Here is a 223,011-nt window from a genome sequence, read left to right as displayed (position 1 = left end):
CGAGCAGGTCGAACTTGACCAGGCCCATCCAGGCGCAGTCGTCCTTGTCCCACTGCAGGACGGTGCGCTTCTCCATCCGGGCGGGCTCGATCGGGCAGACCTCGCCGACCGGCCGGTCGGTGAGCACCATGCCGCCGGAGTGGATGCCCAGGTGCCGGGGCGTGCCGAGCACCTTCTTGGTCAGGGCGACGACGTCGTCCGGGATGTCGTGCTCGGGGCTCTCGGTGATCGAGCCCCAGTGCTCGATCTGCTTCGACCAGCCGTCCTGCTGCCCGGCGCTGTAGCCCAGCGCCTTCGCCATGTCCCGGACGGCGAACTTCGGCCGGTAGGTGATGACGTTCGCGACCTGCGCCGCGTTCAGCCGCCCGTACTTCTCGTAGACGTGCTGGATGACCTCCTCGCGCCGCTCGGAGTCGAAGTCGACGTCGATGTCGGGCTCCTCGTCGCGGATGCTGGAGAGGAAGCGCTCGAAGGGCAGCCCGTAGAAGATCGAGTCCACCGCGGTGATCCCGAGGACGTAGCAGACCGCCGAATTGGCGGCCGAGCCGCGGCCCTGGCAGAGGATCCCCCTGCCCTTCGCGAAGTGCACGATGTCGTGGACGATGAGGAAGTAGCCGGGGAAGTCCTTGGCCTCGATCACCGCGAGCTCCTTCTCGAGGCGCTCGTGCACGTCGGAGTCGGCGCCCGGGTACTTCGCCGGCACCGCGAGCTGCACCAGGTGGCGCAGCCAGCTCATCGGGGTGTGCCCCTCGGGAACGTCCTGCCGGGGCAGCCGGGGGCGGACCCGGCCGAGCTCGAAGGCGATCTCGTCGGCGATCAGCACGGTGTTCTCGACCGAGCCGGGGTAGCGGGAGAAGCGCTCGGCCATCTCTGCGCCCGAGCGCAGGTGCGCACCGCCGGCGGCGGGCAGCCAGCCGTCCATCTCGTCGAGGCTCCGCCGGGCGCGGACCGCGGCCAGCGCCGTCTGCAGCGGGCGGTCCTCGGGCCGGGCGTAGTGCACGTTGCCGGTGGCGACGAGGCGCAGCTGCAGCCGCTCGGCGATGCCGGCGAGCTGGTCGTTGTGCAGGGAGGCGAGCGGGTCGCCGTGGTCGAAGAGCTCGACGAGGACGTTGCGGGCGCCGAAGAGGGCCACGAGCTCGCGCACCTCCTCCTCGGCCGCCGCCTCGCCGCTCGCGACCAGGGCCTGCCGGACGGCGCCCTTCCGGCAGCCGGTCAGCACGATCCAGTGGCCGTCGGCGGCCCGGGCGAGCTCGTCGAGGTCGTAGCTCGGCTTGCCCTTCTCGGCACCGGCGAGCTGGGCGGTGGTGATCGCGCGGGCGAGCCGGTGGTAGCCCTCCTCGCGGCGGGCGAGGACGAGCAGGTGCGTGCCCTCGGGATCGGCGACGCCGTTCTGCGGGGCGCGGAGCCCGAGGGAGAGCTCGGCGCCGAAGGCGGTGCGGACGCCGTGGTCCTGCGCGGCCTCCGCCATTCGGACGATCCCGTAGAGCCCGTCGTGGTCGGTGAGGGCGAGGGTGTCGATGCCGAGCCGGACGGCCTCCTCGATCAGCTCCTCCGGCTTGCTGGCGCCGTCGAGGAAGCTGAAGTGCGAGTGCGCGTGCAGCTCGGCGTAGGGCACCTTCTCGTCCGGCGGCCGGACGTCGGCGCCGGGCGTGTAGGCGGGGCGCTTGTGCGACCAGGCGGGGCTGTCGCCGCCGTCGCCGCGGACGGTCGTGCCGTCGCTCCGGGTCGTGCTGGAGAGGCGGCGCTCGAACTCCGACCAGGGGATCGGGGGGTTGTTCCAGCCCATCGGGGGCTCCTTCGGTCGTCGTGCTCGGGAGGATCGGATCGCGGCCGTCAGCGGCCGGGGGAGTCAGTCGTAGCGGGCCTCGGCCGCCCACTCGCCGTCGAGGCAGAGCAGCAGCCAGGCGACGCCGTCGGAGTCGACGACCTGGAAGCGGTCGTAGCGGACTGCTGTTCGTGCGTCCCACCACCGCTCGTCGATCGGCCAGGGACCGGCCCACCCCGTCACCGGCTGCAGGCGGGCCTGCGAGGAGCCGGGCGCGAAGTAGGCGGGGACGGAGGTGAGGGAGCCGCGGTCGTCGACCGAGACCGTCTCCCCGCGGGGACCGCGGACCAGGACGGCCGCCGGCTCCGCGAAGACCGTGGGCGGCAGGGGCGGCGGCAGCGCCCCCGGCCACGGCAGCCCGCGCGGCCGGGCGTCGCCCGGCTCCCTGTCCCCCCAGGGGATCAGGTGCTGGCGGTCGCGGAGCGACCGGCCCCCGCCCACCGACGCCGTGACGACGGCCTCGTGGCCGAGCATGCTCTGCACGCGGCTGAGACCGTGGTGCACCCGCTCCTCCGGAGCCGTGCCCCAGAGTCCCTGCTCGTGGTTCCCGATCGCGTCGACCGCCTCGGGCTCGACCGACAGCCGGGAGATCGGCGAGCCGAGCCCCGCGTCGATCGCGCCGTTGCCCTGGAGCTGCCAGCGGACGCGGTCGACGACGTCGCCCGGGGTGAACCAGCGCGGGTGCAGCCAGCTGCGGGAGGACACCTCGCCGCGGTCGCTGACGACCTCGATCCTGATCGCAGTCGCTACCAGCTGCGCCCGGGTGAGCCCGGCGACGAACTCCTCCGCCGGGACGCGGAAGGCGAAGGCCGCCTGGTCGATCCGGTCCAACGGCGGCTCGAACTCGAGCACCCGGTCGAGCCGCTCGGGCGGGAGCCGCGGGACGACCGTCTCGGTCTCGGCGCCCGAGGCCAGAACGTGCGCGCGCGCCCCCTCTGGGCCGAAGCGCGCGGAGACGTCGTCCCGCGGCAGCTGCGCGAAGGCGCCGAGGGTCCGGACACCCAGCCGGCGCAGCAGGGCGATGAGGTCCTCGCCCTTGCCGGTCGTGCGGGTGCGGGCGCCGACGGCCTCGGTCTCGAGGGCGTCGAGCGGCAGGGGCGCCAGGAAGGCGGCGCTCTCGCCGGCCGGCACGATCGCCACCGCGGTGCCGGAGTGCTTGGCCGCGAGCTCGGAGGCGAAGAGGCCGTCGGCGATCCCGGCGCGCGCGAGCGGCACGCCCAGCTCGCTGAGCCGCTGGAGCACGGCCTCGGCCGCCGACTGCTCGCTGCCGTAGTAGCGCCGCGGCCCGCGGGCGCGGATCGCGCAGAGCCCGGGCCGGATCAGCTGCACGCCCGGGGTGATCTCCTCCAGCGCCTGGACGAGCGGCTCGAAGGCGCGGTGATCGAGCACGGGGTCGTAGGGGAGCACGGCGAGCCCGGTGCAGCGCGACTGCGCCTCGCGGATCCGCATGCCGCGCCGCACGCCCTCGGCCCGCGCCCCGGGGGAGCAGGCGAAGACGAGGCTCTTCTCGGTGAGCGCGAGCGGGGCCTCCGCGTCGAGCCCGGCGTCCGCCGCGGTGGCGAGCAGGGGCCAGTCGGGGCACCAGACCAGGATCGTGCGGCGCAGCTCGAGAGCGCCTGCGGAACGGGTCATCTCAGACCGCCCGCTCGTGCAGGGTGCGCTCCTGCAGGCGCGAGGGCCCGCCCAGCACGCCGAAGGGCCGCCCGGTGCCGGGCATGCTCATCCGCACGGTGCGCACCCGCGTCCCGGCGCGGCCGACGACGTCGACGAGCGCCTCGCGGGTGCGCAGGTAGCCGTGGCCGGCGCCGAGCCCCTCCCAGCGGCTGCTGCGGATGCTGAGCCGCGCCTCGGCCTGGGGCCACTCGCCGAGGACGACGAGCGCCGCCCCGCGCTGACGCAGCCGTGCGCCCAGCCGGGAGACGTCGGCCGAGGAGACGGAGGCGGGCGGCCGGGTCAGCACGACGGTGAGGACGTCGACCAGGGCCGCGGTGACGGTGAGCCAGTGCTCGGCGGGGGAGGGCACGAGCACGAGCCGCTCGAGGTCGATCCCCAGGCCGGCCGCCGCCTCGGCGCCGAACTCGGGGACGCCGACGACGCCGCACCAGGCGCCCTCGGACGACGGCCCGGCCAGCAGACCCATGGCCAGGCTCATCGAGCCCTCGACCGAGTAGGCGGCGCCCTGCTTGAGCGAGCCGCCGGGCAGCACGGAGGCGAAGGCCGGCAGCGTCGCCAGGCTCTTCGACTCGAGCGTCGTCGCCTGCATGTCCCGGATCCGCGACTGCAGCTCCTTCACCGACGCGAGCTGCCGCAGCAGCGGTTCCGCGGTGTCGGCGACCCCCGGCGAGGGGTGCTGTGAAGGGGGGCTCATCAACCCATGTTCGAACATGTGTTCGAGTATGTCAATCGCCACCGACATCCGCCGCGCCGGGTGTCGGAGCAGGTGGAGAAGGCCCCGGATCGCTCCCTGTGGAGGAGCCCGGGGCCTGCCGCGCTACCCCTCCGCGGACCCCGTCACGCGCACTCCGTGACCAAAGCGGAACAGCGGATCCTCGGTGTCGAACGGCACGTCCGGCCGGCGGGCCGCCGCGGCGGCCATCGAGCGCGGAAGGTCCATCGGCAGTGTTCCACGGGCCTCCGACACTCCGAACACGACGTCGAGCACCGCGGCTCCCGACGCGCCGAAGTCACCGAGCAGCGCCGCCGCGGAGTCGAGCAGCGGAGTGAGGATCGCCGGCCGGTCCAGGAACACGTCGACGACCGTCGGCACCTGTGCCGCCACGGCCAGGACGTGCTCCACGACCTCGTCCGGGAAGTCGAGCGAGCCGGCGTGGAAGACGTTCTCGAACGCGGTCGCGCGCTGCTCGAAGGGCGCCTCCAGCCGGACCACCGCGAGCTCCGCCTCCTCCGGAGACCCGACGACGCTGCCGTACTCCGCGGCGACCGCCGGATCGATCCCCTCGACGTAGAGCCGCAGCCCCTGCCGCGCCGGCAGGACGCCGTCCTGCGCGAGGACCGTGATCGCCGCGCGCTGGGCGGCCTCACCCGCCGCGCGGAACTCCGCCGAGCCGACGACCGCCTCGGCGGCGGCCGGATCGACCGCGCGCGAGTCGAACAGCCCCAGCACGAACTTCTCCCGCAGCAGCCGCCGCACGGACACGTCGAGTCGCTCCTCGGCGACCGTCCCGTCCCGGACCAGGGCGACCAGCGCCTCGGGGATCGACTCCCCGCCGAACTGGTCGACGCCGGCCTCGAGGGCCTTCGCCATCCGCTCCGGCACCGACAGGTGCTCGACGCCCCAGGCGCGCGCCACGTGGTGGTCGCCCATGATGTCGGAGTCCGAGAGCAGCCCCCAGTCGGTGCAGACGATGCCGTCGAAGCCGAACCGCTCGCGCAGCAGCCCCGTGATCACCGAGCGGTTGAAGCCGAAGCCGACCTCCTCGTGCTCGGTCCCGACCGGCATGCCGTAGTACGGCATGATCTGGCTCGTGCCCGCCTCGAAGGCCTTCACGAAGGGCTGCAGGTGGTACTCGGCGTTGCCGCCCGGGTAGACCTGCTCGCGGCCGTAGGGGAAGTGCGGATCCTCGCCGTCCTTCTGCGGCCCGCCGCCGGGGAAGTGCTTGGTCATCGTCGCGACCGACTGCGCCCCCAGCGCCTCGCCCTGGAAGCCGCGGATGTAGGCGGCGCCGAGCCGTCCGGTGAGCTCGGCGTCCTCGCCGAACGTGCCGACCTGCCGCGCCCAGCGCGACTCGGTCGTCAGGTCGATCTGCGGGTGCAGCGCGACCCGCAGGCCGACGGCGAGGTACTCCCGGCGCGCGATGTCGCCGAAGCGCTCGACCAGGTCCTCGTCGCCGATCGCGGCGAGGCCGAGCGGCTCCGGCCACTGCGAGAACGCCTCCGCCTGCGCCCCGGTGCCGGGGTTGTCGGTGAAGGAGTGGCGCGGATCGGTGGAGAGGGTCACGGGGATCCCGAGCCGGCTCGAGGAGGCCAGCTCCTGGACGCGGTTGTGCCACTCGGCGAGCTCGCGCGCCGTGGCGGTCCCGCCGCCGAGCAGGTTGAAGTGCGACATCCGCTTCTCGAGCACCATCGTCGCGGTCGAGGGCAGACCGAACGCGCCGTCCTCGGCGAGCGCTCCGCCCTCGCCCATCACGACCATGGTCTGGAAGAACAGCCCGGCCTTCTCCTCGAGCGTCATCTGACCGAGGAGGATCTCGACCCGCTCGGCCACGGGGCGCAGGGGGTCGAGGTAGCGGCGGTCGACCTGCTCGTCGAGCGGTTCGCCGGCGGGGGATGACGTCGATGTCATGGGGGCGTCCTTCCGAAGGGGAGCCCTCGTCGGCTCCGCGAGAAGGATACGCCGAAAACCGACCAGCACTAGGGAAATACGGCGGGCCCGTCGTGAGTGCGCCCCTACCATGGGAGCCATGTCCGACGCCCTGCCCGAAGCCGCCGCCGAGAACCCCTCCTCCCTCCCGTCACGGCGGCGGACCCTCGTGGTCAAGATGGGCTCGAGCTCGGTGACCAAGCAGTCCGGACCGGACCCCGTGCTCCTGGCCAGCGCCCTCGAGAGCGCGTTCGGCGCGCGCGCGCTCGGCTGGGACGTCGTCCTCGTCTCCTCCGGCGCCGTCTCCTCCGGCCGCGCGCTCTTCGCCCGCTCGCAGGACGCGCCGATCAGCCCGCGCCTCGCCGCCGCCGTCGGCCAGACCGTCCTGATGGGCTTCTACCGGTCGGTGGCCGAGCTCTCCGGCTCGCTCGTCGCGCAGATCCTGATCGGCGAGTCCGACCTCGCGTCGCCCCGGCAGATGGCGCACGTCGCGGAGGCGATCCGGCACGCCCTCGACGCGGGCGTCGTGCCGATCGTCAACGGCAACGACACCATCGACTCCGCCGGCTCCGACAACGACGGTGTCGCCGGCGGCCTGGCGATGCTCCTCGGCGCGGATCTGCTGCTGCTGCTCACCGACGTCCCCGGTGTCTTCGCCGGCAGCATCGCCGAGGGCGTGCACCTCGAGGAGCTGGGGATCACCGAGCTGCGCGGCATCGGGGTGCAGAAGGGCGGGACGGGCCGCGGCGGCATCCGCTCGAAGCTCAAGGCGGCCGAGCTCGCCGCGCACAACGGCGTCTCGACGCGCATCGCCGGCGCCCGCACTCCCGAGGTCATCCTCGGCGCCATCGACGGCCCCGGCCCCGGCACCCTCGTCCGCGCCGTCCACGCGCACCCCGCGGTGGAGCAGCGCTGGATCTCCGGCGTCGCGACCTCGCGCGGCCGGGTCGAGATCAACCTCGAGGCCGAGCGCAGCATCGCCTCCGGCTCGAGCCTGTTCGCGTCCGGCATCAAGCGGGTCTCCGGAGACTTCGTCGGCGGCGACGTGATCGAGGTCCGCGCCCTCAGCGGCGAGCTGCTGGCGCGCGGGGTGTCGCGGGTGTCCTCGCGCCTGCTCACGCTGGTCCGGGCCCTGCGGGTGGACGAGATCGCCCGGGTGTTCGTCGCCGTCCTCGCGCACGCCGCCGACGCCGATCCCGCCGCGATCACCTCCGAGGGCGACCGCCCGCAGCTGACCCGTGCCCTGGAGTACGCGCGCGCCCTCTCCTTCGAGCACGGCAGGGCGGTCGCGATGGAGATCGTCTCGCTCTTCCCCGCCGAGAGCATCGCCGCACTGGTCGGCCAGGGTGCCGCGGTCGAGGAGCTCGTCGAGCGGTACACCCGCCTCGTCCGGACCCTCGCGATCGTCGGCAACGAGCAGCTGGCCCTCTTCCGCGATTGACGGCGCCCGAGGGGCCGAGGTGGCCCGAATGGTCGAATCGCGCCACGGAAAACGAATCGCGCCAGATAGCGGCACGATTCGTGCCAGCACTGTGCGCATCACGTCATCGATCGTGGCGAGCATCGCCTCCCGTGCTGGTCTGTCTCCCACACGAACGGCGCCCACTACGCGCCCCGACGGATCGGATCAGCATGAGTGCAGCAGCAATCGCCACCGCGACCCTCACGACCCCCACCACCCGCCACCCCTTCGACGGCCCCATCTCGCGGGAGCACTACCAGTCGGACCGGCTGGCCCGTCGCCTCGAGCTGATCGAGAAGACGATCGCCGACTGCGAGCGCGCCCTGCGCGGCGGCACCGACCCGCGCACCGGCACCGTCGTCCCGCCCGCGCGCGGCGCCCACCGCGACCAGCTCCTCAGCAACCTCACGATCGAGCTCTCGCTCGCCGACCGCCTCCGCGGCGCTCTGGGCCTGCACCGCTGACCTCCCGGTCCGCAGCTCCGATCCCCGGGTCCGCACCTCCGACGCAGCCCGATGGGGCACGATGAGGCCATGGTCACCATCACCGTCGCCGGGATCGCCCAGCACTTCCACCCGGCCGAGCGCGGCACCGTCCGCCTCGAGATCCGCCGCGAGTCGCGCTCGCGCTCCCAGGCGCTGAACGAGGTGACCGCCCTCCACGCTCGCGTGCGCGAGGAGGCCCGCGCCGAGCAGGCCTCCGGCGCGGCGACCTGGTGGTCGGCCGACCAGGTCTCGGTCTCGACCATCCAGCGGTACCTCAAGGACTCCGACGTCACCGAGCCGTTCCACGTCGCCGCCGCGAGCATCCGGGTGAAGTACCGCGACTTCGACGCCCTCGGGCGCTGGGTCGCCTCCGTCTCGGAGGCCCCCGGCATCACCGTCGCCGGGGTCGACTGGGACGTCACCGCCGCCCGGCGCGCGAGTGCCGAGCGCGAGGTGAGGGTGGCCGCCGTCCGCGACGCCCGCGAGCGCGCCGCCGCCTACGCGTCCGCCCTCGGCCTGGGCGAGCCCCGGGTGCTCACCCTCTTCGAACCCGGGCTCCGCCCGCACACCCGGATCGAGGGCGGCTCGGCCGTGATGAGCCGCGCGATGGCCTTCAAGGGCCAGGAGGAGCTCGCGCTCAAGCCCGAGGACATCGAGGTCTCGGCCTCGGTCTCCGCCGACTTCGAGGCGAGCTGAGCGGAGCGGTCGGCGCTCGGCGCTCGCCGCCGGGAATAGCCGGGACGCGTCCGACGCTGGAGCAGGCATGGTCTCGCGCATCGGCTTCCTCTCCTTCGGCCACTACCAGTCCGTCGAGGGGTCGCTGACGCACACCGCGCGCGACGTGCTCCTGCAGACGATCGAGCTCGCGGAGGCGGCCGAGGAGATCGGCATCGACGGCGCCTACGTCCGCGTGCACCACTTCGCGCCGCAGCTGGCGTCGCCGTTCCCGCTCCTCGCCGCGATCGCCGCGCGCACCCGGCGGATCGAGATCGGCACCGGCGTCATCGACATGCGCTACGAGAACCCGCTCTACATGGCGGAGGAGGCGGCTGCGACCGACCTCATCTCCGGCGGCAGGCTCGAGCTCGGCGTGAGCCGGGGATCGCCGGAGACGGCGCTCCGCGGCTCCGAGGCGTTCGGGTACGTCCCCTCGGAGGGCACTTCCGACGCCGACCTCGCCCGCCGCAAGGTGCAGCTCTTCCGCGAGGCGCTCTCGGGCGCCGCCGTCGCCGAGACCGACCCCGCGCGCACCGGGATGTCGAGCCCGCTCGCGATCGAGCCGCGCTCGCCGGGCCTCGAGGACCGCATCTGGTGGGGTGCGGGCAGCTTCGCGACCGCGCGCTGGGCGGCCGATCAGGGCATGAACCTGCAGTCCTCCACCCTCCTGCTCGAGGAGGAGGGCATCCCCTTCGACGAGCTGCAGGCCCGCCAGATCCGCGAGTACCGCGCCGCCTGGGCGGAGGCCGGCTGGGAGCGGACCCCGCGCGTCTCCGTGTCGCGCAGCGTCCTGCCGATCACGACCGACCTGGACCGCCTCTACTTCGGCGGCCGTGGCGAGCGCGACCAGGTCGCCTCCCTCGAGGGCGTCCGCGCCCGCTTCGGCCGCAGCTACACCGGCGAGCCCGACCGCCTCGCCGAGGAGCTCGCCGCCGACGTCGCCGTCCAGGAGGCCGACACCCTCCTGCTCACCGTCCCCAACCAGCTCGGCGTCGAGTACAACGCACGCCTCCTGCAGACCGTCGCCGAGTCCATCGCCCCGGCCCTCGGCTGGTCGCCCGCCGGAGTCCTCGCCGCCTGACACCGTCCCCGTCGGGCTGCTCACCCATGCTGGTCGAGTAGCCCCGGAGGGGCGTATCGAGACCCACGCTTTGCAGAACGGAGGGTCTGCACACTCCGTTTCCGGTGAGAGTGGATCTCGATACGCCCGCTCCACGGGCTACTCGATCAGCATGGGGCGCGTCCCCCTGTGTACGGATGACTGGATGCGCTCCGGGTCTGGCTGCACCCCTCCAATGCTGGTCGAGTAGCCCCGGAGGGGCGTATCGAGACCCGCCGTCGTCAGGAGGTCGGTCTGCAGGCTCCTCGTCCGCGGCTGGTGGATCAACTTCCCAGTGATGCCCGCAGACATGCTGGTCGAGTAGCCCCGCAGGGGCGTATCGAGACCCGCGCTTTGCAGGACGGTGGATCTCGAGACGCCCGCTGCGCGGGCTACTCGATCAGCAGGAGATGCGCCGCCCGCGGAAGGGGAGAGGCTGCGCTGTCGATCGTCAGCTCGCGGAGAGCTCGATGCGGACGTCGTCGAGTCCGTCCGACGAGACGAGCACCGTGATCGGCCCCGCGCCGGTCGGACGCACCACGGCGAGCGCTCGGCCGTCGAACGTCGTCCGCGACGCGGCGTCGAAGCGCTCGGTGGTCGCCGGCGCCCCGCTCCCGAAGCCCGCGAGCACGCCCACGCCCTCGACGCCGACGGAGACGACGCGGTCGGCCCCGGTGAACAGCACTCCCGCCGCGCCGCGCAGCTCGATCGCCACATACGCGAGGTCCGTGTCGTCCGCGCGCAGCGACGTCCGGTCCGCCGTCGCGGTCAGCACCGCCGGTCCTGACGCGGACACGAGCGAGCTGCGCCCCGTCTCGCTCCCGGACCGGTAGGCCACCGCCGTCAGCGTGCCGGGCCGGTACACCGTCTCGATCGACGCCAGCATCGGCCGCACCGCCCCGACGGCCGCGCGCCCGACCTCGACCCCGTCGAGCAGCAGCGCCACCTCGTCCGCGTCCGCCGCCACCTCGACGGTGACGGGGGAGCCCTCGAAGCCGGGCCAGGTCCACGAGTCGACCGAGTCGCTCCACGCCCACGGCGACTGCATCGTCACCGTCTGCCCGTGCCGCTCCGGCCGGACGACCGCGATCGCCGGGTCCGAGCGCAGTCCGAAGACGATCTCGCGGTAGTAGGAGGCGGGCCGCCGCCAGCCGGTGATGTCGAGGTCGCCGCACCACGCCGTCAGATACGGGTACTCGCGCTCCAGCGCCCCGTTCGCGGCCGTGTCCTCCGCGTAGGAGGTGGCGCCGATGCCGACCTCGCCGAGGTAGTCCCAGCCGGTCCAGGTGAAGTCGCCGATCACGTTCGGGTTCGCCAGCACCTTCGGCCACAGCTCGCCGATCTGCGAGGGGAACGTCTCGGACCCGACGATCACGCGCTGCGGGAACAGCTCCGCGTCGCTCTCGTAGCGCCCGTCGGCGTAGTTCAGTCCGAGCACGTCGACCGCCGCGCTCGACTCCGCCGTGCGGCGGGTGACGGCGTCGGAGGAGCCGATCGCCGCCATCATCCCGGCGCCGGCCTCGCCCATCAGCTCGTTCAGCCCCTGCTCCGAGGCCAGGATGCTGTCGAGCTCGTCGAGCACCGCCAGCGTCGGGTTCACGCCGTTGGTGACGGGCCGCGTGGGGTCGAGCGAGCGCACGTGCTCGGCGAGATCGCGCGCCAGCACCGCGCCGTGCGGGGTGCCGACCTCGACGATCTCGTTGCCGATCGAGTAGAGGATCACGCTGGGGTGGTTGTAGTCCTTCGCGACCAGCGACTCCAGGTCGGCCCGCCACCACTGCGCGAAGTCGAGCGAGTGGTCGTGGTGGGTCTTGCCGCGGACCCACATGTCGAAGGCCTCGTCCATCACGAGCATGCCGAGGCGGTCGCAGGCGTCGAGCATCGACGGCGAGGCGGGGTTGTGCGCCATGCGGATCGCATTGAAGCCGGCCTCCTTGAGCAGCTGGATCCGGCGCTCCTCCGCGCGGGCGATCGAGGCGGCGCCCAGGACGCCGTTGTCGCTGTGGATGCACGCGCCGCGCAGCAGCACGGTCTCGCCGTTGATCCGCAGCCCCTTCCTCGGGTCGACGGTGACGGTGCGGATGCCGTGCACGGTGACGACGTCGTCGCCGACCCCGATGCTCGTGCGGGCGCTGTGCAGGGCGGGGGAGTCGACGCTCCAGAGGGCGGGCTCCTGCACGTAGAGGCGCTGGCGCACGAGGGCGGTGCGGCCGGGGGCGACGGTGACCGGGGTCGTCGCGCTCTCCACGACGTCGCCGGCCGGCCCGGTGAGCTCGGTCGCCACCGTGAGCGACGACGTCGTGAGGCCGCGGTTGACGATGCTCGTCGCGACCTCGACGACGGCCTGGTCGTCCTCCACGCGCACGGTCGTGATCCGCACGCCGTCCGGCTCGATGTGCACGGGCTCGTCCACGTGCAGCAGCACCGGCCGGTGCAGCCCGGCGCCGGCGTACCAGCGCGAGTCCTGCCCCGAGCGCACCTCGATCCGCAGCGTGTTCGTCTCGCCGAAGCGGAGGAACGGGGTCAGCTCCACGAAGAAGCGCGCGAAGCCGTCGGCGCGGTTCCCCGCGAACTCGTCGTTGAGGAAGACCATCGCGTGCCGGTAGGCACCCTGCACCTCGAGGCGGACGACCCTGCCCGCCCAGTCGGCCGGCACGTCGAAGGTCCTGACGTAGCTGTAGGCACCGCCCGGGTAGTAGGCCGCACCGCCTTTGGACACCGCCTCCGGCGAGCGCTCGGCATCCCGGAGCGCGTCGTGCGGCAGCGTCACCGCGACGGAGTCGTCGAACCCGCCCTGCACGGCGGCGAACGGCCCGCGCGGCGCCCGGACGATCCAGCCGGCGGTGAAGGAGGTGGTCGTCATGTCGCGTCCGTTCGATCGAGGTGTCCGGCACGACGCCGGGTGAGAGGTGAGACCATGCTCCCCATAAGGAAACTGTTTCATTCGGTTTCTCACCCGGCGAGAGCCTAGGAGCGAGGCTGTCCTAGGTCAAGGGAACGGACCCTCGATGGTCTTCGCCGCACTGGTGGCCACGAGATCGAGCGGTGCACATCCCTTGCAGCATCGATAGACTTCTTCTCATGATCGAGCAGGAGCTGAAGTCCGTCGCCGATGTCGCGCGGGAGCGCGGCGTCAGTGCGGCGCGCATCCGTCAGCTCATCGCGGAGGGGCGCATCCAGGCGGAGAAGGTCGGGGGCGTGCATGTCATCAGGGGTGATCAGGACGTCTCATCGCCGCGCGTGTCTCGCCCGCTCGGCGACCGGATGGCGTGGGGACTCGTCGCCGCGCTCTCGGGCGCGGTGGACCCGGCCCTGACGAGGTCCGAGCGGAGTCGCATCGCCCGGATGATCCAGCGACTCGAGAGCGCGGAGGATCCCGTGGCGGTGACGCGCTCATGGACCGCGGAGCTTCTGCCGCCGGAGTCGCTGGAGCTTCCCACGGAACTCGTCGAGCAGCTGCGGGGGGAGCGGGAGCTTCTCCCCGTCGGAGCATCGGACACCCGAGCGGGCTCGCGCGACGTCAGCCGCCTCGAGCTGCTCGTCTCCACCCGGCTGAAGGCTCAGCTCCGAGAAGAGGTCGCCGCAGCCGGCCCGTCATCGACGTCCGTGATCCTGCATCACGTCCCCGAGGAGCGGTGGTCGTTCGTCAGCGAGGGATCGGTGCCGATCGGGCTGAGCATCGCCGCGCTCGCGCGACGGACCGACCGGACGACGGCACTTGCCGCGCGCCGTCTCCTGAGGCGCGCCCTCCCCTCCCATGCGGAGGTCGTGGCCGAGGTCGAGGCGGATCGCCGCGACCGTGATCGGTCACTGCGTCGCGAGACCACTCGCTCCGTCCAGCTCCACCGCGCCGCGCTGGAGCTCCTCGACCGCTCTCCGGACTTCCGTCCTCGGGCGGAAGCGCGGCTCGAGCAGCTGCGAGGCAAGGTCCGCGGGGATGCGCACCAGTGGCTGGACGAGTGGGCAGAGCTGCTCCGCAGTCCGCTCTCCACCCAGATCGAGGCCCTGCTCGTGGAGACGGAGCACGCCCACGACCTGCGCTCCGTGTCACCGCTCGCCGGACTGATCCCCGACGAGGAGCGATCGGCGCTGCTCGAGGCGAGCGCGTGAACCGGGCAGATCGGTGCCGTTCCGAGCGTGGGCGGGGCCTTCTCGACCTCTGACCGCAGCTCTCGCGGTCGCGGCTGAAAGGACCGCCGCCGCCAACGAGAAGAACCCCCCGATCTCCATGAGATCGAGGGGTTCTGCCGGTGTCCGAGGGGGGACTTGAACCCCCACGCCCTATACGGGCACTAGCACCTCAAGCTAGCGCGTCTGCCATTTCCGCCACCCGGACGAGTGTTGTTTCCGGCCTGCGTTTCCGCGGCCGAAGAAGACATTAGCACGGTTCGAACGCCTCGGATGACACCGGGGGAGCGGGGTGCCGCGAGCCCGCCCGCTAGCGTGGGGGCATGACGTCCTCCGACAGCGCCGCCGCCCCCTCCGAGTCGGACCTCGACGAGACCGCGATCATCGCGCGGGACCTCATCCGCTTCGACACCAGCAACTACGGCGACGGGAAGGCCGAGCCCGAGCGCGAGGCCGCCGAGTACGTGGCCGCCCGTCTGCGCGATCTCGGCCTCGAGCCCGAGCTGATCGACTCCGATCCAGGCCGCACCAGTGTCGTCGCCCGGGTCGCGGGGGAGGACCGCGAGCGCGGCGCTCTCGTCGTGCACGGGCACCTCGACGTCGTCCCGGCCATCGCGGACAACTGGAGCGTCGACCCGTTCGGCGGCGTCATCAAGGACGGCATGCTCTGGGGCCGCGGCGCGGTCGACATGAAGAACATGGACGCGATGATCCTCGCCTCCCTCGGCGACATCCTCGGCAGTGGCCGGAAGCCCTCCCGCGACCTCGTCATCGCCTTCTTCGCCGACGAGGAGGCGGGCGGCGTCCGCGGCTCCGGCCACCTCGTCAAGACCCGCCCCGAGCTGTTCGCCGGCGCGACGGAGGCGATCAGCGAGGTCGGCGGCTACTCGATCGAGCTCGGCGGCAAGCGCGCCTACCTCGTGCAGACCGGCGAGAAGGCCCTGCTCTGGCTGACGCTGCGCGCCCGCGGCACGGCCGGCCACGGCTCGCAGATCAACGGCGAGAACGCGGTCACCCGCCTCGCCCAGGCCATCGCCCGCATCGGCAGCGAGGAGTGGCCCACCCGCCTCACCGACACCACCCGCGAGCTGCTCGGCGAGGTCGCCCGCATCCTCGGCCACGACCCGCAGCGCAGCACCCCGGAGGAGCTCGCGCTCGCCACCGGCACCGCCTCGCGCTTCATCGCGGCGACGCTGCGCACCACGGCGAACCCGTCGATGCTCTCCGCCGGCTACAAGGCCAACGTCATCCCGGACACCGCGGAGGCGACCATCGACGTCCGCGTGCTCCCCGGCGAGGAGGACGCCGTCCTCGAGCGCCTGAAGGTCCTCGCGGGCGAGCACGTCGAGATCATGGTCCAGCACCGCGACATCGGACTCGAGGTGCCTTTCGCCGGCCCGCTCGTGGAGAGCATGGCGGCCTCCCTCCGCCGCTTCGACCCCGAGGCGGAGGTGCTGCCGTACCTCCTGTCCGGGGGCACCGACAACAAGGCTCTCTCGACGATCGGCATCACCGGCTACGGCTTCGCGCCGTTGCAGCTGCCGGGCTCGCTCGACTTCCCGGCGCTGTTCCACGGGGTCGATGAGCGGGTTCCGCTCGACGCACTAGTGTTTGGCAGGAAGGTCCTGACCGATCTCCTCCTGCGATCCTGATGGTCAGATCGACGACCACCACCGACCGCCTGCTGGCCGACGACGCCCCAGCCCTCCTCGAAAGTGACGCATGGGCCTGCTCGAAGCGCTGATCCTCGGACTCGTCCAGGGTCTGACGGAATTCCTCCCCATCTCCTCCAGCGCCCACCTCCGGATCGTGAGCGAGCTGCTCCCCGGACTGGACGGCAAGGACACCGGCGCGGCGTTCACCGCCATCACGCAGCTGGGCACCGAGACCGCGGTCATCATCTACTTCTGGCGCGACATCGTGAAGATCGTGTCGAGCTGGTGCCGCTCGCTGGTCGGCAAGGTCCCGCGCACCGACGCGAACGCTCGGATGGGCTGGCTGATCATCATCGGCAGCCTCCCGATCATCGTGCTCGGCCTGCTCTTCCAGGACCAGATCGAGACCACTCTCCGCTCGCTCTGGGTCGTCGCCACCACGCTCATCGTCTTCGGCATCCTGCTCGGCGTCGCCGACGCCGTGGGCGCGAAGAAGCGCCGGCTGCGCGACCTGAACGGCCGCGACGGCCTCATCTTCGGTGGCGCGCAGGCGCTCGCCCTCGTCCCCGGCGTCTCGCGCTCCGGCGGCACGATCACTGCCGGCCTCTTCATGGGCTACGAGCGGAAGGCGGCCGCGCGCTACTCCTTCCTGCTCGCGATCCCCGCGGTGTTCGGCAGCGGGCTCTACCAGCTGTACAAGAGCATCAGCGACCCCGAGATCCTGCCCAACCAGATCCAGGTCGGCGGGCTCGAGACCCTCGTCGCGACGATCGTGGCCTTCGTCGTCGGCTTCGTCGTGATCGCCTTCTTCATGAGCTACATCTCGCGCCGCAGCTTCCTGCCGTTCGTGATCTACCGCATCGTCCTCGGCGTCGTCCTCATGGTCGCGCTGAGCACGGGCCTCCTCGCCGCGTAGATGCGCACCTGGAACGCGCCGGTCGTCCCGGCCCTGCCCGGTCGCGGACCCGTGCCCGCCGTGCACGACACCGCCACGGGCGCGCCCGTCGAGCTCGTCGCCGCGGACGGCACCGCGCGCCTCTACGTCTGCGGCATCACGCCGTACGACGCGACGCACCTCGGCCACGCCTCGACCTACCTCGCCTTCGACACGGTGCAGCGGCTCTGGCGAGACGCGGGGTACTCGGTGCTCTACGCGCAGAACGTGACCGACGTCGACGACCCGCTGCTCGAGCGGGCGACGCGGGACGGAGTCGACTGGCGCGACCTCGCCGAGGAGCAGGTCGAGCTGTTCCGCGGCGACATGACCGCGCTGCGGATCCTGCCGCCGGACCACTACGACGGGGTCACCGAGACGATCGCGCCGATCGCGGAGGCGGTCGCCCGCCTCGAGAGCGCCGGCATCGCCTACCGCGTCGCCACTCCCGAGGCCGCCGTCGACGGTGGCGAGGACCTCTACTACGACATCGCCGCCGGCGAGAGCGACGTCTGGCGCCTGGGCAGCGAGAGCAACCTCGACGCCGCGACGATGGCGGACCTCTTCGCGCAGCGCGGGGGAGACCCCGACCGCGCCGGCAAGCGCGACCCGCTCGACCCGCTGCTCTGGCGCGCCGAGCGCGACGGCGAGCCCGCCTGGGACGCCGCCGTCGGCCGCGGCCGCCCGGGCTGGCACATCGAGTGCTCGGTGATCGCGCTCGACCGCCTCGGCCCGGAGTTCACGCTGCAGGGCGGCGGGAGCGACCTGGTCTTCCCGCACCACGAGTTCAGCGCGGCGCACGCGGCGTCGCTGTCGGGCCGTCCGCTCGCCCGGGCCTACGCGCACGCCGGCATGGTGGCGTATCAGGGCGAGAAGATGAGCAAGTCGCTCGGCAACCTCGTCCTCGTGTCGCGGCTGCGGGCGCAGGGGACGGATCCGCGCGCGATCCGCCTGGCGCTGCTGGCGCACCACTACCGCTCCGACTGGGAGTGGCTGCCCGAGGACCTGCCCGCCGCCGAGGAGCGCCTCGTGCGGTGGGAGGCGTCGCTCGCCACGAGCGGGCCGGCGTCGGCCGCGGACGTGCTCGAGCGCCTGCGCGCCGTGCTCGCGGTGGACCTCGACACCCCGGGCGCCCTCGCGGTGCTCGACGCGGCGACGGCGGACGGCGTCGACGACCCCGAGCTCCTGCGCGACGCGATCGACGCGCTGCTCGGCGTCCGCCTGGGCTGAGCCTGCGGCCGGCCTGCGGGCGGCGCCGGATCTCGATACGCCCGCTGCGCGGGCTAGTCGATCAGCATGAAGAGGATCCGCTGTGGGGGCTGCTCGATCAGCATGATGCGGACCCGCTGCGCGGGCTGTAGTGCCACCCATGCTGGTCGAGTAGCCGCCGCAGGCGGCGTATCGAGACCCGGCCTGCGGGAGACGGTGGATCTCGATACGCCCGCTGCGCGGGCTACTCGATCAGTATGAAGCGGATCCGTGCCACCCATGCTGGTCGAGTAGCCGCCGCAGGCGGCGTATCGAGACCCGGCCTACAGGAGACGGTGGATCTCGATACGCCCGCTGCGCGGGCTGCTCGATCAGCATGAAGCGGATCCGTGCCACCCATGCTGGTCGAGTAGCCGCCGCAGGCGGCGTATCGAGACCGGGCCGCCGAACGGCTACGGGCGCCAGGGCTCCTCGCCGGAGCGGCCGTCGCCGCGGCGGCGGAGGTAGCGCTCGAACTCCTGGGCGATGGCCTCGCCGCTCGCCTCGGGGGAGTCGACGGTGTCTCGCGCCTGCTCGAGCTGGGCGATGTAGGCCGCCATCTCCTCGTCGTCGAGGGCGAGGGCGTCGATGCCGCGCTCCCACTCGCCGGCCTCCTCGACCAGATCGCCGCGGGGGATCGCCAGTCCGACGACCTCCTCGAGCTTCTCGAGGAGCGCGAGCATCGCCTTGGGCGACGGCGCGTTGTGCACGTAGTGCGGCACGGAGGCCCAGAGCGAGACGGCCGGGATGCCGACCTTCTGCGCGGCCTCGCCGATGACGCTGAGGATGCCGACCGGCCCCTCGTAGGTGGAGCGCTCGAGCTCGAACTGGGCGCGCATCTCCGCGTTCTCGCTCGAGGCGAAGAGCGAGATCGGCCGGGTGTGCGGCACGTCGGCGAGCATCGCGCCGAGGAAGACGACGGCGGAGATGTCGATCGCGAGCATGGCGTCGACGACCTCCGACGCGAAGCTCTTCCAGCTGCGCGAGGGCTCGGTGCCGATCATCACGTAGAGGGCGCTCTCCGCGTCCACCGAGGTGTCGGCCTGGCCGAAGATCTGGGTGCCGGGCCAGGAGAGGCTGCGGCGGCCGTCCTCGCCGATCGAGAGCATCGGGCGGGTGTACTGGAAGTCGTAGTACTGCTCGGCGTCCACCGAGAAGAGGGGCACGAACTCGCCCGCGTCCTTCACCAGGCGCACCGCTCCGCTGGCCGCGTCGCCCGCGTCGTTCCAGCCCTCGAAGGCGACGACGAGGACGTTCCCCTTGATCACGTTCATAGGCGAGGTCTCCGTGTTCGGCTCGATGTCCGGGGAGCGCTGCGTGCGCGGAACCCGTTCGTCAAGGATAGGACCCGGCCCCGGACCCCTCCGTCCGGCCCGCGTCTTTCCGCTGTGCGCGTACGGTCGGCCCGATCGGGGCTGCCGGTACGATGGTCGCTCGTGACTTCCGACACCTCCCTCCCCGTGTCCCGGCCGCAGCCCCCGCTCCCGGAGGGCGCCCCCGCCGCGGTCCTGTGGGACATGGACGGCACGCTCGTCGACACGGAGCCCTACTGGATGGCGTCCGAGCACGCGCTGGTCGCCTCCTTCGGCGGCGTCTGGACGCACGAGGACGCGATGAGCCTGGTCGGCTCCGGTCTCCCCGCCTCCGCCCGCATCCTGCAGGGCAAGGGCGTCGACCTCTCCATCGAGGCGATCATCGACCGGATGACCGACGAGGTCGTCGCGCAGCTCGCCGAGAGCATCCCGTGGCGCCCCGGCGCGCTCGAGCTGCTCGCCGCCGTCCGCGAGGCGGGCGTGCCGCAGGCGCTCGTCACGATGTCGATCGGCCGGATGGCGTACGCCGTCGTCGACCGCCTCCCGTTCCCCGCCTTCGCCACCGTCGTCAGCGGCGACATGGTCGAGCAGAGCAAGCCGCACCCCGAGGCCTACCTCCTCGCCGCGCGCACCCTGGGCGTCGAGGTGGACGCCTGCGTCGCCATCGAGGACTCCCACGCCGGTCTCGCCTCCGCGGTCGCCTCGGGCGCTGCGGCGATCGGCGTGCCGCACCAGCTCGAGCTCGACGCCGACGCCCCCTATTCCCTCTGGCCCACCCTCGCGGGCCGAACCGTCGCGGACCTCGCGCTGGTGTCCTCCGAGCACCGCTCCCGCGCGCTCACGACCGAGACGGAGGCCCGCCGATGACCGGTGAGGCACTGCAGCATTCCGGACCCTTCCGCGCGGGCGACCGCGTGCAGCTGACCGGGCCGAAGGGGCGGATGAACACCATCACCCTCGTCCCGGGCAAGGTCTTCCACACCCACCGCGGCGGGATCGAGCACGACACGGTCATCGGGCTGCCCGACGGCTCCGTCGTCGTCAACACCGTCGGCGTCGAGCACCTCGCCCTCCGCCCGCTGCTCGCCGACTTCGTGATGTCGATGCCGCGCGGAGCGGCGATCGTCTACCCGAAGGACGCCGCGCAGATCCTCGCGCTCGCGGACGTCTTCCCCGGCGCCCGCGTCGTCGAGGCCGGCGTCGGCTCCGGGGCGCTCTCGCTCTGGCTGCTGCGCGCGATCGGCCCGGGCGGCCGGCTCTCCTCCTTCGAGCGCCGCGAGGAGTTCGCGGATGTGGCCCGCGCCAACATCGAGGCCTTCCTCGGCTACACGCCCGACAACTGGAGCGTCACCGTCGGCGACCTCGTCGAGGAGCTGCCCGGCGCCGTCGCCCCCGGCGAGGCCGACCGCGTCGTCCTCGACATGCTCGCGCCCTGGGAGTGCCTCGACGTCGCCGCCGACGCGCTCACGCCCGGCGGCGTCCTGCTCTGCTACGTCGCGACCGTCACCCAGCTCTCGCGCGTCGCGGAGGGTATCCGGGCCTCGGGCCTGTTCACCAACCCGGCGTCGAACGAGACCATGGTCCGCGGCTGGCACGTCGAGGGTCTCGCCGTCCGCCCCGACCACCGGATGATCGGCCACACCGGCTTCCTGATCACCGCCCGTCGCCTCGCGCCGGGTGCGGTCCTGCCGGAGCTCAAGCGCCGCCCGTCCAAGACGGACTTCAGCGACGAGGACGTCGAGGCCTGGACTCCCGGCGCGCTCGGGGAGCGGGCCGTCAGCCCGAAGAGCCTGCGCAAGCGGGTGCGGGAGTCGGCCACCAGCGCCGAGCTGTCGCGGGCGCGGGGCTTCGGCGAGGCCGACGCGGACGGCGACGGCGGTGCCGCGCCCGGCTCCGGCGACGACGAGGGCATCGTCTAAGCTGATCCCGGCTTTCCGGTCCCCGGACCGATCCGCCGTCCCGATCGTCTCGCACTCGGGCCCCACCACTCCCACTTCGTGAAACGAGGACCCGTGCGCAGGACCACCGCGCTCATCGCCGGCATCGGCATCGTCGCCGCCCTGACCGGATGCTCCGCGTCCTCGTCGAAGGCCGACTGCGACGCCCCCTACTCGTCCGGCGCCTCGTCGTCGGCCGTGAAGGCGACCGGCGACTTCGGCGAGCAGCCCGACGTGACGGTGCCCTCGCCGCTGAAGGCGGACGGCACCCAGGTCAGCACGCTGATCGAGGGCTCCGGCGACCCGCTCGAGAAGGGCCAGCTCGTCACGATCGACTACACGCTGGTCAACGGCGCCGACGGCTCGGTCCTCGAGGCCTCGCCCTACGACGGAGCGAGCACGGCCACCTTCACGGTGGGCGGCGCCGGGCTCGTCGGCCTCAACCAGGGTCTGCTCTGCAGCCAGGTCGGCTCACGCGTCGCGATCGCGATCGCCCCGGAGGACGGCTTCGGCGACTCCTCCGCCCAGCTCGGCATCTCGGCCGACGACACCCTCGTGCTCGTCGCGGACATCGAGAAGGCCTCCCTCGCCCGCGCGAACGGCGAGGCCCAGCCCGTGCCGAACGGCTTCCCCGCCGTGACGCTGGACCCCGACGGCGTCCCCGGTCTGGCCAAGCCCTCGGGCGATGCGCCCACGACGCTCGAGATCGCCCAGCTCAAGAAGGGCGACGGCGCCGTCGTCGAGGACGGCGACACCGTCGTCGTGCAGTACACCGGCTGGATCTGGGCCGACGGCAAGATCTTCGACTCCAGCTGGCAGAAGGGCGCCCCGGCGACCTTCGTCGCGACCGAGGGCCAGGGCGGCGTCATCGCCGGCTTCGCGAAGGCCCTGATCGGCCAGCCGGTCGGCTCCCAGGTCATCGCGATCATCCCGCCCGACGAGGGCTACGGCGACAACCCGCCGCAGGGCGGCCAGATCGCCGCCGACTCCACGCTCGTCTTCGTCGCCGACGTCCTCGCGATCGACTGAGCGCGCTGCTCAGTCCTCGCTGATCGGGCAGCCCGCTGTGGGGGCCCATCGAGATCCCCTTCTACCCGGAGCCGGGCCTGCAGGCGCGGCCTTCTGACGGAGGCGGGGTCTCGATACGCCCCTGCGGGGCTACTCGACCAGCATGGTCGGGGTGTGGCTCTCCTCTGCTGATCGAGTAGCCCGCGGAGCGGGCGTATCGAGATCCGGCGCTGTCAGGGCTGAGGGCGTGGGGTCTCGATACGCCCCTGCGGGGCTGCTCGACCAGCGTGGTCGGGGTGTGGCTCTCCTCCGCTGATCGAGTAGCCCGCGGAGCGGGCGTATCGAGATCCGGCGCTGTCAGGGCTGAGGGCGTGAGGTCTCGATACGCCCCTGCGGGGCTGCTCGACCAGCATGGTCGGGGTGTGGCTCTCCTCTGCTGATCGAGTAGCCCGCGGAGCGGGCGTATCGAGATCCGGCGCTGTCAGGACTGAGGGCGTGGGTCTCGATACGCCCCCGCGGGGCTGCTCGACCAGCATGCTTGCGCGCGGGCAGCCCGCCAGTCCGCAAGGCATGTATGGGCACGTCGGCGGCGGCGGGGCCCGGCCCTAGACTGGAGGGCGTGCCCGCCGACGCTTCGACCTCGAGCCGCATCCCGGCCGAGGAGCGTCTGTTCAACCTGGTGCTGGCGCTCGTGGCTGCCGAGAACGGGCTGACGAAGGCCGACGTGCTCTCCACGGTGCAGGGCTATCGGCAGCGGTCCGACCCGGGAGACCGCGCCTCTCTCGAGCGGCAGTTCGAGCGCGACAAGGACGATCTGCGCGAGCTCGGCATCCCGATCGAGACGGTCGACGCGCCCGGCGACCCGGGCAACACCCAGACGGTCCGCTACCGGATCGCCAAGCGCAGCTACGACCTCCCCGCCGACCTCTCCTTCGACCAGGAGGAGATGGCGCTGCTGCGCCTCGCCGGCGCGGTCTGGCGCGAGGGCACGCTCTCCGCGGAGTCGCGCCGCGCCCTGATCAAGCTGCGCTCGCTCGGCGTCGACTCGGTCGACCCGGTGATCGGCATCAGCCCCTCGATCCGGGTGCGCGAGGCCTCCTTCGAGCCGCTCAACGCGGCGCTCGACCGCGGGCAGGTCGTCCGCTTCCCCTACCTCAAGCCCGGCGGCGACGAGCCGCGGACGCGCACCGTCCGGCCGCGCGCGCTCGTCAACCACCAGGGCCGCTGGCACCTGCACGGCTGGGACGAGACCGCCGAGGGCACCCGCACCTTCCTCCTCTCCCGCATCGTCGGACCCGTCGCGACCACCGGTCGCACCGCCCCGGCCGAGCCGGGCGACCACGCCGCCACCGCCCTCGCCCAGCTCGACGAGATCCTCGCCCGCAGCACCGCCCTCCTCCAGGTCGCGCCCGACTCCGACGCGGCACTCCGGCTCGGCGTGCGCGCCGAGGCGGCGGGGGAGGGCGCGGACCTGCTGCGCCTGCACTTCACCGACGCCGACGTCCTCGCGGACGAGCTCGCCGGCTACGGACCCGAGGTCGTCGTCCTCGAGCCGGAGCCGCTGCGCCGCAAGGTCGTCGACCGCCTGCGCCGCACCTTCAGCGACCACTCCTCCGGCGACCACGCCGCCACCGAGCACGGGGGAGCCGCCCGTGGCTAGGCCCCGCTCGCTCCAGGCGCGGGACCGCCTCGCCGTCCTGCTGTCGCTCGTCCCGTACCTCCTCGACCGCGGCCGGGTGAGCGTGTCCGAGGTCGCCGCGCACTTCGAGATCGCCGAGGAGGAGGTCCGCCGCGCCGTCCGCCTGATCGCCGTCTCCGGCATCCCCGGCGAGACCTCGCAGTACCAGTCCAACGACCTCTTCGACATCAGCTGGGACGACTTCGAGGAGAACGACCACATCGTCCTCACCCAGCAGGTCGCCATCGACGACTCGCCGCGCTTCTCGGCGCGCGAGGCCGCGGCGCTCATCGCCGGGATGCAGTACCTGGCCGCCCTGCCCGAGAACCAGGGCAACGACCGCATCGCCTCGCTGATGGGCAAGCTCGCCCGCGGCGCCTCCTCGGCACCGACCGCCGTCGCGGTCGCCCGGGGCGTCGGCGCCGACGCCTCGCTCGCCACGATCCGCACCTCGCTCGCGAGCGGCACGCAGCTCGCCTTCGATTACCGCAGCGCCCGCGGCGAGACGGAGTCGCGGCTCGTCGACCCGTTCCTGCTGGAGTCGGTCGACCGCGACTGGTACCTGCGCGGCTGGGACCACCTCCGCGAGGGCGTCCGCACCTTCCGCGTGGACCGGATGCGCGCGCTCACCGACACCGGGACGCCGATCGTCCGCCGCCGCAACGAGGTCACGCTGCCCGACCGGCTGTTCGAGGCGTCCGCCTCCGACCTCCTGATCGACCTCCGGGTCGCCCCGGGCTCGGTCGCGCTGCTGGGCGACTACGCCGCGGACGCCGAGTTCCCGTCGGTTCCCGCCGGAGACGAGGGCGCGGGAGTGCTCGTCCGGATCCGCGTCGCGCACCTCGCCGGTCTCACCCGCCTGGTCGCCTCGCTGCCCGGGCTCGTGACCGTCGTCGCCCCCGAGGCGGCGCGCACCGCCGTCGCCGAGTGGACCCGCGCCGCGCTGACGGCCAACGGAGAGGAGACCCCGTGACCTGGTGGTCCTGGATCCTGATCTGGCTCGCCCTCGCGATCGCCGCCCTGGCGGTGCTCGTGCTGTTCGGGCTGTCCTACTGGCGGAAGGGCCGGCTGCTGCTCGGCCAGCTGGAGGAGATCACCGCGAAGCTCGACGCCCTGCAGGTGCCGGAGCCCGCCGAGGCGTCGACCCGGCCGCCGTCCTCGCTCTTCGCCGATCGCGACGAGGTCCGCCGCGGTCACGAGTCCCGCCGGGACGCCCGCCGGGAGAGGACCGAGGATCGCCGGTCACTCCGGGTCGAACGGGGTAGGCTCCTGGTACACCGCAACCGACAAGTGAAGTGAGACTGCAATGTTCGCTGGCCTCCAGGGGTGGCACCTCCTCATCATCCTCGCCGTCATCCTCCTCCTCTTCGGTGCGCCCAAGCTTCCTCAGCTCGCGCGCAGCGTCGGGCAGTCGATGCGCATCTTCAAGAGCGAGGTCAAGACCATGAAGGACGAGGACGGGACCGAGCGCAAGGACGCGACGGACTCGACCACGGCTTCGGGCTCGACCACCGCCACGGGTACGACCACCGGCACCGGCACGACGCTGCCGCCCGAGTCCCCGCTCAAGTAATGACCTCCGTGGCAGCGAAGAAGCCACGGACGAAGCGAGCGGGGAAGAACCCCGAGGGACGCATGTCCCTCGGGTCCCACCTGATCGAGCTTCGCAACCGGCTCTTCATCGCGGCGATCGCGATCGCGGTCTGCTGCGTCGCCGGCTGGTTCCTCTCGGACTGGGTGCTCGAGGCCCTCAAGGCCCCGATCGCCGAGGTCGCCCGCGATCAGAACAAGACCGCGGTGCTCAACTTCGAGACGATCACCGGCGCGTTCGACCTCAAGCTCCAGATCGCGATGACCATCGGCATCGTGATCGCGAGCCCGGTCTGGCTGTTCCAGATCTGGGCGTTCCTCGTCCCCGGTCTGACCGGCAAGGAGGTCCGCTACGGCCTGGGCTTCATCCTCACCGCGATCCCGCTGTTCTTCGCGGGGTGCGCCTCGGGCTGGTTCGTCTTCCCGCACATCGTCGAGCTGCTGACGAGCTTCACCGGCTCGGACGCGGCGAGCGTGCTGAGCGCGAAGACGTACTACGACTTCGTGCTCAAGCTCGTGCTGGTCGTCGGCATCGCCTTCGTGCTGCCGGTCTTCCTGGTGCTGCTGAACTTCGTCGGCATCCTGCCCGGCTCGCTGATGATCAAGTCGTGGCGCGTCGCCATCATGGTGATCGTGCTCTTCACGGCCATCGCCACCCCGGCGGCGGACCCGATCTCGATGTTCCTGCTGGCGATCCCGATCACGATCCTGTTCTTCGCCGCCTGCGGCATCGCGCTCCTGCACGACAGGCGCGTCGCCAAGCGGCAGATCGTCTTCGACGGCAGCCCCTCCGACCTGCCGGCGTGACCGGCGCCACTCCCGCCGAGCGCTTCGCGGCGTTCCGCACACGACAGGGCCACGCGAGGGTCGAGGCGTTCCGCTCGACCCTCGCGTTCGACCTCGACCCCTTCCAGTACGAGGCCTGCAGCGCGCTCGACGACGGGCGGAGCGTCCTCGTCGCCGCACCGACCGGCGCCGGCAAGACGGCAGTGGCCGAATTCGCCATCCACCTGGCGATGCAGGACCCGAACGCCAAGGTCTTCTACACGACGCCGATGAAGGCGCTCAGCAACCAGAAGTTCCAGGAGTTCGTCGAGGACTACGGAGCGTCCGAGGTCGGCCTGCTCACCGGCGACTCGAACGTCAATGCGCGCGCCCGGATCGTCGTGATGACGACCGAGGTGCTCCGCAACATGCTCTATGCGGACTCCGACCTGCTCCGCGACCTCGCCTACGTCGTGATGGACGAGGTGCACTACCTCGCCGACCGCTTCCGCGGCGCGGTGTGGGAGGAGGTCATCATCCACCTCCCGCAGTCGGTCCGGCTGGTGTCGCTCAGCGCGACCGTGTCGAACGCCGAGGAGTTCGGCGACTGGCTGCAGACCGTCCGCGGCGAGACCGAGGTCATCGTCTCGGAGGAGCGGCCGGTGCCGCTCGACCAGCACGTCCTCGTCGGCGGCAAGCTGCTCGACCTCTTCGACTCGTCCGGGCGCGCGGCGACCAACCGCGTGAATCCCGAGCTCGCGCGCCTCGCGCAGGGCGGCACCCGCGTCGAGCGCGGCGGTCGCGGCTCCGGTCGCGGCCGGGGTGGCGGCGGCGGTCGCTTCCACGAGACGCGCACCGAGGACCTCGTCCCGCGCTCCGAGGTGGTCGAGATCCTGCGCGGCAAGAACCTGCTGCCGGCCATCTTCTTCGTCTTCAGCCGGAACGGCTGCGACCAGGCCGTCCGCCAGGTGCTGCGCTCGGGCGTCCGGCTCACCGAGCGGCACGAGCGCGACGAGATCCGCGCGATCGTCGAGGAGCGCTGCCGGACGATCCGCGACGAGGACCTCGCGGTCCTCGGCTACTGGGAGTGGCTCGACGGGCTGCAGCGCGGCGTCGCCGCGCACCACGCCGGCATGCTGCCCGCGTTCAAGGAGGTCGTCGAGGAGCTGTTCCTCCGCCGCCTGGTCCGCGTGGTCTTCGCCACCGAGACGCTCGCGCTCGGCATCAACATGCCCGCCCGCACCGTCGTGCTCGAGAAGCTCGAGAAGTTCAACGGCGAGTCCCGGGTGCCGATCACGCCGGGCGAGTACACCCAGCTGACCGGTCGCGCCGGCCGCCGCGGGATCGACGTCGAGGGCCACTCGGTGATCCAGTGGCGCGGCGGGATGAACCCGCAGGCCGTCGCTTCGCTCGCCTCGCGCCGCACCTACCCGCTCAACTCCTCCTTCCGCCCCAGCTACAACATGGCGGCCAACCTGATCGACCAGTTCGGCCGGGCGCGCACGCGCGAGATCCTCGAGTCCTCGTTCGCGCAGTTCCAGGCGGACCGCTCCGTCGTCGACCTGGCACGCCGGGTCCGGCAGCAGGAGTCGTCGCTCGAGGGCTACGTCACCGCGATGCAGTGCCACCTCGGCGACTTCGAGCAGTACGCCGCGATCCGCCGCGAGATCGGCGAGCTGGAGCGCCGCGGCGCCGTCCGCGGCGAGTCCGCGTCGCACAGCGAGCGCGAGAAGCGGCAGGGGCAGCTCAGCGATCTGCGCCGCCGGATGAAGGCGCACCCCTGTCACGCCTGCTCGGATCGCGAGCAGCACGCCCGCTGGGCGGAGCGCTGGTGGAAGCTGCGCAAGGAGACCGACGAGATCGAGCGGCAGATCCGCTCGCGCACCGGCGCCGTCGCCCGCATCTTCGACCGGATCACGGACGTGCTGAGGGAGCTCGGCTACTTCCGGCTCGACGAGGCCGGCGAGCTGTCCCTCACCCCGAACGGCCGGACGCTCAAGCGCATCTACGGCGACCGCGACCTGCTCGTGGCCGAGTGCCTGCGCAAGCAGGCTTGGACCGAGCTCGACCCGGCCGGTCTCGCCGCGATGGCGTGCTGCCTGGTCTTCGAGCCCCGCCGCGAGGAGGGCACCCTCGGCGAGAAGCACCTCCCGCGCGGCACCTTCCCCGAGGCGCTCGAGAAGACGCAGCTGCTGTGGGCGAAGCTCGACGACGTCGAGCGCGACCACCGGCTCCCGGGCAGCAACCCGATCTCCACCAGCCTGGCGCTGCCGATGAACATGTGGGCGCGCGGGATGCCGCTCGACGCGGTCCTCCGCGAGTCCGACATGGCCGCCGGCGACTTCGTCCGCTGGGCGAAGCAGACGATCGACCTGCTCGACCAGCTCTCGCTCGTCGCGGAGGGCAAGGTCGGGCGCGCCGCGCGCGCCGCGCTCGAGCTCGTCCGGCACGGCATCGTCGCCTACTCGACGGTCGCATGAGGGCGGTGATCTCGGCGCCCACCGGGCGCACGGCACCGCTGTGGCTGGCGATCCCGCTCGCGGCCCTCGGCGGGGCGACCCTCGACCGCGGCTTCCCCGACTCCGACGTCTGGCCGCTCGCGATCGTCGGCACCGCTGCGATCCTGTTCGCGCTGGCCGGCCGCGGCTTCTGGAGCGGTGCGCTGGTGGGCCTGGTCGGCGGTGCGGTCTTCTGGGGTGTGCACATCCAGTGGCTGACGCTCTACCTCGGCCTCGTGCCGTGGGCGGCGCTGGCCGGGCTGCAGGCGATCTTCTTCGCGCTCTCCTCCGGCCTGACGGCGATGCTGCTGATGCGGGGGCAGCGGGTCTGGACCGGGCCGCTCGGCCGGATGATCGGGCTGCCCGCGCTGGTCGCCGCGCTCTGGGTGGGCCGCGAGACGATCACGATCCAGTGGCCGTACGGCGGGTTCGCCTGGGGGCGGCTCGCGCTCTCGCAGTCGATGGGCCCGCTCGCCGATCTGGCGGCCTGGGTCGGCTTCTCGGGCCTGAGCTTCGTGGTGGCGTTCCTCGCGGCGACGCTGGCGCAGGCGGTGCGGACGACCTCGGTGCCGGCCTCGGGCCGCACGGCCGTCGTCGCCGGCTTCTCGATCGTCGCGCTCGTCTTCCCGGCCTGGCCCGCGCCGACCGAGGGGACGACGCGGATCGCCGCGGTGCAGGGCGACTCCGACGCGGGACTGTTCTCGCAGAGCTACCGCGGGCAGATCCTCGAGGACCACACCTCCGCGACGCTGCCGATCATCGACGAGGACGTCGACATGGTGGTCTGGCCGGAGAACGGCGTCGACGTCGACCCGACGCGGAACGCGCAGTCCGCCGCCGTCCTCGACTACCTCAGCAGCCGGATGGACGCGCCCTTCATCGTCGGGACGATCACGAACCCCTCCGACGACGTCTTCTACAACAGCTCGCTGCTCTGGAAGGCGGGGGCGGGCGCGACCCAGATCTACGACAAGGTGCACCCGGTGCCGTTCGCCGAGTACATGCCGGACCGCGCCTTCTGGCGGATGTTCGCGCCCGACCTCGTGGACCTGGTCAGCCGCGACTACTCGATCGGCACCCGCTCGAACGTCTTCGACATCAACGGGATCCTGGCGGGCATCGCGATCTGCTTCGACATCTCGGACGACTCGCTGACCAACGCCATGGTCGACGGCGGGGCACAGCTGGTGCTCGCGCAGACCAACAACGCCGACTTCGGGCGGACGGACGAGAGCGTCCAGCAGCTGGCGATCGCGCGGCTGCGGGCGATCGAGACGGGCCGCAGCGTGGTCAACATCTCGACGGTCGGCACGAGCGCGATCATCGCGCCGGACGGCTCGACGCTCGACTCGCTGGAGTGGTTCGAGCCGGGTGCGATGGTGGACGAGGTGCCGCTCGCCTCGGTCACGACCCCGGCGCTGGTCTGGGCGCGCAACCTCGGCTGGTACTTCCTCGCCGCGAGCCTGATCGGGCTGGTGTCGTTCGTGCTGCGGACGCGCACGCCGCGGCGTCGGCGCTAGCGCGCGAACCGCGTCCGGGCACGAAGAAGGGTCCGCCGGCCGGCGAGGACGCCGGCCGAGCAGGACCCTGGGGCGCTAAGCGCCGATCTTGTGCTCTCCGCGACGGGCGCGGAGGTAGGCGAGGCGCTCCTCGAGCAGCTCCTCGAGTTCCGCACGGGTGCGGCGCTCCAGCAGCATGTCCCAGTGGGTGCGCGGTGCCTTCTGCTCGCCCCGGTCGACGACGACGGGCTTCGAATCCACCAGCAGCACGGCCTCGTGGCCGCAGTTGCGGCACTCCCAGGTCTCGGGCGCTTCGGCGTCGGCCGAGAACACCATGTCAGTGTCGTGGCCGCAATCCGAGCAGTGGTACGTGAACGTCGATCGCGGTGAGAAGACGACGCCTTCTTCGCTCTGCAGGCTCTGTGAGCCGAGCCTCATCCCGCGCAAGCTTCGATCTGCCATTGTGTGGTCTCCTCTCGCTGTGCTCCGACAAGTGTCGACCGCGGACCTGGGGGTGGTCCGGAGAGGCCCCCGTTTGCCAGAGGATCGTCAGGTGAGCGGGGCTTTTCCGGTGCGCTCCGGGCAGTCGTCGCCGCGGTCCGGAATCCCGTCCACGGCGAGGCGGGCGAGGTCGGTCCGGTCGGTCACGAGGCCGTCGACGCCGAGGTCGAGGAGGGCGCGCATCCGTCGGGGATCGTTGATCGTCCAGAGGTGGATCTCGGCGCCGGTGGTGCGCAGCCGGGCGAGGATCCGGGGCGCGGTGACCTGCAGTCCGGCTGCGCGCTCGGGGACCTGGAGGGCGTCGATGCCGCGGAGCGCCCGCCGGACGAGGGCCGGAGACCCGAGGTGCGCGCCGACGAGGGCGGCGACGAAGCGGGGAGCGGAGGCGGAGGTCGCGACCCCCGGGAGCCGTCGCACGGCCGCGCGGCGCCGCGACTCCGAGAAGGAGGTGATCAGCACGCGGTCCCGCGCACCCGCGGCGCGGACCGCCTCGACCACCGGGACGACGGCCGTCCTCGCCTTGACGTCGATGTTGAAGCGGGCGTGCGGGAGCAGGCGGAGCGCCTCGGCGAGGGGGAGCAGCCTCTCCCCGGAGGGCAGGACGAGATCGGCCAGCTCCTCCCAGCGGGTGGTCTCGATCCGATGGCGGACACCGCGCTCGTCCGCGACCTCCTCGTCGTGCACGAGCACCGCGACGCCGTCGAGCGAGGCGCGGACGTCGGTCTCGAGCAGGTCCGCGCCCGCGGCGAGGGCGCGCTCGAAGGACTCCAGCGTGTTCCCCTCACCGCCCGGCGCGAAGCCGCGGTGGGCGATGACCCGCGGCCGCCGTCCCGAGAGGAACGGCGGCCGCGAGGTCGTCATGGTACAGGCGTCCTAGAAGGACGGGGCCGGGGGAGTCATTCCCGAGCCGTCCTGCTCGCGCTTCGGACGGGTCGGGGAGTTCTTGCCGAACGCCTGGCCCATGCCCTTGAGCGCCTCCGTGAGCTCGCTCGGCACGATCCAGAGCTTGTTGGCGCTGCCCTCGGCGATCTTGGGCAGCATCTGCAGGTACTCGTAGGCGAGCAGCTCGTTGTCCGGGCGGCCCTCGTGGATGGCGGAGAAGACGGTGGTGATGGCCTTCGCCTCACCCTCGGCGCGGAGCACCGCGGCCTTGGCGTCACCCTCGGCCGCGAGGATCGCCGCCTGGCGGTGTCCCTCGGCGTTCAGGATCTGCGACTGCTTGGTGCCCTCGGCGGTGAGGATCACCGCGCGGCGGTCGCGCTCGGCGCGCATCTGCTTCTCCATCGAGTCCTGGATGGAGATCGGCGGGTCGATCGCCTTGAGCTCGACGCGTCCGACGCGGATGCCCCACTTGCCGGTGGCCTCGTCGAGGACGATGCGCAGCTGGCCGTTGATGTTGTCGCGGGAGGTCAGCGCCTCCTCGAGGTTGAGCCCGCCGACCACGTTGCGGAGCGTGGTGGTGGTGAGCTGCTCGACGGCACCGAGGTAGTTGGCGATCTCGTAGGTCGCGGCCCGGGCGTCGGTCACCTGGAAGTAGACGACCGTGTCGATCGAGACGACCAGGTTGTCCTCGGTGATGACGGGCTGCGGCGGGAAGGAGACGACCTGCTCGCGCAGATCGACGGACGGGCGGACCCGGTCGATGAACGGGATCACCAGGTTGAGGCCCGGGAGGAGGGTGCGGTGGTACTTGCCCAGGCGCTCGACGACCCCGGCTGTGGCCTGCGGGACGATGCGGATGGCCTTGAACAGCACCACCAGGGCGAAGAGCACGATGACCGCGATGATCACCGTGGTCACGACTGCTGCGGTGTTCACGAGGAGCTCCTTTCGGCGGGGACGACGACCGCGGTCGCGCCCTCGATGGCGGTGACGACGACACGTTCGCCGAGACCGAGCGGACGGGATTCGACGAGCGGGGACAGCTTGAGCGTCCACGTCTCGCCGTTGACGAGCTTCACCTGGCCGGGGCCGGGCCCGGCGATGACGACGCTGCCGGTGAGGCCGAGCAGCGCGTCGGCTCCGGTCGGCGTCGGATCGCCGCCGCGCTTGAGCAGCCGCAGCAGCGGGGGCCTGACCAGGAAGAGCAGCAGCACGGCGAGGACCGCGGCGACCGGGACCTGCACCCAGAACGGGGCGCCGACCAGTCCGGTCGCGAGGCCGCCGATGCTGCCGACCGCGAGCATCAGGAAGGTGAACTCGAGAGTGATCATCTCGACGATCACGAAGATCAGGATGAGGGCGATCCAGAGGATCCAGGCGTACTGAGTCACTGCGTCCATGCGGTGCTCCTTCCCCTTACGAGCACGGGAGTCAACGGTAGCAAGGGGGGCTGGGAGGGGAGTGGGCGGCGCGGGACCGGCGCCGGCGGCGGCGGCTTGGTAGGCTCCTGCGTCGGGCCGTGGGCCCGTCACCCGTGCCCGATCCGGCTCCTGCGCCGGCGTCCTGGAGGATCTCCTCGTGTCCAACCCCCTCGCTCCCGGCTCGCTCGACGGCAAGCGCGTCCTCGTCACCGGCTCCTCGCGCGGCATCGGCGCCGACACCGTCCGCTACTTCGCCGAGGCCGGCGCGAGCGTCGTCGTCAACTACCGCTCGAAGGCGCCGCGCGCGACGAAGCTCGTCGACCAGATCACCGCCGCGGGCGGCTCCGCCTTCGCCGTGGGCGCCGACCTCACCGACGACGAGTCGCGCACCGCGCTCTTCGCGGAGATCGAGGAGAAGCTCGGCGGGCTCGACGTCCTCGTGCTGAACGCCTCCGGCGGCATGGAGAGCAACATGGGAGAGGACTACGCGATGGTCCTCAACCGCGACTCGCAGGTCGCCACGCTCGAGGCGGCGCTGCCGCTGCTCGGCGAGGGCTCGCGCATCGTCTTCGTCACCAGCCACCAGGCGCACTTCATCCGGACCACGCCGACCATGCCGGAGTACGAGCCGGTCGCGCTGTCCAAGCGCGCGGGTGAGGACGCCCTCCGCGAGCGGATCCCGGCGCTGACCGAGCGCGGTGTCGAGTTCGTCGTCGTCTCCGGCGACATGATCGAGGGCACCATCACCGCGACGCTGCTCGAGCGCTCGAACCCCGGTGCGATCAGCTCGCGTCGCGAATCGGCGGGCAAGCTCTACAACGTCGGCGAGTTCGCGGCCGAGGTCGCCCTCGCGGCGGTCGAGCCGATCCCCGCCGAGAACACCCGCCTCGTCGGCGACACGGCCGACTTCGCCTGATTCCGGCGCCTGAGGGGCGCGTCCGGCGTTGCAGGGCGGAGCCTCATCGGGTTCGGCACCGCCCTGCGGGACCAGGACGTCCTGATGCTGTTCGCAGCGGCGGCCGCGGTGGATTGGTCGGGATCCCCGGGGCGGTCAGCGGGTCGCGGTCGTCCTCGGGTCGGTCACGAACCTGACCGCAGGGAGGCCGGCCAGCTCCGGCGACACGCAGGCGATGACCTCGGCGCAGTGGTCGACGGACCGCCGGCGCAGGAACGACCAGCACTTCAGCGAGGCGGGGCGGCGCTCCAGCGGCAGGTGCGCGGCGTCGACGAGGATCGCGGTGGGCGAGCGGTGCAGGATCCGGACCGGGACGTGGATGCTGCGGCCGTCGAGCATCCACTCCGAGACAGCCCGCAGCCGGCCGCGCTGCTGATCCACGCCGATGGTGAGGACGCTCCGGAAGTCCTCCGAGGCGGCTCCCATGCCGATCTGGAAGTCGCCGTCGGTGCCGTCGAGGAGGAAGGCGACGTCGAGTCCGCTCCGGTGACGGACGGCGAAGGTCGTGAGCGGGCGCGCGCTCCCGAGGGTCGACGCCGGGGCGCCGGTCTCGCGGGAGCGCTGCTGCGCGACGTCCAGGTCCATGGGGGCACTCGTTCCGTAGGTGCGCGTCATCCTCGACACGCCCTGCTGCGAGTCTAGAGGCGGGCGCCGTCGGCGGGCGGGAGTGTTCGTGCGTGATCGCAGGAGCGTCTCTCGGCGGGCGGACGGGGTTCCGTGGTGCGCGCATGGTGCAGGGGTGCTCTGCGGCAGATGTCCTCGCCGGGGTGGATCTCGATACGCCCGCTGCACGGGCTACTCGATCAGCATGAAAAGCGGGAGCGACGGGTGTTGTGCGGCACAGGTCCTTGCCGGGGTGGATCTCGATACGCCCGCTGCGCGGGCTACTCGATCAGCATGAGAGCGGGCGCGGCGGGTGTTGGGCGGCAGATGTCCTCGTCTTTGTGGATCTCCTTGTAAGAGACGCCCGCCCACATGCTGGTCGAGTGGCCCCGCAGGGGCGTATCGAGATCCACCTCCTCGTGAAGACGGTTGTCTTCTGCGGCCGATGCAAGGGCTGCCCGAGCAGCGCGGGGAGGGGGCGGGTGGTCAGCAGCAGGTGCAGGAGGGGCTGCTCTCAGCGGTGAGGGCGGCGACCGGCTGCTTGCAGGCGTCGCCGCGCCACGCCTCGAGGCACTCGCGGACGGCGAAGGCGGCGATGACGAGACCGGCGACCGGGTCTGCCCAGGTCCAGCCGAGGGTGCTGTTCAGCAGCAGGCCGACGAGGACGGCGGCGGAGAGGTAGGAGCAGAGCAGGGTCTGCTTCGAGTCGGCCACGGCGGAGGCGGAGCCGAGCTCCTGGCCGGTGCGGCGCTCGACCAGGGAGAAGGCCGGCATCACGAGCAGGCTCACCGCCGCGAGCACGATGCCGACGGGGGAGTGCTGCGCCTCCGAGAAGCCGAGCAGGGCGCGGACGGAGTCGACCGCGACGAAGCCCGCCAGGCCGAGGAAGGACAGGGCGATCACGCGAAGGGCCCTGCGCTCGCGGGCGTGCGGATCGCGGCCGGAGAACTGCCAGGCCACGGCGGCCGCCGAGAGCACCTCGACGACGGAGTCGAGGCCGAAGCCGACGAGCGCTGCGGAGGACGCGACCGTCCCGGCCGCGAGGGCGACGATCGCCTCGACGACGTTGTAGCCGATGGTCGCCGCGACGATCCAGCGGATGCGCCGCTGCAGGACGCGGCGGCGGGCCGGGGCGAGCGGGGCGCGGAGCGGGAGGGCGCTCATGCGCAGTGGCAGTCCGCGCCGGAGCAGCAGTCCGGGTCGACCACGAGGACCAGGCGCAGCAGGTCGTCGAGCGCGCCGGCCAGCCGGGTCTCCGCCAGTCGGTACCAGGTGTAGCGGCCGTCCTTGACGGCCTCGACGAGTCCGCAGCCGCGCAGGCAGGCGAGCTGGTTGGACATCACCTGCCGGGACACGCCGAGCGCGTCCGCCAGGTCGGAGGGGACGGCCGGCGCCTCGCGCAGCGCGAGCAGGATCCGCGCCCGGGTCTCGTCCGCGAGAGCGGAGCCCAGGCGCGCGAGGGCGGCGGAGTGGGTCACGGTGACGGTGTCGGGCATGCGGCGACGATACACGGAATGCTGTATCGAGCGCGAGGCCCGGGGCGTGCCGGAGGAGCGGGCCGGTGTGGTGGGCGCAGGCGTGTGACGCCTGCGCCCACCGGGTCCTACTCGAAGAGCGAGAGGGTGAGCGAGCCGGAGTAGTCGCCGGCGGCGACGTCGGGCTCCGTGCTCAGGACGAGGTCGGCGGACGCGGTCCACGCGCCCTCCTCCGCGACCGCGCCGGAGTCGAGGGCCAGGGCGAGCAGCTCCTGATCGACGAGGCCGACGGCGTCCTCGCCCTCGTCCAGGACCGTGTCGACCGGATCGCCCTCGGTGACGAGACCGGAGTCGCCGCCGTCCAGGAGGCGCGGGGTCCAGCCGAGGTGGTCGGCTCCGATCGGCTGCTGGCCGTCGGGCGCGGTGAAGGCGGACGCGGAGCCGAGCACGTACCAGCCGGCTCCGGCGGGGATCTCCTCCGGGTTGCGCGTGTCGGTGACGGTCACCGTCGGGAGGGCGCCGGTGAACCGGCGGACGAGCTCGGTCGAGCCGTCCTCGGTCAGGGTGGTCGAGCCGGCGGCGACGGTCATCGCGAGCACCCCGGGGGCGGTGGGCTCGGCGATCGAGACGCCGATGTCGACGCTCCGGTCGTCGAGGACGTCGTCGGCGGCGGCCGCGGAGGCGACGGCGGTCAGCAGCAGGGCGCCTGCGGCGACGGCTGCGCAGCGTGCGGCGAGGGCGGGTGTTCTCATGGCGGGGTCTCCTCGGGTCGGGCGGGTCAGTTGCAGGTGGTGGCGGAGTACGGGGCGCGGACGGTCGTGGTCGCGGGGGCGCCGTCGACCGTGGCGGTCGCGACGACCTCGACCGCTCCGGCGGGGATCGAGACCGCGCGGGTGCTGAACGCGTGCGAGGTGGTCCGGCCCGGGGCGAGGGGAGCGAAGGTCTTCGTGCCGAAGGCCGAGGCGGCGGTCAGCGCGACGGGCACCGCGTCATCGTTGCGCGCCTGGACGGTGACGACGGCCTTGCCGGCGAGGCAGCGGGTCGACGCCGTGGCCGTGACGGCGACGGTGGGAACGGCGGCCTGGGTGAGGGCGACCTGGTCGAGCGTCCAGAAGGCGCTGTTCTGGCCGGTGTAGCGGAACCGGAACTCGGCGGTGCGGGCGCCGGCCGGGACGTCGATCCGGAGCGACTCGTTCGCGTTCGTGTTCGCGGTGTAGCTCTTCACCGCGACCGGGGCGGCGCCGTCGAAGGAGACCGAGACGACGGCGCTCTGCGGTCCGTCGATCACGTAGTCGGTGGCGTAGGAGAGGGTCGCGGTGGCGCTGCCGTTCAGGGGGTAGGCCGGGCTGATCAGGGTGGAGTCGAACTGCCCCGCGTCGTGCGTCCTGTCGTCCCACTCGTCGGAGTCCGCCACGGCGAAGACGTCCCGGGCGCGGACGTTCGTCTCGCGCTTCTGACCGGGTTCGACGCTCGTGAAGAACGAGTCGGTCGCGAAGGACCAGCCCGACCACTCCCGCACGCCGCCCGCGGGCATCGCCGAGTCGTCGATCCGCCAGCCCTGGGGCGCGGAGCGGGTCCAGCCGAGCAGACCGGCCGCCGGCCGCGTCTCGTCGAGGCGGGGCTGCAGGGCGGGCCGCAGGGTGTCGAAGGCGTCGGTCGACGGCGCGCCGAGGGCGATGCCGTCGAGGGTCCAGGCGGAGTCGTTGGCCAGGCCGTTGACGGCGAGGACGGTGGGGGCGATGTCGACGATCTTCACGTCGTTCCGCGTGGAGCCCGCGGCGATGCCGGGGCCGGACGCGATGACGAAGACCTTCCGCTCGGCGAGGCTGTTCCCGCCGTGCCCGCCGGTGGGGGTGTGGCCGTGGTCCGCGGTGACCAGGATCGTCCACTGCTCGGACGCGTAGCTCGGGCGGGCGCGGACGGCGGCGATCAGCTCGCCCAGCTGGGCGTCGGCGCGCGCGAGGGCCGTGGCGTAGGCCGCCCCGTTCGTGCCGACCGAGTGGCCGGCGCCGTCAACCTCGTCGAGGTGGACGAAGGTGTTGTCGGGGTTCCCGTTCGCGAGGTAGTCGACGGCGGTGGCGGTGGTCTGCGCATCGCCGCCGCCGGTGCGGCGGACGTCGACGGCCGAGCCGAAGATCGTCTCGGCGACGGGCGACCAGGTGGCGACGACGAGGCTCGAGCGGGACGGGTCGGCGGCCTCGATGCGGCTGAGGTAGTCCGGGTACTGCCCGAAGCGCGGGGCGGTGAACGCGTTGTCGACGACGCCGTGCTTGTCGGGCCAGGCACCGGTGGCGATGGTCGACCAGCCGGGCCCGGACACGGTGCCGGACATCGGCGCGGCGTAGAGGTTCGAGGTCGAGGTGAGTCCCTCGGCGCGGAGGGAGTCGAGCGCGGGCATGTCGGCCGCGTCGAGCTGGTCGAAGGAGGCGCCGTCGATGCCGACGACGAGGGTCTTCGCGGTGCGGGTGCCGGAGGGCAGGCCGTTGTAGGTGGTGCCGACGGCGGCGGCGGACGGCGCGGCGAGCAGGAGGCCGCCGATCACCGCCGAGACGCAGGCGGCGCCGAGGGCGCGGAGGGGCGGGGACATCGACGACTCCAGAGGGGACGAGGTGGAGCGCGGAGACGACCGCGCGCCGCCAGACTGCCCACGTCTGTACCTATCTGGAAGTCGATGGAAGGGGATATGCAGACACGTTCAGCGGCTGTTCACCCCGGGCGCGGCGGTCGGGACGGGCGCGGACGAGGCCGGGTGAACGATTCCGCGACAGCGACGAGGGGCCGCCGCCCGTGCGGTACCGTCGTCCCGATAGCGCCTAGGGTTCCGGGACGACACGTCGTCCGGCTGGTTCGAGCGGCGCCACGGATCTCCGCCATCGGAGTCCGTCATCTCAAGGGACAGAAGCCTGGAGGACCGCTGCGGCGCGCGTCGGCGCGCGCGGAAAGGTCCGAACATGTCTGCCTTCGTCCTCGCCCTCGTGCTGACCGCGGCGCTCTGCCACGCGGCGTGGAACGTGATCGCACACCGGGTCAGCGGCATCGGGCTGCCCTTCCTCTGGTGGGGGGCGGTCGCGAGCACGCTGGTCTGGGGGCCGCTCGTCCCCTTCACGGGAGGGCTCGGCACGGGTGACGACCTGCCGCGCGGGCTGCTGCTCGGCGCGGGCGTCTCGGGACTCCTGCACGTCGGCTACATGGTCGTGCTGCAGGCGGGCTACGCCCGGGGTCGGCTGTCGACGGTCTACGCGACCGCCCGGGGGACGGGCCCCGCGCTCAGCGCCGGGCTGGCGGTGCTGCTGCTCGGGGAGCGGATCTCGCCGGTGGCGGTGCTCGGCGTCGCCGTCGTGGTGACCGGGGTGATCGCCACCGGGCTGATCGACCGGCCGACCGCGCAGGCCCCGTCGGGGCGCCGTCTCGTCGATCCGGGCATCCTCTTCGGGGTCCTCACCGGCGTCGCGATCGCGGTGTACACGATCTGGGACGCGCACGCCCTCCGGACCTGGGGGCTGTCGCCGGTGGCGTTCATGGTCGGCTGCACGATGGTCGAGATCGTGGTCTACCTCGTGCCGCTGCGCCGGCGGCGGGCGGAGCTGCTGCCCGTCCTCCGGCAGCACTGGCCGCGGGTGCTGGCGTTCGGGGTGCTCTCGCCGCTCTCCTACATCCTGGTGCTGCAGGCGGTGACGCTCGCGCCGGTCGCCCTGGTCGCGCCGATACGCGAGATGAGCGTGGTCCTGGTGTCGCTCTTCGGCGCGCTGGTGCTCCGCGAGGGCTCGGCGGTGCGGCGGATCGCGGCCTCGCTGGTGGTGGCCGGCGGGATCGTGCTGCTCTCGGTGTGAGTGCGCGGGTCAGAGTCCGGGGTGCCGCTCAGAGCCCGACAGGGCGGATGAAGTGGGCGCCGTCGCGGCGCCGTCCGGTCGCCGAGACGGTGAATCGGACGATGTCGCTGCGGTAGCGGTCGTCCGAGGCCTCGAAGGTCCGGCCGTCGGCGTCGCGGGTGATGCGGTGCAGGCGGAGCACGGGGGAGCCGGGCGCGAGCTCGAGCAGCTGCGCGTCGGTCTCGTCGGCGGCCACGGCGTCGATCTCGTGGTCGACCTCGGCCGACTTCCAGCCGCGGGAGTCGAGGAACTCGGTGATCGAGACCGTGTCGAGGTCGACGTCGAAGAGGTTGCGGCCGGCCGGCTCGATGAAGGTGAGCCGCTCGAGCATCGTCGGCCGGTCGTCCAGCGAGCGCAGCCGGAGGACGTCGACGACGAGCTCGCCCGGCTCGATGCCGAGCAGGGCGGCCTGGTCGGCGTCCGAGCGCCGGAGCGAGACCTGCTGGGTGAGCGCCCCGGGGCGCGCGCCCATCGTCCGCGCCCAGCGGGTGAAGGGGATCGAGACGTCGACGGCCTGCTGGGCCTTGCGCTCGATGACCCGGCTCGGGCGCCCGCGGGTGGTCTCGATCAGACCCTCGCTGCGCAGTGCCGCCAGGGCGTTGCGGATCGGGCCGCGCGACGTCTTCCACTTCGCGGCGAGCTCGCCCTCGGTCGGGACCTCGTCGCCCGGAGCCAGCAGGCCGCTCGCGATCGACTGACGCAGATCGTCGGCGATCGCCTTGTACATCACATCAGCCACGTAGGCACCTTACTGGGCGGAGGGTTCCTTTCTGAGCGGCACGGCACCGGGCCCGCCGGCTAATCGAGTTCCGCACGCAGCAGTCGCAGGAGATGGGTGAACACGTCGTGAACAGTGGCGAGATAGGTACATACGTAGGCACCCGGTGCGGCAGAGTTCCAGTCGTCCCCCTCGACGCCCTCCGCCCGAAAGGCCATCATGCAGACCCGTGCCCGCCTGACCCCCTTCTCCCGATCGGCCCTCACCGCGCTGGCCGCCGCCGGCGCCCTCGCGCTCCTGGCCGGCTGCTCCGGCACCGCATCGGCCGGCTCGACCGCCGCCGGCGACGCCGAGGGCGGCTTCGCCGTCGACTCGAGCACCCTCGTCTTCGGCGTCGTCCCCGACTCCGTCGACACCGAGACCAACTACCAGCCGCTGATGGACTACATCGCGCAGGAGACCGGCAAGACCGTCGAGTACCACGAGTCGACCGACTACGCGGCGCTGATCGAGGCGGCCATCGCCGGGCAGATCGACGTCGCCAGCTTCTCCGGCTTCACCTACGTCACCGCCACGAACAACGGCGCCGAGCTCACCCCGATCTCCTCGATCGTGACCTCCGAGGGGCAGGAGCCCGGCTACTACTCCGAGGCCATCGTCCCCAACGGCAGCGACATCGCCTCGATCGCCGACATGAAGGGCAGGAAGGTCTGCTTCGTGGACCCGTCCTCCACCTCCGGCTACCTCTTCCCGAGCTACAACCTGATCGAGGCGGGCCTGGACCCCGAGACCGACATCACGCCGGTGTTCGCCGGCAAGCACGACGTGTCGGTGCAGAAGGTCGGCGAGAACGTCGAGTGCGAGGCCGGCTTCGCGGAGGACAGCGAGGTCGAGAAGTCCGACGCCGTCACCGTGATCGAGCGGACCATGGTCCCCGGCGCGCCGATCGTCGAGTCGGACACCCTCCCGGACGACCTGAAGCAGCAGCTGAAGGACGTCCTCTCCGAGGTCACCATCGACGACATCATCGCCGCGGGCATCGATTCGGCCGACAGCGACGGCTTCCGCAGCGTCTTCTACGAGACCAAGCCGGTCGACGACGCGTACTACGACCAGATCCGCGAGATCTGCGAGGCGACCGACGCCACGCAGTGCCAGGCCTGACCCGGCGCCCCGCCGTCGAGCGCTGAACCGACCGACCCGACCTGGAGACTCCGATGACGACTTCCTCCCCTCCCGCGGCCGACGCCGTGGTCGAGATCACCGACCTCACCAAGCGCTTCGGCGCGACGACCGCGCTCGACGCGGTGTCGCTCACCGTGCGCCGCGGGGAGATCGTCGTCCTGCTCGGGCTCTCCGGGTCGGGCAAGTCCACCCTGCTGCGCCACGTCGACGCCCTCGAGGCGCCGACGAGCGGCGCGGTCCGCGTGCTCGGCGAGGACGTGCCCGCGCTACGGGGCGGTCGGCTGCGCACCCTGCGCGGCAAGGTCGGCTTCATCTTCCAGCAGTTCGAGCTCGTGCCGTCGCTGACGGTGCTCGAGAACGTGCTGACCGGGGCGCTCGCGGAGCTGCTCGGCCCGCGGCTGGGCCTCTGGAGCTACCCGAAGGCGAAGAAGCTGCGCGCGCTGCAGCACCTCGATCGGGTCGGTCTGCTCGAGCGCGCCTACCAGCGCGCCGACACCCTCTCGGGCGGGCAGCAGCAGCGCGTCGCGATCGCACGCGCCCTGATGCAGAACCCCTCGATCCTGCTGGCGGACGAGCCCGTCGCCTCCCTCGACCCCGAGTCGAGCGACCAGGTCATGGGCCTGATCCGCGAGATCGCCGCGGAGGAGGGGCTCACCGTGCTCTGCAGCCTGCACCAGGTGGACCTCGCCATCTCCTGGGCCGACCGGATCGTCGGCCTCCGGCACGGCGCGGTCGTCCTCGACACTCCCGCGGCGGGGCTGTCCAAGGCCGAGGTCATGGAGATCTACGGCCGCGTGGCCACCACGACCTCGGAGCTCGAGGCCGTGCAGAACGAGCTGCTCACGCCGGAGCGCACCCGATGACGGCCGTCCTGCCGCCGCGCACCGCACGCCGCCCGGACCCGGCCGTCGCCGCGCGGGCTCCGCGGCCGCGGCGCTCTCCGGAGCGGATCGCCGCGGTCCTGACGCTGCTCGCCCTCGCGGGGCTCGCCGTCGCCGCCCTGGTCGAGGTCGACATCTCGGTGCCGCGGATGCTGCAGTCGCTCTCGAACGCCGAGCGCTTCCTCGGCCGGGTGGGCGCGATCAGCTTCCCCGAGCCGGCCGAGCTGCTCGCCCTCACCGCGCAGACCCTCGGGCTGGTGCTCACGGGCACGCTGCTCGCCGCGGTGCTGTCGGTGCCGCTGGCGTACCTCGCGGCGGCCAACACCACGCCCGGTCACGCGGCCCGGGCCGTCGCGCGCTTCCTCGGCGTGCTGGCCCGCGCGATCCCGGACGTCGTCCTCGCGATGGTCTTCGTGCTGATGTTCTCGCTGGGCTCGCTGCCCGGCATCCTCGCGATCGGCCTGCACTCCGTCGGCATGATCTCGAAGCTGTTCGCCGACGCGATCGAGCAGATCGACGAGGGACCGCGCCTCGCGATCCGCGCCGCCGGCGGCACGAGGCTGCAGGAGTTCACCTCGGGCGTGCTGCCCCAGGTGCTGCCGTCCTGGGTCGCGACGGTGCTGCACCGCAACGACATCAATCTGCGCGGCTCCGTGATCCTCGGCTACGTCGGCGTCGCGGGTCTCGGCCTCGAGATGTCCTACGCCTTCAAGTCGCTGCAGTACGGACGGGGCATCGGCATCGCGCTGGTGATCTTCGCGCTCTGCGTGGCGATGGAGATCGTCTCGAGCTCGGTGCGCGCGGCGATGCTCGGCCGCGGCGCCTCCGGCTCCGGCGCGTCGGGCTCCGGCCCGGTCGGCGCCCTCGTGCGCCGGTTCCGCGGCGACCGCGCGAGCGGCAGCGCGGGGCGGCCGGCGGCCGCGACGCCGCGGTCGACCCCGGAGTCGGCGCTGCGCCGGCCGTGGACGCCCGCGCGCCTCCGGAACGCCCTCGCCGGCGTCGTCACGGCCCTCGTGATCGTCGCGGGCGTCGTCGTCAGCGACATCACCTGGAGCGACGCGCTCACCTTCTGGGGCCGCGTCCCCGCCGTCGCGGCGCAGTTCTGGCCGCCGTCGTTCGGCAGCTACGACGCCGGCACGATGGTCGAGGCGATGCGCGAGACCATTGCCATCGCTCTCGCGGCGGCGCTGCTCACCGTCGTCGCGTCGGTGCTGATCGGCTCGCTCGCCGCCCGCAACGTCGCCCCGACCCGCGGCGCTCGCAGCGGGTTCCGGCTGCTGCTGGTCGCGGTCCGCGGCGTGCCCGAGCTGATCCTCGCCATCCTGCTGATCGTCGTCTCGGGGCTCGGCACCCAGGCCGGCACGATCGCGCTCGCGGTCGGCGGGGTCGGCCTGCTCGGCAAGCTGATCGCCGACTCGCTGGAGGAGGTCGACTCCGGACCGGAGCGCGCCCTCGTCGCGACCGGCGCCACCCGGCTCCAGGTCTACGCCGGAGCGACCCTGCCCCAGGGGGCGCGCGCGATGCTCGGCCACACCTTCTACCTGCTCGACACCAACATCCGCGCGGCGACCCTGCTGGGCATCGTCGGCGGCGGCGGGATCGGCTACTACCTGCTGAACGCCGCGCAGGGCTCGAACTACGCGACCGTGACCGCGATCGTCCTGATGATCCTGGTGACCGTGCTCGTCGTCGAGGGACTGGCGATGTGGCTGCGGAAGGTGCTCCGATGAGCGCCCGGTACGACGTCGCCGTCGTCGGCTCCGGGATCGTCGGTCTCGGCGCCGCCTATGCCGCCGTCCGCCGGGGGCTTCGCGTCGTGGTGCTCGACCGGACCGCCGCGCCGATGGGCTCGACCGTCCGCAACTTCGGCCACCTCTGCTTCACCCCGCAGGCCGGTGAGGCGCTGCGCTACGGGCTCGCGGCGCGGGAGGCGTGGCTCCGGCTCGCGCAGGACGCGGGCTTCGCGCTCGGCCGCCGCGGCACGCACATCGTCGCGCGCCACGCGGACGAGCTCGCCCTGCTCGAGGCGGCGGCCGCGCAGGCTCCGTTCGGCTTCGGCGACGGTCCCGAGATCGAGCTGCTCGACGCGCGCCAGACCGCGGCGGCGACACCGGTCGACCCCGCGGTCGTCGTCGGGGGAGCGGTGCTGCCCTACGACCTGCAGGCGGATCCCCGCACAGCCGCGGCCACGATCGTCCGGCACCTCGCCGAGCTCGGCGTCGAGTTCCGGATGCGCACGGCCGTGGGCCGGGTCGCCGAGGGCGTCGTGGAGACCAGCCGGGGCGCGATCCTCGCCGACACGATCGTCGTCGCGGTGAACCACGACCTCGATCAGCTCCTCCCCGAGCTCGCCGAGGCGCACGAGGTCGTCCGCTGCTCCCTCGACATGCTCCGCGTGGAGCTGCCGCTGCGCGCTCCGCTGGCCGCGCCGCTGCTGACGGGCTGGTCGCTCGTGCGCTACAGCGGCTTCGCGCGGCTGCCCGAGGCCGCCGCGGTGCGGGCCCGGCTGCACGCCGAGCGGCCGGACCTCGCGGCGATCGACCTCAACCAGATGTACACGCAGCTGCCGGACGGGAGCGTCGTCGTCGGCGACTCCCACCACCGCTCGATCACGCCGGAGCCGTTCCAGTCCGAGGCCACCGCGGAGCTCCTCCTCGAGGAGACCGCGCGCCTGTTCGGGGCGGCGCCGCGGGTGCTGGAGCGCTGGCAGGGCGTCTACGCCAGCGGGCGCGACGAGTTCCTCGTCGCCGAGCCGATCCCGGGCGTCCTCGTGCGCACCGTCACCACGGGCATCGGCATGACCACCGGGCTCGGTCTCGCCGAGACCACCCTCGCGGACCGCTTCGACAGCACCGCATCCCTCCTCGTCTCCTCGGAAGGCCGCTGATGACCAGCACGATCCCCGCTCCCGCTCCCCTCGGCACCGCCGGTCCCGGCCCGGCCCTCGCCGGCATCGAGCTCGTCGTGCTCGACATGGCGGGCACCACCGTGACCGACGACGGGGTCGTCGAGCAGGCGTTCCAGCGCGCGGCCGAGCGCACCGGCGTCGCCGACCGCCTGCCGTGGACCGAGGCGCTCGACTACGTGCGCGAGACGATGGGGCAGTCGAAGATCGACGTGTTCACCCACCTCGCCGGGGGCGACGTCGCCGCCGCGGAGCGGGCGACCGCCGCGTTCGAGGACGCCTACGCCGAGCTGATCCTCGAGGGCGCCGCGGCGCCGGTCCCCGGCGCCGAGGAGCTGCTGCGCGAGCTGCGCGCCGCGGGGGTCGGCGTGGCGCTGACCACCGGCTTCGCTCCGGTCACCCGCGACGCGATCCTCGACGCGCTCGGCTGGCGCGACCTCGTCGGGATCGCCCTCTCGCCGGCCGACGCCGGCCGGGGCCGCCCCGCGCCCGACCTCGTGCTGACCGCCGCCCTGCGCGCGCGGGTCAGCGCGATGAGCGCCGTCGCGGTCGTCGGCGACACGGCCAGCGACGTCCTCTCGGGACTGCGCGCGGGCGCCGGGCTCGTGGTGGGCGTGCTGAGCGGAGCGCACGACCGCGACCGCTTGAGCGCGGCCGGCGCGCACGCCGTGATCGAGGACGTCACCGCGCTGCGCACGCTGTCACTGCGATGAGGACGGCGACCGCGCCGCCGCGCATCGATCCGGAGTCGCGGCGCGTCGAGCTGCGGCCCTCCGCCACCGCGATGGTCTGGCTGGCGCCGGACCGCCCGCACGAGGCCGTCGCGTTCGTCACGGTCCGGCTCGGCCCGGGCGACGTGCTGGTCGAGATCGAGCTGGCGACGATCTGCGGCTCCGATGTGCACACGGTGCACGGCGACCGGAGTGCACCCGCGCCGCTCGTCCTCGGGCACGAGCAGCTCGGACGCGTCGTCGAGCTCGGCAGCGGCGGGCCCTGTGCGCTCGACGGCTCGCTCCTCGCCGTCGGCGACCGCGTGCTGTGGTCGATCGCGGCGAGCTGCGGCTCCTGCGACCGCTGCGCGGGCGGGCTGCCGCAGAAGTGCCGGACGCTGCGCAAGTACGGCCACGAGCGGATGAGCGACGCCTGGGCGCTGTCCGGCGGCTTCGCCACGCACGCGCACGTCGTCGCGGGCACGCCGATCATCCGGCTGCCCGAGGACGTGCCGGCCGCCGTCCTGGCGCCCGCGTCCTGCGGGACCGCCACCGCCTGGGCCGCGCTCGCCGCCGCCGAGGCGGTCCGTCCGCTCGCCGGGGCCGACGTGCTGATCAGCGGCGCGGGCCTGATCGGGCTCACCGCGGCGGCGATGGCGACGGATCGCGGGGCGGTCGTCACCCTCGTCGAGCCGGATCCCGCGCGCCGCGCGCTCGCCGAGCGCTTCGGCGCCCGAGCGCGGCGACCCGACGAGGCGGGCGGCGAGTTCGACGTCGTCCTCGAGGCGTCCGGCGCGCGGGCGGCCGTCGGCGCGGCGCTCGCCCGTGCCGCGGTCGGCGGTGTGGTCGTCCTGGTCGGCAGTGTGTTCCCGACCGAGCCGGTGCCGCTGGATCCGGAGCGCGTGGTGCGCGGGCTGCTGACCGTGCGGGGCGTGCACAACTACACGCCCGAGCACCTCGCCGCGGCCTCGGCGTACCTCGTCGACCGCTGGCAGGCATGGCCGTTCGCCGGCCTGGTCGGCGAGACGGTGGCGCTGGCGGATCTCGACGAGGGGATCCGGCGCGCCTCGGGCGGCGCGGTCCGCGTGGGCGTCTCGCCGATCGCGCCGCACTGACACCGCCGCGCGTGCTCAGCCGTCGCCCGGGCCGTCGCCGGGGACGAAGCGGTAGCCCATCCCCGACTCGGTGAGCAGGTAGCGGGGGCGGGCCGGCTCGGGCTCGAGCTTCTTCCGCAGCTGGGCGAGGTAGAGGCGGAGGTAGCCGGTGTCCGTGCTGTGGCTCGGTCCCCAGATCTCGTGCAGCAGGGTCTGCCGGGTGACGAGCCGGCCGGGGTTCCGGACGAGCAGCTCCAGCACGCGCCACTCGGTGGGGGTGAGCCGGACGGCGATCGGGCCGTCGCCGGTGCGCCGGGTGACGGCCCGCGCGGTGAGGTCGACGACGTGGTCGCCGAGGACGACCAGCGAGCCGGTCTCCTGCGTGCCGAGCCGCCGGGTGAGGGCGCGGAGGCGGGCGAGCAGCTCGTCCATCGCGAAGGGCTTGGTGACGTAGTCGTCGGCGCCGGCGTCGAGGGCGTCGATCGTGTCGGCGGCGCCGGTGCGGCCGGAGACGACGAGGATCGGCGCGGTGCTCCAGCCGCGCAGTCCGCGGATCACGTCGAGGCCGTCGAGCCCGGGCAGGCCGAGGTCGAGCACGACGAGGTCGGGACGCCGCTCGGCGGCGAGTGCGAGGGCGCTGGTGCCGTTCTCGGCGGTGACGACCTCGTAGCCGCGGGCGCCGAGGGTGATCCGGAGGGCGCGCAGCAGCTGCGCGTCGTCGTCGGCGAGGAGGACCCTCATCGGTCTCCCTCCCGGGGCGTCGGTGTGGGCATCGGTGCGGGTGCGGGTGCGGTCGGCGGCGGCGCGAGCGGGAGGGTGACGACCATGGTCAGCCCGCCGCCGGGGGTGTCCTCGGTGTCGAGGGTGCCGCCCATCCCCTCGGTGAAGCCCTTGGACAGGGCGAGGCCGAGGCCGAGGCCGGTGGTGTTGTCGGTGTCGCCGAGGCGCTGGAACGGGACGAAGACGTCGGCCCGGCGCTCGGGGGCGATGCCCGGTCCGTGGTCGGCGACCCGGATCTGGAGCGTGCCGGCGAAGCCGCTGGTCGAGATCCGCACGCGCCGGTCGGCCGGGGAGTGCCGGACGGCGTTGGCGAGCAGGTTCACCACCACGCGCTGGAGCAGGCCCGCGTCGGCGAGCGCCGGCGGCAGGTCGAGGTCGAGATCGAGGTCGAGCTCCGCCGGTCCGAGGCCGAGCTCGTCGATCGCGGGGAGGACGACGTCCGAGGGGTCGACGGGCGCCAGGGAGACCGCGAGCACCCCGGCCTGCAGCCGGGTGACGTCGAGGAGGTTCGTGACGAGGTCCGCGAGGGTGCCGAGGCTCTCGTCGGCGGTGGCGAGCAGCTCCGCGCGGTCCGCGGCGCTCCAGGCGATGTCGGTGGAGCGCAGTCCGCTGATCGCGGCGGTCGCGGCGGCGAGCGGCCGGCGCAGGTCGTGGCTCACGGCGGAGAGCAGGGCGCTGCGCACCCGGTCGGTCTCGGCGAGGGGGGCGAGGCCGCTCGCCGTCTCGCTGAGGTCCTCGTGCTCGAGGGCGGCGTCGAGCTGGGCGACGACGACGGAGAGCAGGCGCCGCTCGCCCGCGCCGACGGGGCGGCCGTGCAGCTCGAGGACGGCGGTGCGGCCGACGGGGACGGTCTCGTGCTGGCCGCCGGGCTCGCCGTCGGCGCCGACGAGCTCGGAGCCGCGGAGCAGGCGGACGCCGGTCAGCCCGAAGGCCTCGCGGGCGCGCTCGAGGATCGCCTGCAGGGCGTCCTGGCCGCGGATGACGCCGCCGGCGATGGTGGCGAGCAGCTCGGCCTCGGCGCCGGCCCGGCGGGCGGTGCGGGCGCGGCGGGCGGCGCGGTCGACGACGGCGCTGACCAGGATCGCGTTGGCGATGTAGAGCAAGAGGGCGAGGGCGTGCAGCGGCTCGTCGACCGTGACGGTGTAGAGCGGGTCGACGAAGAAGAAGTCGAGGGTGAGCCCGGACAGCACGGCGGCGAACAGTGCCGGACCGAGGCCGCCGGCGAGGGCGACCAGGACGACGAGGACCTGGTAGGCGAGGACGTCGCTGGTGATCGACTCGTCGCTCCGGAAGGCGGCGAGCAGCCAGGTGAGCAGCGGCCCGCCGACGAGGGCGAGCAGCAGGCCGAGGACGCGCCGCTTCAGCGTCAGCGCTCCGCCGAGCCGGGGCAGCGCGGGGGAGCGGCCCGCCGAGGCGTGGGTGACGATGTGGACGTCGATCGTCCCGGACTCGCGGATGACCGTCGCGCCGATGCCGGGGCCGGTGAGCGCGGCGGCGAGCCTGCTCCGCCGGCTGACGCCGAGGACGAGCTGGGTGGCGTTGACGGAGCGGGCGAACTCGACGAGGGCGCGGGGCACGTCCTCGCCGACGATCTGGTGGTAGCTGCCGCCGAGGGTGTCGACGAGGGCGCGCTGCTCGGCGAGCACCTCCGGCCGGGCGGCGCGCAGGCCGTCCTGGCTGGTGACGTGCACGGCGAGCAGCTCGCCGCCGGAGGAGCGGGCGGCGATGCGGGCGCCGCGGCGGAGCAGGGTCTCGCCCTCGGGTCCGCCGGTGAGGGTGACGACGACGCGCTCGCGCGCCTCCCAGGTGCTGTCGATGCCGTGCTCGACGCGGTAGCCGTTCAGCGCGGAGTCGACCTCGTCGGCGAGCCAGAGCAGCGCGAGCTCGCGCAGCGCCGTGAGGTTGCCGAGCCGGAAGTAGTTGGAGAGGGCGGCGTCGATCCGCTCGGACGGGTAGACGCGGCCGGCCGCGAGCCGGTCGCGGAGGGCCTGCGGGGCGAGGTCGACGACCTCGATCTGGTCGGCGCCGCGCAGGATCGCGTCGGGGATCGTCTCGCGTTGCGGGACTCCGGTGATCTGCTGGACGACGTCGTTGAGCGACTCGATGTGCTGGATGTTGACGGTGGAGACGACGTCGATCCCGGCGTCCAGGAGGGTCCGGACGTCCTGCCAGCGCTTCTCGTGGGCCGAGCCGGGCGCGTTGGTGTGCGCGAGCTCGTCGACGAGGGCGATCCCGGGGCGCCGGGCGAGGACGGCGTCGAGGTCCAGCTCGTCGAGTCGCACGCCGCGGTGCTCGAGGGTGGTCCGGGGGACCACCTCGAGCCCGGTGACCATCGCGGCGGTCGCGGCGCGGCCGTGGGTCTCGACGAAGGCGACGACGACGTCGCGGCCCTCGCTGCGCAGCCGCCGGCCCTCCTCGAGCATCTCGTAGGTCTTTCCGACGCCCGGGGCGGCGCCCAGCAGCACCCGGAGCCGCCCCGTCCTCATCGCCGCCTCAGCTCGCCTGCGCCGCGAGGGCGAGGTTGAGCTCGAGGACGTTCACGGTCTCGTCGCCGAGGAACCCGAGGTCGCGTGCCTGGGTGTGCTCGGCGACGAGGGCGCGGACGTCCTCCTCGGTGAGCCCGCGGGCGGCGGCCACGCGGGCCACCTGGATCGCGGCGTAGGCCGGGCTGATCTGCGGGTCCAGACCCGAGGCGGAGGCGGTGAGGGCGTCGGCGGGGACGGCGGCCGGGTCGACGCCGTCGAACGCGGCGATCGCGGCGCGGCGCTCCTGGATCGCGGCGATGAGCTCCTCGTTCTCGGGGCCGAGGTTGGAGCCGCTGGAGGCGCTCGCGTCGTAGCCGTCGCCCGCGGCGGAGGGCCGGGACTGGAACCACTCGGGCAGCGGGTTCCCGTCGGCGTCGGTGAAGGACTGGCCGATGAGGCTGGAGCCGACGGTCTCGCCGTTCTCGGTGAGCAGCGAGCCGTTCGCCTGGCGGGCGAAGGCGAGCTGGCCGAGGCCGGTGATCGCGAGGGGGTAGAGGACGCCGAGGGCGACGGTGAGCACGAGGAGGGCGCGGAGGGCGACTCCGTACTGCCGGAGCCCGGTGCGGGGGGTGGTCATGGGGTGGTCTGCTTCCTGCTGAGGAGTGCTGGGAGTGCTGGGAGTGCGGGGAGTGCTGGGAGTGCTGGGACTGCGGGGTCCGGTTAGAAGCCCGGGAGGAGCGAGACGACGAGGTCGATCAGCTTGATGCCGACGAACGGCGCGATCACCCCGCCGAGCCCGTAGACGAGGAGGTTGCGGCTGAGGACCTTCGAGGCGCTGAGCGCGCGGTAGGCCACGCCGCGGAGGGCGAGCGGGATGAGGGCGATGATGACGAGCGCGTTGAAGACGATCGCCGAGAGGATCGCCGAGGACGGCGAGTGCAGCTGCATCACGTTCAGCACCGCGAGGCCCGGGAAGACCCCGGTGAACATCGCGGGGATGATCGCGAAGTACTTCGCGATGTCGTTGGCGATCGAGAAGGTGGTCAGCGCTCCGCGGGTGATCAGCAGCTGCTTGCCGATCCGGACGATGTCGATGAGCTTGGTCGGGTCGGAGTCGAGGTCGACCATGTTGCCGGCCTCCTTCGCCGCCGACGTGCCGGTGTTCATCGCGACCCCGACGTCGGCCTGCGCGAGCGCGGGGGCGTCGTTGGTGCCGTCGCCGGTCATCGCGACCAGGTTGCCGCCCTCCTGCTCGCGGCGGATGTACTCGAGCTTCTGCTCCGGTGTGGCCTCGGCGAGGTAGTCGTCGACGCCGGCCTCCGCGGCGATCGCCTTCGCGGTGAGCGGGTTGTCGCCGGTGATCATCACCGTGCGGATGCCCATCGCGCGCAGGTCGGCGAAGCGCTCCTTGAGCCCCTCCTTGACGACGTCCTTGAGGTGGACGACGCCGAGGATCCGGCCGGTGCCGCTCGCGTCCTTCACGGCGACGACCAGCGGGGTGCCGCCGCTCTCCGAGATGCGGTGCACCTGCGCCTCGAGATCCGCGGCGGCCGCGAGCGGGCCGCCGTCCGCGAGCCAGGCGGTGACGGCCGAGCCGGCGCCCTTGCGGATCATCGCGCCGTCGGGGAGGTCGAGGCCGCTCATCCGGGTCTGCGCCGTGAAGGGCACGATCTCGGCGGAGAGGACGTCGCCCGCGAGGGAGTCGTGGTGCACTCCGCGGGCCGCGGCGAGGTCGACGATCGACTTCCCCTCGGGCGTCGGGTCGCTGAGGGAGGAGGACGCGGCGGCGCGGATCAGCTCGTCCTCGCCGGTCCCGCCGACGGGGACGAACTCGGTGGCGCGGCGGTTGCCGTAGGTGATGGTGCCGGTCTTGTCGAGCAGCAGGGTGGTGACGTCGCCGGCGGCCTCGACCGCGCGGCCGGACATCGCGAGCACGTTGCGCTGCACGAGCCGGTCCATGCCGGCGATGCCGATCGCGGAGAGCAGGGCGCCGATGGTGGTCGGGATGAGGCAGACCAGCAGGGCGACCAGCACCGGGACGCTGACGGGGGCGGCGGCGTAGGAGGCGATCGGGTTGAGCGTCAGGGTGACGACGAGGAAGACGATGGAGAGGCTCGCGAGCAGGATGTTCAGCGCGATCTCGTTCGGCGTCTTCTGGCGCGAGGCGCCCTCGACCAGGCCGATCATCCGGTCGACGAAGGTCTCGCCGGGCTTCGAGGTGATCCGCACGACGATCCGGTCGGAGAGGACCCGGGTGCCGCCGGTGACGGCGCTGCGGTCGCCGCCGGACTCGCGGACCACGGGGGCCGACTCGCCGGTGATCGCGGACTCGTCGACCGAGGCGATGCCCCAGACGATGTCGCCGTCGCCGGGGACCAGGTCGCCCGCCTCGACGATCACGTGGTCGCCGAGCTGCAGGTCCGCCGAGGAGACCTCGCGCACCTGGCCGTGGGCCGCGGCGCCGTCGCCGGCGCGGTACTCCAGCAGGCGGCGGGCCATGGTGCTGGTGCGGGTCTGCCGGAGGCTGTCGGCCTGCGCTTTGCCGCGGCCCTCGGCGACCGACTCGGCGAGGTTCGCGAAGACGACGGTCGCCCAGAGCCAGAGGGCGATGCCCCAGGTGAAGGAGCCGGGGACCGGGGAGCCGCCGGACTCCTGCGCGCCGCCGAGGAACGGCTCGGCGATCGAGAGGACCGTGGTCAGCGCGGCGCCGACCTCGACCAGGAACATCACCGGGTTCCGCACCATCAGGCGCGGGTCGAGCTTGCGGAGCGCGCCGGGCACGGCGGCGAGGATCTGCTCGGGGCTGAAGGCGGAGGCGCCGCGCCGCGGGGTCTTCTCGGGGGAGGGGGAGGCGGCGGGTCGATCGAGCACAGTGGTCATGACTGCAGTCCTTCTGCGAGGGGTCCGAGTGCGAGCACGGGGAAGTAGGTGAGGGCGGTCACGATGGCGGTGACGCCCACGAGGAGGCCGACGAACTGCGGCCGGTGGGTGGGGAGCGTGCCCGCGGTCGCCGGTGCGGCGCCCTGCCGGGCCAGCGAGCCGGCGAGGGCGAGCACCATCACGATCGGCAGGAACCGGCCGAGCAGCATCGCGACTCCGAGGGCCGCGTTGAACCACGGCGTGTTCGCGGTGAGCCCGGCGAAGGCCGAGCCGTTGTTGTTGGCCGCGGAGGTGAAGGCGTAGAGCACCTCGGAGAGGCCGTGCAGGCCGGGGTTCCAGATGGACGTGCTCTCGACGTCCGCCCGCACCGCGGGGATCGCGAAGCTGAGCGCGGTGCCCGCGAGCACCAGGGTCGGCGTGATCAGGATGTAGATGCTCGCGAGCTTGATCTCGAGCGGGCCGAGCTTCTTGCCCAGGTACTCCGGCGTCCGGCCGACGAGCAGCCCGCCGATGAAGACCGCGAGGACCGCGAGCACGAGCATCCCGTAGAGACCGGAGCCGACGCCGCCGGGGGCGACCTCGCCGAGCATCATGTTCAGCATCGGCAGCATCCCGCCGAGGGCGGTGTAGGAGTCGTGCATCGAGTTGACCGCGCCGGTGGAGGTGAGGGTGCTGGTGGCGCCGAAGAGCGTCGAGCCGGCGATCCCGAACCGGGTCTCCTTGCCCTCCATCGCGCCGCCGGCGGCCTGCGGGGCGCCGCCGCTCCCGCCGAGCTCCAGGAGCGTGAGCGCGGTGAGGGAGACGAGGAAGATCGTCGCCATCGCGGCGAGGATCGCGTAGCCCTGCTTCGCGTCGCCGACCATCCGCCCGAAGGTGCGGGGGAGGGAGAACGGGATCGCGAGCATGAGGACCACCTGCAGCAGGCTGGTCCAGGCGGTGGGGTTCTCGAACGGGTGCGCGGAGTTGGCGTTGAAGAAGCCGCCGCCGTTGGTGCCGAGCATCTTGATCGCCTCCTGCGAGGCGACCGGGCCGCCCGGGAGGCTCTGCGTGGCGCCGGTGACCGTGGTGACGTCGGTGAATCCGGTGACGTTCTGGATCACGCCGCCGGCCAGGAGCAGGACCGCGCTCAGCACGGCCAGGGGCAGGAGCAGGCGGAGGAGTCCGCGGGTGAGGTCGACCCAGAAGTTGCCGATCGTGCCGCTGCCCCGCCGGGCGAACCCGCGGACGAGCGCGATGGCGACGGCGATGCCGACCGCGGCCGAGACGAAGTTCTGCACGGCGAGGCCGATCAGCTGGACCGAGTAGCCCATCGTCACGTCGGGGGAGTACGACTGCCAGTTCGTGTTGGTCACGAACGAGATCGCCGTGTTGAAGGACAGCCCCTCCGGGATCGCCGGGAAGCCGAGCGAGTACGGCAGGACGGCCTGCGCCCGCTGGATCGCGTAGAGCAGGAGCACGCTGACGAGCGAGAACGCGAGGACGCCGCGCAGGTAGGCCTGCCAGCTCTGCTCGGCGCGGGCGTCCACGCCGATGAGCCGGTAGAAGCCGCGCTCGGCGGCGAGGTCCTTCGGCGAGGAGTACAGGTGCGCCATGTAGTCGCCCAGCGGGCGGTGCAGCAGCACGAGGATCAGGGCGGCGGAGGCGACCTGCAGGATCGCGAGGAAGGCGTCCATCAGAAGCGCTCCGGCTTCACGAGGGCGACGACGAGGTAGCCGATCGCGGCGATCGCGAGGACCGCGGCGAGGGTGTCGAGGACGATCACGCCCGGTCCCCTCCCTTCCGCGCGTCGCGGGGGTCGGCGACGCCGGCCCGGGGGCTCAGCTTCTCGACCCCCTTGGCGAGGACGCCGAGGAGGGTGAAGACGGCGAGGACGCCGATCACGGAGACGAGGTCGAGCACGGGAGGACTCCATCCGGAGGCGGATCGTGACCGCGGATCCGCGGGCACGTGCCAGAGCTGGCACGAGCACTCACTAGACACCTCCGCGGCCCGCCGTCCGGCGGTGCTCACGGTTCCCATACGGATCGACGGCGGAACCTCACGGGTTCCCTACGACAGCGGCCGAGCGCCTGCCGTCAGGAGCCCCGGACGCCGCGTCACTCCGGGACGGCGGCGGCCCTCCTCGCCTTCCGCTCGCGGCGGTCGCTGCGAGCGACGCTGACCACGAGCGCGATCGAGAGGCCGATGAGGACGTACTCGACGAGCGCGGCGACGACGTCGCCGCCGAAGCCCGGAGTGGTGGACTGGTCGTCACCGCCCTGCTGCAGGAAGCGGGCGAAGTCGCCGAGGCCGTGCAGCAGGATCGGCACCCACAGCGTCCCCGTCGCGCGCAGGGCGCCGTAAAAGATCGCGCCGTCCATCGCCAGGAACGCCACGGCGAGTGCCGTCGCGGGCAGTGGGACGCCGTTGATCAGATAGCCGGCGGTGTGCGCGAGGCCGAACGCGATCGAGGTGATCAGCAGCGCCGTCAGCTCGCCGTGGTGCCCGCGGACCGCGACCCGGAAGAGACCGCGGAAGTAGAGCTCCTCGCCGAAGCCGATCAGCAGGCAGCCGACCAGGTAGACGAGGACCATCGGCAGCGCCCGCTCCGCCCAGGGCACCGCCAGCAGGAGCAGCACGGTCTGCACGACGAGGACGACGGGGATCGCCAGCAGCCACCGGCGCCGCCGCTCGGTGAACGGCGACGGCGCCGTCCACGCCTCCTGCAGCCAGCCCGCGCGCCGGGCGAACAGCAGCCCGATCACGATGAGGACGCCGACCGGGAGCCAGGTCCCGATCACGAAGTCGAGGGTCTCGTCGCCGCCGGCGAGCGGATCGAGCAGGGTGCCGACGCCGGCCGCGATCAGCACGTAGAGGACGGCGGCGGCGAGGCCCACCGCGATCGTGCGCGGGACCGGGCGGTGATCGGTGGTCGCGGTCATGCAAGGACTCCTTCGGTGACGGCGCTCCGATTCCGACGGCGCTCGCCGCGGTCGGGCAGGTCGCCGATCAGCTCGCCGACACGACCACGCTAGCGGCGGGCGAGGCGTCCCCGTCGGTCGTGCTCCCCGCTCGGGGGGCAGGCGGGGGCCGATAACCAGGAGAGCCGCCTCAGCCCTTCCGCTCCCGCCGCAGGAGGCGGCTCAGCTCGTCGTCGATCGTGGCCAGCGGGGAGCAGCGGGCGATCGACGCCGCCATCTCGACGGCTCGGGCGCGGTAGGACGGGTCGAGCAGGACGGCGCGGATCGCCGTGCCGAGCGCCTCGGCGGAGGGACGCCCGGTCCGCAGGTCGAGGCCGACGCCGAAGTGCGCGACGCGGGCGGCGACCTCGGGCTTGTCCTCGGCGGCGCCGGCGACGACCAGCGGGACGCCGTGACGGAGGGCGAGCAGGGTGCCGCCGAAGCCGCCGTTGGTGACCATCACGGAGGTCAGCGGCAGCAGCTGCTCGTAGGGCAGGAACTCCGCGGCGCGGGCGTTCGGCGGCAGCGGGCCGAGGGAGGCGAGCGGCGCGCGGCCGGTGCTGACGACGACGAGCACGTCCTCGTGCGCGAGCGCCTCCAGGGTGGGGCGGACGACCTTCCCGAAGTCGTGGTTGTCGAGGGTGCCCTGGGTGACGTGCACCACCGGGCGGCCGTCGTGCAGGTCGGCCCACCAGTCGGGCAAGGCGGCCGGTGAGGGGGTGCTCGGGATCGGTCCGGCGAAGACCACGTTCGGGCTGAGGTCCGAGCGGGGGTACTCGAACTCCGCCGGGCCCAGCTGCACGAAGCGGTCGAACGCCGCGGTGAAGTCCAGGACGAAGGTGCGCAGGGGCACGCCGGCCGCCTCCTGCACCAGCCGCTCCGCGAGCCGCTGGGTCTTCGCGAAGAGCAGGCGGGCCACGAGCAGGTTCAGCGCGCGGTTCCGCAGCCGCCCGAGCGGCGTGGCGGAGGGCGGCAGCGCCGTGTTGAACGGGGCGACGTCGCGGCTGACCTGGACCAGCGGGCCGATGCCGACGCCGAGGATCGGCGGTCGCGAGGCCGGGTCCGCCTCGAGCAGCGGCAGGATCCCGGCGAAGAAGGAGTCGGTCAGGACGGCGTCGATCCGCTCCCGGTCGAGGACCGCCCGGACGGCGCGGTGCTGCTCCGGCAGGGTCGCCACGAAGGTCTGCTCGACCTGGTACCGCGAGAGCGCGAGGCCGCGGTGCCGGTGCAGGTCGGGCAGGAAGCCCGCCTCGTCGCGCTCGTCGAAGTCGGCTCGACCGGTGAGGGCCTCGTGGTGCAGGCCGGCGTCGTGCACGCGCTCCTCGAAGGCGGAGCCGGTCAGCACGACGACGTGGTGCCCGCGCTCGGCCAGATGCCTGCCGATGGCGAGCAGCGGTGCCAGGTGACCGTAGAGGGGAGTGCTGCAGAGCAGGATGGTGGCCACGACGGCTCCTCGATCAGGTCGGTTCGGGGTGGTGCTCGGGGTCTTCGGGGTGGTTCGCGGGGCTCTCGGCGTGCGGCGGGAGGAGCAGGCGGGTGAGCGCGTCCCCGAGGAACCGCTCGAGCTGCTCGGCGCTCCAGCCGCGGTCGAGGGCGAGCAGATTCCAGAGCTGCGGGCTGGCGAGGGCGTAGAGGATGTCGCCCGCCTGCTCCGGGGTCATGTCGTCGCGCAGCGGACCGCGCACGAGTCGCGCGAACGCCTGCTGGTCGGCGAGGCGGCCGGCGCTCTGCCGGGCGAGGTCCTCGGCGAGGGCGGGGTCGTCCTGCGCGGCGGCGGCCATCACGTTCCAGAGCGGCGCGGCCCGCTGCGCCAGGGCGACGGAGTGGTGTGCGAGCTGCCGCAGCTGCCGCTCGGGATCGGACTCCATCGCGACCGCCGCGACCCAGCCTTGGTCGGTGACGCCCGCCTCGGAGTCCTCCCCGGTCGTCATCGCCGCGGTCAGCGCGCGGAGCACGTCGGCCTTGCCGCCGATCGCGAGGTAGATGGTCTGCACGGAGGTCCCCGCCTCGCGGGCGAGCTGCGAGATCGTCGTCCCCGCGTAGCCCTGGTTGAGGAACAGTCCCGCGGCGGCGTCGAGGATCCGCGCCCGGGTCTGCGCGCGATCGGTGTCGCCGCGCTCGCGCCGCCGCCGGGCGTCGTAGGGCCGGGAAGCCGCCTTCTGCTCGTCGCCGCCGCTCATCCCGACGGGCTCGCAACGTCGGGCGCCGGGGAGGTCGTGGCGCGAGTGGCGGTGGGTGCGGTCATGGCGGCGTTCCCAGGAGTCGAGAGGTGGTGCGGAGGGAGGGGAACCGCTGGTGGCGATCCCGCGTCACTCCGCGTTTCTCACTATAACGTCACTCCAGCGAGATATGCGGACGTCCTGGTCAGCGGGAGTCGATCGAGTCCGCGGCGTCCTCGGCAGGTGCCGCCCGGTCGTCGATCACGCGGAGTCTCGCCACCGCGCTCGCGAAGCCGCGGCGGTCGCGGGTCGCGACCACCCCGACGAGCGCCGCCAGAACGAGCAGCGTCGCGCCGGTCCCGGAGCCGGGCAGTGGCGAGGCGAGTGCGGCCGCCCAGCCGCCGGACCCCAGCGCCCAGCGGACCAGCCGCTGCCACAGCGCCGGCGGCGTCGACGGCGTCAGCCGGACGACCGCCTCGCCGATCGTCCGCCCGGTGCGCAGCACGAGCACGAGCTGGAGCGCAGGCGCCACGAAGGCGAGGACGCCCAGCACCAGCGGCGCGAGCCCCGGCGGCACGCCCGGCTCGAGGAGCGCGAGGCCGAGCGCGGTCACCGACGCGAGCGCCCCCGACACCAGGGTCAGCACGAGCGCGTCGCAGAGCATCCCGAACAGCCGGCGCCGCAGGGTGACCGGCCGCGGCTGCCCCGCGTCGCGGTCGCCGCGCCGTCCGGTGAGCAGGACGAGCACGGGAGCGAGCACCGTCCCGAGCAGCGCACCCGCGGTGTTCGCCAGCAGGTCGTCGACGTCGAAGAGGCGGTAGGCGCACGAGAAGAGGAACCAGTCGCCCGTGAGCTGGGTGAACTCGATCAGCAGCGACACCGCCAGCCCGGCGAGGCCGCCCGCGACCACGCCCGCCGCGAGCCGGCCCCGCAGGACCACCTGGCGCACGAGCATCCCGAGCGGGACGAAGAGGATCACGTTGAAGACGACCTGCGCCGACGCCCGGTTCGTCACGATCGAGAGCGGTCCGCTCAGTCCGCCCTCCTTCGCGATGTCGGCGAGGAAGGTGAAGGGCCGCAGCTGCGGCGACGACGGGGTGCGGCACAGCGCCTCCACCGTGCTCGCGTCCGGCAGCGGCAGCAGCGTGTAGGTGACGAGCGCCAGCGCGTAGACGACGGTGAGGAAGGCGAGGACCGCCGGTCCGAGCCCCAGCTCGCCGCGCCGCCGGTACTGCAGCGCCGCCCACGGCACCAGGCCGACGATCGCGAGAGCGGATCCCCCGAGCAGGGCGACGACGGCGGGCCAGACGGAGTCCATGACTCGACCCTAGACAGCGGGCTTCGGGGGACAGGCCTGTTGCGGGCGGGGCGACAGTAGGCGAGCCGGCGACGTCGTCGTCAGCGGGGCGGCTGCCGACGGCGAATCGCAGACGACACCCGCAGCATCGCCTGCTCGACCGGGGGAGACACCATCGTGACTATCGAAGGGGAAACGCGCACTCTCGACGTCGACAAGTCCCGCATAGCCTTCGGGGAACCGCTGATCGACACGGCCCTTCTTCAGGAGTGACCGATCGTCATTCGCAATCTCGCCACCACGGTGGCGGCCGAGGCCCCGGAGCGCGCTGACCGAGCAATTGCGGCCAGATCTTCGACGCAAGCGCCGGATCGCGCGGACCGCGGCCGCTGCGCTGACGGCCGATGCGCCGGCCGTTCGGTGTGGAGTTCCTGCTCGGGCGTCACCAGGCGGAACGCTCGACCGTGCCTCCCGAGAATGGCGGCCTACTGAGGCGGCTGTTTCAGAGGACTCGTCCGTCGCCCACGGCCTTGGTGCCTTCAACGATGGTGAAGTCCGCTCCGGCCCTGAGGGAGCTGTAGTCGATGTCGTAGAGAAGCTCAAGGGTCACTTCGCTCGTCTCGCCGGGTTCGACTTCCGCGGTCTCGCTGCTGCGCACGATCACGCCGAGAGGGTCTCCGTCGCCGCCGACGACGACCGCATGAGGTCGATACCGTCCATCGAGACCGATGGCCGTCTGCCGGCCGCCCTCGCTGGTCGGACGGAGACGGATCCTCGCGCGGATCGTTCTCGCGTCTGATCGCGGTCCTGTCACCGGCTGACCACTCCGCCTGCTGTGGGATGCATGGCCTGATCGTACGCAGCCGCGCCCCGCTTCCTGTGTGGGTATCGCTCTGTGGACGCGATCGTCGGGGATGCGACGATCCGACGGTCCACGGTTCGCTGATCGTCGCGCTGCTCCGGCGAAGTCGCTGGTGAAGAGGTCGCGGAGCAGGCGCACGGTGTCGTCGTAGACGACCAAGCGACCGCACACGTGCTGAGCCTACGGACGGGGCCGCCCACGCCCTCCGACCCATACAAGAATTCCGAAGGTGACGCCCGAGACCACTGCGACCAGGAGGAGGAATGGAAGGACGCCGAACACTATGAAGCCCGTTGCACCCCAGGACTCGTCCATGCGCCGATCCTATGCTCGGCGCGCGGACTCGGTAGCAGCAGTAGTCACTGGTCGGAGAGCGGTGGAGCGGTCGCGATCATGTCGGGGGACGGCGTTTCATAGCCACCGATGACGAGTGTGCTGGTGTTCGTCCAGCTCGGCTCGGAGTAGGTGACCGGCTCGGACGTCTCGGCAGCAGGAGTCATCATGGCTCCGACTGCTGGCACGCTCACAGCGAGAACGCCCGCGACCACCGCTACGACCGCGACAACGAACAAGTTGTTGCAAAGTCTCTCCATCGTGTCGCCCCCCAGTATCGATGCACGCGGAGCGTACCAGCGCAGGTATGGCGACGCCGTTGAGCGGGACCCGTATAGGCGTCGTCATCCTCCTCCCGGAGCCAAGGGACAGGTGAATGCCCTGCGGTTTCCTGCTCTCCGAGAACGGGACACCCTCGATCGTCCTGCACGTCCTCGGACGTGCCCACCAGGTTGGCACACCTGCTGAGTGAGGGATTCGCCGGCCTGACGCTGACGTGTCCCGTAGGGGAATCGCACCGCGCCATTGGACCCGAAGATTCAGCGGGGCGACCTTCGAGAATGTGCCGCACAATTACTCTCCGTCGTCGCGTAGCGCCTCAAGGCGCATGAGGACCGCGAACCCGATGACGACGAAGAGGACGACGAACACTACGGAGATGATCGGCCAGTAGGTCACCAAGAACCAGATGATGGCTAAGGGCACCAGAATGATCGCGCGGGGATCAGGCATCCGGCGCTCCCTCGTGTCTCATCGGACGAAGGGTCGGGTCGAGCAGGTGCTGCCCGTTCTTGCGGGAGCTGCTCATGACGCAGGACACCCGTAGGGGAGCACGACGAGTCTGCTCCCCACTCGAAGGCCGCCGCCCACTCCTGGCGATGCCTCCCGTTCGCGGCGCTGCGGCGTCACTGTTCCAAGCTGGAGGGCGAGACCCGGGCAGCTGCGAGCTTCCGGACGCCAGGATCACCGACACCCAGGATCAGGATGCTCTCGATGCTGCCGATCGTCTCGGGATCCGTGATCTGCAGTTCCTGGTCGGCATCTGCTGTCAGCGTGCCGACCTCGCTTCCTACGTCCGAAGGGAATCGCAACTCTCCGTCGTTGTCCTCGAGTGGGGCGCTCGTGAGAAGGACCCGCGGTTCCACTGCTCCGGTCAGGCTCAGGCCGCTGAGGGACAGCCACACCGTCCCGTCCTCTCGCTCCTCGAGCAGAAGATCACCGCTCGCATCATCGGACACACTCTCGAGCGACGTGCGGATCGGCAGCTGCTCCAGAAGCGACTGGGCGGCGGGAGAGCCCGTCGCATCAGAACCATCCGAGGGAGTGCTCGTCGGAAGGCTGGGAGCGGTGGTCGTCGTCGAGGGGCTGGCGACCGCGGTTCCATCGAGGGGTGCCGTGCAGCCGGCCAGGGCGAGAGCGAGCCCGGTCGCAGCGGCTATGGCCGATAGCCGACTGATTGCGATCGTGTCTGTCATGGTTCGTGCTGCTCCGTCGGTCGAACTGTCGCTCAGCCTACGCAGGGCGCGATACTCATCGTGATGTCGAACCGACTCTTCGTCAGGTCATGTCGACGTGTTCGAGTGCGCGGCATAGGGCGTCTTTCGCTCGCTGGTGGCGACTACGCGCGGTCGATTCATTCAGGCCGAGGAGCTCGGCGGCCTCGCGGGGAGAGAACCCGTCCCAGTGCACGAGCAGGTCCTTCTAAGCCAGCAGCACTGCCCATCCGCCTGCCGCGAGGAGGACGATGAGCAGCGCCACTCCCGCCCAGATCCCATCGACCGCTGTCGATGTCCCCCTCGCGAGTCGGACGGCTCCGAGGACGAGGATGAGCCCACCGCTGACGAATTGGATCGAGAAAGCCAGCTGATAGAGCTGGTCCGCCGGCTCGATGGTCGGCGAGCCACCACCCTCCAGTCGTATACCGGACGCCGTAGCCAGGAGAACGAAGAGGAAGGGCAGGGCGAGAAGTCCGGACAGTCCGATCGTGTGGAGCAGGATCGGGACGGAGAAGACCTCCGAAGCCGGGCTCCGTCTCGGCTTCGACGAGTGCGCGATGGGCTACCTCTCAAGGGAGACGGACCCGAAGGACGGGTAGTCGGGGCCCTCGTAGTTCATGGCGGTGAGGGTTCTGATCGCCGGCATGGTGTGCGCTCCGGGTACGGCGATCTCCTGGTCCGGCTGTTCCGGGTCCAGGGGGCCGATGTCGAAGGAGTAGCCGGCAGTGTCGACCCAGGCGCCCGAGCTGTCCTGCTCGAGCGCGCCCTCCTTGAGCTGCAGCCTCAGGTCAGAGGCGTCACCGGTCGAGAATCCGGTGACGGTCGCCCAGGTCGATCCGTCCGCGCGGCGCTCGATCAGGACAGATCCTGTCGTCTCGGTCTGCTGACTGACGAACTCGCCGCTGAGGGGGAGTTGCTGCTCGAATGCACTGAGCTGAGGGTCGTCGGACGCGGCCGGACCCGGCGAGCCTGCCGAATCCGCGCCTGACGATTCGACAGCGACTGTCGACGATTCGTCGCCGGCGGTCGCGTCGGCGGTGCAGCCGGACAGCACGAGTACGCCGGCGAGAGCCGTGATCGAGAGCGTGATTCCGATTCTGCTGATCCCCATGGCCCGATCCTGGCATGAGGGCGCCCGCGCGACGAGCCGACGTGAGGTGGTGTCCCACCATCTCATCGATGTCCTCCATGTCGTTCCCGCTCAGCGATCGCCCTTCACTGCGGACATGCCCGGACAGCGCGCCGTCGTGATGCGAAGCCTCAGAGAGTTTCGCGAACCGAGCGCAGACGATCAGCGAGCCGTGATTCTCGCGCGCATTGCTCGGCACTGCATTCCGGGCATGGCTGGTCGCACACTCGCCAACGCGTATACGGCCGTCCTGCTGATAGTGGGTCCTGTGATGATCCTCAACGGATCGCTCACCTCAGGGTCGGTGGGAGCCACTGCCGCCGTCGCCTTCGGTGCGGCGGCGGTGACGGCCGGGCTCGTGCTCCTCGGCATCCGCTTGACCACCTCCGCTCGTCAGCCGCGCGCCGAGGCGACTCGGCGAGTGCCTAGGGAGCCGTGCGGGCGCTCTGACGTGATGCTCGCCGTTCGCGAGTGGTGCCTGTGCTCAGGAACACGAAGCTGACACCGGTGACAGCGAGGTACGCCGGTGCCAGAAGTGCGCATGCCACGACGAGAAGGACCTCAGGAACGGTGAACGGGCGGTCGAGCGCCGCAAGAAGCGCCGCGCCGGCCACGTGGACTGCGGCGGCGACGCCGATGATCCGCGACACGCGTTTCTCGAGGAGCCCGGCGCGCACTGCCGAGACGGTGGCGAGGAGTGGTGCCGCGAGAGCCGTGACGCTGAGTGCCCCCATCGTGAGGAGGGGTGATCCGAGCTCGAGCGGTGGCACGAGGCTCGACCACGACAGGTGGAAGGTGGTCCATGCGGCTCCGAGACCGCAGAGTCCGATGACGGCGGCGAGGAGTGGTCGGCCGCGCCGCGATGCGGTGATGGCCGTGCACAGCCAGGCGAGAGCGACGGTCGCTGCGGCGAGGAGCACGGGGAATGCGTAGCTGCGTCCCATCAGGTCCACGAAACCGCCCTGAGCAAAGGTCATGTCCCGCCCGCCGACCTCGATGACAACGGATACGTAGGTCCAGGCGGCGAGAAGGAACACGACGCCGATCGCGCTGCCCGCGCGTCGGCCCGGTCGACTCGTGGCGGTGAGGGTCTCGCGGATGCCGGCCAGGGCGAGCTCCGCGCGGTTGCGCGGTGTCGGTCCGGCCGCTCGGGTCGCGTCGTCCCGGTCGAGGAAAGCGCCGATCACGCTTTCAGCGTTGGCCTCTCGCCATGCTGCCGGGTACCAGCGCAGCGCCCGCCGGTAGGCGTCGGAAGGCGAGAGCGTCACGTCGCGACGCTCCCCGCCGTGGCCGTCTTCACCGGTGCCGCGCGGGAAGCACCGGTGGCGTCGGACCCGCTCCATCGGTGATCACCGACGCTCAGGAGCGCGATGCTTCCTCCGGTGACGGCGAGGTACATCGGCAACGCGAGAGCGCTGCCGATGAGGACGAAGGCTTCGCGGACGCTCGTCGGCTGATCGAGGGACAGGAGAAGCCAGGCGCCGGCGACCTGGGTAGCGGAGGCCGCGCCGATCAGCCACTGCGCGATCGGCTCGAGGAGGCCGGCGCGGACAGCGGCGATGACGGCGGCGAGGGAAGCTGCGAGAGCGACGGCGCTGAGGAGTGCGAATGCAGCTGGAGGCGTCTGACCGGCGACGGAGGCAACAAGTCCCGACCAGGCGAGCTGATCCATCGTCCCCGCGGACACCGCCCCACCGAGAGCGATGACGAGCGAGCAGAGCCGAGAGCCGCGGTGGAACGCGACGATCGCTGTGAGCAGCCACGCGAGGGCGAGAAGCCCGGCGGTGATCAGGACCGGGTTCTCGTGGGACCGGCCCACCGTGTCCATCACCCCGGTGGTGACGATCGTCATCACCCGTCCGCCTACCCCGAGGGTTACCGAGCCCAGCCAGGCGGCTCCGATGAGCAGGACCAGGCCGACGGTCGTCGTTACCAGTCTCGAGGGCCGGAGCAGCGCGGCGAAGGTCTCCACCACTCCTGCACGCGCCAGGTCGAACCGGTCACGTCCGCTCGGGCCGTTCGTCCCGGTCGCCTCGTCGCGATCAAGGTATGCGCCGATAGCGGCGTCCCCCTGACTCCTTCGCCACGCCGCCGGGTACCAGCGCATCGCCCGCCGGTAGCGGTCGAGTGATGACCCGTTCATGCCGGCGCGATCCGGCCGAGGCGGCGAGCAGCGCTGGATGCAGCGCGCTCGAGCTGCGCCAGACGAGCGGCGTCCACCGCGAGGCGAGCGGCGCCGGCGTCGGTCAGCCGGAAGTACCGGCGCCGGCGTCCGTTGACCTCCTCGTCGCCGTCCGCGGCGACGAGGCCCTGGCGCTCGAGCCGGTCCAGGGCGGCGTAGAGGGTCGGGATCTTCATCGTCATCGCGCCGTCGGAGAGCTCGCGCACCGCCGACACGATGCCGTAGCCGTGCGCCCGCCCATCGGCGAGGACCGTCATGATCCACACCCGCGGTTCCCGGATCTCTTCCATGACCGAAACATACTCTGCGTGACGGAGTATCACCAGCGATCGAATTGGCGGTAGCCGTCCCGTATGGGGATCGTTGACCGGACGCGATCATTCTGCGCGTCAAGCCCTACAAGCCCCGTGACGGAGCCACTCCACCGGGTGTGCTCGTGGTCTCATCGGCGCGAGCGGGCGAGGAGAGGCCTTGGTCGCTTAGGTATCAAGCGTGGAGCAGTTCGAGGATCACCGGGGCGTCTATGCGAGGTAGGCCTCGAGGGTCTGCGGAGCGGTGCCCGTGATCGTCTCGACGGCGTCGCTGATCGCGGACATGTCGTTGCTCGCGACCGCCGTGTAGGTGCTCACCCATGCGTCGACCTGCCAGCCGGGGGCGCCGTAGCCGGCACGCGAGGCGTGCGCCTCCTCGATGCTCTCGTCGAGGAATGTGACGTCGCGCCCGCGGACGCGGCTGATGGTGGTGGCGACCTCCGCGAAGGTGAGCGCCTCGGGGCCGGTGAGGTCGTAGGTGCGCCCGGCGTGCGCGGAGGGGTCGCGCAGCACGGCGACGGCGGTGCGGGCGACGTCGGCGCGGGAGACGATCGCGACGCGGCCGGTGCCTCCGGGGCCGCGGATCACTCCGTCGTCGCCGACCAGGGCCTCCATGAAGTCGATGTAGAAGCTGTCACGGAGGAACGTCCACGCCATGCCGGATGCCTTGATGTACTCCTCGGTGACGAAGTGGTCGCGGGCGAGGGTGAAGACCGCATCGGGAGCGGCGGCGATGAACGACGTGTAGACGATGTGCCGGACGCCGGCGGCGGCGGCCGCGTCGATGAAGGAACGGTGCTGGTCGAGGCGCTCCGCGCTCTCGGACGCGGACACCATGAATAGCGTCTCGACACCGGTGAGCGCGGCGATCGCCGCGGGCCGGTCGGTGTAGCTGAACGGGTGGACGGTGCTGTCCGGCAGCTGCGGAGCCTTCACGGGAGTGCGGACGAGCAGGCGCTGGGCCGTGTCGAGGGTGGCGAGCTCTCGGGCGACGAGGCCGCCGAGGACGCCGGTCGAGCCGGTGACGGCAAGGGTGGCGGGGGTGGGAGCGGTGTCGTTCATGAGGGGGTCCTTCCAGACGAGGTGAAGCGGTTCGGCGTACTCATCGAGCGGGGGGCGAGGGGGTGTCGTAGTCGTCCTGCGCGGCGAGCACGCCGGTCATGTGCTCGGTCGCCCAGTCGGTCAGCGCGCGCAGTGGGGCCTGCAGACTTCGGCCCGTGGCCGTGAGCTCGTACTCGACGCGCGGGGGGACCTGCGCATAGACGGTGCGCTGCACCAGGCCGTCCCTCTCCAGGCCGCGCAGCGTCTGGGTGAGCATCTTCTGCGACACCCCGTCCACGTCGGCCTGGATCTGCGAGAAGCGCCGCGGACCCGCATCGAGGGCTCCGACGACGAGCACCGTCCAGCGATCGCCGATCCGATCCAGCAGCCGCCTCGACGGGCAGTTCCGGTCGTACGGGTTCCACATCGCGTCGTTCATCCGCGTCCCCTTTCTCAGTCACTTGAAGATACCGACTAACGGATAGTGACTCAAGGGCGGTGCCATAGGCACTTTGAAGTGCCTATGGCGTCGCAGCGGAATCATCCGGGAGGGATCGTTCACCGGTCCATGGCTCCCTCTAGGTTGTTGCCGCGAGGCCGTCTAGTGTCGCGTCATGAGCGAGCGGGCGAAGCGCACGGTTCGATGGGGTTGGGTCAACGTGGCGTTGTTCGCCGTCGCGGCGATGTTCCTGCTGCTGATCACCGTCCAGACGGGTACCTGCACCGATTACGTCGACGGGACTGGAGTGTGCACAATCACTCCGCCGCCGGACCGCCAATGGCTGGTGCTGGTGATCGGTGGCGGGGTTCTCGCTTTCGCGCTCTTCAAGGCGTTTCGTCGGCGCTGACACGCGGCTGGCTCATCTGATCGGGCTGCTCGAGTGTCCAGACAGTGGTCGCCGATCCCGTCCCGTAAGAGGGTCGCTCACCGCATCAGGTCGACGAGCGGGGTTCACCCCGTAGGGGCGGGGGCGGCAGCGTCCCTGTGGATCTCGGCGCTCCGTGTCGGCCTTCTGACGCCGCTTCGTGTCGCTACTAGGTGCCGATGACGAGAACGCTCGCAGCGGATTCGACGACGTCGTCGGTGATGGTCTCGAGCTCGTTGATCTTGAGGACGCGGGCGATCTGCGGCATGAGTCGTTCGAGGAGGCGGAAGTTGCCGCGCGTGATGCGCTCGATGGCAGCGACGGCCTGCGAGTCGGTGAAGTCGTCAGGGTTCAGCGCTCGGCCGAGCCTCTTCCACTGCCGGTCGAGGACGAAGAGGAGCTCGTCGCGGGTGAGCGGGTGGTATTGGTGGGCGAAGCCCAGGCGGCTGTAGAGCTGGGGGTAATGGCGGAACTGCTGGTCGATGCCGGGCATGCCGATGAGGATGATCGAGGTCCGGGTGCGGTCGTGGTGGTCGCGCAGGAACTCGATTGCGTTTGGAGTGAGTCGCTCGGACTCGTCGATGAGGAGCAGTTCGACGTCGCTGGGGTGCTGGCGTGACAGGGGCGCCTTCTCGGTGGCTCCGCGGAACTCGGAGTGCTTGCTGATGTAGAGGTCGACGCTGTGTCGCAGTTGTTCAAGATCCTGGGCGAGGTCGCGTGGTCGGCAGAGGACTTCTGGTGTGTAGAAGACGGTGCGGGCTTTGTTAGCGGCGGCGGCGTGTTTGGCTTCGATGCCGGCGGCGCCGAAGCGGGTGAAGTGGGGTTCGAGGTCGTCCCAGCCGGCGTAGCGACGGGCAGACATGGTCTTGCCGACGCCGGCATCTCCGAAGCAGATCCCGATGGTGTGCTCCTTGCGGACGACGTTGGCGAACTCGGTGAAGCGGCGGTGCTCCTTGGTGGTGATGAAGCTCACGGCTTGTCCTCCTCATAGGTGTAGAGCCGCGGCCGATGCGGCGTCGGGATGGGTGGAAGTGGATCAGTTCGGCGCGGCACGGCCGGGATGCGCTCGTTGATGTCACGGCGAAGCGCACGCCGGCGGGCGCGCCGTGCGGTCTCGAGGTCGCGGAGGCTGAGGCGGAGGGTGGGGTGGTCTTCATCGATCGCGGTGCAGACGAAGGTGTCGCGGTCGTAGACGCGGATCTCTGACATGTCGCGCGGGTCGTACCGGAGCGTGACGGTGCGGCCGACGAAAGGAGCGAGGGTGGGTGAGAGGTAGCGCTGTCCTTGGAAGTGGATGCCGTCGCGCTGCACGATGCGGCTCTTGGGCACAGTCAGCAGGAGGTCGTCGAGTTCGGTGATCGTGTCGGGCATGCGTGGGAGCCAGCCGTCGGCGACCCACGCGTCGCGTGGCGAGGCGCCCAGCTCACGGTGGGGTCGGTCGTTGTAGCCGGTGATGAAGCGGCCCATCGCCTGGTCGAGGTCGGTGAGGGTCAGGCGAGGTGTCGGGGTCCGATTCCCGGGCGCGAGGTGCCCGGGGAGGGTGGGCAGCAGTTCGGTGTTGATGGTGCCGAAGAACCGCTCGATCTTCCCGCGTCCCTGGGGTCGGCCGACGGCGGAGTGGATGATGCGGATGTGCAGCGCGACGGCGGTTCGTTCGAGGTGGTGGCTGGTGAAGTCGGACCCGTGATCGACGTGCAGGACGTTCGGGAGTCCGCACATCGCCCACCGGGGATCCGACTTCCGCCAGATTGCCTGCCGAAGCGCGAGCGCGGTGTTCATCGCGGAGGGTGCGCCGGAGAAGACGGTGTAGCCGCAGATCGCTCGGGAGTGGTCGTCCATAATCACGCTCAGCCACGGCCGGTCAGGCTTGCCGTCGGCGCCGACGATGAGCAGATCGAGCTGGGTGTGGTCGGCCTGCCAGGTGTCGTTGGGGTGAGCGGCGCGACGGCGGAACACGAGCTCGTAGCGGTCGCGGTACGACGTCGGCCCGTCGAGGGCGAGCGTCACCAGGCCAGGGTCGAGTGCCCGGATGACCTCGTGCACCGTCGTGTACGACGGTGCCGATACCTCGAGTCGCGCTGCCTCCGCAGCAGCCAGGCGATGCAAGGTCGCGATCGACGGTCGTGGCCTCGTTAAGGCGAGACCCTCAACGAAGGTCACGAGCGTCGGATCGATGCGCCGGGTCCCGCTGTCGGCTCTCGCCGATTCGTCCAGGCCGGTGATGCCACTCCTCTTATAGAGGACCTTCCAGCGCTGCAGCGTGCGAGCGCTGATCCCTGTGTCCCTGGCGAGGGCCGCGATCGGCACCTGGTCCTCGACATGAAGCCGAAGGATCCGCCACCGCTCGAGGCCGTCCATCAGTCGCTACATCGCTGCGCTCTCGCGGGCCGCATGAGCCTGCTGGTGACGGTAGAGGCTCGCACGGCTCCAGCCGACGAGACGGGCCGCGTCCTCCGCGGTGCGCCCGCGCGCTCGCGCGTCCGCGGCGATCGCGAGCTTGTCCGCCACCACTGCAGGATCCGACAGAGGGCGGCCGAAGCGCGTTCCGCTCGCACGGGCCGCGGCGATGCCGGCGTTGACCCGTTCCACGATGAGTTCCCGCTCGTACTCCGCGAGCGTGGCGAGCATGTTGAGCATCAGCCGGCCCGTCGACGTCGACGGGTCGATGCCGTCGGAGATCGACCGCACCTGCACGCCACGCTCACGCAACAGGTTCACCGTGTTCAGAACGTCGATCAGCGACCGGCCGAGACGGTCGACCCTCCAGACGACGACGGTGTCCCCGTGCTCGGCGTACTCGAGCAGCTTCTTCATCCCGCGCCGCTCGATCGCGGCCTTACTGCCGGACGTCACGTCCGCGAACACGTCGCGCTTCTGCACGCCGGCCGCGACGAGCGCGTCGACCTGCAACTGCGCATCCTGACTCGATGTACTCACACGCGTATACCCGAGAAGTCTCACGCGCTCAGTCTGACTCGGAAAGCCCCTCCGGGCACCCTCCTGAGACGAACTACCGCGAGACAAGTTGTTGAGACAGTCAGGCCTCCGCCGTTCCGGCCGAGGCTGACTTCGGAGCGGCTCTCGACGGACTGTCTCAGAAATCTAATGCTTTACAAGATGATCCTCAGAAGCCGAGCCACTGCTCGGTTGGTCAGCGAAGTATTGGAACGTCCCGCCAAGACGTCGCAGAACTCATCTGTGACCCCCTGATGCTCAGACACTTCTACCGAACGGGACTGCGACGAACGCACGGCTTGCTGCAAGCCGCAGAGATGATCGATGAGCACTTCGGCTCGACTCGGAGAGGGCGGATCTTGGTGCTGCGCCGGCCACTTCCGCGTGACTTTGTCACGACGACAACCGCGTACTTCACCTGCGCGATGACAAACCACGCGCCCGACTTCGCTCAAGAAACGAATAACTGCAGACCGTCGAACCTCCCGCCACGGTGGCCATCGCGCGTCCACGTCGACGCAGCCGTCTCCGCTCTTGAAGCAGTTGCGACAGCCTCGAGGTCTACATCATGCAGACCTCTGCTCACTGTCGAACTGCGTTAGAAAACTTTGACGCGTTCGACACGGCGGAACCTGATACTGTTAAGACACGAGGTCCCATCGGGACAGGAGGAGGGTCAGATGCCGTTCGAGGTTTTTGACAAGCGCATGGCGCCGCTGGCGAAGGCGCCTAGCGTGACGATCCAGAAGCGTGGGATCTTCTCGATCAACAAGGCGGCGCACAAGCTCATCGGCGAGGCCGACACGGTGGAGCTGCTCTATGACAAGGAGGAGCAGATCATCGCCCTCCGCCCGTCGTCGGACTCGCACGCCTACGTAGTGCGCTCGCAGGCCGGCAGGGACACCGGTCAGGTGGTCATGTCGGCGACAGCGTTCACGCAGTACTACGACATCGACACAGCTGTCAGCCGACGATGGACGCCCTACGTCCAGGACGGCATGCTCTGCATCGACCTCAAGGGCCACAGCGTCGAGGTCAAGGGCAATCGCGCGAAGCCTGAGGAGAGCGCCACGCAGAGCGAGTAAAGATTTCTGGCCTGACACCGTTAGCGCGGCGTCAGGCCAGAGCCGGCCCGAGGGCGCAGCAGTGACTTTGCGAGTCCACTCCAGCGTACCGAAGCAGCGAGGCCAACCCGGCCTCCCTTCTTCCTCGGGCCCCAACCCAAGGAAGGCTTCATGCCTACTGTCAGCGAGTACTACGGGATCCCTGGTCCCGTGCCCTTCGTCGATGTCCAGATCAACGTCGACAACCGTCTGTTCGTGGATCCGCACGCGATCCGCCTCTATCAGAGCCCTCAGCCGTTCGCACAGCGTGCGATCGACGCGATGGACTCGTTCTTCAGCGAGGTCACCAGGTGCGTCATCAGCGGCACGCCCGGTGACCATCGTCGCGGGAACAGCCTCCTGCAGCACTTCGTCGAGCCCCGCGAGACCCGTCTCGGCATGGCCAAGTACGGATTTCGCGGACACGGCGGTGCCCACGAGGTGGGCAACTGGATCTGGCACACCCTCATCGACGACGTCGAAGCCCTCGTCCGGATCGGTGCCCTGCGCCACATCGAAGACCTGCCGCTGTTCGTTCACAAGATCGACCGCGACATCACCTCAGACGTCACGACGCGCATCATCTACCTCGCGCTCGTGGACTTCACGGCCGAGATGATCAAGAAGTACCCGCAGTTCACCGCCGGCGCCCACGAGGTCCGCAAGTTCGAGAAGCAGGTCTGGAACTCGACGACTCGCGAGTGGGACATCGCGACCGTGTCCCTCCCCGTGATCGACGGGGAGCCACTCCTCCTCGTCCCCTCTGAGTGGGCACGCCAGACGCTTCTCCTGTCCGCGGGGCGCTTCTACGAGACAAGCGTCCTCTCCTACGCCCAGCTCGAGCAGGCCGTACTCGCGAGCGACGGCAAGCTCCTGAAGACCCCGAAGGACCGGCTGAAGACGCAGAAGGGCCTCGGCCGTGGCCGCGTCACCAACAGGCGGATCACGCAGCGCGCGATCGAGAACGAGTTCGACTTGGTCGCCTCCTTCAAGGCGTTCGTCCTGTCGCGGCTGCCGCGACAGGACGAGGGCGAGGCCGCCTAGGTGAAGGCGCGTAGGCAGGTCCAAGGGGACCTGCCTACGCGCCGAACTGGGTGGCGGCGCATGACGGAGTGAGGTCAGGCCGAGCTGTCGGTGGAGACGACGTATTAGACGCGATCAGGAGCGTGAGTCTTGAGGACTCGACCCTTTAGGAATCTGGAAATCGCGCCCGGCGAGGGCGCGGGGTGCTCCCGATGCTCTGAGCACGTACCGGTCACCGATCCCCTACCGCGACGGTCAGGACGGGCGTCGACGTTCGATGAGGATCGTGTCACGCCAGGTACCGGCGGCTGGTCCGTAAGTCATCAGCGCGATCCGGTCGCGGGTGCCGACGCGGCGGAAGCCGGCGCGGTCGTGGAGGGCGAGGCTGGCGGTGTTCTCGGGGAAGATGCTCGACTGGATCGTCCAGAGACCAGCAGCGTCCGCGGTCTCGATGAGAGCCCGCAGGAGTGCCGCGCCGGCGCCGCGGCCGCGGGCAGCGGAGGCGACGTAGACGGAGTGCTCGACCACTCCGCGGTAGACGGGCCGGCTCGACACGGGCGAGAGCGCCGCCCACCCGAGGACACGGTCGCCGTCGACGGCGACCAGGCGCCCGACGTCGAGCTTCCCCGCGTCGAACATCTCCCACGTCGGCGGTTCGGCCTCGAAGGTGGCGTGCCCGGTCGCGATGCCCTCGCAGTAGATCGCCTCGACCGCCGTCCAGTCCTCGGGGAGCATCGCCCGGACCGCCATCACGAGCAGCAGCTTCCTCCGGCGGATCCGATGTCAGTCGAGCAGACGCCGGTCTCGGGGAGCACGAGCTGCACCCGCCGGGCCGCGGCGTGATCGCCCGCGAGCTCGTCCGCGATAGAGCGGACCTGCTCGTAACCGGTGACCAGGAGGAAGGTCGGGGCGCGGCCGTAGGACTTCATGCCGGCGATGAAGAAGTTCGGTTCGGGGTGGGCGAGTTCCGCGACGCCGTGCGGGTCGACGGTGCCGCAGGAGTGCAGGTTCGGATCGATCAGCGTCGCGAGCGCGCGGGGCGCTTCCACGATCTCGTCCAGGGAGACGCGGATCTCGCGCAGCATGTCGAGGTTGGGCCGGAACCCGGTCGCCTGCACGACGACGTCGACCTCGACGCTCTCGCGCTCCTTCCGGCGGCGTCCCCTCACAGCGACGCGGCCGGTGGCGGTCTTCTCGAGGCGGTCGATTTCGAAGCGGTCCAGGAGGGTGATCGCGCCGTCGCGGACGAGCTGGTGGACGGTGCCGCCGAGCTTGCCGCGCTCCTCGAGCTCGTCGTCGCCCGAGCCGAAGACGCGCAGCGGGCTGGTGCCCCGAATCGCCCACGTGATGCTCGTCTCCGGTTCCTCGCGGGCGAGACGGGCGAGCTTGATCAGGGTGTTCGCAGCGGAGTGGCCGGCGCCGACGACGAGGACGCTCTTCCCGGCGAACCTGGCACGGTCGGCGCCGAGCACATCGGGCAGCGCGTGACTGAGATGCTCGGCGACGTCGGCGGCGCCGATCGGGTCGAGGCCGGCCGAGGCGAGGGCGTTGGGCGTGGAGTAGGTGCCCGAGGTGTCGATGACTGCGCGGGCGGTGACGTCGACGGCGCCCTCCACAGTGTCCAGGCGCAACAGGAACGGAGTGGCCGCGCGGCCGGTGGAGCGGGTGCGGTCCATGCCCTCGCGGGTCACAGCCAGCACGCGGGAGCGGTATCGGATGACGGGTGCGAGCTGCGGAGTCGCGGCGAGGGGCGCGAGGTAGTCGCGGACGAACTCGTGCCCGGTGGGCAGCTTCTTCGCTGCGGGCGCCTCCCAGCCGGCGGCGTCGAGCAGGCGCCCGGCGGCGGAATCGACCAGGTACTCCCACGGGGAGAACAGTCGGGTGTGGCCCCACTGCTGCACCGCGGCCCCGGCGCTCTCGCCCGCCTCGTAGACGATGACATCGAGGCCCCGCTCGAGCAGCTGCGCGGCGGCGGCGAGTCCGACGGGCCCGGCGCCGATGACGGCGACGGGCAGGCCGGTGAGGCGGCGCTCGTCGGTGCGGGGCGGGACGGTCAGCAGCATGGTCATCAGGTGCACTCCTCAACATCGACGATCATCGATGGATCGAGTCTGCCCCGGTATATCGATGACTGTCAATGTGTGGGAGGGTGGAGGCATGGCGACGACCGAGCTGACTCTCACCGCGGCGGCGGTCGCGTGCTGCGCGCCACTCGCGCGCGAGCCGCTGAGCGCCGAGGGCGCGGAGCTGCTGGCGAGAGCGTTGAAGGCGATGGCGGATCCGGCAAGGCTTCGCCTGGTGTCGATCGTGGCGTCGAGCAGTTCGGGTGAGGTGTGCGTGTGCGACTTCACGGAGCCGGTTGGTCTGAGTCAGCCCACGGTGTCGCACCACTTGAAGATCCTCGTGGACGCCGGGATCCTGGCCCGCGAGAAGCGCGGCACGTGGGCGTACTTCTCCCTCATCCCCGGCGCGCTCGACTCTCTCGCGGGGATACTCACCCGCGTCTGATCAGGCGGCCGTGACTCTCGCCGCGAGAGCGTCGACGCGCGCGGCGAGCTCGTCGTAGGCGGCATCGAACGCGGCGTCCGTGCCGGCGGGCACCGGGTCGGGGATCGACCAGTGCAGCGCCTCCGAACCGAGCTCCTCGTGCGCGGCGTCGCAGACAGTGATCACGAGGTCGGTGTCGGCGGCGACGTCAGCGAACTGCTGCGGAGCATTCCCTGTCAGCGTCAGGCCGTGCCGCTCGGCAGTCGTGATGGCGCCAGCCGCCATCGCCGCGGCGGGGTGCGTGCCGGCGGACGCCACGGGGATCGAGCTGCGCTGCGCCCAGAGCTGCGCGGCGAGCTGGGAGCGGGCGGAGTTCGCGGTACACACGAACAGCACCCGCCGCGCCGCGGCGGTGGTCGAGGGGCCGAGCTGATCGAACGCGCCGGGGATCAGGTGCACGTAGCTGCGGCGCCGGTCCGCTTCGGAGCGGCGACGGAGGATCATGCCCTCCCGCTCGAGGACGGCGAGGTGGTGCGCGACGAGGTTCGAGGGCATCCCCAGTCGGTCCTGCAGCTCCCGCGGCGCCAGGTCACCGAGGGTGAGCAGGTCCACGATCCGCAGGCGCGCGGGATCACTGAGGGCCGCGTGCCGGGCGGCCCGCGCTTCCAATTCGGTTCGCTCGGTGTTCATTGACTCAATCTTGACTGAGTGAACGTGAGCGGTCAAGATGGCCGACGACATGGACACCACTTCCCTTCCTCCGCTCGCTCGTCGGGCCGTGGCCGAGTTCCTCGGCACGGGCCTGCTCGTGGCGATCGTCGTCGGCTCCGGCATCGCCGCCCAGTCGCTCTCCCCGAACGATGTCGGCGTGCAACTGCTGGAGAACTCCCTCGCGACCGCGCTGGGCCTCGCGGTGCTGATCCTGACACTCGGGCCGGTGTCGGGGGCGCACTTCAACCCGCTCGTCTCCGCCATCGACGCGCTCCTCGGCCGCCGCGACCGGACCGGCGTGTCGGGGCGGGAGCTGGCGGTGTTCGTCGGCGCGCAGCTGCTCGGCGGTATCGGTGGCGCGGTCCTCGCGAACGCGATGTTCGAGGTCCCGACCTCGATCGCGACGACCGAGCGGGTCACCGCCGGGCACCTGCTCGGGGAGGTCGTCGCCACCGCGGGCCTGGTCCTCGTGATCCTCTCCCTCGCCCGCACGAACCGCGGCCCGCTCGCCGCGGCCGCGGTCGGCGCGTACATCGGTGCGGCGTACTGGTTCACGTCCTCGACCTCGTTCGCGAACCCCGCCGTGACCCTCGGCCGCGTCTTCACCGACACCTTCGCCGGCATCGCCCCCACCTCCGTCCTGCCGTTCATCGCTGCGCAGCTCGTCGGCGCCGCGATCGGCGTCGGCATCGCCGTGTTCCTCTTCCCGGGCGCCGCCCGGACCGCCGGGCACCTCGTGGTCCCGGCCACCACCTCCACCTCTTCACACGTCTGATCCGGAAGGCCCATCTGATGCATCTCGTCGCCATCGGCGGCAGCGACGCGGGGATCTCCGCCGCGCTGCGCGCCCGCGAGCTCGACCCGTCCGTCGACGTGACCGTCGTCGTCGCCGACTCGTACCCGAACTTCTCCATCTGCGGGATCCCGTACTACTTCTCCCGCGAGGTCCAGCCGTGGCAGTCGCTCGCGCACCGCACCCACGCCGACCTCGAAGCCACCGGCATGAGCCTGCGCCTGGACACCTTCGCGACCGACATCGACGTCGCCGGGCAGCGGCTCACCGTCCGCACCCCGGACGGCTCGCTCGATCGGATCGGGTACGACGAGCTGATCGTCGGGACCGGCGCCCTCGCGTCTTCCGCCGGCATCGCCGGCGTGGATGACCTGGGGCCGGAGGACGGAGTGCACGTGCTGCACTCGATGGGCGACACCTTCGCCCTCGAGCGGTTCCTCGATAGCCGCGACCCGCAGACGGCGATCATCGTCGGCGCCGGCTACGTGGGCCTCGAGATGGCCGAAGCCCTCACCGTCCGCGGCCTCCACGTCACCCAGCTCCAACGCGGCCCGGAAGTGCTCTCCACCCTCGACCCCGAACTCGGCGCCCTCGTGCACACCGAACTGACCGAGCGCGGCGTCGAGGTCCTCACCCGGACCACCGTCGCCTCGATCGAGAAGACCGCCGCCGGGCTCGCCGTGCACGCCGACCACGACGGCACACCCCTCATCCGCACCGCCGACGTCGTCCTTCTCGTCGTCGGCGTGAAGCCGAACACCGACCTGCTCGCCCGCGCCGGAGCGTCTCTCGGCGCCGGCCGCGGGGTCGTCGTCGACGAGGCGATGCGCACGGGCCTGCCGCACGTGTTCGCGGCAGGCGACGGAGTGACCACGCACCACCGTCTGCTCGGCAGCACCTACCTGCCGCTGGGCACCACGGCCCACAAGCAGGGACGGGTGGCCGGCGAGAACGCTCTCGGCGGCGATGCCCGCTTCGCCGGCTCCGTCGGCACCCAGGTCGTCAAGGTGTTCGACCTCGTCGCCTCCCGCACCGGCCTGCGCGAGCACGAGGCCCTCGCCGCCGGCTTCGCGCCGGCGTCGACGACCGCGGTCGCGGACGACCACAAGCGCTACTACCCGGGCGCGCAGCCCATCACGATCCGCATCACCGGTGACACCCGCGACGGGCGCCTGCTCGGCGCGCAGCTCGTCGGACGCCTCGGCACCGAGACCGCCAAGCGCATCGACACCTACGCGACCGCCCTGTTCGCGGGACTCACCGTCGAGCAGGTCTCCGACCTCGACCTCTCCTACACACCCCCGCTCGGCTCCCCCTGGGACGCCGTGCAGATCGCCACCCAGACCTGGACCCGCACGAACACCGGAGCAGTGACCCCCGCATGACCGAGAAGCCCACCGTCCTCTTCCTCTGCCAGCACAACGCCGGCCGCTCCCAACTCGGCGCAGGCCTGCTCCAAGTCCTCGCCAGCGACCGCTACACCGCCACCTCCGCCGGCCTCTCCCCGGCCGAAACGGTAAACCCCGCGATCGCTGCGACCGTCGCTGAGCTCGGCCTCGATATCAGCGACCGCACCCCCCGCTCCGTCACGGTGGAGGACCTCGAGAACGCGGACATCGTCGTCGCCATGAAGCCCGGGCTTACCCTCCCTGCGACTCCGACCGGCCGGTTCCTGGAGTGGAAGTTCCCCGACCCAACCGACTGGAGCGCCGAGAGCGTCCGCCCCCTCCGCGAGGCGGTCGCCGCTCGGATTCAGGCCGAGCTCCTCAACTAGGCGCGACACGGAGCGGCATCAGAACGCCGCCACAGAACGCTGAAACTTACACGTCCCGTTAGACCCGCCCGATGAGATGCCCGATGACGGGGCGGCTATCGGGACACAAGGACGGCGGATTTCAAGACGAGGCCGCGCACTCGAGCCGTGGTGTTCGGCGACGTCGAGCGGCAGCTGCGTTCCGATCCCCGTTTCACGGAGGAACGGGTCGTGTGGACGGAGAACGCAGACGGCAGCCGAGCAGCCGCACCGCCCGCTCGGACGCCGCTTGAGTTCATCGTGTCGGAGTTGAGAATCGGGCGGTCGCTCCCTCACGGATGTCGCCGCCGAGCAGTCGGCCCGCACCGGACCGGCCGTCATGCGGTACCGCTGCAGCACCCCGGCGGAAGGAGACCCGCGCACGCTCGACGTCGACGAGTCCCACACCGCCTTCGGAGAGCCGTCGATCGACGCGGCCTCCCGGAGGAACGATCGACCATCGCCCGCAGCATCCTGACGGCGGAGTTCCGCAAGTGAGCGGTACGACGATCGCGGGGACCCGGCTGCTGACGTCGGACTCGGCTCAGCGTCCGCTCGCGCCCGCGCCTCAGCGCCGCAGGGCCTGCGCGTAGCCGAGCACGTCCCGGCCGAGCGCTGACGTGTGCGGCCAGGAGTCCGAGATGCGGCGGGCGAGAGGGGCGAGCAGCGCGGCCTCGGCCTCGCGGTCGCCCCGGACGTGCGCTTCCAGCGCCGCCGTCAGCGTGCGGCGCGCGTCGGCCAGCACGCCCGGGGAGAGGCCGTCGTCCGCGGCGTCGGCGGTTCGCTGAATCAGCCGCTCGAGAGTCGTCGTCATCGTCGCATTCTTCGGAGCCTCAGTATCCGGAGCCGTCCGCCACCGCGCCGAGCGCCGCCGCCGTGCCGAGCGCGATCAGCGACTGGTCGGTCGCGATGGCGACCCGCGGGAAGCCGAGCGCGCGCAGCTGCCGGGCGCGCTCCTGGTCGCCCGCGTAGGCACCGGCGACAATGCCCGCGTTCCGGGCGGCCGCGGCGATCCTCGGCAGCGGGTCCTCGGGTCCGTCCGCGGCGAGCAGGTCGGGCAGCTCCCGGCCGAGTCCGATCGCGAGGTCGAACGGGCCGACGAAGACACCGGCGACCCCCGGCACCGCGAGGATCTCCTCGACCGCGTCGAGGCCGGACTGCGTCTCGATCATCAGCCAGAGGGCCGGCCGCGCCTCGGCGGCAGACGGGGGCGCGGCGCCCCAGAGGTCGGTCATCGGCCCCCAGCTGCGCCGGCCGAGCGGCGGGTAGTGCGCGGCTCGGACCGCCGCGGCCGCGTCCTCGACCGACTCGATCAGCGGGACGACGACGATGTCGGCTCCGGCGTCGAGCGCCCGCCCGATCAGCGGGTCCGAGAGCCCGGCGACCCGGACGGCGACGGGCGGCCGCTCGCTCACCGTCGCCAGCGCGCGCATGGTCGCGAGCACCGCGGCGTCGTCGAAGGCGCCGTGCTGCGCGTCCAGGCAGAGCCAGGCGGGCCCGCCGCGCGCGATCTGCGCCACCGTCAGCGGCTCTCCGAGCCGGCACCACACCCCGTCGGCACGACCGTCTCCGAGAACCCGCTCCGCATCCACGGGTCCGATCCTCGCGCATCGGGGGCGGCCGCGAGCGAGGGCCCTCCGGTGCCGATGTCGGTGGGGTCGACCTACACTCGGACGTATTCGAACACATGTTCGATCCCGTGAGGAGGGCCGAGAATGAGCGTGACCGTGGTGGACCGCATCGCGACCCCGGCCCGGGACGCCGTGGCCGTCTCCCTCCTCGTCCCCGCCGACGCGGTGGCGGCGGGCTTCCCGTCGCCCGCGCAGGACTACTTCGACGGCTCGCTCGACCTCAACGACCACCTCATCCGGGACAAGACCTCGACGTTCATCGTCCGCGTCTCGGGCGAGAGCATGACCGGCGCCGGCATCAGCGACGGCGACGAGCTGGTGGTCGATCGCTCGCTGACCCCGACGCACGGGAGCGTCGTCATCGCGATCCTCGACGGTGAGCTGACCGTGAAGCGGCTCGAGCTGAGCCCCGGGGGAGTGGTGCTGCGCGCGGAGAATCCGGACTACCCACCGATCCTCGTCGCCGAGCTGAGCGACCTGCAGATCTGGGGCGTCGTCACCGTCTGCCTGCACCGGCTGCACCGTGCGCTCTGAGCGGCGGATCGGCCTGGTCGACGTGAACAGCTTCTACGTCTCCTGCGAGCGGCTGTTCGACCCGAAGCTGCAGGGCCGGCCCGTCGTCGTCCTCTCCAACAACGACGGCTGCGTGGTCGCCCGCTCGGACGAGGTGAAGAAGCTCGGCATCGAGAACGGGACGCCGTGGTTCAAGGTCGAGCCGCTCATCCGCTCGGGGCGCCTCCCGGAGGTGATCGCCCGCTCCAGCAACTACGAGCTGTACGGCGAGCTGTCCGCGCGGGTGATGGAGCTGCTGGGCCGCTACTCGGCGTGGCAGGAGGTGTACTCCATCGACGAGAGCTTCCTCGGCGTCGACGGAGATGTGGCGGAGCGGGCGAGGATCGGCCGGGCGATGCGGGCGGCCGTCGCGAAGAACGTCGGCCTGCCGGTGTGCGTGGGGTTCGGTCCGAGCAAGACCCTCGCGAAGTTCGTCAACAAGGGCGGCGCGAAGAAGCACCCGCGCCTGGGCGGGGTCTGCGACACCGACTGGTACACGCCCGAGCAGCTCGACGCGCTGATGGCGTCGCAGCACGTCACCGAGCTGTGGGGAGTGGCCGGCCGCACCGGGAAGCGCCTCGCGGAGCTGTCCATCCACACGATCCGCGACCTCCGCGACGCGGACCCCGCTCTCATCCGGAAGAAGTTCTCCGTGGTGCTGCAGCGCTCCGTCTACGAGCTGCGCGGGGTCGACTGCATCCCGCTCGAGGCGGCGCGGACGGTGCGCGACCAGCTGATCTTCTCGCGCTCGTTCGCCACTCCGGTGTCGACGATCGCGGACATGGAGCAGGTGCTCTCCGTCTACGCGCAGCGCGCGGCCCACCGCCTCCGCGCGCAGGGGTCGGTGACGAAGACGATGAGCGTCTTCGCGTCGACGTCGCCGTTCGCGGACGCGCCGTACGAGTCCGCGGGCGGACTGGCCGGCTTCCCCGTGCCGACCGACGACCCGGTGGCGATCGTCAAGGCCGCGATCGGCACGCTGCGACCCCGGCTGCGCGAGGGCGCGCGCTACGTGCGGGCCGGCGTGATCCTGACGAACCTGTCGCCGCGCGACTCGCACGCCCTCCTCGAGGTGTTCGACACCGCGTTCGACAGCAAGGGCCTCGGCGCGACGATCGACGCCGTCACGAAGCGCCACGGCCGCTCCGCCGTCGGCCTCGGACTCGCCGGGATCCGCAAGGGGCCGGTCTGGACGATGAAGCGCGGCGCGCTGTCGCTGCGCGCCACGACCCACTGGGGGGAGCTGGCGACGGCGCACGCGCGGTGATCCGCTTCGTCCCGCTCGACCGGGTGTCCACGACGGTGCGCGGGCAGGTGAGCGACGGTGGGCGACGGGATCGCGCTGATCGTCGTCGCGTGCGGCGCCGGCTTGCCGTCGCCGCTGCATGCCAGAATAGTTCCGCAATGGGAGGTTATCTGCAATGGCTGAATTGACGACATCCGAGCTCGCCGCGCGCCTCGAGATCTCGCGGCGCCACGCCACGGACCTCGTGGCTTCCGGGGCCATCGGTGGCCGTCGACTCTCGACGGGCGTGTGGCTGGCCCACAGTGACTCAGTCGTTCGCTACGAGGCCCGTGCCCGCCGCGGCAAGGGCCGGAAGATGGATCCGGCGACCGCCTGGGGGCTGCTGTGGGAGTTGAGCGGTCTCAGGGCGACGTGGCTCCAGCCCAGCACTCGCTCCCGCGTGGGAGCGCGCATTCGAGAGACGGCTCCCGACGAGATCGCGCGCGCGGTCGCCGATCGGACGCGCGCCTACTCCTTCACGGCGGCCAACCCGGCCAAGGCGGCCGCCGGCCTGATCGCGACCGGCCGCGCCGTCGGCGGCGTTCTGAAGGTCGGCCTCATGGATGATGCACGGCACGTGTCCGGGTACACGCGACAGGGGAGCGTCGAGGACTACGCCCGGAAGAGCTTCATGGTCGCGTCGCCTTCCGGGGGCGACACGATCTACGCCAACACTCTCCCCTTCGACTACGACAGTGATGTGATGCCCGTGGCGGTCATCGCCGCGGATCTCGCAGTCGGCACGGACACCCGTGAGCGCAGCGGCGGGTTGCAGGCACTGGCGGAGTTGAGGCGGGAATGGCAGGCGCGGAACTGACGGTCGACATGGCGGACGACGACCTCCTCCCCGCCTGGCAGACCGTCGTCGAGGTCGCCGGCACCGGTATCGCTGAGAGCCTCACACTCGTCGGAGGGCTCATGGTCGCGGTTCACGCACCAGCCGGGCCACCGGCGATTGACCGTCGTGACATCTGCACGCTGACCTTCACCAGCGGGGCCCGCGTCGAACTCGGCGTCCCGGACGAGCTCGGTGCACTCGTCGCCAAGGGCGCTGCGCACATGGCCGACAACCGCGACCGCGGCCGGCACCTCGACGACGCAGCGGTCCTCCTCGCCTGCGTCTCCGACGCCTCGGAGCTCGACTACGAAGGGATGAGTCAGAACGATCGTCGTCGCCTCCGCGCCGTCCTCGAGCTCGTCGGAAGCGACGCTCACTCGAGCTGGGTCGCTCTCGACGACAGTGCTCGCGCTCGCGGTCTGATGAACGCGCGCCTCATCGGCGGCGCGCTGCTCTGAGACCTCGAGCGGTCAGGCCGCCGAGCCGGCGAGCTCCGCGCGGACGATCGCCGCACCGGCGGTCAGCGCGCTCAGCTTCCCGAGCGCGACCCCGCGGGGCAGGGGAGCCAGGCCGCAATTCGAGCTCGGCAGGAGGTCCGTCGCGTCGACGAAGCGGAGGGCCTTGCGGAGGGTGTCGGCGACCTCCTCCGGGGTCTCGACGGTCTCGCTCGCCACGTCGATCGCGCCGAGCATGACCTTCTTGCCGCGGAGGAGCTCGATGAGCTCCATCGGGACGCGGGAGTGGTGGCACTCCAGCGACACGATGTCGATCGTGGAGCGCTGCAGCAGCGGGAACGACGTCTCGTACTGGCGCCACTCCGGCCCGAGGGTCTGCTTCCAGTCGGTGTTGGCCTTGATGCCGTAGCCGTAGCAGATGTGCACGGCCGTCTGGGCGCGCAGCCCCTCCGCCGCCCGCTCCAGGACGGCGACCCCCCAGTCCCGGACGTCGTCGTGGAAGACGTTGAAGGCCGGCTCGTCGAACTGGACGATGTCGACGCCCGCGGCCTCGAGCTCCCGCGCCTCCTGGTTGAGGATCGCCGCGAACTCCCACGCCAGCTCCTCCCGGCTCCCGTAGTGGCGGTCGGCGAGGGTGTCGATCATGGTCATCGGACCGGGGAGGGCCCACTTGATCGGCTGCGACGTGTGCCGGCGGAGGAACCTCGCGTCGTCGACGAACACGGGCCGCTCGCGGCTCACGGCGCCGACGACGGTCGGCACGCTCGCGTCGTAGCGGTCCCGGATCCGCACCGTCTCGCGGTTCACGTGGTCCACTCCGGCGAGGTGCTCGATGAAGGTCGTGACGAAGTGCTGCCGGGTCTGCTCGCCGTCGCTGATGATGTCGATGCCGCGCCGGTGCTGCTCGTGGGCGGCGATGCGCAGCGCGTCCTGCTTGCCCTCGACCAGCTCGTCGCCCTCGAGCTTCCAGGGGGACCACAGGGTCTCCGGCTCCGCGAGCCAGGAGGGCTTGGGCAGGCTGCCGGCGATGGAGGTGGGCAGGAGAGTGTTCACGGGTGGCGGTCCTTCTCTGATCAGCGGGCGGGGGTCCGGTGCTGCGACACCCAGGCGTCGAGCAGCTCCCGGTGCGGCTCGATGAAGTGCTCCGCCGTGTAGGCGCCCTGCTCGACGGCGAGCCGATCGCGTTCGGCGCGGTCGTAGTCGATCTGCGTCCGCGAGTAGTCCTGCTGCTGCAGGCTCGGCCGGAAGACGTCCGCCGCCGCGGAGTTCGTGTTGTAGATCTCCGGGCGGTAGATCTTCTGGAACGTCTCCATCGTGCTGATCGTGCCGGCCAGCTGGAGGTTCGAGTGGTCGTTGAGCAGGTCGCCGCGGAAGTAGTACGCGAGCGGCGCGACGGAGCCGGGCGCCAGGAAGTACCGGACCTGCAGCCCCATCCGGCCGAAGTACTCGTCGGTCAGGGACCGCTCGTCCTGCCGGTACTCGACGCCGAGGATCGGGTGGTGGTTCGAGGTCCGGTGGTAGGTCCTGCTCGTCGACACGCTGATGCAGATGACGGGCGGCGCGGAGAAGCGCTCCCGGTAGGCGTCGGAGTCGAGGAAGCTCTGGAACAGGGCGCCGTGCAGATCGCCGAAGTCGTCGGGAACGGTGAACTCCGCCGCCCCCTTGTTCGCGGCCGGCAGCCGCACGCTGAAGTCGAAGTCGCGGACGTAGGACGAGAAGTTGTTGCCGACGATCCCTTGGTGGCGCACGCCGGTCAGCCGGTCGGCGATCCGGACGTCGAGGACCTCGAGGAGAGGGAAGTCGCGGACCGCCTCCTCGGCGGGGAACCGCACCTCGACCGAGACGATCTCGAGCTCGACGGCGTAGCGGTCCCGGCCGGGGTTGTCCCAGTGCGCGAGGTCGTTGAACCGGCGGTCGATCATCGTCAGGGCGTTGCGGAGGTTCTGCCGGCGGTGCTCGCCCCGGGCGAGGTTGGCGAAGTTCGTCGTGGCCCGGGAGCTCGACGACGGCGAGTAGTGCTCGTCGAAGCAGGTCGTCGTGATCCTGAAGGTGACGTCGTTCGCCATGAGCGCCCAATCCGATGATCAGCAGGCCGCACCGGCCCTGGTGGAAGCGTGCGGGACCAGAGTGCCCGTCACCGGAAGGCATCGAAGAATCCGGCGCGACTATGCCGAGGTATAGTCCCGTCCTATGGCACGTCGAACGAGCGGGATCTCGCTCCAGCAGCTGCACTACTTCGTCGAGGTCGCCTCCGAGGGGTCGATCTCCGCCGCCGCCGATCTGCTCTACGTCGCCCAGCCGACCATGTCCGCGGCGATGAAGGACCTCGAGACCCGCGTGGGCCGCGCCCTCCTCGTCCGCGTCGCGCGCGGGGTCACCCTCACCACCGAGGGCACCGAGTTCCTCGGCTACGCCCGGCAGGTCATCGAGCAGGTGGCGCTCCTCGAGCAGCGCTACCTGGGGCGGCCGCCGTCGCGCCGCCTGCTCGGGGTGTCCACGCAGCACTACTCGTTCGCCGTCGACGCCTTCGTGCGGATGGTCCGGGGCACGGAGGGGGAGAAGTACGAGTTCTCGCTGCGCGAGACCCGCACCCGCGACATCATCGAGGACGTCCGCACTCTCCGCAGTGAGCTGGGGATCCTGTACCGGAACGACTTCAACCGGGACGTCATCGACAAGATCCTCCGGGACGCGGGGCTCGCCTTCCATCCCCTCTTCCTCGCCCTGCCGCACATCTTCGTCTCGCGGAGGAACCCGCTGGCCTCGCGCGAGCGGGTCACCCTCGCCGATCTCGCCGATCTGCCGCGGCTCACCTTCGACCAGGGGGCGGACAACTCCTTCTACTTCGCCGAGGAGATCCTGTCCACGCTGTCGAGCGACCGGGAGATCCGCGTGTCCGATCGGGCGACGATCTTCAACCTCATGATCGGCCTCGACGGGTACACCATCTCGACCGGGATCATCAGCGACGACCTCGACCCCGCCATCGTCGCCGTCCCGCTCGACGTCGACGAGCGCATCGAGATCGGCTGGATCGGGCACTCCGCCATCCCCCTCACCGAGCAGGCCCGGCGCTACCTGACCGAGGTGCGGGCCGTCGTGACCGAGGGCGGCCTCGACCTGCTCGGCTGAGCGGGTCGGCGCCGGCGGCCCCGCCCACGACCACCTCGTCGACGGAGGCGTCGACGCCGTCGTGCAGGCTGTCGATGCTGAGGGAGAAGCCGTCGCAGGCGCCGGCCTCGAAAAACTCCTGCGTGACGTCCACGATGTCCTCGGCGGTGCTCGCGACCACCGGGTGGTCAGGCGCCCCGGTCGTCGACAGGGCGTCTCATGCCGGGCGGTACGGTCGGACGATGGAGCCCTTCACCGTTCCCCTGGCCGAGCGGTACTTCGACGACTACCGTCCCGGACTCGGAGGCACCTCCGGGCCGATCGAGGTGACCGAGGCCGAGATCATCGCCTTCGCCACGGCGTTCGACCCGCACAGCATGCACACCGACCCCGAGGCCGCCCGCACGGGCGACTTCGGCGGCCTGATCGCCAGCGGCTGGCACACCACGGCGATGACGATGCGGCTCCTGGTCGACACCTTCCTCAACGAGCGCGCCAGCATCGCCTCGCCGGGAGTGGACGACCTGCGCTGGCACCTCCCGGTGCGCCCGGGCGACCAGCTGCACGGGCGCTTCCTCGTCCTCTCCGCGCGCCCCTCCACCTCACGACCCGACAGAGGCCTCGTCCGCATCGGCATCGAGCTGCTCGACCAGCACGACGCGACGGTCATGTCCCAGACCCTGCTCGTCCTCCTCCGCCGCGGACCCCGCGGCAGCTGATCCCGCACGATCGCTCAGGAGATCCGCGCGGCTCCGTGCTGCGCCGTGCGGGCGCGGTGGCCGGCTCGGCGCTCGGTGAGGAGGAAGACGACGAGGAGGACGACTCCGACCAGGATCACGACGATGTTGCCGAGCTGGGCGAAGGCGGAGAGGGCGCCGCCGGCCGGGTAGGTGCCCTGCATGAAGATGCTGGGGTCGGTGCTGGCGTGCAGCAGGATCGGCGCGATGATCGTGCGGGTCACGCGCATCGCGAGGTACATGCAGAAGCCGAAGAAGAACGTGTAGAGGATCTGCAGCAGCGTCGGCAGGAGCGGCTGGCCGACGAAGAGGTTGGTGGCGTGCAGCAGGGCGAACAGGGCGGCGGAGACCAGTCCGACGGCGATCTCGGAGCGACCCGACGAGCGCATGATCCGCACGACGTAGCCGCGGGTGAGGAGCTCCTCGGAGAAGCCGATGACGAGTCCGGCGAGCAGCCAGGCGGCCACCCAGTCGAACCCGGCCGCGGAGTAGTCGATGCTCGCGAAGCGCATCACGTTGAAGAGCAGGACGACCGCGATCGCGATCCACATCCAGCCGCCGCCGCGAGGGGACTGCCGCTCGAACGTGCTCCGCAGCCAGCCGAGGCTCGCGCCGAAGCCGACCAGGAGGAGGCTGCCGATGAGGACCGGGACGACGATGAGGACGACGACGTAGCTCGCGGAATCAGCGTCCCCGATGAACGGCACGAACGGAGCCATCAGCAGTGAGGCCGGCTCGTAGATCGCGAGGTAGCCGACCGCGAGGATCAGGGCCTTCCACCACCGCCCGTGGTCCCAGAACCGCGCCCACGCCGACCGTTCCACCGTGCTGTTCATCGCTCATCCCCCCGGATCGGGACCAGTAGACCACACACGACGACCGCTCGAGGGCCGCCCGCTCGTGGCGAGGAGCTCGGTCGCTTCCCGGAACTCTGCTCACCGACGCCGCCCGAAGGACCGGGGTCGCCGGCTACCCGGGTGACGGCGAGCAGCGCTGGCCGGCCGTCCACGCCCGGGACGCCGCCTCGCTCTTCCGGATCGCGCTCGAGTCCGCGCCGGGCGGCACCGCCTGGCACGCCGTGGCCGACGAGGGCGACCGCGTGCTCGACATCGCCACCGTGGTCGGGCGCCGCCTGGGGCTGCCCGTCGAGTCCGTGCCGGACGACACCTTCGGCCCCTTCGGGCCGATCCTCGCGATGGACCAGCCGTCCTCCAGCGCACGCACCCGACAAGCGGTCGGATGGGAGCCGACGCACCCGAGCCTCCTCGAGCACCTCGAGGCACTGCAGTCCTAGCCGATCGCTCCGCGCCGATGGAACGTCGGGATCTCGTCTCGGCAGGGAGGGAGCGCTGGCCGCCTCCTCGGCCGAAGAGATCGTTCCGCGACCGTCGCGATCCGGTCGTCACACTGGCAGGCTGAGGCCGGACGTGGAGGGAACCGGTGATCACCGACGCTGAGCTTCGTGAGGCGCTGAGCCCGGTCTTCGAGGAGATGCTCAGCGAGCACGAATTCGCCTCGCTGCGCCTCTTCTTCACGCGCCTGTTCATCGACGGCACAGAGCGTCCCCTCAACGGCGGTGAGCGTCTGGATGATGGCGATGTGCGGGTCCACTGGGAGATCCTCGGTGAAGAGGGTTGGGCCCGCGGATTGCAGCAAGGCGTCGATCTCGCGGAGTTCGCACTCGCCGTCCGGAGCGATCTCCAGGACTTCATCGCGGAGAGCTCGTTCGGGTGGGGTCAGCTCAGAGGGCCTCGACCTCTCCGCTGACCTGCCCGCAAGAGCAGGGGGAGTCCCGCAGCAGGGTCGGGCACTGAAGGGGCGACGGGTGCTCGACGTCGACGTCGGGTAGCTTCGGGACGTGAATGACGCCACCGAGCCGGCCGCTCGCGCGTGGCGAATCGATATCGCTGAGCCGCCGAGACTTCTCTCACGCGAAGCGGAGGCGGCTCTCGTGCGCGCATCGCAGGAGAGCGCCCTTCTTCGCCGTCAGCCCTCGGAATCCGGTGGGTGGGAGAGAGTCGTCCGTGCGGCGCGATCTGCTGCTGTCGTCGGTGCCGACGAGCACGATCTCGCCGTCGCGACGGGGTTCACGCTCGAGGCCGTTCGGTCGATGCTTCGGGAAGCGTGAACCTCGGTCCGGGTCGTCCCGTAGGGGTCCCGCCAGGTCAGCCGATGGCTCTGGCGCTTGAACGATCGACTAGTACTTCGTGGTCGGGCTTCAGTCAGCTATCGGGCCGGCCGTCTTCACAGAAGAGTCCCCAGTCTCCGCCTCGCGGCGTAGTCTGATTTCAGCCGCAGATCGTCCGTATTGGCGGATCAAGGATCGCCGCAAGACCTCAGCGGACTTGAAGCCGCTATCGGCTGCAACAAATCTCGCTGCAAGGTGCTCCTGCTCCACCAGTAATGTGAAGGCGAAATGCGTACGGAAGTGACGGATCTCCTCGGAGATGCTCCGCGGCTGATGCATATAAGCCCGGTCAAGGGAACGGCGCGAGATACCGAGCTCCGCTGCCAGAACATCCGCATTGAAGTCGGGGTCACGGAAACGTCGACGTATCACTTGCTGGGACTGCTCTACGAAGTTCTCCTCACGGGAATCGGAGGAAGCTTCGAATGCGATGGCTCGCGCGACCTCCCGAGTGAGCAGCTTGAGTACGCTCGCGCTCGACGATGAGACGTGACCAGAAGATTGAACGAGGCCTACAAGATAGATGTAGGCGCAACGGAAGACTGCGGAATCGGCAGGAAGATGGCGAATAGATGCAGGAAACAGCTTCAGTGGGACGATCTCCTGCTCGTCGAAGCCGAATGCGAGCAGCTCGGACTCTTCTTCCACCTGAATTGTCACATCCCCTCGTCCCGGGAATATGATGCAAAAACTTCCCTCCTTCGAGCTCGCCAGATGTGAATCGTCTTCTGAGGTGACCTCGACAGAACCTCGATTGACGAAGACGATCACATATCGAGCTCGCATCTCTTCAGTTCCTCGTACCCACCTCATCGTCATTGACGAAGATACCGCGTGCATCGCCGCGATCGCATCGAAGGTCGCGATTCGCACACGGAACTGCGTCGCGTCGTCCTGCTTCTCTAAAAACATCCCGAAGCTCTTCATGACTGATACGGTTCCGGGTTCAAGTTGATGTGGGGAGTTCCAGGAGTAAGTGGCGAACCCGGAGCTGACGGGTTGCGGCGCCACCTCGCTCGTCGCCAGCAGTCGGTCGGTGTGATCCACGTTCATGCTCCTTACCACTCTCGCTCGAACAGACCTGTCGAGTTCCCCTTCGCTTCCAGGCCTGGCTGGCGGGTTCGGCGCGGGTCAGAACAGCAGTTCTGGCCCGAAAGGTCGAATCTTGCGGCCGTGACGGCCGGAATCGTCTGGATACTGACGTGATCTGTGGACATGGGAACCCGGTGTCACGCCGGCGTCCTTTGGACGATGTGGACGCTTCCTGCGTCACACGCACACAGCTGATTGTGAGAATCGACCATCTCCCAGGTCTTCCGGCGGCTATAGCCGCAACGAATCGAGCCAGATGCTCCACTTCTTCGGCCTGATCGGCGCGGGAGGGAGAGCGGAGGTGACGCGGCGGGCGATGTCGACATATCGCAGCGCGACCGTGGCTGTCATCTGCACCGGCCCAGCTGAGCCGTAGCGATGAGAAGGGCCGCCTCACCCCAGCGAGTCGAGCGCAGGGCGCCATCGTTTCCGCGAACCACGAAATAAGCCAATGAACGCGCGGATTGCGCCACCGATGACGATCTGCTTGCTCGGGTGTGAACTTCCGCACATTCTGAACACGATGCAGCCTCGGATCATGGCGGCTTCACTCTCGATGTACGAGAGAAAGCTCTATTCGATGAAGGGAAGAAGTTTTATGGTGTCCGGAAAGATCGAAAAAAACCAACAAGTGCAGGACGGTGTTGTAAGGCGCCGAACGGTCCTGACGGGTGCTGCCTGGACGGTGCCGACAATCGCGCTCACTGTGGCGGCCCCGGCGGCTGTAGCGTCGCAAGTGCCGTGCGTCCCCGAAACGCCAGGATCGGTACTGTCCGAGCGAACCGGTTTCACCACGCCCATCCGAACGGTGACATCTGGCGACCATCTCGAGCGCCAGTACGCTGTCGGGTCGCGGGTCGATTGGTACTTCACCCTCCGCAACACGGGGTCGACCATCATTCCGGCCGGTCAGCTCACGGAGGTGGTCACCATCGGCCGAAACGGCGCAGCCTGGCTGACGCCGCAGATCAGCCTGCCGAACGGGTTCACCCTCGTGTCCACCACCTCCGCAGGGAACGTCCTGGCCGAATACACCGCAGTGTCGACTCGGGACATCCAGCCTGGGGAGAGTTTCGTCTTCGGTGCATCAGCCCAGGTCTCCGGCGCTCCGACCAGCCAGCAGGGTTCGATCCGGGTCGTGGCGACTGCGGCCTCGGGGTTCCAGTGTGACGGAACCACACCGTACGTCCGCACCACGAGCACATCCACGAGTGATCAGTACATCCGCGACCGGAACAGCTGACGGGTAGGCGACACGGCTCAGTGCAAGAAGCGCGCTTTCACGTGACTGCGATACCGCAGTCTCCCTGCGAGAGTCAGCATTCCGTGTCACACCGCGTGAGGGGGAACCCACTGGGTTCCCCCTCACGCGACTCCTCGTATGCAGTCGAAACAAGCCGGGAATCGTGGTGTCTGAAGAAGTCACCTCTCGGTGAATGCCTAGCTGTGCACTGGCCAGTCGTGCCGAAGACGTACTGGCGGGCCGGTCCCACAGGGAAACCGGCTCGACAGTAGGCACGAGTGAACGCCGGCATCGCCGCTGCCCGCGCGAGCGGAACCCGCTTCGGGTGGCCTCTGCCGGATCCTGCGGTGGTCGCGGACACGCTCGCGAGTGCCGCGGACGCGCGAGCACAGGGACGCACTGCTGACGACGCCGCTCGTCTCAACCCTGTCGATCGCTGAGGAGCGCGGCGCCATGACGACACTCGGCGCCGCGCTGATCAGGACGGACAAGCCGCGTCCTCGAGTCGGAGGCCGTCCCGTGTGGAGGTCGGTCAGCCAGGTGGCGTTCCGCCGCTCCAGGCGTCCCGAACGGGAACGGTCCACAGCCGGTCCTCACTCCCCGAAACCGGCTCCCGTCGGTTCTTCGGCGTTTCGGATGACAGAGAGCAGGAGCTCGTTCAGCTGTCCGGCGGCCGCCGCGCTGAGGCCGACGTCGCTCAGGTCATTGGTCGCCATCGCGACCGCGCGGGCCGCGGTGAGCATTCGCCCCCCTTCTTCAGTGATGCGCACGGGGTTGCGTCGGCCCTTGCCTCGGATCCCGACGCGCTCGATCAGCTCTCGCCGCTCCATGCCGTCGAGGACCTCGGACATCGTCTGCGGGCGGACGAAGACCGCGCGGGCGATCTCGGCGGACGTCAGCTGCACTCCACCGGTGAGGCAGGAGAGGACGCCGAACTGCACCAGGCTCATGTCGTGCTCCGCGAGCCCGGCAGTGATCCGTGCGCCGATGATCCGCGCGACCTTGACCGCGTTCCAGCCGAGGACGGCGTCGAGTCCCTCGTCATCGCCCATCCCGATGTCCTCTCCCATGAAGCAGAAGCAGGAACCTGGTTTAGGGTGACCTGCAGGAACCTGCTACCGCAGATCCTTCCTTGGAGTGTGCACCACTCCTCGGGCCACGTCGATTCGACAGGACACCCCATGACCCGCACGCCGATCCCCGACAACCGAGGCCGATGGGGCGCCGACGACGACCTCGGCACTCTCAACCTCATCGACGACGCCGCTCGCCGGCGTGCAGCGGAGGAGGTGCGGACCGGCCGTTGGGCCTCGCTCGCCCTGCCGGTCGCTCCCGCATCCATGCTCGGCGGGCCGTTCGCCCCGCCGTCCCCGCCGTCGCCGCCCGTGCAGCAGGCGCTGCTCTACACCGGTACGCCGCCGATGGGCATGTCCGAGGTGCTCGTCGTGACGCCGCACCACCCGGCGATGACCCACCTGGACGCGTTCGCCCACCTGCCTGTCGAGGACGGAGTCGTGTACCCGGGCCGGCCTGTCGGCGAAGCGGTCACCGCCGGCGGTGTGCAGCACGGATCCACCACGTCCTTCGCCGCGGGCATCGTCACGCGCGGCGTCCTCCTCGACCTCGCGCCGCAGGGACGGCTGCCCGCAGCGCACGCGATCATCGCCGCCGACCTCGACGCGGCCGAGGACCGCGCAGGCGTCGCTCTGCAGCCCGGTGATGCGCTGGTCGTGCGCAGCGGATGGGGCTTCTCCTGGAACTCGGAGGAGCAGGGGCCCGGCATGACCGTCGATGCAGTGACCTGGATGCACGACCGAGGTGTGGCGCTCTACGCCGGAGACGTCGGCGACAGCTTCCCGCCTCTCGACCCGGAGATCCCGATGCCGATGCACATGGTCGCGCTCGCGCGACTGGGCATGCCGCTCATCGACAGCGCGAACGTCGAACAGGTCAGTGCACTCTGCGCGGAGCTGTCACGCTCGTCGTTCCTGCTCAGCGTGGCTCCGCCCCGCCTGCTCGGACTCACCGGTGTTCCGGTGAACCCGATCGCCGTCTTCTGAGGATCCGGTACCCGCTTCCGACGAGGTTCGCGGACGCGACCCTGCGGCGGACGGCGTGCCGCGCTCCTCACCCTCCCTGGGTGAGGCCGGTGATCAGGTTGATGGCGACGGCGACGACGAAGGTGCCGAAGAAGTAGGACAGCAGGGCGTGGGCCAGGGCGATGCGACGTGACGGGGTGGAGGACTGGGTGATGTTGCTCGCGCTGTAGGCCATCCCGATCGAGAAGGCTGTGTAGGCGAAGTCGCTGTAGGACGGGTCCTCGTCCTGGTCGAAGTCGAAGCGGTGGCGGTCGTCGAGGTAGTACATGCGCGCGTACTTGAAGGCGTAGACGGTGTTGATGAGCGCCCAGGCCGCGACGACCCCGACGACCGCGAGGATCGCGGCCGCGGATCCGACGGGGTCCTTCTGCTGGCTGCGGAGGAGTGCGATGACCACGAGGACGAGGCTGAGGAAGGTGGCGGCGATGATGAGCGAGTCGACCAGCTTCCGGGACCGGTCCTCGTGGCGGGCGAGGTCGCGGGTGCGCTCGGGGCCGGCCGGCCACGCCGTCGACCAGGCCCAGACGAGGAACACCGCCGCGGCGATCGCCCAGCCGAGCAGAGGCGACAGATCGGGGACACCGAGGAGCGCGGCGATCGCCGCGACGACTGCGCCGACGAGTGCGGCGACGCCGGCCTTGACGGACAAGTGGGACATGACGGTTCCTTTCTGATCGATGGTTCGTCGTCCGGTCGCGCAGTGCCGTGATGCCCCGCGCGGAGCTCGTCCGGGCCGGCTCACCCGGCCCGGGCTCGCGAGAGGGGGACGTAGAGGCCGGCGCGCTCGGCGCGGACGGCCGCGAGCGTGCGCGACGTGGCGTCCAGCTTGACCAGGATGTGCTCGAGGTGGGCGGCGACCGTGCGGGGAGCGACTCTCAGCGCCCGGGCGATCTCGAGATTGGAGCACCCCTCGATCACGTGGCCCAGCACCTCGAGCTCCCACGGTGTCAGGCCCTGCAGGCGCGTCGCGGGGGAGAGCACGACGACTCCGCGGGTCACTGCGGCGAGTTCTCTCTCGCAGGCCAGCACGGTCACCCGCACGTAGCCGTCCGGCGACTGCCGGCGTCCGCGGGGCCAGAGGAACGAGGCGTAGTTCCGCCCCTCGGCGAGGGCGTCCCTCGCGGCGTCGATCAGAGCCGAATCGGCGGCGAGCAGCTCGTCCGCGGAGAGGCCCGGAAGGGAGGCGACGCCGTGGTCGGGGAGGAGGACCACGCCTGCTCCGGCTCCGTTGACGACCGAGGCCGACGCGGCGAGCGAGCGGACGGGGTCGATGCCCGAGGTGAGCGTCGGCACGAGTCGAGCGAGGCGTCGGCGGACCGCCTGCGACGGCGGTTCCGCGCTCCGGAACAGCACCGTCATGAAGCCCACGTGCCGGCCCCCGTCCTCGAACAGGGCGACGGACAGGGTCTCGTGGAATCCCGCGGGGAGCAGGCACTCCGCCCAGGTCTGCAGGTCCCTCGGCGAGTAGGGGACGTCCGACAGGCTGAGGGGAGGCCGCTCGCGATCGGCGCCGGTCCTCTCGATGTCGAGCGCCATCTGCGGGCCGCTGAGGTAGCGGACGCAGGACTCGTCGAGGTCGGTGCTCGCGACCGAGCGGTACCCCGTGCCGTTCGGCTCGGCCAGTGCCAGCCACGCGCCGTCGAAGGGGATGTGCTGGTGCAGCTCGTCCAGCATCGCCTGCGCCCGCTCGCGGACCGGGCCGGGGCGCGCGGCCGTCTCGGCGAGCTGGAGCGCAGCAGTGCGTGACACGGGACTCGACCACCTCAGGACCGGGGGCAGGGGAAGCGAAGGGATTGTCCGAAGACCGGTGCTACTGGGGTACCACCAGGAGCCCCTTCACGGGGACCCCCTCGACGGAAGACCGCATCGGCAGTCCTGCCGATGGTGCCTTCCGTTCCGCAGGGCGTGAGATCGAGGTGTCGCCGGGTCGACCGACCTGCGGCGGCTTCCACGGAACGTCACGCACGGGAGGGAAACGAGCATGAGAGCAGTGGTGTACGAGGGGCCGCGCAGAGTCGCGGTGAGAGACGTCCCGGATGCGCGCATCGAGCGCTCCACCGACGTGCTGGTGCGCATCACGACCACGAACATCTGCGGGTCCGACCTGCACATGTACGAGGGGCGCACCAGCTTCGAGACCGGGCGGTGGTTCGGTCACGAGAACATGGGCGAGGTGATCGAGGTCGGCGACGGCGTCGACAAGGTCGCGGTGGGGGATCACGTCGTCCTGCCGTTCGACGTGGCGTGCGGGCACTGCAAGAACTGCGAGCGCGGGCTGACCAACTACTGCCTCACCGCTCAGCCCGTCCCGGAATGGGCCGGCGCGGCCTACGGATTCGCCGACATGGGACCGTGGGCCGGCGGCCAGGCCGAGCTGCTGCGGGTGCCGTGGGGCGACTTCAACTGCCTCCGGCTGGGAGAGGACGCGGAGGAGAAGGCCGCCGACTACGTGATGCTCGCCGACATCTTCCCGACCGGCTACCACGCGACGGAGATGGCGGGGGTGAAGCCGGGGGACCAGACCGTGATCTACGGTGCCGGCCCCGTCGGCCTGATGGCCGCGCTGTCGGCCACCATCAAGGGCGCGAGCAAGGTCATGGTCGGGGATCGGCACCCGGATCGTCTCCGACTGGCGGAGTCCCTCGGCGCGATCGCGATCGACGACTCGAAGGTCGACCCCGTGCAGGCCGTGCTCTCGAGCACACGATGGGGCTCGGCGCCGACAACGGCTGCGAGTGCGTCGGCTATCAGGCGCACGACCCCGGCGGCGACGAGCAGCCGAACCTCACGCTGAACCGTCTGGTCCAGTCGGTGCGCTTCACCGGGCGGATCGGCACCGTCGGCGTCTTCGTGCCGCAGGATCCCGGCGGCCCCGACGAGCTCGCGAAGGAGGGGCGGATCGCCTTCGACATCGGCTTGCACTGGTTCAAGGGCCAGACCATGGGAACCGGGCAGGCGCCCGTCAAGAAGTACAAGCGCCGGCTCCGCGACCTGATCGCCGCAGGCAAGGCGACGCCGTCGTTCCTCGTCAGTCACGAGCTGCCGCTCGAGCAGGCACCGGACGCCTACGAGCACTTCGACAACCGCGACGACGGCTGGACCAAGGTCGTCCTCAAGCCCGGAAAGGCGGCGTGATCATGGCGGGAAGAGCGGCTGCGGCTGTCGGAGTCGGCCTCGCAGGGGTCGCGGTGGGCCTCGTCGCCCGTTCCCTCGTGAAGAAGGAACGGGAGTCCGACGGGGACGGGGCCCACCCGGAGGGGTGGAAGGCGGTCACCGTCCTGGGCGAGGCCCGGGACTTCGAGAGCGGCGGGTATCCCGAGCCGCTGGCGCGTCTGGCGGAGTCGCTCGAGATCCGAATCGATCCGGCCCCCGGGGACAAGGGCTTCGAGGTGCACGCCCGGGTCCGCGAGGGTGCCGATGCCGGGGTGGGCGACGACCCGGGCAAGGCGCTGCGGGAGGCTCTGCGCGACGCCAAGCAGATCTTCGAGACGGGTGAAGTCCTGCGGGCGACCCCGAGACCGCACGGAGAACGACCGCGCACCCTGCTCGGTGGCGCGGTCGACAAGGCAGAGGACGAGGCGAAGGGCGAGGGTGTGCTGTGAAGGCTCTGTGCTGGACCGGAGTGAACGAGCTCTCGGTCGAGACCGTCGAGGATCCCGGGATCCTCAATGCTCAGGACGCCATCGTCAAGGTGACCCTGAGCACGAGCTGCGGCTCGGATCTCCACCTCCTCGGCGGGTACGTCCCGACCATGCGAGCGGGCGACGTGCTCGGGCACGAGTTCCTCGGCGAGATCGTCGAGGTCGGATCGGCCGTCACGAAGCACCGGGTCGGCGACCGTGTCGTGGTCTGCTCGTTCATCAGCTGCGGGAGGTGCTGGTACTGCCGCAACGAGCTCTACTCCCTGTGCGACAACGGCAACCCGAACGCGGGGATCCCCGAGATGCTCTGGGGTCAGGCGCCCGGCGGCTGCTACGGCTACTCCCACGCGCTGGGCGGGTGGGCCGGCAGCCACGCCGAGTACATCCGCGTGCCGTACGCCGACCAGGGCGCCTTCGCCGTTCCCGAGGGGATCAGCGACCAGCGGGCGCTCTTCGCCTCCGACGCCGCTCCGACCGGATGGATGGGAGCGGACCTCGGCGGCGTCCGGCCCGGAGACACCGTCGCGGTCTGGGGCGCCGGCGGCGTCGGGCAGATGGCGGCGCGCGCGTCGCTGCTGCTCGGCGCCGAGCGCGTCATCGTGATCGACCGCTTCCAGGAGCGGCTGACCCAGGTCGAGCAGGTCATCGGCGCGGAGACCATGAACTACGAGACCAGCGAGGTGACGGCCGAGCTCCGCGAGCTGACGGGCGGACGCGGCCCCGACGTGTGCATCGAGGCGGTCGGCATGGAGGCGCACCGCGACGGACCCGACTTCGCCTACGACCAGCTGAAGCAGCAGCTGCGGCTGCAGACGGACAGGCCCACCGCCGTGCGTGAGGCGATCTTCGCCGCGCGCAAGGGCGGCAGCGTCTTCGTGCTGGGCGTCTTCGGCGGCTTCGTCGACAAGTTCCCCCTGGGGGCGGTGATGAACAAGGGCCTCACGCTCCGGTCCGCTCAGCAGCACGGGCACCGGTACATCCCGATGCTCCTCGAGAGGATGGCGCGGGACGAGATCGTCACCGAGCACCTCGCCACGCACGTGATGCCGCTCGAGGACGGCCCCGCCGGCTACGCCATGTTCAAGGAGAAGACCGACGGCTGCGTGCGGGCGGTCTTCCGACCCTGAGCATCGAGGGAGCCGCTCCTCCTCCGCCGCCCCCGCGGCGTGAGGAGGAGCGGCTCCTTCGAGCGCGACGCCGTGGTGCGGGTCGGACTGGAAGGACACGAAGCCGTCGCGTTCGAGGGTGGGCTTCCGGGCGGCGTCGAGAACGAGTGCTCTCCGGTCCACAGGAGACCGCACCCGGCGACCCCGGACGGAGCAATGCTCCAGGTCCCCACTCCCCGCATGCGGGGTGCTCGCCGCCGAGGAGGTGAGCGCCGCGTCTCTAGGGTTCGAAGGACCACCATCGGCTGCCCGAAGGAGCCCGACGTCATGGCCGTCCCGCGCGCTCTGCCCGCTCTCCTCCTCGGCCTGCTCGTGCTGCTCGGCGCGCTGGCGGTCCCCGCCCCTCCCGCCTCGGCCGCGACCGCGACGCTCTCGCTGTCGCCCTCGAGCGGACCGGTCGGCACCTCGGTGACGGTCTCGGGCTCCGGGTTCGCGAAGAAGACGCAGGGGGCGGTGTCGGCGGGATCCGCGAGGACGGTCTTCAGCACGACCGCCGCCGGATCGTTCTCCGCGGTCGTCGTCGTCCCGGCGGCGACCGCGGGAGTGCTGTCCGTGTCAGCGACGGTCGCGGGGCGCGTCGCCTCGGCACCCTTCACGGTGACCGGGAGCGGGGCCTCGACGACGGCCGGTCCGGGAACGACGACGAGCACGCCGACGGCGGTCCCGCCGCAGCGGGCGTCGCGCCTGCGCCTCGGCGTCTCGACAGCCGGAGGGGCTGCGGCGAACAGCGAGCTCGACGCCGTCGCCCGGCTCGTCGGCGAGAGTCCGTCGATCGTCCTCTCCTATCAGGACTTCGGCCAGGCGCCTCCGATCGCCGGCCTCGACAGCGTCGCCGCCCGGGGCGCCACGAGCCTGGTCACCTGGGAGCCCTGGCGCTGGGGCGGCGGGGTCGCCCAGCCCGCGTACTCCAACGCCCGCGTCCTGGCGGGCGACTTCGACCCGTACCTGCGCGAGTGGGGTGCGGCGCTCGCCTCGTGGGGGAAGCCGGTGCTCCTGCGGTACGCGCACGAGATGAACGGCGACTGGTACCCGTGGTCGGAGGGGGTGAACGGCAACGCACCCGGCTCCTCCGCGGCCGCCTGGAGGCACGTGCACGACGTGGTCGCCGCGCAGGGCGCCTCGAACGTGTCGTGGGTGTGGAGCCCGAACGTCCCCTACACCGGCTCGACCGCGCTCGTCGGCCTCTACCCCGGGGCGTCGTACGTGGACGTGGTGGCGCTCGACGGGTACAACTGGGGCACCGCGGCCTCCTGGAGCAGCTGGACCGAGCCGTCCGCCCTCTTCGGCGACGGTCTCGCTCAGCTCCGGGCGCTGGCGCCCGGGGTGCCGATCCTGATCGCGGAGACGGCGTCCGCGGAGTCCGGTGGGTCGAAGGCCGCCTGGAACTCGGCGCTCGTGTCCTACCTCGGCGCTCAGCCCGACGTCACCGGTGTGGTCTGGTTCGATCACGACAAGGAGGTCGACTGGCGCATCGGCAGCTCGGCGGCGTCGAGCTCCGCCCTGGCCGCGGCGCTGGCTCAGCGCGGCTGAACGGACCGCGCGGTCAGGGGGCGGCCGGAGTGCGGTTCCTGCAGAGCGACCAGACGTTGTGGCTGGCCGAGCGCTCGTAGTCGAACGTCGTCACGAGCGCCTGGATGAGGGCGATTCCACGACCGGACTCGGCGAACGCGTCGGGCATCGCCCTCGGCGACGTGTCGATCCCGGGCGGATCGGCGCTGTCGACGAGGAGGGCGCGGAGCGAGTCGTCGTCGACCTCGACGCCGAGCCTGCAGACGATCGCCGTCGTCGAGCAGGAGTGCTGGATGACGTTGGCGGTCAGTTCGATGAGGGCGGTCTCGAACGCGAAGCGGTCCATCTCGTCGACGTCCTCGCGTTCCTCCCACAGCTGGGCGAGCATCTCGTGGACGACGTCGACGCTGTCGGGTGGTGTGCGGAACTGGAGGGTGCGCTCAGTCACGGTACGCGTCCCCGGCCGTGTCGAATCGGGCGAGCACGCGATCGAGGTTGGAGAGCTGCAGCACCATCATCACCTGCTTGCTCGGGGCGGCGATCCGCAGATCACCGCCCGCCTGCCGCGCGCTCTTCAAGCACGCGACGAGAGCGCCGAGCCCGGAGGAGTCGAGGAAGGCGACGTCGCTGAGGTCGACGACGAGGCGCGCGCTCCCCTCGGCGATCGAGCGCCGCACGACGTCTCGCAGTTGCGGCGCGGCCACCATGTTGAGCTTGCCGCTCGCGGCGATGACGGTGATGTCGGGATCGATCTTCTCGGTCGTGAACGTCATGCGTGCTCCTTCTCTGCGGGCGCCGGGGTGGGCTCGAAGCCCTGATAGGTGATCGCGCGGAACAGGACGCTCAGCACGACGAGGTCGAAGACGGCCCAGACGATGTTGACCGCGGTGCCGATCACCTCCGCGCCGTCGACGAGGAGGTGGGTCACGCCGACGACGATCGCGACGACGAGCAGCACCATCACCACGAGCTGGACCCGGATCAGCCGCCACGGCACGCCGGTCGACTCCTGACGGGTCTTCGGGGTGACCGCGAAGCCGAGGGGGATGCGCAGCAGCACGTTGTTGATCGCCGTGGAGCAGGCCTCGATCCAGACGGGGAACAGCGCGAGGCTGTACTGCTGCCCCCGCCAGGTCGGTGTCCCCTTCGCCGCCACGAGGAACAGCAGCTGGTTGACGATCATGAACGGGATGAAGCGCACGAAGAAGTCCGCGGCGATCGAGTCGACGGGCAGGATGCCCAGCACGAGGAAGACGACGGGCGCGGCGAAGTAGACGACGGCCGCGTAGCCGCTGAGGTAGCTCCACATCGTCGCGAAGTACATCAGGCGCTGCGGGACGCTCAGCGCGCGCTGCAGCAGCGGGTTCTCGCGGAGGAACACCTGCATCGTGCCCTGCGCCCAGCGCAGCCGCTGGGTGAGCATGGTCCCCGCGTCCTCGGGTGCGAGGCCGTCGGCGAGCAGCTCGTGGTGGTAGACGCTCTTCCAGCCGAGGCCGTGCAGGCGCATGCAGGTCGCCATGTCCTCGGTGACCGAGATGGTCGCGAGCGGCATGATCGGCTGCGCCTCGCCGGGCCGGTCGACGGTGATGCTCTGCAGCACGATCTGCACGGACTCGAGGGCGTTGAGGGGGGAGAGCTCGCGATCGGAGAGGGCGGCGACGATGGATTCGATGTCGACGACGGTGTCGGGAGACGCCGCCCCGCTCGCTCGAGCCAGGGCGCGGATCTCGGCGAGGTCGTTCTCGAGGCCGGCGACGTCCGAGGCGACGAGGGAGTAGCTCGCCCGGTCGACTCTCCGGTGCAGCTCGTAGGTGACGGTCGCGATCGGCTCGCCCGCGCTCACTGCGGTGCGGGCCTCGCTGATCGCGGTGGACACGTCGTCGAGGGCGGCGATCACGGCGGGGTCGGCCGCTGCCGGGTGCGAGCGTGCTTTCGCGACGGTGCGGGCCGCGGTGCGCAGGGCGGTGCCGATCCTCCGGTCGAGCTCCCTGACGTAGCCGACGATGCCGAGCTGCATGAGAGCCTCGCGCCGGAGGACCGCGTTCGATCCGCAGAAGAACGCGGCGTTCCAGCCGTCCTTGCCCTGCTGGATCGGTCCGTAGAACAGCGGAGCCTGGCTGCCCAGCGGATCGCCGGTGGCGACGTTCGAGAAGACCTGCGGGGTCTGCACGAGGGCGACCTTCTCGTCGAGGAAGTAGCCGAGGGTGTGATCGAGGATCTCGGGACGCGGGATCTGGTCCGCGTCGAGGATGAGGATGAACTCGCCCGTGGTCAGCTCGAGCGCGTTGTTGAGGTTGCCGGCCTTGGCGTGCCGGGGTCGGTCCTTCCAGTCGGCGGACCGGGTGATGTATCCCAGCCCCGCCCCCTCGGCGGCCGCGCGCATCTCCGCGCGGTCGCCGTCGTCGAGGACCCAGGTCTCGTGCGGGAAGCGGATGGCCTGCGCCGCGAGCGCGGTGGCCATGACCAGATCGATCGGCTCGTTGTAGGTGGTGATGAAGACGTCCACGGTCGCGTCGGGCGCGGGTGGCGGCGGAGCGGGCCGGCCCTTCGCCCGCCACATCGTCATCCCGAAGAGGCAGACGTCGATCAGGCTGTAGGTCTCCGCGGCGACGAGCGGCACAGCGATCCACCAGGCGTCCCAGTTGAGCGAGAACAGCCACCGCCAGGCGACGTAGTTCACACCGAGCAGGATCGTGAGCACGACGATCACCCGGAGCAGGAGCATCCGCGCCGGCGAGGTGAGGAGGCTCTCCGTGCCGTCGCCGGTGGCCGCGCGGCTCATCGAGGCACCACGGCGAAGAGGAAGCGGGTCCTGACCATGAGCCAGAGCAGGGCGAGGACGAGGAGGTAGGCGATGGAGTCGATCACGGGATTCCCTTCGCGCAGGACGGGCACATTGGCGACGATGAGCACGAACAGCACGTGCATGACGAAGACGTAGAGGGTCGCCTGACCGAGGGGGATGAAGAACCAGCCCAGCAGGCGGTGGAACGGCTTCCACAGAACGGTCAGTGCCGCGTAGGCGGTGACGACCACCAGGAACAGGTTGAGCACTCGGCCGAGATCGAGCGTCGTGCGCTCGAAGGCGAACGAGTAGATGTCCGAGAAGGTGTTCGCGGGCACGAGGCCCAACCTCACGTCGTAGGTGCTGGAGAGGTACGGGTTGTTCCACGAGAAGATCGCGAGGACGACCGTCGCCATGACGCAGACCGCCAGGACGATCCGGCCCGAGCGAGTCGTGAACCACGCCACGATCTCCCGGCGGTGGAAGCCGGCGACCATCCCCGTCACGAACAGCATCTGCCAGGTGAGCAGCGGGAACGAGTCCTCGAACTGCGACGGGAGGACCCTCAGATGCAGGACGGCCTGAGCGGCGTAGACCGCCCACGACACCGCCAGCACGGCGAGCCACTGCCGACGCGACAGCGCCCAGAGGATCAGCGGCGACAGCAGCAGCATGACCACGTAGAGCCCGAGGACGTTCACCTGCCACGGACCGAGCCGCAGTGCCGCGAGGTCGACGACGATCGACGGATCGACGGGGTAGCGGAAGAGGCTCTCGAAGTTCTCGTACAGGTTGTACACCCGGCCGGTCGCGTCGCTCCCCGCGGCACCGGTGCCCTGGTCCACGTAGGTCGTGGCCGGGGTCGATCGGACGGCGTCGAGGAGACCGACCAGGCCGACCAGGAGGGTGACGACCAGGGCCGTCACATAGAGGGTGACCGCGCGACGGCCGGTGCGCAGGGTGACCTCGCCGATCCCGCCGCCGAGCACCTTCGGGCGGTGGACCAGCCCGAGCACCGCGCCCGAGAACAGGACGAACAGCTCCGCCCCCGACACCATGCCGATCGCCTCCTGCGTGGCGTTCTGCCAGATCGAGACGAGGGCGACGTGGTTGATCACGACGAAGACGATCGCCACTCCTCGCAGGAGATCGATCCGCAGGTCACGGCTGGGCGGTCCGTCATAGGCGAGCCGCCTGCTGCGGCGCAGGGACAGACCCCAGGCCGTCAGCCCTGCGGCCACGATCAGGACGACCGCGACGACGATCCAAGCGGCGGCCCCGCCGATCGTGCCGCCGCCCGTCGGGACCGGAGAGGAGGGCGTGAACGGCTGATAGACGGGGCCGAAGACGAGTGCGCTGGACCCCGCGTCGGCGTCGAAGGCGGCCGCGGTCGCGCCGGATCCCGAGATGCTCCAGTCGATGACGACCTCGCCGACAGCCGCCCGCGTTCCGGCGGAGTCGCGCCAGAGCACTGCGTCGAGCAGGGGGCGGTCGTCGCCGGACGTCTCGGCCATCACCTGGCGCCACCAGGCCTGCTTGACGGTGAGCTCATCGGGTCCGCCGGCGCCCGGACTGTAGAAAGCCGCGGTCTCGAGCAGCATCGGCGTTCGCGTCGCCTCGGCGAACCGGCCGTAGAAGTCGAGGTCGCCGTCGCCGCTCAGATCGTCGGCGAGTTCCCCGGCGGCGGGCAGCGCGTTGCGGGGAGCGCCGCCTCCGCTCGCGTCGTGATAGGCCGCGAGCCCGACCCAGTCGACCACGTCGTCGCCCGGGTAGTACGGCCCGTAGGGGTCGTCGCCTCGCCCGAGGAGGCCGTCGCCGTCCGTATCCAGGGCCGTCGAATCGGTGGCACCGGCTGCTGTGAAGGGGTAGGAGTCTCCCGCGGTCGGCGACCAGACGACGACCGAGTCGGGAAGGCGGTCGTGGAGCACGTCCGCGAACGTGCGGAAGGCCGCGATGTACTCCTTCGGACGCTGCCCCCACGGCACCCAGGTCGAGTTCATGTCGGGCGCGAAGCGCACGTACAGGGGCAGCGCCTCGTCGGCGCGAGCGCGGTCGAGCGCGTCGACCGCCGCCTCGGCGTCGGTGTCGTCGAAACCCGCGAGATCCCCCTCGGGCCGCAGAGTCACCGCGGCGAGAGCGCCCTCGCCCTCGGCCTGCCGCAGGAACTGCGCGAGGTACGTCGTCTCGTCCTCGCTGATCGGGAGGGACGCCGAGTGCTCGAGCAGCGCGGACGAACGGCCCAGCCGGTCGGCCTGCGCCGCGGCGCTGTCGATGCTCCAGTCGAGACTCGTCCCGAAGTAGGCGCCGGAGGCGGGCGAGAAGACGGATTCAGCAGCCGCGTCCGGCTCCGTCTCCTGCGCGAGCGCGGGAGCTGCCGCCGCCCCGATGGCCAGGGCCGCTCCGACTGCCGCCGACAGAAGGCGACGCGCCCTCCTCCACGACGCCGTGCTCACGTGCGTCCCTTCGTCGGACATCGTGCGCCCCTCCCGTCGACCCTCGATATCGGCGCACCCGCGTGCCTCGCCACCTGACCGTAGCGCTGGAGTGCGCTTCCTCTCGGACGATTCTCAGGTGAGCAGTCCGATACCACCCGGACGGGGGAGGGAGGCGCAGGGATCGCCGCCGAAAGGTGTCGCTCAACGGCGGGGGAACCGGGTTTCGAGAGCGACCCGTCGGCCGATCCTTCAGCGGACGTCGTCGTCGGCCGCGTCGAGGGTCTGCTGGAGGAGTCGAAGCGCTCCGGGTCCCACTCCGTGGAGGGTCGCGAGGTGGTCGAGGCCCACCCGCCGCAGGTCGTCCACGTCGTGCACGCCTGCTGCTCGGAGGGCGCGGGTGGCAGGGGCGCCGATGGCGGGAAGCGGTCGCGGTTCCATGAGTCCGACCCTAGGAACCGCATCGCCGTTCCGGTAGTCGACCGACCGGACGCCGGCTCGCGGCGCGACGGGCGGCTCAGCGCACGGTCGTCGCCGCGGTGTCGGTGTTGCTGCGGACGGACGGGTCGGGGGTCCGCAGCGAGAACGTCGACGCCAGCGCCGTGCCCCTGCCCGCGGTGGTGGCCCTGACGGTGATCTTCTCGGTGGCGGATCGACCGTTCGCGAGGCTCGAGCGGGAGAAGATCACGAGGTTGCCGACCCGGGTGTACGTGCCCGTCGCGGAGACGAACTGCACGTTCGGCGGCAGGATCACCTTGATGAAGACCGACGAGGACGCGGCCGGTCCCGCGTTCGTCGCGACGACGGTGAGGGCGAACGTCCTCCCCTTCACCGCGGAGCTCGGCGCGGAGAGGTCCACGCGCAGGTCGGCCTTGCTGGTCACCCGCTGGGGCGAGACGGTCAGGGTGCTGCTCGCCGTCGCCGACCCCGCACTGCTCGTCGCCACCACCTCGAAGGTGAAGGTGCCGGCGGTCGTCGGCGTGCCGGAGAGGCGGCCCGAGGGAGCGAGAGCGAGACCCGGGGGCAGTGCGCCCGACTTCAGCGACACGGTCGGGGCGGGAGTGCCCGTGACGGTGTAGGTGAAGTCGTAGGCCGACCCGACGATCCCGGCGGCGACACCGCCGGAGACGGCCGGGGCGACCGCCGCCGGAGCCACGACGAGAACGCTGCTCACGGTCGCCGAGCCGGCACTGCTCGTCGCCGCCAGGGTGAACGGGAACGAGCCGGCGGTCGTCGGAGTCCCGGTGAGACGCCCCGCAGGGTCGAGGGCGAGGCCCGGCGGCAGTGCCCCGGACTGCAGCGTGACCGTCGGCGCAGGGGATCCGGTGACGGTGTAGGCGAATTCGTACGCCGCTCCGACCGTGCCCGCGCGGACCTGCCCGGAGAGGCCGGGCGCGGCCGTCGCGGCCGAGACGATGAGGGTGCTGCTCAGCAGCTGCCAGCCGTCGCTGTTCGTCGCCTGCACGGAGAACGAGTACGTGCCCGCGGTCGTCGGCGTGCCGGAGAGGCGGCCCGTGGCGCCGTCGAGGCTCAGACCCGGAGGCAGGGCGCCCGCCGCGAGCGTCACGGTGGGTGCCGGGCTGCCGGAGACGGAGTAGGTGAAGTCGTAGGCGGATCCGACGACGCCCGCGGGGACGTCGCCGGTGATGCCCGCCGCCGAGGTCCCCGGGACGACGGTGACCGTGCTGGCGACCTTCGCCGAACCGCCGCTGCTCGACGCGAGCACGACGAAGGAGGAGGTGCCCGCGCTCGTCGGCGTGCCCGAGAGGAGCCCGGTGCCGTCGAGGGTCAACCCGGGAGGGAGTGCGCCCGAGTCGAGCGACACGGCGGGCGTCGGAGTGCCGGCGACGGTGTAGCGGAAGTCGTAGGCGACATCGACCTTGCCGCCCGGGGCGTCGCCGGAGATGCTCGGCGCCGCGGGCTCCGGATCGATGACGACGGTGTCCGCGACCGCGGCCTCTCCGCTCGCGTTCGACACCCGCACGGTGAAGGGGTACGTGCCCGCGCTGGTCGGCGTGCCGGAGAGGCGTCCCGACGCGTCGAGCGCGAGGCCGGGAGGAAGGGTGCCGGCCTGCGCGGTCACGGTCGGCGCGGGAGTCCCGGCGACGGTGTAGGCGGCGGAGTAGGCGACTCCGACGGTCCCGTCGGGAGCGTCTCCCGACACGGTCGCGGCGGACGCGCCTTGGACGACGATGCTGTGCGCGGTGCCCTCGGTCGCACCGAAGGCGTTCCGGGCGGTCACGGTGAAGGTCGAGCGTCCGGCGGTCGTGGGGGTGCCGGCGAGGACACCGGCCGGGGTGAGGGAGAGCCCGTCGGGAAGAGCGCCGGACGTCACGGTGAACGTCGCGTAGCCGCTCGTGGCGAAGGTGTAAGAGAAGGGGCCGCCGATCAGAGCGCTCGACGGCGGCGCATCGGCGAGGAACGCCGGCAGAGCGCGGACCGTGACGGTGTGCTCCGAGCCGGTGGCGACGGCGGTGACTCCCGTGAGATCGCTCGGGACGGCCAGCTGCCCCCAGAAGCCCTGCCCCCAGTTCACGACCGAGCCGTCCCTCTTCAGCGCGACGTCGTGGTACCAGCCGGCGGAGATCGCGACGACGTCCTTCAGGCCCGCGGGCACGGCGTGGTCGGGCTCGTTCCCCCACGTGACGACGGTTCCGTCGCTCTTCAGCGCCATGCTGTGCAGGTAGCCCGCGGAGACGGCGACCACTCCGGTGAGGCCCGCCGGCGGCGTGCTCTGCCCTCGGGAGTCGTCGCCCCAGCCGACGACCGTGCCGTCGCTCTTCACGGCGAGGCTGTGCACCAGGCCGGTGGCGACGGCGGTGACGCCGGAGAGTCCCTGCGGCACGGTGGACTCGCCGAAGGTGTTCGCACCCCAGGCGACCACGGTGCCGTCGCCCCTGAGGGCGAGGCTGAAGGAGCTGCCCGCCGCGATGGCGGTGACGTCCGAGAGCCCCTGCGGCACCGTGGTCGCCTGGTAGCCGGGCGAGCCCCAGGCGACCACCGTGCCGTCGCGCTTCAGGGCGAGACTGTGGCCGGTGCCGGCCGCGACTGCGACGACACCGGAGAGCCCCTTCGGCACCGAGGCCGCACCGGAACCGTCGTCGGCGCCCCAGGCGACGACGGTGCCGTCGCGGCGCAGGCCGAGGGTCTGCCTGTCGCCGGCGTCGACGGCCACGATGTCCCGGGCATCGGCGGGGACGGCGCTCTGCCCGCCGGTGTCGCCGCCCCAGACCTGCACCCCCGCGGTCGGGGGAGCGGCGGCCGCCGGAGAGACCGCACCGAGGAGCGGTGCCGCGGTGCCGATCAGCAGACCGAGCGCTGCGACCAGTGCCACGAGGCGCCGCCTGGGCGGGTGCGCCGAGGCGAGGCCGGGATCCGCTGCGGGGGGAGGGGTGATCGGTGGGGCGGTCTCGCTGCGCATGGTGCACCTTCGGTCGGGCCGACCGTCGGTGGTCGCTCTCGAACCCTGGCAGCGGAGACCCCAGCGGGACCAGGCCCGGAAGCGGTCATGTCCGCTAGAGGGCACCTCGGAGTGAAGTGGGGGTCGCCGAGGGCGCCTCTCCCTCCGACGCCCGGCGACGCGCGGCGACGCTCGGCTGCGCCGGACGCCGACGCTACGCCTCGGGCGGTTGGTCGACGCCGCGGTCGGCGCTGCGCTTCTCCCGGCGGAGCTGCGCACCGCCGCCCGCGATCAGGGCGAGGGCGAGCGCGATGCTGCCCAGGCGCAGCGGCCAGGGCAGGTCCGGGAACAGGATCATCGGCAGGGCGGCGACGAACGTCGCCCCCACGAAGTACCAGACCGCGACGGGCGCGGCGGGATTCTCGTTCGACGCCATCCCTCCACGGTAGCCGCGGGGCTCGGCGCGAGCCTCCCCCTCAGGTCGCAGATCCCTCCACTCCAGCGGTGGTCTCCGGACGGGGCCGTCGAGCACCGCGTCGTCGAATCCGGCGTCCCGTCCCAGGATGGTCGACCGGGTGGTCGGAGCCCGGTCAGGACTGCGGGTAGGGCGCGGACTCCTGCTCCGTGTAGTGGATGTCGAAGGCCTTGTTGGTGATGAAGAGGAAGGTGGTGTCGGACTCCGCTGCGCCGTGCTCCATCCAGCCGCCCTCGGGGAACCAGACCCAGCTGCCGGGGCCGAAGTCGCCCTGGTGGGTCCGCAGCACGCCGTCGAGGACGTACATCCCGTGCGCCGCGGAGTGGGTGTGCCAGCGGTTCGTGAAGCCCGCCGGGTAGCGGATGAGCTGCACGGTCATGCCGGTGTCGGGGTCGGAGAGCAGGGGCTTCACGGGGAGCCGGGCGTCGATCTGCTCGACGTGCAGCTCCTGCCAGGGCAGGGTGCTCGCATCGATGGCGAGGACGTCGACGATGTTGCTCAGGCCTGCGGGGCGCTCGGTCATGTCAGGACTCTCTCTCGGTGGTGCACAGTGACGCTCGGTCATCCGCACGGTAGCCGCGGAGCTGTTTCCAGGTGGTTTCGGGCGGATGACGTTCTCGCGGAGGACGCCGAGGCCGGGGATCGAGTCGGCCTCGGCGGCGTTCCACTCAAGACGACTCGTGCGCCGATCCTCTTCGCGGAGGCCCCGCGCCGGAACCGCCTCAGAGCGCCTCGAGCAGCTCGACCGCTCGCTGCACGCCGTGCTCGCTCCGGATGAGGCGGCCCGCCTCCGCGGCCCGCTTTCCGGGCGGCGGTCCGGGCTGCGTGCAGGAAGGGACTGCGCTCCAGCGCGCTGAGGCCGATCAGCACGGCGAGGGCCTCGTCGAGTGTGAATCCCGCGGGGCCGAGGGTCGCGGACGCGTCGATGACGTAGCCGCCCGTCCGGCCCGGCTCCGCCCAGATCGGCAGTCCGGACTGCTGCAGTGCGGACAGGTCCCGCTCGATGGTCCGCACGGACACCTCGAACCGCTCGGCGAGGCGACGTGCGCTCCGCGGCCGGGGCGAGACCGCTCGCAGCTCCTCGACGAGCCCGTAGAGACGATCGGTGCGGTTCACCTGACCATCATCCGCCCCGCCCCGCCGGTGTCGCACAGCGGAGTGGAGAGGGTCCGGGATGAGGAGTCGACGCTCTCGACCGGGGGAAGCCGGGCGCGGCGGCGCTCGGCTTCTCCGGAGGCCGGCGCTACGCCTCGGGCGGCTGGTCCCCGCGACGGGCGGCGTCGCGCTTCTCGCGGCGCAGCTGCGCACCGCCGCCCGCGATCAGGGCGAGCGCGAGCGCGATGCTGCCCAGGCGCAGCGGCCAGGGCAGGTCCGGGAGCAGGATCATCGGCAGGGCGGCGACGAACGTCGCTCCCACGAAGTACCAGACCGCGACTGGCGCGGCGGGATTCTCGTTCGACGCCATCCCTTCACGGTAGCCGCGGGGCTCGGCGCGAGCCTCCCCCTGAGGTCGCAGTCCCCGCGGAGGACGGGCGCGCGCTGCGGGACGCGGCCCGACCCGGCGGACGGGCGGCGCGCGAACCGCTCAGCGCCCCGCCCGCTCGCCGCTCACGGTCGTCCCTCCAGGAGGCGGGTCGTCCACCGGGCCAGCGCGGTGACGGCGGCGCGGGACAGCTCGGCGCCGCGCATCATGCTGGTGAAGCCGTGGAACGCTCCGGGCCAGACGTGGAGCTCCGCCTGGACTCCGGCTTCCCAGAGGCGGCTCGCGTAGGCGACCGTCTCGTCCCGGAAAACCTCGGCGCTGCCGCAGTCGAGGTAGGCCTGGGGGAGTCCGGACAGATCGCCGGCTCGTGCAGGCGCGGCGTAGACGGAGACGTCCTCGCCGCCGCGCCGGGCGCCGAGGTAGGCGTCCCAGCCGAACCGGGTCATGGCTCGGTCGGCGACGCCGATCCCGTCGATCTGCCTCGTCGAGACGGTCGAATCGCTGTCGTCGAGCATCGGGGAGATCAGGATCTGGGCCAGGATCGACGGTCCCCGGCGGTCGCGCGCGAGCAGGGCGGTGCCCGCGGCGAGTCCGCCACCGGCGCTCTGGCCGACCAGGACGATGCGGTCGGGGTCGACGCCCAGTGCGTCGGCGTGCTCGGCGGTCCAGACGAGACCGGCGTAGCAGTCCTCCACGGGGTAGGGATCGGGGTGCTCGGGGGCGAGGCGGTAGTCGACGGTGACGAGGACGACGTCCTGGGTGAGCAGCCAGTCGTCATAGGAGTCGAGGTTCCCGAGGTAGTGGCCGAACATCATGCCGCCGCCGTGAATGGTGAAGAAGCAGGGGGCGGTGCCGGAGCGACCGGCGCGCTGGAGGATGCCGAGGTCGATCGGATCACCGTCGTGCCCGGGGACGGTGACAGTGCGCCGTTCGAGGCCGCGGGCGCGCAGTGCGTCGTCGAGCTCGTGCTCCGTCGTCTCCAGCTCGCGCATGCGCGGGAGCATCGCCGTGGTCAGGGTGAAGGGTCCGCGCTCCTGCAGCCGGTCGAGGAAGGTCGCGAGCTCGGGGTCGAAGGGCGGCGGCGTGAGGGTGTCGGACATCGGTGGTCTCCTGGGTCGAGGTGGTGCGGGAACGGAGGGCGCCGGCGGCGACGAGCACCGCGGCGGCGAGAGAGAGGGCCAGGGCGGCGACGGTGATCGCGTCCTGGAAGCGGAGGAGGTCGGGCGGCGCGCTGACGGATCGCGAAGCCGGTCCCCGCGAGGACGGCGGCCGCCGGTCGCGGCCGAGGAGGCGCCGGTCACCCGCTGCCGGCCCGCAGTCGACGCGTGCAGGTCGCGGCCGAGGGTGGGCAGGGCGACGGTGAGGATCGGGCTGTCGAGCATCCCGAGCAGGGACGCCGCCGACAGGCCGGTGAGGGCGATCCGCTCCTCGCGCAGGCGGCGTGGGGCCGTGCTTCGCGGGGCGGATCGGGGGCGTCGGGCACCATGGGCGCACTCCTTCACGGGGAAGAAGTGGCGGATCACTCGATGCCGCGTGTGCGCATAGACCGCGGACGAGCGCGGACTGATTTTTACCTCAGATGAGGAGAGAGTACACCCGGGCGGAGGCCCGGCGATCGGAACCCGGCGTCGAGCAGGGCGGCTCCGGCGTCGAGTGAGCGGTCAGGCCCCGGGCTCGGAGGAGCGGTTCAGCTGCGCGGCGATCGGCACGGTGCCGGCGACGACGACGTCGCCGGTGTGTGCGGTGGTGACGGTCTCGATCAGCACGATCTCGACCTCCTCCTCGGCCACGGGATTGTGCCGCACGCCGCGCGGGACGACGAAGAACTCCCCGGGAGCGAGATGCACGTCGGGGCGGTCCTCGAGTCGGATGCGGAGCCGGCCCGAGACGACCAGGAACATCTCGTCCTCCTCGTCGTGCGAGTGCCAGACGAGCTCGCCGAGGAGCCTCGCCACCTTCACGTACTGGTCGTTCACCCGCCCGACGACCCGGGGCGTCCAGTGCGACGACACCTGGGCGAGCTCGGAGGAGATGCTGACGCTGTCCTGATCCACGCGTCCAGTCTTCCGGGCGGACCCGCGCCGTCGTCTTCACTCAGGTCACCGAGAATCGCCCTCGGTCTTGTCGCCGTCCACGAGCCGATCCTCCGGGCGGTCCTCGACTGGGGGGGCCTCGTCTCAGAGGGCTTCGAGCACGTCCAGCGCCCGCTGGACCCCGTGCTCGCTCCGCAGGAGACGGCCCACCTCGGCGACCCGCTCCCGCCGCGACAGGGCGTCGCTCATCGCGGGCACGAGGGTGCCGGCCGACAGGCGGCGCAGCGGGACCGGGGCGGCGGCGAGGCCCTGCCGGTGCAGCTGGGCGGCCCAGAACGGCTGGTCGGCGGTGACGGGCACGACGACGGCGGGCACGCCGGCCCGGGCGACGGCGTGCGAGGTGCCGGCCCCGCCGTGGTGCACGGCGAGCGCGGCGCCCGGCAGGACCGCGTCGAACGGCGCCGACCGCACCGCCAGCACGTCGGGACCGCGGCACTCCTCAGGCAGCGTGAGTCCGCCCCACCCGGTGACGAGCAGCACCCGCAGGCCGTGGGCGCGGGCGGCGGTGACGATCGCGTCGCCGCGAAGCGAGGCGTCTCCGGTCGCCATCGAGCCGAACGACGCGACGAGGAAGGGTCCGCCGGCCAGGAACTCGGCGACCGCGGCGTCGGGGGACGCGGCCGACTCCACGAACCACGCCCCCGTCTGGTGCACCCGCTCCGGCCAGTCGTCGGGGCGCGGCAGCAGCGCTGGGCTCACCGCCATGAGCGTCGCGCGCGACGGCGACCGCCGGTCCGGACGTCGCCCGCCCGGCAGCTCGGCGGCGGCGCGCGTCACGTCGGCCTCGAAGAGCCGGGCGGCGCTGCGCGGCACGGCGTAGGTGTGCCGGTTGCAGGCGCCGAGATCGCGGGTGGCGGTCGGCCCTCCGGCGGCGGGGAACCGCTCGCTCGGCGTGGCGACCGGAGCGAACTCCACCAGCACCCGGGGCACGCCGAGCGCGTCCGCCGCCATCGGCGCGCTGAGGATCAGCGGGTGGTGGACCACCACATCGGGCTCGAAGGCGAGGGTCTCCCGCACCGCGGTGGCGAGCATCCGCCGCATCGCGGGCCGCACCTCCCGGCGCAGATGGTGCGCGAGCGCCCACGGGGTGCGGCCGGCGGGGGAGAGCACCCGCCGAGCGTCCAGACCGAGGGCCACGGTGTCCACGCCCTCGGGGGCGTCGGCGTCGTCGGGCAGGGCCAGCAGGACCTCGTGACCGCGGGCGACGGCGTGCCGTGCGAGAGCCGCGAAGGGCTCCACATCGCCCCGGGTGCCGGCGGTGGCGAGCATCATACGCATCCCCCCAGTGTGGCCCGCAAGTCATCACCCCGCGTCGAGGGGCCGGGTAGCCTCGGGCGAGTGACTGATGGCAGCGAGCGGACGGCGAGCACCGCACCGCTCGCGATCGGCGCGGTCGTGCGCCGCCTCATGCACATCTCGCGCCCGGTGCTCTGGATCAACACCATCGGCTCCGGCCTCGTCGCCGTGTGGCTCACCGGCGCGCTGTTCGACCTGCGCGCCCTGCCGATCATCCTGTGGCTCACCCTGCCGTTCAATCTGCTGATCTACGGCGTCAACGACGTCTACGACCAGGACACGGACGCGTCCAACCCCCGCAAGGGCTCGATCGAGGGCGCCAGGATCCGGCAGTCCGAGGTGCGGCTGATCGCCTGGGCCGTGGCGGCGACCAACGTCCCGTTCCTGGTCTACTTCCTCCTCGCGCTGCCGCCGCTCGCGAACGCCGCGCTCCTGCTGTACGCCGGCGTCTTCGTCTTCTACTCCGCGCCGCCGCTGCGCTTCAAGGCGCGGCCCTTCCTCGACTCGCTGAGCAACGCGGCCTACGCGTTGCCACTGGTCATCGTGCCCGCCGCCTTCGAGGTGTCGCCGGTCTGGCCGGCCGCCCTCGGGCTGATGGCCTGGAGTGTGGCCAAGCACGCCTTCGACGCGGTGCAGGACATCGTGGAGGACCGCGACGCGGGCATCACCACCACCGCGGTGCGGCTCGGGGCGCGCGGGACGGCCCTGTGGAGCGGGGCCTGGTGGATCGTCTCCACGGTGCTGTTCGCCCTGGTGAGCCTGCCTGTCGCCGCGGTCAACCTCCTGATCGCCGGCGTCCTCGTCGTGCGCCTGCTGCGCGACCCGACGCCGGAGACCGGTCACCGGCTCTACCGCCTGTCGGTCGCCTTCCCGTACATCGCGGGCTCCTTCACCGGGGTCCTGCTGCTGGTCTCGATCGTGCTGGGAGGCTCCGCATGAGCCGCGTCGTCGTCGTCGGCGGCGGGATCGGCGGGCTCACCGCGGCCGCGCTGCTCGCGCGCGCCGGCCACCGGGTCACCCTCCTCGAGGCCTCCGCCGAGCTCGGTGGCAAGAGCCGCCGCCTCCAGCTGGGCGAGGACCGCATCGACACCGGGCCGTCCCTGGTGACGTTCCCGGCGGTGTGGGACCAGCTGCTGCGGCGCCTCGGTGACGGCGAGCGCGCCCCCGAGCGCGTCCGGGACGCCGGGCGGCTCGACCTGGTGCGGATGCCCGAGGTGGGCCGCTACTACTACGACGGCGAGGAGACCTCGCTGCCGGTCGCGCCGGACCACCCCTGGTACCCGGCCTGGCGGCGCTTCTCCGAGCTGCACGCGCCCCTCGCCGACGACGTGACCGAGCTGCTGCTCGCCGACCCGCTCGACCGAGCCGCGCTCCCGGCACTGCGCCGGCTGCTGGCCGTCTACGGCTCGCGGCTCACCACGCGCGCCTACCTCGACGGCCTGCCCTGGCTGCCGGAGGGGCTGCGCGAGATCATCGCGATCCACACCCTCAACGCGGGCGTCTCGCCCGCGCGCACCCCCGCCCTCTACGCGAGCATGCCGGCGATCATGGCCGAGACCGGGGCCTGGGTGCCCCGCGGCGGCGTGTACGAGATCGTGCTGGCGCTGGGCCGGCTGGCCGAGGCGGCCGGCGTCGAGGTGCGCACCGGCGAGGCGGTCGTCCGCATCGAGCGCGGGTCGGTCACCACGGACGCCGGGCGCTATCCGGCCGACCTCGTCGTCAGCGCTCTGGACGCCGACCGGCTCGAGGCGCTGACGGGTCCGTCGCGGATCCCGGCGCTGCCCCGCCTTCGCCCCCGCACCCTCTCCTGCTCGGCGATCGCGCTCTACGGCGTGCTGCGGGAGGAGCTGCCGGCGAGCATCGCGACGCACAGCGTGGTGCTGCCGACCCGGCCCGCCGCGCTCCATCGCAGCCTCGAGGCGGGCGACGAGCCGGCGGACACCATGGTGTTCGTCAACCAGTACCGCGCGGGCGAGGTGTACCCGAATCCGCACAGCACCCTCGGCGTGCTGCTGACCGCGCCCGCCGACGGCGGCCGGTACACCGCCGAGCACCCCTTCGTGCGGCGCGAGGTCGAGCGCGTCTCCCGGGCGATGGGGCTCGACGGGCTCCTCACCGATCTCCTCGACGAGCGGACGGTGCTCGATCCGCAGTACTACGGCGAGGGCGGCGAACCGCACGGCGCGCTCTACGGCGCGGCGCGGCCCTCCTGGCAGAGCGGGCCCTTCCACCGGCCCGCGTATCACGACCGCCTGCGGCCGTGGCTGTGGCGGGTCGGAGCGTCGGTGCACCCCGGCGGCGGGATCCCCGCGGTGGTGGGCGGCGCGATGATCGCGGTGACCCGGCTGCTGAAGTCGAACCCGGCCTAGCCGGCGCCCTCCGCCTGCTGGTCGAGCAGCGCCGGAGGGACGTGTCGAGACCCGCCGCCCCATGCTGGTCGAGTAGCGCCGCAGGCGCGTATCGAGAACCGCCGTCGCCGGATGTGTCGGTGATGGTGGATCTCGATACGCCCGCTGCGCGGGCTACTCGATCAGCATGGGGTGCGCTGCAGGCGGCATGTGGCTCCGCGCCTTCCATGCTGGTCGAGTAGCGCCGCAGGCGCGTATCGAGACCTGCTGTCGCCGGATGTGTCGGTGATGGTGGATCTCGATACGCCCGCTGCGCGGGCTACTCGATCAGCATGGGTGCGCTGCAGGCGGCTGCGCGCCCTGCATGCTGGTCGAGTAGCGCCGCAGGCGCGTATCGAGACCCGCCGGCAGCCGCGCGCCGGCGCCGGTGCGTCAGGCGGGCGTGAGCCGGAGGGGCGGTCGGGGCTGGATCGGCGTCGTCCCCGGTGCCGTCGGGGAGATCCACTGCACGACCGGGCTGGTCGCGGTCGAGCCCGGGCCGAACGTGAAGGCGAAGTCGGCCGCGCCGGCGACGGTCGGACCGGTGAGGTAGGCGAACGCGGCGCTGTCCTCGTCGACGACGGTCCAGCCCGCGGGCAGGGCGATCGTCGACGCGTCGAAGAACTCGGCGGGGATCAGCAGGAGCCCGGGGTAGCCGATGGCGTAGCAGTCGGCGGGCACCAGCAGCCGGAGCGTCGACGTCCCGCCGAAGACGGCGGGGTTCGTCAGCCACTCGAGCACGGGGAAGCCCCGCGGCCCGACCTCGATGGTCGACGAGACGGAGCCGGTGACCTCGCTCTCGGTCCAGGTGGCCGTGGTCGTCCAGTTGCCGGACAGCTCGCCCCACTCGACGTTGAAGCCCTTCGTCCCCGCGCTCACGCCGTCGGGGGCGAGGATCGTGATCGTCCGGCCGTTGTCGTTGATCACCGTCCACCCCGTCGGTGCGACGACCGACCTCGCCGGGGAGAAGGCGTACTCCTCGAGGACGGTCAGGGTGAGAGTTCCGGTCCCGCGGACCACCGGCGTCCCGCGCGGGGGCGACTCCAGGGTGAGGAACAGGAGGGACGACTCCGTCTGGACGCCCCTCGGGCCGTCCCAGGACAGGCGGGCGGTGAGCCCCGCGGTGCTGGCCGCCGCCATCGGCGCGGCGGTTGCAACCGCGACGACCGGGGTCGACCAGACGGCCCCGAGCACGGTGCGCCTCGCGACGTCGGAGGGGCGGGGGTCGCGGACGCCGTGGGTGCTCATCGGGGCGAGTGTCGCAGTGGGGGAGTGCCCGCGGCAAGATCCTCTAGCGGACATGTCCGCTTGCGGACAGAAGTGCCGGGCGAGCGACCCGTGCCGCGGACCCGGCGACTCGTCGATCCGACCGGCGTGCCCCGCCGTCCGCCCGCCGACGCCTCACTCGGGTGCGGGGATGGTCCGGCGGAAGGTGATCACCTCGGAAGCGACCTCCCGCAGGTCGAGGGTCAGCGCACGGGCCTCGTCGCGCAGAGCGGCGAACGCCGCGTCCGCGCTCAGGCGTAGGCTCACGCTGAGGAAGCCGACCGCCTGCAGGACCGGCACGTCGTCGTCGCCCACCTCCTCGAGCGCGCCGACCCAGGACAGGAAGGGGCCCGGCTCCTCGCCCTGCTCAGTCACGGCGGTCTCCGTCGCCGGCCGGGAAGGAGCTCCGGAGGGCGTTGCTCAGCTGCTGCACCGTTCCATGGTCGGCGATGCGACGCCCGGGCGGGGACGGGGTTGCCGGGACCGGCGAGCAGGAGGTAGCCGACCGCGGCTCGTCCTGCGGTGCGAGGCGCTCCGCGCGGCTGCGCGAGCCGGGCCGGCTCCGCACTGCGGCGCCCGTCGGTCACGCCGGAGTGCGCGCAGCCGACGGGAACCCGCGCAGAGGCGGCGCCGCCAGGACAGTGAGCCCCCTCCTCACGGCCTCCGATTCGGATCCGGAACCCCGTGTGTCTGCAACCTGGACCTCGCGAGTCGCTCTGGGAAGCGCTCGGCGGAGCCAGGAGGGGGATGTCGCACCGATATCGACGAAGCGTGAGGATTCCGGCCCGTTCGGGCGTAGCCTCCGTTCCGACCCATCCGGACCCCTTTCGCGTGGCCACGGCATCCATTCCGGATGCACCCGACGTCAGGATCCCCATGGGACGACTCGTCTACGACTCGCGGCTCGACGTGGACTTCGAGGACCGCCTCCTCGGTCACCTCCAGGTCGTCATCGGCACCAAGCTCGGCCGAGGCGAGAGCTTCTACCTCTCCTGGAAGGATCTGCCGGCCGTGGGCAGCGGTCGCACTTCGATCTGGCTGCATCCCGCGAGCGCGCTCCGGTTCCGCTACGCCAGTGCCGATCGCGTCGTCCTCAACCAGGCCTGGGTGCGGCGCTGGATCGCGGACTCCTACGCCCCGGGCGGGCTGCGCCTCACCGACGAGCCGGAGCCCGAGGGGGACCGCCCGCCGAGGACGGTGACTCCGGCGCCGTCCCCGCGGGCACCGCGGCTCTGAGGTCGTCCCGAGGACCGTCAGTCGCGGGACCCGAGGGCGGACTCGGGTGTGCTGCCGTCCCAGGCTGCGAGCAGGCGCAGGCGGTCCGCGCTGTCGCCGTGCTCGTCGGGGTAGTAGATCACCAGGACGAGCCCGTCGACCGGCAGCTTCTCGCGGTGCAGGTCGAGGGGACCGACCCGGGGGTGGTCGATCGTCGCGGTGCCGCCGCGGAGCGGGCGGACGTCGTGCCGGGCCCAGAGGGTGCGGAAACGGGCGCTGGCGAGGGACAGCTCGCCGACGAGCTCGACCGCGCGGGGGTCGCTCGCGTCCTGGCCTAGGGTCTGCCGGGCCACGCCGACGAACGACTCGACCGCCGTCTCCCAGTCGCGGTGGAAGAGGCGCTCCTCGGGATCGAGCAGCAGCGACCGCAGGCGGTTGTGGCCGGGGGCGAGTCGCGGTGAGAGCGACACGGCCGCCCGGTTCGAGGCGAGGACGTCGAAGTAGCGGCCCTCGACGAACGCGGGGACCTCGAGTGCGGCGAGGAGGTGGTGCAGCCGCGCGGGGACCTGCTCCGCCGGCCGCGCGCGCCGCCGCACGCGGGGCTTCGGCGCGGCGAGGTCGTGCAGCCAGGCGGCCTCGACGTCGTCCAGCTGCAGGACGCGGGCGATGGCTTCGAGCACCTGCGCGGAGGGGTTGTCGTCGCGGCCGCGCTCGAGGCGGACGTAGTAGTCGGCGCTGATGCCGGCGAGGAGGGCGACCTCCTCCCGGCGGAGGCCCGGCACCCGCCGCCGCGTCCCCGTCGGCAGGCCCACCCGCTCGGGAGCGACGAGCGCGCGCCGGGCCTGCAGGTACTCGCCGAGCGCGTTCGCCGGTGCGTCGACATCCATGGGGCCGACGATACCCACCCGGTCGCGCGCGGAGAGAGGCCCTGCCACTCCCCGGATCCGCCGGGACCTGGCTGCCCGCGTCGGCGGCGGCGACCATCGAGCCAGCCGTTCACCGCGGACCCGTTCCCCCAGGAGGAGACACCATGGACATCACCGACCGCACCGTCCTCGTCATCGGCGGCACCTCGGGCATCGGCCTCGGTCTCGCCCGTCGCTTCGCCGCCGCCGGCAGCACCGTCGTCGTCGGTGGTCGCGACACCGACCGGGTCGAGGACCTCGAGACCGTCCGGATCGACGTCACCGACGCCGACTCCGTGAGCCGGGCCAGGGACGAGGTGCTGGCGGCGCATCCCGGCCTCGACACGGTCGTCACCATGTCCGGGGTCCTGCTCCAGGAGGACCTCCGCGACCCCGCCCACTTCGCCACCGCGGAGCGGACCGTCGCCGTCAATCTGCTCGGCACGATCCGCGCCGTCGACGCCTTCACCCCGCACCTCCTCGGCCGGGGCGGCGGCGACATCGTCACGGTGTCCTCGGGGATCGCCTTCCTGCCGTTCCCGCTGATGCCCAGCTACGGCGCGTCGAAGGCGGGCGTCCACGCGTACACCGAGTCGCTGCGGGCGCAGCTGGCCGGCACGGGCGTCCGGGTGACCGAGCTCGTCCCGCCGGCCGTCGCGACCGCAGGCCAGGAGGCCGTCAATCCGGCGGCCCTGCCTCTCGACGCCTACCTCGACGAGGTCCTCGAGCTGCTGACCCAGGAGCCGACCCCGGACGAGATCATCGTCCGGGCCGCGCAGCGACTGCGCTGGGCCGAGCGGGACGGCACCTACGCCGAGCTCCTCGCCGCGCGCTCCCGGTCGCTCGACATCCTGCCGGGGCGCTGAGCCGGCGCCGGGAGGCCGGGAGAAGGCACGGCGGAGATCCCGGGGGAGGCGCGAGCGGCGCGGCAGTCCTATCGTGATCGAGGAGGTCGTCATGGTTCGCTCGGCAAGCAGGAAGACCCGTCCGTTCACGCCCCGTCTCCTCGTGCTCTCCGTCGCGGTGATCGGCGGACTCGCCGGCGTGACGGGCTGCTCGACGGGGGCGGCTCAGGAGACGCCGGCGTCGACGGCGCCCTCGGCGTCCGCGTCGACGGCCGCGTCCGGCGCGACCGCCGCACCGGTGAGCCCTTCCGCGTCGGCACCGTCGTTGGCACCGCCTGCGTCGTCGGCCGGCTGCACCCCGAACGACACTCCCGTCCCGGCCGGCGTCGCGACGGCGGAGATCGGCGACGTCGACGGCGACGGCCGGGCGGACCAGGCGTTCTACGACGAGGACGGCGGCTTCGACTACGGCATCCGCACCGCCTCGGGCGCGACCTTCCTGCAGCAGGACACGCTGGCGGGCCCGGCGACGCACCGCGGCTGGACGGTCGCGGTGAGCCCGACCCTCGCGGCGACCGTCCTCAGCGACGGCAGGACCGCCGCGCTCTTCGCCTTCACCGACTGCGCGTTCGTGACGCCGCTCGGCGTCGACGGGCAGCCCTACCGGTTCGTGCTCGCCGGCTTCGGCGACGCCGGCACGGGCGTCACCTGCGGCGCGGCCGACGCCGACGGCCACCACTCGATCTCCGGCGTCCTCGCCGCGCGAGACGCCCACGGGCGCTACAGCATCACCTCGACGCAGGTGGAGCTCTCGGCTGACGGGCGCACCGCGACCAACGGCGCCGTCACGAGCGGCGGCGACGACCTCGCGCAGGACGACCCCGCGGTCGTCGCCGCGATGACGGCGACCTGCGACGGCGTGGCGAGCGTCCAGATCAGCGGGGAGTGACCGCCCGGAGCGCTGTCCGGTCCGAGCGCCTCCGCATGGTCCTCGGACGGGAGGAGGACGCCGTCCCGAAGCAGGAGCCGGGCGCCCTCGACGGCCGGGGGAGCGTCGATCGCCGGCCCCGCCCGCAGGAGCGTCCGATCGCCGGCGCTTCCCGTCACCGGACGTGCTGCAGCGTCGGCGTGACGGCGGTGGTGGAGCGGTAGTAGTCGACGAGCTGCAGCCGCGTGGCCGCCGCCTCGTCGAGGAGCACGGTGGCGTGGCGGTGGAGCTGCAGGGCGGACGCAGGGACGAAGGAGCTCAGCGGTCCCTCCACCGCGGCCGCGACGGCATCGGCCTTGGACGCGCCCTGGGCGACGAGGAGCAGCCGACGGGCGTCGAGGATCGTCCCGATGCCCTGGGTCAGGCACTGCGTCGGCACGAGCTCCGGGGCGTCGAAGAAGCGGGCGTTGTCGTCGCGCGTGCGGGGTGCGAGCGTCTTGAGGCGCGTGCGCGAGGCGAGCGACGAGGTCGGTTCGTTGAAGCCGATGTGCCCGTTCGCGCCGATGCCGAGGATCTGCAGGTCGATCCCGCCGGCGTCGAGGATCCGTTGCTCGTAGCGGTCGGCGGCCGCAGCGAGATCGTCGGCGCGCCCGTCGGGCACGTGCACCCGCCGAGGGTCGAGGCCGAGCGGCTCGACGACGTCGCGGGCGAGGACGCTCGCGTAGGACTCCCGGTGCTCGAGCGGGAGGCCGACGTACTCGTCGAGCGCGAAGCCGCGGACCCGGGAGAAGGAGACCTCTCCCGCCTCGACGAGGCGGTGCAGCTCGGCGTACACCCCCGTCGGGCTCGAGCCGGTGGCGAGGCCGAGCACGGCCTCGGGGTCGGCGCGGACGAGCGCGACGATCGCGGATGCGGCGACGCGGGCGACCTCCTCGGCGGAGGGAAGGACGACGATCTCCATGGCGGGGGTCCGATCAGTGGGAGGCGGGCTGGAGCGACGCCGCGCGGAGGCGGGCGAGGGCGAGGGCGCCCTCGACGGGCGGGCGGTCGAGGACGATCAGGCGGAGATCCGGGTCGAGGCGGGCCCTGATGGCCTCCTGCAGGCGGGGCTGGTGGACGATGACGCCGCCCGCGGCCACCACGACGGAGCCGACGGCGCCTCGGCGTCGGAGGGTGCCGACACCCTCGGCGAGCCGCTGCGCGGCGTGGTCGATCACCTCCCGGGCGACGACGGATCCCTGCTCCGCCGCCTGGAAGACGAGCGGGGCGAGCCGGCCCCACTCGGTGAGGCCGGCCCGGGCGGAGACCTCGAGCGCCAGGTGCTCCAGGTCCGCGACACCGTAGCTCGCGAGCAGCAGCGGACCCAGCACGTCGCCGCCCCGCCCGAGGTCCTCGTGCAGCAGCAGCTCGCGGACCGCCTCGCGGACCAGGGCGGGCGCGCTGCCGAAGTCGTTGAGCATCCAGCCGAAGCCGAACGCGCGCAGCGGCCGGCCGGCCTCGTCGCGGCCGAGCACGACGGCGCCGGTCCCGACGATCAGCTGCAGCGACGGCTGCCGGCCGAGCGCGGGCCCGAGCAGCTCGGCGTCGTTGACGACCTCGACGTGGGAGGTGCCGAGCCGGCCGGTCAGCGCTTCGTGCGCGCGGCGCACCTGGGCCGGGGTGTCGACTCCGTTCAGACCGGCGACGACCTGCGTCCGCGGTCCCACCGGGACGAGCCCACTGACCAGGTCGGCGAGCCGGAGGAGGTTCGCAGGGTCGGAGAACACCGGTCCCGAGCGCCACTGCGCGGAGGGCACGACCAGGTCCTCGCGCTGCCCGGCACCGGACTCGGCGGCGAGGTGGGTCTTGGTGCCGCCGACGTCGATGCCGACGAGCGCGGCCTCGCGCTCCGTCATCGGACGCGGACGCAGTCGTCGACGCGGACGAGGTCCCGGCCCCGCAGCGTGTAGAGCGCGCCGTCGGCATCGGCGGCGAGGTGCGGACCGCTGTACCAGCCGCCGTCGATCGCCGGGACCACGACGGTGACGTCGAAGCTGCGCGGGTCGATGCGGAACAGAGTGGTGTCGCTGACGACGTAGACGTGGCCGCGGGCGGTGGTCATCGCGGCGAAGCCCGGGCAGAGCGCGCTCTGGTCCGAGGTGTGCACGATGCTGCGGGTGACGCGGTCGATGACGAGGACGATCCCCTTGATGGTGATCGCGAACAGGTGCCGGCCGGTGTGGCTGAGCGCCGCGATGCCGGTGGCCTGTCCGGTCTCGAGGCGCCACAGCTCGGTGCGGCTCACGGGGTCCCAGGCGACGACGGTCCCGCGGGGCCCGGTCTTCTGCGCGTTGTCCCCGCCGAGGTAGGCGACTCCGTCCACGGCGGTGACGGCGCGGACGAGCTGTGCGGAGTCGATGGGGTTCACGGCGATCGTCGAGGCACCGGTCGCAGGGTCGTAGGTCCAGATCGAGCCGCCTCCCTCGGTGTCGGCCTGCGCCGCGACGAGCAGGAGCCCGCTGGACTCGTCGTACTCGGTGTCGAGGGGGCGGTTCTGCGCCTCGGGGAAGCGGGCGACCTGGCGGATCGGGTCCGGGGAGGCGGGGTCGTAGGCCCAGATGCCCTGGCCGCTGTACTGGCCGGTGTGCAGGACCCCGTCGATGACCTCCGCGTCCTTCGCCTCTCCGGGAGCCCGAAGGTTGACGACGGCCCCGGTGGCGAGGTCGTGGCGGGCGATGCCGCCGTTGCCGCCGACGTAGGCGGAGCCCGCGCCGACCGCGATGCCCATGCACGTCTGCGGTCCGACGGGCGCGCCGGCCTCTCCGAGATCGATCAGCCGGTGGTCGGTGCCGGGCAGGGAGATCCGGGCGAGGAAGGCGTAGCCGGAGGTGGCGACGAGGTCGCCGTCGAGCGGGTCGAGGCCCCAGATCTCGCCCAGCTCCAGGCCGGCCAGGTCGAGCTGCTCGACGGTCCCCGCCGCGGTGTCCCAGGCGACGACGCCGGTCTCGTTGGCGGCGTAGACGGTGTCGTCGATCCGCGCGAAGCTCTTCGCGGTCTTGCCGATCGACAGCGCGGACGTGTACGAGGCGGGGTCGGCCAGCGACAGCGAGGCGAGGGTGCTCGGCCGGGCGGCGCCGGCGGTGGAGACGAGGAGCCGGTCGCCGTCGACGGCGAGCTCGCGGATGCTCGGATCGGCGACCATCTCGGCCGGGGTGATGTTCGCGAAGGCCCCGGTCGCGCGGTCGAAGGCGTAGAGCGCCGCGCGGCTGGTGCCCGCCCCGCCGCCGAGGGTGCTGCCGGCGCCGAAGTAGACGGCGGCGTCGGTGGCGGCCACGGCCCGGGCGAGGGTGACCGCCGGGTCGGGGACGCCGAGGCTGGTGACGGCGGCGGTCGCGGGGTCGTACTGCCAGAGCGCGGGCGCGGTCGTCCCGCCGCCGCCGACCGCGAAGAGGACGCCGTCGGGCGAGACGGCCAGGTCGCGCACGTCGCGGTCGCCGATCCGCCCGATCGGGGTCGCCGCGACGGCGGGGGTCGCGAGGTCCCAGCGGAAGAGGTTCGGCGCAGTCCCGGCCGACTTCTGCAGGATCCCGATGTAGAGCAGTCGCCGGACCGGATCAAGGGCGAGCGCCTGGATGCTGTAGCCGTTGCCGACCGTGGTGGAGGCGGTCACGAGTCCGGCGGCGACGTCGACGGCGATGACCCCGGTGGTCGCGAGGTTGCGGGAGCCGATGTACGCGACTCCGTCCAGGAGCACGCTGCTCATCAGCGCGTACTGCTCGATGCCCGGGCCGAGCGGGACGATCCGGGGCGCCCGGCCGGAGCCGCGGGTGGTGGCGGCGTCGGCGGTGTCGGCGTCGGCGGGACCGGCGAGGGCGGTCAGGGCGACAGCCCCGCCGACGGCGCCGAGGACGGCGCGACGGGAGAGGAAGTGGTCGGTCATGGTGGTGGCTCCTGAGGTCGGAAGGGTCGCTGGAGGACGGGCCCGGAGGCCCGTGGAGGATCGCCGGTTCAGGCCGTGACGGCGAACCGGGCGGGGGACAGGCGGTGCGCGAGCGCGCGGCCGTCGGTGAGGCGGACGAGCTCCTCCAGCACCGACTCGGCGAGGCGGCCGAGCTCGGTGCCGTAGGACCCCGCGATGTGCGGGGTGAGCAGGGCTCGCCCCGAGGTGTAGAGCGGGTGGGCGGGGTCGAGGATCCAGGGCGAGGTGACGTCGAGGATCGCGTAGAGCTCGCCGGCGAGGACGCGGCGGGTGAGCGCGGCCTGGTCGATGATCTCGCCGCGAGCGGTGTTGATCAGGGTCGCGTCGGTGCGCATCCGCTCGATGCCGCGGGCGTCGACGAGGTTCCAGGTGGAGGGGAGGGACGGGGCGTGCACCGAGACGACGTCGCTCGTGGCGAGGAGATCGTCCAGGCCGACGAGCTCGACCCCGAGCGCCGCGGCGCCGTCGTCGTCGAGGTAGGGGTCGTAGACGACGACCTCGAAGCGGTACGAGCGCAGCAGCCGGACGACGAGCCGGCCGATGGTGGAGGCGCCGATGATCCCGACCCGCTTGTCGAAGGCGCCGAGCCCGGGGAAGTCGCGCTCGACGTCGATCTCGCGCCGCTCCTCCCGGTAGCGGCGGGCCAGCGGCAGGACCCGCTTGGCCGCGAGGACGATCATCGCCACGGTGTACTCCGCGACGGGGACCGCGTTCGCCGCGGCCGCGGTGCTCACCTGCACCCCCCGGAGCAGGACCTCCTCGGCGAGGTAGGGCTTCACGGTCCCGGCCGAGTGCAGGACCGCCTCCAGGTTCGGGATCGCGTCGAGGACGTCGGTGTCGAGCCGGGGGGAGCCCCAGCCGGTGATCAGGACGTCGACGTCGCCGAGGATCCGCCGCGACGAGGCGGACCCGAATTCGCTGACGTGTCCGGCGATGTCGGCGACGGCGGCGACAGCGGCGAGGCGCTCGGCCGGGAAGATCCGGTCCAGGGCCGAGTCGGACATCGCGAACGCGACGCGCTTGCGGCCGCTCACTTGACGCTCCCGGCGCTCAGGCCCGCCCGCCAGAAGCGCTGCAGGAGGACGAACGCGAGGACCAGCGGCACGATCGAGAGGAAGGAGCCGGCGATCACGAGAGTCGAGAACTCGGGGTTCTGCTGCACCTGGCTCTGCCACAGGGCGATGCCGACGCTGGAGGGGAAGAGGCTGCGGTCCTGCAGCATGATCAGCGGCAGCATGAAGTTGTTCCAGATGCCGACGAACTGGAAGAGCGCGATGGTGACGAAGCCCGGCAGCAGCATCGGGAGGCCGATCTGCAGGAAGCTCCTGACCGGTCCGGCGCCGTCGACGCGACCGGCCTCGAGGACCTCGCCCGGCAGGTAGCCGGCGCTGAAGACGCGGGCCAGGTAGACGCTGAACGGGTTGCAGAAGGCGGGGATCAGCACGGCCCAGATCGTGTCCGTCGCGCCGATCGACGCAGCGAGGAGGTAGAGCGGGATCACGGTCGCCGTGTTGGGGATGAGGACGCCGACGAGGACGGCCGCGTAGAGCGGGCGGGAGCCGCGGAAGCGGAACTTGTCGAACGCGTAGCCGGCCATCAGGGCGACGAAGCCGCCCACCACGGCGCCGACGCCGGCGTAGAGGATGCTGTTGCCGAGCCAGCGGACGAAGATCCCGCCGTCCTGGGTGAGCACCCGGGTCATGTTGGCGAGGAACTCGCCGCCGACCGCGAGGGCGTCGCCGGAGTACAGGCCGGGGGCGTCCTTGGTGACGGCGAACACCAGCCAGAGCAGCGGGACGATCATGTACCCGGCCCCGACGACGAGCAGCCCGTTGACGGTGAGCGACGCGGCGCGGGAGGGCCCGCGACGGCCGCGGCGGCGCGGCCCGGGAGGAGTCGGGGAGGCGGGGGCCGGGCGGTCGTGCACGGTGTCGATGACGGCGGTCACTGGCTGCGCTCCTTCGAGGTGAAGCGGGTCACGGCCCACGAGAGGACGCCGGCGAGAGCGGCGAGGACGATCGAGGCGGCGGCCGCCTCGGGGAGGTTGTTGCGGTTGAACGCGGCGTCGTACGCCCACATGTTCGGCACCCAGGTGCTGGTGACCGCGGTGGTGGCCGAGGAGAGGATCCGCGGTTCGGTGAACAGCTGCAGAGAGCCGATCACGGTGAAGAGCAGGGCGACGCCGAGCGCGGGGGCGATCAGGGGGGCCTTGATCGAGAGCGCGGTGCGGATCCCGCCCGCCCCGTCGACCTTCGCGGCCTCGAGGACCTCGCCGGGAACCGCCTGCAGGGCCGTGAACAGGATGATCACGTTGTAGCCCGCCCACTCCCAGATCGCGATGTTGACCATCGAGGGCAGCACGAGGTGCACGGAGAGGAAGTCGATCCCGATCCCGCCGGAGGCGAGCGCCTTCACGATCGGGCTCACCCCCGGGGTGTAGAGGTAGGCCCAGATCAGGGCCGCGATGACGCCCGGTACGGCGTGCGGGAGGAACAGCAGGAGCTGGAAGGTGCGCCGGGCGAGGGTGACCCCGGCGTCGAGCAGCAGCGCGAGGGAGAGGGCGACCACGAGCAGCGCCGGGACGTACAGCACGCAGTACAGCGCGAGGCGGCCGAAGCCCTCGAGGAAGCTCTGGTCCGACAGGACGGCGACGTAGTTGCCGATCCCGACGAACTCGGTGGTCGAGCCGCCGAAGCCGAGGCCGGAGCGGGACTGCGCGAACAGGCTCATCCCGATCGCGTAGACGACCGGAGCGATCATCGTGACCATGAACAGGGCGAAGAAGGGCAGGAGGAAGATCGAGGCCGTCCGGCCTCCGGTGCCCGAGACGCCGCTCCGGCGGGAGCGGAGGGCCGAGGGCCGGCGCAGGAGCGTCACGACCGGGGTCCCCTCGGGGAGGCGCCCGCCCGGACGGAGGTCACTGGGAGACCTCGAGCCCGAGGCGCTCGAGTCCGTCGACCGTGGCCGTCTGCGTGCTCTGCAGTGCCTCGGAGAGCGAGGGCTCGGCGGTCACCGAGTCCTTCAGCGCGGTGCTGGTCAGGTCGTAGCTCGGCCCCCACGCCCACGGAGCGAGATCCGCCGAGGCCTCGTCGAACACCGCGTAGATGTCGTTCGCGTAGTAGTCGACCGGCGCGACGGACGCTGCGGCGTCGTTGAGCCCGGGATAGGCGAGATAGGCGGTGCCGACGGCGCCGCGAGCCTCCACCGCGGCGGTGGTCGTGGTCAGCCACTCGAGGAAGACCGCGGCGGCGGGGGAGTCGTCGGTGCCCTCGGCGATCGCGAACCCGGTCCCGCCGCTCAGGGCTCCGCTGGGCTCGTCCCCCCACGAGGGCGGTGCGGCGGCGATCCACTTCCCGGCCTGGCCGGCCCCCTCGGTGCGGGTCTTCAGACCGGAGGCGCTCCAGGAGCCGCCGATCCAGCCGTTCACCGTCCCGTCGCCGAGGTCGGCCGTCCACTCGTCGCTGAACCCGAGCTGCTTCTTCACGAGGTCCTCATCGATGAGGCGCTGCCAGAAGTCGGCGACCTTCTCGGAGGCCGCGTCGTCGATCGCGACGTTCCAGTGGTCGTCCTCGGCGGTGAACCACTCCGCTCCGGCCTGCCACGCGAGCGGAGCGAGCGGGGGCTCGTTGGTGAAGTAGCTGGCGAGGTAGGCGTCGGGGTTCCAGGCCTTCACCGCCCGAGCTGCGTCCTCGAACTCGGCCCAGGTCGTCGGGACTCCGACTCCGGCCGCGTCCAGGACGTCCTGGCGGTACCACATGGTCAGCGGCGGTGCGTCGTAGGGGAGGGCGTAGGAGTCGTCGCCGAACGTCACGAGGTTCTCGACCTGGTCGTCGTACGCGGTGCGGACGTCCTCGCCGATCACGTCGTCCAGGGGCAGGACCTGGCCGGCCGCGACGAAGCTCGGCAGGCGGTCGTACTCGATGCCGACGACGTCCGGGCCGGTGCCGGAGGTGATCGCGGCGGCGAGCTTCGTGTAGCCGCCGTTCGCGCCGTTCGGGATCTCCTCGAAAGCCACCGTGATGTCGTCCTGGCTCGCGTTGAAGGCTTCGACGACGTCGGCCATCCCGCTGAGCGACGACCAGAAGGTGATGTCGCCGGCGGGCGGGCCCTGCGGGGTCTCAGCGGCGGTCGAGCCCCCGGACGAGCAGCCGGCGAGGGCGATCGTCGTCGCCAGGGCGGCGGCGGCGAGGGGGAGGCGGCGGGTGCGCATGGTGTGCTCCTTCGGACAGCTGCGGTCGGTGTGGATCGATCATCGATCCCCGGCCGCGACGCGACAAGGAGCGCAGCGTCAAACGCACATCAACGCACAGAGGCGGTCCCGCGGACGGTCGACTCCCGGACGACGAGGGCCGGCAGCAGGATCATCCGCACCACCGTGCGCGCACGCTGGTCGCCGAGGCGCAGGCGGTCGACGCAGAGGCGGAGCGCGGTGTGGCCGAGCTCGTGCTTGGGGGGAGCGACCGCGGTCAGGGGGACCGCGGCCAGGGCGGAGATCTCGTCGTCGTAGGCGATGACGCCGAAGTCCTGCGGCACTCGCAGCCCGCGCTCCAGAACGAGGTCGGTGAAGGCCATCGAGTCGGCGTCGCCGAGCACGATCGCCGCGGTGACGCCGGCGTCGAGGCAGTCGTCGAGGAACGCGGTGAGCTCGGGGATCGAGACGCTCTGGCCGACCGGCGGATGCGAGAGCTCGCGCCGGAGGCGGTCGCTCTTCCTGCCGCCGCCCGTGGCGCGCATCGCGCGCTCGTAGCCGACGGCGAGCCCTGCGGCGGTCGCGACGGGCCGCGCCGCGAGGGCGATGCTGTGGTGGCCCTGCTCGAGGAGGTGCCGGACCGCGATCTCGGTGCCGTAGCCGTGATCGGAGCGGACGCACTCCAGGCGCGCGGCGATCGACTCCTCGATCGAGCGCTCGATGATCACGACCGGGAGATCCGCGCTCTCGAGGAGCTCGAGGAGCTCCGATCCTTCGCGCAGCGCGTCCCGCGGGGTGATCAGGAGGGCGTCGACGCCGCGGTCGATGAGCCTCCGTGCCTGGCGCAGCTCCTCCGCCTCGGAGTAGCTGGTCGCCCCGACGACGAGACGGCAGTTGAGCTCCCGCGCCGCCTGGCTGGCGCCGCGGATCACCTCGGGGAAGTAGTAGGTGCTCGTCGGCACGATCATGCCGATCGTCGCGACCGGCCGCTCCGCCGCGCGGACGGCGGTCGGATCGGCTCTGCTCTGCTGCTGCGCCGCCACCGCCGGTGACAGCGCGCCGCCGTGCACCCGCACGAGCAGCCCGTCGGCCTCGAGCGCCCCGAGGTCGCGGCGCACCGTCATCTGCGACGTCCGGAACCGGAGGGCGAGCGCGGCGTTCGAGACCGATCCCCGGAGCTCCAGCTCGCGGAGGATGGCGTCCCGGCGTGCGGCGGCGACCATGAGCGACCTCCTGTGTGCAGTGTCGAATGAACGCACACATGCAAACACACGCGCGCGCCGCCGCGCACCCCCGCCTAGGCTCCGGAGCGTGTCGCGAATGCTCTCCGCCCTCGTCCTCTCCGGTGCCGGCCGCGCTGGTGCCGACCGCTACGGCGACCCCTGGCACCCCTTCGCCGAGACGACCGAGTGCGTGGTCGCGATCCTGCGCGAGTCGGGCTTCGCGCTCAGGGTCGCGCCGGACGTGGACGACGCGCTGCGGCGGTTCGAGGACGCTCCGGATCTCGTCGTCGTCAACGTCGGGCTGCCCCGGGACGGGTCACCATCGCCCGCCGCCGCCGCGCGGGCCGGCCTCGGACGCCTGCTCGCCTCCGGTGCCCCCGTGCTCGCGCTGCACGCCTCCTCGACGAGCTTCGTCGACGCGCCGGAGTGGGAGCAGGCGATCGGCGGCCGGTGGGAGCGGGGGACGTCCTTCCACCCCGAGCACGGCGAGGCCCGCGTCCGCCTCCTCGGGCACCCGCTCACCGCCGGGATCGGGGACTTCGTCCTGCAGGACGAGCGCTACACGTCCCTCCGCACCGCGGCCGACAACGAGATCCTCGCGGTCCACGAGCACGACGGCGTCGAGCACCCCCTGATCTGGCTGCGCGAGGCGACCGGCGGCAGCGGCCGCGTCGCCTACGACGCCCTCGGCCACGACACCCGCTCCTTCGAATCGCCCGAGCACCGCGAGATCCTCCGCCGCCTGATCGCCTGGGCGACGCGGCAGGACGAGGTCTGAGCGCACCGCGGGAGCTGAGCGCGGTCGGCGAGGGGCCGCGAGGCCGACTCCGTGTCGACGCTCCCTCGTCGGGGCGTCAGTGGGCGTCGTCGTTGCCCATCTCGTGCACGATCCGGCCGTGGCAGCCGGCCTGCGTCCAGTCATAGGGGCCGGTGGAGGTGAGGTTCGTTCCGTAGAGGGCGGCCATGGCCTCGCTGTCCTCCGCGAGGGGCTCGGAGCCCCGGTCCTCGGGCGAGCGGTCCCACCACAGCTTGAAGGTGTAGTCGAAGCCCTCCTCGCGCATGCAGCCGGCGATGCGCAGCTGCATGTCGACCCAGCTGACCGCGTTGCCGAGCTCGTCGCCGACGAGGCTCGCCGGGTAGGTGATGTCGTCCGGTGCGTCGGAGACGTCGTAGAGGCGGACGCCCCACTGGTCGTACCGGTGCCCGTCGGGGGCGGCGGTCGGCGTCGCCTCCTCGAACGGCGTGCCCGGCTCGTGGGCGGCGGGGGTGATCGAGGGGAGCGGCGACGAGGCGACGTCCTCCTCGACGACGGGCGGGTCGGCCGCCCGCGCGGCGGCGAAGCGGTCGTCGTAGTCCTGGACGGCCGACGCCGTGGTGGCGGCGAGGACGGCGCCGAGGCCTGCCGTGAGGAGCAGTCCTCCCGCGGCGAGGGCGATCGTGGCGCGCAGCCGGGTGGTGCCTCGAGGGCGGGGATCCGTCATGTCGTGACCTGGCTTCCGGTGGGGCGTCGGGCGATGGACCAGCAGAGGGCGGCGGCGAGCAGGACGAGTCCTTGCGCGTTCCCCAGCAGCAGGAGAAGGAGGTCGAGGGAGGGCACCGAGGACACGAGCACGGGGACCGTGGCGCTGACGTACCAGAGCGCGTCTACCGCGACCGTCGGGAGGACCGAGACGGCGACCGCTCCCAGCACGGCGCCGGCACGGCGGGTCCGGTGGTGCAGGAGCAGCAGCAGAGCCAGCGCGGCGACGGCGGTCGCCGCGAACACCGGTGCCGTCGTCGCGAACGGCACCGGACTCTCCGTGACCAGGCGGGTGCTCGCCCACCCGCCGACGACGACGGAGGCCAGGACGAGCACGAACACGACAGCCCAGAGGGCGGTGGAGAGCGACCCCACTCGCGCGTCGAAGAGCATCTCCGCGCTTCCCTCGTGGAGTCGGGCGCGGCGCCACAGCAGATCCGCCCCGGCGCCCCGGACCGTGCGCGAGGCGATCTGCCGAGCCGTGCGGCGGGGAGCCTGCTCCCTCTCCTCGGCCCACCGGGTGTGCTCGAAGAGGTCGGACGCGATCTCCTCCGCCCGCTCGGTCGCGAAGTGCGGATCCAGTCCGCGGGTGTAGAAGCGGCACCAGCGCAGCGCGGCGACCGTGGAGCGGCGCATCGCCGCCGACGATCGGGCGCTCACGCCGTTCCACCGAGGACGAACGGGGCACGACCGGCAGCGCCCGAGCGGGCAGCGGCGGCCGCGTGGGCGACGGCGCGTCCCTCGCCGGTCACCTCGTAGCGGCGGCGCGGAGGGCGGCCCTGCGCGTTCGCCTCCGCCTTGTCCTCCCAGGACGACGAGACGAGACCGCGCTCCTGCATCCTCCCCAGCGCCTTGTAGAGCGTGCCGTGCGCCGTGAGCGGCCGGCCGTCTCCGGTGGCGAGCGACGCGGCGAGAGCGAAGCCGTGCGTCGGCTCGCCCGCATCGATGAGCGCGTCCAGGAGGTCGAGCTCGAGGGGGAGGACCGCTCCCTGCTTCCGTCTGGGCATGACCGAAGAATAGGAAGATAGGGGAGGGAGGTCAAGGGCGGCGCGGGATCGCGGTCGCCCGACCGGCGCGCTCCTGCTGAGGTGACTCCGTGCGGAGCGTCCGTCAGCGCCTGCGTTCCGGCCAGGCCTGCCACGCCCGGCTCCAGGGCGCGGACAGCTGCTGCCCGTCGTGACTGGTCACCTCATGCACGCCCTCCTCGTTGGTGTAGCCGCTCGACATGCCCAGCTCACCACCGCCTCCGATGCGGTAGGCGACGGTGATGCCGTCGTCGTGAGCGGTGATGCTCTCCTCGTAGCGTCCCGCGACGACGTCGAGGACGGTTCGCTCGAGGTCGTCCGCGAGGGCGGTCCAGTCGTCGTCGCAGGCGTCGCAGCCGCAGACGGGATAGTCGAACCGCTGCAGTGCTCCGGCGTGGAGGAGGACACCGGGGAAGACGGTCCAGACGATCGTGAGCGGGGCGGCGTCGACCGACCGAGGGGTCACGCGGACGGCGCGGGCGGCCCAGGAGATCTCGGCTTCGTCCCGGGCGGCGAGGGCCGGGTCGTCCTCGACCGTGACGTCGTAGCTGCGAGCGAGGTACTCGAGCAGGGCGTCCGCGATCGTGTGAACGGGTCGGAACCGCTCGGTGTCGCGGGTGACGGAGTAGCTCTCGTCCGGAGGTGGTCCTCCTCCCCAGCGGTTCCCGTAGGGGATCGGCCGGCCGTCCTCGTCGGTGAAGACGCGGTCCTCGACAGCGGGTCGGGCGTAGTCCGTCATGAGGGAGAGAGTACGGCGGAGCGCCGACCGGATCTTTCGTGTTCTTGCGCACTGGCTCCTGGCCCGACCTGCGCTCCGATGGTGCGCTGAGGCGCGCTGCGCGGCCTGCGGCGAGCCCGATCGTCCGAGCTCGGCGTCACCTGCGGTCGACGCGGGCCTCTCCCGGCATCGTGAGCCGGAGGATCAGGGTGAGGACGAGGCCGAGGATGCCGCTGACGAGCAGCGCGGCGCCGACGACAGCGGAAGCGCCGAACGAGCCCTGGGCATCGTTGCTCGTGTCCACCGGTACGAACCAGTAGACGACGGCTCCGACGATGAACAGCACGCTGACGACGAGGGCGCCGATGCAGGTGTCTCGCCGCACCTTCTCCTCGGACCCGTCTCCTGACAGGTTGACGAGCCAGAGGACTCCGATCACGGCGGGAGCGCCGGCGAGGAGCGCGAGGAACACGGGTTCTCCTAGTTGATGACGGGTCGCGACAGCATCCGCAGCTGGGGCAGGAAGAGCGCCGCGGGCGATACGGCGACCATCACGCTTCTCCGTGGAGGGCGACCGCCTGGCTGGCGGTCATCGGGTAGTCGCGCAGGAAAGACGACGGAGCTACTGAGTGATGAGCTCAGCACACCACCCAGTTTCGAATGACCTGCAACGCCACGCTCGCCAGCGTGAAGGCCAGGAATGCGGCGGTCGGTACAACCAGCGAAAGGGGTTCGTCCTTGCGTCGGACGAACATCAGGCGCGCAGCGAGGATCAGCGCGAGGGCAGGGGTCGCGTAGGCGGCGATGTAGACGACGAACTGGCCCCACCATTCAGCGGCGGAGAAGTCTTCATGCCACATCGTCCAAAAGCCGGCACTCACGAAGGCAACGAAGACGCACAGTAGCGCGGTCAAGATGCCGACTGCGAGAAGTGTTCCAGCGAGGACCCCTGAGCTGTCGACCGCTCGGCGCATCCAGGAGGTGATGCTCACAGCAGCTGCGACGACGAGTACGGAAGCGCCGTACCAGTACGCCTCGACCGGGACCCGTCCAAGGTCGTAGCACTCCGCGAGTACTCGGCTGAGTGGTGTCCAGGCGGCTACGAGCTGGAAAAGAAGCGCCGCGATCACCAGTAAGACCAGAAGGATCTGGCCGAGCACGCGCCGCGCACGCGTGAGGACGGAAAGCTGTCCTATTGATTCCTCCTGATCGTGCTGCATCCGCATCCCCCCGTCGCGCGGTAGCCGGACCGCCAGAATCCCACCACGGCTAGTATGCATCGCACGCTAACATGCAAAGCATGACAGTCGACGTGGGGGCCCAGATCCGGAAGGGCGTGGTGGAGTACTGCGCCCTCGGGCTCCTGTCGCGGGAGCCGATGTACGGCTGGCGCCTGTCGGAGGAGCTGGTGTCGCTGGGCATGATCGCGAGCATCGGCACGCTCTACCCGGTGCTCGGGCGGTTGAAGGATCGCGGGCTGATCACCTCCTACGCAGGGGAGAGCGGTTCGGGCCCGGTCCGGAAGTACTACAAGCTCACCCCCTCCGGACAGGCCGAGCTGGGCGAGTTCCGCCGCCAGTGGGAGCCCTTCACCCGTTCCGTCCAAGCGATCGTGGCAGGAGACGACACATGACCCCGACCAGCGCGCCCCGCGAGGTCCAGACCTACTTGAAGCGGCTCGATCGGGCGCTGCGGCCTGTCCCTCGTGACATCGCCTCCGCCATCCGAGACGGGATCGATGAGGAGCTCGCCGGCCTCGAGCCGGCCGAAGCCCTCGAGCGCGTGCGGTCCTTCGACGAACCGGAATCCATCGCGGCCGCCGCCCTGGGCGAGAGCCGCACTCACCCGAAGCCAGCGGGCCGCGCGAGAGCGATCTGGATCGTCGCCGCCGGCGTCGTCGTCGTCGTCCTCGCGGTCGCCCTGGTCTCGACGTGGGCTCTCGCACCTGGCCCCACCCCTGAGGCGACCGCTTCCTCTGTCGTCGCCTACCCGATGCCCGATCTTGGTCCCTCTCCCGCCCCTGCACCTCTCGCCCCTGACGAGCAGGAGCAGCTGCGCATCCAGGAGCAGGACCGCCAATGGGAAGGAGTCCTGGCCGGCTTCCCCGACGCGACGAGGCCCGCCGACCCGTTCCAGGAATACCGCGACCCGAACGACTCGACAGCACTCCTGGGCTGCCTCACCGCGGCCGGCCTGCCGGTCGACCTCGGCTCGAACGCCGCCGGCGGCGGACCCGTCAGCATCATGACGTCCGCCTCGACGGAAGCCGAATCGGTCGCCGCGTTCACCTGCTGGTCGAGCTATCCCACGACACCCGTGGTCCCCATGACGTCCGAGCAGATCGACTACCTCTACAGCTACCTGACCGAGTACCTCGTGCCCTGCTACGAAGCGAACGGCATCGAGAATCCCGACGCCCCCAGCCGAACCGACTTCACCGACCAGTGGCCGAACCAGGGCTGGTTCCCCAGCACGAGCGAAGCGTGGCTGACCGACGACGAGCAAGAAGCGATAGACGAAGCATGCGTGCGACCCGTCTGATCGATCGGACTACAGGCGTCCCGTGTGGGGATGGTCCAGTGCGTCAGATCCGTCGTTCGATTGCGGATCCGGTCCGGCGTTCGACGAAGATGTGACACCAGTGGTGTCGGCGGACACTCTCTACTGTGACGGACTCTGAGACCGCCGAGGCGGACCTCTGGGAGCGCACGCGGCGCGACAACGGCGACGCCTTCGCGGTCCTGTTCGACCTTCACCGTGCTCTTCCGGCCAGTCGCCGTACCTGGCCAGCCTAAGAAGCGGTTTTGGATTGGGAAGCCATCGCCTCATGTACTCGGACGAAGATGGCAGGTGATGTCACCAGTCGTCCCCTAGCTTACGAGAAGCGTCTGTTTCGGTTTTTGGCGACTTCTCGGGTTGCGTATGAGTATCGCCCCCTCCTTCACCTGATGCAAAGAAAAGAACCAGCAGAATGAGGGTTGACACTACTGCGCCAGCGATCAGGAAGCATCCATCTAGACGAGCGAAGGACATGTCGCTCGTGAGGATGTCCCTATCTGTGGCTGGTTCCGCGAATTTGGATGTTGCCGTACCAAACATGATCAGAATCCCTGTGCCGCTTGCCAGTGCCCACGCGAGGCGAGAAGGAAGATTCCCACCGTCCTTCCTGCGAACCACCGCCAGCCAGAGTACCCAGATGAGGAATGGCATAAGGATGGCCATGAAGAAAGAAGTTGTCATGCTAGTTACCCGCCGCCTCAGCTACTGAACCATCCGAGCAGCCGATTCCAGAGGAGCTTCTCTCCACTCAGGCTGCGTCCCCCGCGGGCTTCGCACGTCTCCCTCGGGTCCCACATGTAGATGGAGCACATGACTCACACGATGGCTCCAGGAGGGGCAAAGACGATGGGCATCACTCCATCGGGCCGCGGGAACTCTCCAACGTTCATCGGGACATCATGCACTGCGCTCCACCAGATCGACCAAGAGTCGAGACGTCACGCGCGGCATCGGAGGCGCGGCAGCCGATGTCCCCATGGGGCGAGGGTATCTACCCCACGCGAGGGGAGGGGGCTGCACGGTGTCCCGTACGGGGATCGATCACTGGAGCGCTCGAGCGTCGATTGTGGTCATTGCGCCGTCCGTGTCCTCGATGGTGATCTGTCCGTCGAGGAGAAGAGTGTCGTCGGTGCTCGGCCACCAGGCAGACCACCAGCCGTTGGAGACGGTCGCTGCGACCTCGTGACCGTCCTCGGTCAGCGTGACGCCGGCGACATCTCGACCGACCGTTCCTGCGGCGTAGCCGTAACCGGTCGGCGGTAGCTGGCCTCCCGTTCCGAAGAGTGCGATGGAGGCGGGCGCCGGTTCCTGCGGATCGTTCCCGGGGCCATCGAGGAGTGCGTAGCTCGGGGTGGTGGCGCTTTCTCCGACGCACCAGGCCACGGAGGGGCCGCTCTCGACGAGCACTGATTCGACGCTGCCTCGCGTGTCCGCGGAGAGAACGCTGGCCGGCTCGGAGGTGTTCGGATTGGCGTCGAGAGTGCTGATGCAGTTGTCGAGGACCGAGGAGCTGCTCGGGCCCGGCTCAGGTGCCGGCGTCCAGCTCGCCAGGCCCGAGGGGGAGATGCCCCCGGCATTCAGGGCCACTGTGCTCACGGGAACTGTGGGCCGACCTGCGATTGCCGCGATTGCGACGAGGGACGCGGCGAAACCGAGCGCGCACGCGCCCACGATCAAGCGCCGGCGGAGATCCCTCGTCGGGTTCTCGCGGCGAATCGTCTCCGACTCGATGTCGGCGAGGAGCCGCACGCGGAGTCGCCTTGCGTCCGCCGCATCGTCCGACCGGCGTGCGGGGTCGGCTCGTCTGAGGGCGAGCAACTCGTCGGTGGGTGTCATGAGAAACCTTCCGTCGGAAGAGCAGTGAGCTGCGCGCGTGGCCGGGTTGGATCGAGGATCGCGGCGTACCTCTTCTTGGCGCGGGAGAGGCGCATCGAGAACGCGGCCCGGCTGCAGCCGAGCACTTTCGCTGCTTCCGTGTCCGAGAGGTCCTCCCAGACGTGCAGAGAGAGCACCTCCTGGTCCGCCTCGGACAGGGAACGCAGCGCGTTCAGCGCATCGATCTCGGTCGAGCTGTCGGCGGCAACTGCTTCCGGGAGCCACACCCGCTCAGCGATGAGCTGCTCGCGCGTCTCCCGCCGGCGAGCGTTGCGCAGAACGTTCGAGGCTGTGGCGAAGAGCCAGGGACGTGGATGTGCTGGAAGGTCTCGTCGTCGGCGCCACGCGACGAGAAACGTCTCAGCTACCACATCGTCCACCAGATGCTCCGGAGCGCGACGACGGACGAAGCGGATCAGGTCGGTGAAGTTGGCCGCGAACAACTCCTCGAAGACGACGCGATCGATCTTCTCCACGCTGCACCCCCTCGGCCACTCACTCAGTACATGTCTCGACTGCGAGGAGTTGCAACACGACGGGGGCGCCGCCGGCCGCTCCTCGGTCAGAGCGTGATCAGGCCCAGTAGGCGAAGGGCTGTCGCTGTTGCCGACGCATTACCCGTTGATGCCGACCTGCCACTGGGCATCGAGTTGGCCGAACTCTCCGTCGTAGCAGCGCTTCTCATCTCCTGAGTCGATGTTGTCGGTGAGGTTCGAGTAGCTGATGATCGGTCCGGATTCGTCCACGCGGAAGAGTCTCAACCCAGCGTCTTCCATGCAGGCTCGATAGCGGGCGAATCCGTCGCGGTACTCGCTCTCGGTGACGACACCGTCTGCGAGGGCCTCCGTGAGGGCAGCGGAGGGCTCGGGGTCCTCGGCCGGCTTGATCCACGAGGCCCAGAACGTGTACCGAGCGCGTCCGTCTGCGACCACCGTGATGGTGTGCTCTCCGTCGCTGAAGACCGGCAGGAACGCACCGCCGTTCGTGATGCTGCGGAGGTTGCCGTCGCAGTTGATCCCCGGCCTGGCTTCCCCGTCGACTTCCAGATCGAAGCGGCCGCGATCGACGCAGACGAAGGCGGTCGCAATCTTCGCGGAGGGGTCCGGCGCCGGGCCCAGCTGCACTTCGGTCCGACCCTGCCCGTTGATGACAACAGGCGTTCCGTAGAACGTGGCATCCCCTTCGGTGAGTGCCTGGGTGACCTCTGCGATGTTCACGGTCGAATCCGGTGCATCACTCTCGAGTGCTGCTGCCGAGACGGCGCCGGAGAGGATCCCGGCTGCCACGAATGCGGTGACGGAGGCAGCGAGAGTGCGCCGGCTGCGAGGAGCGCGCACCGGCGTCGCGGTAGGCGTTGCGACGAGCATCCTTCGCAGCTCGTGGTCGCGGTCCGACAGACCCGGTTCAGATTTCATCGGTGATTCCTTTCGCAGAGCGAGCAGTAGTGGTGTCGAGTTGCTGGCGCAATCGACTCTTCGCGCGGGAGAGGCGCGACTTGACGGTTCCGACCCGGACGCCCAGCACGTGAGCTGCCTCCTGGTCAGTGAGGTCTTCGAGCACGCAGAGCGTCACTACCTGGCGGTCGAGGAGGGAGAGGCCGCGCAGCGCGGAGGTCGCTTCGCCCTCGTCGGATATGTCAGCGGGGTCCTGGTGCGGCTCGGGCGCGGGTAATCGACTCAAGGCTGCCTGATACCGCTTGGACGCCCGGGCGAGGTTGTTCATCGCGTAGGTGCAGGTGCGCAGCAGCCAGGGCAGCATCGACCCGTCTACGAAGCGGATCGCCTCTCGCCGGCGCCACGCTTCGAAGAAGGAGACAGCTACCGCGTCATCCGCGTCGGTCCCACCTGGCGCCAGGGCGTGAGCGTGGCGGTAGAGACGTCCACGGTGACGGTCGAAGAGGATCCCGTAGGCATCCCCGTCACCCGCCACGGCTCGGGCCCAGACCTCTTCATCGCTGTGCTCACTCACACTAGGAAGTGTCCGCGATCGCGTAGAACGTTCCCTCGCCGCCGAAAGTTTCTCCGACACCTTCGCCTAGGCCTACGGATGCAGACGCAGCAACCGTCCCGTATGAGGATCGTTCTGCAGTCACGATCGCTACCGTCGAGTCATGACCGAGGGAGACGTCAACGCAGGTGCGATCGAGTCGGGGGACGAGAGGCGCACGGAGGTGCTCTTCCTCGGAGGGCGGTCCGGTGTCGGCAAGTCGTCCGTTGCTGCCGAGGTGTCGCGGCTTCTTGCCGAGGCGGATGTGAGCCATGCGCTCATCGAGGGCGACAACCTCGATCAAGCCCATCCCGAGCCGTGGAGACGCGGCCTCGCTCTCGCTGAGCTGAACCTCGCAGCCATGTGGAAGAACTACCGGGCGGCTGGGTATCACCGGCTTCTCTACACCAACACCGTCAGCGTGCTCGAGAGGGACGTCCTCGTCGCAGCCCTCGATCCTGAGGCAGGATCGATTGGCGTGCTGCTCACCGCAGACGACTCGACCATCGCCGGCCGTCTCGCCGGTCGAGAAGTTGGAACGGGGCTGGACGATGCGATTGCTCGGAGCGGGGCCGCCGCCGTTCTACTCGCCTCGCAAGCTGCTCCGGACGTCCACCGAGTACGCACCGATGGTCGGAGCGTCCACCAGGTCGCCCTCGACGTGCTTTCCCTCACTCCGTGGAACCCATCCCGATAGGGGATGGTCCAGCACGTCAGATCCGTCGTTTGTTGCGGACCCGGGTCGGTGTTTGACGAAGATGTGACACCGGTGGGTTCGCCGGACACTCTCTACTGTGACGGATTCTGAGACCACCGAGGCGGACCTCTGGGAGCGCGCGCGCCGCGACGACGGCGACGCCTTCGCGATCCTGTTCGACCGTCACTGTGCTCGCGTCTATCACCGGGCTCTGGGGCTCTTGGCCGATCCGCACGATGCGGAGGACGTCGCGGCGGCTGCCTTCTTCGAACTGTGGCGCAAGCGCCGCACCGTCCGCGTCGTGCAGGGCTCGATCCTTCCGTGGCTGCTCGTGACGACGGTCAACCTCGCCCGCAACGCTCAACGATCGAGCGCGCGATACCAGAAGGTGCTCCGCACGATGCCGCGATCAGATAACGCGGCGCCGCCGGATCCGCAGCTGATCGAGACCCGCACGCGCCTGGCCTCGTCGCTCCGCCAACTCACTTCCGCGGACGCGGCTCTGTTCGTCCTGACTGCGATCGAGGACCTCCCGATCGCGCAGGCGGCCGAAGCAGTCGGCGTGAAGTCCTCCGCTGCCCGGATGCGACTCCACCGTGTCCGGACCCGCCTACGGACTGACCTTCACGACCTCAACCCCACGACTCGACCCGCTGTAGAAGGGAACTGCTGATGAGCACGCCCGAGCTCGACCCGCGATTCGCCCGCGCCGTCCGCGACGAGCTGTCCGCTCTCGGAACGTCGGAAAGCCGGCTCCAGCGCCACCAGCGCCGCACCCGCGCAGTCGCCATCGGTGTCGGCGTGGTGGTGGCCGCGACCGCGACGACCGGTGCGGCCATCCTGATCAACACCTACCCCGGCGAGACGACCGTCGCCTCGCTCGGAAACACCGTCACCATCACCCACACCGGCACCGGTCAGATCGATCTCGGCCCTGTCCCCGAGAACGCCGATGTCGTCTCCGTGAAACTCAGCTGCACGAGCGACGCCGGCGGAAGGGTCTCCTTCCTCACCCGGCCGCAGGCCGACACTCCGGGCGACCAATGGGTCGAGACGCCGTGCCCGAACACCATGCGAGTCCCGGACGCCCTGCTTCCTTCGGGCGGATCCACGTCGATCACGATCACCGCGGACTCCGACACGACCTGGACGGCCTCAGCGCAGTACGCCACCTCCGCCACTACCGAATGGGGTGTCAACGCCAACGGTCAGACCTACGGAGTCACCAACCACAACGGCAGCCCCGATCTGGTAGCCGCACGCGCCACCAACGGGCGTTACGGCTACATGCTGGACTCGGACTGGATGGTCCTCGACGTCGATCACCCGATCAACATCTACGAGTCCGACGGCACCACCGTGATCGGCCAATGGACCGTCGAGCCCGCCCCGGGAGACGTGCCGTCGCCCACACCGACGTAGTGACCGCCGAGAGGCACTGATGTTGGCTCTTCCTGCGGCTGTGGTCGCCGACGCGCCGAACCCGATGATGCCGCGAAGCGTCCTGGCTAGGCTCGGGCAGGTGCGAGCGCGCGGGATCTACGTCGAAACGGTCATCGCTGCCGGTATCGATCAGGTGTGGCAGGCGACTCAGGATCCCGTCAGTCACGTGCGGTGGGACGTGCGGTTCTCCGAGATCCTTCCGGAGAGCGGTGACGACTCTGAGGCGGTGCGTTTCACCTACGTCCGCCGCTCCGTCCTTCACGTCGTACACGGTCTCGTCCATCGTGATCCGAGATTGCCTGGTCGGGGCAGTTCGAAGGTTCAGTCCTCTGAGACGCTGTCGTCGTAGAGGACCAAGCCGTTGAGATTCACCTGAAGTCGCCCGGAGCCCTCGGTACTGATGGTCACGACACCGTCCTGGTATTGAGTCATCACGTTGGGAACCTCGGGCAAGGAGGCGTCTGGTCTCGAGGAACTCATGTTCGATCAGTAAACGACGTCGGAGTCTTTCCAGTCGTCCCGTACGGGGATCATTGGCCGGTGGCTAATCTCGTGGCCGCGCCTTGTTCGCCAGCCACCCACCGAGCATGATCGCGGCGAACATCAGCAGCACGCCTAGAAACCTGACCCAGTCATGCGCCGGCTCTCCGAATGCAAACCCGATCAGCGGGCACGCGACCGCGGCGCAGCTCAATGCCACGACGGTCCACCAAGACCGCGACGTCCGCCGCTTATCCGACGGCTGGAACTTGTTCGCGTCGTCTCGACCGGTCCCGAGCTCAGATGCCATGTCCGCAGCTTGGCATACCCAGCGCCTGGGCCTCCGTTGCTCGGCAGCAAGGTGCGGTCGTCTCATAGAGGGATCCCTCACCGGGTCGTTTCGCGCCGCCGTCCGCTGCCCGTGAGTCGTTCATCGGCCACACGATTGTGCGCCGCCGGGTTGCGTTGGCATCGGCTCCGTCAGGTGATCTTCTCGGCCTTGCGAAGCACCTGGTCGACGTCGTCTCGGAGTTGCTGCAGCTCGCTCTGGTGTGCGTCGATGAAGTCGAGTTGGATCTTCGTCTCCATGCCTGCGAGCGTTTCGATGGTGCCGAGCTGGTCTTTGCAGGTGACATCGATGACGGCTATCGCGACTTGCTCCGGACCGGTCACCGAGTAGTCGATGTCGGGAAGCAACGCCTCATTGGAGTCGGAGTCGGTCAGTCCTTCCTTCTCGATGCAGTCGGACCAGAGGGTCCGCTGCCTCTGGAACTCTCCGCTGGCCACTACTTCGGCGCGAGCCTCGAGAGATCCTTTGTCTGCGATGGTCGGCTCGGGTGTGATGTTGATGATTATGGTCGGCAGGATGCCGACGGTGCTGTAGCAAGTCCGGAAGGTGCTCCACCAGTCCTCGTCGAACGATTCGTGCTGGGCCTCGAGAGCCGCAGCGGCAGGAGTGAGAGGCGTTTCGTAACCGTCGATCCGGGCTTGATCGATGGACCAGAGTCCGTAGGGCCGGTCGGGAGCGGGGGATGCTTCGAGCTCAGCGAACCGGTCGAAGTCCGTCGCCGGGTAGGGCAGATCCTTCTCGGCCATGCACGCGCCGACGAGGACGTCGTTCGCGTGCTGCACCCGGGCCTGCTCTTCCTGGCTCATCACGTATGTCTCGAGAGGAAAGTTGATCTGACCGGTGTCCCGATCGAGGTCTGCCGGGGCGATGTCGGACGGATCTGCGGCGCTCGTGGCACAGCCGGAGAGCAGAAGGACGAGCGTTGCACCGCAGGCGAGGCCGGCGAGCGGCCGGCGAGCCGGGGACTGTGAGCGGGAGGATCGCATGGGCTGCCATTCTTTCGTCGCGGAGGTGGATGAGGGAACGTGCGGGGTCAGCATTGGAACTGTCCGTTCCCGAGATCGGTGCAGCCCTCGAGAGCGCCGTTCGGCGTCCCGCCGGCCGGCGCCTGGTCGACGACGCTGGTCTCGACCGACGTCGTGGAGAGAGGACCGGCGGGGAGGTCGCCTCTCGGTTCGAGGAGCACTCTCCGTTCCCCGATCAGCTGCCCGGTGTCGGGGTCGATGAGGATCTCCTGCCGGGTGCCCGTGGTGGACTCCACCCGTCCGATCGCAACACCGGTCGCGCCCTCGAAGGTCACCTGTTCGTCGGTGATGGTCACTCCCGGGATCCTGGCTGCCGCCTCGAACAGCGCCGCGCGCAGCTCCGCGGGGATGGTCCCGCGGCGCAGGGCGTCCGCGATGAACACCAGCGCTTCGCCCTCGCGGGAACTGCCGGTGCTCCCGATCAGCGCGTAGATGCGCTCCAGGAGCTTGTCCGGGTCGCGGGGGAGCGAGGTGAACTCGGTCATCTGCGAGAACTGCTCGCCGCCGTAGAAGCGTCCGCCCGCAGCGCGCAGAAGCTCGCCCACGTCACGACCCTCCGCCGCGCGACGCGCGAAGTCCGCCGCCGCTGCCTCTTCGCTCGCGGGCGAGAACGTCTCGTACAGCTCCGGCACCGGTCGGTCCCACACCCACTCGTCGGAGGTGTCGGCCGGGATGTAGAGCCGGTCGCGGTGGAGCACGAGGTAGCTCGCGGCCGTATCGCTGCTCACCAGGCTGACCTCCGAGGTCGTCACCATCAGGAACTGCCCAGGAGCGAGAACCGGGTCCGTTGTCTCGATCGCGCGAGCGGCCGCCTCCTGGAGAACGGCCGCGGCCGCCGGTGAGGCACCTCCGGAGCCCGCCCCGAGGACGTTCACGCCCACGAGGACCGTGGCGACGGCGCCGGCGCCGACCGCGGCGAGCATCAGTCGGCGCGGAAGGACGGTGCGACGCTTCGGGAGCGGGGGAGCGTCGGTCTCCTGGCGGATCCGTTCGAAGAGCGCCGCACGTCCACGAGCGAGGACGGCCTCGTCGGGATCGTCCACGACCTCACTGAGACTGCGCAGCAGCGTCAGGCTGTCCATGCTCCACCTCCACTCGGCGGGTCGTCCCCGCGTCCAGAACGCGCCGCAGCTTCGTGCGCGCGCGATTCAACCGTGACCGGACCGTCCCGATCGGGACGTCCAGAGCGTCGGCGATGCCCTGATAGTCGAGGTCGCCCCACGCGTGCAGCAGCAGAACGTCCCTCTCCCCAGCCGGGAGACGACGCAGCGCCCGCCCGAGCCGACGCACGGCAGCGGACGCATCCACCCGTGAAGCGACAGCATCGAGCGGGTCGAGCTCGAGGACCTGCGCGACGTGCTCCGCGAACATGCCCTTCCACGCCCTCGCCTCCAGACGCGCGCGCTTGCGCAGCAGAACCGTCGCGATCCCGAGCAGCCACGCGCGGACGTCACCCCGAGCGGCATCGAACAGAGCCCGACCCTCGAACGCGACGAGGAACGTCTCCGACAACACGTCCTCCGCCGCGGCGACACCCACTCGCAGAGCTGCGTACCGGTAGACGAGGCGAGCGTGCCGGTCGTAGAGAACAGCGAAAGCGGCCGGTTCCCCCAGGGACCGGCCGACGACCTCACCATCCGTCTCGACGCTCACAAAAGGTATTGCACGATCAGCGCCGGAGAGTTCCCACGAATATCCTCACCCCGGAATCATCTCCGCCGGAGCGCGTATCGGCTCTCACCGGCGCCCCGACAGTCGGTTCACGAGCGGGACTCGGGCTCGCCGTGTGATCAGCGAAGGACAACCCCGGCGCGTGTTCAGCGAACGCGATCACCTTCGGTGGTGAGGGTCGTCATCACGCTGATGCGATCGACACGATGGAACGCTGATAGGTCCACCAGCTCCATCCCTTCAGCACGAAGTCGTAGCCGGCAGAGGGGGTCAACGCCTGCGCCTGCTCCGTCACCCATTGATCGGACGCACCGTTCCCGCCCGAGAGGAAGAGGGTCCCGCAGTCAGTCGTCTCGACCTCGAACTTCGGGGTGTAGCGGGCGTGGATGTCGACGACCTCCGTCACTGTGCACCGAGCCGACGAGATCGTGTTCTCCCAGAGGACGCTCCAGGCGGTGATCGGCGCTGCTACCGCCAGGACCACGAGCGCTATGACCGCCACAGCCTTTCGTCGCATCGAATGGACCAACCTCTCAACCCCCTCCAGGGCTCGGTTCTCACAGCGCACGGTGAGCTGGGCCGACTGATCACGCAGCCTTGACGAAGACGATCTCGCCGACCGCATTCGTCCACCTCATGTCGTCGCCCAGGCGTGTGACAGTGACGGGTTCGCCGAGAAGTTCGTCGAAGAGATGTCCGGCGGCGCCGGCGGGAGCAACGCATCCACGAAGCAGGGTCATGGTGTGAGTGACGGTCAGGACGCCGTTCTCGAAGGCGAACGAATCCGTTTGCACATTGCAGCCGTCGTCGAACGCGAACTCGCCGGCTCCGGTGCCGTCCATGGTGATCGTGAGGTCGATAGGATCCGCCGGTGCCTCGACATCGTCGGACGTGATGCTGGTCAAGGAAGTGCTCTCGTACTGACCTGACTCCAACTCTGCGACCAGCGTCGGCGTCGGCGTTGCAGTCGGCTTCGGTTGCTTGCTGCCGGAGGTGCACCCGACCAGGGTGCCGGCGATCGTCACGGCGAGCAGGAGCAGTGAGATGGTGCGAGGCATGTGGACTCCCAGCGGGTGGAGCGACGCTCCGTTCGGCTGAGCAAAGCACGCTCGCGCCGGTGCCGCTACGCGCAGAGCAGTTCCAGGGCGACCAGACGCCTTCAGAGAACGATGTCGAGGGTTCCGCGCCGAGTCGTCAGCCGCGATGCCGATCGAGGCACTCCTCGCGTGAGGAAACGCCCCCGTGTTCTACTCTCGGCTCGTGATCGCAGAGGGCCCATCGGGTAGGCATCGGCGCGCGGGGGCGCCGCCGCGCCGATGGTCGTTCCCTCTTTCGAAGAAGGAGGGAATCGCGCTTGCAACGGCCTTCGCGATGATTGCAGGGGTGTGCTGGGCGTGGGTGGATCGATGGAATGCAACGGCGTCGACAGCAACGTGCACTGTGGTCGAGGTGCAGCGATCTTTTCTGGCTCCGGACTGGAGATCAGGTCGATGGCGTGTGGACACAGAGGAGTGCGGGCGTCTGACGGCGGCATACACCTGGGGTGGTTCGGGCATCGCGCCATCTGCCGTGCAGCCGGGATCGCGCTATGACTTCACTCTCCGAGGCTGGGAGCTGCTTCTCTACCATCGCCAGATCATGGGCGCCGAGAGAGCGGAAATGCTTCCGCTGCCGTGACTGCGGTGCGACCGTTGTCGCTTACCGGTTCGAGCTGGAACGAGCGCATCGACCGTCTCGCCTGAGTATCGATCAACGGCTCACCGGCGCCCGCGGAGATCGTCGATGTCGGTTCAGTCGAACACGCCCGCTCAGCGAACGCGACGCCGCCGGTCGGGCGACCGGGCCTCTCCTCAGGGGATGAGCCCGGACGTATCGCCGAGTCGTCTGCGATCGCTCCCTGAAGTCTGAGACGAAACCGTGCTCTGAGGGCATTCACTACTGAGGGGGGTGATGTCGGTGGTCGGTGCTGCTGAGCTGACGCTGGTGGATCGTCTTCGCGGCGGCGACCCCTCGGCGCTGGATGCTCTCTTCCGGATGCACGGCCGTGCGGTCCACCGGGCCGCAGGGAGCTTCCTCGCGGACGCCGGCCAGGCGGAGGACGTCGTGCAGGAGACCTTCTTCCTGCTCTGGAAGCGCCGCTCGGGCGTGCGCATCGTGGGGGAGTCGGTGCTGCCCCGGCTGCTGGTCACGGCGCGCAACCTCAGCTCCTCGACCAACCGCCGCGAGCAGCGCCGACGCCACCTGCCCCTCTCCGACGACACCGCCTCTCGCGGCATCGACGCGGAGGCGAGCGACCGGCTGCTCGACGTGCGGCGTCTGGTCGAGCAGATGAGCGCGACGGACCGGGCGATCTGGACGGCGTGCATCGAGGACGACCTCAGCTACAGCGACGCCGCTCGCTCCCTCGGCCTGTCCCACGGGACGGTCCGCAACCGCCTCTCGCGGGTGCGGGCATCACTGGCGAGAACTTTGACGGAACGGACAGAGGACCATGGACGATCCTGACCTGAGCGACGAGCAGCTCGAGCGCATCAGCGCACGCCTCGCGCACCGCATCCGACGCCGCCGACGTCTCGGCCAGGCCGCGGCGGTGACGCTCGCGGGCATCGCGGGCGCGGTCCTCAGCGCGGCAGTCCTCACGGCGGGGACGACGGAGCGCGGCACTGCGGTCGCTGCGCCCGTCACCTGCTGGGAGCCGGACGGGCAGGGCGTCGCGCTGTCGGGCGAGATCCGGACACCCGTCGGCCGGTCCACCGCGGCACTCGCCACGGCGTGCGCTGCACTCACCGCAGCGGGTGCCGACGGCGGGAGCACCGACGGGACGGACGCCGCGAGGTACTCCCTCGCCGGAAGCCAGGTCTGCGAGGAGAGCGGGCGCCTCCTGATCTTCACGGGACTGAGCACCAGGGTCGACTGCACCGACCCGCCGACGACGCAGACCGGAGTCGACCAGTGACCGGCACATGGGCGAGGAGACTTCTCCTCAGCGTTCTCTGCCTCTCCGCGGCGCTCGTCCTGAGCGGCTGCGCGGCGAGCACCGCCGACCCCGGCTCACCGTCGACGTCGCAGGTCGCGGGAGATCTGCTCAGCGCCGAGGAAGCGACCGAGTCCGTCTACGAGACCACCGCGGTCATCGCTGCTCGGGGATCAGGCGACTGGCTGCTCGATCACCCGGTCGGCCTCCGCGTCATCGACATCGACGGCCGGTCGAAGCTCAGCGTGGACGGGCCCTGCAACACCCTCACCTACGACCTCCAGTACGCAGGTCTGCAGACATACGTCCGGCTCATCACCGGGGGCCCCGCAACGACCTCCGTCGGCTGCCTCGATGCTGCCGGAGAACGAGAGCAGTGGCTGAGGGACGTCCTGGGCGCCGAGGACGTGAGCCTCACGCAGACCACCACGACGATGCGCATCCGCTCCGGCCCCGTCACCATCGACGCCACCGCGAAGACGACGCCCACCTCGACGGAGACACAGGCAGCACCGGCGTCGACTCGGGACCCCCAGCCGTCTCCACTCCCGACGGAAGCCCCGCCGTGCCCCCCCCGACTGCTGACATCGCGTACGGGCCGATGATCGATGTTCAGCAGCTGACGAACCCGGCGCTCGACCTGGCCGACGGCGCCGGAAGTCGCCTCTCGACGCTCAGCGCGGAGGAGAAGAAGCAGTACCCGATCTACGCGGTGCGGGCGACGTCTGCGGAGCTGTCCTCCTGCGCCCCGGGACTCGGCGGCGACACGCGAATCTCACCGGAGGCGCCGATGTGGGCTCTGAGCGTGCACGCCCCTGTCGTGAACGACGCGCCCTACGGGTTTCCGGCCAAGGAGTGGGACGTCTACACCGTCGTCTACGACGGCGATACCGGAGAGGTGATCGTCTCCTCGACGGGTGTCGATCTCCAGGCGCTCGGGATGCGCGGTGAGGTGATCACCGCACGGTAGACGATCTCGGAGACGATCGGCGATGGTGCACCGGCCGCCCCGTGGGCCGGGAAGACCATCCCGCGACCGTCTCGAGAGGTGGCATCGATCTCGAGATCCCGGGCGCGCCGGGCGCACTGGTCACCGCCGATCAGGCCCGCAGTCGACCGCCTCGGAGGAGGGGGATCACTCGGGCGGATCGTGGGAGAAGTCGAGCGATCCGGCGAGGATCCGTGCGGCGACGTCGCGCACTCCGACGCCTTCCGCGAAGGCGTAGGCGCGGATGATCGCGAGGGCGTCCGCCGGGGTCGACCGGGTCTGGCCGATCACCATCCCGGTCGCCTGGTGCACTTCCCGGCGCGAGAGCGCGGGATCACGGGCGAGCCTCCCGTTCTCCGGCAGGGTGATCGCCTGATCGACCACGGCCCTGGCGAGCGCTCCTGAGAGTCGGCTCGCGAGCTGCAGCTGCTCGGCGTCGAGCCGCATCGAGGTGCTGCTGTACAGGGTGACCGCGCCGATGCTCGAGGTGCCGATGACCAGGGGGACGGCGAGGACGGTCCTCGTTCCTGCCGCCTCCGCGGAGAGCGCGAAGACCGGCCAGGCGGCGAAGTGCCGCTCGTCGTCGACCTGCAGCTCGACAGGGCGATAGGCGCGGTACGCGCTCCAGGCGGGCCCTTCACCGAGGTCGATCTGCGTCTCGTCGAGGGTCGCCGCTCGACGGCTGGTCGCCGCGAGTGTCTGCATCTCGAAGGGAGCGCCGAGCACGGATGTGGCAGCGTCCTCGCCGGGCAGGAGCGTGGTGAAGGACGCGAGGAGCCGGTCGATGTCCTCGCCGAAGGCGCCGCTTCCCGGCCGGCTGGTGCTCACGGGAGGAAGCCGGGTACGCGCGTGCACGCGCTCGTGCCGAGCTCCGTCCCGATCACGGGCTGCGGGGGAGCGAGGGGCCGGTCGTCGACGTCGGCACCGCTGCCGGAGTCGCCGTGCAGCCTGCCCATGGGAGTCCCGCCGTCGCGTGCGCCCGGGAAGGGTGCGGTTCGCCACGCGAGGTCTCGGATGGACTCTGAGACTAACCCCGTTCCGCACTGCTCACACCGATCCGAGACGATCGATCGCGCAGTCGCCAGGAGGGAGACGCGAAGGGCGATTTCTGCAGTGTCACCGGGATATTCGTGAAACGCCTCTCCGAGGTCGTTCGAGGCGTACTGTGACGGATGCCGGCCGCGTCGCGGAGGTGCACGAACTCTCTCCCTCCGATGGGTGACACCGTTCGGCCGAGAGGGCTTCTCCTACCGATCCGAGCCGCCATGACCCCGCGGGACGAGAATCAGCACGAGTCCGTCCGTGCCCTCCAGGACCTGATCACCGCCTTCTCCGGACCGCACTGGGTGCACCCCGCCTACGTCGAGCACGTCTTCGCGCACGCCGCGGACCTGCTCGACGCCGCGCTGATCGTCGGCGGGCCCGAGCGGAGGCGCATGCCGACGCTGATGTGGCCGCGCTCGGCCGTCTTCGAGATCCCGAACCCGCCACCGGTGCCACCCGCGGCGCTCTGAACCGTCGTCGTCTCCCGCCCTCGCTCGAGACGTCCCGGCCGAGCCGACGTGCTGGGCGTGGCTCGGAGCAGGGAAGGGGTACCAGCGCCGCCGGTCGCGAGTGTGGTGGAGTGGAGCGAACCGCCCGTCACCACCCCCGAGGAGCCACCATGCACGTCGTCGTCATCGGCGGGAGCGGCCACATCGGCTCCTTCCTCGTCCCCCGGCTCGTCCGCGCCGGACACGAGGTCACGAACATCACCCGCGGCACCAGCACCCCCTACACCTCCGGCCCGGAGTGGGAGCAGGTGCGGAACGTCGTCGCCGATCGGCAGCAGGAGGACGAGGACGGCGTCTTCGCCGCCCGGGTCCGCGATCTGGCTCCGGACGTGGTGATCGATCTGGTCTGCTTCACCGTCGAGTCGGCACGGGCGCTCGTCGAGGGGCTGCGCGGACACGTCGGCCACCTGATCAGCTGCGGATCGGTCTGGCGCTACGGGCCCACCCTGAAGCTCCCGATCCGGGAGGGCGAGGGGACGCCCGCGATCGACGAGTACGGCCGCCAGAAGGAGGCGATCGCCCTCCTCCTGAAGGCCGAGACCGCCGCGGGCGGCCTGCGCACCACCACGCTGCACCCCGGCCACATCAGCGGACCCGGCTGGGCACCGATCGGCCCGCTGGGCAACCTCGACCCCGCTGTCTGGGAGACCCTGGCCACCGGCGGGACGCTGCGGATGCCGGGCTCGGGCGCGGAGTCCCTGCACCACGTGCACGCCGACGACGTCGCCCAGGCGTTCGAGCTCGCGGTGGCCCGGCCCGAGGCGGCCGCGGGGGAGGACTTCCACATCGTGGCCCCGTCGGCGCTCACGGTCCGCGGGTTCGCGCAGATCGCCGCGGGCTGGTTCGGGCAGGAGGCCGCGCTGGAGAGCATCGGCTGGGAGGAGTTCCGCCGCACCGCGGGCGACGACCTCGCCGACGCGAGCTGGGGCCACCTGCACCGCAGCCAGTACTTCTCCATCGAGAAGGCGGCGACGCTGCTCGGCTACGCGCCGCAGCACGAACCGGAGGCCGCCGTCCTCGAGGCCCTCGAGAGCCTCGTCGAGCGCGGCGAGCTGACCCTCCCGGTCGCGCTCCCGACGCGAGCGCACTAGGCCGCCGCACCCGGCGCGACCGGGCTTCGCGCGGGTCTCGATACGCCCCTGCGGGGCTACTCGACCAGCATGTGTCGGACTCGGCCGAGCGTCTGCAGGGCCTGAGCGATTCATGCTGATCGAGCAGCCCGCGGAGCGGGCGTATCGAGATCCACCGGTGCACGGAGGCGCGGGTGTCGAGACGCCCCTACGGGGCTACTCGACCAGCACGGGTCGACAAGCATGCGTGTGCCCTCCCATGCTGATCGAGTAGCCCGCGAAGCGGGCGTATCGAGATCCACCGCTTATTCGAGAGCTCTTGCTGCAGTCCGGCGGGCGCCCGCATCACTCGGTGAGGCTGCGGTCCTCAGCGAGGAGGAGTGCCAGCTCGTCGCGGCTGAACGATTCGACGGGTGCGTGCGCGGCCATGGCGAGGTAGCCGCCGTCCGCCGCTTCGTAGCTGCCCGCGCCCCCGCCGAGGAGGGCGGGACGCTCGCCCCCGTGGAGGAAGAGCAGGTAGGAGCTCCCGGGGGTGAGCAGGGGCTCCTGCACGATCGTGTAGCGGACCCCGTCCAGGACGCCGCCGGTCTGCGTGATAGTGAGGCGGTCTCCCGCCTCGCCCTTGTGGACGGCGGTCACCTCGAGCTCGACCTCCGTGACGGCGATGGCGCCCTCGAGACTGGCGGCGCGCTGCTCCTCCTCCGACGCCTCGCTCAGCGGGTTCAGGAGCGGATCGGTGCCTTCGAAGGTCGGATACAGGACGGCGTCGCGGGTCGAGACGGCGGTGCCCTCGATGATGCGATCGGCCTGCCCGACGAGCTGCGGCAGGTCGTAGGAGGGGTAGTCGACGGCCATCTGCGACGTCCGCTCGACGATCGGCTCCGCGGGAGTTCCTGCACAGCCGGAGAGCAGAGCGGACGAGAGAACGGCCGCCGCGACCACCGAGATCCGGACCGCTGTCGTGGGCTGCATGCGGATCACCCTCTCACGGGAGACCGCTCAGGCCACTGACGGGGCTGCCCGCGCTCTCCGACCCACTGGAGAGTGCCGGAGGTGACGATCGAGACCAGGGCGACCAGGCGGAGGAACGGAAGGACGCCCAGAAACAGCAACGAGCGGAAGCCGTCCGAACCCTCGGTCGTTCACTCCCAGTGCGAGACGACCGGCGGCGGGGCTTCCCGCTCGTGGTTGAGCACTCGGAAAGCGATCGCCAGGATGACGCAGACTCCGGCACCGAGCAGCGCAGCAGCGCCTGCCACGGTCATCCACATCGGCTGGACCGCCGAACCGTCCGCGCACAGTGGATTCCACAGGAAGCTCTCGGGGCTGGAGTAGCTGCCGCGGACCCGACACGCCTCTTCCGGATCCCACAGGAAGATCGAGGACACCACCCCGAGAGCGGCGGCGAAGACGGTGAAGAGCACGGCGAAAACGAGGGGGATCGCGTGATCCGGGCGAGGCGACTGTCTAACGCTCATGGAAACGGAACCTCTCGGACTCGACGTCTCTCACCATTCGTCGCCCAGTCTGCGGAGTCCGTCGTCCTCCGGCAGGGCCTGGCGGGAGTATTCGTGCTCGACCTCGGGCGACGCACTCTCCTGTGCGTCATATCGAGCATCACGGACGGCCGCGATGACGAGACACAGCAGGGCGACGGACAGCGCCGCGGCAGTCGTCAACGTCATCCACATCGGCTGAACCACTGAACCGTCCGAGCACAGCGGATTCCAGAGGAACCTCTCTCCGGTCAATCTGCTTCCACCGCGGGTTCTGCACGTCTCGCTCGGGTCCCACATGGAGAGGGAGGCCAAGAATCCCACGACGGCTCCAAGAGCGGCGAGAACGAAGGCGAAGACGATGAGCGTCACTCCCTTCGGCCGCGGGGCCTCTCCGACGTACATCGGGCCATCATGCACTGCGCTCTTCACCGGCGCGCGGGATCTCGTCCGAAGGGAAGCGGAACAGGCCCTCGGCCGGCATTCCGAAAGGGGAGGAAACTGCCGCGGGTCATCAGTGAGCGCGACGGCTCCTAGGCTGAGCCGGTGGCTACCCCGGCATCGATCCGCCCACTCGTGGGCGCTGCGCGCCTCGCCGTCGGTGCAGCCGCGGTCGCGGTGATCCTCCACACCTATGCCTTGAGCATCGCGGCCGGCGAGCCGAATCCGTTCGACTACTTCGGCTATTTCACGAATCAGACCAGCCTCCTCGCTAGCGCGGTGCTGATCGTCGCCGGTTCGGTCGCGCTCGCCCGCCGTCCGACTCCGGTATGGCTGAGCCACGTCCGCGGCGCGGCGACGGCCTACCTGATCGTCGTCGCCGTGATCTACAACACCCTCGTTCCCGGTACCGGAACGGCCCCGCCCTGGGTCAGCGCCGTCCTGCACGTGGTGCTCCCCGCGCTCGTCCTCCTCGACTGGATCGTCGTCGCCGACCGCGGACCGCTCCCGAGGCGCCGGCTGTGGGTGGTCCTGCCCTACCCGATCGTCTGGGTCGTCGTCGTGCTCGTCCGCGGGGCGACCGACGGGTGGGTGCCGTACGGCTTCCTGCTCCCCGAGAACGGCGTGCCGTCGCTCGTCCTACACGTCGCCGGGCTGACCTGCGCGGTACTCCTCGCGGGTGCGCTCGTCTGGGCACTGAGCCGGCGGCGCGGAGCGGCCTCCCACCTGCCCGCGCGCTCGGTCGAGCGGTGAGCCCTCAGGATCGGCACACGGGTCGACCCGCAGTCGGCCTGCGCGTGCCTTCTCCCTCCGGCCCGGTCTCGGCCGCGACGTTCTCGCGCGGAGGACCATGAGCCGGCGGACCACCACGACGGCCGCCTCCGACGCCGTCGCGTCGATCCTCGCGCTCGTCGGAGTCGTCGGCGCCGTCTCCAGCGTCGTCCTCGCGGGGCTCGGCGCTGTGACGAACTGGCTGATCCTCCTCGGCTGCGCGGGCGACTACCGCAGCACGTTCCTCGAGGTGAACGACCCGCCCGTCGACTGCCTCGCCGGGCCGGCCTGGCCTCTCGTCCAATGGTTCGCGCTGGTCGGAGTCGGCGCGCTCCTGACCTTCTCCACCCTCGTCATCGGTGCCTACCGTCCCCGTGTCGCTGTCCCGGTCGGCGTCCTGCTCGCGGCGGTCACTGCAGTGAGTGCCGTGCTGACCCTGCCGGCCGTCGGCTCGTAGAGCGACCCTGTCCGGACAGGTGAGCGACCCCTCGGCTACCGGTCACCCGCCCCGCGCGGTGCAGGGGTCGGCGGGGGAGTGCTGAGCGATACGACTCCGCCGAGGAGGGATTCGTAGGCTGTTCTCATGATTCCTCGTCGACGACTCCGCCCACTGACGGTGCTGCTGTGCGCCGCCTCGGCCATGACGCTCACGGCGTGCTCCGGCTCCGACGCCGCGGTGCAGCGGAGCGAGGGCGTCACCGCGATGGTCGCCTCCGAGGCCCCGGACCTGGTGATGCAGGCGTCGATCGCCGGGACTCTCACGACGACCGACGAGGGCTGCCTGGCCGTGCAGAACGACGGGACGGCCCTCCCGCTGGTGTTCCCGGTCGGCTCGCGCCTCAGTGGCGACGGCCGGACGATCGACGTCCCTGGTCGGGGAGCGCTGACGACGGGCGACGTCGTGGAGGGCGGCGGCGGCTACCTCACGCTCGAGGACACTCCGGACGAGTGCACACCGGACGGCGACCCCGTCGAGTCGGTGATCTGGCAGAGCCTGCCCGACTGAGAACCGGCCGAGAGCTCCGCCCGCAGCAGTCCCACCCGCGCACTGCGGCGGGGTGCGCCCGTGCTGGTCAGTGGCGCGCCCCCTTCCGAAGAGGAAGAGATCTCCGGGCGTCTCGAGGGCCGCTGTCCGTCTCCCTGAAAGCAGCGGTCCGTCACTCGCTCGGGGTGAAGACCGTCTCGGCGTGTCTCCTGCGTCTCCACTCGTCCGCGAGGATCGCGTAGACCGCTGAGTCGATCCAGGTCTCGCCGCGTCTCTCGCTCTGCAGGAAGAGGGCCTCGCGCCGCAGTCCCAGCCGCTCCATCGCGTGCACGGAGCCGCGGTTGTCGGCTGCGGCGCGGCCGATGATGCGGTGCAGACCGAGTGACCCGAACCCGACGTCGAGGAGAGCGCCGCCCGCTTCGAGCGAGTATCCCAGGCCGGACGTGGCCGGGTGGAGGAACATGCCGATCTCACCCTGCTGCCCGTCCGCCGAACGGACGAGGACGACGTCACCGACGAGCGCCGCCGTCGCTCGGACCTCGACGCCGTAGAAGCGGCGGTGACCCGGCTCGCGCAGCTCCCACTCGGCGTCCCGCTCCTCGAACCAGGGGGCGTACTGCCCCTCCGCGAGCGGACCGTGACCAAGGAAGCGGGACGCGCGGGCGTCACCCCGGTACGCCGTCACCGCCGCCTCGTCCTCCCGGGCGAGTCGCCGGAGCCGGAGTCGTCGTGTGAGCAGATCGACCGTGCCGTCCATCCATTTAGGCTAGGTGCCGGAGAGCCCGGGCCCGCGGGACGTCCTTCCGTCCGCGGAGGTGAGACGCGACATCGCGGCCTCGGGCTCGGACCCGCTCGTAGGATCGCTCCGTGGCATCGGCCGAATTCACGAAGCGCAGCGCCGAGGCGATCGTGCTGTACCCCGCCGTCGACTACCGGGCCGAGGTCGCCATCCGAGCGATCGCACCCGGCTATCCCCGCCTCAGCCGCAGCCAGCACCCGCTGATCCTCGGGACCGCAGAGGGCCTGGAGTTCTGGGACGACCGCCGCCAGGCGGAGCCGGGTGCCGTGCTGCCGTGGAGCCGCGTGGTCGCGATGAACGGTCCGAGCCCCACGTCGAGGCTCGGCGGTCTGCGGATCCGAGTTCGACACGGAGAGCGAGCGTTCACCGTGGAGATCCCGCTGCGTCCTGGTGGCGTCGGTGATCAGCACCTTCCGGCGATCACGGTCTCGGTGCTGGCGAACCGACTCCGCCTCCTGGCATCGGCCGTCGGGATGGCGGAGGACGTGGCGGAGGTCAGGCCCACCACCGTCCGACTGCTCCCCGGGACCGATTCGACGGCCTACGCGGTCCGGGCCGGCTGGGTGTCTCTCGCCGGGACGGCGTGCGCGGTCCTGTTCCTCCTGCTGGTGTCGCTCCTGCCGCCCGAGGCCCTCCGAACACCCTCCGTCGGCGTGCCGGTCTACGGGCTGCTGGCCGCTTTCATCGTCAGCGTCGTCGCGGCCCTCGTCCTCGGTCGATACGGCACCGTCCGCCTCGAGGAGGAGACCTCCGCCGGCTACCGCATCACGGGCTCACCCTGGCCGGTCGGCGTTCCGCTGGTCGACCGCCGGACGGGCGACGTCGTCCCCGCGCCGGAGGGCACGGCACCTCCGGGCACCGTCTGATCTCGACTCGCCGCCCCGGAAAGATCGCGCGCGAGTTCCGGGATGACCGAGCCAGGCCGCGAGCGGGAAGAGGGCCCCGATGAGCGTGGTGCCCAGCCTCTGTCGCCGGATCGTGGCCACGAAGGTCTCGATCATCCCGGCTCTCGCAAGACCCGCCCGGTCGGAGCGGGCGAGGCCCGATACCCCCATCGCGTCGTCGCGGTCGAGGTACGCGCTCACCGCAGTCTCGCCGCTCCTCTCGCGCGGCCTGCTGTGGAGCTCGCCGGCCGCGGGGCTCTCGGCTCAGCAGCTTCAGCCGGGGCTCCTTCACGCGCCCGCGCGCGCGACCCTCTGCGCCCTGGCGGCGATGCTCCGCCCGGCGGACGCCGGCTCCGGCGGCAGCGTCGTCCCGGTCAGGGCTCGACACCGTCGTGGCGCCGCGGAGCGAGGGCGGCCGCTTCTCGGGTGGATCGTGCTCAGGCGCAGCGGGCGAGGTACTGCTTCACATCGGCGCGCGTGAGGGTCTTCAGGGCGTCCAGGTCGTGGGTGCGCAGGTAGGCGCGGGCGGCGGCGGTGGCCTTCGCGACGGTCAGCGTCGAGCGGTCGAGGCAGGGGGCGGAGTCGAGCGGGTTCGCGCGCGCCGTGCGGAGGTCCGCGTCGATGCCGGTGACGGCCTGGTCGAGGCTGGTGATGACGATGCGCGCGGCGCCGTCCTGGGTCGGGCTGTTGGGCCACCACTCCTTCGGGTCGCCGGTGCGGTCGTCGAAGGAGACGTTGTAGAAGTCGAGGTCGAGGCCGCGGATCGTGTAGTCGCCGTTCGCGTCCGTACGGGTCTCGACGTAGCTGCCGTACGGCGGCCGGTTGAAGGCGGTGACGGGGACGGAGACCCCGTCGTCGGTGTCGACGTGGCCGCTGATCGTGGCTCCCAGCGGGAGCACGTACTCGGGCAGGGCGAGGGTCCTGCCTGCGCTCACGGAGAAGACGGTGCCCGAGGCGTTCGGTCGGTCCGAGCCGAGGTTGCGCTGGACGTGGAGGCCGTCCTCGACGAGCGCGCTGACCGTGTAGGTCTCGTCGGGTACGACGGCGGCCTCGAAGGCGCCGGCGGCGTCCGTCGTCGCGACGACGAGCGGCTTCACCTCGCTGGTGCTGGTCGGGCGCAGAAGCACCTCCGTGCCGGCGGCCGCGGGCGTGTCGGGCGTCCCCTCGAGCAGGACCCGCCCGGTGATCGTGCCCGTGGGCCCCTGATCGGCGGCGGACGCGGGAGTGGCGAGTGCGGAGGCGGCGACCAGGACGGCGGCGGCGAGTGCGAGCGTGCGCCGGACGGCGGCGCGCGAGAGCGAAGACATGTGATCCCCTCAGCGGGGGCGGCGTGCCCCCATCGCTGCCGACACTAGAGGGCGGGGGAGACGCAGCGCGAGCACGTCCTGAGCCGGACTCGGTCGTCGGGAACCTCGCCTCGGTCCGTAGGCTCTGCTCGTGAGTACACGCGGTCCACTGCTTCGTGACGCGTTCCCGTGGGAGCTGTTCCCCTGGTTCTCGCTCGTGCTGCTGCTCGCCGTCGTCGCGTTCCCGCTGATCCGACTCCGCGATCCCGGCCGCCGCCGCGACGCGCAGCTCGTCCTCACTGCCCGCCGGGGAGCGCGGACCGTCTCCGTGATCCTGGGCGTGATCGGAGCCTGCGCACTGACCGCCGTCGGCGTGCTGGTCATGGCGGCGGGGATCCCCGAGGGGTGGGGATTCCTCCTCCTCGCGCTCGGCGCTCTCGGTGCGCCCGCCGTCACGGTCCACCTCGTCGGCAGACGTCTTCCGTAGGCCGTTGGGCCATCGCCCGCTCCGGTCCCGTCTAGGCTCGCCGGTACCGCTCGCCACCGGGGAGGATCGATCGTGACGCGCAGTTCTCGCACCGTGCGGTTCGTCGTGGGCCTTGCCGGCCTCGCGGCCATTGCACTGCTCACCGGCTGCGCCCCGACTCTCTACGGCCCCGGGAACGCGACCACGGAGGTCGCCGAGACGACCGCGCGCGAGAGTGCCGCCGCGCTGGCGGATCGGATCGGCACCGACCGGCCCGACGACATCGACGAGGTCGCGAGGGAGGCCGCCGCCGAGGGCGCCGACCTGGTCGGGATCGAGTCCTTCGACGCGCCCGAGCTCGACGATGCGTTCGGCGCCCTCACCACGCGCACGGTCGGCGTGGACGGACAGCCCTACTGCTTCCGGATCGAGTTCGACTTCTACGGCCGACACAGCGTCGACGGCGTCACCGTCTTCGGCACCACGACCGGGGTGCAGGACGTCGACTGCGACGCGTCGACGCCGAGCGTCACTGCGCCGCCCGACACGCGCGAGGTCGTCGTGCCGGCCGCGAACGCGGAGGAGGCCGCGGTCGAGGTGCTGACCGCGCTGCCCGAGGACCCGGGCACGATCGAGGACATCGCCGCCGCGATCAGCGAGCGTCTGGCGACTCCGACGGGACCTCGGGAGGTGGCCGCGCAGCCGACGGTCGCGCTGCGGGGGACGGACGTCGGAGTGGCGATGGGGCACGCCGAGGACTGCGTCCTCGTCAAGCGCGAGGCGGGCGCCGTCACCCGCGTCGTCGTGGCCCCGGTGCTGCTCCAGCCGGGCGAGCTCGGCTGCACCGCCGACACGGCTCTGAGCCCGGCCGAGTCGCTGCGCCCACCGCACTGACCCGGCGTCGAGACGTCGAGCGCGACGCGACAGGAGGCGGCGTCAGCGCGACACGCGGCGACCGGCCCGCCGGTTCTCGACCGCGAGGATCACGGCGGCGAGGAGCGCGCCGAGGACGGCGCCGATGGTGTTCATGAACCAGTCGTTCGTGTCGCAGGAGCGGCCGATCGCCGGGACGCTCGCCTGGACCAGCTCGATCAGGGCGGACAGGCCGGAGACGGCGGCGGCGACGAGCACGGGGCGGCCGACCGCGACCGCGAGCAGCAGGGTCCCGGGGAACAGGAGGGCGATGTTCGCGAGGGTGTCGATGCCGTCGAACGGCACCGAGAACTGCACGGTGCAGAAGATCAGCGGCGTGCCGTCCGGCGGGTACATCGTCAGCGCGAGGCCCGCGAGGAAGGCCACCGCGGCGAGGACGAGGAGGGTCCTCCTCGCGCCGCGCCGGTGCAGCAGCCAGGCGAGCGCCGTGACCAGCGCGACCGCGATCCAGAAGCCGATCGGCACGAGCGCGGCGTGCTCGACGAGGAAGGTGCTGATCATGGCGCTCGGCTCTCGGGTGGCGGGGTGGCGGGATCGGAATCAGCGGGCGGAGGGACGGAGGCGCGATCACTGACGGCGTCGACGTCCGGGGGAGACGTCCGCGCAGCCCGAATCGAGCCCTCGGCGGAGGCATGCCCTGGAGGTCGGCCCCGGAGGCCGGCCCCGGAGGTCAGCTGCGGAGCGGAGAGCCCACGACGTCGAAGCGGTGGCCGCCGAAGGCGCCGCTGAGCAGCGGGCGCGCCCGCTCGATCGCGGCCTGGACCTGCGGGAGGGCCAGCGAGGCCCGGTGCGCCTCGGCGCTCTCCCACAGCTCGACGACGAAGACGGTGTCCGGCTGCTCGTCATCGACGCCGACCTCGTAGGCCAGGCAGCCGACGTCGACGAGGGCGGCGTTGTGCTCGGTGAGGAGGGCGACGAGCTCGTCGCGTCTGCCGGGTGCGGCCCCCAGGGTGCCGACGTTCGCGAAGGTCTTGCCGCGAGGCTACCGGTGCCGGCGCCTCCGCTCCCCGCCTCGATCCTCCGCGCCGGTGCTGGGCGGCCGACTCCGGCGGCCCCGCGCGACGAGAGAGGTTCTGACAGAACCCTTCACGTCGGCATCAGCCCCTCCTACCGTTGCGAGCATGGATCACCGAGCAGAGGTACGCGAATTCCTGACATCACGTCGGGGGCGCCTCACGCCGGAGCAAGCCGGGATCGAGCCGGGTGGCGGCCGCCGCCGGGTGGCAGGCCTCCGTCGCGATGAGGCCGCACGGCTGGCGGGCGTGAGCGTCGACTACTACACGCGACTGGAGCGCGGGAACCTCGCCGGCGTGTCCGACTCCGTCCTCGATGCGATCGCCAGGGCGCTGCACCTGGACCGTGCCGAGCACGATCACCTCTGCGATCTGGCGCGGACCGCGAACGAGGCCGGAGTCCGCACGAGGAGGGCCCGCACCGTCGCGAACGTGCGGCCGGAGGTGCAGTACCTGCTCGACGCGATCACGGGTGCGCCCGCCTTCGTGTCGAACACGCGGATGGATCTCGTCGCCGCCAACGCGCTCGGCTTCGCCCTCTACTCGGAGATGTACCGCAGTACGGCGCGGCCGGCGAACCACTCCCGGTTCATCTTCTTCGACCCCCGCGCGCACACCTTCTACCCCGACTGGGAGCGCGCGGCCGACGTGAACGTCGCGATCCTCCGCCGCGACGCCGGCCGCAATCCCCACGACGCCCGACTCGCCGCTCTCATCGGCGAGCTGTCGATGCGCAGCGACGACTTCCGGACCCGGTGGGCCGAGCACAACGTCCGGCGTCACTACAGCGGTCTCAAGCAGTTCGAGCATCCCGTCGTCGGGCTCCTGGAGCTCACCTTCCAGGTGACCGAGCTGCAGGACGACCCGGGTCACTCGATGACGGTCTACCCCGCAGTTCCCGGAAGCGCCTCCGACGAGAAGCTCCGGATGCTCGCGACCTGGGCCGCCACCGAGGACATCGCGCGCCTCACCGCCGTCTCCGCGAGCTGATTCCTCTTCCTTTCTCCTCTCCCCGCCTCACGGTGGGCACGGCCTCATTCGCCGGCACGAACCCTCGAAGGACCTCATGACCTCCACTGCGCCCGTACGCTTCCCCGACGGGAGCGAGCGCGTCGAACCGCGGACGATGCCCTGGTTCGCGCTCGCTCTGCTCGCCACGATGGGCTTCCTCCTCGTCGCCGCCGAGACAATGCCGGCGGGCCTGCTGCCGGTCATCGCTGACGGAATGGACACCAGCGAAGGAGTCGTCGGGCAGTTCATCAGCGTCTGGGCGCTCGGCACCGTCATCGTCACCATCCCCGCGATCAGCCTCACCCGAGGATTCCGCCGCAAGCCGCTGCTCCTCGCGAGCATCGCCTGCCTGATCGTCGCGAACACCGTCACCGCGCTCTCCAGCGACGTCGCGGTCTCCCTCGTCTCACGATTCGTCGCCGGAGCATTCACCGGGATCATCTGGGGGATGCTCGCCGCGTACGGCCGCCGGATCAGCCCGCCCCGCAGAGCGGGCCTGGCTCTGTCCATCGTGTCGGTCGGCGCCCCGGTCGGCTTCGCGCTCGGCACGCCACTCGGAGCGTGGCTCGGCATGGCCCTCGACTGGCGCTGGTCGTTCGGCGGTCTGAGCCTTCTCGCCCTGCTCGCGTTCGTCCTGATCGCCCTCTTCGTCCCCGACGCCCCAGGCCAGCCGCGAGCCGCAGCCGGAAGCCTCCCGCTGGCCCGCGTCTTCGCGATGCCGGGCGTGGCGATCGTGTGCCTGACGATCCTCGTCTGGATGCTCGCCCACAACACCATCTACACCTACATCGCGCCGTTCCTGCGCGAGGGCGGATCAGGACTCCGACCCGACCTCGTGCTCCTCGTCTACGGCGTCTCCTCGATCCTCGGCGTCGCGATCACCGCCGCGGCCATCGACCGCTTCCCGCGGGCGCTGCTGCACTCGAGCCTCGCGGTGTTCGTCCTCGCCGGTCTGATCCTGCTCGTGGGCCGCGGCGCACCCGCCGCTGTCCTGATGGCGAGCGTGCTGTGGGGCATCGGCTTCGGTGGCGCATCCGCGCAACTGCAGTCGGCACTCAGCCGCTCCGGGCGCGAGAACTCCGACATCGCGAATTCTTTCCTCCCCGTCGCGTTCAACCTCGCGATCTTCGCGGCGGGCATCATCGGCGCTCTTCTCCTGGAGAACCTTCCCGCACTGGTCCTGGCGGCCCTCATGGCAGTCCTCGGCGCTCTCGCCCTCATCATCACCCTCTACGGCCGACGCACAGCGTTCACCGTCGACCACCTCGACGCGCGCTGATGCGACACCCGGCGATCCACCAGAGCAGGAGCTTCACATGACGACGAACTCGCGCGAGGCGACGCCGATAGTGCTCGACATCGGGGGAGTCGAGGTCACCGCTCGGCTCGACGGCAGTGCGACCAGCGCGTCACTTCTGGCGCGGCTCCCGCTCACTCTGACCTTCCGGGACTTGGGCGGGCAGGAGAAGCTGGCCGACCTCGGAGAAGCGCTCAGTCTCCGTGGCGCGCCGGACCGCAGCGACGCGCGACCATGCACGATCGGCTACTACAGCCCCACCCGCACTCTCGTCCTCTACTACGAGCACGTCGGATCATTCGCCGGGATCGTGCCCTTCGGCACCTTCGACGCCATCGACCCCGTGCGAGATCTCGCCGACGGCGCCCTCGTGACCCTGAGGCTCCCGGAATCCTCCTGATCGCGTTGTTCCCACTCGACCCGGACAGCCGGTCCTCGGTGTTTCGTGAGTATCCGGTGCTGCGGCGCCGCTCGCTTCCCCGTCCCCCCGCCGGTAAGGACCCTCAGATGAAGAGATCCCAGGACGTCGATGAAGCACCCGAGCTGTCCCGTGAGCAGGTGCGCACGGTGATCACGGGGGCCTGCATCCTCGGCGATACCACCCTCGACGCACACATCGACGACCTCTGGGCGGCGAAGTCCGACCCCGATCGGATGCGCCACCTGCTCGACCGGTTCCACTGCGAGGTCGAAGCAGCGCGCACACTCCTCGCCGCGGCGGGCGGACCGGAATGGTGGTCGACCGTCGACGCGGACCGATTGGCGGCGGCATGCGTCGCCGCGAGGACATGGGCTGAGGGTGATCCCACGTGCGCAGAACTCGAGCGGGGATTCGCCTCCCGCCTGCTGACCGTCTTCGGGGTGGACATCGCAGGGATTCCGCGCACCGGCCGGCTGCCCGCGCGCTCGAGCTCGTGAGAGCGAGCGTCACGACTTCGCAGCGGACCTCGAAGAGTGGTGAGTGAGGGGTTCTGAGAGAACCTCTCAGAATCGACGAGGCGCTTCTACGGTGAGGGGAACCCCAGGTATCCCGAAAGGAGCTCCCCGTTGAGCGCGACCTCCCCTCACCGTCCTCTGACACCCTTCCGCCGCCTGACCGCTCCCTCAGTCTTCGGGCTGGCCGCGACGATCGTTCTTCTGACGCCCGCTCCGGCCGCCGCTCACCACGGCTGGGACGGCTTCGACACCGACGAGCTCGTCTACATCGCGGGGACGGTCGCGTCCGAGGGGAGCTGGGGTGAACCCCACACCTACTTCGACACGACCATCGACACCGACCTGCCCGCCGACACTCCTGATCTCAGACTCCCGGAGGACCTCCAGGGACCGGAGGACAGCATCCGCGTGGAGTCCGCCCTCGCCTATGCCGGGCCGCAGGACGAGCTCGAGGTGATCATCGCCCCACCGGCGTACACGGGCCGCTGGGGGCTCGACCGGCCCCTGACAGTGGGGGAGCGCTTCCAGGGCGTCGGCTACATCAACCGGTCCGACGACGCGCTCTTCCGTCCCGTCGCCTTCTGGTACGGAGACGACGCGGTGCCGGTCAACCAGGTGCTCGGGAGCACGCTCCCCGTCCGCGCACCCCTGCCGACCTCCGCCGGCGGGGGTCCGGGCGCGACGACTCCCGCGCCGGCGACCACGTCGACGGCGGCCGATCCGCTGGAGGAAGCACCTTCCGATCCCGAGGAGTCCGTTCCCTCCGAAGGCGACGCCGAGGCGACTTCCGACGAGGCGTCCACTGGTGTGGCGGGAGTCTGGGCGGTGTTCGGCATCGTCGTCGCGGCGGGTGTCGCGGGCGGTCTCGTCTCCCTGCGTCGCCGCAACCGGCAGAGCTGAGGGAGAGCACATGCCGGAGTGGCTCGAGAGTGCGCTGCAGTGGCTGCAGGGGACGACGCTCGGCGAGAGCGTGCGGGGCACCCCGTACCTGTATCCCACCCTCGAAAGCATTCACATCCTCGGAATCGCCGTCCTGATCGGACCGGCGTTCGCCTTCGACCTTCGTCTTCTGGGGGCCGGGGGCAGGGTCGTCTCTGTGGCGACAGCCGCTCGCTCTCTCCTGCCCGTGTCGCATGTCGGCCTCGTCATCGCGCTCGCCACGGGTGTCGCGCTGTTCAGCGCGCAGACGACGGTCGTCGCCGAGTCCGGGGCCGCGCCCTGGAAGCTGGGGCTGTTGCTGCTGGCGGGGCTGAACGTGCTGGTGTTCCATCGCGGCGTCTACCGCCGCGTCCCGGAGTGGGCGACCGCCACCGTGACGCCTCTCGCGGCGCGGATCGCCGCCGCGGTCTCGTTGACCACCTGGACGGGCGTCGTCTTCGCCGGACGCTTCCTCGCCTACACCTGATCCCTCTCGGCGAGGACGGACAGCTGACGCAGCCGCGTCTGCGACTGCGATCCGGGCTCCGCGGTCCACACGATGATCGTGGTGCTCGGGTCGGCACCGACAGTGAGCGCCGCCCAGTCGAGCACCAGCTCGCCGACGAGGGGGTGACGAAGGATCTTCGCCCCACTGCTGCGCGCAGCGACCTCGTGGGTCTGCCACAGCTGAGCGAAGGCGGCATCACTGGCGCTGAGGTCGGCGACGATCGCGTGGAGCTGCTGGTCATCGGGATCACGAGCGCTGTCCATCCGGAGCTGCGCGATCGCCAGGTCGACGACGCTGAACCAGTCGGCGTAGAGATCGCGCATGCGGGGATCAGTGAAGAGCAGCCGGATGAAGAGGCGATCCTGCTCCGGGATCGCAGCGAAGTCGGTGATGAGAGCGGCGCCGAGGACATTCCAGGCGAGGATCTCCGTACGCGGGCCCATGACGAACGCAGGCGTCAGGGAGAGATCGTCGAGCATCCTCTGCACCGGTCCGGCGACAGACCGGCGCCCGGCTGCGGCAGGCGCGAGAAGCATCTTGCCCGCCAGCCCGCCCAGATAGCTCCGCTGGTCCGCGGACAGTCGCAGCACCCTCGAGAGTTCGTCCAGGACCGGTGCCGAAGCGGGCAGCCGACCCTGCTCGAGGCGGGTGTAGTAGTCCGTGCTGATCGATGCGGCTCGGGCGATCTCCTCGCGCCGGAGGCCCGGGACGCGGCGCGTCCGTGCCGCGTCGACGAGCCCCAGATCGCTGGGCTTCAGCTCCGCCCGACGAGCGCGCAGGAAGTCGCCGAGCTCCTGCCATCGCACCTCTGCTGCCACCGCACCATCCTCGCAAACCGATCCCCCTCGAGGACAACCGGACATGAGAGGGGGCATTTTCCTTCCCCTTCAGCGCCGCCGAGGGCGGTGGCACCGTGGAATCACGACGTCATCAGCAGCGTGCTGAGAGGCGTGGACGAGAAAGAGGAGCACACCCCGTGAAAGCCATCGGTCTGACCACCTACGGCGGTCCCGACGCCCTGCAGGTCCTGGAGATTCCCGAGCCGCATGCCGGCCCCGGGGAGGTTCGGATCCGGGTTCGAGCGGCCACCGTGAACCCGGTCGACGCCATCATCCGCTCCGGCGGCTTCGCCGGCAAGGACAGCGCGATCTCCGATCCCGTCGTGCCCGGAATGGACGTCTCCGGCATCGTCGACGAAGTGGGGCCGGGCCAGCCGGCCGGCCTCGACGTGAGCATCGGTGACGCGGCGATCGGCTTCGTCGTGCCGGAGAACAGCCACGGCGGATACAGCGAGTACGTCGTCCTCCCCAGCGAGTCGGTGACGAGGATGCCCGCGGGGCTCGACTTCGTGCACGCCGCCTCCTTCCTGTCCAATGCCCTCACCGCCGAGATCACCCTCGAGCACTTCGCACTCACGCCCGGCGCCGCACTCGCGGTCACCGGCGCGACCGGTGCCGTCGGCGGCTACCTCGTCGAGCTCGCCGCGCGAAGGGGACTCACCGTCATCGCCGCCGCCACCGGAGACGACGAGCCCCTGGTCCGCGAATTCGGCGCAACACACCTGATCGATCGTCGAGCCGACTTCAGCGACGGCGTCCTCGCTCTCACCGGCGGACGCGGAGCGGACGCCCTCGCTGACGCCGCGATCCTCACTGACCAGGTCACGCGCGCCGTCCGCGACGGCGGGCAGATCGCCTTCTACCTCCCGACGGACGTCGACCCCGGACGCGGAATCGACGTCTTCGGCTCCTACGTCATGCGCTCCAACCTCCGACACGATGCCATCGCGATGCTGGCCCGCCTCGCCGGATCCGGAGCTCTCAGCACACGCGTCGCTGCCGTCCTCCCTGCCGCTCAGGCCGCTGCCGCCCACGTCCGCCTCGCACGCGGCGGCCTCCGCGGCCGTCTCGTCCTGGAGTTCTGACCGACCTGTCCGCTACGCCCAACCACCCCGAGACCATCACCACTGCGAAAGAAGAGCACCTCATGAACAGCACCGCACGACTCCCCAGCATCGGCCAGACCTGGCTCGCCGACCTCGGCCCCGACACGCCACTCGGGCACTTCACGGTGGAGATCAGCTTCACCGAGACCCACGTCACTTTCACCGTCACCGGCGGAGCCATCAAGGGCCGCACCGAGACGATGGAGTACACCGCCACCCGGGTCCGCGACGGGCTCTACGTGGTCCGCTGGACCGAACCCGACTCCGGAGATCACGTCACGCACATCGAGGACTACACCGACGGCGCCTGCATGGCCAGCTCCGTCATCGGCGGGCAGTTCCTCCAGTTGCACGGCACCTGGACCCGCGTCCGCTGAACGGCTCCACGACTCTGCAGAGGGGCCCTGACCGACCCTCCCTGCGCCTCGTCGACGCCGCTTACGGTCGTTCAGACCCGCCCCGACGAACCCGAGAGGACGCTTCGTGACCACCCGAAGACTGATCGCCCCCGCCCTGGCCGCCGGCCTCCTGGCCACCCTCACCGCCTGCTCCACCGGCACAGGCTCAGCCGAACAGGACCCCGCCGAGAGCACCGCCTCTGCCGGCTCCGCCTCACCGGTCGGAACCTGGTCGATGACCCTGCTCGAGGACAGTGCTGCGGGGGAGTTCCAGTCCATCCCCTACAGCGGCCAGATCGTCATCACCCCCTCCACCGTCTCGGTTCAGGCGATGAACCCGGACACCACCGCTCCCGACGGTCCGTACACGATCGACGGCTACGAAGCCTTCTACGGCCCCGCGACCATCGACGACGACGAGGACACGTTCTCGGTCGACGTCGAATCGGCAGCCGTGCGCGACCTGATCGGGCAGACCCTGACCCGCAGCTTCGAGGTGACGGACGACACTCTCGTCCTCACCCCCACCGACCCTGCCGAGACCTGGCGCGTGTCCTACGAGCGCGTCACCGACTGACCCCCATCCCGAAAGGAACACCATGAAAGCCACTGTCATGTACGGCGCCGGCGACGTCCGCGTCGAAGAGGTCCCGGACCCCGTCATCCAGCAGCCGACCGAGGCCCTCATCCGAGTGACCTACGCCTGCGTCTGCGGCTCCGACCTCCACCCCTACCACGACCTCGGGGACACTCCCGAGGGTCGCCGGATGGGCCACGAGGCCATCGGAGTGGTGGAGCAGATCGGCGGCGACGTCACGACCCTCTCCGTCGGCGACACCGTCATCGTGCCCTTCGCGTGGTCGGACGGGACCTGTCCCTTCTGCCGCGACGGCATCACCACCTCCTGCGTCCACGGCGGGTTCTTCGACGGTGCCCCCTCCGCGACCCAGGCGGAGAAGCTCATCGTCCCGCAGGCCGACGGTACCGCCGTCGTGATCCCGGCAGGGACCGACGAGTCGCTCATGCCGAGCCTGCTGACGCTGTCCGACGTCTACCTCACCGGCTATCACGCCGCCCTGCGCGGCGATGTCGGGCCCGGCAAGACCGTCACGGTCATCGGTGACGGCGCCGTCGGCCTGTCCGCGGTCCTCGCGGCGAAGCAGCTCGGCGCCGACAAGATCATCCTGATGGGCCGACACACGGCCCGCACCGATCTCGGTCGCGAGTTCGGTGCCACCCACGTCGTCGCTGAGCGCGGCGACGAGGGAGTGGCGAAGGTGATGGAGATCACCGATGGTGAGGGGTCGCACGTCGTCCTCGAGGCCGTCGGCCACATGCCGGCCTACGAGCAGGCCTACCGGGTCATCCGCCCCGGCGGCACCATCAGCCGCGTCGGCGTCCCGCAGTACGAGGACGCAGCAGTCGGCTTCCTGTCGCTCTTCGGCAAGAACGTCACGCTCACCGGCGGCCCCGCCACCGTCCGCGCGTACATCGAGCAGGTCCTCCCGCAGGTCCTGGACGGAACCATCGAGCCCGGCCGCGTGTTCGACCGTGAGATGCCGCTCGCGGAGATCGCGGAGGCCTACCGCCTGATGGACTCCCGCGAGGCCCTCAAGGTGCTGATCCGCCCGTAAGCCCACGCCACCGAATGCCCTGCCGTCCTCGGCAGGGCATTCGTCGTTCCCGGACTGCTCAGCACGAGCGAGACACCGGTCCGCACGTCACGCGGTCAGCACGAGTGGTCCGGCCTCTGTGATCGCGAGGGCGTGCTCGGTGTGCGCCGCACGGCTCCTGTCCGCCGTCCGCGCCTTCCAGCCGTCAGGGTCCCTCCGGACTCGTGATGTCGTTCTCGGAAGCGTCCCGGGCACGTGCATCCGTCGGCTCAAGACCGAACTCCGCGGCGAGAGCGTCGAGTTCGGTCGTGAAGTCCTCGCGCAGTCGGGCCTTCTCCGCCGCAGGCAGCCACGACGCGTCGACCCCCGTCAGTGCCATCGCGCGCAGTTGGGCGGGCGTCGCCCCGATCGGACCGGCGGCGATGCGGTACTCGTCGACGAGGGTGGTCGGGAACATGCCCGGGTCGTCCGAGCAGGGGGTGACCCGCAGACCGGCGTCGAGCATTGCGCGGATGGAGGCGCGGCGCCACGGGCGCCAGGAGCGGCGGGATGTGGTCGACGCGACGGTGAAGACGACGCCGTCCTCGCGCATCCGCTCGACGACCGCCGGATCTTCGAGCACGAAGTAGCCGTGGTCGATGCGGTCGCAGCCCAGCAGGTCGAGGCAGGTGATCGTGTTCGCGGCGGTGGGCGCGTGCTCGGAGGAGTGCGCGGTGCGGCCCAGTCCCGCCCGGCCGGCGAGCGCGTACGCCTCGGCGAAGCGCTCGGGCGGCCCGGCGGTCTCGAGGTTGTCGAGGCCGATGCCGGCGACGTACTCGTGCGGGGAGTCGACGACCTGCTGCACGAGGGCGAGGGCTTCCTCCCCGCTGCGGCTGCGGTCGATGCCGGCGATCATCCGCCCGGTCATGCCGAAGTCGCGCTCGGCGGCGCGGATGCCGTCGGCGTAGGCCTCGATGCTGCCGCGGTACCCGAGCCCCGCGAGATGCTCGGGCACGCCGTCGAAGAAGAGCTCGAGATGGCGCGTGCCGCTGCGGTGGTGCGCGTCCTCGAAGGCCTCGTAGACGATCCTCGTCAGATCCTCCGCGGAGCGGAGCACCTGCACGACCCACTCCGAGACCTGGAAGAGGGAGTAGGAGACGTCGGGCTCGCCCGCCGAGCGGTCCTGCGGCACCGGGACGACGGTGTCGCGGTAGAGCGCCGGGTCGGGCGGGAGGGAGTTGATGTCCGCGAAGATCCGCTCCGGGTCGGCGGGCAGCGCGAGGCCCTCCCGGCGGGCGAGCTCGGCGAACGTGCTCGCGCGCACGGTGCCGATCAGGTGGCAGTGCAGATCGACCTTGGGGATCCGACGGATCCACTCGTCGGGGACGGCGGCGGTCGTGGCGGCGGTCTCGGTGCTCATGGCGATCTCTCCGGGTGGTGCGGGTGGTGCGGGGAGGGAGGGTGTCCGGGCGCGACGCGGCGGCCGCGCCCGGACGCACTGCCTACTGGGCGGTGACCTCGCGGGCGAAGCGGTCGACCCAGTCGGAGCGGGTGGGGACGAGCTCGGTGGGGTCGAGGGTCTCGTAGCCGGCGGCGGTGGGGTCGGCGGCGATGTCCCCGACGACGGCGGTGATCGACTCCGGGACCTGAGCGGCGAGGTTCACCGGCAGGTCGCCCACGATCTCGGCGGAGGAGGTCTGCGCTTCGACGGAGAGCAGGTAGTCGATGAACTGCTCCGCGGCGTCGGTGTTCGCGGCTCCAGCGGGGATCATCGCGCGGTTGGTCGCCATGTAGCGGCCGGTGGCGGGCGGGGTCCAGCCGATCGGCTCGCCCGAGGCGACGAGGTCGGTGGCGAAACCGCTGAGGGCGTCGGCGGCGGTGATCTCGCCCTGGGTCAGCAGGTTGGTGACCTCGGTGGAGGAGCTGTAGAACTGCAGCACGCCGGGCGCCCAGCCGGAGAGGGTGTCGAGCGCCGTGTCGATGTCGTAGGGGCCGTCGCCGTAGGTGGCCGCGACTCCGCTGATCATCAGCTGGCCTGCGGTGACCGAGATGTCGGGCAGCGCGACGCGGCCGGCGTTCGCGGTCTCGCCGTAGAGCTCCCAGTCGGCGGCCTTCTCGGCCGAGAAGGCGTCGGTGGAGTAGAGCGTGCCGTTGAGCTGGTAGCTGTAGGCCGGGCCGAGGTAGACGTCCTCCTTCGCGAAGTCGGCGATGTCGGCGATCGCGGGGACGGCGTCCGCGTCGACCTGCTCGAAGAGGTCGTCCTCCTGGCCGAGCGCGGCGTAGTAGTCGCTGATGAGCATCACGTCGACTCCGGGGTCGTCGCCGCCGGCGAGCTGCAGCTGCGACAGCCGGTCGGAGTTGGAGCCGGTCTCGACCTCGACCTCGATGCCGGTCGCTTCGGTGAAGGGGTCGATGACCGCTTCCTGGAACTGCTCGACCCCGAAGGGGAAGGTGCTGACGACGAGGGTGTCTGAGGCGCCCTCCGCGCTGCCGGAGTCGGAGCCGCCGGAGCAGCCGGCGAGGGCGAGTGCGCCGATGACGGCGCCGGCGGTGAGGCTGATGGCGCGCCGGGGAGTGATGCGGGACATGGCGGTTCCTTTCGAGGGGATCTGGGGAGGGGAGCTGCGGGGGAGCGGAGGCCTTGGAGGAGGGGCGGGGGCGGGAGGAGCCGCGCTCAGTCGCGGGCGATCGCGACGATCTGCGACGCCGCGGCCGAGACGATCACGGGGTCACCGGGCGCGACACGTGCGGCGGAGTCGGCGCGCACGTCCGACACGAGCCGCACCCGGTCGCCGGCGGGGTCCGTCGCCTCGACCGTGACGAGCACGTCGACCCCTCGGTAAGCGACATCGACGACGACCGCGGCTAGCGACAGGGCGGACGAGCCGGTGGCCTCTCCGCTCGTCACCGCGAGGTGCTCCGGCCGCACGGTCGCGAGCGACCCGTCGGCGAGGCCGAGGAAGTTCTCGTAGCCGAGGAAGTCGGCGACGAAGCGGTTGGCCGGAGCGCCGAAGACCGCGGCCGGAGCGCCCTGCTGCATGATGCGCCCGGCGCGCATGAGCACCATCTCTTCGCTCATCTCGAGCGCCTCGTCCTGGTCGTGGGTGACCAGCACGACGGTCAGGCCCGTCTCGGACTGGATACGGCGGATCTCGGAGCGCATCTGCACGCGGAGCCGCGCGTCGAGGTTCGACAGCGGTTCGTCGAGCAGGAGAAGCCGCGGGCGGATCGCGATGGCGCGGGCGAGGGCCACGCGCTGCTGCTGACCGCCCGAGAGCCGCCGCGGCCGGCTGGCCGCGAGATGCGCGAGCCCGACCATCTCGAGGCTCTCGGTCACCCGCTGCGCCCGCTCGGCGCGTCCGAGGCCGCGCAGCTTGAGGCCGTAGCCCACGTTGTCGGCGACGCTGAGGTGCGGGAACAGCGCGTACGACTGGAACACCATGCCCAGCCCGCGCTTCTCGGGGGCGAGCCGGGTGCTGTCGACGCCGTCGATCAGGATCCGGCCGGAGGTCGGCGTGGAGTAGCCCGCGAGCATCCTCAGTGACGTGGTCTTGCCGCATCCGCTGGGCCCGAGGAGGGTGGTCAGCTTCCCGGCCGGGATCGCCAGGTCGATGCCGTCGACCGCGGTGAAGTCACCGAAGACCTGACTGACGTCGACGAATTCCGCTGCTGCGCTCATCGGTTGATTCCTCCGAAGATCTGGGCGAAGCCGACGCTGCGCTCGGCGATGATCGCGATGACGACGGTCGCCGCGAGGATGAGGGTGGACGTGGCCGCGACCATCGGGTCGTAGCTCTGCTGGACGTAGTCGAGCATCGTCACGGGCAGGGTCCTGGCGTCGCGGCTCTGCAGGAGCAGCGACAGCGGGACGTTGTTGAACGAGGTCACGAACCCGAGCAGCGCGGCCGAGAAGACGCCGGGGCGCAGGATCGGGAGCGTCACGGTGAAGAAGGTGCGCAGAGGACCCGCTCCGAGTCCTCGCGCGGCCTCCTCGAGCGCGGGATCGCTGGTGGCGAGCGAGGCGCCGGTCACGCGGACCGCGTAGGGGAGCAGGAGCGCCGTGTGCCCGATCAGCAGCACGGCCGCGTTGTCGACGTCGAGCGTGACGACGAGCTGCTGGAACAGCGCCAGGCCGACCACGAGCTCGGGCACGATCAGCGGCGAGAGGAAGAGACCCTCGATCAGCGAGCGCCCGGGGATGCGGCCCCGGTAGATCGCCAGGGTGGCGGGGATGCCGATCAGCAGGGCGATCGCCGTCGAGAGCACCGCGAGCTGCGCGCTGGTCGCCAGCGACTCCAGGAACGGGTCGTACGAGAGCGCCTCGCCGAACCAGCGGAACGAGAAGCCCTCCGGCGGGAAGCGGAGCGTCGAGCCGGCAGTGAAGGCCGTGGCGACGACGAACAGGATCGGCACGATCATGATCACGTAGCCGGCGACCGCGAGGCTGGCGGCGACGGGGCGGCGGGTCCTCATGAGACGGCTCCCTTCCGGGCGACGAGGGACGAGAGTCCGGAGACCAGGAAGACCAGGACCGTCATGACGATCGCCGTGGCGGAGGCTCCGGCCCAGTCGATCGTGACGCTGGAGTAGGAGAACAGCTGGGTGCTCAGCATCCGCTGGCTCGACCCGCCGAGCAGGTAGGGCGTCGTGTACGCGGTGACGGAGCCGGCGAAGACCAGCGTCGCCGCGACGACCACTCCGGGCAGCGAGAGCGGGACGACCACGTCCCAGAAAGTGCGGGTGGGGCTCGCGCCCAGTCCGCGGGCAGCGTCGTCGAGGCCGGCGTCCACCTGCGAGACGGCGGAGTAGCAGGAGATGATCGCGAGCGGCAGGAAGAGCTGCGTCAGGCCCAGCACGATCGCGAGCTCCGTGTAGAGCAGCTGCGGCGCCTCGGACACGATGCCCAGGCCCACGAGCAGCTGGCCGATCGCGCCGTTCGAGCCGAGCACGACGAGCCAGCCGAAGGTGCGCACGACGTTGCTGAGCAGCAGCGGGAAGATCGCGAGGGCCAGCAGGACGCCGGACCAGCGGGATGAGGAGCGCGCCAGCAGGTAGGCGATCGGGAAGCCGAGGACGACGCAGATCAGCGTGACCACGAGCCCGATGCCGACCGTGCGGCCGATGATGCGCAGCTCGTAGGGGTCGGTGAGCATCTCGCCGACGCGGGCGATCACCTCCAGGGGACCCGTGCCGGGAGGTGCGAAGAGCATCACCAGCGAGGGGACGACGAAGAAGAGCAGCAGGAAGCCCAGCCCGGGCAGGAGCAGGAGGGGAGCGGTCCTCGACCTCACGAGTACCTCCGATCGGACGCGTCGGGCGGCGTCAGTGAGGCCGCGGAGTGGATGTAACCGGTTGCATCGACAGTAGACCGGTGAAGCTACCCACTTCGATTCGTGCATGTAAACACTGTGTTTCGGAGCCGGAGGCCGTCGACAGCACCGGATGTGAGCGGTTGCAGGGATACCCCTATGATCACGGGAGAGCGAAAGGGGAGCACGTGGCCACGCTCGCCGATGTCGCCGCTCTCGCCGGGGTGTCCAAGGCGACCGCGTCGCGCACCCTGTCGCGACCCGAGGTCGTCTCGCCCGAGACGGCAGCCCGCGTGCTCAGCGCCGCGGCGAAACTGGGATTCATCCCCAACACCGCGGCCCGCCAACTGGCCCGAGGCCGCACCGGCGTCGTCGCGCTGGTCGTGCCCACTCTCGACAACGCTTTCTTCACCCCGATCATCGGGGGCGCCCAGCGGCGCGCCGACGAGGACGGCCTGCAGCTCACCGTGGCCGTGCACCCCCTCGAGGCGGTGCGCGAGCTCGAGGCGTTCGACCGCCTCTCGCGCCAGGTCGACGGCTTCATCGTGGTCGCGCCGCGCGGCAGCGACGAGCTGCTGCTCGCCGCGGGATCGCACAAGCCGACCGTGCTGGTCGACCGCGAGGTCGACGGGATAGCCTCCGTCGTCGCCGACACCGCCTCGGCGTTCGGCGCGCTCGTCGAGCGCTTCGCGGCCGACGGTCACGAGCGCGTGCTCTACATCGGCGGCCCCGACGGGTCGTGGCAGGACCGGCAGCGCACGGCCGCGGTCCGCGAGGCGGCGCGGCGCGGGGGAGCGGAGCTGACCGTGCTGGGCCCGTTCCCGGCCACGTTCGCAGCGGGAGTGGGCACTGCGGCGGCGGTGCGCGACTCCGGAGCGACAGCCGTCGTGCCCTACGCGACCGCCCTCGGCCTCGGAGTGCAGTACGCGCTGCTGTCGTCGGGCGGGGTGCCGCAGGGGCTCGTCGTCAGCTCGGAGCGCTCGATCGTCGACGCCCTCGGCCTGGTCGGGGTGCCCGCGGTCGATGTCGACGGCGAGCAGCTCGGGCGGGAGGCAGCCGATCTCCTGATCGACCGGCTATCGCGTCGTGGCGCAGCGCCCGAGCGGAGGCGACTGGCGGTCCCCGTGCAGTGGCCCGTCGGCGGCTGACCCGCCTTCCGAAGATCGAGCGCGGCCCCGACGGGGACTGCTCCTTCGATTCAGAGCGAAGTCCGGCTCATTTCACGTTGACCCGAGCTGACATAATGCGCATTATCGGATGTCACGAGTCGGTGCTTCTTGCACCGACGGCGAGCATCGCGCGACACCGCAGCAGTCACCCTTCCGGGTGCGTGATCGGTGTGGTCTAAAATCGCACACATGGCCGACGACACGACAGAGATCGGACGGCGGATCGCGCAGGCACGGGAGCGAGCACGGCTCACGCAGAGCGACCTGGCTGCTCGCGCTGCGATGGAGCGGAGCGCGATCGCGAAGATCGAGGGTGGTCGACGCGGAGTCGGCGCGATGGAATTGATGCGCATCGCGGAAGCGCTCGGTCAGCGTCTCGAGTGGCTGCTCTCCGACCCGCCGTCGGCTGTCATGGAGCATCGCACCCGCCTCGATCCGAGCCTGGATCTCGCCGGCATCGATTCCGTTCTGGAAACGCTGGCGCGTCATGTGAGCTTCGTCGCCGGAATCGTCCCGGCGCTGGTGGAGAAGAACGTCGACCCGGCCGAGATGCCGACCAACGCCGCCGAGGCGGAGTCGCTCGCGGTGCACGCTCGGGTCTCGTGCGGCCTCCCCGACGGTTCTGCTGTCCGGAACATCGGTGACGTCGTCGGGCGCGCGGGCGTCATGGCCTTCAGCACCGCTCTCGGTTCAGAGACGGCCGATGCCGCCTCGACGACCCTCGCTCGCGGAGCAGTCGCTCTCGTGAATTCGAGCAGCGCAGTCGGACGTCGGCGTCTCGCCCTTGCTCACGAGCTGGGCCACGTCCTCGTCCGTGACGGCTACTCGGTGGACTGGCGGGTCGCCGATCACAGTGACTCCGACCACACGGAGGTCCTTCTCGACAGATTCGCGCGCGCGTTCCTCGCTCCGCCCGCAGCGTTCGCGGAGTTCTGGCGGGAGACGCGACGAGTGCACGGCGTGCGCACCAGTGCAGTGCTGATCGGAAATCGTTTCCAGATCGACATGGCGACGATCGCACGCCGATTGAACGAGCTGGAGCTCGCGTCCGCTGCGGAGACGGCCGAGGTGCGCGGCACTCGCACCAACAAGGCGGACATCGTCGAACACGGTCTCCTCGCCCCTCTCGACCTGGACGGGACCACCGTTCCATCCGACTACGCCCAAGCGGTGCTCGCGCTGTACAGAGCTGAAGAGCTCTCCGCCGAACGCGCTCTGGGACTGCTCCTGGGCACGTTCGAGCGTGACGATCTTCCACTTCTCCCCGAGCGGCACGAGAACGAGATCTGGTCACTGCTGCGATGAGCAGTCGCTCTGATCGGACGTTCGTCTTCGACGAGGGTCCACTCAGCCACTTCACCGAGGCGGGCTGGCTCGGCCTGCTCGAACTGTACGTCGGTGAAGGAAGAGCCTGGTTGCCTGACACGGTTCACGCAGAACTGAGCCGCGGAGTCGATTCGCACCCTCATCTGCGTCAAGTTCTCGGTGCATCCTGGCTGACGCTCAAGACGGTCGGTGATTCCGAGATCATGACATTCGCCTTCTATCACGGACGCCTGGTCGATCTGCCTCCCGCCAATGTCGGCGAGTGCGGGGTGCTCGCACTCGCGGAAGTCCATTCGGCGGTCGCGGTCATCGATGACGGCACGGCGCGGAGACTCGCCGGAGTCCGCGGCGTCGCGGTGAAGACCAGCATCGCCGTCCTCTGCGATCTCATCAACGAGGGGCATCTGACCCTCAGCACCGCGGAACACGTCGCCGACAGACTGTTGCGCACCGAGTACCGATTGCCCTTCCGAGAAGGCGATTTCCGACGGTTCGTCACGGAGAGAGGTCTCGTCGATCCGTATGGATAGCGACGGTGATGGGACGGCCCCTCCCCTGCTCCACACGTCGGCTGTCGAACCGAGCAGGACATCGGAGCCGACGCGCGAAGTCGCGTGACCGCCCCCTGAGATCAGGGCGCGCCCACCGGCGGCTCCGGCAGCACGCTCAGGCCTCGGCTGCTGTTCGCCTCCGCCATCAGGGCGCGCAGCCAGAGCGGGTTCGGGGCGACCTCGGCGGTGCCGCGGAGGGTGAAGGCCAGGGCGGTCGACGGGTGCATCCACAGCGTGCGGCGGCCGTGGCCGAGTGCCGCGCCGATCGGGAGCTGGAAGCAGAAGCCCTCGCCGCGACGGAGCTTCGCGAGGATCACCGCCTGGAGGTGGACGAGCGCGCGATCGTCGAACTGGAAGGGGACGGGCGGGGATCCGTAGAGCAGTGTGCCCACGAGCTGAAGAAGTCCTCACGGTCGGGGTGAGGCCTCGACCGGATGATCGAGCCTGCTCAGCAGGCTACGAACGACCACCGACATCGGCGGTCCGCGAGGGTCCTGGCCGGCTGAGCGGTCGGCTCTCCTCGCGCTGGAGCGGGGCCCGGGGTAGCGTGCCCCATGCCCACTCCGCCCCGTGTCCTCCGCCGCCTCGGCAGCGTCTCGCTCTCCGTCGCGAACCGCGCCGAGACCGGGCTGCGCGATCGCCTCTCCGCTCGGGCCCGGAAGCAGGGCTGGTCCCCCGCGCTGCTCCCCTTCTCCGGCTACGCGAGCGCGGGAACGGCGCGGATCCTGGCGCGGGTCGTCCTCGCCCCGGCCGCGGTGGAGCCGTCCGCGCGGCGGGGGCTGCGCGCCTGGCATCGCCTGCTCACTCTCGAGAGCCCCGGGGTGCCGGTTCGGATCGAGTTCGCGGGCGCGAGCGCCACGGGGACGAGCGACGGCGCGGGGATCGTCGACGCGCGCTTCGCGGTGCCCGACGGGCTCGAGCCCGGGCCGGCGGAGGCCCTGCTGCACGTCGCCGATCGTGCTCCCGTCCCGGTGACGGTGCACGTCGTCACCTCGGAGCCGGCCCGCGGGGTGGTCTGCGACGTGGACGACACGGTGTGGGTGACCGGGATCTCGCATCCGGCGCGCGCGGCCTGGCGGACCTTCTCGACGACGAGCGCCACCCGGCGGTCGGTGCCGGGGATGGCCGAGCTGCTGCAGGAGGCGATCGCCGGGCAGGACGGGACCGCCGTCGTCTACGTGAGCAACGGGCCGTGGAATCTGGCGGGCGTCGTCTCGCGGTTCCTCGCCCGGCGCGGCTTCCCCGCCGGACCGGTCCTGATGACCGACTGGGGCACGAGCCCGCGGCGGTGGTTCCGCGACGGCGAGGAGCACAAGCGGGACTGCCTCGCCCGCCTGCGCGAGGACCTCCCCCACCTCTCCTGGGTCCTCGTCGGCGACGACGGCGAGCACGACCCGCAGCTCTACAGCGACTTCGCCCGCCGCCACCCGGACGCCGTCACCGCGATCGCCCTGCGAAGGGTCGCACCGGCCCGCCCTGGAGCGGCGCCCGACGTCGACGACGTCGCCGGCGTCCCCGTCGTGCGCGGCGTCGACGGCGACGCCCTCCGTCCCCTCCTGCAGGAGGCGCTCGGCCGCACCCGTCGCTGACGCTCCTCCGGGCTCCCGGCTCTCTCCGGCGCCGGAGACGCAGCGAGTCCTCGGCCGCCCCCGGAAGGGGCCGGTCGGCGGGGCTCCGCGCAAACGGCGTCCCGCCGTCCCGCCCGTAGAATCGCGGCCGTGCACTCCCCCGTCCTGACGACCGTCTTCCAGCCGATCGTCGACCTCACCACCCGTCGGCCGGCGGCGTACGAGGCGCTGACGCGGGTCCAGGGGGCCGGCGGGGACGCCTTCCCCTTCGAGCTCCTCGAGGCGGCGCAGTCCGCCGGCCGGATCGCCGAGTTCGACGGCGCCTGCTGGCGGAGCGCCTTCGGCTCCGCGACCGCAGCGGGTCTCACGACTCCGCACGCGCTCTTCGTGAACGTGGAGGCGGAGTCGCTGCGCGGGGGCCTCCTCGAGCAGGTCGCCTCCCCCGCGCCGATCGTCCTGGAGGTCACCGAGCGCGCCCTCCTGGCCTCGCCCGGCGGTCTGCTCGCGGTGATCGAGGAGGCGCGCCGGGCCGGACACGCGATCGCCATCGACGATCTCGGCACCGACCCGGCCTCCCTCGCCCTGCTGCCGCTGATCGATCCCGACGTGATCAAGATCGACATGCGCATCATCCAGGGGCACGCGGACACCGACGCCGCCCGGATCATGAGCACCGTGAACACGCTGACGGCGGCGCGCGACGTGGTCGTCGTGGCGGAGGGCATCGAGACCGAGGAGCATCTGCTCACCGCGCGGGCGATCGGCGCGACGCACGGGCAGGGCTGGCTCCTCGGCCGGCCGTCCCCGGTCGTCCCGGCGGCGCCCTCCGCCTCGCTCCTCCGGCACGTCGTCGAGCCCGCGGCGGACGAGGCGGGCGCGGGGACGCCCTTCGAGATCGTGGCCTCCGTGCTGCCCAGCCGCCGCTCCTCCCGCGACCTGCTCCTGCAGATGAGCCACTTCCTCGAGGCGCGTGCGCGAGCGAGCGGCGACTCCGCGATCCTCCTCTCGACCTTCCAGCAGGGGTCGAACCTCACGCCGCCCACCGCCGTCCGCTACGCGGCGCTGGCCGAGGAGTGCGCTCTGGTCTTCGCCTTCGCTGCGGGAGCGCCGGACTCCCTCTCCCCCGCCATCCGGGTGCAGGAGATCGACGAGGACGAGCCGCTCGCGGCGGAGTGGGACGTCGTCGTCCTGACCGCCGACTTCGCCGCGACCCTCGTCGCGCGGGAGATCGATCCGGCTCGGCACGCGGCCGGGCTCTACGACTTCGTGCTCACCCACGACCGCGGGCTCGCCGTCGACGTCGCGCGCCACCTGCTCCAGCGGACGACCCGGAGCGCCTGACGCGGGACGCCGCCGCCGACCGCGCCCGCTGACCGCGCCCGCTGACCACACGAACAGAGCAGCCCTACCAGGTCCGGGCGGCTTCCGGAGCGCCTTGTGGGCGCGCCGTCGTCCCGGCACTGTCGTGCCGAGACGGACTGTTCGTCACCGAGAGGGAGTCATGGACGACGAGACCCTGCTGGGCATCCTGCTGCGCGGGCGGCCCGCCACGCTCGAGGACTCGGTGCTCGCGACCCACCTCGAGCCCGCGCAGGTCGCGGCGGCCGTGCAGCGGCTCCGCGACCGGGGACTCATCGGCGGCGCGGGCGACCTGCTGGCCTATCCCCCGCCCGCGGACTGGGCGAACGAGGCCGTCTCGGTGCACACCCGCCGGGTCCGGGTCGCGGCCGAGGACGCCATGTCCGGCATCGAGAAGATCCTGGAGAACCTGCCCACCGTGCTCCGCGCCTGGTCGACGGGCGAGGCGGCGGCCGACCTGGTGCCCACGGTGCTGCGTCACGGGCCCTACGCCGCGGAGGACCTGCTGTGGGAGCTCGTCGGCACCCCGTCGGGCTCCCTCGTCGCGGTGTTCGCCAGCATCGACCGGCTGATGACGGCGCCGATCGACCGGGCCGTCCGCTTCGGTGACGCCCTGCAGGAGAGGGACGCGGTGCGCATCATCGTCCCCTCGTCCGCGGCCGCCGACCCCCGGGTGCTCGAGCGGATGGCCGTCTACGGACGGGTCGGGCTGGAGTACCGCTCGCTCGACCGGCCGCCGGGCTGGTTCTGGGTCGACGGCGACCACATCGCGCTCCCCTTCGTCTGGGGTGAGGCCACCCCGACGAGCGTGCTCGGAGTCCGCCACGCGGGCCTCGCGAACATCGTCCGCGCCTACTTCGACGAGCTCTGGCAGCGCGCGGACCCGCTGGGCAGCGACGAGCACTCCTGGCTGCCGCTCCTCCGCCTGATGCAGCAGGGCAACACCCTCGACAGCGCCTCCAACCGCCTCGGCATCAACCCCCGCACCGGCCGCCGCCGCATCTCCGCCGCGATGGAGCACTACGGCGTGGACACGCTCTTCGCCCTCGGCGCGGCATGGGGCGCGGGCCGGGCGGGCAACGCGACGCGATCCGAGGGGTGACGGACTCCCGCCCGCTCAGGTCTGCGGGCGTCCGTGCCGAGGAGATCCGCCCTGCTGCTGGTCCAGCCTGCTCCGAGGCGAGCTCACGAGCGCGAGCGCGCTGACTCCGCACCGCGGGACGCCTCCCTCAGCCGCATCGCGGCCTCGTCGTCGAGCCAGTTCGGCCCCGTGTTGCGGAGGAACACCGCGTAGACCACCAGGGAGACGGCGATCACGGCGGTCGCGTAGCCGATGAAGACCGGCACCTGGTCGGCGCCGAGCGCGCCGGCGTAGAGCAGCGGCGCGGTGCCGCCGAAGACCGAGTTGGCGAGCGCGTAGCCGAAGCCGAGGCCGAGGGCGCGGACGTGCGTGGGGAACAGCTGCGCCTTCACGACGGCGTTGATCGAGGTGTAGCCGGTGAGGATCACGAAGCCGCCGACCAGGATCGCGAAGGCGGCGAGCGGGGCGGTCTGCTGCGGCAGGGCGGTGAGGAGGAACCAGGTGTAGAGCACTCCCCCGATCCCGAAGAAGACGAGGAGTGTCTTCCGGCCGATGATGTCCGAGAGCCAGCCGCCGAGCGGCTGCAGCAGCATCAGCGTCGTCAGGGCGATGAGGTTGATGACGGTGCCCGTGACGACGTCGTCGCCGGCGAACGCGCTCTTGATGATGCTCGGACCGGTCACCGAGTAGGTGTAGAAGGCGACGGTGCCGCCCATCGTCACCGCGAAGCAGAGCAGCAGCGGCCGCCACTGGTGGACGAGGAGCTCGCGCATCGAGCCGCTCCGGCGGGACTCCCCTGCTCTGACGGCGTCGATCCGGGTCGTCGCCAGCGATTCGTCCATGCTGCGGCGGAGCCAGAACACGACGACCGCGGCGACGCCGCCGATGCCGAAGGCCACCCGCCAGCCCCAGGCCGAGATCGCCTCGTCGGGCAGGGTCAGCACCATGACGAGCAGCGTCAGCTGGGCGAGGACGTGGCCGCCCACGAGGGTGACGTAGTGGAACGACGAGAGGAAGCCGCGTCGGCCGGGGATCGCCGCCTCCGACATGTAGGTGGCGCTCGTCCCGTACTCCCCGCCGGTGGCGAAGCCCTGCAGCAGGCGCGCGAGCACCAGGAGGACCACCGCTCCCCCGCCGATCGACTCGGCCGTCGGCGCGAACGCGACGAGGAGGGAGCAGGCGGCCATCACCGAGACCGAGACGGTCAGCGCGAGGCGGCGCCCGTGCCGGTCGGCGAAGCGGCCGAAGAACCAGGAGCCGATAGGCCGCATGAGGAAGGTGACCGCGAAGATGGCCCAGATGTAGAGGGTCGAGTTCTTCTCGCCGGGAGCGAAGAACTGCGACTCGAAGTAGACGGCGAAGACGGAGTAGACGTAGACGTCGAACCACTCGACGAGATTGCCCGCTGACCCCTTCAACGTGTTCGACACGGAGCGTCGGAGGCTGGTGGGGGTCGTCGTCGTCGTCGACATGATGGTCCGATCATCAAGGGTTTCCGGGTGGGACGGGTCTCGGAGCGTCGAGGGAGCTGCGGCGTCTCCGCCGTCGGCGCCCCGCGTCGCGGCGAGCCCAGGGGCATCTCTACCGCATTCCCAGTGCCGGATCCGGAAACGTAACGGTCTCCTGAGCCGATCGGGTTCGAACCACGACGAGGTCGGCTGTGTCTCGCGCCAGACAGGCAGCGATACCGACCAGACCAGTATGGTCCCTCGGTGGGGGTAGGCACATGAGGATCCGTACTGAGAACTCGCTGCGATCATCAGCGACGAGGGCTGTCGCCGTCGTCTCGATCGTCACCATCGCCGCTTCGCTCTCCGGGTGCACAGCGGGAGACGCCGCGCCGCCGAAGCCCACTGTCGCTCCGCTCCCGGCTGCTGAGGTGGAGCGCGCACTGGCCGAGAAGCAGGATCAAGACTGGGCTGAGCTGGCAGTCAAGTATCCGGACGCGGTCCGACCCGAGGTCGACGTGATCCGCACCGTGAACCCCGTGGAGTCGACGTCGGCGATCGCGGACTGCATGGTCTCAGTCGGCTTTCCGGAGACCAAGGCTGGTCCGGACGGCGGCCTCGACTACGGCTCCTTCCCCACGGAGCAGACGCAGACTCACGACATCGCCCTGTTCGCGTGCAGAGCGCAGTACCCGATGGATCCGAGATTCGACACGCCACCGACCGAAGCGCAGTACGAGTACCTCTACCACTACTACGCACACGACCTCATCGAGTGCTTGAAGAGTCACGACATCGACGTGCCGGAGGCGCCCACCTATGAGACCTTCCGCGACACCATCAACTCGCGAGACGCATGGAGTCCCTACCTCAGCTACGAGCCGACCGGGGACACGCAGTGGCTCGCCGTGAACACGGACTGCCCGCAGATGCCTCCGGGCTACTTCGGCGAGTGACGAGCGCCTCGCTTCTCCATACGCCCGACCACCGCGACCGCCGATGACAGCCGTCCTCCGACCGATCACCGTGTGAAAGGACTGTGCTGGTGAAAGGACTGTGCTGGTGAAGGACGATCGATCGCCTCGGAGACGTCTTCTCTCTCCCGTCGCCGCTCTCGCCTTCTGCCTGGTGGTGATGGCCGGTGTCGCGGGCCTCTGGGCGGGTGCGGTGATCCTCGCGCCCGCAGAGAAGGCCGTACCGGGGACCGACTACACGACCGCTGTCGCTCGAGCCGGTGCTGTCAGCGCGTCGGTGAATCTGGTGGCGACCGCCCACTGGACTCAGTCCCCCGCGGGGACCAATTCGGCCAAGGGCACGGTGACGACGGTCGATCATGTGCCCGGCGACGTCGCCGATCAGGGCGAGGAGCTCTACACCGTGGACCTTCGGCCCGTGGTTCTCGCGCGCGGCGTGATCCCCGCGTTCCGGGACATCGACGGGACGAGCGAGGGCAAGGACGTGGGCCAGCTCCAGGAGCTGCTGGGCGACCTCGGGTTCTACCGCGGCGCTGCGGACGGTGCACCGGGACCGCGCACCGCGGCCGCGATCAAGGAGTGGCAGAAGGCCGCAGGATTCCCGGTGGACGGCGTCGTCCGACGGGGCGACCTGGTCTTCGTACCCGAGGTGCCGACCCGGCTGGTCGTCGACGAGACCCTCATCGCCCGAGGAGCAGTGGTCTCGGGCGGCGAGGTCGTCGCGAGGACGCTGCCGAGGACGCCGACGTTCTCCGTCACGGCGACAGCGGCGCAGGCCGCCCAGATCGGCGTGGGAGTCGCGGCGGAGATCACCGGACCGGACGGACCCTGGCGGGCGGTCACGGCGGTCCAGGAGGTGAAGCCCGAGGTCGGGGTGTCGATAGCGCTCGCCGGCGTGGACGGCGAGGTCATCTGCGGCGAGGAGTGCGCGGATCTGGACGTGACGCAGGACACCCTCCTCCCCGTCCTCATCACGACGACACCCGAGACGTCCGGTCTGACCGTCCCGACCGCGAGCATCCGGACCGATGTGAACGGGGACCTCGAAGTGACCGATTCGGCCGGCGAGAGACATCCGGTGGAGGTCGTCGCTGCCGCGAAGGGCGTCTCGGTGGTGACCGGTCTCGTGGAAGGCGTGGAAGTGCGCATCTACGGCGATGACGCTGCACCCCGATGATCACTGCTGAGAGCATCGACTTCCGCTATCGACGAGGTCCCCGGATACTCACGGACTTCAGTGCTGCCGTGACGCACTCCGAGATGGTCGCGATCACCGGCCCGTCCGGGAGGGGCAAGTCGACCCTGCTCTACATCCTGGGCCTGATGGCGACGCCGGGAGCGGGACGAGTCCGGATCGACGGCGTCGATGTGAGTGGCATGAGCGATCGATCGAGGTCGGAGTACCGAGCCGAGAACATCGGGTTCGTCTTCCAGGACGCCGCTCTGGATCCCACGAGGACAGTCCTCGACAACATCGTCGAGACGGCTCTCTATCGCGGGTGCAGGGACTCGGCAGTGGAGCTCACAGCGCACGGGCTGATGGAGCGCTTCGGGGTCGCCCTGCGCGCCTCGGCGAGACCCCATCAGGTCTCCGGCGGCCAGGCGCAGCGGATCGCACTGTGCCGGGCGCTCATCAACGATCCGACGATCATCCTCGCGGACGAGCCGACGGGGAATCTCGATCCGGACTCCGCGGCGGTGGTCGTCGACGCACTGCGAGAGCGCGCCCGATCGGGATCCTCGGTGATCGTGGTCACTCACGACGAGACGGTCGTCGCCTCCTGCGATCGGAGGATCCGCCTGTGAAGCGGAGATTCGTCCTGCCCGTGCTCCGGGAAGCCCTCGCCTCCTCGCTCGCGCAACCGGTGACCTCCCTCCTCACCCTGGTGATGGTGGTGGCGATGTGCGCCGGGATCGTTCTGACGACCGGGCGGACGGTGGGAGCGGAGCAGAGCGTTCTCGCGACGGTGGACTCGGCGGGAACCCGTTCCCTCCTGGTCCGAGCAGAGGCGCAGGCGGGCCTGTCGTCGGACGCACTCGAGAGGATCTCCCGACTCTCCGGAGTGCAGTGGGCGGCCGCGTTCTCGGACGCCAGTGACGTCGGGAACTCCCGGATCGCGGAGGGGAGGAAGGTCGCTCTTCGATCGGTGTGGTCCTCCGACTTCGCAGAGCTCGGCATCGATGCGGCGCGCTTCCCCCGCGGGTCGGCGTGGGCGTCCGAGGACGCGCTCGCGGCTCTGGGCTTCGCCGAGGAGACCGGCTCGGTCTCGACGGGCAGTGGCGCCGGGGTCGACGTCGTCGGGACCTTCACCTCATCCGAGTACCTGTCCTTCCTCGGCCCGTCCGTTCTGGTCCCGATGCCTCCGTCCTCGACCGGGAGTGTGGGCTACGTGATCGTCATCGCCTCGGAGCCCGAGATGATCCGCCCGCTGACCCGATCGATCGGCTCCCTTCTGGCTCCGACGGACCCGCAGGGCGTCACCGTGACCACCAGCGCTCGGTACGCGGACCTGCGGGCCGTTCTCGAGGGCACTCTCGGGGGTTTCGGCCGCGATCTCGTCGGTCTCATCGCCGGCGCGGGCGCGGTCCTGGTCGGTGCGACGCAGTACGGTCTCGTCCTGATGCGACGGAAGGACTTCGGACGCCGGAGGGCTCTCGGCGCCACGAGAGGCCTCATCGTCCTGCTCGTCGTCTGTCAGGTCCTCCTCGTCGCGACGGTCGGCGCTCTGCTGGGGACGGCGGGTGCCGCCGTGCTCCTGGTGGCCGGCGGCGACCCGCTCCCCGGCGTCGACTTCCTGGTCGCCACGGGCGCTCTGTCGATCGTGGTCTCCGTCCTCGCCGCTCTGCTCCCCGCTCAGCGGGCGGCGAGCAGAGATCCCCTGCACGAGCTGAGAGTGCCGTGATCGCGGACGAGGACCGGGCCGAACTGCAGGCCCTCGTCGACCACTTCGGTCACGGCAACCGGTCCGAGTTCCTTCGGGTGGCGATGAAGCGGATGGCGCACGACATGTGGGCCGAGAAGATGCGCGGGCTGCAGGACCGGGCTCGCGAGGAGCTCGCCGGCCGGGTGATCTCCCGTGAAGAGATCACCGCCCTCGTGAGGAAGCCCCCGGGCTCGAGTGCCTCCGCATGACATCGGCCCAGCGGTCGTCTTCGACAACCACTTCTCCGTCGACGCGCTCGTAGGCCCTGGTTCCGAGTTCCCGCGGATCGGCGAGGCGCCTCCTGGGACCGGTACACCCGGCCCGGCCTAGGGGCGCGCGGGCGGGGCCGCGCGGCTCGATTCGCGCTCGACGACGTGCACGGTGCTGACGAACTCGACGGGGGCTGCGCCGCCGGCGCGACCGGCGTCGATCCGGCTGACCAGCAGCTCGACGGCGGCCCGAGCCATCGCCGCGTGGTCGGGGTCGATCGTCGACAGCGACGGAACGGAGAAGCCGCTCTCCTCGAGGTCGTCGAAGCCGATCACCTTCACCCGGTCCGGGACGGCGACTTCCGCGTCCGCGAGCCCCCGCAGCGCGCCGAGGGCGAGGGTGTCTGTCACGCAGAAGAGGCCGTCGAAGTCGGCGCCCTGCGCCAACGCGCGGGAGACGGCGTCGCGCCCGGCCGCGAGGGTGAAGGCGGTGACCGGGAGGAAGAGCGCCGGGTCCGCCTCGGTCCCGGCTGCGGCCAGCGCGTCGGCGTAGCCCCGGTATCGCAGGCTGGCGGCGCTGGGCTCGCCGTCGGTGCGCTCGTCGAGGATCGCGATCCGCCGGCAGCCCTGCTCGAGCAGGTGCCGGGTGGCCAGCGCGCCGCCGTCGACGTTCGCCATGGCGACGTGGTCGACCGGGCCGTCGAAGATCCGCTCCCCTAGGATCACCACCGGGTAGTCGACCCGGAGCTTGTCGACGTCGGCGGCACCGAGGCCGACGGTGCTGAGGATCAGGCCGTCGTACATCCGGTTCCGCGAGGCACGGAGGGCGTCGATCTCGCTCTCGCGACGGGCTCCGGTCTGCTCGATGGCCACGGAGAGACCGTGCACGCGGGCCTCGGCGATGATGCGCGCGGCGAGCTGGCCCCAGTAGGGTCGGTCGATCTCGGCGACCGCCAGTCCGATGGTGTAGGTCCGCCCCGCGCGCAGGTTCCGGGCGGCCACGTTGATCCGGTAGTCGAGCTCGTCCATCGCCCGGACGACCTTCTCGCGCGTCGTCGCCTTGACGTGCGGGTGGTTGTTGATCACGTTCGAGACCGTCATCGGCGAGACTCCCGCCGCCGTCGCCACGTCTCGGATGGTCGCCATCGAGCACCTCCTGGTCGTCGCCGGTCGAGTGGCCGGCACCGGAAACGATATCGATACAAATCCACTCTTGACAGCATCGCGTCGTCGCTCGATGATCTGTGTATCGATACAAGTTCGGCGAGGGCGCCGGGGAAGCGAGTGTGGCCGATGACGACCGAGACGACGACGAGGACGGCCGGAAGCCCCGCCATCCCGGGCCACTACGCCGATCCGGCCCTGGTCTCGCTCGACGGCAGGTTCTACCTCTACCCCACGACCGACGGCACGGACGGCTGGTCCGCCACGGCGTTCGAGGCCTTCTCCTCCGAGGACCTGGTGACCTGGCGGGCCGAGGGCGAGATCTTCTCCGTCGCCCGCGGCACGGACTGGGCCGAGGGGCACGCCTGGGCGCCGGCGGTCGTCAGCCGGGACGGGCGCTATTACCTCTACTTCACAGCCGACGACAGCATCGGCGTGGCCGTCTCCGCGAGTCCGACCGGACCCTTCGTCGACTCCGGCCGGCCGCTCGTGGCCCGCGGCGCGTACGCCGGGGTCGCGATCGACCCATCGGTCTTCGTCGACGACGACGGCACCGCCTACCTGCTCTGGGGCAACTCCGTCGCGCACATGGTCGTGCTGAACGACGACATGGTGTCGTTCGACCCTGCGACGGAGACGGCCTGGACGCCGACCGGCTTCCGCGAGGCTCCCTCGCTGCACCGGGCCGGCGACGTCTACGTGCTGTCCTGGTCGGAGAACGACACCCGCGAGGCCGACTACCGCGTCCGCTACGCGACGTCGCCCTCGGTGCGCGGGCCGTGGACGGATCGCGGCGTGCTGCTGCAGAAGGACGCCGGCCGCGGAGTCCTCGCGACCGGGCACCACTCGGTCCTCCGCGTCAGCGCCGACGAGTGGGTGATCGCCTACCACCGCTTCGCGATCCCCGGCGGCAACGGCTACCGGCGCGAGATCGCCCTCGACACCTTCCGCCACTCCCCCGACGGCACGATCCCCGAGATCGTCCCGGGGTCGACCCGCGTCGCTGCGCTCGGCGTCTCCGTCTGAGAAACGCCCCTTCGAACCCCCTCTCCACCCCCGCCTCGATCCACCCCTGCGAGAAAGAGAAGCAATGCCGCTTTCATCCTCCGTCCGCTTCGCCGGCCGTCCCTCCCTCCGCGCTCTCCGTTCGGGCTCGCACCGTCCGGGCCCGCGTCGGCTGCTCGCAGGACTCGGCGTGGTCGCCGCGACCGCGCTCGCGCTGACCGGCTGCTCCGGCGCCGGCGCGGGAGATGCGAACTCCGTCAGCTTCCTCTCCTGGGACAACGCCGCGACGATGGAGCCGATCATCGCCGCCTTCGAGAAGGCGAACCCGGACATCGACGTGCAGATGTCCTACGCCCCGCCCGTCGCGGAGTACATCTCGAAGCTGCAGACCCAGCTCGGCTCGAACACCGGCACCGACGTCTTCATCATCACTGCCGAGAACAAGACGCAGCTGATGGACGGCGGCTTCGTCGCCGACCTCGCCGACCAGCCGTTCGCCGAGCAGCTCGCCGACGCGGCGAAGCAGACCTACTCCCGCGACGACGCCCTCTACGGCGCCGCGCCGGCCTCCTGGGGCGGCGGCGTCCTGTACAACGCGGCGCTGCTCGAGCAGGTCGGCTTCACCGCTCCCCCGGCGACCTGGGAGGAGTTCCTCGACCTCTGCCAGAAGCTGAAGGATGCAGGGATCACGCCGTTCTACGAGGCCGGCGACCAGCTGCCGATCAGCCTGGCAGCCCTCCTGGGCCTGCAGAACGAGAAGCTCGGCGGCACCATGGACGCCGACATCTGGTCCGGGAAGACGACCTTCGCCGACACCTGGACCGAGCCGCTGACGCAGTGGAGCGAGCTCTTCGAGTCCGGCGTCGAGCCGCGCACGGTCGTCGGCCTGACCGGGGACGCCGTGACCCAGGAGTTCGCGACCGGCAAGGTCGCGATGACCACCACCGGCTCCTGGGGTCTCGGGACGGTCCGCACGACCGCTCCGGATCTGGACATCGCCTTCATGCCGGTCCCCGGCGACTCCGCCTCGTACTGGGCCGGCGCCGTCTCGCCCGGCTACGCGATCAACGCGAAGTCGACCCACCAGGAGGCCGCCGCGAAGCTCGTCTCCTACCTCCTCTCGACGGAGGGCATCGAGCAGTACCAGAAGGCGACCGCCTCGATCACGACCACGAAGGACTTCACTCCCACCCTCGACCCCGCCCTGGACACGATGGCCCCCGCCGTCCGCGACGGGCAGTTCTACCTCCCCCAGGTCTCCTGGATCGACAACAACGCCGCGCTGGGCACCGAGGTGACGGCGCTCCTGCAGCAGCTGATCCAGGGTCAGCTCTCCCCCGAGGAGGTCGCGCAGGCGATGGACACGAAGCTCGCCTCCCTGCGCTGACCCTCCCTGCGCTGACCCTCCCTGCGCTGATCCTGCCGCGCTGACCCCGCGGCGGGGAGCCCGACCCGAGCGGGCTCCCCGCCGCCCCGCCGCCCCCCTCTGAAAGGACGTGCCGACGATGGCACTCACCACTCCGCTGCGCCGGAGCGGGACCGCCCCCACGGAACCGCTCGCCGCCCGCGCGATCGCCGACCTCCCGGGCGCCCGCGGTGCCCGCTTCCGGGAGAGCTTCGCCGGCGGCCTCTTCCTCGTGCCGATCGCGATCGTCTTCGTCGTGCTCTACGTCATCCCGATGGGGCAGTCGCTCTGGTTCAGCCTGACCGACTTCGACGGCTACTCCGAGCCGGGCTTCATCGGCCTCGACAACTACGCGTCGATCTTCCGCGACCCCTCGATGCTGCAGGCGCTGGTCTTCACCCTCAGCTACGCACTCGCGACGACGGTGCTCGTCACCGCCTTCGCGATCCCGCTCGCCCTCGTGCTCAACCGCCGCTTCCTCGGCCGGAACATCGTCCGCAGCGTCTTCTTCTTCCCGGCGGTGCCGTCCGTGGCGATCCTCGGTCTGGTCTGGGGCTTCATCCTCAGCCCGCTCGGCTCGGGAGTGCTCAACTCGGCCCTCGACGGGATCGCCGGCATCGCGCCGATCGGCTGGCTCTCGGACTCGACGCTCGCGCAGATCTCGGTCATCGCCGTGGCGATCTGGGCGCAGACCGGCTGGCACGCGATCCTCTACCTCGCCTACCTGCAGGCCATCCCGCAGGACTACTACGAGGTCGCCCGGATCGACGGCGCGACCGGCTGGCAGACCTTCCGCTCCATCACCCTGCCGATGCTCGTCCCGGCGATCTCGGTCAGTCAGCTGCTGCTGATGACGAACGGGCTGAAGGTCTACGACCTGCCCTTCACCCTCACCAGCGGCGGACCGGGCTTCTCGACCCGCACGCTCACCCAGTCGCTGATCGAGAGCGGCATCGCGCAGTCGCGTGTCGGCCAGGCGTCCGCGCTGGCCGTCCTGTTCCTGATCGTCGTCGCCCTCGTCGTCGTCGTCCAACTGGCCGCCTCGCGCCGCCTCGAGCGGAGGTACTCATGAGCACCCGCAACCCCCTGCTGCAGCGCAGCCGCCTGCTGCTGACGGCGGTCATGCTGCCGATCGCGGCGCTGATGGCCGTGCCGTTCTACTACATCGTCGTCAACACCTTCAAGACGCAGACCGAGACCGCGAACGCACCGCTCGCCCTGCCGTCGACGCTGAATCTGGACAACTACGTCACCGTCTTCCAGACCACTCCCCTGCTGCAGAGCTTCGGCAACACGCTCTACGTGACCGTCCTCTCGATCGCGCTGATGCTGCTGATCGGCTCGCTCGCCGCCTTCGGGATGATCATCGCCCGCGGACGTGTGGCCGTCGTCTTCGGCGTGATCCTCGTCATCGCCTTCCTCGTCCCGGGGCAGGCGACGTTGATCCCCCTGTACCGGATGCTGACGACCTTCCGGCTCGTCGACGACCTGAACGGGCTGATCGTGCTCTACAGCGCGGGCGCGATCTTCTGCTACTTCCTGATCCTCGGCTACATGAGGACGGTGCCCACCGAGATCATCGAGGCCGCCCGGATCGACGGCGCCGGCTCGTTCCGGATCTACTGGTCGCTGATCCTGCCGCTGATCCGCCCGATCCTGGTCACCGTCGGCGTCTTCCAGACGATGTGGGTGTGGAACGACTTCATCACGCCGAACGTCTTCCTCTCCAGCCCCGCGAAGCAGACGCTGGTGCTGCAGGTGTACTCGGCGGTCGGGCAGTTCACCACCAACTGGCCGGTGTTCATGACCCTCAGCGTGATCGTCCTGCTGCCGATGCTGGTGTTCTTCATCGCGATGCAGCGGCACATTGTCTCCGGACTCGTGCAGGGCAGTGTGAAGGGATGACCCGCTACCTCTTCTCCTACTTCACCTCGCAGAACGACCCGGACGGCGAGCAGGTGCGCTTCGCGCGGAGCGTCGCCGACGACCCGCTGCACTGGGAGGCGCTGCGCGGCGGCGAGCCCGTGCTGCGCTGGACCGGCGGACGCGGTGGGGTGCGCGATCCGTTCCTCCTGCGCGCCGCCGGCCTGCCCGGCGAGACGGCGGCCTTCTACCTCCTCGGCACGGACATGCGGGCGCACGGGCAGGACACCCGGGAGTTCTGGGACGCGGAGCAGCGGCACGGCAGCCGCGGCATCGTCGTCTGGGAGTCCGCGGACCTGGTGACCTGGGGCGAGCCGCGCCTGGAGCTCGTCGCTCCGTCCGCGGCCGGCAACGCCTGGGCGCCCGAGGCCGTCTTCGACGCCGAGCGCGGCGAGTACATCGTGTTCTGGGCCTCCCAGCTGCACGGCGACGGCGCCGAGCGCGGCGACTCCTACAACCGGATGCTCGCCGCGACCACCCGCGACTTCCGGCAGTGGTCCGAGCCCGTGGTCTGGAGCGACCCCGGCCACTCGGTGATCGACGCCACCGTCGTGCGCGAGGGCGAGTGGTGGTACCGGTTCGTCAAGGACGAGCGCAGCCCCGCCTCGGACACGCCCGCGTCGAAGTTCATCACGGTGGAGCGCTCGCGGGATCTGCGCGCCACCGAGTGGGAGCTCGTGCAGGACCGCGTCGGCGCCGGGACCGCCGACCGGCCGGGCGTCGCGCACGGCGAGGGCCCGATCGTCGTGCCCGCGGCTGATGGCGGACCGGTCGTCCTGCTCATCGACGAATTCGGCCTGCGCCGCTACCTGCCGTTCGTCGGTGCCGCGCTCGACACGGACGCGTGGACGCTCGCCGAGGACTTCGCGCTGCCGCCCGGTGCCAGCCACGGCTCCGTGCTCGCGATCACGGACGAGGAGTGGGGGCGGCTCAGCCGATGAGTCCTGCGCTTCGGAGCGCGGCCGAGCTCTCCGGAGCGCCCTGCGGCTGCGGTCCCCGGGAGGCGGGGCGCTTCGCACTACGCCGGGAAGGCCCCCGCTGCCCGGCTGCGCGTCCGCAGCCGGTACAGGCTGGTGGTGGCGGCGATGAAGAGGTCGGTGCCGTCCGGTCCGCCGAAGCAGACGTTCGCCACCACCTCCGGCACGGGCACGAAGAGCAGCTCGGCGCCGTCCGGGGCGAAGACGTGCACGCCGTCTCCGGCGGAGGACCACACCCGGCCGCGCTCGTCGACGGCGATCCCGTCGGGCAGGCCGTGCTCGATCACCGCGAAGAGGCGGCCGTCGCGGGCGTCGGCGCCGCGGTCCACGACGTCGTAGGCGCGGATCCAGTGGCCGGGACCGTCCTCGAGGCTCATCGCGGTGTCGGTCACGTAGACCGTCGCGCCGTCGGGTGAGAAGGCGATGCCGTTCGGCTGCACGATGTCGGTGACGACCGGCGCGAGGCCGTCCTCGGCGCTCCAGCGGAAGACCCAGCGCGCCCTGTACTCGCGCTCGCCCGGGTGCCCCTCGGCCGGCTGCCGGATGCCGTAGTCGGGATCGGTGAACCAGTAGGAGCCGTCGGGCGCGATCGCGACGTCGTTGGGCGAGTTCAGCCGGCCGCCGTCCCAGCTCGAGACGAGCTCCTCGACCGTGCCGTCCGGCCGCTCGCGCTCCAGTCGGCGCAGCCCGTGCGAGCACTGCACGACGCTCCCGTCGCTATCGAGGAGCCGCCCATTGGTGAACTCGACACCCTCGCGGTGCACCGAGGTCTCCCCGGTCGCACTGTCCCACTGCAGGATGCGGTCGTTCGGGATGTCGCTCCAGCGCAGGCCCCCCTCGGCCGGGATCCACAGCGGCCCCTCGCTCCAGACAGCACCCGTCCACAGCCGCTCGAGTCCGCCGTCGCCCCGGAGGAGCGCCTCGTCGTCCGTGCGTCCCTCGTCCGTCCGTCCCTGGTTCGCTGTCTCGTCGTTCATCGGCTCCCGCCCTCGCTCTCGATCGTGTTCCCATGAGGGGCGGCCGCGATCGAGCCCTCCGGATGCGCGGCCTCGACGGTCAGCCCGCGGAGCACCGCGGCGATCGTCACGCGCTGGGTGAGCGCCGCGTCGGCGTCCACGGGCCACTGGCTCACGGTGCCGACGTGCGCCGCGACGACGGCCTTCGCCAGGACGGACGGCTCGACGATCGGGACGCGGCCGTGCACGGCGGCGAGGGCGACGAACCGCTCCCCCAGCTCGCGGGGGACGCGGCCGTCGTCGATCAGCATCAGCGCGGCGAAGGCGGGGTCGGCGGCGGCCCGCGCCAGCAGCACCGACCGCAGGGAGAACCACTCGCGGCTGGTGGGCAGCGCGTCGAGGAGGGCGCGCACGGCGTCGTCGAGCGTCTCCTCACGGCCGTCCTCCTGCACCTGGGCTTCGAGGGCGAGGTGAAGCCGCCCCCACACTCGCGCCGCCTGCTCCTCGTGCAGGGCGAGGTAGAGCTGGTCGACGCCGGCGAAGTTGGAGTAGAAGGCGCCGCGGGTGAAGCCGGCCTGCGCGCAGATGTCCTCGACGCGCTGGCCGATGGTGCCGCTGCTCTCGAAGAGGGTGGCGGCCGCCGCGAGGAGGCGTCGTCGCGTCTCGCTTCGGCGCCGGACCGGGGTGGGCTCGCCGTTGTTCACAGCGTCAGCCTAGGCGCGACCTTGCTCGGCGCGCACTTCTTCAGTACGTTCTGTATTCGATGCGAAACGTATTGAAAGTAGAGACAGGACCGACTGACGAAGCGTCGGGAAGGGTCCGACGCAGGACGCCGTGGCTGCCCTTGGCGGCCGTCGGCCTCGTCGGTGCGGTGCTCGCCTGGCTGAACCAGGTGCCGTGGTGGGGCTGGCTCGTCGTCGCTGCGGCTCTGGCACTTGTGGCGTTCGCCGCGAGGACCTCGCGTCCCCGGCGCTGGTTCGTTCGAGGAGCGGCCTGGATCGCGGCCGCGGCGGTCGTCGGAGCAGCGGCGCTCGCGGCGGGGCCGCCCGCGGCGACCCGGACCCTCGACGGTCCGCGCACCCAACCGGTGGCCACCCGGCAGGGCGATGTCGTCGGAGTCCGGAACTCCTCGGCCGGCGTCGACGCGTTCGCGGGCATCCCCTACGCCGCTCCGCCGGTCGGGGCGCTGCGCTGGGCGGCGCCGAGCCCGGCCCCGCAGCGGTCGACCGTCCTCGTCGCCGACGACTTCGGACCCTCGGCCGTCCAGCCCGAGCCGTCGTTCGTCTCCCGGGCCGCCACCCGCGCGCTCGACCTGCCGCTGGAGGAGACGCTGCTCGGCGGCTACGACACGGACGAGGACAGCCTGCACCTGAACATCTGGCGGCCGTCCGCCGCGGCCGCCGAGCCCCGCCCTGTGCTCGTCTACCTGCACGGCGGCGGATTCGTGGCCGGCTCCGGCGCTCTGCCCGCCTACGACGGCACCGCGCTCGCGTCGCGCGGCGGCACCGTGGTCGTCACACTCAACTACCGGCTCGGGGTCTTCGGCTTCCTCGCCGAGGACGCCCTCGGCGGCAGCACCCCGGGCAACCAGGGCCTGCTCGACCAGATCGCCGCGCTGCACTGGCTGCAGGACAACATCGCCGCGTTCGGCGGAGACCCGGACCGGGTGACCGTCGCCGGTCAGTCGGCCGGCTCGGGCAGCGCCTGCCTCCTCGGCGCCTCGCCGCTGGCGGCCGGACTCCTGCACGGGATCATCGGCGAGAGCGGCGGCTGCCTGGGAACGGCGGGCGATCGCGACCAGGGCGACCTCTACGACACCGCCGCCGTGGCGCGCGAGGCGGCGGTCGGCCTGAGCGAGGCCCTCGGCGGGGCGAGCCTCGCGGAGATGCGGGCGATGCCGGCCGCGCGCATCGCCGAGGCCGCGAAGAGCCTCTCGACGCACTGGTGGCCGACCGTCGACGGCGTGGTCCTCGTGGACACCCCGAGCGCCGTCTACGCGGCCGGGCGGCAGAACGACGTCCCCCTCCTCCTCGGCAGCAACTCCGACGAGACGTCACTCGACCTGATCAGCGGCGTCGACCCAGACCCGGAGACCTGGGCCCGGGAGGCGCGGGAGGACTACGGCCAGGATGCGGACCGCTTCCTCGAGCTGTACCCGGGACGCGACGCGGACCAGGTCACGGAGTCGCGCCTGCGGGCCGGCACCGACGAGTCGATGACCGCGCCGATGCGGCGGTGGGCGCTCGCGGCCGCCGCCTCGGGGTCGGCGCCCGTCCACGTCTACTCCTTCACCCGCACCCCGCCCGGCCGCGGCCTGGAGCGCTTCGGCGCGTACCACGGCGCGGAGGTCATGTACGCGTTCGGCAACCTCGGCGCGGACGGCGACGCCGACTACACGGCCGTCGACCGCCGGCTCGAGAGCGAGATGAGCGGGCGCTGGCTCGCCTTCGTCGCCGGCGACGAGCCGGACACCCCCGGCGGGGAGCGCTGGCCCACGTTCCAGGAGTCTCCCGACAGCGTCCTGGAGTTCGGCGACGTCGTCCGCGTCACCGGCCGCCCCACCCCGGATGCGGTCGACTTCTGGCTGAGCCGAACGAGCTGACCCGGAGCCGTCAGGCCGTCTTCGTGGTCGGCCGGACGTCCGGGTCCTTGCCGAAGCGGCGGACGAAGGTCTGGCGCAGCTCCTCGAGCTGCTCGCGCTCGCGGTCGCTGATCGGATCCGCCTGTCCCGCAGCGATCCGACGCTGCAGACTGTTCGCTCTCCTGATCACCTGAACCATGGGAACCACCTCCGTCTTCCATTTTCCGTCGCCTCGGGCAGCGTGTCCATGCTCCGCGGAGGCGCCGATCACGACGCGCTCGCGACCGCGTCGTCCGCGCTGGCGGAGGACCGCGTTCTCCGGTCGTGGGGTGACGGGTCTCGCTCGTTCGGGGGGTAGGGACGGCGCGAGATGACGGCCGGGACCCGTTGTCGCGGGTCATCGCGAGTGCCAGGGTCGGCACAGGGCGAGTCGTGCAGGCGCCCGGTCGCTCCGTCCGTAGAGGAACCCGCTGATGCGTTTCACTATCCGCCGATCCACTATCCGCCGATCCGCTGTCCGCCGATCCGCTGTCCCCCGCAGTCTCGCCGTCGCCGTGCTGGCCGTCGCGCTCATCGTCTCGGGCGCACCCGCCCAGGCGGCGCCCGCTCCGGCGCAGGCGGCGGCAGCAGCAGCTCCCGTGGTCGGCCCGATCACCGGGGTCGCCTCGAAGCGCTGCCTCGACGTGCCGAACGGGTCGACCGCGAACCGGACGATCGTCGTCCTCTACGACTGCAACAGCGGCGCCAATCAGAAGTGGACGATCGCCACGACCGGCGAGATCACCGTCTACGGCGGCGCGAAGTGCCTGGAGGTGCGCAACCGCTCGACGACGGCCGGGGCCGACGTGCAGATCTCGGACTGCGTCGGCGGGGACGGACAGCGCTGGCGGGTCGAGAGCGACGGCACGATCCGCGCTGTCGCCTCGGGCCTCTGCCTGAGCGTGAAGGACCGCAAGACGGCGAACCGCTCGTCCGTGCAGATCGCCGCCTGCGCCGGCGGCGACTGGCAGAAGTGGCGGACAAGCGCGGTCGTCGCGGACACCACGGCCCCGTCCGCGCCGGGAAGCCCTCGGGTGACGAACCTCGCCTGCCGCACGGCGACCTTCTCCTGGAACGCGTCCACGGACGCCGTCGGAGTGGCGGGCTACGACGTCTATCACGACGGCCAGTTCATAAAGTCCGTCGCGGGAAACGTCCTGTCCACCGGCCTCGACGTGGTGCCGGGCGCGCAGTGGGGCCTCTACGTGAACGCCCGGGACGCCGCCGGCAACGTCTCGCAGGCCAGCGCCACCGTCGCGGTCACGGTCCCGCAGTGCAGCACCGACACGCAGGCGCCGACGAGCCCGACCGGGCTCACCGCGCGGGCGTCCGGCACGGCCGTCACCCTCACCTGGACGGCGAGCACCGACGACGTCGGGGTCCGCAGCTACACCGTCTTCCGCGGCTCCGCGCAGGTCGGCACGGTCGCCGGCACCGGCACGACGGCGCCGGTCACCACGTTCACCGAGAGCGGCCTCGCGGCGAACACCGCCTACTCCTACACGGTCGCGGCAGTCGACGCCCAGGGCAACACCTCCGCACGCAGCGCCGCCGCCGCGGTGACCACCGGCGGCGCCTGCAGCACCGCGTTCTGCACCGTCACCCAGACCGCCACCGACACCGACATCCCCTGGGGGCTGACCACCGTCCCCGACGGGACCGTGCTCTACTCCCGCCGCGACGCGCAGGACATCGTCCGCCTGAACCCCACGACGGGCGTGAAGACGAGCCTCGGGACGGTGCCGAACGTGCAGAGCACCGACGGCGAGGGCGGCCTGCTGGGCATCGCGGTCTCGCCGACCTTCGCCACCGACCAGTGGCTGTACGTGATGCACACCTCCCCCAGCGACAACCGGGTGATCCGACTGAAGCTCGTCGGCGACCGCCTCGACACGAGCACGGTGCAGGTCCTCGCCTCCGGGATCCTGCGGAACAAGTACCACAACGGCGGGCGCCTGCGCTTCGGCCCCGACGGCAAGCTCTACGTCAGCACCGGCGACGGCCAGAACACCGCCACCGCGCAGAACCTGAACTCCCTCAGCGGCAAGCTCCTGCGGATCAACCCCGACGGCTCGATCCCCTCGGACAACCCGTTCGGGAACGCCGTCTGGAGCTACGGGCACCGGAACCCCCAGGGTCTCGCCTTCGACTCGCAGGGCCGTCTGTGGGAGCAGGAGTTCGGCAACAGCGTCATGGACGAGACGAACCTCATCGTCCGCGGCGGCAACTACGGCTGGCCGGCCTGCGAGGGCACCTCCGGCAGCTGCGGCACCGCCGGCTTCCTCGCCCCGAAGGCGACGTACCCGACCTCCGCGGGCTCCTGCTCCGGCCTGACGGTCGTCCGCGACGTCGTCTACATCGCCTGCCTCCGCGGCACGCGCCTCTACCGCGCGCCGATCACCGGCGACGCGCTCGCCACCCCGACCTCCGCCTTCGTCGGCACCTACGGCCGCCTGCGCACCGTCGAGCCCGACGGCCGGGGCGGCCTCTGGATGACGACCTCCAACACCGGCGACAAGGACAGCATCCCGAACAACAGCAGCGAGAAGATCCTCCGCGTGACCCTCGGCGGCTGACCCGCGAGATCGGCGGGCAGACCCGCCGTCTGACGCTGCTGGATCTCGATACGCCCGCTGCGCGGGCTACTCGATCAACATGCATACGCACCGGTGGATGGGCGTGCCCCCGTTCATGCTGGTCGAGTAGCCGCCGTAGGCGGCGTATCGAGACCCACCGTCCTCAGCGGGGTGGTCTGCAGACCCGCCTTCTGGCGCGGGTGGATCTCGATACGCCCGCTCCGCGGCCTACTCGATCAGCATGGTTCCCCGCTGCGCGGGCTACTCGATCTGCTGGGATCGCCGCTCTGCGGGCTGGTCGATCTGCACGGTTGCCCGGTGCGCGGCCTGCCCGACCAGCATGCATCCGCGCTCGGCGGCCACATGCGGGCGTGCTCGTTGCATGCTGGTCGAGTAGCCGCCGCAGGCGGCGTATCGAGACCCACCGTCCTCAGCGGGGTGGTCTGCAGACCCGCCTTCTGGCGCGGGTGGATCTCGATACGCCCGCTGCGCGGGCTACTCGATCAGCATGGTTTCCCGTTGCGCGGGCTGCTCGATCAATATGGGTCCTCGCGGCGCGGGCTGCTCGATCAGCATGGGTCCTCGTGGCGCGCGCTGCTCGATCAGCATGGATCCTCGCTCCGCGGGCTGCTCGATCAGCAGGCGTCCGCCCTTCCTCGTCGTGTGAAGCGTGCTCGGCCTTCCATGGCGCGATTGACTACGCAGTCAAAGCGTGTTGTACTCGTCGGACCGCGCAGTTGACTGCGCTGTCAACCTCGGGTCCGAGGACGAGCGAAGGAGCTGCGACGTGGACGCATCGAAGGCTGTGCCGCAGCCGGACGACCGTGGTCGCCGGGTCTCGATGGCCGACGTGGCTCGCGCCGCCGGCGTGAGTCAGAAGACGGTCTCCCGCGTCGTCAACGGGGAGGCGCACGTCTCCCCCGAGATCGGCGAGCGCGTCGCCACGGCGATCCGCACCCTCGGCTTCCGGCCGAACGCCGCCGCCCGAGCCCTGGTCACTCAGCGGAGCCGCCGGATCGGCATGGTGACGATGAGCACCTCGCTCTACGGTCCGTCCGCGATCCTCGACGGCGTCGAGCAGGCCTCCCGTGCCGCCGGCTACTCCCTCAGCGTCGTGCGCACGGCGCAGAACAGCGGCGCGGAGCTGCAGGAAGCGGTCGACGCCCTCGTCGATCAGGGCGTCGACGGCATCATCCTCTCGGAGCCGGTCGATCTCGGGCATCCGCGCCTCACCATCCCCGCCGACGTCACGGTGCTCAGCTTCGACCACCCGAGCGAGGCGCACCGCCCCGAGGAGCTCGTCGTGGGCACCGACGAGGCCGGGGCCGCCCGCAGCGCCACCGAGCACCTCCTCGCCCTCGGCCATGAGACGGTCTGGCACATCGCCGGCGCCGGCACCTGGTCGGCCACCCGGCGTCGCATCGACGGCTGGCGGACCGCCCTCGCCGACGCCGACGCCGCCGAGCCGCCCGTGCTGAGCGGCGACTGGAGCCCGCGCTCGGGGACGGAGGCGATGGCGTCGATCCTGCACCGCCGGGATGTCACCGCCGTCTTCGCCGCCAACGACCAGATGGCCGTCGGGGCGATCCACGCCGCCGAGGCCGCCGGCCTGCGCATCCCCGAGGACCTCAGCGTCGTCGGCTTCGACGACGACCCGATCTCGGAGTTCCTGCACCGGCCGCTCACCACGGTCAAGCAGGACTTCGCCGAGGTCACGCGCATCGCGATGCACCGGATGATCCGCACCCTCGACGGCCACGCGCCGACCGAGCGGCACCGCTCGGTCCCCGCCCAGCTGATCGTCCGCGCATCCAGCGGGCCCGCGAACCCCGAGCGCGCGGCGCTGGCGCCGGCGTCGCCCGTCCCCGTCCCGTAGCTCCCCGTCCCGGCTCTCGGCCCTCGGCTCCCCCCCTTCCAGCTCTCTCCCCGTCCCTTCCCACCGCCGTCCGTGCGGTCAGCACGAGCCGCCTCCGCGCGGTCCCTCCGGCGCGCCCGTCGGCCCGTCCCTCCCCCCTTCTCCGAAGGAGCTCCTCCATGCATCCACTGTCCCCCGCGCTCTCGCGCCGCGGGCTGCTCCGTCTCGGCGCCGCCGCCGGCGGCTCGGCGGCCCTCGCCTCCCTGCTCGCCTCGTGCGCCGCGACCGGCCCGCAGGCGGCCGTCGAGTCCGGAGCCGTCGACCTCTCGTTCTGGACGCACGACGACGGCTACGTGACGTTCTTCACGGAGGCGCTCGCCCTCGCCGATGCGCGCACCGACTTCTCCTACTCGCTCGATGTCACCAAGATCGGCGCGACCGACATCGTCACCAAGCTGATCGCGCAGGCCGTCGCCGGCTCCGGCACGCCGGACCTCGTTGGCATCGAGGTCGCGAACTTCGCCCGCACGCTCCGCGGCTCGATCGCCCCCGAGCTGCTGGTGGACCTCACCGAGGCGACCGCCCCCTACCGCGACGACCTGATCGCCGCCCGCGTCGACGCGTTCAGCAAGGACGGCGCCCTCTACGCGCTCGACTCCGACACTCCGCTCGCCGTCTACTACTACCGGGAGGACGAGTTCGCCCGCCTCGGCGTGCCGACCGACCTCGAGACCTGGGAGGAGTTCGCCCGTGTCGGCGGCGAGATCAGCGCGCGGGAGGGCGTGTCCTTCGGCGCGCTCTCCGTCGGAAGCGATCTGCCGCAGGTCGTGCAGGGCTACCAGCTGCTGCTGATGCAGCGGGGCGGACAGCTCTTCGACCGCGACGGGAACCTCGACCTCGCCACTCCGGAGGCCGAGGAGGCGCTGCAGTTCGCGGTCGACGGACTCGCCTCCGGCTTCTTCACGACCGTCGCCGACTACTACGGCCCGAGCATGCAGAGCGGCCTGAAGCAGGGCTCGATCCTCGGCGTCGACATGCCCACCTGGTACTCGAGCTACGGCATCAAGCCGAACGTGCACGAGCAGGCCGGCCTCTGGCGGGTGAAGACGCTCCCCCGCTTCGCGAACGGCGGCAGCCGCACGGCCGTGGGCGGCGGCACCGGCTTCGCGGCGGTCACCGGCAAGGCCAACAGCGACGCCGCGGTCGAGCTCGTCCTCGCCGCCTACCTCGACCCCGCCCAGCAGGTGAAGCGCTATCGCGACCTCGGCTATCTGCCGACGCTGCGCTCGGTCTACGACGACCCCGAGCTCGCCACGATCACCGACGACTACTTCGGCGGCCAGGCGCTCTTCGACGTCTACGGCGAGATCATCGACGAGGTCCCGTCGCTCTTCCAGAGCCAGGACCAGCAGATCCTCACGACCGTGCTGTCGGGCTACCTCCTCCAGGCCTACAAGGGCACCCTCTCCCCGGCGCAGGCGCTCCGCGCCACGGCCGAGGACTTCCGCGGCCAGGCCCGCAGCTAAGGATCGATGATGTCGACTCTCACCACGGCCGGGGCGCCCGCCTCCGCTCAGGACGGCCGCGGCGGCTCCCCGCTCGAGGCCCGGCGCGCCGCGAAGCGGAAGCGCCTGAACACCTCCGGCGGCCGGGCCCCGTACCTCTTCATCGCGCCGTTCTATCTGCTCTACGCGCTGTTCATGATCGTCCCGGTCGGGGCGGCGATCTACCTGAGCCTCACGGAGTGGGTCGGCCTCGGCTCCCCCGAGTTCGTCGGGCTGGCCAACTACGGGAACCTGCTCGGCGACACGAGCTTCGGCGTCGCGCTGGTGAACACGCTGATCTACACGCTGATCGCGGTGTTCGTCATCGTGCCGTGCTCGCTGCTGATCGCGCAGGGCCTCAACGCCCGCGGGCTCAAGGCGCGCGACCTGTTCCGGCTCACCTTCTTCATCCCGATGGTGCTCTCGCCGATCGTCATCGCGCTGATCTACAGCCTGATCTTCGACCGCAGCTACGGACTCCTGAACTCGCTGATCCGCGCGGTCTTCGGGTTCGGCGACATCGACTGGCTCGGCGACCCGACGCTGGCCAAGGTCGCGATCGGCTTCGTCCTGCTCTGGCGCACGGTCGGCTACCTGACGATCTTCTTCCTCGCCGCGCTCCAGGCCGTGCCGAAGGAGCTGTACGAGGCGGCCGAGCTCGACGGCGCCGGCGTGCTCGCGAAGTTCCGCACCGTGACGCTCCCCGCGATCCGCCCGGTGACCGCGTTCGTCGTCGTCACCTCCTTCATCAGCGCCGCCCAGCTCTTCGACGAGCCGTACCTGCTCACGCGGGGCGGACCGGGCGAGGCGACCCTCTCCGTCTCGATGTTCATCTACCGCGCCGCATTCGAACGCCAGCAGTTCGGCTACGCCGCCGCGGCCGGAGTCGTGCTCTTCGTGCTCGTCTTCGCCGTCAGCCAGATCCTCAACCGCGCCCTCGCCATCGGGAGAACCTCATGACCGCCACCACGGGAATCGTCACCGCCGACGCTCCGGAGCGCCGCATCCCGCGGAGGCAGCGCCGGGCGAGCGGCGGCGAGCGCGCCCGCCGCGGACTGCTCTACGTCACCCTCTCGGCCCTGCTGCTCGTCTTCGTGTTCCCGCTGCTGTGGGCGCTGAGCGGCTCGTTCAAGAACCGCGGCGACATCTTCTCCACTCCCCCGTCGCTCGTCCCGAACCCGGCGACCGCCGACAACTACGTCAACCTGCTGACCACGCAGCCCTTCTGGGCCTGGTTCGGCATGAGCGTCGGCACGTCGCTGCTCGCGACCGCGGTCTCGGTCTTCGTCTGCGCCATGGCGGGCTACGGCTTCGCGAAGTTCGCCTTCCGCGGCAAGAAGGTGCTCTTCACGATCATGTTCTCGTCGCTGTCGGTGCCGTTCGTCGTGATCCTGGTGCCGCTGTTCATCCTGATCGTGAAGGCGGGGCTCTCGAACCCGTGGTTCGCGCTGATCGTGCCGTGGGTCGCTCCCGCGTTCGGGATCTTCATGATGCAGCAGTTCATCGTCCAGTCGATCCCGGACGAGATCATCGAGGCGGCCCGGATCGACGGCAACAGCGAGTTCGGCACCTTCTGGCGCGTGGTGCTGCCGCTGCTGCGCCCCTCCCTCGGAGCGCTGGGCGTCTGGGGCTTCCTGCAGAGCTACAACAGCTTCCTCTGGCCGCTCGTGCTGCTCTCGGACTCGTCGCAGTACACGATCCCGCTCGGCCTGAACATCCTCTTCGCGTCCGAGAACCGCTCCTACGACCTCGTCCTCGCCGGCGCGGTGCTCGCCTCGGTGCCGACGATCCTGGTGTTCTTCCTGCTGCGCAAGCAGCTGCTCGACGGGCTGACCGCGGGCGCCGTCAAGGGCTGACACCCCCACCGCCCTCCTCCGCCACTCCTCTCCCGAACGTCCGAAAGGCCCTCCCATGCAGCACCTCACCGACCGCATCCTGTTCGGCGCGGCCTACTACCACGAGTACCAGCCGACCTCCCGGCTGGGCCGCCGCGACCTCGCCGAGGACTTCCGGCTGATGAAGGCCGCGGGCTTCACGGTCGTCCGCGTCGGCGAGTCGGTCTGGTCCACCTGGGAGCCCGAGAACGGGGCTTTCGAGCTCGACTGGCTGCAGCCGGTGCTCGATGCGGCCCACGAGCACGGCATCGCGGTCGTGCTGGGCACGCCGACCTACGCGGCGCCGATGTGGCTCGCGCGGCTGTACCCCGAGATCAACGTCGAGCGCTCGAGCGGTCGGCCGATGGGCTGGGGAGCCCGGCAGGAGATCGACTACTCGCACCCGGCCTTCCTCTTCCACGCCGAGCGGCTCATCCGGAGGATCGTCGAGCGCTACGCCGCGCATCCCGCGGTGGTGGGCTTCCAGGTCGACAACGAGCCGGGCAACGAGATCTTCCACAACCGGCAGGTCTTCCAGCGCTTCGTCGACCACCTGCGCGCGCGCTACGGCACCGTCGAGACGCTGAACGACGAGTGGGGGCTGACCTACTGGTCGCACCGCCTGTCGACCTGGGCCGACCTCTGGACCCCGGACGCCAATCAGCAGCCGCAGTACGATCTGGCCTGGCGCCGCTTCCAGGCCTCGCTGACCACGGACTTCATCGGCTGGCAGGCCGACATGGTCCGGGAGATCACCGCGCGGGCCGGCCGCGACGACCAGTTCGTCACCACCTGCATCTCCTACGAGCGCAGGACGGTGCAGGACGAGGAGCTCGTGCGCTCCCTCGACATCGCCGCCGGCAATCCCTACTACCGGATGCAGGACGGGCTCGAGCTGCCGGACGCGCGGGTGTTCGATCAGCACTGGACGACCTCGGGCACCTGGGCGCTCTACGCTACGGCCGACCGGATGTTCGGATCGAAGCAGGCTCCGTTCCTGGTCACCGAGACCGACGCGCAGGCGATCGGCATGCCGTGGTCGAACGAGCCCGGCTACGACGGGCAGTGGCGCCAGGCCGCCTGGGCTCTGGTCTCGCGGGGCGCGACGATGATCGAGTACTGGCACTGGCACACGCTGCACCACGGTGCCGAGACCTACTGGGGCGGGATCCTGCCGCACTCGCAGGAGCCGGGGCGCGTCTACGAGCAGATCGCCGCCCTGGGTGCGGACTTCGCCGCCGCCGGCGACCGGGTGACCGAGCTGACTCCCGACTCCGATGTGGCGATCCTGTTCTCGAACGAGAGCAAGTGGGCGCTCGAGGAGTACCCCTCGTTCAGTGATTCGGCGCACGGCACCGGGGCGGCGCGCGGCGTGCCCGTCGCGTCGACGCGCACCTTCCAGACCGTCTTCGACTCCTTCGCGCGCGGCGCCTTCGAGGCGGGGCTGCAGTCGAACACGGTGCACCCCTCGCAGCTGACCGAGACGACGCCCGCCGCCTACGCGGCCGCTCATCCCGTGCTGGTCGCCGCGGCGTTCACCATCGCCGACGACGCGCAGCTGCAGTGGCTGGAGGCGTACGCGGCCGCGGGCGGGCACCTGATCGTGGGCGTGCGCACCGGCTACGAGGACGAGGAGGCGCGGGCTCGGCTGCAGCGCAAGCCCGCCCTCCTCGACGAGGCCGCCGGCGTGCACTACGACGAGTTCGCGAACCTCGCGGTCCCGCTGCCGGTCGTCGCGGAGTCGGGCTTACCGCTGCCGGTGGGCGCCACGGCGACCCTGTGGGCGGACGGCCTGCAGCCCGACGACGCCGAGGTGCTGGTCCGCTACGTCCACCCGCACCACGGCCGGTTCGCCGCCGTGACGACGCGCGCGCACGGCGCGGGCCGGGTCACGACCGTCGGCACCGTGCCGGACCTCGAGCTGGCGCGGGCTCTGATGTCCTGGGCCGTCGGCGACGCCGCGTCGGGATGGCGCCGTGCGACCGCGTCGCAGACGGTCACCAGCGCGACCAACCGCCACGGCGAGCGGATCCGCTTCGTGCACAACTGGTCCTGGGAGCCCTCGGTGTACCCGCTGCCGGCCGCCGCCGCCGACGTGCTGACCGGAGCCGAGCTTTCCGCCGGCGCCGAGCTCGAGCTCGGCCCCTGGGACGTGCGGGTCCTCGCCGCGGACGACTGAGCGACCGGCCCCGAGACCCACCGTCCTCGGCACTGCGGCCTGCGGACCCCGCTCCTGACGCGGTTGGATCTCGATACGCCCGCTGCGCGGGCTACTCGATCAGCATGGATGCGGCGCGGCCGACCTGGGATCGGCGGCGATCATGCTGGTCGAGTAGCCCCGAAAGGGGCGTATCGAGACCCGACGCCCCCAGCAGTGCAGCCTGCAGACCCGGCTCCTGACGCTGGTGGATCTCGATACGCCCGCTCCGCGAGCGACTCGATCAGCATGCATCCGCACCGGTGGATGGGCGTGCCCCCCTCTGCATGCTGGTCGAGTAGCCCCGCAGGGGCGTATCGAGACCCGCCGCCCCCAGCAGTGCGGCCTGCGGACCCCGCTCCTGACGCGGGTGGATCTCGATACGCCCGCTCCGCGTGCTACTCGATCAGCATGCATCCGCACCGGTGGATGGGCGTGCCCCCCCCCCCCTCTGCATGCTGGTCGAGTAGCCCCGGAGGGGCGTATCGAGACCCGGCGTCCTCCACAGGGCGGTCCGCGGACTCGTCTTCCGGCATCCGGTCCAGCGTGCGGGCGGAGGCACCGCCGCTCTGCCACAGTGGTCACGCGCCGGGTCGTCGGACGGCCGGCGCGCGGGAAGGGGTGGCCGACGCATGAGCGACACGGCGGCGGGACTCTCCGCGGCGCGAGCCGAGGAGCCCGTGGTGGTGCCCGAAGTGCTCTCGGAGCGCAGCGGACCGCGCTCGGTGCGCGCGCTCCGGCTCGGTGTCGGCGGCGCGGGCCTCCTCCTGACGCTGGTGCTGCTCGTCCCGCACGCACCGGCGCTCCCCGGGCTGTGGCTGGCGTTCCTGGTGCTGCTCGCCGCGATGTGGATCACGGCCTCGTTCCGGCTCGAGCTCGCCTCCGGCATCGGCACCGTCACCTTCGGGGTCGGCGTGTCGGTGCTCGCCTTCCTGGCGCAGGACGTGCCGCGCGTCCAGGCGCTGCTGCTCTGGGTGCTCGCGATCGCGCTCTTCCAGCTGATCTCGCGGCGCCCCTGGGCCGCCGTCGTCTATTGGACCGGACTCGCCGCGCTCTCGGGCGGGGCGTTCCTGCTCGTCCTCTCCCTCTTCCCGCAGACGGGCTGGTGGCCGGTCCTCGCGGCGGTGCCGGCGGTGCTCGCCTACGGACTGCTCTCGATCGGGGCCGAGTACCTGCAGGCCTGGCTGACCCTGGCCGACGTCAGTGACGTGCCGCGGCCGGCGCTCCGGCCCGACCGCGTGCTGCTCGCCCTCGGCCTCAACATCGTGCTGGTGGCCCTCGCCTACGGCGCGCACCTCTCCGCCGGGGTCGAGCGCATCGATCTCGGCGCCGGCCTCGAGATCCGCTCGGCGAACACGCTCCTGATCGTCGCGCTGGCGGTCGCCGTGGTCAGCCAGTACCTCCGCCGCGCCCGGATCGAGCGCAAGCTGAACGGCCTGATCGAAGCGGCGCTGGCTCTGCCCTGGGGCGACCAGGAGGCGATCTTCGAGACGCTCGAGCGGGCGGCCCGCACGGCGATCCCGTCAGCGAGCACGCGGATCTCCGCCACTCCCGGGCGCGCGTTCGAACTGTCGGCACCGATCGCCACGCCCGGCCTGGGCCTGCGGCACGTTGTCCTGACGCGGCGCCCCGACTCCGGCGGCTTCACCGCACTCGAGCACCGCACCCTCCTCGCCCTCGCGCACATCGCGACCCAGGCCCTCTACGATCGCCGCAGCACCCGCGTGCTGCGCGATCAGGCCACGACCGACTCGGTCACCGGTCTCAGCAACCTCCGCGGCCTGTACGAGGAGTTCGCGGCGATCAGCGACCAGGAGGAGCGGGCGGTGCTGTTCATGGATCTCGACGACTTCAAGGCCGTCAACGACACCCACGGCCACTCGACGGGCAACACCGTCCTGCAGGAGGTCGCCCGTCGCATCCGCGAGAGCGTGCGCGGGGACGACGTGGTCGCGCGCATCGGCGGCGACGAGTTCGCCGTCCTCCTGGACTCGGTCACCGCCGGGGCCGTCGCGCTCCGGATCGCGCGCGCCGTCGAGCGGCCCCTGGTCGTCGGTGACGCCGAGCTCCATCCCCGCATCAGCATCGGCGCCCCGGTCGCTGTCGACGGCGGCTCATTCGACCGGGTGATGCAGGAGGCGGACGAGCGGATGTACGAGACGAAGAAGGAGCGCAAGGGCGAGGAGGCGCAGGAGGCGGCGGTGCAGGAGGCGGGGTCGAGGGAGCTGGATCTCGTCGCCGAGGTCCGCACCGCGGTCGCCGACGGGACGGTGCGGGTCGCCTTCCAGCCGGTGATCGACGTCGCCGAGCGGCGCATCGTCGGCTTCGAGGCGCTGGCCCGCTACACCCGGGCCGACGGCACCGCGCTGAGCCCGATCACCCTCGTCGACATCGCGCGCTCGCTGGGCCTGCTGGACGAGCTGACGGTGCAGATCGTCGACCAGGCGGTGGCCTGCATGATCGAGTTCCGCGCGATCGATCCGTCGGTCACGTTCCTGAGCGTCAACATCGAGGCGGAGCAGCTGATGCACGACGGCGTCACCGAGGTGATCTGCGCGCATCGCACCGCCGACCAGGGCATCCAGCTCTGCCTCGAGCTGACGGAGGGCTCGATCGGGCACGTCGACGAGGCGGTCATCGAGCGGGTCCGTGCCCTCACCGCGGACGGCATCGCGATCGCGCTCGACGACTACGGCCAGGAGCACGCGGCCGCCGCGGCGCTGCTGACGGTGCCGCTGAGCATCGTCAAGATCGACCGCGTCTTCCTCGCCGACGAGGAGAACCCCCGGCACGCGACGATCCTCCGCTCGATCATCAACCTGGTCTCGGACCTCGACATGCACACGATCGTCGAGGGCGTCGAGACGCCGTCCGCCCACGAGCTGCTGACGAGCCTGCACGCCGACCGCGCCCAGGGCTACTTCTACGGCCGCCCCCTCTTCCCGGAGCTCGTCAAGGAGCGCCTGCGCGCCACGGGCACGGCGGCGATGCCGGAGCAGCCGCCGGCGCCCTGACCGAGGGTCTCCGCCAGACATGCTGATCGAGGAGCCCGCGGAGCGGGCCCCACATGCTGATCGAAGAGCCCGCCCAGCGGGCCCTGCATGCTGATCGAGTAGCCGGCACAGCCGGCGTATCGAGATCCACCGTCCTGCAGAACGTGGGTCTCGATACGCGCTGCGCGCTACTCGACCAGCATGCATGGCGCAGCGGGCGCCTTCTGCCGCCCCAGCAGCCCGCGGCCCGGGCCCCGCATGCTGATCGAGTAGCCCGCGCAGCGGGCGTATCGAGATCCACCGTCCTGCAGAGCGTGGGTCTCGATACGCGCTGCGCGCTACTCGACCAGCATGGCGCGCGCGGACACGGTTGTTCTCGGAATCATCGAATTCGCGCAGATCGGCCTTCACCTGCTTTCGCAAGAATAGCCGGAACTTTCGCAAGAACGCCTTCTCCGACTTTCGAAAGAATCATCGCGCCCATCTTTTCCGGGCGCCGATCGAGAAGTACACGAAACGTTTCGTTTTCTTATTGACACGGGTGTTATCGGCTGCTTAGTCTCGTCCTCGTTCCGAATCACCGGCGATTGGATGCTCTCGACATGACGACCCGACCTGGGGCACGCGACGCCTGCACGGCGACCCGTCCGCCCCTCCTCCCGACACCGGTCGGCACGGCATGGTGATGCCGCTGACCGGCGCGCCCGGGACCACCGTCCCCGGCTCGACCGTGCCCGGCGCCCCTGGCCCGGAGGCGCCCGTCCCCGGCGGCCCGGCGTCGATCCGGGGCCGCTCGAACGCCCGCGGCTTCCGCGCCGCCCGGCGCAGCTTCCGGCGGCACTGGCAGCTCTACCTGCTGATCCTGCCGCCGCTGCTCTACTTCATCGTCTTCAAGTACGTGCCGATGTCGAACGCGATCATCGCGTTCAAGGACTACAACGTCATCGACGGCGTCTGGGGCAGCCCGTGGGTGGGCTTCAAGCACTTCGAGCGGTTCTTCTCGAACCCGATCTTCTGGACGCTGCTGAAGAACACCTTCCTGCTCTCCGCCTACGTGGTGCTGGCCGGCTTCCCGTTCCCGATCCTGCTCGCGCTCGCGCTGAACGAGGTGCGGCTGCGGTTCTTCCAGCGGACCGTGCAGATGGTCACCTACGCGCCGTACTTCATCTCCACGGTCGTCGTGATCTCGATGACGATCCTCTTCCTCTCGCCCAAGCTCGGCCCGGTCAGCGACGTCACGTCGTTCTTCGGACTCGGGGCGATCGACTTCCTCGGCGATCCGGACTTCTTCCGGCACATCTACGTCTTCAGCGACGTCTGGCAGACGACCGGCTATTCCGCCGTCCTCTATCTGGCGGCCCTCTCCTCCATCGACACCTCGCTCTACGAGGCCGCCCGGATGGACGGCGCGAGCCGGCTGCAGAAGATCTGGCACGTCGACATCCCGGGCATCATGCCCACGGCGATCACCATCCTGATCCTCGGCGTCGGCAATGTGATGGCGATCGGATTCGAGAAGGCCTTCCTCCTGCAGAACTCCCTCAATCTCTCGCAGTCCGAGATCATCCCCACCTACGTCTACAAAGTGGGTCTGCTCAACGCCGACTTCAGTCAGGCCGCAGCCATCGGGCTCTTCAACGGAATGATCAATCTGGTCCTGCTCCTGGGCGTCAACTCGCTCGCGAAGCGGATCACGGGACAGGGGCTCTGGTGACCGCACTCGACACGCCATCGACGACCGCTCACGAGGACGGCGAGGCCGCCCGGCCGCCGCGCCGCCGGCAGCGTGCGACCCGGATCAAGGACCCGATGGTCGACCGCGTCTTCATGATCGCCGTCTACGTCCTGCTCACGACGTTCCTGCTCGCTGTCCTCCTGCCGCTGCTCTACATCCTGGCCAGCTCGTTCAGCTCGCCGCTGGCCGTCTCGTCCGGCCGGGTGAGCTTCTGGCCGATCGACTTCACCCTCGAGGGCTACGAGCGCGCCCTCGGCGACTCGACGATCGTCACCGGCTTCGCCAACTCGCTCTTCTACACGGCCGCCGGCACCTTCGTCAGCCTCGCGCTGACCGTCGCGATCGCCTATCCGCTCTCGCGGAAGGACTTCTGGGGCCGCGGCGGGATCACCCTCGGCGTCATCTTCACGATGCTCTTCGCCGGCGGCATCATCCCCACCTATCTGGTGGTGCAGCAGCTCGGCCTGCTCGACACCCGCTGGGCGCTGATCCTCCCCCAGGCCGTCGGCGTCTGGCAGGTGATCATCGCGGTCGTGTTCTTCCGCTCCTCCATCCCGGACGAGCTGTACGAGGCGGCGCAGCTGGACGGCGCGAGCGATCTGCGCTTCCTCTGGACGATCGTGCTCCCGCTCTCGAAGCCGCTGCTCGCGGTGGTCGCGCTGATGTACGCGATCTACCAGTGGAACTCCTACTTCGACGCCCTGCTCTATCTCCGCGATCCGAGTCTCTATCCGCTGCAGCTCGTGCTGCGGAACGTCCTGATCCTCAATCAGGCGACACCGGGCATGGACGCGGCCGCGCAGATCGAGCGCCAGCAGCTCGCGGATCTCCTCAAGTACTCGCTGATCGTCATCTCGACGGTCCCGGTGATGATCCTCTACCCCTTCGTCGCCCGGTACTTCAACAAGGGCATCATGCTCGGCGCCGTCAAGGGCTGAGCACCCCGAGCACGGCCCGCACAGGGCCGACTCCCCCCGGTCGCGCGGAACTCCCCCGCGGCTCTCTCACCCATGGAAGGAAACACCTTGTTCTCTCGCACACAGCACGGCAGAGTCGCCGCGCGGAGGAAGCACCTCCTCCTCGGCGCCGTCCTCACCACCGCGATCATCGGGCTCACCGGCTGCACCGGCGAGAGCCCGGAGGCGGACCGCAAGGTCATCCGGATCTTCGGCGAGCAGGGCGCGCAGATCGACCTGAACACCAACTCGTTCACCAAGGTCCTCGAGGACGAGTTCGACGTCGACATCCAGTTCGAGACCACCTCGTACGGCGCGTCCGAGGCGGCCGAGGCGCGGCAGATCTCGCTCGCCGGCGGCGACCTGCCCGAGGCGTACATGCTCGTCCCGTGGGCCTCGCAGTTCAGCCGCGCCGAGCTCCAGCGCTACGGCGACCAGGGCCTGCTCGTGCAGCTGAACGACCTCATCGACGAGAACGGCCCGAACATCAAGGCGGCCCTCGACGCGGAGCCGGGCTTCAAGGAGCTCACCGAGACCCCGGACGGGAAGATCTGGGGCCTGCCGCAGTGGAACGACTGCTACCACTGCTCCTACCCCTACAAGTTCTGGATCAACACCGACTGGCTCGACACCCTCGGCCTCGCCGCTCCCACCACGCCCGACGAGTTCTTCGCGGTGATGCAGGCCTTCAAGACCCAGGACCCGAACGGCAACGGCCAGGCGGACGAGATCCCGCTGACCGGCAGCACCCAGCAGTCGCTGGTGCCGTACATCATGAACGCCTTCATCTACAACGCGTTCAACACCGGCTCCGGCGCGAACGGCCAGCCCGTCTCGCTCGGGCTCGACGGCGACACCGTGCAACTGCAGACCATGCAGGACGGCTGGCGCGACGGCCTGAAGTTCCTCCGCAAGCTGTGGGACGCCGGCCTGATCGACCCCGCCACCTTCTCGCAGGGCGGCGACCAGATGACCGCGACCGGCAACGCGGCGCAGGGCGTGCTCATCGGCGGCTTCACCGCCATCCACCCCGGCTTCGCCGTGACCATCGGGCAGGAGGACGGGCGCGACACGCAGTACGACCTGCTCCCGCCGCTGACGGGCCCCGGCGGGCAGAACGCCACCTTCCTCCTCCCGAGCGTCCCCGGTGCGACCTTCGTCGTGACCAAGGCGGCCGACGAGGTGGAGCAGAAGGTCATCGTCGAGATGATGGACTACCTCTTCTCGCCCGAGGGCCACGTCCGCGGTGAGTTCGGCGAGGAGGGCATCGGCTGGCGCGCCCCCGAGGAGGGCGAGATCGCGCTCGACCAGAGCCTCGAGCCGTCCCTCGTCGACACCAAGATGGACGAGTCGAACGAGGCCGACTACAACGGCAACTGGGGCCCGATGGCCCAGGTGTTCGACACGGCCGAGTTCCGCGCCAGCCAGGTCCAGCCGCTCGACATCTACACCGAGGCGGGCTTCGAGCGCCGCCTGTTCGAGGCGACCGACCAGTACGCCGGCAAGGAGTCCGACGCGATGTTCCCCTACTGGAACATCTGGGTCCCCTCGGAGGACGCCAGCGAGCTCTCCACCCTCACCGCCAACGTCGAGAGCAGCGTCGCCACGGCGACCGCCGAGTTCGTCACCGGCGTCCGCGACCCCGAGAGCGACGCCGACTGGCAGTCCTACCTCGACGCCCTGACCAGCCTCGGCGCGGACCGCTACGCCGAGATCTGGCAGAGCGCCTACGACCAGTAGCGGCTCACCCGTACCCTCCCCTCGCCCGCGATCCGGGCGGCGGGAGGGGACTCCGCTGTCACCCCGCACCGCTGCACGCCCGACGCACCAAGCCCGACGCCCCACGCACGACGCACCACAAGGAGCACCGCATGACCCTCGCCCAGGAGTGGAACGACCCCGACGTGTTCGAGTGGGGCACGGAGCCGGCGCACGCCGTGCTCACCCCCTTCGCCACGCTCGACGCCGCACTGGAGGGCGACCGCGCGAGCACGCCGCTCGCGCACAGCCTCGACGGCGACTGGCGCTTCCACTGGGCGCCGAACCCGGCCGCCCGCCTGGACGGCTTCGCGGCCGAGGACTGGGACGACTCGGCGTGGCCGACCGTCCCCGTCCCCGCCAGCTGGCAGCTGCACGGCTACGACTTCCCGATCGGCACCAACCTCGTGCTGCCGTGGACCGGCGCGAACGGGCGGCACGAGCAGCCGGACCCGCGCGGCGACTACCCGAACGCGCCGACCCTCTACAACCCGGTCGGGCAGTACCGCACCGCCTTCGAGCTGCCCGACGGCTGGGAGCAGCGCCGCACGTTCCTCCAGTTCGACGGCGTGGAGTCGGCTTGCTCGGTCTGGCTCAACGGGCACCGCCTCGGCTACCGGGAGGACAGCTACACGACCGGCGAGTTCGAGGTCACGGAGCACGTGCGGGCCGGCTCGAACGTCCTCGCCGTCGAGGTGCACCGCTGGTGCACGGGCTCGTACCTCGAGAACCAGGACAACGTCCGCCTCTCCGGGATCTTCCGGAGCGTGCGGCTGCTCTCGCGCGCGGCGGCCATGATCCGCGACGTCACGGTGCGCACGCCGCTCGATGACACGTTCACCGCCGGGTCGGTCGAGGTCTCGGTCGCGGTCGACGCGCGCGCCGGGGCGTCCGCGGCCGGTCTCGCGCTCCGCACGCGGCTGTTCGACGGCACAGCGCCGGGTGCCGCGGAGGTCGGCGAGCAGAGCCGGACGGTCGCTCTGGACGCCGACGGCCGCGCGGAGAACCAGGCGAGCATCCCCGTCTCGTCCCCGCGACTGTGGTCCGCGGAGACCCCGGAGCTCTCCACGCTCGTCGTCGAGCTGAGCGACGCGACCGGCGCCGTCCTCGAGCGCGTCGCCGTCCGGGTCGGCTTCCGCCGCGTCGAGATCGTGGACGGCGTGCTGCTCGTGAACGGCCGGGCGGTCTCGCTCCGCGGCGTCAACCGGCACGAGTGGAGCCCGCGCTCCGGCCGCACGCTGAGCCGCGACGACATGATCGCGGACATCCGGCTGATGAAGCAGAGCAACATCACCGCCGTCCGCACCTCGCACTACCCGAACGACCCGCGCTGGTACGACCTGGCCGACGAGTACGGGCTCTACCTCGTCGACGAGGCGAACAACGAGACGCACATCAATCGCATCGACGACGACGGGGCGCCCTTCCTGCCCGGTGACCGCCCGGAGCTGCGCGCACCCCTGCTCCAGCGGATGCGCAGCATGGTCGAGCGGGACAAGAACCACCCCAGCGTGATCGCCTGGTCGATCGGCAACGAGTCCGGAGTCGGCGCGAACCTGCAGGCGATGTACGAGTGGGCGAAGGAGCACGACCCGACCCGCCCCGTCAGCTACCAGGACCCCGTCGGCTCCGGCACCTGGGTCGTCCCGGCCGGTCTCTCGGACTTCGACGGCGACTTCTATCCGCCGGTCGCGCAGTTCGCCGAGCGCTCGCGCCGGGATCCGCGGCCCTACCTGCTGGTCGAGTACGCCTTCAGCCAGGGCAACACCTCCGGCTACCTCGAGGAGTACTGGGCGGCCGCCCGCGAGGACCCGCGCGCGATGCCCGGCGGCTTCCTCTGGGACTGGGCGGACAAGGGCCTGTACTGGCCGCGCCCCGACCGGCCCGAGGAGGAGTTCCTCGCCTACGGCGGCGACTGGGGCGACGAGCCGAATCAGGAGAGCGCCCACATGAGCGGCCTCGTCCTCGCCGACCGCACGCCGACCCCGAAGCTGGCCGAGGCGGCGCTCGCCTACCAGCCGGTCTCCGTCACCGAGGTCGATCTGCGCGCCGGCGAGCTCCTCGTCGCGAACGAGCACCTGTTCACCGGGCTCGACGGCTTCGTCGTGCACTGGACCGTGTCGGCGGACGGCGAGCCGGTGCAGCAGGGCTCGCTGCCCGGCGCGGAGTGGGCCATCGGCCCGCAGGAGGAGGGGCGGGTCACTCTGCCCTACCTGTTGCCGGAGCCGGCTGCGCCGGACGCGGCGCGCGAGTACCGCCTCGACGTGCAGCTGGCCCTCGCCGCTCCCACCGCCTGGGCGGAGGAGGGTCACGTCGTCGCGCGCGCCCAGTTCGAGCTGCCCGTCGACGCCTCTGCGGCCCGCCGCCGGGCGTCGCGGGATCTGCCGCCGGTGACCGCGACCGAGGAGGGCACGGCGATCGTCGTGCGCGGGTTCGCGTTCTCCGCGACCGTCGACCGCTCCACCGGCCGCCTGACCTCGCTCCGCTACGGCGGTCGCGAGCGGCTCGCCGCGCCGCTGCTGCCGAACTTCTGGCGCACCCCGAACGACCCCGAGCTCTCGATCCCGGACATCCGGCTCGAGCGCCCGGAGCCGTCGCTGCCCTGGCGCGGCGTCGGCGAGGAGTGGGCGATCGATCGGGTCGACGTCGAGGAGACGCCGGGCGCCGTCCGCATCACGGTCGACGGGTCGGTGACCACGGCGGTGCCGTTCCGGCCGAGCGGCCGGGTGACGACCTCTCCGCAGTCGATCGTCTACACGATCCACGGCACGGGCCAGGTCGACGTGCTCTCCACCTTCTCGCCTGTCGAGGGCACGCCGAACCCGCAGGTCGTCGGCACCACGTTCGGGCTCGCGCCGGAGCTCTCGACCCTGCACTGGCACGGCCGCGGACCGCACGAGTCGTCCGCCGACCGCCGGGCGTCGGCGTTCTTCGGCCGCTGGAGCGGTGCCGTCGACGACCAGCCGACCCGCTACAGCCGGCCGCAGGACAGCGCGAACAAGGCCGACACCCGCTGGGCCGCCCTCGTCGACGGCAGCGGCGCGGGCGTGCTCGTTCTGGCCGGCGACGGCACGTCCGGAGGCAGTGCGTCCGGCGGCAGCACGTCTGCCGGGAGCATGTTCTTCAACGCTCAGCCGAACAGCCCGGACGAGCTGGCCGACCGCCGGCACTGGCACGAGGTCCCCGCGTCGACGAGGACGGTCGTCCGAGTCGACGCCGCCCAGGAGGGCCTCCAGGGCGGCAACTGGGACGTGCAGACGCGCCCGGAGAAGTACAGCAACACCCCGGAGAAGGGCCCCTACCGCCAGCACTTCCGCCTCCTCCCCCTGCGCAGCGGCGAGGACCCGGCGTCGGTGGCCGCCGCCGCCGTACCGACCGAGTCCCCCGTGTCGCAGCCTCGGCGGGTGCCCGCCTGACCGCGGCGGGTTTCGATGCGCCCTCCGGGCTACTCGACCAGCATGTGCGGACTCACACCGACGTCCTGCGCGCGATTCATGCTGATCGAGTAGTCCGCGGAGCGGGCGTATCGAGCGGAGGGGGCGACTCCGGCGCCAGCGCAGAGCGGGGAAGAGACCGACGTCCTCGGGTGGGAGGGTCTCGATACGCCCCTGCGGGGCTACTCGACCAGCATGTCTGCGGGCGTCTCTTCCAAGTAGATCCACCGCTCTGCACGTCGTGGGTCTCGATGCGCGCTGCGTGCTGCTCGACCAGCATGTGCGGACGCACGCCGGCGCACCCGACGCGCGGTTCAGGCAGCACGTGCGGGCTCACACCGACGCGTCCTGCGGGCGATACATGCTGATCGAGTAGCCCGCGCAGCGGGCGTATCGAGATCCCCCGTCGTCAGAACGGTGCGGGTACGTCCTCGAAGCGGGGCTTCGGCGGCGGGTCGGGCGGTCGCCCGGGGAGTGCCGGTGGCCGGTTGCTGATCCGCCGACCCGTCGGACTCGTCCAGACGATCATTCCGTCGCCGTGTCTGACGTACGTCCACTGGTCCCCGTGCCGGATGTGGTGGTGGGACGTGCAGAGCGAGACGAGGTTCTCCAAAGACGTCTCGCCGCCGTTGCGCCACTCGAGGGTGTGATCGGCCTCGGCGGTCGCGGCCGGCCGGGTGCAGCCGGCGAAGCGGCAGGTCTGGTCCCGCAGTTGCAGGTGCAGGCGCATCTGCGGCGGTGGGACCCGGCGGGTGCGGCCCACGGAGACGACGGCGCCGGTGTCGGGATCGGTCAGGACCCGGGTGAAGGAGGCGGCCGTGCGGATCAGTTCTCGGGCGATCGGTGCGGGGACGAGGCCGTAGCCGTCGAGATCCGCGGGAGCCTCGTCCAGGCCCACGGCCGTCGATGCGGCGAGTGTCAGCCGGACCTCGGCCCGCACTCCGGGGACGAAGGTCGGGTCGGGCCGGTGCTCGTCGTTCGGCGTGGTGCCGGCGATGTCGCCGTCGCAGAGCAGGTCGACCGCGGCGTCGGCGCTCAGCTGCTGGAGGGTGCGGGGGTCGCCGTCGTCGCGGAGGGTGCGCGCGATGCGGCGCAACCGGTCGTACGCGCCGGTCACCGCCGGCGCGGGAGCATGGACGCAGAGCGTCGCCATGCCGTCGACGTCCGGAGTGACCCAGACGGCGCGGTCCAGCGTGGCGCGGGCGTGGCGCTCGGCGAGGGGCTGCTCGTGCAGCTCCTCGCGCCAGCGGCTCAAGGCGCGGCGCAGCTGCGTGGTCGTCATCGTGAGGGCGGCGTCGGCAGCGCACTCGTCGAGTGCGGAGCGGGAGCTCTCGGGGAGGCTGCTCGCGGTCCTGCAGACGGCCTCGCCGACCTCCCAGAGGATCCGGCCGTCGCGGAGCAATGCACGGGTGAGCGGGAGGTGCTCCATCAGCATCTGCGCGGTCTCGAGGCGGCGTGAGACGTCTCGCTCGGACACCCCGATCGTCACCGCGAGTTCGGCGCGGATGGAGCGCTCGACGAGATCCCGGGTCTCACTGCGCGTCGCGCCGCGGGCGAATGATTCCGGAACGGTGAGCGCGACGCGGTAGCCGCGATGCATGCGTTCCGCGGCCCTGAGACGCGTCGGGGATGCGGCGCGCTCGGCGGCTGCGGCGTCGGTGAAGCAGTCGCGCACCTCCGCGAGTGCTGCCGCATTCTCATCTTCTGACATACGCGTATTGAAGCAGGGACCACCGACAGCCAGGTCGGAACCATGGGCTGATCGGGGACAACGCCGTCGGAACGCGAGTGTGGAGGAGACTCGCTCCCGGATGTCTCGGTGATGGTGGGTCTCGATACGCCGCCGGAGGCGGCTACTCGACCAGCATGCAAGGGCTGCCGGACGCGGCTACTCGACGAGCATGCAGGGGCCGCCGGAGGCGGCTGCTCGACCAGCACGGGTGGGTCCACTGGGAAGAGAGGTCCGCAGACATGCTGGTCGAGTAGCCCCGAAGGGGCGTATCGAGACCCACCCACCGTGAGGACGGCCGTCTCTTACCCGCCATGCGCCGGCGCCGAAGCGCCCCCTCCGCTCGACACACCGCTGGAGGCGGTTGCTCGACCAGCACGACGGGCTGCCTCGGTGGCTCTTCGGGACAGCAGGAGTGGCCGCGTCGGTGGCTGCTCGACCGGCAGGAGCGGCCACCCTGCGGGCTGGCCGGCGACCGTGCGGGGCCCTGGCACCGCCTCGTGGCGACCACGGTCCCCGTCCCGACCGCGGTGCGCGCGTGGGTCCGGGTGGCGTCGCCGTCAGCGCCGGGTGAGGAGCGCGACGTGGATCTCCTCCGCGAGGAGGTCCAGCGCTCGCGCGTGAGCGGCGAGGGAGTCCCGGCCGGCACGGGTGATCGAGAACTGCGCGATGCGCAGCAGCATCGTTCGGCGGTGTCCTTCCAGCAGCACCAGTCCACGGTTCGCGAGCTCGCGGAGTCGTGACCGCAACTGCACGAGGCCGATCCGATGGTCGACTCGGACCGCCAGGGCCGAGAGCAGGCGCGACTCATCGCAGTTCACGCCTCGCGCGAGCTCGATGAGGATCAGGGCGTCGAGGGACCGGCCGGCGGCGCAGGAGCGGCAGGTGCTGGGAACCGCGTCAGGGCTGAAGGCTGCCATCAGGAACGGAGGCCGAGTGATCGGGGGTGCGGTGAGCGCAAGGTCATCCCTGGGGGAAAGGGGCGGGCGGTGGCGGGCAGGGACGTCGGCGTGCTGATCGAGTGGGCCGCGGAGTGGGTGTGTCGAGATCGACCGTGGTCGGCGAGGTGGGTCTCGATACGCCGCCTGCGGCGGCTACTCCACCCGCATGAAGCGCACGCGCCGCCGGGGCGCCCACTCGACCAGCATGGGACAGGCATGCCGGGGGCTACTCGGCCGGCGTGCGCTGGCCTACTCGAAGAGGGAGAGGGTGAGGGTCGAGCTGTAGTCGCCGGCGTCGACGGTGGTGGGGGTCTTCAGGGTCAGGGCCGCGTTCGCGGTCCAGGAGCCCTCGGCGGCGACTCCGGCGCTGTCGTTGGTGATGGCGAGGAGCTCCTGGTCGACGAGGCCGACGCCGTCGGGGCCGCCGTCGATGGCGGTGTCGACGACG

225 protein-coding genes, 1 tRNA gene and 3 pseudogenes (1 of these 229 only partly in view) are annotated in these 223,011 nt (G+C 71.1%); 111 read left to right on the top strand and 118 right to left on the bottom strand.

Annotated features, from left to right (window positions below):
- From EDF17_RS11490 to EDF17_RS11475, 4 genes are all read right to left on the bottom strand, one after another.
- Nucleotides 1-1,786, bottom strand: the 5' portion of a protein-coding gene (locus tag EDF17_RS11490; RefSeq protein WP_123446312.1) for an error-prone DNA polymerase. Its footprint begins 1,628 nt before the window's first position; the window shows 1,786 of its 3,414 coding nt (coding positions 1-1,786); its start codon is at nt 1,784-1,786; the stop codon falls past the left edge of the window.
- 63 nt (nt 1,787-1,849) lie between these two features.
- Nucleotides 1,850-3,457: a DNA polymerase Y family protein gene (locus tag EDF17_RS11485; protein WP_123446313.1), complete on the bottom strand. Its 1,608-nt coding sequence runs from the start codon at nt 3,455-3,457 to the stop codon at nt 1,850-1,852.
- Nucleotide 3,458: 1 nt separating this feature from the next.
- Nucleotides 3,459-4,193 (bottom strand): hypothetical protein, encoded by a 735-nt coding sequence (locus tag EDF17_RS11480; RefSeq protein WP_123446314.1) that lies wholly within the window; start codon nt 4,191-4,193, stop codon nt 3,459-3,461.
- 123 nt (nt 4,194-4,316) lie between these two features.
- Nucleotides 4,317-6,128: a glycoside hydrolase family 3 N-terminal domain-containing protein gene (locus EDF17_RS11475; protein ID WP_123446315.1), complete on the bottom strand. Its 1,812-nt coding sequence runs from the start codon at nt 6,126-6,128 to the stop codon at nt 4,317-4,319.
- 118 nt (nt 6,129-6,246) lie between these two features.
- Between EDF17_RS11475 and proB the strand changes: the two genes are divergently transcribed.
- The 4 genes from proB to EDF17_RS11455 all read left to right on the top strand — a co-directional run bounded on the left by proB (nt 6,247) and on the right by EDF17_RS11455 (nt 9,891).
- Entirely contained in the window at nt 6,247-7,587 is a 1,341-nt protein-coding gene (proB, locus tag EDF17_RS11470; RefSeq protein WP_166649660.1) for a glutamate 5-kinase, read from the top strand.
- Nucleotides 7,588-7,778: 191 nt separating this feature from the next.
- Nucleotides 7,779-8,072 (top strand): hypothetical protein, encoded by a 294-nt coding sequence (locus EDF17_RS11465; RefSeq protein ID WP_123446317.1) that lies wholly within the window; start codon nt 7,779-7,781, stop codon nt 8,070-8,072.
- Between the two features lie 69 nt (nt 8,073-8,141).
- Entirely contained in the window at nt 8,142-8,789 is a 648-nt protein-coding gene (locus EDF17_RS11460; RefSeq protein ID WP_159422599.1) for an SIMPL domain-containing protein, read from the top strand.
- 67 nt (nt 8,790-8,856) lie between these two features.
- Entirely contained in the window at nt 8,857-9,891 is a 1,035-nt protein-coding gene (locus tag EDF17_RS11455) for an LLM class flavin-dependent oxidoreductase (RefSeq protein ID WP_123446319.1), read from the top strand.
- A 469-nt stretch (nt 9,892-10,360) separates the two neighbouring features.
- Here the strand turns inward: EDF17_RS11455 and EDF17_RS11450 are convergent, their stop codons facing one another.
- Nucleotides 10,361-12,772: a glycoside hydrolase family 2 TIM barrel-domain containing protein gene (locus EDF17_RS11450; protein WP_123446321.1), complete on the bottom strand. Its 2,412-nt coding sequence runs from the start codon at nt 12,770-12,772 to the stop codon at nt 10,361-10,363.
- A 218-nt stretch (nt 12,773-12,990) separates the two neighbouring features.
- On the opposite strand from EDF17_RS11450, the gene EDF17_RS11445 reads away from it, so the two are divergent.
- Nucleotides 12,991-14,019, top strand: coding sequence for a hypothetical protein (locus EDF17_RS11445; protein ID WP_133672038.1), 1,029 nt, complete (start codon nt 12,991-12,993; stop codon nt 14,017-14,019).
- Nucleotides 14,020-14,160: 141 nt separating this feature from the next.
- On the opposite strand, the gene EDF17_RS11440 is transcribed toward EDF17_RS11445, so the two are convergent.
- Nucleotides 14,161-14,245 (bottom strand) — tRNA-Leu (locus EDF17_RS11440).
- A 115-nt stretch (nt 14,246-14,360) separates the two neighbouring features.
- Here EDF17_RS11440 and EDF17_RS11435 point away from each other — a divergent pair.
- The 3 genes from EDF17_RS11435 to mshC all read left to right on the top strand — a co-directional run bounded on the left by EDF17_RS11435 (nt 14,361) and on the right by mshC (nt 17,856).
- The gene (locus EDF17_RS11435) at nt 14,361-15,689 is read left to right on the top strand and encodes a M20/M25/M40 family metallo-hydrolase (RefSeq protein ID WP_123446323.1); all 1,329 of its coding nucleotides are present in this window, start codon (nt 14,361-14,363) and stop codon (nt 15,687-15,689) included.
- A gap of 70 nt (nt 15,690-15,759) precedes the next feature.
- Nucleotides 15,760-16,608, top strand: a complete 849-nt coding sequence (locus EDF17_RS11430; RefSeq protein WP_123446324.1) for an undecaprenyl-diphosphate phosphatase — start codon at nt 15,760-15,762, stop codon at nt 16,606-16,608.
- Nucleotides 16,609-17,856, top strand: a complete 1,248-nt coding sequence (mshC, locus tag EDF17_RS11425; RefSeq protein WP_123446325.1) for a cysteine--1-D-myo-inosityl 2-amino-2-deoxy-alpha-D-glucopyranoside ligase — start codon at nt 16,609-16,611, stop codon at nt 17,854-17,856.
- A 431-nt stretch (nt 17,857-18,287) separates the two neighbouring features.
- Here mshC and EDF17_RS11420 read toward each other — a convergent pair whose 3' ends face one another.
- On the bottom strand, nt 18,288-19,148 hold the full coding sequence (locus EDF17_RS11420) for a PAC2 family protein (protein ID WP_123446326.1): 861 nt from the start codon (nt 19,146-19,148) through the stop codon (nt 18,288-18,290).
- Between the two features lie 162 nt (nt 19,149-19,310).
- On the opposite strand from EDF17_RS11420, the gene EDF17_RS11415 reads away from it, so the two are divergent.
- The 10 genes from EDF17_RS11415 to lnt all read left to right on the top strand — a co-directional run bounded on the left by EDF17_RS11415 (nt 19,311) and on the right by lnt (nt 30,183).
- Nucleotides 19,311-20,054, top strand: a complete 744-nt coding sequence (locus tag EDF17_RS11415) for an HAD family phosphatase (protein ID WP_260300686.1) — start codon at nt 19,311-19,313, stop codon at nt 20,052-20,054.
- Nucleotides 20,051-21,106, top strand: a complete 1,056-nt coding sequence (locus tag EDF17_RS11410) for a tRNA (adenine-N1)-methyltransferase (protein WP_123446327.1) — start codon at nt 20,051-20,053, stop codon at nt 21,104-21,106. The genes EDF17_RS11415 and EDF17_RS11410 overlap by 4 nt, the downstream gene beginning before the upstream one ends.
- A gap of 93 nt (nt 21,107-21,199) precedes the next feature.
- Nucleotides 21,200-22,153 (top strand): FKBP-type peptidyl-prolyl cis-trans isomerase, encoded by a 954-nt coding sequence (locus EDF17_RS11405; protein WP_133672036.1) that lies wholly within the window; start codon nt 21,200-21,202, stop codon nt 22,151-22,153.
- 598 nt (nt 22,154-22,751) lie between these two features.
- On the top strand, nt 22,752-23,792 hold the full coding sequence (locus tag EDF17_RS11400; RefSeq protein ID WP_243732871.1) for a WYL domain-containing protein: 1,041 nt from the start codon (nt 22,752-22,754) through the stop codon (nt 23,790-23,792).
- A complete protein-coding gene (locus EDF17_RS11395) occupies nt 23,785-24,783 on the top strand; it encodes a WYL domain-containing protein (RefSeq protein ID WP_123446330.1) in 999 nt (332 codons plus the stop codon). The genes EDF17_RS11400 and EDF17_RS11395 overlap by 8 nt, the downstream gene beginning before the upstream one ends.
- The gene (locus tag EDF17_RS11390) at nt 24,780-25,109 is read left to right on the top strand and encodes a hypothetical protein (protein WP_123446331.1); all 330 of its coding nucleotides are present in this window, start codon (nt 24,780-24,782) and stop codon (nt 25,107-25,109) included. Before EDF17_RS11395 ends, EDF17_RS11390 begins: the two co-directional genes overlap by 4 nt.
- A 7-nt stretch (nt 25,110-25,116) precedes the next feature.
- On the top strand, nt 25,117-25,383 hold the full coding sequence (tatA, locus tag EDF17_RS11385) for a Sec-independent protein translocase subunit TatA (RefSeq protein WP_123446332.1): 267 nt from the start codon (nt 25,117-25,119) through the stop codon (nt 25,381-25,383).
- A 62-nt stretch (nt 25,384-25,445) separates the two neighbouring features.
- A complete protein-coding gene (gene tatC / locus EDF17_RS11380) occupies nt 25,446-26,207 on the top strand; it encodes a twin-arginine translocase subunit TatC (protein ID WP_123446333.1) in 762 nt (253 codons plus the stop codon).
- Nucleotides 26,204-28,645, top strand: a complete 2,442-nt coding sequence (locus EDF17_RS11375; RefSeq protein ID WP_123446334.1) for a DEAD/DEAH box helicase — start codon at nt 26,204-26,206, stop codon at nt 28,643-28,645. Before tatC ends, EDF17_RS11375 begins: the two co-directional genes overlap by 4 nt.
- A 5-nt stretch (nt 28,646-28,650) precedes the next feature.
- Nucleotides 28,651-30,183, top strand: a complete 1,533-nt coding sequence (gene lnt / locus EDF17_RS11370) for an apolipoprotein N-acyltransferase (protein WP_166649659.1) — start codon at nt 28,651-28,653, stop codon at nt 30,181-30,183.
- Nucleotides 30,184-30,258: 75 nt separating this feature from the next.
- Here the strand turns inward: lnt and EDF17_RS11365 are convergent, their stop codons facing one another.
- The 4 genes from EDF17_RS11365 to EDF17_RS11350 form a co-directional block, all read right to left on the bottom strand.
- The gene (locus EDF17_RS11365; protein ID WP_123446336.1) at nt 30,259-30,624 is read right to left on the bottom strand and encodes an RNA polymerase-binding protein RbpA; all 366 of its coding nucleotides are present in this window, start codon (nt 30,622-30,624) and stop codon (nt 30,259-30,261) included.
- A gap of 87 nt (nt 30,625-30,711) precedes the next feature.
- Complete coding sequence (locus tag EDF17_RS11360; RefSeq protein ID WP_123446337.1) at nt 30,712-31,524, bottom strand: glycerophosphodiester phosphodiesterase family protein; 813 nt, start codon at nt 31,522-31,524, stop codon at nt 30,712-30,714.
- 12 nt (nt 31,525-31,536) lie between these two features.
- Nucleotides 31,537-32,481 carry an SPFH domain-containing protein gene (locus tag EDF17_RS11355; protein WP_123446338.1) on the bottom strand — a complete coding sequence of 315 codons (945 nt, stop codon included), beginning with the start codon at nt 32,479-32,481 and terminating at the stop codon, nt 31,537-31,539.
- Nucleotides 32,478-32,945 carry an NfeD family protein gene (locus EDF17_RS11350; protein ID WP_123446339.1) on the bottom strand — a complete coding sequence of 156 codons (468 nt, stop codon included), beginning with the start codon at nt 32,943-32,945 and terminating at the stop codon, nt 32,478-32,480. Before EDF17_RS11350 ends, EDF17_RS11355 begins: the two co-directional genes overlap by 4 nt.
- 178 nt (nt 32,946-33,123) lie before the next feature.
- On the opposite strand from EDF17_RS11350, the gene EDF17_RS11345 reads away from it, so the two are divergent.
- Nucleotides 33,124-33,882, top strand: coding sequence for an SDR family oxidoreductase (locus tag EDF17_RS11345; RefSeq protein ID WP_123446340.1), 759 nt, complete (start codon nt 33,124-33,126; stop codon nt 33,880-33,882).
- A 135-nt stretch (nt 33,883-34,017) separates the two neighbouring features.
- On the opposite strand, the gene EDF17_RS11340 is transcribed toward EDF17_RS11345, so the two are convergent.
- The 5 genes from EDF17_RS11340 to EDF17_RS11320 all read right to left on the bottom strand — a co-directional run bounded on the left by EDF17_RS11340 (nt 34,018) and on the right by EDF17_RS11320 (nt 38,586).
- The gene (locus tag EDF17_RS11340) at nt 34,018-34,506 is read right to left on the bottom strand and encodes a hypothetical protein (protein ID WP_123446341.1); all 489 of its coding nucleotides are present in this window, start codon (nt 34,504-34,506) and stop codon (nt 34,018-34,020) included.
- A 504-nt stretch (nt 34,507-35,010) separates the two neighbouring features.
- Nucleotides 35,011-35,688 (bottom strand): cation transporter, encoded by a 678-nt coding sequence (locus EDF17_RS11335; RefSeq protein WP_123446342.1) that lies wholly within the window; start codon nt 35,686-35,688, stop codon nt 35,011-35,013.
- A complete protein-coding gene (locus tag EDF17_RS11330) occupies nt 35,685-36,020 on the bottom strand; it encodes a metalloregulator ArsR/SmtB family transcription factor (RefSeq protein WP_123446343.1) in 336 nt (111 codons plus the stop codon). The genes EDF17_RS11335 and EDF17_RS11330 overlap by 4 nt, the downstream gene beginning before the upstream one ends.
- Before the next feature lie 107 nt (nt 36,021-36,127).
- Nucleotides 36,128-36,751, bottom strand: coding sequence for a hypothetical protein (locus EDF17_RS11325; protein WP_123446344.1), 624 nt, complete (start codon nt 36,749-36,751; stop codon nt 36,128-36,130).
- A 26-nt stretch (nt 36,752-36,777) separates the two neighbouring features.
- Nucleotides 36,778-38,586 carry an alkaline phosphatase family protein gene (locus EDF17_RS11320; protein WP_123446345.1) on the bottom strand — a complete coding sequence of 603 codons (1,809 nt, stop codon included), beginning with the start codon at nt 38,584-38,586 and terminating at the stop codon, nt 36,778-36,780.
- Nucleotides 38,587-38,950: 364 nt separating this feature from the next.
- On the opposite strand from EDF17_RS11320, the gene EDF17_RS11315 reads away from it, so the two are divergent.
- Entirely contained in the window at nt 38,951-39,829 is an 879-nt protein-coding gene (locus EDF17_RS11315; protein WP_123446346.1) for an EamA family transporter, read from the top strand.
- A gap of 28 nt (nt 39,830-39,857) precedes the next feature.
- On the opposite strand, the gene EDF17_RS11310 is transcribed toward EDF17_RS11315, so the two are convergent.
- Nucleotides 39,858-40,607: a GntR family transcriptional regulator gene (locus EDF17_RS11310; RefSeq protein WP_243582754.1), complete on the bottom strand. Its 750-nt coding sequence runs from the start codon at nt 40,605-40,607 to the stop codon at nt 39,858-39,860.
- A gap of 198 nt (nt 40,608-40,805) precedes the next feature.
- Here EDF17_RS11310 and EDF17_RS11305 point away from each other — a divergent pair, with 198 nt between their 5' ends.
- The 6 genes from EDF17_RS11305 to EDF17_RS11280 are packed head-to-tail and all read left to right on the top strand — an operon-like array spanning nt 40,806 to nt 47,382.
- Complete coding sequence (locus EDF17_RS11305; protein WP_123446347.1) at nt 40,806-41,750, top strand: phosphate/phosphite/phosphonate ABC transporter substrate-binding protein; 945 nt, start codon at nt 40,806-40,808, stop codon at nt 41,748-41,750.
- A gap of 53 nt (nt 41,751-41,803) precedes the next feature.
- Nucleotides 41,804-42,634 (top strand): phosphonate ABC transporter ATP-binding protein, encoded by an 831-nt coding sequence (gene phnC / locus EDF17_RS11300; RefSeq protein WP_123446348.1) that lies wholly within the window; start codon nt 41,804-41,806, stop codon nt 42,632-42,634.
- Nucleotides 42,631-44,382, top strand: a complete 1,752-nt coding sequence (locus EDF17_RS11295; protein WP_123446349.1) for an ABC transporter permease subunit — start codon at nt 42,631-42,633, stop codon at nt 44,380-44,382. Before phnC ends, EDF17_RS11295 begins: the two co-directional genes overlap by 4 nt.
- A complete protein-coding gene (locus EDF17_RS11290) occupies nt 44,379-45,539 on the top strand; it encodes a TIGR03364 family FAD-dependent oxidoreductase (protein ID WP_123446350.1) in 1,161 nt (386 codons plus the stop codon). Before EDF17_RS11295 ends, EDF17_RS11290 begins: the two co-directional genes overlap by 4 nt.
- Nucleotides 45,539-46,270 (top strand): HAD-IA family hydrolase, encoded by a 732-nt coding sequence (locus EDF17_RS11285; protein ID WP_123446351.1) that lies wholly within the window; start codon nt 45,539-45,541, stop codon nt 46,268-46,270. Before EDF17_RS11290 ends, EDF17_RS11285 begins: the two co-directional genes overlap by 1 nt.
- A complete protein-coding gene (locus tag EDF17_RS11280; RefSeq protein WP_123446352.1) occupies nt 46,267-47,382 on the top strand; it encodes an alcohol dehydrogenase catalytic domain-containing protein in 1,116 nt (371 codons plus the stop codon). Before EDF17_RS11285 ends, EDF17_RS11280 begins: the two co-directional genes overlap by 4 nt.
- A 15-nt stretch (nt 47,383-47,397) precedes the next feature.
- On the opposite strand, the gene EDF17_RS11275 is transcribed toward EDF17_RS11280, so the two are convergent.
- From EDF17_RS11275 to EDF17_RS11190, 22 genes are all read right to left on the bottom strand, one after another.
- Nucleotides 47,398-48,102, bottom strand: a complete 705-nt coding sequence (locus tag EDF17_RS11275; protein WP_123446353.1) for a response regulator — start codon at nt 48,100-48,102, stop codon at nt 47,398-47,400.
- Nucleotides 48,099-50,627 carry an ATP-binding protein gene (locus EDF17_RS11270; RefSeq protein ID WP_123446354.1) on the bottom strand — a complete coding sequence of 843 codons (2,529 nt, stop codon included), beginning with the start codon at nt 50,625-50,627 and terminating at the stop codon, nt 48,099-48,101. Before EDF17_RS11270 ends, EDF17_RS11275 begins: the two co-directional genes overlap by 4 nt.
- 7 nt (nt 50,628-50,634) lie before the next feature.
- Nucleotides 50,635-51,243, bottom strand: coding sequence for a potassium-transporting ATPase subunit KdpC (gene kdpC, locus EDF17_RS11265; protein ID WP_123446355.1), 609 nt, complete (start codon nt 51,241-51,243; stop codon nt 50,635-50,637).
- An 83-nt stretch (nt 51,244-51,326) separates the two neighbouring features.
- The gene (gene kdpB, locus EDF17_RS11260; protein WP_123446356.1) at nt 51,327-53,486 is read right to left on the bottom strand and encodes a potassium-transporting ATPase subunit KdpB; all 2,160 of its coding nucleotides are present in this window, start codon (nt 53,484-53,486) and stop codon (nt 51,327-51,329) included.
- Entirely contained in the window at nt 53,483-55,159 is a 1,677-nt protein-coding gene (gene kdpA / locus EDF17_RS11255) for a potassium-transporting ATPase subunit KdpA (protein ID WP_123446357.1), read from the bottom strand. The genes kdpB and kdpA overlap by 4 nt, the downstream gene beginning before the upstream one ends.
- On the bottom strand, nt 55,159-55,248 hold the full coding sequence (locus EDF17_RS11250; protein ID WP_123446358.1) for a potassium-transporting ATPase subunit F: 90 nt from the start codon (nt 55,246-55,248) through the stop codon (nt 55,159-55,161). The genes kdpA and EDF17_RS11250 overlap by 1 nt, the downstream gene beginning before the upstream one ends.
- Nucleotides 55,245-55,385: a hypothetical protein gene (locus EDF17_RS19865; protein WP_159422630.1), complete on the bottom strand. Its 141-nt coding sequence runs from the start codon at nt 55,383-55,385 to the stop codon at nt 55,245-55,247. The genes EDF17_RS11250 and EDF17_RS19865 overlap by 4 nt, the downstream gene beginning before the upstream one ends.
- A gap of 197 nt (nt 55,386-55,582) precedes the next feature.
- Entirely contained in the window at nt 55,583-56,407 is an 825-nt protein-coding gene (locus EDF17_RS11245; protein ID WP_123446359.1) for a CPBP family intramembrane glutamic endopeptidase, read from the bottom strand.
- 169 nt (nt 56,408-56,576) lie between these two features.
- On the bottom strand, nt 56,577-57,869 hold the full coding sequence (locus EDF17_RS11240; RefSeq protein ID WP_166649658.1) for a glycosyltransferase: 1,293 nt from the start codon (nt 57,867-57,869) through the stop codon (nt 56,577-56,579).
- Between the two features lie 13 nt (nt 57,870-57,882).
- Nucleotides 57,883-58,605 (bottom strand): TetR/AcrR family transcriptional regulator, encoded by a 723-nt coding sequence (locus tag EDF17_RS11235; protein WP_123446361.1) that lies wholly within the window; start codon nt 58,603-58,605, stop codon nt 57,883-57,885.
- A 184-nt stretch (nt 58,606-58,789) separates the two neighbouring features.
- Nucleotides 58,790-59,902: a VanZ family protein gene (locus EDF17_RS11230; RefSeq protein WP_123446362.1), complete on the bottom strand. Its 1,113-nt coding sequence runs from the start codon at nt 59,900-59,902 to the stop codon at nt 58,790-58,792.
- Between the two features lie 481 nt (nt 59,903-60,383).
- A complete protein-coding gene (locus tag EDF17_RS19860; RefSeq protein WP_166649657.1) occupies nt 60,384-60,545 on the bottom strand; it encodes a hypothetical protein in 162 nt (53 codons plus the stop codon).
- Nucleotides 60,546-61,102: 557 nt separating this feature from the next.
- Nucleotides 61,103-61,246, bottom strand: coding sequence for a hypothetical protein (locus tag EDF17_RS19855; RefSeq protein ID WP_166649656.1), 144 nt, complete (start codon nt 61,244-61,246; stop codon nt 61,103-61,105).
- A 403-nt stretch (nt 61,247-61,649) separates the two neighbouring features.
- On the bottom strand, nt 61,650-61,808 hold the full coding sequence (locus EDF17_RS19850; protein ID WP_166649655.1) for a hypothetical protein: 159 nt from the start codon (nt 61,806-61,808) through the stop codon (nt 61,650-61,652).
- Between the two features lie 173 nt (nt 61,809-61,981).
- Nucleotides 61,982-62,551, bottom strand: a complete 570-nt coding sequence (locus EDF17_RS11225) for a hypothetical protein (protein ID WP_123446364.1) — start codon at nt 62,549-62,551, stop codon at nt 61,982-61,984.
- A gap of 82 nt (nt 62,552-62,633) precedes the next feature.
- Nucleotides 62,634-62,765 carry a sigma-70 region 4 domain-containing protein gene (locus tag EDF17_RS11220; RefSeq protein ID WP_243732870.1) on the bottom strand — a complete coding sequence of 44 codons (132 nt, stop codon included), beginning with the start codon at nt 62,763-62,765 and terminating at the stop codon, nt 62,634-62,636.
- 369 nt (nt 62,766-63,134) lie between these two features.
- The gene (locus EDF17_RS11215) at nt 63,135-63,749 is read right to left on the bottom strand and encodes a hypothetical protein (RefSeq protein ID WP_133672034.1); all 615 of its coding nucleotides are present in this window, start codon (nt 63,747-63,749) and stop codon (nt 63,135-63,137) included.
- Between the two features lie 377 nt (nt 63,750-64,126).
- Nucleotides 64,127-64,969 carry a hypothetical protein gene (locus EDF17_RS11210; protein WP_133672032.1) on the bottom strand — a complete coding sequence of 281 codons (843 nt, stop codon included), beginning with the start codon at nt 64,967-64,969 and terminating at the stop codon, nt 64,127-64,129.
- Nucleotides 64,966-65,673, bottom strand: a complete 708-nt coding sequence (locus EDF17_RS11205; protein ID WP_133672030.1) for a hypothetical protein — start codon at nt 65,671-65,673, stop codon at nt 64,966-64,968. Before EDF17_RS11205 ends, EDF17_RS11210 begins: the two co-directional genes overlap by 4 nt.
- Nucleotides 65,674-65,840: 167 nt before the next feature.
- Complete coding sequence (locus tag EDF17_RS11200; protein WP_123446369.1) at nt 65,841-66,173, bottom strand: PadR family transcriptional regulator; 333 nt, start codon at nt 66,171-66,173, stop codon at nt 65,841-65,843.
- Between the two features lie 231 nt (nt 66,174-66,404).
- Entirely contained in the window at nt 66,405-67,256 is an 852-nt protein-coding gene (locus EDF17_RS11195; protein ID WP_123446370.1) for an SDR family oxidoreductase, read from the bottom strand.
- Between the two features lie 40 nt (nt 67,257-67,296).
- Nucleotides 67,297-67,674, bottom strand: coding sequence for a helix-turn-helix domain-containing protein (locus EDF17_RS11190; protein WP_123446371.1), 378 nt, complete (start codon nt 67,672-67,674; stop codon nt 67,297-67,299).
- Nucleotides 67,675-67,849: 175 nt separating this feature from the next.
- On the opposite strand from EDF17_RS11190, the gene EDF17_RS11185 reads away from it, so the two are divergent.
- Nucleotides 67,850-68,083 (top strand): hypothetical protein, encoded by a 234-nt coding sequence (locus EDF17_RS11185; protein WP_133672028.1) that lies wholly within the window; start codon nt 67,850-67,852, stop codon nt 68,081-68,083.
- Between the two features lie 187 nt (nt 68,084-68,270).
- Here the strand turns inward: EDF17_RS11185 and EDF17_RS11180 are convergent, their stop codons facing one another.
- Genes EDF17_RS11180 through EDF17_RS11170 form a run of 3 tightly spaced genes read right to left on the bottom strand, consistent with a single transcriptional unit; the run spans nt 68,271 to nt 71,062 of the window.
- A complete protein-coding gene (locus EDF17_RS11180) occupies nt 68,271-69,074 on the bottom strand; it encodes an AAA family ATPase (RefSeq protein ID WP_123446372.1) in 804 nt (267 codons plus the stop codon).
- Nucleotides 69,071-70,459, bottom strand: a complete 1,389-nt coding sequence (locus EDF17_RS11175) for a Mu transposase C-terminal domain-containing protein (RefSeq protein WP_123446373.1) — start codon at nt 70,457-70,459, stop codon at nt 69,071-69,073. Before EDF17_RS11175 ends, EDF17_RS11180 begins: the two co-directional genes overlap by 4 nt.
- A 6-nt stretch (nt 70,460-70,465) precedes the next feature.
- Complete coding sequence (locus EDF17_RS11170) at nt 70,466-71,062, bottom strand: recombinase family protein (RefSeq protein WP_123446374.1); 597 nt, start codon at nt 71,060-71,062, stop codon at nt 70,466-70,468.
- 728 nt (nt 71,063-71,790) lie between these two features.
- Here EDF17_RS11170 and EDF17_RS11165 point away from each other — a divergent pair.
- Nucleotides 71,791-72,141: a hypothetical protein gene (locus tag EDF17_RS11165; protein ID WP_133672025.1), complete on the top strand. Its 351-nt coding sequence runs from the start codon at nt 71,791-71,793 to the stop codon at nt 72,139-72,141.
- 150 nt (nt 72,142-72,291) lie between these two features.
- Nucleotides 72,292-73,203, top strand: a complete 912-nt coding sequence (locus EDF17_RS11160; RefSeq protein WP_133672023.1) for a hypothetical protein — start codon at nt 72,292-72,294, stop codon at nt 73,201-73,203.
- Between the two features lie 234 nt (nt 73,204-73,437).
- Here EDF17_RS11160 and EDF17_RS11155 read toward each other — a convergent pair whose 3' ends face one another.
- Nucleotides 73,438-73,932 carry a GNAT family N-acetyltransferase gene (locus EDF17_RS11155; protein WP_243732888.1) on the bottom strand — a complete coding sequence of 165 codons (495 nt, stop codon included), beginning with the start codon at nt 73,930-73,932 and terminating at the stop codon, nt 73,438-73,440.
- The gene (locus tag EDF17_RS11150; protein WP_123446378.1) at nt 73,932-75,251 is read right to left on the bottom strand and encodes an NAD(P)-binding domain-containing protein; all 1,320 of its coding nucleotides are present in this window, start codon (nt 75,249-75,251) and stop codon (nt 73,932-73,934) included. The genes EDF17_RS11155 and EDF17_RS11150 overlap by 1 nt, the downstream gene beginning before the upstream one ends.
- A gap of 88 nt (nt 75,252-75,339) precedes the next feature.
- On the opposite strand from EDF17_RS11150, the gene EDF17_RS11145 reads away from it, so the two are divergent.
- Entirely contained in the window at nt 75,340-75,690 is a 351-nt protein-coding gene (locus tag EDF17_RS11145) for a metalloregulator ArsR/SmtB family transcription factor (RefSeq protein WP_123446379.1), read from the top strand.
- On the opposite strand, the gene EDF17_RS11140 is transcribed toward EDF17_RS11145, so the two are convergent.
- Complete coding sequence (locus EDF17_RS11140; RefSeq protein ID WP_123446380.1) at nt 75,691-76,359, bottom strand: helix-turn-helix domain-containing protein; 669 nt, start codon at nt 76,357-76,359, stop codon at nt 75,691-75,693.
- A gap of 49 nt (nt 76,360-76,408) precedes the next feature.
- Here EDF17_RS11140 and EDF17_RS11135 point away from each other — a divergent pair, with 49 nt between their 5' ends.
- The 3 genes from EDF17_RS11135 to EDF17_RS11125 are packed head-to-tail and all read left to right on the top strand — an operon-like array spanning nt 76,409 to nt 78,947.
- Nucleotides 76,409-77,155 carry an MIP/aquaporin family protein gene (locus tag EDF17_RS11135; RefSeq protein ID WP_185019972.1) on the top strand — a complete coding sequence of 249 codons (747 nt, stop codon included), beginning with the start codon at nt 76,409-76,411 and terminating at the stop codon, nt 77,153-77,155.
- A 17-nt stretch (nt 77,156-77,172) separates the two neighbouring features.
- Nucleotides 77,173-78,558: an FAD-dependent oxidoreductase gene (locus tag EDF17_RS11130; RefSeq protein ID WP_104328214.1), complete on the top strand. Its 1,386-nt coding sequence runs from the start codon at nt 77,173-77,175 to the stop codon at nt 78,556-78,558.
- Nucleotides 78,555-78,947 carry a low molecular weight phosphatase family protein gene (locus tag EDF17_RS11125; protein WP_104328213.1) on the top strand — a complete coding sequence of 131 codons (393 nt, stop codon included), beginning with the start codon at nt 78,555-78,557 and terminating at the stop codon, nt 78,945-78,947. The genes EDF17_RS11130 and EDF17_RS11125 overlap by 4 nt, the downstream gene beginning before the upstream one ends.
- 586 nt (nt 78,948-79,533) lie before the next feature.
- Here EDF17_RS11125 and EDF17_RS11120 read toward each other — a convergent pair.
- Complete coding sequence (locus EDF17_RS11120) at nt 79,534-79,779, bottom strand: hypothetical protein (RefSeq protein WP_123446382.1); 246 nt, start codon at nt 79,777-79,779, stop codon at nt 79,534-79,536.
- Nucleotides 79,780-79,798: 19 nt separating this feature from the next.
- Entirely contained in the window at nt 79,799-80,557 is a 759-nt protein-coding gene (locus EDF17_RS11115) for an aldolase/citrate lyase family protein (RefSeq protein ID WP_166649654.1), read from the bottom strand.
- Nucleotides 80,558-80,680: 123 nt separating this feature from the next.
- On the opposite strand from EDF17_RS11115, the gene umuD reads away from it, so the two are divergent.
- The 4 genes from umuD to EDF17_RS11095 all read left to right on the top strand — a co-directional run bounded on the left by umuD (nt 80,681) and on the right by EDF17_RS11095 (nt 83,729).
- Nucleotides 80,681-81,130: a translesion error-prone DNA polymerase V autoproteolytic subunit gene (umuD, locus tag EDF17_RS11110; protein WP_123446383.1), complete on the top strand. Its 450-nt coding sequence runs from the start codon at nt 80,681-80,683 to the stop codon at nt 81,128-81,130.
- A complete protein-coding gene (locus EDF17_RS11105) occupies nt 81,120-82,415 on the top strand; it encodes a Y-family DNA polymerase (RefSeq protein ID WP_123446384.1) in 1,296 nt (431 codons plus the stop codon). The genes umuD and EDF17_RS11105 overlap by 11 nt, the downstream gene beginning before the upstream one ends.
- A 154-nt stretch (nt 82,416-82,569) precedes the next feature.
- On the top strand, nt 82,570-83,250 hold the full coding sequence (locus tag EDF17_RS11100) for a hypothetical protein (RefSeq protein WP_123446385.1): 681 nt from the start codon (nt 82,570-82,572) through the stop codon (nt 83,248-83,250).
- Nucleotides 83,232-83,729 carry a hypothetical protein gene (locus EDF17_RS11095; RefSeq protein WP_123446386.1) on the top strand — a complete coding sequence of 166 codons (498 nt, stop codon included), beginning with the start codon at nt 83,232-83,234 and terminating at the stop codon, nt 83,727-83,729. Before EDF17_RS11100 ends, EDF17_RS11095 begins: the two co-directional genes overlap by 19 nt.
- Before the next feature lie 12 nt (nt 83,730-83,741).
- Here the strand turns inward: EDF17_RS11095 and EDF17_RS11090 are convergent, their stop codons facing one another.
- On the bottom strand, nt 83,742-84,779 hold the full coding sequence (locus EDF17_RS11090; protein ID WP_123446387.1) for a methionine synthase: 1,038 nt from the start codon (nt 84,777-84,779) through the stop codon (nt 83,742-83,744).
- Between the two features lie 20 nt (nt 84,780-84,799).
- Nucleotides 84,800-85,792 (bottom strand): putative oxygenase MesX, encoded by a 993-nt coding sequence (locus EDF17_RS11085; RefSeq protein WP_123446388.1) that lies wholly within the window; start codon nt 85,790-85,792, stop codon nt 84,800-84,802.
- A gap of 124 nt (nt 85,793-85,916) precedes the next feature.
- On the opposite strand from EDF17_RS11085, the gene EDF17_RS11080 reads away from it, so the two are divergent.
- Nucleotides 85,917-86,858 carry a LysR family transcriptional regulator gene (locus EDF17_RS11080; RefSeq protein WP_123446389.1) on the top strand — a complete coding sequence of 314 codons (942 nt, stop codon included), beginning with the start codon at nt 85,917-85,919 and terminating at the stop codon, nt 86,856-86,858.
- A gap of 221 nt (nt 86,859-87,079) precedes the next feature.
- Nucleotides 87,080-87,556, top strand: coding sequence for a MaoC family dehydratase (locus tag EDF17_RS11070; protein WP_123446391.1), 477 nt, complete (start codon nt 87,080-87,082; stop codon nt 87,554-87,556).
- Between the two features lie 14 nt (nt 87,557-87,570).
- Here EDF17_RS11070 and EDF17_RS11065 read toward each other — a convergent pair whose 3' ends face one another.
- Nucleotides 87,571-88,410 carry a CPBP family intramembrane glutamic endopeptidase gene (locus EDF17_RS11065; RefSeq protein WP_123446392.1) on the bottom strand — a complete coding sequence of 280 codons (840 nt, stop codon included), beginning with the start codon at nt 88,408-88,410 and terminating at the stop codon, nt 87,571-87,573.
- Nucleotides 88,411-88,652: 242 nt separating this feature from the next.
- On the opposite strand from EDF17_RS11065, the gene EDF17_RS11060 reads away from it, so the two are divergent.
- The 3 genes from EDF17_RS11060 (at nt 88,653) to EDF17_RS11050 (ending at nt 89,702) form a co-directional block, all read left to right on the top strand.
- Nucleotides 88,653-88,868 carry a hypothetical protein gene (locus EDF17_RS11060; RefSeq protein ID WP_243732869.1) on the top strand — a complete coding sequence of 72 codons (216 nt, stop codon included), beginning with the start codon at nt 88,653-88,655 and terminating at the stop codon, nt 88,866-88,868.
- 146 nt (nt 88,869-89,014) lie between these two features.
- The gene (locus EDF17_RS11055) at nt 89,015-89,341 is read left to right on the top strand and encodes a hypothetical protein (protein ID WP_123446393.1); all 327 of its coding nucleotides are present in this window, start codon (nt 89,015-89,017) and stop codon (nt 89,339-89,341) included.
- A 91-nt stretch (nt 89,342-89,432) separates the two neighbouring features.
- Nucleotides 89,433-89,702: a hypothetical protein gene (locus EDF17_RS11050; protein ID WP_133672021.1), complete on the top strand. Its 270-nt coding sequence runs from the start codon at nt 89,433-89,435 to the stop codon at nt 89,700-89,702.
- A gap of 90 nt (nt 89,703-89,792) precedes the next feature.
- Here the strand turns inward: EDF17_RS11050 and EDF17_RS11045 are convergent, their stop codons facing one another.
- A complete protein-coding gene (locus tag EDF17_RS11045) occupies nt 89,793-90,809 on the bottom strand; it encodes a helix-turn-helix domain-containing protein (protein WP_133672019.1) in 1,017 nt (338 codons plus the stop codon).
- A gap of 583 nt (nt 90,810-91,392) precedes the next feature.
- Here EDF17_RS11045 and EDF17_RS11040 point away from each other — a divergent pair.
- Together EDF17_RS11040 and EDF17_RS20295 are read left to right on the top strand one after the other, a co-directional pair.
- Nucleotides 91,393-92,097 carry a hypothetical protein gene (locus EDF17_RS11040; RefSeq protein WP_133672017.1) on the top strand — a complete coding sequence of 235 codons (705 nt, stop codon included), beginning with the start codon at nt 91,393-91,395 and terminating at the stop codon, nt 92,095-92,097.
- 275 nt (nt 92,098-92,372) lie between these two features.
- Nucleotides 92,373-92,537: pseudogene (locus EDF17_RS20295) on the top strand (recombinase family protein); the annotation flags it as partial.
- A gap of 153 nt (nt 92,538-92,690) precedes the next feature.
- Here the strand turns inward: EDF17_RS20295 and EDF17_RS11030 are convergent.
- A complete protein-coding gene (locus EDF17_RS11030) occupies nt 92,691-93,038 on the bottom strand; it encodes a MarR family transcriptional regulator (protein WP_166649653.1) in 348 nt (115 codons plus the stop codon).
- 12 nt (nt 93,039-93,050) lie between these two features.
- Between EDF17_RS11030 and EDF17_RS11025 the strand changes: the two genes are divergently transcribed.
- On the top strand, nt 93,051-94,157 hold the full coding sequence (locus EDF17_RS11025; RefSeq protein ID WP_243732868.1) for a cyclase family protein: 1,107 nt from the start codon (nt 93,051-93,053) through the stop codon (nt 94,155-94,157).
- Nucleotides 94,158-94,224: 67 nt separating this feature from the next.
- On the opposite strand, the gene EDF17_RS11020 is transcribed toward EDF17_RS11025, so the two are convergent.
- Together EDF17_RS11020 and EDF17_RS11015 are read right to left on the bottom strand one after the other, a co-directional pair.
- On the bottom strand, nt 94,225-94,854 hold the full coding sequence (locus EDF17_RS11020; protein ID WP_123446398.1) for a DUF1345 domain-containing protein: 630 nt from the start codon (nt 94,852-94,854) through the stop codon (nt 94,225-94,227).
- A gap of 80 nt (nt 94,855-94,934) precedes the next feature.
- On the bottom strand, nt 94,935-95,945 hold the full coding sequence (locus EDF17_RS11015) for a LuxR C-terminal-related transcriptional regulator (RefSeq protein WP_123446399.1): 1,011 nt from the start codon (nt 95,943-95,945) through the stop codon (nt 94,935-94,937).
- A 271-nt stretch (nt 95,946-96,216) separates the two neighbouring features.
- On the opposite strand from EDF17_RS11015, the gene EDF17_RS20290 reads away from it, so the two are divergent.
- The 5 genes from EDF17_RS20290 (at nt 96,217) to EDF17_RS10995 (ending at nt 100,533) form a co-directional block, all read left to right on the top strand.
- Nucleotides 96,217-96,990, top strand: a complete 774-nt coding sequence (locus EDF17_RS20290) for an alcohol dehydrogenase catalytic domain-containing protein (RefSeq protein WP_243732867.1) — start codon at nt 96,217-96,219, stop codon at nt 96,988-96,990.
- The gene (locus tag EDF17_RS20285) at nt 96,903-97,331 is read left to right on the top strand and encodes a hypothetical protein (protein WP_243732895.1); all 429 of its coding nucleotides are present in this window, start codon (nt 96,903-96,905) and stop codon (nt 97,329-97,331) included. The genes EDF17_RS20290 and EDF17_RS20285 overlap by 88 nt, the downstream gene beginning before the upstream one ends.
- 53 nt (nt 97,332-97,384) lie before the next feature.
- Entirely contained in the window at nt 97,385-97,798 is a 414-nt protein-coding gene (locus tag EDF17_RS11005; protein WP_133672014.1) for a hypothetical protein, read from the top strand.
- Nucleotides 97,795-98,964: a zinc-dependent alcohol dehydrogenase gene (locus tag EDF17_RS11000; protein ID WP_123446401.1), complete on the top strand. Its 1,170-nt coding sequence runs from the start codon at nt 97,795-97,797 to the stop codon at nt 98,962-98,964. The genes EDF17_RS11005 and EDF17_RS11000 overlap by 4 nt, the downstream gene beginning before the upstream one ends.
- A 306-nt stretch (nt 98,965-99,270) precedes the next feature.
- Nucleotides 99,271-100,533 carry a glycosyl hydrolase gene (locus tag EDF17_RS10995; RefSeq protein WP_123446402.1) on the top strand — a complete coding sequence of 421 codons (1,263 nt, stop codon included), beginning with the start codon at nt 99,271-99,273 and terminating at the stop codon, nt 100,531-100,533.
- A gap of 13 nt (nt 100,534-100,546) precedes the next feature.
- Here EDF17_RS10995 and EDF17_RS10990 read toward each other — a convergent pair whose 3' ends face one another.
- The 13 genes from EDF17_RS10990 to EDF17_RS10930 form a co-directional block, all read right to left on the bottom strand.
- Nucleotides 100,547-100,960 (bottom strand): ATP-binding protein, encoded by a 414-nt coding sequence (locus EDF17_RS10990; RefSeq protein ID WP_123446403.1) that lies wholly within the window; start codon nt 100,958-100,960, stop codon nt 100,547-100,549.
- A complete protein-coding gene (locus tag EDF17_RS10985; protein WP_123446404.1) occupies nt 100,953-101,285 on the bottom strand; it encodes an STAS domain-containing protein in 333 nt (110 codons plus the stop codon). The genes EDF17_RS10990 and EDF17_RS10985 overlap by 8 nt, the downstream gene beginning before the upstream one ends.
- A complete protein-coding gene (locus EDF17_RS10980; protein WP_185019977.1) occupies nt 101,282-103,237 on the bottom strand; it encodes a glycosyltransferase in 1,956 nt (651 codons plus the stop codon). The genes EDF17_RS10985 and EDF17_RS10980 overlap by 4 nt, the downstream gene beginning before the upstream one ends.
- 53 nt (nt 103,238-103,290) lie before the next feature.
- Nucleotides 103,291-105,771: an OpgC domain-containing protein gene (opgC, locus tag EDF17_RS10975; protein WP_133672012.1), complete on the bottom strand. Its 2,481-nt coding sequence runs from the start codon at nt 105,769-105,771 to the stop codon at nt 103,291-103,293.
- A gap of 210 nt (nt 105,772-105,981) precedes the next feature.
- On the bottom strand, nt 105,982-106,170 hold the full coding sequence (locus tag EDF17_RS10970; protein WP_123446407.1) for a DNA-binding protein: 189 nt from the start codon (nt 106,168-106,170) through the stop codon (nt 105,982-105,984).
- 76 nt (nt 106,171-106,246) lie between these two features.
- Nucleotides 106,247-109,063, bottom strand: coding sequence for a putative Ig domain-containing protein (locus tag EDF17_RS10965; RefSeq protein WP_133672010.1), 2,817 nt, complete (start codon nt 109,061-109,063; stop codon nt 106,247-106,249).
- A 280-nt stretch (nt 109,064-109,343) separates the two neighbouring features.
- Nucleotides 109,344-109,565, bottom strand: a complete 222-nt coding sequence (locus EDF17_RS10960) for a hypothetical protein (RefSeq protein ID WP_123446409.1) — start codon at nt 109,563-109,565, stop codon at nt 109,344-109,346.
- A gap of 154 nt (nt 109,566-109,719) precedes the next feature.
- Nucleotides 109,720-110,127 carry a cupin domain-containing protein gene (locus EDF17_RS10955; protein ID WP_123446410.1) on the bottom strand — a complete coding sequence of 136 codons (408 nt, stop codon included), beginning with the start codon at nt 110,125-110,127 and terminating at the stop codon, nt 109,720-109,722.
- A 38-nt stretch (nt 110,128-110,165) separates the two neighbouring features.
- Nucleotides 110,166-110,720, bottom strand: coding sequence for an HTH domain-containing protein (locus EDF17_RS20280; protein ID WP_243732887.1), 555 nt, complete (start codon nt 110,718-110,720; stop codon nt 110,166-110,168).
- 127 nt (nt 110,721-110,847) lie between these two features.
- Complete coding sequence (locus tag EDF17_RS10945) at nt 110,848-111,069, bottom strand: hypothetical protein (RefSeq protein WP_123446411.1); 222 nt, start codon at nt 111,067-111,069, stop codon at nt 110,848-110,850.
- Nucleotides 111,070-111,212: 143 nt separating this feature from the next.
- Entirely contained in the window at nt 111,213-112,187 is a 975-nt protein-coding gene (locus EDF17_RS10940; protein WP_123446412.1) for an alpha/beta hydrolase, read from the bottom strand.
- A gap of 561 nt (nt 112,188-112,748) precedes the next feature.
- Entirely contained in the window at nt 112,749-113,141 is a 393-nt protein-coding gene (locus EDF17_RS10935) for a cupin domain-containing protein (RefSeq protein ID WP_243586970.1), read from the bottom strand.
- A gap of 123 nt (nt 113,142-113,264) precedes the next feature.
- On the bottom strand, nt 113,265-114,458 hold the full coding sequence (locus EDF17_RS10930) for a glycosyltransferase (RefSeq protein ID WP_123446413.1): 1,194 nt from the start codon (nt 114,456-114,458) through the stop codon (nt 113,265-113,267).
- A gap of 60 nt (nt 114,459-114,518) precedes the next feature.
- On the opposite strand from EDF17_RS10930, the gene EDF17_RS10925 reads away from it, so the two are divergent.
- Both EDF17_RS10925 and EDF17_RS10920 read left to right on the top strand, forming a co-directional pair.
- Nucleotides 114,519-115,415 carry a UbiA family prenyltransferase gene (locus tag EDF17_RS10925; protein ID WP_123446414.1) on the top strand — a complete coding sequence of 299 codons (897 nt, stop codon included), beginning with the start codon at nt 114,519-114,521 and terminating at the stop codon, nt 115,413-115,415.
- Nucleotides 115,412-116,845: an FAD-dependent oxidoreductase gene (locus EDF17_RS10920; protein WP_123446415.1), complete on the top strand. Its 1,434-nt coding sequence runs from the start codon at nt 115,412-115,414 to the stop codon at nt 116,843-116,845. The genes EDF17_RS10925 and EDF17_RS10920 overlap by 4 nt, the downstream gene beginning before the upstream one ends.
- Nucleotides 116,846-117,256: 411 nt before the next feature.
- Here the strand turns inward: EDF17_RS10920 and EDF17_RS10915 are convergent, their stop codons facing one another.
- Complete coding sequence (locus EDF17_RS10915) at nt 117,257-118,111, bottom strand: hypothetical protein (RefSeq protein ID WP_123446416.1); 855 nt, start codon at nt 118,109-118,111, stop codon at nt 117,257-117,259.
- A gap of 153 nt (nt 118,112-118,264) precedes the next feature.
- Entirely contained in the window at nt 118,265-118,504 is a 240-nt protein-coding gene (locus tag EDF17_RS10910) for an ANTAR domain-containing protein (protein ID WP_123446417.1), read from the bottom strand.
- A gap of 501 nt (nt 118,505-119,005) precedes the next feature.
- Here EDF17_RS10910 and EDF17_RS10905 point away from each other — a divergent pair.
- On the top strand, nt 119,006-119,365 hold the full coding sequence (locus EDF17_RS10905; RefSeq protein WP_123446418.1) for an ATP-dependent DNA ligase: 360 nt from the start codon (nt 119,006-119,008) through the stop codon (nt 119,363-119,365).
- A 17-nt stretch (nt 119,366-119,382) separates the two neighbouring features.
- Here EDF17_RS10905 and EDF17_RS10900 read toward each other — a convergent pair whose 3' ends face one another.
- On the bottom strand, nt 119,383-120,231 hold the full coding sequence (locus EDF17_RS10900) for a helix-turn-helix transcriptional regulator (RefSeq protein WP_123446419.1): 849 nt from the start codon (nt 120,229-120,231) through the stop codon (nt 119,383-119,385).
- A gap of 143 nt (nt 120,232-120,374) precedes the next feature.
- Between EDF17_RS10900 and EDF17_RS10895 the strand changes: the two genes are divergently transcribed.
- Together EDF17_RS10895 and EDF17_RS10890 are read left to right on the top strand one after the other, a co-directional pair.
- Complete coding sequence (locus EDF17_RS10895) at nt 120,375-121,115, top strand: SDR family NAD(P)-dependent oxidoreductase (RefSeq protein ID WP_123446420.1); 741 nt, start codon at nt 120,375-120,377, stop codon at nt 121,113-121,115.
- 91 nt (nt 121,116-121,206) lie between these two features.
- Nucleotides 121,207-122,043, top strand: coding sequence for a hypothetical protein (locus EDF17_RS10890; RefSeq protein WP_133672008.1), 837 nt, complete (start codon nt 121,207-121,209; stop codon nt 122,041-122,043).
- A 154-nt stretch (nt 122,044-122,197) separates the two neighbouring features.
- Here EDF17_RS10890 and nagB read toward each other — a convergent pair whose 3' ends face one another.
- The 8 genes from nagB to EDF17_RS10850 all read right to left on the bottom strand — a co-directional run bounded on the left by nagB (nt 122,198) and on the right by EDF17_RS10850 (nt 131,392).
- On the bottom strand, nt 122,198-122,983 hold the full coding sequence (nagB, locus tag EDF17_RS10885) for a glucosamine-6-phosphate deaminase (RefSeq protein WP_123446422.1): 786 nt from the start codon (nt 122,981-122,983) through the stop codon (nt 122,198-122,200).
- 13 nt (nt 122,984-122,996) lie between these two features.
- On the bottom strand, nt 122,997-123,917 hold the full coding sequence (locus EDF17_RS10880; protein WP_123446423.1) for a hypothetical protein: 921 nt from the start codon (nt 123,915-123,917) through the stop codon (nt 122,997-122,999).
- Complete coding sequence (locus tag EDF17_RS10875; protein WP_123446424.1) at nt 123,914-125,941, bottom strand: PQQ-binding-like beta-propeller repeat protein; 2,028 nt, start codon at nt 125,939-125,941, stop codon at nt 123,914-123,916. Before EDF17_RS10875 ends, EDF17_RS10880 begins: the two co-directional genes overlap by 4 nt.
- Before the next feature lie 68 nt (nt 125,942-126,009).
- Nucleotides 126,010-127,014 (bottom strand): hydroxyacid dehydrogenase, encoded by a 1,005-nt coding sequence (locus tag EDF17_RS10870; protein WP_243732866.1) that lies wholly within the window; start codon nt 127,012-127,014, stop codon nt 126,010-126,012.
- Nucleotides 127,011-127,928, bottom strand: a complete 918-nt coding sequence (locus EDF17_RS10865; protein WP_243732865.1) for a carbohydrate ABC transporter permease — start codon at nt 127,926-127,928, stop codon at nt 127,011-127,013. The genes EDF17_RS10870 and EDF17_RS10865 overlap by 4 nt, the downstream gene beginning before the upstream one ends.
- Nucleotides 127,925-128,857 (bottom strand): sugar ABC transporter permease, encoded by a 933-nt coding sequence (locus tag EDF17_RS10860; RefSeq protein WP_123446425.1) that lies wholly within the window; start codon nt 128,855-128,857, stop codon nt 127,925-127,927. Before EDF17_RS10860 ends, EDF17_RS10865 begins: the two co-directional genes overlap by 4 nt.
- A gap of 40 nt (nt 128,858-128,897) precedes the next feature.
- Entirely contained in the window at nt 128,898-130,190 is a 1,293-nt protein-coding gene (locus EDF17_RS10855; RefSeq protein ID WP_123446426.1) for a sugar ABC transporter substrate-binding protein, read from the bottom strand.
- Between the two features lie 89 nt (nt 130,191-130,279).
- Nucleotides 130,280-131,392 (bottom strand): LacI family DNA-binding transcriptional regulator, encoded by a 1,113-nt coding sequence (locus tag EDF17_RS10850; protein WP_123446427.1) that lies wholly within the window; start codon nt 131,390-131,392, stop codon nt 130,280-130,282.
- Between the two features lie 97 nt (nt 131,393-131,489).
- Here EDF17_RS10850 and EDF17_RS10845 point away from each other — a divergent pair, with 97 nt between their 5' ends.
- Nucleotides 131,490-132,170 (top strand): ThuA domain-containing protein, encoded by a 681-nt coding sequence (locus EDF17_RS10845; protein WP_123446428.1) that lies wholly within the window; start codon nt 131,490-131,492, stop codon nt 132,168-132,170.
- 76 nt (nt 132,171-132,246) lie between these two features.
- Here the strand turns inward: EDF17_RS10845 and EDF17_RS10840 are convergent, their stop codons facing one another.
- The 6 genes from EDF17_RS10840 to EDF17_RS10815 all read right to left on the bottom strand — a co-directional run bounded on the left by EDF17_RS10840 (nt 132,247) and on the right by EDF17_RS10815 (nt 135,874).
- Nucleotides 132,247-132,873 (bottom strand): hypothetical protein, encoded by a 627-nt coding sequence (locus EDF17_RS10840; RefSeq protein ID WP_123446429.1) that lies wholly within the window; start codon nt 132,871-132,873, stop codon nt 132,247-132,249.
- Entirely contained in the window at nt 132,870-133,571 is a 702-nt protein-coding gene (locus tag EDF17_RS10835; RefSeq protein ID WP_123446430.1) for a hypothetical protein, read from the bottom strand. The genes EDF17_RS10840 and EDF17_RS10835 overlap by 4 nt, the downstream gene beginning before the upstream one ends.
- Nucleotides 133,568-133,918 (bottom strand): PadR family transcriptional regulator, encoded by a 351-nt coding sequence (locus EDF17_RS10830; protein ID WP_123446431.1) that lies wholly within the window; start codon nt 133,916-133,918, stop codon nt 133,568-133,570. Before EDF17_RS10830 ends, EDF17_RS10835 begins: the two co-directional genes overlap by 4 nt.
- A 103-nt stretch (nt 133,919-134,021) precedes the next feature.
- Nucleotides 134,022-134,675, bottom strand: a complete 654-nt coding sequence (locus EDF17_RS10825; protein ID WP_123446432.1) for a DUF6226 family protein — start codon at nt 134,673-134,675, stop codon at nt 134,022-134,024.
- Between the two features lie 136 nt (nt 134,676-134,811).
- The gene (locus EDF17_RS10820; RefSeq protein ID WP_123446433.1) at nt 134,812-135,126 is read right to left on the bottom strand and encodes a hypothetical protein; all 315 of its coding nucleotides are present in this window, start codon (nt 135,124-135,126) and stop codon (nt 134,812-134,814) included.
- Between the two features lie 166 nt (nt 135,127-135,292).
- Nucleotides 135,293-135,874, bottom strand: a complete 582-nt coding sequence (locus EDF17_RS10815) for a hypothetical protein (RefSeq protein ID WP_133672006.1) — start codon at nt 135,872-135,874, stop codon at nt 135,293-135,295.
- 80 nt (nt 135,875-135,954) lie between these two features.
- On the opposite strand from EDF17_RS10815, the gene EDF17_RS10810 reads away from it, so the two are divergent.
- Together EDF17_RS10810 and EDF17_RS10805 are read left to right on the top strand one after the other, a co-directional pair.
- Nucleotides 135,955-136,287 carry a PadR family transcriptional regulator gene (locus EDF17_RS10810; protein WP_104223417.1) on the top strand — a complete coding sequence of 111 codons (333 nt, stop codon included), beginning with the start codon at nt 135,955-135,957 and terminating at the stop codon, nt 136,285-136,287.
- Entirely contained in the window at nt 136,284-137,195 is a 912-nt protein-coding gene (locus tag EDF17_RS10805) for a hypothetical protein (RefSeq protein WP_123446435.1), read from the top strand. Before EDF17_RS10810 ends, EDF17_RS10805 begins: the two co-directional genes overlap by 4 nt.
- A gap of 315 nt (nt 137,196-137,510) precedes the next feature.
- Here the strand turns inward: EDF17_RS10805 and EDF17_RS10800 are convergent, their stop codons facing one another.
- From EDF17_RS10800 to EDF17_RS10780, 5 genes are all read right to left on the bottom strand, one after another.
- The gene (locus EDF17_RS10800; protein ID WP_133672003.1) at nt 137,511-137,894 is read right to left on the bottom strand and encodes a hypothetical protein; all 384 of its coding nucleotides are present in this window, start codon (nt 137,892-137,894) and stop codon (nt 137,511-137,513) included.
- Nucleotides 137,895-138,254: 360 nt separating this feature from the next.
- Nucleotides 138,255-139,049 carry a hypothetical protein gene (locus tag EDF17_RS10795; RefSeq protein WP_123446436.1) on the bottom strand — a complete coding sequence of 265 codons (795 nt, stop codon included), beginning with the start codon at nt 139,047-139,049 and terminating at the stop codon, nt 138,255-138,257.
- A complete protein-coding gene (locus EDF17_RS10790; protein WP_123446437.1) occupies nt 139,046-139,564 on the bottom strand; it encodes an RNA polymerase sigma factor in 519 nt (172 codons plus the stop codon). The genes EDF17_RS10795 and EDF17_RS10790 overlap by 4 nt, the downstream gene beginning before the upstream one ends.
- Before the next feature lie 138 nt (nt 139,565-139,702).
- A complete protein-coding gene (locus EDF17_RS10785; RefSeq protein WP_133672002.1) occupies nt 139,703-140,503 on the bottom strand; it encodes a hypothetical protein in 801 nt (266 codons plus the stop codon).
- Nucleotides 140,493-141,056, bottom strand: coding sequence for an RNA polymerase sigma factor (locus EDF17_RS10780; RefSeq protein WP_123446439.1), 564 nt, complete (start codon nt 141,054-141,056; stop codon nt 140,493-140,495). Before EDF17_RS10780 ends, EDF17_RS10785 begins: the two co-directional genes overlap by 11 nt.
- Nucleotides 141,057-141,198: 142 nt before the next feature.
- Between EDF17_RS10780 and EDF17_RS10775 the strand changes: the two genes are divergently transcribed.
- From EDF17_RS10775 to EDF17_RS10765, 3 genes are all read left to right on the top strand, one after another.
- The gene (locus EDF17_RS10775) at nt 141,199-141,771 is read left to right on the top strand and encodes an adenylyl-sulfate kinase (RefSeq protein ID WP_123446440.1); all 573 of its coding nucleotides are present in this window, start codon (nt 141,199-141,201) and stop codon (nt 141,769-141,771) included.
- 97 nt (nt 141,772-141,868) lie between these two features.
- Nucleotides 141,869-142,444 carry an RNA polymerase sigma factor gene (locus EDF17_RS10770; RefSeq protein WP_123446441.1) on the top strand — a complete coding sequence of 192 codons (576 nt, stop codon included), beginning with the start codon at nt 141,869-141,871 and terminating at the stop codon, nt 142,442-142,444.
- On the top strand, nt 142,444-143,193 hold the full coding sequence (locus tag EDF17_RS10765) for a hypothetical protein (RefSeq protein ID WP_123446442.1): 750 nt from the start codon (nt 142,444-142,446) through the stop codon (nt 143,191-143,193). Before EDF17_RS10770 ends, EDF17_RS10765 begins: the two co-directional genes overlap by 1 nt.
- A gap of 981 nt (nt 143,194-144,174) precedes the next feature.
- On the opposite strand, the gene EDF17_RS10760 is transcribed toward EDF17_RS10765, so the two are convergent.
- From EDF17_RS10760 to EDF17_RS10740, 5 genes are all read right to left on the bottom strand, one after another.
- Complete coding sequence (locus tag EDF17_RS10760) at nt 144,175-145,029, bottom strand: hypothetical protein (RefSeq protein WP_123446445.1); 855 nt, start codon at nt 145,027-145,029, stop codon at nt 144,175-144,177.
- Between the two features lie 47 nt (nt 145,030-145,076).
- Nucleotides 145,077-146,150: a CU044_5270 family protein gene (locus EDF17_RS10755; protein WP_123446446.1), complete on the bottom strand. Its 1,074-nt coding sequence runs from the start codon at nt 146,148-146,150 to the stop codon at nt 145,077-145,079.
- Nucleotides 146,116-146,721 (bottom strand): sigma-70 family RNA polymerase sigma factor, encoded by a 606-nt coding sequence (locus EDF17_RS10750; RefSeq protein WP_123446447.1) that lies wholly within the window; start codon nt 146,719-146,721, stop codon nt 146,116-146,118. Before EDF17_RS10750 ends, EDF17_RS10755 begins: the two co-directional genes overlap by 35 nt.
- A 202-nt stretch (nt 146,722-146,923) precedes the next feature.
- Complete coding sequence (locus tag EDF17_RS10745; RefSeq protein WP_133672000.1) at nt 146,924-147,145, bottom strand: hypothetical protein; 222 nt, start codon at nt 147,143-147,145, stop codon at nt 146,924-146,926.
- A 181-nt stretch (nt 147,146-147,326) separates the two neighbouring features.
- Nucleotides 147,327-147,797, bottom strand: coding sequence for an META domain-containing protein (locus tag EDF17_RS10740; RefSeq protein WP_123446449.1), 471 nt, complete (start codon nt 147,795-147,797; stop codon nt 147,327-147,329).
- Between the two features lie 925 nt (nt 147,798-148,722).
- Here EDF17_RS10740 and EDF17_RS10735 point away from each other — a divergent pair.
- The 4 genes from EDF17_RS10735 to EDF17_RS10720 are packed head-to-tail and all read left to right on the top strand — an operon-like array spanning nt 148,723 to nt 150,683.
- The gene (locus EDF17_RS10735) at nt 148,723-149,244 is read left to right on the top strand and encodes a sigma-70 family RNA polymerase sigma factor (protein WP_166649652.1); all 522 of its coding nucleotides are present in this window, start codon (nt 148,723-148,725) and stop codon (nt 149,242-149,244) included.
- Nucleotides 149,231-149,695 (top strand): hypothetical protein, encoded by a 465-nt coding sequence (locus tag EDF17_RS10730; protein WP_123446451.1) that lies wholly within the window; start codon nt 149,231-149,233, stop codon nt 149,693-149,695. Before EDF17_RS10735 ends, EDF17_RS10730 begins: the two co-directional genes overlap by 14 nt.
- Nucleotides 149,692-150,318, top strand: a complete 627-nt coding sequence (locus EDF17_RS10725; RefSeq protein ID WP_123446452.1) for a hypothetical protein — start codon at nt 149,692-149,694, stop codon at nt 150,316-150,318. The genes EDF17_RS10730 and EDF17_RS10725 overlap by 4 nt, the downstream gene beginning before the upstream one ends.
- Entirely contained in the window at nt 150,315-150,683 is a 369-nt protein-coding gene (locus EDF17_RS10720) for a hypothetical protein (RefSeq protein ID WP_123446453.1), read from the top strand. Before EDF17_RS10725 ends, EDF17_RS10720 begins: the two co-directional genes overlap by 4 nt.
- Nucleotides 150,684-150,848: 165 nt before the next feature.
- Here the strand turns inward: EDF17_RS10720 and EDF17_RS10715 are convergent, their stop codons facing one another.
- On the bottom strand, nt 150,849-151,529 hold the full coding sequence (locus EDF17_RS10715; RefSeq protein WP_123446454.1) for a GAF and ANTAR domain-containing protein: 681 nt from the start codon (nt 151,527-151,529) through the stop codon (nt 150,849-150,851).
- Nucleotides 151,526-151,657, bottom strand: a complete 132-nt coding sequence (locus tag EDF17_RS20475; RefSeq protein ID WP_279536155.1) for a hypothetical protein — start codon at nt 151,655-151,657, stop codon at nt 151,526-151,528. The genes EDF17_RS10715 and EDF17_RS20475 overlap by 4 nt, the downstream gene beginning before the upstream one ends.
- A gap of 309 nt (nt 151,658-151,966) precedes the next feature.
- Here EDF17_RS20475 and EDF17_RS19845 point away from each other — a divergent pair, with 309 nt between their 5' ends.
- Both EDF17_RS19845 and EDF17_RS10705 read left to right on the top strand, forming a co-directional pair.
- Nucleotides 151,967-152,215 (top strand): hypothetical protein, encoded by a 249-nt coding sequence (locus EDF17_RS19845; protein ID WP_166649651.1) that lies wholly within the window; start codon nt 151,967-151,969, stop codon nt 152,213-152,215.
- Nucleotides 152,216-152,364: 149 nt separating this feature from the next.
- On the top strand, nt 152,365-153,345 hold the full coding sequence (locus tag EDF17_RS10705; RefSeq protein WP_123446455.1) for an NAD-dependent epimerase/dehydratase family protein: 981 nt from the start codon (nt 152,365-152,367) through the stop codon (nt 153,343-153,345).
- Between the two features lie 324 nt (nt 153,346-153,669).
- On the opposite strand, the gene EDF17_RS10700 is transcribed toward EDF17_RS10705, so the two are convergent.
- From EDF17_RS10700 to EDF17_RS10690, 3 genes are all read right to left on the bottom strand, one after another.
- Entirely contained in the window at nt 153,670-154,296 is a 627-nt protein-coding gene (locus EDF17_RS10700; RefSeq protein WP_133671998.1) for a hypothetical protein, read from the bottom strand.
- 170 nt (nt 154,297-154,466) lie between these two features.
- The gene (locus EDF17_RS10695) at nt 154,467-154,802 is read right to left on the bottom strand and encodes a hypothetical protein (RefSeq protein ID WP_123446457.1); all 336 of its coding nucleotides are present in this window, start codon (nt 154,800-154,802) and stop codon (nt 154,467-154,469) included.
- Between the two features lie 30 nt (nt 154,803-154,832).
- Complete coding sequence (locus tag EDF17_RS10690) at nt 154,833-155,225, bottom strand: hypothetical protein (RefSeq protein ID WP_123446458.1); 393 nt, start codon at nt 155,223-155,225, stop codon at nt 154,833-154,835.
- Between the two features lie 141 nt (nt 155,226-155,366).
- Between EDF17_RS10690 and EDF17_RS10685 the strand changes: the two genes are divergently transcribed.
- The 3 genes from EDF17_RS10685 (at nt 155,367) to EDF17_RS10675 (ending at nt 157,038) form a co-directional block, all read left to right on the top strand.
- Nucleotides 155,367-156,014, top strand: a complete 648-nt coding sequence (locus EDF17_RS10685; RefSeq protein ID WP_123446459.1) for a Pr6Pr family membrane protein — start codon at nt 155,367-155,369, stop codon at nt 156,012-156,014.
- Between the two features lie 97 nt (nt 156,015-156,111).
- On the top strand, nt 156,112-156,489 hold the full coding sequence (locus EDF17_RS10680) for a hypothetical protein (protein WP_123446460.1): 378 nt from the start codon (nt 156,112-156,114) through the stop codon (nt 156,487-156,489).
- A 126-nt stretch (nt 156,490-156,615) separates the two neighbouring features.
- Nucleotides 156,616-157,038, top strand: coding sequence for a hypothetical protein (locus EDF17_RS10675; protein WP_133671996.1), 423 nt, complete (start codon nt 156,616-156,618; stop codon nt 157,036-157,038).
- Nucleotides 157,039-157,189: 151 nt separating this feature from the next.
- Here the strand turns inward: EDF17_RS10675 and EDF17_RS10670 are convergent, their stop codons facing one another.
- Nucleotides 157,190-157,774: a GNAT family protein gene (locus EDF17_RS10670; protein ID WP_123446462.1), complete on the bottom strand. Its 585-nt coding sequence runs from the start codon at nt 157,772-157,774 to the stop codon at nt 157,190-157,192.
- Nucleotides 157,775-157,884: 110 nt separating this feature from the next.
- On the opposite strand from EDF17_RS10670, the gene EDF17_RS10665 reads away from it, so the two are divergent.
- A complete protein-coding gene (locus tag EDF17_RS10665; RefSeq protein ID WP_123446463.1) occupies nt 157,885-158,682 on the top strand; it encodes a hypothetical protein in 798 nt (265 codons plus the stop codon).
- 455 nt (nt 158,683-159,137) lie between these two features.
- Here the strand turns inward: EDF17_RS10665 and EDF17_RS10660 are convergent, their stop codons facing one another.
- A complete protein-coding gene (locus tag EDF17_RS10660) occupies nt 159,138-160,007 on the bottom strand; it encodes a hypothetical protein (RefSeq protein ID WP_123446465.1) in 870 nt (289 codons plus the stop codon).
- 130 nt (nt 160,008-160,137) lie between these two features.
- Here EDF17_RS10660 and EDF17_RS10655 point away from each other — a divergent pair, with 130 nt between their 5' ends.
- Together EDF17_RS10655 and EDF17_RS10650 are read left to right on the top strand one after the other, a co-directional pair.
- A complete protein-coding gene (locus EDF17_RS10655; protein WP_133671993.1) occupies nt 160,138-160,473 on the top strand; it encodes a hypothetical protein in 336 nt (111 codons plus the stop codon).
- Between the two features lie 72 nt (nt 160,474-160,545).
- Nucleotides 160,546-161,346 carry a hypothetical protein gene (locus tag EDF17_RS10650; protein WP_133671992.1) on the top strand — a complete coding sequence of 267 codons (801 nt, stop codon included), beginning with the start codon at nt 160,546-160,548 and terminating at the stop codon, nt 161,344-161,346.
- Nucleotides 161,347-161,388: 42 nt separating this feature from the next.
- On the opposite strand, the gene EDF17_RS10645 is transcribed toward EDF17_RS10650, so the two are convergent.
- Nucleotides 161,389-161,886, bottom strand: coding sequence for a VanZ family protein (locus EDF17_RS10645; RefSeq protein WP_123446468.1), 498 nt, complete (start codon nt 161,884-161,886; stop codon nt 161,389-161,391).
- Nucleotides 161,887-162,055: 169 nt separating this feature from the next.
- A pseudogene (locus EDF17_RS10640) lies at nt 162,056-162,355 on the bottom strand (putative quinol monooxygenase); the annotation flags it as partial.
- Between the two features lie 151 nt (nt 162,356-162,506).
- Between EDF17_RS10640 and EDF17_RS10635 the strand changes: the two are divergent.
- From EDF17_RS10635 to EDF17_RS10610, 6 genes are all read left to right on the top strand, one after another.
- Nucleotides 162,507-163,388 (top strand): helix-turn-helix transcriptional regulator, encoded by an 882-nt coding sequence (locus EDF17_RS10635; RefSeq protein ID WP_123446469.1) that lies wholly within the window; start codon nt 162,507-162,509, stop codon nt 163,386-163,388.
- A 76-nt stretch (nt 163,389-163,464) separates the two neighbouring features.
- Nucleotides 163,465-164,688 (top strand): MFS transporter, encoded by a 1,224-nt coding sequence (locus EDF17_RS10630; RefSeq protein ID WP_243732864.1) that lies wholly within the window; start codon nt 163,465-163,467, stop codon nt 164,686-164,688.
- Between the two features lie 37 nt (nt 164,689-164,725).
- Nucleotides 164,726-165,106, top strand: a complete 381-nt coding sequence (locus EDF17_RS10625) for a cyclophilin-like fold protein (protein ID WP_123446470.1) — start codon at nt 164,726-164,728, stop codon at nt 165,104-165,106.
- A 107-nt stretch (nt 165,107-165,213) separates the two neighbouring features.
- On the top strand, nt 165,214-165,624 hold the full coding sequence (locus EDF17_RS10620; protein ID WP_123446471.1) for a hypothetical protein: 411 nt from the start codon (nt 165,214-165,216) through the stop codon (nt 165,622-165,624).
- A gap of 129 nt (nt 165,625-165,753) precedes the next feature.
- Nucleotides 165,754-166,542, top strand: coding sequence for a hypothetical protein (locus EDF17_RS10615; RefSeq protein WP_208110607.1), 789 nt, complete (start codon nt 165,754-165,756; stop codon nt 166,540-166,542).
- A gap of 10 nt (nt 166,543-166,552) precedes the next feature.
- Complete coding sequence (locus tag EDF17_RS10610; RefSeq protein WP_123446472.1) at nt 166,553-167,047, top strand: DUF6644 family protein; 495 nt, start codon at nt 166,553-166,555, stop codon at nt 167,045-167,047.
- Here the strand turns inward: EDF17_RS10610 and EDF17_RS10605 are convergent.
- On the bottom strand, nt 167,038-167,931 hold the full coding sequence (locus EDF17_RS10605; protein ID WP_123446473.1) for a helix-turn-helix domain-containing protein: 894 nt from the start codon (nt 167,929-167,931) through the stop codon (nt 167,038-167,040). The genes EDF17_RS10610 and EDF17_RS10605 overlap by 10 nt on opposite strands.
- A gap of 113 nt (nt 167,932-168,044) precedes the next feature.
- Between EDF17_RS10605 and EDF17_RS10600 the strand changes: the two genes are divergently transcribed.
- From EDF17_RS10600 to EDF17_RS10585, 4 genes are all read left to right on the top strand, one after another.
- A complete protein-coding gene (locus tag EDF17_RS10600; RefSeq protein ID WP_166649650.1) occupies nt 168,045-168,992 on the top strand; it encodes an NADP-dependent oxidoreductase in 948 nt (315 codons plus the stop codon).
- A gap of 62 nt (nt 168,993-169,054) precedes the next feature.
- Nucleotides 169,055-169,390 (top strand): MoaF N-terminal domain-containing protein, encoded by a 336-nt coding sequence (locus EDF17_RS10595; RefSeq protein WP_123446475.1) that lies wholly within the window; start codon nt 169,055-169,057, stop codon nt 169,388-169,390.
- A gap of 106 nt (nt 169,391-169,496) precedes the next feature.
- The gene (locus tag EDF17_RS10590; protein WP_208110606.1) at nt 169,497-169,988 is read left to right on the top strand and encodes a lipocalin-like domain-containing protein; all 492 of its coding nucleotides are present in this window, start codon (nt 169,497-169,499) and stop codon (nt 169,986-169,988) included.
- A gap of 22 nt (nt 169,989-170,010) precedes the next feature.
- Nucleotides 170,011-171,045: an alcohol dehydrogenase catalytic domain-containing protein gene (locus EDF17_RS10585; RefSeq protein WP_185019973.1), complete on the top strand. Its 1,035-nt coding sequence runs from the start codon at nt 170,011-170,013 to the stop codon at nt 171,043-171,045.
- Between the two features lie 184 nt (nt 171,046-171,229).
- On the opposite strand, the gene EDF17_RS10575 is transcribed toward EDF17_RS10585, so the two are convergent.
- The 5 genes from EDF17_RS10575 to EDF17_RS10555 all read right to left on the bottom strand — a co-directional run bounded on the left by EDF17_RS10575 (nt 171,230) and on the right by EDF17_RS10555 (nt 176,294).
- On the bottom strand, nt 171,230-172,423 hold the full coding sequence (locus EDF17_RS10575) for a hypothetical protein (protein ID WP_243732863.1): 1,194 nt from the start codon (nt 172,421-172,423) through the stop codon (nt 171,230-171,232).
- Nucleotides 172,424-172,505: 82 nt separating this feature from the next.
- Entirely contained in the window at nt 172,506-173,591 is a 1,086-nt protein-coding gene (locus EDF17_RS10570) for an extracellular solute-binding protein (RefSeq protein ID WP_123446477.1), read from the bottom strand.
- Nucleotides 173,592-173,677: 86 nt separating this feature from the next.
- On the bottom strand, nt 173,678-174,682 hold the full coding sequence (locus EDF17_RS10565) for an ABC transporter ATP-binding protein (protein ID WP_123446478.1): 1,005 nt from the start codon (nt 174,680-174,682) through the stop codon (nt 173,678-173,680).
- On the bottom strand, nt 174,679-175,476 hold the full coding sequence (locus EDF17_RS10560; protein WP_123446479.1) for an ABC transporter permease: 798 nt from the start codon (nt 175,474-175,476) through the stop codon (nt 174,679-174,681). Before EDF17_RS10560 ends, EDF17_RS10565 begins: the two co-directional genes overlap by 4 nt.
- Nucleotides 175,473-176,294 (bottom strand): ABC transporter permease, encoded by an 822-nt coding sequence (locus tag EDF17_RS10555; RefSeq protein ID WP_123446480.1) that lies wholly within the window; start codon nt 176,292-176,294, stop codon nt 175,473-175,475. The genes EDF17_RS10560 and EDF17_RS10555 overlap by 4 nt, the downstream gene beginning before the upstream one ends.
- Before the next feature lie 206 nt (nt 176,295-176,500).
- On the opposite strand from EDF17_RS10555, the gene EDF17_RS10550 reads away from it, so the two are divergent.
- From EDF17_RS10550 to EDF17_RS10540, 3 genes are all read left to right on the top strand, one after another.
- The gene (locus EDF17_RS10550) at nt 176,501-177,460 is read left to right on the top strand and encodes a LacI family DNA-binding transcriptional regulator (protein WP_123446481.1); all 960 of its coding nucleotides are present in this window, start codon (nt 176,501-176,503) and stop codon (nt 177,458-177,460) included.
- A 210-nt stretch (nt 177,461-177,670) separates the two neighbouring features.
- Complete coding sequence (locus tag EDF17_RS10545; protein ID WP_123446482.1) at nt 177,671-178,786, top strand: helix-turn-helix transcriptional regulator; 1,116 nt, start codon at nt 177,671-177,673, stop codon at nt 178,784-178,786.
- On the top strand, nt 178,783-179,337 hold the full coding sequence (locus tag EDF17_RS10540) for a hypothetical protein (RefSeq protein WP_123446483.1): 555 nt from the start codon (nt 178,783-178,785) through the stop codon (nt 179,335-179,337). The genes EDF17_RS10545 and EDF17_RS10540 overlap by 4 nt, the downstream gene beginning before the upstream one ends.
- Nucleotides 179,338-179,438: 101 nt before the next feature.
- Here EDF17_RS10540 and EDF17_RS10535 read toward each other — a convergent pair whose 3' ends face one another.
- Nucleotides 179,439-179,750, bottom strand: a complete 312-nt coding sequence (locus EDF17_RS10535; protein ID WP_185019974.1) for an ATP-dependent DNA ligase — start codon at nt 179,748-179,750, stop codon at nt 179,439-179,441.
- A 162-nt stretch (nt 179,751-179,912) separates the two neighbouring features.
- Between EDF17_RS10535 and EDF17_RS10530 the strand changes: the two genes are divergently transcribed.
- The 3 genes from EDF17_RS10530 to EDF17_RS10520 all read left to right on the top strand — a co-directional run bounded on the left by EDF17_RS10530 (nt 179,913) and on the right by EDF17_RS10520 (nt 183,387).
- Entirely contained in the window at nt 179,913-180,947 is a 1,035-nt protein-coding gene (locus EDF17_RS10530; protein WP_123446484.1) for a phosphatase domain-containing protein, read from the top strand.
- Between the two features lie 129 nt (nt 180,948-181,076).
- Complete coding sequence (locus tag EDF17_RS10525) at nt 181,077-182,267, top strand: EAL domain-containing protein (RefSeq protein ID WP_123446485.1); 1,191 nt, start codon at nt 181,077-181,079, stop codon at nt 182,265-182,267.
- Between the two features lie 160 nt (nt 182,268-182,427).
- A complete protein-coding gene (locus tag EDF17_RS10520) occupies nt 182,428-183,387 on the top strand; it encodes a hypothetical protein (RefSeq protein WP_123446486.1) in 960 nt (319 codons plus the stop codon).
- An 83-nt stretch (nt 183,388-183,470) separates the two neighbouring features.
- Here the strand turns inward: EDF17_RS10520 and EDF17_RS10515 are convergent, their stop codons facing one another.
- On the bottom strand, nt 183,471-184,796 hold the full coding sequence (locus tag EDF17_RS10515) for an MFS transporter (protein WP_243732862.1): 1,326 nt from the start codon (nt 184,794-184,796) through the stop codon (nt 183,471-183,473).
- Nucleotides 184,797-185,092: 296 nt separating this feature from the next.
- On the opposite strand from EDF17_RS10515, the gene EDF17_RS10510 reads away from it, so the two are divergent.
- From EDF17_RS10510 to EDF17_RS10490, 5 genes are all read left to right on the top strand, one after another.
- The gene (locus EDF17_RS10510) at nt 185,093-185,770 is read left to right on the top strand and encodes a hypothetical protein (protein WP_133671991.1); all 678 of its coding nucleotides are present in this window, start codon (nt 185,093-185,095) and stop codon (nt 185,768-185,770) included.
- Between the two features lie 106 nt (nt 185,771-185,876).
- Entirely contained in the window at nt 185,877-186,965 is a 1,089-nt protein-coding gene (locus EDF17_RS10505; RefSeq protein ID WP_133671989.1) for a peptidoglycan-binding domain-containing protein, read from the top strand.
- Nucleotides 186,962-187,594: an ABC transporter ATP-binding protein gene (locus tag EDF17_RS10500; RefSeq protein ID WP_123446490.1), complete on the top strand. Its 633-nt coding sequence runs from the start codon at nt 186,962-186,964 to the stop codon at nt 187,592-187,594. Before EDF17_RS10505 ends, EDF17_RS10500 begins: the two co-directional genes overlap by 4 nt.
- On the top strand, nt 187,591-188,691 hold the full coding sequence (locus tag EDF17_RS10495) for an FtsX-like permease family protein (protein ID WP_123446491.1): 1,101 nt from the start codon (nt 187,591-187,593) through the stop codon (nt 188,689-188,691). Before EDF17_RS10500 ends, EDF17_RS10495 begins: the two co-directional genes overlap by 4 nt.
- Nucleotides 188,688-188,921: a hypothetical protein gene (locus EDF17_RS10490; protein ID WP_123446492.1), complete on the top strand. Its 234-nt coding sequence runs from the start codon at nt 188,688-188,690 to the stop codon at nt 188,919-188,921. The genes EDF17_RS10495 and EDF17_RS10490 overlap by 4 nt, the downstream gene beginning before the upstream one ends.
- A gap of 117 nt (nt 188,922-189,038) precedes the next feature.
- Here the strand turns inward: EDF17_RS10490 and EDF17_RS10485 are convergent, their stop codons facing one another.
- Entirely contained in the window at nt 189,039-190,067 is a 1,029-nt protein-coding gene (locus EDF17_RS10485) for a LacI family DNA-binding transcriptional regulator (protein WP_123446493.1), read from the bottom strand.
- A gap of 147 nt (nt 190,068-190,214) precedes the next feature.
- Here EDF17_RS10485 and EDF17_RS10480 point away from each other — a divergent pair, with 147 nt between their 5' ends.
- From EDF17_RS10480 to EDF17_RS10460, 5 genes are all read left to right on the top strand, one after another.
- Nucleotides 190,215-191,111, top strand: coding sequence for a family 43 glycosylhydrolase (locus tag EDF17_RS10480; protein WP_123446583.1), 897 nt, complete (start codon nt 190,215-190,217; stop codon nt 191,109-191,111).
- A gap of 169 nt (nt 191,112-191,280) precedes the next feature.
- On the top strand, nt 191,281-192,477 hold the full coding sequence (locus EDF17_RS10475; RefSeq protein ID WP_166649649.1) for an extracellular solute-binding protein: 1,197 nt from the start codon (nt 191,281-191,283) through the stop codon (nt 192,475-192,477).
- 118 nt (nt 192,478-192,595) lie between these two features.
- A complete protein-coding gene (locus EDF17_RS10470; protein ID WP_123446495.1) occupies nt 192,596-193,567 on the top strand; it encodes a sugar ABC transporter permease in 972 nt (323 codons plus the stop codon).
- The gene (locus EDF17_RS10465) at nt 193,564-194,400 is read left to right on the top strand and encodes a carbohydrate ABC transporter permease (protein WP_166649648.1); all 837 of its coding nucleotides are present in this window, start codon (nt 193,564-193,566) and stop codon (nt 194,398-194,400) included. Before EDF17_RS10470 ends, EDF17_RS10465 begins: the two co-directional genes overlap by 4 nt.
- Entirely contained in the window at nt 194,397-195,359 is a 963-nt protein-coding gene (locus tag EDF17_RS10460) for a glycoside hydrolase family 43 protein (protein WP_123446496.1), read from the top strand. Before EDF17_RS10465 ends, EDF17_RS10460 begins: the two co-directional genes overlap by 4 nt.
- Before the next feature lie 77 nt (nt 195,360-195,436).
- Here the strand turns inward: EDF17_RS10460 and EDF17_RS10455 are convergent, their stop codons facing one another.
- A complete protein-coding gene (locus tag EDF17_RS10455; protein WP_123446497.1) occupies nt 195,437-196,372 on the bottom strand; it encodes an SMP-30/gluconolactonase/LRE family protein in 936 nt (311 codons plus the stop codon).
- Nucleotides 196,369-197,055 carry a TetR/AcrR family transcriptional regulator gene (locus EDF17_RS10450; protein ID WP_123446498.1) on the bottom strand — a complete coding sequence of 229 codons (687 nt, stop codon included), beginning with the start codon at nt 197,053-197,055 and terminating at the stop codon, nt 196,369-196,371. Before EDF17_RS10450 ends, EDF17_RS10455 begins: the two co-directional genes overlap by 4 nt.
- 140 nt (nt 197,056-197,195) lie before the next feature.
- Here EDF17_RS10450 and EDF17_RS10445 point away from each other — a divergent pair, with 140 nt between their 5' ends.
- A complete protein-coding gene (locus tag EDF17_RS10445) occupies nt 197,196-198,953 on the top strand; it encodes a carboxylesterase family protein (RefSeq protein WP_208110605.1) in 1,758 nt (585 codons plus the stop codon).
- Nucleotides 198,954-198,963: 10 nt separating this feature from the next.
- Here the strand turns inward: EDF17_RS10445 and EDF17_RS19840 are convergent, their stop codons facing one another.
- Complete coding sequence (locus EDF17_RS19840; RefSeq protein WP_164874469.1) at nt 198,964-199,131, bottom strand: hypothetical protein; 168 nt, start codon at nt 199,129-199,131, stop codon at nt 198,964-198,966.
- 355 nt (nt 199,132-199,486) lie between these two features.
- Here EDF17_RS19840 and EDF17_RS10440 point away from each other — a divergent pair, with 355 nt between their 5' ends.
- The 11 genes from EDF17_RS10440 to EDF17_RS10390 all read left to right on the top strand — a co-directional run bounded on the left by EDF17_RS10440 (nt 199,487) and on the right by EDF17_RS10390 (nt 219,875).
- Nucleotides 199,487-201,547, top strand: a complete 2,061-nt coding sequence (locus EDF17_RS10440) for a PQQ-dependent sugar dehydrogenase (protein WP_208110604.1) — start codon at nt 199,487-199,489, stop codon at nt 201,545-201,547.
- Between the two features lie 787 nt (nt 201,548-202,334).
- Entirely contained in the window at nt 202,335-203,423 is a 1,089-nt protein-coding gene (locus EDF17_RS10435; RefSeq protein ID WP_243732860.1) for a LacI family DNA-binding transcriptional regulator, read from the top strand.
- 158 nt (nt 203,424-203,581) lie between these two features.
- Nucleotides 203,582-204,928, top strand: coding sequence for an extracellular solute-binding protein (locus EDF17_RS10430; RefSeq protein WP_123446501.1), 1,347 nt, complete (start codon nt 203,582-203,584; stop codon nt 204,926-204,928).
- Between the two features lie 9 nt (nt 204,929-204,937).
- Entirely contained in the window at nt 204,938-205,906 is a 969-nt protein-coding gene (locus tag EDF17_RS10425; RefSeq protein ID WP_123446502.1) for a sugar ABC transporter permease, read from the top strand.
- On the top strand, nt 205,903-206,802 hold the full coding sequence (locus EDF17_RS10420; RefSeq protein ID WP_123446503.1) for a carbohydrate ABC transporter permease: 900 nt from the start codon (nt 205,903-205,905) through the stop codon (nt 206,800-206,802). The genes EDF17_RS10425 and EDF17_RS10420 overlap by 4 nt, the downstream gene beginning before the upstream one ends.
- Before the next feature lie 55 nt (nt 206,803-206,857).
- Complete coding sequence (locus EDF17_RS10415) at nt 206,858-208,999, top strand: beta-galactosidase (RefSeq protein ID WP_123446504.1); 2,142 nt, start codon at nt 206,858-206,860, stop codon at nt 208,997-208,999.
- 650 nt (nt 209,000-209,649) lie between these two features.
- Nucleotides 209,650-212,031, top strand: coding sequence for an EAL domain-containing protein (locus EDF17_RS10410; RefSeq protein WP_123446505.1), 2,382 nt, complete (start codon nt 209,650-209,652; stop codon nt 212,029-212,031).
- A 658-nt stretch (nt 212,032-212,689) separates the two neighbouring features.
- Nucleotides 212,690-213,724 (top strand): ABC transporter permease subunit, encoded by a 1,035-nt coding sequence (locus EDF17_RS10405; RefSeq protein WP_243581908.1) that lies wholly within the window; start codon nt 212,690-212,692, stop codon nt 213,722-213,724.
- Complete coding sequence (locus tag EDF17_RS10400) at nt 213,721-214,683, top strand: carbohydrate ABC transporter permease (protein WP_243586899.1); 963 nt, start codon at nt 213,721-213,723, stop codon at nt 214,681-214,683. Before EDF17_RS10405 ends, EDF17_RS10400 begins: the two co-directional genes overlap by 4 nt.
- An 87-nt stretch (nt 214,684-214,770) precedes the next feature.
- Nucleotides 214,771-216,441: an extracellular solute-binding protein gene (locus EDF17_RS10395; RefSeq protein ID WP_164874466.1), complete on the top strand. Its 1,671-nt coding sequence runs from the start codon at nt 214,771-214,773 to the stop codon at nt 216,439-216,441.
- A gap of 131 nt (nt 216,442-216,572) precedes the next feature.
- Nucleotides 216,573-219,875: a glycoside hydrolase family 2 TIM barrel-domain containing protein gene (locus tag EDF17_RS10390; protein WP_123446507.1), complete on the top strand. Its 3,303-nt coding sequence runs from the start codon at nt 216,573-216,575 to the stop codon at nt 219,873-219,875.
- Nucleotides 219,876-220,302: 427 nt separating this feature from the next.
- On the opposite strand, the gene EDF17_RS10385 is transcribed toward EDF17_RS10390, so the two are convergent.
- The 3 genes and pseudogenes from EDF17_RS10385 to EDF17_RS10380 form a co-directional block, all read right to left on the bottom strand.
- Complete coding sequence (locus EDF17_RS10385; protein WP_123446508.1) at nt 220,303-221,604, bottom strand: HNH endonuclease signature motif containing protein; 1,302 nt, start codon at nt 221,602-221,604, stop codon at nt 220,303-220,305.
- Between the two features lie 578 nt (nt 221,605-222,182).
- Complete coding sequence (locus EDF17_RS19835) at nt 222,183-222,332, bottom strand: hypothetical protein (protein WP_164874465.1); 150 nt, start codon at nt 222,330-222,332, stop codon at nt 222,183-222,185.
- A gap of 480 nt (nt 222,333-222,812) precedes the next feature.
- A pseudogene (locus EDF17_RS10380) lies at nt 222,813-223,011 on the bottom strand (hypothetical protein); the annotation flags it as partial.

Source organism: Rathayibacter sp. PhB1, assembly GCF_004362935.1.
In the GTDB taxonomy this organism is placed as follows: domain Bacteria; phylum Actinomycetota; class Actinomycetes; order Actinomycetales; family Microbacteriaceae; genus Rathayibacter; species Rathayibacter festucae.
This window is presented reverse-complemented; position numbering and strand designations above follow the sequence as displayed.

Bases quoted from the DNA above. Each gene is read 5' to 3' on its own strand.
- EDF17_RS11135 (WP_185019972.1), top strand. From the start codon at position 76,409: ATGGACACCACTTCCCTTCCTCCGCTCGCTCGTCGGGCCGTGGCCGAG.
- EDF17_RS11195 (WP_123446370.1), bottom strand. From the start codon at position 67,256: ATGAACGACACCGCTCCCACCCCCGCCACCCTTGCCGTCACCGGCTCG.
- EDF17_RS10695 (WP_123446457.1), bottom strand. From the start codon at position 154,802: ATGAGCGTTAGACAGTCGCCTCGCCCGGATCACGCGATCCCCCTCGTT.
- EDF17_RS10405 (WP_243581908.1), top strand. From the start codon at position 212,690: ATGGTGATGCCGCTGACCGGCGCGCCCGGGACCACCGTCCCCGGCTCG.
- EDF17_RS11130 (WP_104328214.1), top strand. From the start codon at position 77,173: ATGCATCTCGTCGCCATCGGCGGCAGCGACGCGGGGATCTCCGCCGCG.
- EDF17_RS10510 (WP_133671991.1), top strand. From the start codon at position 185,093: ATGAGGATCCGTACTGAGAACTCGCTGCGATCATCAGCGACGAGGGCT.
- EDF17_RS10500 (WP_123446490.1), top strand. From the start codon at position 186,962: ATGATCACTGCTGAGAGCATCGACTTCCGCTATCGACGAGGTCCCCGG.
- EDF17_RS11350 (WP_123446339.1), bottom strand. From the start codon at position 32,945: ATGGACGCAGTGACTCAGTACGCCTGGATCCTCTGGATCGCCCTCATC.
- EDF17_RS10810 (WP_104223417.1), top strand. From the start codon at position 135,955: ATGACAGTCGACGTGGGGGCCCAGATCCGGAAGGGCGTGGTGGAGTAC.
- EDF17_RS10485 (WP_123446493.1), bottom strand. From the start codon at position 190,067: ATGGCGACCATCCGAGACGTGGCGACGGCGGCGGGAGTCTCGCCGATG.
- EDF17_RS11145 (WP_123446379.1), top strand. From the start codon at position 75,340: ATGGCGACGACCGAGCTGACTCTCACCGCGGCGGCGGTCGCGTGCTGC.
- EDF17_RS10465 (WP_166649648.1), top strand. From the start codon at position 193,564: ATGAGCACCCGCAACCCCCTGCTGCAGCGCAGCCGCCTGCTGCTGACG.
- EDF17_RS11095 (WP_123446386.1), top strand. From the start codon at position 83,232: ATGGCAGGCGCGGAACTGACGGTCGACATGGCGGACGACGACCTCCTC.
- EDF17_RS10670 (WP_123446462.1), bottom strand. From the start codon at position 157,774: ATGGACGGCACGGTCGATCTGCTCACACGACGACTCCGGCTCCGGCGA.
- EDF17_RS10850 (WP_123446427.1), bottom strand. From the start codon at position 131,392: ATGGTCGCCGCCGCACGCCGGGACGCCATCCTCCGCGAGCTGGAGCTC.
- EDF17_RS10800 (WP_133672003.1), bottom strand. From the start codon at position 137,894: ATGACAACTTCTTTCTTCATGGCCATCCTTATGCCATTCCTCATCTGG.
- EDF17_RS10795 (WP_123446436.1), bottom strand. From the start codon at position 139,049: ATGACACCCACCGACGAGTTGCTCGCCCTCAGACGAGCCGACCCCGCA.
- EDF17_RS11410 (WP_123446327.1), top strand. From the start codon at position 20,051: ATGACCGGTGAGGCACTGCAGCATTCCGGACCCTTCCGCGCGGGCGAC.
- EDF17_RS11295 (WP_123446349.1), top strand. From the start codon at position 42,631: ATGACGGCCGTCCTGCCGCCGCGCACCGCACGCCGCCCGGACCCGGCC.
- EDF17_RS11085 (WP_123446388.1), bottom strand. From the start codon at position 85,792: ATGGCGAACGACGTCACCTTCAGGATCACGACGACCTGCTTCGACGAG.
- EDF17_RS19845 (WP_166649651.1), top strand. From the start codon at position 151,967: ATGACCCCGCGGGACGAGAATCAGCACGAGTCCGTCCGTGCCCTCCAG.
- EDF17_RS11225 (WP_123446364.1), bottom strand. From the start codon at position 62,551: ATGACAGACACGATCGCAATCAGTCGGCTATCGGCCATAGCCGCTGCG.
- EDF17_RS10530 (WP_123446484.1), top strand. From the start codon at position 179,913: ATGCCCACTCCGCCCCGTGTCCTCCGCCGCCTCGGCAGCGTCTCGCTC.
- EDF17_RS10940 (WP_123446412.1), bottom strand. From the start codon at position 112,187: ATGTCCGACACCCTCACGCCGCCGCCCTTCGACCCCGAGCTCGCGACC.
- EDF17_RS10415 (WP_123446504.1), top strand. From the start codon at position 206,858: ATGCAGCACCTCACCGACCGCATCCTGTTCGGCGCGGCCTACTACCAC.
- EDF17_RS10575 (WP_243732863.1), bottom strand. From the start codon at position 172,423: ATGAGCACCGAGACCGCCGCCACGACCGCCGCCGTCCCCGACGAGTGG.
- EDF17_RS20285 (WP_243732895.1), top strand. From the start codon at position 96,903: ATGGGGCTCGGCGCCGACAACGGCTGCGAGTGCGTCGGCTATCAGGCG.
- EDF17_RS11080 (WP_123446389.1), top strand. From the start codon at position 85,917: ATGGCACGTCGAACGAGCGGGATCTCGCTCCAGCAGCTGCACTACTTC.
- EDF17_RS10815 (WP_133672006.1), bottom strand. From the start codon at position 135,874: ATGCAGCACGATCAGGAGGAATCAATAGGACAGCTTTCCGTCCTCACG.
- EDF17_RS10945 (WP_123446411.1), bottom strand. From the start codon at position 111,069: ATGGCGTCGAACGAGAATCCCGCCGCGCCAGTCGCGGTCTGGTACTTC.
- EDF17_RS10805 (WP_123446435.1), top strand. From the start codon at position 136,284: ATGACCCCGACCAGCGCGCCCCGCGAGGTCCAGACCTACTTGAAGCGG.
- EDF17_RS19850 (WP_166649655.1), bottom strand. From the start codon at position 61,808: ATGCCTGATCCCCGCGCGATCATTCTGGTGCCCTTAGCCATCATCTGG.
- EDF17_RS10740 (WP_123446449.1), bottom strand. From the start codon at position 147,797: ATGCCTCGCACCATCTCACTGCTCCTGCTCGCCGTGACGATCGCCGGC.
- EDF17_RS11290 (WP_123446350.1), top strand. From the start codon at position 44,379: ATGAGCGCCCGGTACGACGTCGCCGTCGTCGGCTCCGGGATCGTCGGT.
- EDF17_RS10560 (WP_123446479.1), bottom strand. From the start codon at position 175,476: ATGAGGACCCGCCGCCCCGTCGCCGCCAGCCTCGCGGTCGCCGGCTAC.
- EDF17_RS11450 (WP_123446321.1), bottom strand. From the start codon at position 12,772: ATGACGACCACCTCCTTCACCGCCGGCTGGATCGTCCGGGCGCCGCGC.
- EDF17_RS10630 (WP_243732864.1), top strand. From the start codon at position 163,465: ATGACCTCCACTGCGCCCGTACGCTTCCCCGACGGGAGCGAGCGCGTC.
- EDF17_RS10680 (WP_123446460.1), top strand. From the start codon at position 156,112: ATGAGCCGGCGGACCACCACGACGGCCGCCTCCGACGCCGTCGCGTCG.
- EDF17_RS10605 (WP_123446473.1), bottom strand. From the start codon at position 167,931: ATGTCCGGTTGTCCTCGAGGGGGATCGGTTTGCGAGGATGGTGCGGTG.
- EDF17_RS10645 (WP_123446468.1), bottom strand. From the start codon at position 161,886: ATGATCAGCACCTTCCTCGTCGAGCACGCCGCGCTCGTGCCGATCGGC.
- EDF17_RS10520 (WP_123446486.1), top strand. From the start codon at position 182,428: ATGGACGACGAGACCCTGCTGGGCATCCTGCTGCGCGGGCGGCCCGCC.
- EDF17_RS10690 (WP_123446458.1), bottom strand. From the start codon at position 155,225: ATGTACGTCGGAGAGGCCCCGCGGCCGAAGGGAGTGACGCTCATCGTC.
- EDF17_RS11360 (WP_123446337.1), bottom strand. From the start codon at position 31,524: ATGACGACCTCGCGGCCGCCGTTCCTCTCGGGACGGCGGCCGCGGGTC.
- EDF17_RS10620 (WP_123446471.1), top strand. From the start codon at position 165,214: ATGAAGAGATCCCAGGACGTCGATGAAGCACCCGAGCTGTCCCGTGAG.
- EDF17_RS10635 (WP_123446469.1), top strand. From the start codon at position 162,507: ATGGATCACCGAGCAGAGGTACGCGAATTCCTGACATCACGTCGGGGG.
- EDF17_RS10480 (WP_123446583.1), top strand. From the start codon at position 190,215: ATGACGACCGAGACGACGACGAGGACGGCCGGAAGCCCCGCCATCCCG.
- EDF17_RS10775 (WP_123446440.1), top strand. From the start codon at position 141,199: ATGACCGAGGGAGACGTCAACGCAGGTGCGATCGAGTCGGGGGACGAG.
- EDF17_RS20475 (WP_279536155.1), bottom strand. From the start codon at position 151,657: ATGGGCAGGCTGCACGGCGACTCCGGCAGCGGTGCCGACGTCGACGAC.
- EDF17_RS10545 (WP_123446482.1), top strand. From the start codon at position 177,671: ATGGCCGACGACACGACAGAGATCGGACGGCGGATCGCGCAGGCACGG.
- EDF17_RS11235 (WP_123446361.1), bottom strand. From the start codon at position 58,605: ATGAGCGGCGGCGACGAGCAGAAGGCGGCTTCCCGGCCCTACGACGCC.
- kdpC (WP_123446355.1), bottom strand. From the start codon at position 51,243: ATGACCACCCCCCGCACCGGGCTCCGGCAGTACGGAGTCGCCCTCCGC.
- EDF17_RS10825 (WP_123446432.1), bottom strand. From the start codon at position 134,675: ATGACGGACTACGCCCGACCCGCTGTCGAGGACCGCGTCTTCACCGAC.
- EDF17_RS10425 (WP_123446502.1), top strand. From the start codon at position 204,938: ATGTCGACTCTCACCACGGCCGGGGCGCCCGCCTCCGCTCAGGACGGC.
- EDF17_RS10960 (WP_123446409.1), bottom strand. From the start codon at position 109,565: ATGGCGTCGAACGAGAATCCCGCCGCGCCCGTCGCGGTCTGGTACTTC.
- EDF17_RS10785 (WP_133672002.1), bottom strand. From the start codon at position 140,503: ATGAAATCTGAACCGGGTCTGTCGGACCGCGACCACGAGCTGCGAAGG.
- EDF17_RS10410 (WP_123446505.1), top strand. From the start codon at position 209,650: ATGAGCGACACGGCGGCGGGACTCTCCGCGGCGCGAGCCGAGGAGCCC.
- EDF17_RS11430 (WP_123446324.1), top strand. From the start codon at position 15,760: ATGGGCCTGCTCGAAGCGCTGATCCTCGGACTCGTCCAGGGTCTGACG.
- EDF17_RS10570 (WP_123446477.1), bottom strand. From the start codon at position 173,591: ATGTCCCGCATCACTCCCCGGCGCGCCATCAGCCTCACCGCCGGCGCC.
- EDF17_RS10920 (WP_123446415.1), top strand. From the start codon at position 115,412: ATGAGCCGCGTCGTCGTCGTCGGCGGCGGGATCGGCGGGCTCACCGCG.
- proB (WP_166649660.1), top strand. From the start codon at position 6,247: ATGTCCGACGCCCTGCCCGAAGCCGCCGCCGAGAACCCCTCCTCCCTC.
- EDF17_RS10420 (WP_123446503.1), top strand. From the start codon at position 205,903: ATGACCGCCACCACGGGAATCGTCACCGCCGACGCTCCGGAGCGCCGC.
- EDF17_RS11435 (WP_123446323.1), top strand. From the start codon at position 14,361: ATGACGTCCTCCGACAGCGCCGCCGCCCCCTCCGAGTCGGACCTCGAC.
- EDF17_RS10430 (WP_123446501.1), top strand. From the start codon at position 203,582: ATGCATCCACTGTCCCCCGCGCTCTCGCGCCGCGGGCTGCTCCGTCTC.
- EDF17_RS10610 (WP_123446472.1), top strand. From the start codon at position 166,553: ATGCCGGAGTGGCTCGAGAGTGCGCTGCAGTGGCTGCAGGGGACGACG.
- EDF17_RS10980 (WP_185019977.1), bottom strand. From the start codon at position 103,237: ATGCTCCTGCTCCGGGTGATCGTCGTGCTCACGATCCTGCTCGGTGTG.
- EDF17_RS11200 (WP_123446369.1), bottom strand. From the start codon at position 66,173: ATGGAAGAGATCCGGGAACCGCGGGTGTGGATCATGACGGTCCTCGCC.
- EDF17_RS10995 (WP_123446402.1), top strand. From the start codon at position 99,271: ATGGCCGTCCCGCGCGCTCTGCCCGCTCTCCTCCTCGGCCTGCTCGTG.
- kdpA (WP_123446357.1), bottom strand. From the start codon at position 55,159: ATGGACGCCTTCCTCGCGATCCTGCAGGTCGCCTCCGCCGCCCTGATC.
- EDF17_RS11340 (WP_123446341.1), bottom strand. From the start codon at position 34,506: ATGGACCTGGACGTCGCGCAGCAGCGCTCCCGCGAGACCGGCGCCCCG.
- EDF17_RS10880 (WP_123446423.1), bottom strand. From the start codon at position 123,917: ATGACGGAGCGCGAGGCCGCGCTCGTCGGCATCGACGTCGGCGGCACC.
- EDF17_RS10890 (WP_133672008.1), top strand. From the start codon at position 121,207: ATGGTTCGCTCGGCAAGCAGGAAGACCCGTCCGTTCACGCCCCGTCTC.
- EDF17_RS10385 (WP_123446508.1), bottom strand. From the start codon at position 221,604: ATGTCAGAAGATGAGAATGCGGCAGCACTCGCGGAGGTGCGCGACTGC.
- EDF17_RS10660 (WP_123446465.1), bottom strand. From the start codon at position 160,007: ATGTCTTCGCTCTCGCGCGCCGCCGTCCGGCGCACGCTCGCACTCGCC.
- EDF17_RS10625 (WP_123446470.1), top strand. From the start codon at position 164,726: ATGACGACGAACTCGCGCGAGGCGACGCCGATAGTGCTCGACATCGGG.
- EDF17_RS11485 (WP_123446313.1), bottom strand. From the start codon at position 3,457: ATGACCCGTTCCGCAGGCGCTCTCGAGCTGCGCCGCACGATCCTGGTC.
- EDF17_RS10855 (WP_123446426.1), bottom strand. From the start codon at position 130,190: ATGCGCACCCGCCGCCTCCCCCTCGCCGCCGCCGCCCTGGCGACGACG.
- EDF17_RS10585 (WP_185019973.1), top strand. From the start codon at position 170,011: ATGAAAGCCACTGTCATGTACGGCGCCGGCGACGTCCGCGTCGAAGAG.
- nagB (WP_123446422.1), bottom strand. From the start codon at position 122,983: ATGGAGATCGTCGTCCTTCCCTCCGCCGAGGAGGTCGCCCGCGTCGCC.
- EDF17_RS11335 (WP_123446342.1), bottom strand. From the start codon at position 35,688: ATGAGCGCCCTCCCGCTCCGCGCCCCGCTCGCCCCGGCCCGCCGCCGC.
- tatA (WP_123446332.1), top strand. From the start codon at position 25,117: ATGTTCGCTGGCCTCCAGGGGTGGCACCTCCTCATCATCCTCGCCGTC.
- EDF17_RS10895 (WP_123446420.1), top strand. From the start codon at position 120,375: ATGGACATCACCGACCGCACCGTCCTCGTCATCGGCGGCACCTCGGGC.
- EDF17_RS10930 (WP_123446413.1), bottom strand. From the start codon at position 114,458: ATGCGTATGATGCTCGCCACCGCCGGCACCCGGGGCGATGTGGAGCCC.
- EDF17_RS11065 (WP_123446392.1), bottom strand. From the start codon at position 88,410: ATGAACAGCACGGTGGAACGGTCGGCGTGGGCGCGGTTCTGGGACCAC.
- EDF17_RS11125 (WP_104328213.1), top strand. From the start codon at position 78,555: ATGACCGAGAAGCCCACCGTCCTCTTCCTCTGCCAGCACAACGCCGGC.
- EDF17_RS11315 (WP_123446346.1), top strand. From the start codon at position 38,951: ATGTCTGCCTTCGTCCTCGCCCTCGTGCTGACCGCGGCGCTCTGCCAC.
- EDF17_RS11270 (WP_123446354.1), bottom strand. From the start codon at position 50,627: ATGAGGACGGGGCGGCTCCGGGTGCTGCTGGGCGCCGCCCCGGGCGTC.
- EDF17_RS10985 (WP_123446404.1), bottom strand. From the start codon at position 101,285: ATGACGTTCACGACCGAGAAGATCGATCCCGACATCACCGTCATCGCC.
- EDF17_RS10905 (WP_123446418.1), top strand. From the start codon at position 119,006: ATGGGACGACTCGTCTACGACTCGCGGCTCGACGTGGACTTCGAGGAC.
- EDF17_RS10845 (WP_123446428.1), top strand. From the start codon at position 131,490: ATGCTCTCCGCCCTCGTCCTCTCCGGTGCCGGCCGCGCTGGTGCCGAC.
- umuD (WP_123446383.1), top strand. From the start codon at position 80,681: ATGAGCGTGACCGTGGTGGACCGCATCGCGACCCCGGCCCGGGACGCC.
- EDF17_RS10455 (WP_123446497.1), bottom strand. From the start codon at position 196,372: ATGAACGACGAGACAGCGAACCAGGGACGGACGGACGAGGGACGCACG.
- EDF17_RS11480 (WP_123446314.1), bottom strand. From the start codon at position 4,193: ATGAGCCCCCCTTCACAGCACCCCTCGCCGGGGGTCGCCGACACCGCG.
- EDF17_RS10540 (WP_123446483.1), top strand. From the start codon at position 178,783: ATGAGCAGTCGCTCTGATCGGACGTTCGTCTTCGACGAGGGTCCACTC.
- EDF17_RS11365 (WP_123446336.1), bottom strand. From the start codon at position 30,624: ATGGCAGATCGAAGCTTGCGCGGGATGAGGCTCGGCTCACAGAGCCTG.
- EDF17_RS10760 (WP_123446445.1), bottom strand. From the start codon at position 145,029: ATGCGATCCTCCCGCTCACAGTCCCCGGCTCGCCGGCCGCTCGCCGGC.
- EDF17_RS10390 (WP_123446507.1), top strand. From the start codon at position 216,573: ATGACCCTCGCCCAGGAGTGGAACGACCCCGACGTGTTCGAGTGGGGC.
- EDF17_RS19840 (WP_164874469.1), bottom strand. From the start codon at position 199,131: ATGGTTCAGGTGATCAGGAGAGCGAACAGTCTGCAGCGTCGGATCGCT.
- EDF17_RS11040 (WP_133672017.1), top strand. From the start codon at position 91,393: ATGGCGGCTTCACTCTCGATGTACGAGAGAAAGCTCTATTCGATGAAG.
- EDF17_RS10830 (WP_123446431.1), bottom strand. From the start codon at position 133,918: ATGCCCAGACGGAAGCAGGGAGCGGTCCTCCCCCTCGAGCTCGACCTC.
- EDF17_RS10915 (WP_123446416.1), bottom strand. From the start codon at position 118,111: ATGAGCACCCACGGCGTCCGCGACCCCCGCCCCTCCGACGTCGCGAGG.
- EDF17_RS11215 (WP_133672034.1), bottom strand. From the start codon at position 63,749: ATGAGATGGTGGGACACCACCTCACGTCGGCTCGTCGCGCGGGCGCCC.
- kdpB (WP_123446356.1), bottom strand. From the start codon at position 53,486: ATGACCACTGTGCTCGATCGACCCGCCGCCTCCCCCTCCCCCGAGAAG.
- EDF17_RS11320 (WP_123446345.1), bottom strand. From the start codon at position 38,586: ATGTCCCCGCCCCTCCGCGCCCTCGGCGCCGCCTGCGTCTCGGCGGTG.
- EDF17_RS10755 (WP_123446446.1), bottom strand. From the start codon at position 146,150: ATGGACAGCCTGACGCTGCTGCGCAGTCTCAGTGAGGTCGTGGACGAT.
- EDF17_RS11155 (WP_243732888.1), bottom strand. From the start codon at position 73,932: ATGGCGGTCCGGGCGATGCTCCCCGAGGACTGGACGGCGGTCGAGGCG.
- phnC (WP_123446348.1), top strand. From the start codon at position 41,804: ATGACGACTTCCTCCCCTCCCGCGGCCGACGCCGTGGTCGAGATCACC.
- EDF17_RS10470 (WP_123446495.1), top strand. From the start codon at position 192,596: ATGGCACTCACCACTCCGCTGCGCCGGAGCGGGACCGCCCCCACGGAA.
- EDF17_RS11100 (WP_123446385.1), top strand. From the start codon at position 82,570: ATGGCTGAATTGACGACATCCGAGCTCGCCGCGCGCCTCGAGATCTCG.
- EDF17_RS11160 (WP_133672023.1), top strand. From the start codon at position 72,292: ATGCCTACTGTCAGCGAGTACTACGGGATCCCTGGTCCCGTGCCCTTC.
- mshC (WP_123446325.1), top strand. From the start codon at position 16,609: ATGCGCACCTGGAACGCGCCGGTCGTCCCGGCCCTGCCCGGTCGCGGA.
- EDF17_RS10565 (WP_123446478.1), bottom strand. From the start codon at position 174,682: ATGAGCGCAGCAGCGGAATTCGTCGACGTCAGTCAGGTCTTCGGTGAC.
- EDF17_RS11245 (WP_123446359.1), bottom strand. From the start codon at position 56,407: ATGACCGCGACCACCGATCACCGCCCGGTCCCGCGCACGATCGCGGTG.
- EDF17_RS11465 (WP_123446317.1), top strand. From the start codon at position 7,779: ATGAGTGCAGCAGCAATCGCCACCGCGACCCTCACGACCCCCACCACC.
- EDF17_RS11420 (WP_123446326.1), bottom strand. From the start codon at position 19,148: ATGAACGTGATCAAGGGGAACGTCCTCGTCGTCGCCTTCGAGGGCTGG.
- EDF17_RS10875 (WP_123446424.1), bottom strand. From the start codon at position 125,941: ATGACCGACCACTTCCTCTCCCGTCGCGCCGTCCTCGGCGCCGTCGGC.
- EDF17_RS11190 (WP_123446371.1), bottom strand. From the start codon at position 67,674: ATGAACGACGCGATGTGGAACCCGTACGACCGGAACTGCCCGTCGAGG.
- EDF17_RS11185 (WP_133672028.1), top strand. From the start codon at position 67,850: ATGAGCGAGCGGGCGAAGCGCACGGTTCGATGGGGTTGGGTCAACGTG.
- EDF17_RS10730 (WP_123446451.1), top strand. From the start codon at position 149,231: ATGGACGATCCTGACCTGAGCGACGAGCAGCTCGAGCGCATCAGCGCA.
- EDF17_RS11285 (WP_123446351.1), top strand. From the start codon at position 45,539: ATGACCAGCACGATCCCCGCTCCCGCTCCCCTCGGCACCGCCGGTCCC.
- opgC (WP_133672012.1), bottom strand. From the start codon at position 105,771: ATGTCCGACGAAGGGACGCACGTGAGCACGGCGTCGTGGAGGAGGGCG.
- EDF17_RS10840 (WP_123446429.1), bottom strand. From the start codon at position 132,873: ATGACGGATCCCCGCCCTCGAGGCACCACCCGGCTGCGCGCCACGATC.
- EDF17_RS11140 (WP_123446380.1), bottom strand. From the start codon at position 76,359: ATGAACACCGAGCGAACCGAATTGGAAGCGCGGGCCGCCCGGCACGCG.
- EDF17_RS11175 (WP_123446373.1), bottom strand. From the start codon at position 70,459: ATGGACGGCCTCGAGCGGTGGCGGATCCTTCGGCTTCATGTCGAGGAC.
- EDF17_RS11020 (WP_123446398.1), bottom strand. From the start codon at position 94,854: ATGTCCCACTTGTCCGTCAAGGCCGGCGTCGCCGCACTCGTCGGCGCA.
- EDF17_RS10970 (WP_123446407.1), bottom strand. From the start codon at position 106,170: ATGGAACCGCGACCGCTTCCCGCCATCGGCGCCCCTGCCACCCGCGCC.
- EDF17_RS11330 (WP_123446343.1), bottom strand. From the start codon at position 36,020: ATGCCCGACACCGTCACCGTGACCCACTCCGCCGCCCTCGCGCGCCTG.
- EDF17_RS11445 (WP_133672038.1), top strand. From the start codon at position 12,991: ATGATCGAGCAGGAGCTGAAGTCCGTCGCCGATGTCGCGCGGGAGCGC.
- EDF17_RS10595 (WP_123446475.1), top strand. From the start codon at position 169,055: ATGAACAGCACCGCACGACTCCCCAGCATCGGCCAGACCTGGCTCGCC.
- EDF17_RS19855 (WP_166649656.1), bottom strand. From the start codon at position 61,246: ATGATGACTCCTGCTGCCGAGACGTCCGAGCCGGTCACCTACTCCGAG.
- EDF17_RS11455 (WP_123446319.1), top strand. From the start codon at position 8,857: ATGGTCTCGCGCATCGGCTTCCTCTCCTTCGGCCACTACCAGTCCGTC.
- EDF17_RS11230 (WP_123446362.1), bottom strand. From the start codon at position 59,902: ATGGACTCCGTCTGGCCCGCCGTCGTCGCCCTGCTCGGGGGATCCGCT.
- EDF17_RS10705 (WP_123446455.1), top strand. From the start codon at position 152,365: ATGCACGTCGTCGTCATCGGCGGGAGCGGCCACATCGGCTCCTTCCTC.
- EDF17_RS11475 (WP_123446315.1), bottom strand. From the start codon at position 6,128: ATGACATCGACGTCATCCCCCGCCGGCGAACCGCTCGACGAGCAGGTC.
- EDF17_RS11275 (WP_123446353.1), bottom strand. From the start codon at position 48,102: ATGAGGGTCCTCCTCGCCGACGACGACGCGCAGCTGCTGCGCGCCCTC.
- tatC (WP_123446333.1), top strand. From the start codon at position 25,446: ATGTCCCTCGGGTCCCACCTGATCGAGCTTCGCAACCGGCTCTTCATC.
- EDF17_RS11070 (WP_123446391.1), top strand. From the start codon at position 87,080: ATGGAGCCCTTCACCGTTCCCCTGGCCGAGCGGTACTTCGACGACTAC.
- EDF17_RS11150 (WP_123446378.1), bottom strand. From the start codon at position 75,251: ATGACCATGCTGCTGACCGTCCCGCCCCGCACCGACGAGCGCCGCCTC.
- EDF17_RS10700 (WP_133671998.1), bottom strand. From the start codon at position 154,296: ATGCAGCCCACGACAGCGGTCCGGATCTCGGTGGTCGCGGCGGCCGTT.
- EDF17_RS11325 (WP_123446344.1), bottom strand. From the start codon at position 36,751: ATGAGAACACCCGCCCTCGCCGCACGCTGCGCAGCCGTCGCCGCAGGC.
- EDF17_RS10675 (WP_133671996.1), top strand. From the start codon at position 156,616: ATGATTCCTCGTCGACGACTCCGCCCACTGACGGTGCTGCTGTGCGCC.
- EDF17_RS10720 (WP_123446453.1), top strand. From the start codon at position 150,315: ATGATCGATGTTCAGCAGCTGACGAACCCGGCGCTCGACCTGGCCGAC.
- EDF17_RS11120 (WP_123446382.1), bottom strand. From the start codon at position 79,779: ATGACGACGACTCTCGAGCGGCTGATTCAGCGAACCGCCGACGCCGCG.
- EDF17_RS10900 (WP_123446419.1), bottom strand. From the start codon at position 120,231: ATGGATGTCGACGCACCGGCGAACGCGCTCGGCGAGTACCTGCAGGCC.
- EDF17_RS10955 (WP_123446410.1), bottom strand. From the start codon at position 110,127: ATGACCGAGCGCCCCGCAGGCCTGAGCAACATCGTCGACGTCCTCGCC.
- EDF17_RS11460 (WP_159422599.1), top strand. From the start codon at position 8,142: ATGGTCACCATCACCGTCGCCGGGATCGCCCAGCACTTCCACCCGGCC.
- EDF17_RS10765 (WP_123446442.1), top strand. From the start codon at position 142,444: ATGAGCACGCCCGAGCTCGACCCGCGATTCGCCCGCGCCGTCCGCGAC.
- EDF17_RS10460 (WP_123446496.1), top strand. From the start codon at position 194,397: ATGACCCGCTACCTCTTCTCCTACTTCACCTCGCAGAACGACCCGGAC.
- EDF17_RS11280 (WP_123446352.1), top strand. From the start codon at position 46,267: ATGAGGACGGCGACCGCGCCGCCGCGCATCGATCCGGAGTCGCGGCGC.
- EDF17_RS11305 (WP_123446347.1), top strand. From the start codon at position 40,806: ATGCAGACCCGTGCCCGCCTGACCCCCTTCTCCCGATCGGCCCTCACC.